The sequence below is a fragment of the Chachezhania sediminis genome (assembly GCF_009765275.1).
GTDB classification, from domain to species: domain Bacteria; phylum Pseudomonadota; class Alphaproteobacteria; order Rhodobacterales; family Rhodobacteraceae; genus Chachezhania; species Chachezhania sediminis.
Window position 1 is genome coordinate 742,097 of record NZ_VOPH01000001.1, and the last position, 225,939, is coordinate 968,035.

General features: G+C 65.3%; 217 protein-coding genes, 4 tRNA genes, 1 other RNA gene, 2 pseudogenes and 1 riboswitch (1 of these 225 running past the window's edge). Of the genes and pseudogenes, 98 read left to right on the forward strand and 126 right to left on the reverse strand.

Translation table 11 applies throughout. From position 1 onward, the window contains the following. Nucleotides 1-195: 195 nt before the first annotated feature. The gene (locus FQK05_RS03460; protein WP_158964465.1) at nt 196-1,206 is read right to left on the reverse strand and encodes an LLM class flavin-dependent oxidoreductase; all 1,011 of its coding nucleotides are present in this window, start codon (nt 1,204-1,206) and stop codon (nt 196-198) included. Between the two features lie 188 nt (nt 1,207-1,394). Here FQK05_RS03460 and FQK05_RS03465 point away from each other — a divergent pair, with 188 nt between their 5' ends. Further along, nucleotides 1,395-2,891: a phosphomannomutase/phosphoglucomutase gene (locus tag FQK05_RS03465; RefSeq protein WP_158964801.1), complete on the forward strand. Its 1,497-nt coding sequence runs from the start codon at nt 1,395-1,397 to the stop codon at nt 2,889-2,891. A 127-nt stretch (nt 2,892-3,018) separates the two neighbouring features. After that, nucleotides 3,019-3,486: a hypothetical protein gene (locus FQK05_RS03470; protein WP_158964466.1), complete on the forward strand. Its 468-nt coding sequence runs from the start codon at nt 3,019-3,021 to the stop codon at nt 3,484-3,486. Between the two features lie 37 nt (nt 3,487-3,523). On the opposite strand, the gene rnd is transcribed toward FQK05_RS03470, so the two are convergent. The 3 genes from rnd to purM all read right to left on the reverse strand — a co-directional run bounded on the left by rnd (nt 3,524) and on the right by purM (nt 6,550). Then, the gene (gene rnd / locus FQK05_RS03475; protein WP_158964467.1) at nt 3,524-4,681 is read right to left on the reverse strand and encodes a ribonuclease D; all 1,158 of its coding nucleotides are present in this window, start codon (nt 4,679-4,681) and stop codon (nt 3,524-3,526) included. Between the two features lie 205 nt (nt 4,682-4,886). After that, complete coding sequence (gene purN / locus FQK05_RS03480; protein ID WP_158964468.1) at nt 4,887-5,507, reverse strand: phosphoribosylglycinamide formyltransferase; 621 nt, start codon at nt 5,505-5,507, stop codon at nt 4,887-4,889. Continuing rightward, the gene (purM, locus tag FQK05_RS03485; protein ID WP_158964469.1) at nt 5,504-6,550 is read right to left on the reverse strand and encodes a phosphoribosylformylglycinamidine cyclo-ligase; all 1,047 of its coding nucleotides are present in this window, start codon (nt 6,548-6,550) and stop codon (nt 5,504-5,506) included. Before purM ends, purN begins: the two co-directional genes overlap by 4 nt. A 118-nt stretch (nt 6,551-6,668) precedes the next feature. Here purM and FQK05_RS03490 point away from each other — a divergent pair. Then, nucleotides 6,669-6,745: transfer RNA gene (locus FQK05_RS03490), tRNA-Ile, on the forward strand. 544 nt (nt 6,746-7,289) lie between these two features. Here FQK05_RS03490 and FQK05_RS03495 read toward each other — a convergent pair. The 3 genes from FQK05_RS03495 to FQK05_RS03505 form a co-directional block, all read right to left on the reverse strand. Beyond that, nucleotides 7,290-7,925, reverse strand: coding sequence for a TetR/AcrR family transcriptional regulator (locus FQK05_RS03495; RefSeq protein WP_158964470.1), 636 nt, complete (start codon nt 7,923-7,925; stop codon nt 7,290-7,292). Between the two features lie 78 nt (nt 7,926-8,003). Beyond that, nucleotides 8,004-9,629, reverse strand: a complete 1,626-nt coding sequence (locus tag FQK05_RS03500) for a long-chain fatty acid--CoA ligase (protein ID WP_158964471.1) — start codon at nt 9,627-9,629, stop codon at nt 8,004-8,006. A gap of 22 nt (nt 9,630-9,651) precedes the next feature. Then, a complete protein-coding gene (locus tag FQK05_RS03505; RefSeq protein WP_158964472.1) occupies nt 9,652-11,286 on the reverse strand; it encodes a GMC family oxidoreductase in 1,635 nt (544 codons plus the stop codon). A gap of 293 nt (nt 11,287-11,579) precedes the next feature. Here FQK05_RS03505 and FQK05_RS03510 point away from each other — a divergent pair, with 293 nt between their 5' ends. Continuing rightward, nucleotides 11,580-12,503: a ketopantoate reductase family protein gene (locus tag FQK05_RS03510; RefSeq protein ID WP_158964473.1), complete on the forward strand. Its 924-nt coding sequence runs from the start codon at nt 11,580-11,582 to the stop codon at nt 12,501-12,503. A gap of 131 nt (nt 12,504-12,634) precedes the next feature. Here FQK05_RS03510 and FQK05_RS03515 read toward each other — a convergent pair whose 3' ends face one another. From FQK05_RS03515 to FQK05_RS03550, 8 genes are all read right to left on the reverse strand, one after another. After that, complete coding sequence (locus tag FQK05_RS03515; protein ID WP_158964474.1) at nt 12,635-14,137, reverse strand: tripartite tricarboxylate transporter permease; 1,503 nt, start codon at nt 14,135-14,137, stop codon at nt 12,635-12,637. Nucleotides 14,138-14,147: 10 nt separating this feature from the next. After that, nucleotides 14,148-14,612, reverse strand: a complete 465-nt coding sequence (locus FQK05_RS03520; protein ID WP_158964475.1) for a tripartite tricarboxylate transporter TctB family protein — start codon at nt 14,610-14,612, stop codon at nt 14,148-14,150. A 91-nt stretch (nt 14,613-14,703) separates the two neighbouring features. Next, nucleotides 14,704-15,693, reverse strand: a complete 990-nt coding sequence (locus tag FQK05_RS03525) for a Bug family tripartite tricarboxylate transporter substrate binding protein (RefSeq protein WP_158964476.1) — start codon at nt 15,691-15,693, stop codon at nt 14,704-14,706. A 147-nt stretch (nt 15,694-15,840) separates the two neighbouring features. Beyond that, the gene (locus FQK05_RS03530) at nt 15,841-16,590 is read right to left on the reverse strand and encodes an enoyl-CoA hydratase/isomerase family protein (protein WP_158964477.1); all 750 of its coding nucleotides are present in this window, start codon (nt 16,588-16,590) and stop codon (nt 15,841-15,843) included. 1 nt (nt 16,591) lies between these two features. Next, a complete protein-coding gene (locus FQK05_RS03535) occupies nt 16,592-18,718 on the reverse strand; it encodes an acetate--CoA ligase family protein (protein ID WP_158964478.1) in 2,127 nt (708 codons plus the stop codon). A 55-nt stretch (nt 18,719-18,773) separates the two neighbouring features. Then, nucleotides 18,774-19,517, reverse strand: coding sequence for an enoyl-CoA hydratase/isomerase family protein (locus tag FQK05_RS03540; RefSeq protein ID WP_199252584.1), 744 nt, complete (start codon nt 19,515-19,517; stop codon nt 18,774-18,776). A gap of 280 nt (nt 19,518-19,797) precedes the next feature. Continuing rightward, on the reverse strand, nt 19,798-20,364 hold the full coding sequence (locus FQK05_RS03545; RefSeq protein ID WP_158964480.1) for a cysteine dioxygenase family protein: 567 nt from the start codon (nt 20,362-20,364) through the stop codon (nt 19,798-19,800). 1 nt (nt 20,365) lies between these two features. Then, nucleotides 20,366-21,553 carry a CaiB/BaiF CoA transferase family protein gene (locus tag FQK05_RS03550; protein ID WP_158964481.1) on the reverse strand — a complete coding sequence of 396 codons (1,188 nt, stop codon included), beginning with the start codon at nt 21,551-21,553 and terminating at the stop codon, nt 20,366-20,368. Between the two features lie 257 nt (nt 21,554-21,810). Here FQK05_RS03550 and FQK05_RS03555 point away from each other — a divergent pair, with 257 nt between their 5' ends. The 4 genes from FQK05_RS03555 (at nt 21,811) to FQK05_RS03570 (ending at nt 28,103) form a co-directional block, all read left to right on the forward strand. After that, a complete protein-coding gene (locus tag FQK05_RS03555; protein WP_158964482.1) occupies nt 21,811-24,105 on the forward strand; it encodes a molybdopterin-dependent oxidoreductase in 2,295 nt (764 codons plus the stop codon). A gap of 91 nt (nt 24,106-24,196) precedes the next feature. Next, nucleotides 24,197-24,949, forward strand: coding sequence for an IclR family transcriptional regulator (locus FQK05_RS03560; protein ID WP_158964483.1), 753 nt, complete (start codon nt 24,197-24,199; stop codon nt 24,947-24,949). A gap of 463 nt (nt 24,950-25,412) precedes the next feature. Beyond that, nucleotides 25,413-26,657 carry an MFS transporter gene (locus FQK05_RS03565; protein ID WP_158964484.1) on the forward strand — a complete coding sequence of 415 codons (1,245 nt, stop codon included), beginning with the start codon at nt 25,413-25,415 and terminating at the stop codon, nt 26,655-26,657. A gap of 354 nt (nt 26,658-27,011) precedes the next feature. Beyond that, nucleotides 27,012-28,103: a Hint domain-containing protein gene (locus FQK05_RS03570; RefSeq protein WP_158964485.1), complete on the forward strand. Its 1,092-nt coding sequence runs from the start codon at nt 27,012-27,014 to the stop codon at nt 28,101-28,103. A 664-nt stretch (nt 28,104-28,767) separates the two neighbouring features. On the opposite strand, the gene FQK05_RS03580 is transcribed toward FQK05_RS03570, so the two are convergent. The 5 genes from FQK05_RS03580 to FQK05_RS03600 all read right to left on the reverse strand — a co-directional run bounded on the left by FQK05_RS03580 (nt 28,768) and on the right by FQK05_RS03600 (nt 33,430). Continuing rightward, a complete protein-coding gene (locus FQK05_RS03580; protein WP_158964487.1) occupies nt 28,768-29,466 on the reverse strand; it encodes a dimethylsulfonioproprionate lyase family protein in 699 nt (232 codons plus the stop codon). Nucleotides 29,467-29,483: 17 nt separating this feature from the next. Further along, nucleotides 29,484-30,464, reverse strand: a complete 981-nt coding sequence (acuI, locus tag FQK05_RS03585) for an acrylyl-CoA reductase (NADPH) (protein WP_158964488.1) — start codon at nt 30,462-30,464, stop codon at nt 29,484-29,486. Between the two features lie 33 nt (nt 30,465-30,497). Next, the gene (gene acuR / locus FQK05_RS03590) at nt 30,498-31,139 is read right to left on the reverse strand and encodes an acrylate utilization transcriptional regulator AcuR (RefSeq protein ID WP_158964489.1); all 642 of its coding nucleotides are present in this window, start codon (nt 31,137-31,139) and stop codon (nt 30,498-30,500) included. 397 nt (nt 31,140-31,536) lie between these two features. Then, nucleotides 31,537-32,427 (reverse strand): cation diffusion facilitator family transporter, encoded by an 891-nt coding sequence (locus FQK05_RS03595; protein WP_158964490.1) that lies wholly within the window; start codon nt 32,425-32,427, stop codon nt 31,537-31,539. A 355-nt stretch (nt 32,428-32,782) separates the two neighbouring features. Next, nucleotides 32,783-33,430, reverse strand: coding sequence for a TetR/AcrR family transcriptional regulator (locus FQK05_RS03600; protein ID WP_199252585.1), 648 nt, complete (start codon nt 33,428-33,430; stop codon nt 32,783-32,785). A gap of 61 nt (nt 33,431-33,491) precedes the next feature. On the opposite strand from FQK05_RS03600, the gene FQK05_RS03605 reads away from it, so the two are divergent. Genes FQK05_RS03605 through FQK05_RS03620 form a run of 4 tightly spaced genes read left to right on the forward strand, consistent with a single transcriptional unit; the run spans nt 33,492 to nt 37,394 of the window. Beyond that, nucleotides 33,492-34,808 (forward strand): flavin-containing monooxygenase, encoded by a 1,317-nt coding sequence (locus FQK05_RS03605; protein WP_158964491.1) that lies wholly within the window; start codon nt 33,492-33,494, stop codon nt 34,806-34,808. Continuing rightward, complete coding sequence (locus tag FQK05_RS03610; protein ID WP_158964492.1) at nt 34,805-35,701, forward strand: bile acid:sodium symporter family protein; 897 nt, start codon at nt 34,805-34,807, stop codon at nt 35,699-35,701. The genes FQK05_RS03605 and FQK05_RS03610 overlap by 4 nt, the downstream gene beginning before the upstream one ends. Next, a complete protein-coding gene (locus tag FQK05_RS03615; protein WP_158964493.1) occupies nt 35,698-36,627 on the forward strand; it encodes an SDR family oxidoreductase in 930 nt (309 codons plus the stop codon). Before FQK05_RS03610 ends, FQK05_RS03615 begins: the two co-directional genes overlap by 4 nt. Next, nucleotides 36,624-37,394: an SDR family NAD(P)-dependent oxidoreductase gene (locus FQK05_RS03620; protein ID WP_158964494.1), complete on the forward strand. Its 771-nt coding sequence runs from the start codon at nt 36,624-36,626 to the stop codon at nt 37,392-37,394. Before FQK05_RS03615 ends, FQK05_RS03620 begins: the two co-directional genes overlap by 4 nt. Nucleotides 37,395-37,551: 157 nt before the next feature. On the opposite strand, the gene FQK05_RS03625 is transcribed toward FQK05_RS03620, so the two are convergent. Beyond that, a complete protein-coding gene (locus tag FQK05_RS03625; protein ID WP_158964495.1) occupies nt 37,552-38,874 on the reverse strand; it encodes an ATP-binding protein in 1,323 nt (440 codons plus the stop codon). Nucleotides 38,875-38,924: 50 nt separating this feature from the next. Between FQK05_RS03625 and FQK05_RS03630 the strand changes: the two genes are divergently transcribed. From FQK05_RS03630 to FQK05_RS03640, 3 genes are all read left to right on the forward strand, one after another. Then, nucleotides 38,925-39,851 (forward strand): MBL fold metallo-hydrolase, encoded by a 927-nt coding sequence (locus FQK05_RS03630; RefSeq protein ID WP_158964496.1) that lies wholly within the window; start codon nt 38,925-38,927, stop codon nt 39,849-39,851. Nucleotides 39,852-39,944: 93 nt separating this feature from the next. Continuing rightward, nucleotides 39,945-40,019 (forward strand) — tRNA-Asn (locus FQK05_RS03635). A gap of 115 nt (nt 40,020-40,134) precedes the next feature. Further along, on the forward strand, nt 40,135-40,611 hold the full coding sequence (locus FQK05_RS03640) for a hypothetical protein (RefSeq protein ID WP_158964497.1): 477 nt from the start codon (nt 40,135-40,137) through the stop codon (nt 40,609-40,611). Nucleotides 40,612-40,693: 82 nt separating this feature from the next. Here FQK05_RS03640 and FQK05_RS25820 read toward each other — a convergent pair whose 3' ends face one another. Genes FQK05_RS25820 through FQK05_RS03650 form a run of 3 tightly spaced genes read right to left on the reverse strand, consistent with a single transcriptional unit; the run spans nt 40,694 to nt 41,461 of the window. Beyond that, nucleotides 40,694-40,900 carry a hypothetical protein gene (locus tag FQK05_RS25820; protein WP_199252586.1) on the reverse strand — a complete coding sequence of 69 codons (207 nt, stop codon included), beginning with the start codon at nt 40,898-40,900 and terminating at the stop codon, nt 40,694-40,696. Further along, on the reverse strand, nt 40,897-41,154 hold the full coding sequence (locus FQK05_RS25825; RefSeq protein ID WP_199252587.1) for a hypothetical protein: 258 nt from the start codon (nt 41,152-41,154) through the stop codon (nt 40,897-40,899). The genes FQK05_RS25820 and FQK05_RS25825 overlap by 4 nt, the downstream gene beginning before the upstream one ends. After that, nucleotides 41,141-41,461 (reverse strand): hypothetical protein, encoded by a 321-nt coding sequence (locus FQK05_RS03650; protein WP_158964499.1) that lies wholly within the window; start codon nt 41,459-41,461, stop codon nt 41,141-41,143. The genes FQK05_RS25825 and FQK05_RS03650 overlap by 14 nt, the downstream gene beginning before the upstream one ends. 373 nt (nt 41,462-41,834) lie before the next feature. On the opposite strand from FQK05_RS03650, the gene FQK05_RS03655 reads away from it, so the two are divergent. The 6 genes from FQK05_RS03655 to FQK05_RS03680 all read left to right on the forward strand — a co-directional run bounded on the left by FQK05_RS03655 (nt 41,835) and on the right by FQK05_RS03680 (nt 45,127). Then, nucleotides 41,835-42,116, forward strand: coding sequence for an HNH endonuclease signature motif containing protein (locus FQK05_RS03655; protein WP_158964803.1), 282 nt, complete (start codon nt 41,835-41,837; stop codon nt 42,114-42,116). Between the two features lie 101 nt (nt 42,117-42,217). Next, a complete protein-coding gene (locus tag FQK05_RS26480; protein ID WP_407644483.1) occupies nt 42,218-43,174 on the forward strand; it encodes a hypothetical protein in 957 nt (318 codons plus the stop codon). 225 nt (nt 43,175-43,399) lie between these two features. Then, on the forward strand, nt 43,400-43,786 hold the full coding sequence (locus FQK05_RS03665; protein ID WP_158964500.1) for a hypothetical protein: 387 nt from the start codon (nt 43,400-43,402) through the stop codon (nt 43,784-43,786). 102 nt (nt 43,787-43,888) lie between these two features. After that, the gene (locus FQK05_RS03670; RefSeq protein WP_158964501.1) at nt 43,889-44,314 is read left to right on the forward strand and encodes a hypothetical protein; all 426 of its coding nucleotides are present in this window, start codon (nt 43,889-43,891) and stop codon (nt 44,312-44,314) included. Further along, nucleotides 44,311-44,724, forward strand: coding sequence for a hypothetical protein (locus FQK05_RS03675; protein WP_233270344.1), 414 nt, complete (start codon nt 44,311-44,313; stop codon nt 44,722-44,724). Before FQK05_RS03670 ends, FQK05_RS03675 begins: the two co-directional genes overlap by 4 nt. A 214-nt stretch (nt 44,725-44,938) precedes the next feature. Continuing rightward, nucleotides 44,939-45,127, forward strand: a complete 189-nt coding sequence (locus tag FQK05_RS03680; protein ID WP_158964502.1) for a hypothetical protein — start codon at nt 44,939-44,941, stop codon at nt 45,125-45,127. Nucleotides 45,128-45,184: 57 nt separating this feature from the next. On the opposite strand, the gene FQK05_RS03685 is transcribed toward FQK05_RS03680, so the two are convergent. Beyond that, entirely contained in the window at nt 45,185-45,919 is a 735-nt protein-coding gene (locus tag FQK05_RS03685) for a Crp/Fnr family transcriptional regulator (RefSeq protein ID WP_158964503.1), read from the reverse strand. Between the two features lie 149 nt (nt 45,920-46,068). Here FQK05_RS03685 and FQK05_RS03690 point away from each other — a divergent pair, with 149 nt between their 5' ends. The 4 genes from FQK05_RS03690 (at nt 46,069) to FQK05_RS26345 (ending at nt 48,702) form a co-directional block, all read left to right on the forward strand. Further along, nucleotides 46,069-46,305 carry a hypothetical protein gene (locus tag FQK05_RS03690; protein WP_158964504.1) on the forward strand — a complete coding sequence of 79 codons (237 nt, stop codon included), beginning with the start codon at nt 46,069-46,071 and terminating at the stop codon, nt 46,303-46,305. A gap of 185 nt (nt 46,306-46,490) precedes the next feature. Next, nucleotides 46,491-46,778, forward strand: coding sequence for a co-chaperone GroES (locus FQK05_RS03695; RefSeq protein WP_102869337.1), 288 nt, complete (start codon nt 46,491-46,493; stop codon nt 46,776-46,778). Between the two features lie 44 nt (nt 46,779-46,822). Further along, nucleotides 46,823-48,460 carry a chaperonin GroEL gene (groL, locus tag FQK05_RS03700; protein ID WP_158964805.1) on the forward strand — a complete coding sequence of 546 codons (1,638 nt, stop codon included), beginning with the start codon at nt 46,823-46,825 and terminating at the stop codon, nt 48,458-48,460. A 107-nt stretch (nt 48,461-48,567) separates the two neighbouring features. Then, the gene (locus FQK05_RS26345) at nt 48,568-48,702 is read left to right on the forward strand and encodes a hypothetical protein (protein ID WP_267902347.1); all 135 of its coding nucleotides are present in this window, start codon (nt 48,568-48,570) and stop codon (nt 48,700-48,702) included. 253 nt (nt 48,703-48,955) lie between these two features. On the opposite strand, the gene FQK05_RS03705 is transcribed toward FQK05_RS26345, so the two are convergent. Further along, entirely contained in the window at nt 48,956-49,588 is a 633-nt protein-coding gene (locus FQK05_RS03705; RefSeq protein WP_158964806.1) for an ATP-grasp domain-containing protein, read from the reverse strand. A 243-nt stretch (nt 49,589-49,831) separates the two neighbouring features. Then, nucleotides 49,832-50,017 (reverse strand): ribbon-helix-helix domain-containing protein, encoded by a 186-nt coding sequence (locus FQK05_RS03710; RefSeq protein ID WP_158964506.1) that lies wholly within the window; start codon nt 50,015-50,017, stop codon nt 49,832-49,834. A gap of 122 nt (nt 50,018-50,139) precedes the next feature. Here FQK05_RS03710 and FQK05_RS03715 point away from each other — a divergent pair, with 122 nt between their 5' ends. The 3 genes from FQK05_RS03715 (at nt 50,140) to FQK05_RS03725 (ending at nt 54,170) form a co-directional block, all read left to right on the forward strand. Beyond that, nucleotides 50,140-50,430 carry a hypothetical protein gene (locus tag FQK05_RS03715; protein WP_158964507.1) on the forward strand — a complete coding sequence of 97 codons (291 nt, stop codon included), beginning with the start codon at nt 50,140-50,142 and terminating at the stop codon, nt 50,428-50,430. A gap of 335 nt (nt 50,431-50,765) precedes the next feature. Next, nucleotides 50,766-51,767 (forward strand): GIY-YIG nuclease family protein, encoded by a 1,002-nt coding sequence (locus FQK05_RS03720; protein WP_158964508.1) that lies wholly within the window; start codon nt 50,766-50,768, stop codon nt 51,765-51,767. A gap of 198 nt (nt 51,768-51,965) precedes the next feature. Next, on the forward strand, nt 51,966-54,170 hold the full coding sequence (locus FQK05_RS03725; protein WP_158964509.1) for an AAA family ATPase: 2,205 nt from the start codon (nt 51,966-51,968) through the stop codon (nt 54,168-54,170). A gap of 455 nt (nt 54,171-54,625) precedes the next feature. Here FQK05_RS03725 and FQK05_RS03730 read toward each other — a convergent pair. The 7 genes and pseudogenes from FQK05_RS03730 to FQK05_RS03760 form a co-directional block, all read right to left on the reverse strand. Next, nucleotides 54,626-55,164, reverse strand: a pseudogene (locus FQK05_RS03730) (transposase); the annotation flags it as partial. A 63-nt stretch (nt 55,165-55,227) separates the two neighbouring features. Continuing rightward, entirely contained in the window at nt 55,228-56,508 is a 1,281-nt protein-coding gene (locus tag FQK05_RS03735; RefSeq protein WP_158964510.1) for a TRAP transporter large permease, read from the reverse strand. Beyond that, nucleotides 56,508-57,050 carry a TRAP transporter small permease gene (locus tag FQK05_RS03740; protein ID WP_158964511.1) on the reverse strand — a complete coding sequence of 181 codons (543 nt, stop codon included), beginning with the start codon at nt 57,048-57,050 and terminating at the stop codon, nt 56,508-56,510. Before FQK05_RS03740 ends, FQK05_RS03735 begins: the two co-directional genes overlap by 1 nt. 13 nt (nt 57,051-57,063) lie before the next feature. Next, nucleotides 57,064-58,173, reverse strand: coding sequence for a C4-dicarboxylate TRAP transporter substrate-binding protein (locus FQK05_RS03745; RefSeq protein WP_158964512.1), 1,110 nt, complete (start codon nt 58,171-58,173; stop codon nt 57,064-57,066). A gap of 86 nt (nt 58,174-58,259) precedes the next feature. Beyond that, nucleotides 58,260-59,084, reverse strand: a complete 825-nt coding sequence (locus FQK05_RS03750) for an HpcH/HpaI aldolase family protein (protein WP_158964513.1) — start codon at nt 59,082-59,084, stop codon at nt 58,260-58,262. After that, the gene (locus FQK05_RS03755) at nt 59,081-59,554 is read right to left on the reverse strand and encodes a YybH family protein (protein ID WP_233270345.1); all 474 of its coding nucleotides are present in this window, start codon (nt 59,552-59,554) and stop codon (nt 59,081-59,083) included. The genes FQK05_RS03750 and FQK05_RS03755 overlap by 4 nt, the downstream gene beginning before the upstream one ends. After that, the gene (locus FQK05_RS03760; protein WP_158964515.1) at nt 59,554-60,462 is read right to left on the reverse strand and encodes a cupin domain-containing protein; all 909 of its coding nucleotides are present in this window, start codon (nt 60,460-60,462) and stop codon (nt 59,554-59,556) included. The genes FQK05_RS03755 and FQK05_RS03760 overlap by 1 nt, the downstream gene beginning before the upstream one ends. Before the next feature lie 194 nt (nt 60,463-60,656). Here FQK05_RS03760 and FQK05_RS03765 point away from each other — a divergent pair, with 194 nt between their 5' ends. Further along, the gene (locus tag FQK05_RS03765; RefSeq protein WP_158964516.1) at nt 60,657-61,268 is read left to right on the forward strand and encodes an NAD(P)H-dependent oxidoreductase; all 612 of its coding nucleotides are present in this window, start codon (nt 60,657-60,659) and stop codon (nt 61,266-61,268) included. A 10-nt stretch (nt 61,269-61,278) separates the two neighbouring features. Here FQK05_RS03765 and FQK05_RS03770 read toward each other — a convergent pair whose 3' ends face one another. From FQK05_RS03770 to FQK05_RS03825, 12 genes are all read right to left on the reverse strand, one after another. After that, nucleotides 61,279-62,025, reverse strand: coding sequence for a DNA-binding transcriptional regulator (locus FQK05_RS03770; protein ID WP_158964517.1), 747 nt, complete (start codon nt 62,023-62,025; stop codon nt 61,279-61,281). 262 nt (nt 62,026-62,287) lie between these two features. Beyond that, nucleotides 62,288-62,629 carry a zinc ribbon domain-containing protein YjdM gene (locus FQK05_RS03775; protein ID WP_158964518.1) on the reverse strand — a complete coding sequence of 114 codons (342 nt, stop codon included), beginning with the start codon at nt 62,627-62,629 and terminating at the stop codon, nt 62,288-62,290. 495 nt (nt 62,630-63,124) lie between these two features. After that, nucleotides 63,125-64,207, reverse strand: a complete 1,083-nt coding sequence (locus FQK05_RS03780) for a sensor histidine kinase (RefSeq protein WP_158964519.1) — start codon at nt 64,205-64,207, stop codon at nt 63,125-63,127. Next, complete coding sequence (locus FQK05_RS03785; RefSeq protein ID WP_233270346.1) at nt 64,204-64,689, reverse strand: response regulator; 486 nt, start codon at nt 64,687-64,689, stop codon at nt 64,204-64,206. Before FQK05_RS03785 ends, FQK05_RS03780 begins: the two co-directional genes overlap by 4 nt. Next, nucleotides 64,686-66,968 carry a sensor histidine kinase gene (locus FQK05_RS03790; RefSeq protein ID WP_158964520.1) on the reverse strand — a complete coding sequence of 761 codons (2,283 nt, stop codon included), beginning with the start codon at nt 66,966-66,968 and terminating at the stop codon, nt 64,686-64,688. The genes FQK05_RS03785 and FQK05_RS03790 overlap by 4 nt, the downstream gene beginning before the upstream one ends. A 39-nt stretch (nt 66,969-67,007) precedes the next feature. Beyond that, nucleotides 67,008-67,721 carry a response regulator gene (locus FQK05_RS03795; protein ID WP_158964521.1) on the reverse strand — a complete coding sequence of 238 codons (714 nt, stop codon included), beginning with the start codon at nt 67,719-67,721 and terminating at the stop codon, nt 67,008-67,010. A gap of 206 nt (nt 67,722-67,927) precedes the next feature. Then, nucleotides 67,928-68,155 carry a hypothetical protein gene (locus FQK05_RS03800; RefSeq protein ID WP_158964522.1) on the reverse strand — a complete coding sequence of 76 codons (228 nt, stop codon included), beginning with the start codon at nt 68,153-68,155 and terminating at the stop codon, nt 67,928-67,930. After that, nucleotides 68,116-68,961, reverse strand: a complete 846-nt coding sequence (locus FQK05_RS03805; RefSeq protein WP_158964523.1) for a hypothetical protein — start codon at nt 68,959-68,961, stop codon at nt 68,116-68,118. The genes FQK05_RS03800 and FQK05_RS03805 overlap by 40 nt, the downstream gene beginning before the upstream one ends. A 385-nt stretch (nt 68,962-69,346) precedes the next feature. Next, nucleotides 69,347-70,552 carry a peptidoglycan-binding domain-containing protein gene (locus tag FQK05_RS03810; protein ID WP_158964524.1) on the reverse strand — a complete coding sequence of 402 codons (1,206 nt, stop codon included), beginning with the start codon at nt 70,550-70,552 and terminating at the stop codon, nt 69,347-69,349. A 195-nt stretch (nt 70,553-70,747) separates the two neighbouring features. Next, on the reverse strand, nt 70,748-71,956 hold the full coding sequence (locus FQK05_RS03815) for a diguanylate cyclase domain-containing protein (protein ID WP_325063850.1): 1,209 nt from the start codon (nt 71,954-71,956) through the stop codon (nt 70,748-70,750). Next, nucleotides 71,953-72,540, reverse strand: a complete 588-nt coding sequence (locus tag FQK05_RS03820; protein ID WP_158964525.1) for a heme NO-binding domain-containing protein — start codon at nt 72,538-72,540, stop codon at nt 71,953-71,955. Before FQK05_RS03820 ends, FQK05_RS03815 begins: the two co-directional genes overlap by 4 nt. Before the next feature lie 126 nt (nt 72,541-72,666). Then, a complete protein-coding gene (locus tag FQK05_RS03825) occupies nt 72,667-74,469 on the reverse strand; it encodes an amidohydrolase (protein ID WP_158964526.1) in 1,803 nt (600 codons plus the stop codon). Between the two features lie 361 nt (nt 74,470-74,830). Between FQK05_RS03825 and FQK05_RS03830 the strand changes: the two genes are divergently transcribed. After that, nucleotides 74,831-75,526 (forward strand): DJ-1/PfpI family protein, encoded by a 696-nt coding sequence (locus tag FQK05_RS03830; protein ID WP_158964527.1) that lies wholly within the window; start codon nt 74,831-74,833, stop codon nt 75,524-75,526. 131 nt (nt 75,527-75,657) lie between these two features. Here FQK05_RS03830 and FQK05_RS03835 read toward each other — a convergent pair whose 3' ends face one another. Then, nucleotides 75,658-76,770 (reverse strand): zinc-binding dehydrogenase, encoded by a 1,113-nt coding sequence (locus FQK05_RS03835; RefSeq protein ID WP_158964528.1) that lies wholly within the window; start codon nt 76,768-76,770, stop codon nt 75,658-75,660. Between the two features lie 519 nt (nt 76,771-77,289). On the opposite strand from FQK05_RS03835, the gene FQK05_RS03840 reads away from it, so the two are divergent. After that, entirely contained in the window at nt 77,290-78,705 is a 1,416-nt protein-coding gene (locus FQK05_RS03840; RefSeq protein ID WP_158964529.1) for a carotenoid oxygenase family protein, read from the forward strand. A 219-nt stretch (nt 78,706-78,924) separates the two neighbouring features. On the opposite strand, the gene FQK05_RS03845 is transcribed toward FQK05_RS03840, so the two are convergent. From FQK05_RS03845 to FQK05_RS03855, 3 genes are all read right to left on the reverse strand, one after another. Beyond that, nucleotides 78,925-80,493, reverse strand: coding sequence for a trimethylamine methyltransferase family protein (locus FQK05_RS03845; RefSeq protein WP_158964530.1), 1,569 nt, complete (start codon nt 80,491-80,493; stop codon nt 78,925-78,927). 115 nt (nt 80,494-80,608) lie between these two features. Next, entirely contained in the window at nt 80,609-81,298 is a 690-nt protein-coding gene (locus tag FQK05_RS03850; RefSeq protein WP_158964531.1) for an HAD family hydrolase, read from the reverse strand. A 12-nt stretch (nt 81,299-81,310) separates the two neighbouring features. Next, nucleotides 81,311-81,589 carry a DUF3572 domain-containing protein gene (locus tag FQK05_RS03855; RefSeq protein WP_158964532.1) on the reverse strand — a complete coding sequence of 93 codons (279 nt, stop codon included), beginning with the start codon at nt 81,587-81,589 and terminating at the stop codon, nt 81,311-81,313. Nucleotides 81,590-81,695: 106 nt separating this feature from the next. Here FQK05_RS03855 and FQK05_RS03860 point away from each other — a divergent pair, with 106 nt between their 5' ends. Further along, complete coding sequence (locus FQK05_RS03860; RefSeq protein ID WP_158964533.1) at nt 81,696-83,072, forward strand: diguanylate cyclase domain-containing protein; 1,377 nt, start codon at nt 81,696-81,698, stop codon at nt 83,070-83,072. Nucleotides 83,073-83,322: 250 nt separating this feature from the next. Here FQK05_RS03860 and FQK05_RS03865 read toward each other — a convergent pair whose 3' ends face one another. Continuing rightward, entirely contained in the window at nt 83,323-83,922 is a 600-nt protein-coding gene (locus FQK05_RS03865; RefSeq protein ID WP_158964534.1) for a superoxide dismutase, read from the reverse strand. 109 nt (nt 83,923-84,031) lie between these two features. Between FQK05_RS03865 and FQK05_RS03870 the strand changes: the two genes are divergently transcribed. Further along, nucleotides 84,032-84,796, forward strand: a complete 765-nt coding sequence (locus FQK05_RS03870; RefSeq protein WP_158964535.1) for an FkbM family methyltransferase — start codon at nt 84,032-84,034, stop codon at nt 84,794-84,796. Between the two features lie 15 nt (nt 84,797-84,811). Here the strand turns inward: FQK05_RS03870 and FQK05_RS03875 are convergent, their stop codons facing one another. From FQK05_RS03875 to FQK05_RS03910, 8 genes are all read right to left on the reverse strand, one after another. After that, nucleotides 84,812-85,228 carry a hypothetical protein gene (locus FQK05_RS03875; RefSeq protein ID WP_158964536.1) on the reverse strand — a complete coding sequence of 139 codons (417 nt, stop codon included), beginning with the start codon at nt 85,226-85,228 and terminating at the stop codon, nt 84,812-84,814. A 173-nt stretch (nt 85,229-85,401) separates the two neighbouring features. Continuing rightward, the gene (locus FQK05_RS03880) at nt 85,402-85,815 is read right to left on the reverse strand and encodes a hypothetical protein (RefSeq protein ID WP_158964537.1); all 414 of its coding nucleotides are present in this window, start codon (nt 85,813-85,815) and stop codon (nt 85,402-85,404) included. 386 nt (nt 85,816-86,201) lie between these two features. Further along, the gene (locus FQK05_RS03885; protein ID WP_158964538.1) at nt 86,202-86,774 is read right to left on the reverse strand and encodes a sarcosine oxidase subunit gamma; all 573 of its coding nucleotides are present in this window, start codon (nt 86,772-86,774) and stop codon (nt 86,202-86,204) included. Continuing rightward, nucleotides 86,767-89,778 carry a sarcosine oxidase subunit alpha family protein gene (locus tag FQK05_RS03890; protein WP_158964539.1) on the reverse strand — a complete coding sequence of 1,004 codons (3,012 nt, stop codon included), beginning with the start codon at nt 89,776-89,778 and terminating at the stop codon, nt 86,767-86,769. Before FQK05_RS03890 ends, FQK05_RS03885 begins: the two co-directional genes overlap by 8 nt. A 64-nt stretch (nt 89,779-89,842) precedes the next feature. Further along, on the reverse strand, nt 89,843-90,172 hold the full coding sequence (locus FQK05_RS03895; protein WP_158964540.1) for a sarcosine oxidase subunit delta: 330 nt from the start codon (nt 90,170-90,172) through the stop codon (nt 89,843-89,845). A gap of 3 nt (nt 90,173-90,175) precedes the next feature. Then, entirely contained in the window at nt 90,176-90,523 is a 348-nt protein-coding gene (locus FQK05_RS03900) for a TfoX/Sxy family protein (protein WP_158964541.1), read from the reverse strand. An 87-nt stretch (nt 90,524-90,610) separates the two neighbouring features. Then, nucleotides 90,611-90,811 (reverse strand): hypothetical protein, encoded by a 201-nt coding sequence (locus FQK05_RS03905; protein ID WP_158964542.1) that lies wholly within the window; start codon nt 90,809-90,811, stop codon nt 90,611-90,613. A 172-nt stretch (nt 90,812-90,983) separates the two neighbouring features. Continuing rightward, entirely contained in the window at nt 90,984-92,228 is a 1,245-nt protein-coding gene (locus FQK05_RS03910) for a sarcosine oxidase subunit beta family protein (RefSeq protein WP_158964543.1), read from the reverse strand. 253 nt (nt 92,229-92,481) lie between these two features. Here FQK05_RS03910 and ccmI point away from each other — a divergent pair, with 253 nt between their 5' ends. Genes ccmI through FQK05_RS03925 form a run of 3 tightly spaced genes read left to right on the forward strand, consistent with a single transcriptional unit; the run spans nt 92,482 to nt 94,459 of the window. Beyond that, entirely contained in the window at nt 92,482-93,717 is a 1,236-nt protein-coding gene (gene ccmI / locus FQK05_RS03915; RefSeq protein ID WP_158964544.1) for a c-type cytochrome biogenesis protein CcmI, read from the forward strand. Next, nucleotides 93,714-94,184 carry a Holliday junction resolvase RuvX gene (ruvX, locus tag FQK05_RS03920; protein WP_158964545.1) on the forward strand — a complete coding sequence of 157 codons (471 nt, stop codon included), beginning with the start codon at nt 93,714-93,716 and terminating at the stop codon, nt 94,182-94,184. Before ccmI ends, ruvX begins: the two co-directional genes overlap by 4 nt. Next, the gene (locus FQK05_RS03925) at nt 94,181-94,459 is read left to right on the forward strand and encodes a DUF1289 domain-containing protein (RefSeq protein WP_158964546.1); all 279 of its coding nucleotides are present in this window, start codon (nt 94,181-94,183) and stop codon (nt 94,457-94,459) included. Before ruvX ends, FQK05_RS03925 begins: the two co-directional genes overlap by 4 nt. On the opposite strand, the gene FQK05_RS03930 is transcribed toward FQK05_RS03925, so the two are convergent. After that, nucleotides 94,421-95,173, reverse strand: coding sequence for a cytochrome c biogenesis CcdA family protein (locus FQK05_RS03930; RefSeq protein WP_158964547.1), 753 nt, complete (start codon nt 95,171-95,173; stop codon nt 94,421-94,423). The two genes, FQK05_RS03925 and FQK05_RS03930, sit on opposite strands and share 39 nt — an antisense overlap. A gap of 138 nt (nt 95,174-95,311) precedes the next feature. On the opposite strand from FQK05_RS03930, the gene FQK05_RS03935 reads away from it, so the two are divergent. Next, the gene (locus FQK05_RS03935; RefSeq protein ID WP_158964548.1) at nt 95,312-95,545 is read left to right on the forward strand and encodes a sulfurtransferase TusA family protein; all 234 of its coding nucleotides are present in this window, start codon (nt 95,312-95,314) and stop codon (nt 95,543-95,545) included. A 99-nt stretch (nt 95,546-95,644) separates the two neighbouring features. Here the strand turns inward: FQK05_RS03935 and FQK05_RS03940 are convergent, their stop codons facing one another. The 6 genes from FQK05_RS03940 to purC form a co-directional block, all read right to left on the reverse strand. Beyond that, nucleotides 95,645-98,836 (reverse strand): Rne/Rng family ribonuclease, encoded by a 3,192-nt coding sequence (locus FQK05_RS03940; protein ID WP_158964549.1) that lies wholly within the window; start codon nt 98,834-98,836, stop codon nt 95,645-95,647. A 691-nt stretch (nt 98,837-99,527) separates the two neighbouring features. Beyond that, entirely contained in the window at nt 99,528-100,862 is a 1,335-nt protein-coding gene (locus FQK05_RS03945) for a sigma-54-dependent transcriptional regulator (protein WP_158964550.1), read from the reverse strand. A gap of 185 nt (nt 100,863-101,047) precedes the next feature. Then, a complete protein-coding gene (locus tag FQK05_RS03950; RefSeq protein ID WP_158964551.1) occupies nt 101,048-102,871 on the reverse strand; it encodes a sensor histidine kinase in 1,824 nt (607 codons plus the stop codon). A gap of 37 nt (nt 102,872-102,908) precedes the next feature. Further along, nucleotides 102,909-103,577, reverse strand: coding sequence for a phosphoribosylformylglycinamidine synthase subunit PurQ (gene purQ / locus FQK05_RS03955; RefSeq protein ID WP_158964552.1), 669 nt, complete (start codon nt 103,575-103,577; stop codon nt 102,909-102,911). After that, nucleotides 103,577-103,807, reverse strand: coding sequence for a phosphoribosylformylglycinamidine synthase subunit PurS (gene purS / locus FQK05_RS03960; protein ID WP_158964553.1), 231 nt, complete (start codon nt 103,805-103,807; stop codon nt 103,577-103,579). Before purS ends, purQ begins: the two co-directional genes overlap by 1 nt. 71 nt (nt 103,808-103,878) lie before the next feature. Then, entirely contained in the window at nt 103,879-104,640 is a 762-nt protein-coding gene (gene purC, locus FQK05_RS03965) for a phosphoribosylaminoimidazolesuccinocarboxamide synthase (RefSeq protein ID WP_158964554.1), read from the reverse strand. Nucleotides 104,641-104,798: 158 nt separating this feature from the next. On the opposite strand from purC, the gene FQK05_RS03970 reads away from it, so the two are divergent. The 3 genes from FQK05_RS03970 (at nt 104,799) to FQK05_RS03980 (ending at nt 106,874) form a co-directional block, all read left to right on the forward strand. Then, on the forward strand, nt 104,799-105,116 hold the full coding sequence (locus tag FQK05_RS03970) for a DUF1476 domain-containing protein (protein WP_158964555.1): 318 nt from the start codon (nt 104,799-104,801) through the stop codon (nt 105,114-105,116). 153 nt (nt 105,117-105,269) lie between these two features. Next, nucleotides 105,270-106,313, forward strand: a complete 1,044-nt coding sequence (gene bmt, locus FQK05_RS03975; RefSeq protein ID WP_158964556.1) for a betaine--homocysteine S-methyltransferase — start codon at nt 105,270-105,272, stop codon at nt 106,311-106,313. Nucleotides 106,314-106,436: 123 nt separating this feature from the next. Next, on the forward strand, nt 106,437-106,874 hold the full coding sequence (locus tag FQK05_RS03980; protein WP_158964557.1) for a hypothetical protein: 438 nt from the start codon (nt 106,437-106,439) through the stop codon (nt 106,872-106,874). A gap of 185 nt (nt 106,875-107,059) precedes the next feature. Here the strand turns inward: FQK05_RS03980 and FQK05_RS03985 are convergent, their stop codons facing one another. Continuing rightward, nucleotides 107,060-107,719 carry a DUF1638 domain-containing protein gene (locus FQK05_RS03985; protein WP_158964558.1) on the reverse strand — a complete coding sequence of 220 codons (660 nt, stop codon included), beginning with the start codon at nt 107,717-107,719 and terminating at the stop codon, nt 107,060-107,062. Between the two features lie 300 nt (nt 107,720-108,019). Beyond that, nucleotides 108,020-108,724, reverse strand: coding sequence for a corrinoid protein (locus tag FQK05_RS03990; protein WP_158964559.1), 705 nt, complete (start codon nt 108,722-108,724; stop codon nt 108,020-108,022). A 224-nt stretch (nt 108,725-108,948) separates the two neighbouring features. On the opposite strand from FQK05_RS03990, the gene FQK05_RS03995 reads away from it, so the two are divergent. Then, nucleotides 108,949-110,028: a PA0069 family radical SAM protein gene (locus tag FQK05_RS03995; protein ID WP_158964560.1), complete on the forward strand. Its 1,080-nt coding sequence runs from the start codon at nt 108,949-108,951 to the stop codon at nt 110,026-110,028. A gap of 156 nt (nt 110,029-110,184) precedes the next feature. Beyond that, nucleotides 110,185-110,781 (forward strand): SAM-dependent methyltransferase, encoded by a 597-nt coding sequence (locus FQK05_RS04000; protein WP_158964561.1) that lies wholly within the window; start codon nt 110,185-110,187, stop codon nt 110,779-110,781. A gap of 4 nt (nt 110,782-110,785) precedes the next feature. Here FQK05_RS04000 and FQK05_RS04005 read toward each other — a convergent pair whose 3' ends face one another. Further along, complete coding sequence (locus FQK05_RS04005; RefSeq protein WP_233270347.1) at nt 110,786-111,199, reverse strand: hypothetical protein; 414 nt, start codon at nt 111,197-111,199, stop codon at nt 110,786-110,788. A 29-nt stretch (nt 111,200-111,228) separates the two neighbouring features. Further along, a complete protein-coding gene (locus tag FQK05_RS04010) occupies nt 111,229-112,308 on the reverse strand; it encodes an isopenicillin N synthase family dioxygenase (protein ID WP_158964563.1) in 1,080 nt (359 codons plus the stop codon). Between the two features lie 324 nt (nt 112,309-112,632). Between FQK05_RS04010 and FQK05_RS04015 the strand changes: the two genes are divergently transcribed. Genes FQK05_RS04015 through FQK05_RS04040 form a run of 6 tightly spaced genes read left to right on the forward strand, consistent with a single transcriptional unit; the run spans nt 112,633 to nt 117,934 of the window. Next, on the forward strand, nt 112,633-113,721 hold the full coding sequence (locus FQK05_RS04015; RefSeq protein WP_158964564.1) for an extracellular solute-binding protein: 1,089 nt from the start codon (nt 112,633-112,635) through the stop codon (nt 113,719-113,721). A gap of 4 nt (nt 113,722-113,725) precedes the next feature. Beyond that, entirely contained in the window at nt 113,726-114,787 is a 1,062-nt protein-coding gene (locus tag FQK05_RS04020) for an ABC transporter ATP-binding protein (protein ID WP_233270348.1), read from the forward strand. 23 nt (nt 114,788-114,810) lie between these two features. Continuing rightward, nucleotides 114,811-115,764, forward strand: coding sequence for an ABC transporter permease (locus FQK05_RS04025; protein WP_233270349.1), 954 nt, complete (start codon nt 114,811-114,813; stop codon nt 115,762-115,764). Then, a complete protein-coding gene (locus FQK05_RS04030; protein WP_158964567.1) occupies nt 115,761-116,567 on the forward strand; it encodes an ABC transporter permease in 807 nt (268 codons plus the stop codon). Before FQK05_RS04025 ends, FQK05_RS04030 begins: the two co-directional genes overlap by 4 nt. A gap of 13 nt (nt 116,568-116,580) precedes the next feature. After that, on the forward strand, nt 116,581-117,195 hold the full coding sequence (locus FQK05_RS04035; protein ID WP_158964568.1) for a cysteine hydrolase family protein: 615 nt from the start codon (nt 116,581-116,583) through the stop codon (nt 117,193-117,195). Nucleotide 117,196: 1 nt separating this feature from the next. Then, nucleotides 117,197-117,934 carry a hypothetical protein gene (locus tag FQK05_RS04040; RefSeq protein ID WP_158964569.1) on the forward strand — a complete coding sequence of 246 codons (738 nt, stop codon included), beginning with the start codon at nt 117,197-117,199 and terminating at the stop codon, nt 117,932-117,934. Nucleotides 117,935-118,036: 102 nt separating this feature from the next. Here the strand turns inward: FQK05_RS04040 and FQK05_RS04045 are convergent, their stop codons facing one another. From FQK05_RS04045 to FQK05_RS04070, 6 genes are all read right to left on the reverse strand, one after another. Then, nucleotides 118,037-118,828, reverse strand: coding sequence for an MBL fold metallo-hydrolase (locus FQK05_RS04045; RefSeq protein WP_158964570.1), 792 nt, complete (start codon nt 118,826-118,828; stop codon nt 118,037-118,039). Next, the gene (locus FQK05_RS04050; RefSeq protein WP_158964571.1) at nt 118,821-119,264 is read right to left on the reverse strand and encodes a hypothetical protein; all 444 of its coding nucleotides are present in this window, start codon (nt 119,262-119,264) and stop codon (nt 118,821-118,823) included. Before FQK05_RS04050 ends, FQK05_RS04045 begins: the two co-directional genes overlap by 8 nt. A gap of 184 nt (nt 119,265-119,448) precedes the next feature. Continuing rightward, nucleotides 119,449-120,666 (reverse strand): agmatinase family protein, encoded by a 1,218-nt coding sequence (locus tag FQK05_RS04055; RefSeq protein ID WP_233270376.1) that lies wholly within the window; start codon nt 120,664-120,666, stop codon nt 119,449-119,451. Between the two features lie 28 nt (nt 120,667-120,694). Continuing rightward, nucleotides 120,695-121,465, reverse strand: coding sequence for an ATP-binding cassette domain-containing protein (locus tag FQK05_RS04060; RefSeq protein ID WP_158964573.1), 771 nt, complete (start codon nt 121,463-121,465; stop codon nt 120,695-120,697). Beyond that, nucleotides 121,462-122,226 (reverse strand): ABC transporter permease, encoded by a 765-nt coding sequence (locus FQK05_RS04065; protein ID WP_267902350.1) that lies wholly within the window; start codon nt 122,224-122,226, stop codon nt 121,462-121,464. The genes FQK05_RS04060 and FQK05_RS04065 overlap by 4 nt, the downstream gene beginning before the upstream one ends. Before the next feature lie 116 nt (nt 122,227-122,342). Next, complete coding sequence (locus tag FQK05_RS04070) at nt 122,343-123,401, reverse strand: putative urea ABC transporter substrate-binding protein (protein WP_233270350.1); 1,059 nt, start codon at nt 123,399-123,401, stop codon at nt 122,343-122,345. Nucleotides 123,402-123,483: 82 nt separating this feature from the next. Then, a riboswitch (guanidine-I (ykkC/yxkD leader) is annotated at nt 123,484-123,594 on the reverse strand. Nucleotides 123,595-123,994: 400 nt separating this feature from the next. On the opposite strand from FQK05_RS04070, the gene FQK05_RS04075 reads away from it, so the two are divergent. Then, nucleotides 123,995-124,981 carry an NAD(P)H-dependent flavin oxidoreductase gene (locus FQK05_RS04075; RefSeq protein WP_158964575.1) on the forward strand — a complete coding sequence of 329 codons (987 nt, stop codon included), beginning with the start codon at nt 123,995-123,997 and terminating at the stop codon, nt 124,979-124,981. A 43-nt stretch (nt 124,982-125,024) separates the two neighbouring features. On the opposite strand, the gene FQK05_RS04080 is transcribed toward FQK05_RS04075, so the two are convergent. From FQK05_RS04080 to FQK05_RS04090, 3 genes are all read right to left on the reverse strand, one after another. Further along, complete coding sequence (locus tag FQK05_RS04080) at nt 125,025-125,999, reverse strand: quinone oxidoreductase family protein (protein ID WP_158964576.1); 975 nt, start codon at nt 125,997-125,999, stop codon at nt 125,025-125,027. 4 nt (nt 126,000-126,003) lie between these two features. Further along, nucleotides 126,004-126,993, reverse strand: coding sequence for an NAD(P)H-quinone oxidoreductase (locus FQK05_RS04085; RefSeq protein WP_158964577.1), 990 nt, complete (start codon nt 126,991-126,993; stop codon nt 126,004-126,006). Nucleotides 126,994-127,159: 166 nt separating this feature from the next. Continuing rightward, nucleotides 127,160-127,888: a COQ9 family protein gene (locus FQK05_RS04090; protein WP_199252588.1), complete on the reverse strand. Its 729-nt coding sequence runs from the start codon at nt 127,886-127,888 to the stop codon at nt 127,160-127,162. A 123-nt stretch (nt 127,889-128,011) separates the two neighbouring features. Between FQK05_RS04090 and rpsU the strand changes: the two genes are divergently transcribed. Beyond that, nucleotides 128,012-128,218 (forward strand): 30S ribosomal protein S21, encoded by a 207-nt coding sequence (rpsU, locus tag FQK05_RS04095; RefSeq protein ID WP_005614280.1) that lies wholly within the window; start codon nt 128,012-128,014, stop codon nt 128,216-128,218. Between the two features lie 202 nt (nt 128,219-128,420). On the opposite strand, the gene FQK05_RS04100 is transcribed toward rpsU, so the two are convergent. Continuing rightward, nucleotides 128,421-129,467, reverse strand: coding sequence for an adenylate/guanylate cyclase domain-containing protein (locus FQK05_RS04100; protein ID WP_158964578.1), 1,047 nt, complete (start codon nt 129,465-129,467; stop codon nt 128,421-128,423). Between the two features lie 184 nt (nt 129,468-129,651). Here FQK05_RS04100 and FQK05_RS04105 point away from each other — a divergent pair, with 184 nt between their 5' ends. Then, nucleotides 129,652-130,944, forward strand: a complete 1,293-nt coding sequence (locus FQK05_RS04105; protein ID WP_158964579.1) for a PAS domain-containing protein — start codon at nt 129,652-129,654, stop codon at nt 130,942-130,944. A gap of 32 nt (nt 130,945-130,976) precedes the next feature. Here FQK05_RS04105 and ppk2 read toward each other — a convergent pair whose 3' ends face one another. The 3 genes from ppk2 to FQK05_RS04120 all read right to left on the reverse strand — a co-directional run bounded on the left by ppk2 (nt 130,977) and on the right by FQK05_RS04120 (nt 134,038). Then, a complete protein-coding gene (gene ppk2, locus FQK05_RS04110) occupies nt 130,977-131,894 on the reverse strand; it encodes a polyphosphate kinase 2 (protein WP_158964580.1) in 918 nt (305 codons plus the stop codon). Nucleotides 131,895-131,973: 79 nt separating this feature from the next. Then, nucleotides 131,974-133,572: a GMC family oxidoreductase gene (locus tag FQK05_RS04115; protein ID WP_158964581.1), complete on the reverse strand. Its 1,599-nt coding sequence runs from the start codon at nt 133,570-133,572 to the stop codon at nt 131,974-131,976. 7 nt (nt 133,573-133,579) lie between these two features. Beyond that, entirely contained in the window at nt 133,580-134,038 is a 459-nt protein-coding gene (locus tag FQK05_RS04120; protein WP_158964582.1) for an Lrp/AsnC family transcriptional regulator, read from the reverse strand. Nucleotides 134,039-134,177: 139 nt separating this feature from the next. On the opposite strand from FQK05_RS04120, the gene ald reads away from it, so the two are divergent. Both ald and FQK05_RS04130 read left to right on the forward strand, forming a co-directional pair. After that, the gene (gene ald, locus FQK05_RS04125; RefSeq protein WP_158964583.1) at nt 134,178-135,296 is read left to right on the forward strand and encodes an alanine dehydrogenase; all 1,119 of its coding nucleotides are present in this window, start codon (nt 134,178-134,180) and stop codon (nt 135,294-135,296) included. Nucleotides 135,297-135,408: 112 nt separating this feature from the next. Next, nucleotides 135,409-135,834 (forward strand): GFA family protein, encoded by a 426-nt coding sequence (locus FQK05_RS04130; RefSeq protein ID WP_199252589.1) that lies wholly within the window; start codon nt 135,409-135,411, stop codon nt 135,832-135,834. A 104-nt stretch (nt 135,835-135,938) separates the two neighbouring features. Here FQK05_RS04130 and FQK05_RS04135 read toward each other — a convergent pair whose 3' ends face one another. Further along, entirely contained in the window at nt 135,939-136,940 is a 1,002-nt protein-coding gene (locus FQK05_RS04135) for an AraC family transcriptional regulator (protein ID WP_158964584.1), read from the reverse strand. 344 nt (nt 136,941-137,284) lie between these two features. On the opposite strand from FQK05_RS04135, the gene FQK05_RS04140 reads away from it, so the two are divergent. The 3 genes from FQK05_RS04140 (at nt 137,285) to FQK05_RS04150 (ending at nt 141,035) form a co-directional block, all read left to right on the forward strand. Further along, entirely contained in the window at nt 137,285-138,820 is a 1,536-nt protein-coding gene (locus tag FQK05_RS04140; protein WP_158964585.1) for an AMP-binding protein, read from the forward strand. Nucleotides 138,821-138,842: 22 nt separating this feature from the next. Beyond that, complete coding sequence (locus FQK05_RS04145) at nt 138,843-140,018, forward strand: serine hydrolase domain-containing protein (protein WP_158964586.1); 1,176 nt, start codon at nt 138,843-138,845, stop codon at nt 140,016-140,018. A gap of 309 nt (nt 140,019-140,327) precedes the next feature. Continuing rightward, on the forward strand, nt 140,328-141,035 hold the full coding sequence (locus FQK05_RS04150) for a 2-phosphosulfolactate phosphatase (protein WP_158964587.1): 708 nt from the start codon (nt 140,328-140,330) through the stop codon (nt 141,033-141,035). 490 nt (nt 141,036-141,525) lie between these two features. On the opposite strand, the gene aroQ is transcribed toward FQK05_RS04150, so the two are convergent. The 3 genes from aroQ to pheS form a co-directional block, all read right to left on the reverse strand. Beyond that, nucleotides 141,526-141,966, reverse strand: coding sequence for a type II 3-dehydroquinate dehydratase (gene aroQ, locus FQK05_RS04155; RefSeq protein ID WP_158964588.1), 441 nt, complete (start codon nt 141,964-141,966; stop codon nt 141,526-141,528). A gap of 4 nt (nt 141,967-141,970) precedes the next feature. Beyond that, the gene (gene pheT, locus FQK05_RS04160; RefSeq protein ID WP_158964589.1) at nt 141,971-144,364 is read right to left on the reverse strand and encodes a phenylalanine--tRNA ligase subunit beta; all 2,394 of its coding nucleotides are present in this window, start codon (nt 144,362-144,364) and stop codon (nt 141,971-141,973) included. 1,021 nt (nt 144,365-145,385) lie between these two features. Next, a complete protein-coding gene (gene pheS / locus FQK05_RS04165; protein WP_158964590.1) occupies nt 145,386-146,459 on the reverse strand; it encodes a phenylalanine--tRNA ligase subunit alpha in 1,074 nt (357 codons plus the stop codon). A 208-nt stretch (nt 146,460-146,667) separates the two neighbouring features. Here pheS and FQK05_RS04170 point away from each other — a divergent pair, with 208 nt between their 5' ends. From FQK05_RS04170 to FQK05_RS04245, 16 genes are all read left to right on the forward strand, one after another. Then, entirely contained in the window at nt 146,668-147,903 is a 1,236-nt protein-coding gene (locus tag FQK05_RS04170; protein ID WP_158964591.1) for a YbfB/YjiJ family MFS transporter, read from the forward strand. A gap of 290 nt (nt 147,904-148,193) precedes the next feature. Beyond that, entirely contained in the window at nt 148,194-148,652 is a 459-nt protein-coding gene (locus FQK05_RS04175; protein ID WP_158964592.1) for an STAS domain-containing protein, read from the forward strand. A 20-nt stretch (nt 148,653-148,672) separates the two neighbouring features. After that, entirely contained in the window at nt 148,673-149,038 is a 366-nt protein-coding gene (locus FQK05_RS04180; protein WP_158964593.1) for a response regulator, read from the forward strand. Between the two features lie 34 nt (nt 149,039-149,072). After that, nucleotides 149,073-151,289: a chemotaxis protein CheA gene (locus tag FQK05_RS04185; RefSeq protein ID WP_158964594.1), complete on the forward strand. Its 2,217-nt coding sequence runs from the start codon at nt 149,073-149,075 to the stop codon at nt 151,287-151,289. 3 nt (nt 151,290-151,292) lie between these two features. After that, entirely contained in the window at nt 151,293-151,757 is a 465-nt protein-coding gene (locus tag FQK05_RS04190) for a chemotaxis protein CheW (protein WP_158964595.1), read from the forward strand. 2 nt (nt 151,758-151,759) lie between these two features. Then, nucleotides 151,760-152,677 (forward strand): CheR family methyltransferase, encoded by a 918-nt coding sequence (locus FQK05_RS04195; RefSeq protein WP_233270377.1) that lies wholly within the window; start codon nt 151,760-151,762, stop codon nt 152,675-152,677. Continuing rightward, a complete protein-coding gene (locus FQK05_RS04200) occupies nt 152,674-153,060 on the forward strand; it encodes a response regulator (protein ID WP_158964597.1) in 387 nt (128 codons plus the stop codon). Before FQK05_RS04195 ends, FQK05_RS04200 begins: the two co-directional genes overlap by 4 nt. Before the next feature lie 131 nt (nt 153,061-153,191). After that, nucleotides 153,192-153,557, forward strand: a complete 366-nt coding sequence (locus FQK05_RS04205; RefSeq protein ID WP_158964598.1) for a hypothetical protein — start codon at nt 153,192-153,194, stop codon at nt 153,555-153,557. 402 nt (nt 153,558-153,959) lie between these two features. Beyond that, nucleotides 153,960-154,415 (forward strand): tellurite resistance TerB family protein, encoded by a 456-nt coding sequence (locus FQK05_RS04210; RefSeq protein ID WP_158964599.1) that lies wholly within the window; start codon nt 153,960-153,962, stop codon nt 154,413-154,415. A 63-nt stretch (nt 154,416-154,478) separates the two neighbouring features. Beyond that, nucleotides 154,479-154,919, forward strand: coding sequence for a tellurite resistance TerB family protein (locus FQK05_RS04215; RefSeq protein WP_158964600.1), 441 nt, complete (start codon nt 154,479-154,481; stop codon nt 154,917-154,919). 5 nt (nt 154,920-154,924) lie between these two features. After that, nucleotides 154,925-155,671: a phosphate/phosphite/phosphonate ABC transporter substrate-binding protein gene (locus tag FQK05_RS04220; RefSeq protein WP_158964601.1), complete on the forward strand. Its 747-nt coding sequence runs from the start codon at nt 154,925-154,927 to the stop codon at nt 155,669-155,671. Nucleotides 155,672-155,731: 60 nt separating this feature from the next. Further along, nucleotides 155,732-157,060 carry a glutamine synthetase family protein gene (locus FQK05_RS04225; RefSeq protein WP_158964602.1) on the forward strand — a complete coding sequence of 443 codons (1,329 nt, stop codon included), beginning with the start codon at nt 155,732-155,734 and terminating at the stop codon, nt 157,058-157,060. 59 nt (nt 157,061-157,119) lie between these two features. Further along, nucleotides 157,120-157,800, forward strand: coding sequence for a type 1 glutamine amidotransferase (locus FQK05_RS04230; RefSeq protein ID WP_158964603.1), 681 nt, complete (start codon nt 157,120-157,122; stop codon nt 157,798-157,800). Continuing rightward, the gene (locus FQK05_RS04235) at nt 157,797-159,170 is read left to right on the forward strand and encodes a glutamine synthetase family protein (RefSeq protein WP_158964604.1); all 1,374 of its coding nucleotides are present in this window, start codon (nt 157,797-157,799) and stop codon (nt 159,168-159,170) included. The genes FQK05_RS04230 and FQK05_RS04235 overlap by 4 nt, the downstream gene beginning before the upstream one ends. Before the next feature lie 77 nt (nt 159,171-159,247). Beyond that, a complete protein-coding gene (locus FQK05_RS04240) occupies nt 159,248-160,552 on the forward strand; it encodes an NAD(P)/FAD-dependent oxidoreductase (RefSeq protein WP_158964605.1) in 1,305 nt (434 codons plus the stop codon). Nucleotides 160,553-160,675: 123 nt separating this feature from the next. After that, nucleotides 160,676-161,905 carry a DegT/DnrJ/EryC1/StrS family aminotransferase gene (locus FQK05_RS04245; RefSeq protein WP_158964606.1) on the forward strand — a complete coding sequence of 410 codons (1,230 nt, stop codon included), beginning with the start codon at nt 160,676-160,678 and terminating at the stop codon, nt 161,903-161,905. A 195-nt stretch (nt 161,906-162,100) separates the two neighbouring features. Here the strand turns inward: FQK05_RS04245 and phaR are convergent, their stop codons facing one another. The 3 genes from phaR to FQK05_RS04260 form a co-directional block, all read right to left on the reverse strand. After that, on the reverse strand, nt 162,101-162,673 hold the full coding sequence (gene phaR / locus FQK05_RS04250; protein ID WP_158964607.1) for a polyhydroxyalkanoate synthesis repressor PhaR: 573 nt from the start codon (nt 162,671-162,673) through the stop codon (nt 162,101-162,103). A gap of 238 nt (nt 162,674-162,911) precedes the next feature. Beyond that, nucleotides 162,912-163,355: a phasin family protein gene (locus FQK05_RS04255; RefSeq protein ID WP_158964608.1), complete on the reverse strand. Its 444-nt coding sequence runs from the start codon at nt 163,353-163,355 to the stop codon at nt 162,912-162,914. Nucleotides 163,356-163,508: 153 nt separating this feature from the next. Continuing rightward, a complete protein-coding gene (locus tag FQK05_RS04260; RefSeq protein ID WP_158964609.1) occupies nt 163,509-165,326 on the reverse strand; it encodes a PHA/PHB synthase family protein in 1,818 nt (605 codons plus the stop codon). Between the two features lie 132 nt (nt 165,327-165,458). Here FQK05_RS04260 and phaZ point away from each other — a divergent pair, with 132 nt between their 5' ends. Both phaZ and FQK05_RS04270 read left to right on the forward strand, forming a co-directional pair. Beyond that, complete coding sequence (gene phaZ, locus FQK05_RS04265; RefSeq protein ID WP_158964610.1) at nt 165,459-166,739, forward strand: polyhydroxyalkanoate depolymerase; 1,281 nt, start codon at nt 165,459-165,461, stop codon at nt 166,737-166,739. A 4-nt stretch (nt 166,740-166,743) separates the two neighbouring features. Continuing rightward, the gene (locus FQK05_RS04270; RefSeq protein ID WP_158964611.1) at nt 166,744-167,331 is read left to right on the forward strand and encodes a DUF6151 family protein; all 588 of its coding nucleotides are present in this window, start codon (nt 166,744-166,746) and stop codon (nt 167,329-167,331) included. A gap of 147 nt (nt 167,332-167,478) precedes the next feature. On the opposite strand, the gene FQK05_RS04275 is transcribed toward FQK05_RS04270, so the two are convergent. The 4 genes from FQK05_RS04275 to FQK05_RS04290 form a co-directional block, all read right to left on the reverse strand. Next, nucleotides 167,479-168,186, reverse strand: coding sequence for an alpha/beta fold hydrolase (locus FQK05_RS04275; protein ID WP_158964612.1), 708 nt, complete (start codon nt 168,184-168,186; stop codon nt 167,479-167,481). Nucleotides 168,187-168,274: 88 nt separating this feature from the next. Then, on the reverse strand, nt 168,275-168,889 hold the full coding sequence (locus FQK05_RS04280; RefSeq protein WP_158964613.1) for a hypothetical protein: 615 nt from the start codon (nt 168,887-168,889) through the stop codon (nt 168,275-168,277). Nucleotides 168,890-168,911: 22 nt separating this feature from the next. Then, entirely contained in the window at nt 168,912-169,886 is a 975-nt protein-coding gene (locus FQK05_RS04285; protein WP_233270352.1) for an alpha/beta hydrolase, read from the reverse strand. Between the two features lie 14 nt (nt 169,887-169,900). Beyond that, the gene (locus FQK05_RS04290; RefSeq protein WP_158964615.1) at nt 169,901-170,650 is read right to left on the reverse strand and encodes an alpha/beta fold hydrolase; all 750 of its coding nucleotides are present in this window, start codon (nt 170,648-170,650) and stop codon (nt 169,901-169,903) included. Between the two features lie 209 nt (nt 170,651-170,859). Between FQK05_RS04290 and thrS the strand changes: the two genes are divergently transcribed. The 5 genes from thrS to FQK05_RS04315 all read left to right on the forward strand — a co-directional run bounded on the left by thrS (nt 170,860) and on the right by FQK05_RS04315 (nt 175,663). Then, nucleotides 170,860-172,839: a threonine--tRNA ligase gene (gene thrS / locus FQK05_RS04295; protein WP_158964616.1), complete on the forward strand. Its 1,980-nt coding sequence runs from the start codon at nt 170,860-170,862 to the stop codon at nt 172,837-172,839. A gap of 205 nt (nt 172,840-173,044) precedes the next feature. After that, nucleotides 173,045-173,353, forward strand: a complete 309-nt coding sequence (locus FQK05_RS04300; protein ID WP_158964617.1) for a BufA1 family periplasmic bufferin-type metallophore — start codon at nt 173,045-173,047, stop codon at nt 173,351-173,353. A gap of 147 nt (nt 173,354-173,500) precedes the next feature. Continuing rightward, nucleotides 173,501-174,370, forward strand: a complete 870-nt coding sequence (gene bufB, locus FQK05_RS04305; protein ID WP_158964618.1) for an MNIO family bufferin maturase — start codon at nt 173,501-173,503, stop codon at nt 174,368-174,370. Beyond that, on the forward strand, nt 174,361-175,116 hold the full coding sequence (locus FQK05_RS04310) for an HvfC/BufC N-terminal domain-containing protein (RefSeq protein WP_233270353.1): 756 nt from the start codon (nt 174,361-174,363) through the stop codon (nt 175,114-175,116). The genes bufB and FQK05_RS04310 overlap by 10 nt, the downstream gene beginning before the upstream one ends. A gap of 4 nt (nt 175,117-175,120) precedes the next feature. Continuing rightward, on the forward strand, nt 175,121-175,663 hold the full coding sequence (locus FQK05_RS04315; RefSeq protein WP_158964620.1) for a DoxX family protein: 543 nt from the start codon (nt 175,121-175,123) through the stop codon (nt 175,661-175,663). 107 nt (nt 175,664-175,770) lie between these two features. On the opposite strand, the gene FQK05_RS04320 is transcribed toward FQK05_RS04315, so the two are convergent. Both FQK05_RS04320 and FQK05_RS04325 read right to left on the reverse strand, forming a co-directional pair. Next, nucleotides 175,771-176,139, reverse strand: a complete 369-nt coding sequence (locus FQK05_RS04320; protein ID WP_158964621.1) for a hypothetical protein — start codon at nt 176,137-176,139, stop codon at nt 175,771-175,773. Between the two features lie 43 nt (nt 176,140-176,182). Continuing rightward, nucleotides 176,183-176,500: an ArsC/Spx/MgsR family protein gene (locus tag FQK05_RS04325; RefSeq protein ID WP_158964622.1), complete on the reverse strand. Its 318-nt coding sequence runs from the start codon at nt 176,498-176,500 to the stop codon at nt 176,183-176,185. A 210-nt stretch (nt 176,501-176,710) separates the two neighbouring features. Here FQK05_RS04325 and FQK05_RS04330 point away from each other — a divergent pair, with 210 nt between their 5' ends. After that, on the forward strand, nt 176,711-176,917 hold the full coding sequence (locus tag FQK05_RS04330; protein ID WP_158964623.1) for a cold-shock protein: 207 nt from the start codon (nt 176,711-176,713) through the stop codon (nt 176,915-176,917). A gap of 604 nt (nt 176,918-177,521) precedes the next feature. Here FQK05_RS04330 and thyX read toward each other — a convergent pair. Next, a complete protein-coding gene (gene thyX / locus FQK05_RS04335) occupies nt 177,522-178,439 on the reverse strand; it encodes an FAD-dependent thymidylate synthase (RefSeq protein ID WP_158964624.1) in 918 nt (305 codons plus the stop codon). Nucleotides 178,440-178,770: 331 nt separating this feature from the next. Here thyX and FQK05_RS04340 point away from each other — a divergent pair, with 331 nt between their 5' ends. Beyond that, nucleotides 178,771-179,199 carry a VOC family protein gene (locus tag FQK05_RS04340; protein ID WP_158964625.1) on the forward strand — a complete coding sequence of 143 codons (429 nt, stop codon included), beginning with the start codon at nt 178,771-178,773 and terminating at the stop codon, nt 179,197-179,199. Between the two features lie 85 nt (nt 179,200-179,284). On the opposite strand, the gene FQK05_RS04345 is transcribed toward FQK05_RS04340, so the two are convergent. Then, nucleotides 179,285-179,473, reverse strand: a complete 189-nt coding sequence (locus tag FQK05_RS04345) for a DUF6324 family protein (protein ID WP_158964626.1) — start codon at nt 179,471-179,473, stop codon at nt 179,285-179,287. A gap of 94 nt (nt 179,474-179,567) precedes the next feature. On the opposite strand from FQK05_RS04345, the gene FQK05_RS04350 reads away from it, so the two are divergent. Both FQK05_RS04350 and FQK05_RS04355 read left to right on the forward strand, forming a co-directional pair. Continuing rightward, entirely contained in the window at nt 179,568-180,053 is a 486-nt protein-coding gene (locus tag FQK05_RS04350; protein ID WP_158964627.1) for a GNAT family N-acetyltransferase, read from the forward strand. 55 nt (nt 180,054-180,108) lie between these two features. Next, nucleotides 180,109-180,185, forward strand: a tRNA-His gene (locus tag FQK05_RS04355). Between the two features lie 115 nt (nt 180,186-180,300). On the opposite strand, the gene FQK05_RS25830 is transcribed toward FQK05_RS04355, so the two are convergent. From FQK05_RS25830 to katG, 3 genes are all read right to left on the reverse strand, one after another. Beyond that, nucleotides 180,301-180,918, reverse strand: coding sequence for a hypothetical protein (locus FQK05_RS25830; RefSeq protein WP_199252590.1), 618 nt, complete (start codon nt 180,916-180,918; stop codon nt 180,301-180,303). Continuing rightward, a complete protein-coding gene (locus FQK05_RS04365) occupies nt 180,915-181,697 on the reverse strand; it encodes a DUF2092 domain-containing protein (RefSeq protein WP_158964628.1) in 783 nt (260 codons plus the stop codon). Before FQK05_RS04365 ends, FQK05_RS25830 begins: the two co-directional genes overlap by 4 nt. Before the next feature lie 193 nt (nt 181,698-181,890). Continuing rightward, nucleotides 181,891-184,062 (reverse strand): catalase/peroxidase HPI, encoded by a 2,172-nt coding sequence (gene katG / locus FQK05_RS04370; RefSeq protein WP_158964629.1) that lies wholly within the window; start codon nt 184,060-184,062, stop codon nt 181,891-181,893. 189 nt (nt 184,063-184,251) lie between these two features. Between katG and FQK05_RS04375 the strand changes: the two genes are divergently transcribed. Next, a complete protein-coding gene (locus tag FQK05_RS04375; RefSeq protein ID WP_158964630.1) occupies nt 184,252-185,154 on the forward strand; it encodes a hydrogen peroxide-inducible genes activator in 903 nt (300 codons plus the stop codon). A gap of 167 nt (nt 185,155-185,321) precedes the next feature. Here the strand turns inward: FQK05_RS04375 and FQK05_RS04380 are convergent, their stop codons facing one another. After that, on the reverse strand, nt 185,322-185,771 hold the full coding sequence (locus tag FQK05_RS04380) for an MmcB family DNA repair protein (RefSeq protein WP_158964631.1): 450 nt from the start codon (nt 185,769-185,771) through the stop codon (nt 185,322-185,324). A 125-nt stretch (nt 185,772-185,896) separates the two neighbouring features. Between FQK05_RS04380 and ssrS the strand changes: the two genes are divergently transcribed. Continuing rightward, a non-coding RNA gene (gene ssrS, locus FQK05_RS04385) (6S RNA) lies at nt 185,897-186,051 on the forward strand. A gap of 78 nt (nt 186,052-186,129) precedes the next feature. On the opposite strand, the gene FQK05_RS04390 is transcribed toward ssrS, so the two are convergent. The 6 genes from FQK05_RS04390 to FQK05_RS04415 form a co-directional block, all read right to left on the reverse strand. Then, entirely contained in the window at nt 186,130-186,462 is a 333-nt protein-coding gene (locus FQK05_RS04390; RefSeq protein WP_158964813.1) for a hypothetical protein, read from the reverse strand. Nucleotides 186,463-186,582: 120 nt separating this feature from the next. Then, on the reverse strand, nt 186,583-187,074 hold the full coding sequence (nusB, locus tag FQK05_RS04395; RefSeq protein ID WP_158964632.1) for a transcription antitermination factor NusB: 492 nt from the start codon (nt 187,072-187,074) through the stop codon (nt 186,583-186,585). Beyond that, nucleotides 187,071-187,595, reverse strand: a complete 525-nt coding sequence (locus FQK05_RS04400; protein WP_158964633.1) for a 6,7-dimethyl-8-ribityllumazine synthase — start codon at nt 187,593-187,595, stop codon at nt 187,071-187,073. The genes nusB and FQK05_RS04400 overlap by 4 nt, the downstream gene beginning before the upstream one ends. A 3-nt stretch (nt 187,596-187,598) precedes the next feature. Beyond that, nucleotides 187,599-188,732 carry a 3,4-dihydroxy-2-butanone-4-phosphate synthase gene (gene ribB, locus FQK05_RS04405; RefSeq protein ID WP_158964634.1) on the reverse strand — a complete coding sequence of 378 codons (1,134 nt, stop codon included), beginning with the start codon at nt 188,730-188,732 and terminating at the stop codon, nt 187,599-187,601. Nucleotides 188,733-188,839: 107 nt separating this feature from the next. After that, nucleotides 188,840-189,448 (reverse strand): hypothetical protein, encoded by a 609-nt coding sequence (locus tag FQK05_RS04410; protein WP_158964635.1) that lies wholly within the window; start codon nt 189,446-189,448, stop codon nt 188,840-188,842. Continuing rightward, nucleotides 189,448-190,044 (reverse strand): riboflavin synthase, encoded by a 597-nt coding sequence (locus FQK05_RS04415; protein WP_158964636.1) that lies wholly within the window; start codon nt 190,042-190,044, stop codon nt 189,448-189,450. Before FQK05_RS04415 ends, FQK05_RS04410 begins: the two co-directional genes overlap by 1 nt. A gap of 244 nt (nt 190,045-190,288) precedes the next feature. Here FQK05_RS04415 and FQK05_RS04420 point away from each other — a divergent pair, with 244 nt between their 5' ends. The 3 genes from FQK05_RS04420 (at nt 190,289) to FQK05_RS04430 (ending at nt 194,839) form a co-directional block, all read left to right on the forward strand. Then, nucleotides 190,289-191,581, forward strand: a complete 1,293-nt coding sequence (locus FQK05_RS04420) for a capsule biosynthesis protein (protein ID WP_158964637.1) — start codon at nt 190,289-190,291, stop codon at nt 191,579-191,581. 89 nt (nt 191,582-191,670) lie between these two features. After that, the gene (locus FQK05_RS04425) at nt 191,671-192,810 is read left to right on the forward strand and encodes a polysaccharide biosynthesis/export family protein (protein ID WP_158964638.1); all 1,140 of its coding nucleotides are present in this window, start codon (nt 191,671-191,673) and stop codon (nt 192,808-192,810) included. Between the two features lie 4 nt (nt 192,811-192,814). After that, nucleotides 192,815-194,839: a capsular polysaccharide biosynthesis protein gene (locus FQK05_RS04430; RefSeq protein ID WP_158964639.1), complete on the forward strand. Its 2,025-nt coding sequence runs from the start codon at nt 192,815-192,817 to the stop codon at nt 194,837-194,839. Nucleotides 194,840-194,977: 138 nt separating this feature from the next. Here the strand turns inward: FQK05_RS04430 and ribD are convergent, their stop codons facing one another. Together ribD and nrdR are read right to left on the reverse strand one after the other, a co-directional pair. Beyond that, nucleotides 194,978-196,084, reverse strand: a complete 1,107-nt coding sequence (gene ribD, locus FQK05_RS04435) for a bifunctional diaminohydroxyphosphoribosylaminopyrimidine deaminase/5-amino-6-(5-phosphoribosylamino)uracil reductase RibD (protein WP_158964640.1) — start codon at nt 196,082-196,084, stop codon at nt 194,978-194,980. Next, nucleotides 196,081-196,551, reverse strand: coding sequence for a transcriptional regulator NrdR (gene nrdR / locus FQK05_RS04440; RefSeq protein WP_158964641.1), 471 nt, complete (start codon nt 196,549-196,551; stop codon nt 196,081-196,083). Before nrdR ends, ribD begins: the two co-directional genes overlap by 4 nt. A 211-nt stretch (nt 196,552-196,762) precedes the next feature. Here nrdR and FQK05_RS04445 point away from each other — a divergent pair, with 211 nt between their 5' ends. Beyond that, the gene (locus FQK05_RS04445; protein WP_158964642.1) at nt 196,763-196,969 is read left to right on the forward strand and encodes a hypothetical protein; all 207 of its coding nucleotides are present in this window, start codon (nt 196,763-196,765) and stop codon (nt 196,967-196,969) included. Between the two features lie 10 nt (nt 196,970-196,979). After that, nucleotides 196,980-197,981, forward strand: a complete 1,002-nt coding sequence (locus FQK05_RS04450) for a DUF6976 family protein (RefSeq protein ID WP_158964643.1) — start codon at nt 196,980-196,982, stop codon at nt 197,979-197,981. A gap of 20 nt (nt 197,982-198,001) precedes the next feature. Here the strand turns inward: FQK05_RS04450 and FQK05_RS04455 are convergent, their stop codons facing one another. The 12 genes from FQK05_RS04455 to FQK05_RS04510 form a co-directional block, all read right to left on the reverse strand. Beyond that, complete coding sequence (locus FQK05_RS04455) at nt 198,002-198,430, reverse strand: secondary thiamine-phosphate synthase enzyme YjbQ (RefSeq protein ID WP_233270354.1); 429 nt, start codon at nt 198,428-198,430, stop codon at nt 198,002-198,004. Nucleotides 198,431-198,434: 4 nt separating this feature from the next. Then, nucleotides 198,435-198,881 (reverse strand): hypothetical protein, encoded by a 447-nt coding sequence (locus FQK05_RS04460; RefSeq protein WP_158964645.1) that lies wholly within the window; start codon nt 198,879-198,881, stop codon nt 198,435-198,437. A 173-nt stretch (nt 198,882-199,054) separates the two neighbouring features. After that, entirely contained in the window at nt 199,055-199,456 is a 402-nt protein-coding gene (locus FQK05_RS04465; protein WP_158964646.1) for a hypothetical protein, read from the reverse strand. 192 nt (nt 199,457-199,648) lie between these two features. Then, a complete protein-coding gene (gene rpoD, locus FQK05_RS04470) occupies nt 199,649-201,634 on the reverse strand; it encodes an RNA polymerase sigma factor RpoD (RefSeq protein WP_158964647.1) in 1,986 nt (661 codons plus the stop codon). Between the two features lie 441 nt (nt 201,635-202,075). Further along, nucleotides 202,076-204,046 carry a DNA primase gene (gene dnaG, locus FQK05_RS04475; RefSeq protein ID WP_158964648.1) on the reverse strand — a complete coding sequence of 657 codons (1,971 nt, stop codon included), beginning with the start codon at nt 204,044-204,046 and terminating at the stop codon, nt 202,076-202,078. 40 nt (nt 204,047-204,086) lie between these two features. Next, nucleotides 204,087-204,395 carry a hypothetical protein gene (locus FQK05_RS04480; RefSeq protein ID WP_158964649.1) on the reverse strand — a complete coding sequence of 103 codons (309 nt, stop codon included), beginning with the start codon at nt 204,393-204,395 and terminating at the stop codon, nt 204,087-204,089. 45 nt (nt 204,396-204,440) lie between these two features. Continuing rightward, entirely contained in the window at nt 204,441-204,995 is a 555-nt protein-coding gene (locus tag FQK05_RS04485; protein ID WP_158964650.1) for a sarcosine oxidase subunit gamma, read from the reverse strand. Beyond that, on the reverse strand, nt 204,988-207,912 hold the full coding sequence (locus FQK05_RS04490) for a sarcosine oxidase subunit alpha family protein (RefSeq protein WP_158964651.1): 2,925 nt from the start codon (nt 207,910-207,912) through the stop codon (nt 204,988-204,990). The genes FQK05_RS04485 and FQK05_RS04490 overlap by 8 nt, the downstream gene beginning before the upstream one ends. Beyond that, nucleotides 207,909-208,169: a sarcosine oxidase subunit delta gene (locus FQK05_RS04495; RefSeq protein WP_158964652.1), complete on the reverse strand. Its 261-nt coding sequence runs from the start codon at nt 208,167-208,169 to the stop codon at nt 207,909-207,911. Before FQK05_RS04495 ends, FQK05_RS04490 begins: the two co-directional genes overlap by 4 nt. A 36-nt stretch (nt 208,170-208,205) precedes the next feature. Next, nucleotides 208,206-209,459, reverse strand: a complete 1,254-nt coding sequence (locus FQK05_RS04500) for a sarcosine oxidase subunit beta family protein (RefSeq protein ID WP_158964653.1) — start codon at nt 209,457-209,459, stop codon at nt 208,206-208,208. Nucleotides 209,460-209,762: 303 nt separating this feature from the next. Then, the gene (locus FQK05_RS04505) at nt 209,763-211,193 is read right to left on the reverse strand and encodes a Glu/Leu/Phe/Val family dehydrogenase (RefSeq protein ID WP_158964654.1); all 1,431 of its coding nucleotides are present in this window, start codon (nt 211,191-211,193) and stop codon (nt 209,763-209,765) included. A gap of 263 nt (nt 211,194-211,456) precedes the next feature. Then, a complete protein-coding gene (locus FQK05_RS04510) occupies nt 211,457-211,939 on the reverse strand; it encodes a hypothetical protein (protein ID WP_233270355.1) in 483 nt (160 codons plus the stop codon). A gap of 247 nt (nt 211,940-212,186) precedes the next feature. On the opposite strand from FQK05_RS04510, the gene FQK05_RS04515 reads away from it, so the two are divergent. From FQK05_RS04515 to FQK05_RS04525, 3 genes and pseudogenes are all read left to right on the forward strand, one after another. Further along, entirely contained in the window at nt 212,187-213,098 is a 912-nt protein-coding gene (locus tag FQK05_RS04515; protein ID WP_158964655.1) for a pirin family protein, read from the forward strand. A gap of 169 nt (nt 213,099-213,267) precedes the next feature. After that, a pseudogene (locus tag FQK05_RS04520) lies at nt 213,268-213,657 on the forward strand (transposase); the annotation flags it as partial. 306 nt (nt 213,658-213,963) lie between these two features. Next, nucleotides 213,964-215,133, forward strand: a complete 1,170-nt coding sequence (locus tag FQK05_RS04525; protein ID WP_158964815.1) for a TIGR03862 family flavoprotein — start codon at nt 213,964-213,966, stop codon at nt 215,131-215,133. 636 nt (nt 215,134-215,769) lie between these two features. On the opposite strand, the gene FQK05_RS04530 is transcribed toward FQK05_RS04525, so the two are convergent. After that, nucleotides 215,770-215,853: transfer RNA gene (locus tag FQK05_RS04530), tRNA-Leu, on the reverse strand. Between the two features lie 79 nt (nt 215,854-215,932). Beyond that, nucleotides 215,933-217,618, reverse strand: a complete 1,686-nt coding sequence (locus FQK05_RS04535) for an NAD(P)H-hydrate dehydratase (protein ID WP_158964657.1) — start codon at nt 217,616-217,618, stop codon at nt 215,933-215,935. A 174-nt stretch (nt 217,619-217,792) separates the two neighbouring features. Between FQK05_RS04535 and FQK05_RS04540 the strand changes: the two genes are divergently transcribed. The 5 genes from FQK05_RS04540 (at nt 217,793) to FQK05_RS04560 (ending at nt 223,749) form a co-directional block, all read left to right on the forward strand. Continuing rightward, nucleotides 217,793-218,131 (forward strand): P-II family nitrogen regulator, encoded by a 339-nt coding sequence (locus FQK05_RS04540; RefSeq protein WP_158964658.1) that lies wholly within the window; start codon nt 217,793-217,795, stop codon nt 218,129-218,131. Nucleotides 218,132-218,173: 42 nt separating this feature from the next. Continuing rightward, entirely contained in the window at nt 218,174-219,580 is a 1,407-nt protein-coding gene (gene glnA, locus FQK05_RS04545) for a type I glutamate--ammonia ligase (RefSeq protein WP_158964659.1), read from the forward strand. A gap of 587 nt (nt 219,581-220,167) precedes the next feature. Further along, on the forward strand, nt 220,168-220,923 hold the full coding sequence (locus FQK05_RS04550; RefSeq protein WP_233270356.1) for a lytic murein transglycosylase: 756 nt from the start codon (nt 220,168-220,170) through the stop codon (nt 220,921-220,923). A 266-nt stretch (nt 220,924-221,189) separates the two neighbouring features. Next, a complete protein-coding gene (locus FQK05_RS04555) occupies nt 221,190-222,740 on the forward strand; it encodes a di-heme oxidoreductase family protein (protein WP_158964661.1) in 1,551 nt (516 codons plus the stop codon). A 43-nt stretch (nt 222,741-222,783) separates the two neighbouring features. Beyond that, nucleotides 222,784-223,749, forward strand: a complete 966-nt coding sequence (locus FQK05_RS04560; protein WP_158964662.1) for a glucokinase — start codon at nt 222,784-222,786, stop codon at nt 223,747-223,749. 3 nt (nt 223,750-223,752) lie between these two features. Here FQK05_RS04560 and FQK05_RS04565 read toward each other — a convergent pair whose 3' ends face one another. Together FQK05_RS04565 and FQK05_RS04570 are read right to left on the reverse strand one after the other, a co-directional pair. Continuing rightward, the gene (locus FQK05_RS04565; RefSeq protein WP_158964663.1) at nt 223,753-224,940 is read right to left on the reverse strand and encodes a THUMP domain-containing class I SAM-dependent RNA methyltransferase; all 1,188 of its coding nucleotides are present in this window, start codon (nt 224,938-224,940) and stop codon (nt 223,753-223,755) included. A 43-nt stretch (nt 224,941-224,983) separates the two neighbouring features. Then, nucleotides 224,984-225,939 carry the 3' portion of an amidase family protein gene (locus FQK05_RS04570; RefSeq protein WP_158964664.1) on the reverse strand. Its footprint extends 433 nt past the window's final position, so only the last 956 of its 1,389 coding nucleotides appear in the window; its start codon lies beyond the right edge, outside the window; it ends in the stop codon at nt 224,984-224,986.

A 225,939-nucleotide genomic window follows, 5' to 3' on the forward strand; every position in this document is an offset into this window, starting at 1 on the left:
GCTCTTTCACATTGACCGATTGGCAATGCCTGAAAGGCTTCGTTGAATTCCATCGGCCGAGGATGACGACCAAGCGATCAGCTCCGGGCCCCTGCGTCGAAGGCGACGCTCTAATTGGCTAGCGCCCCCGGCCGGAAAGGGCCCGCCAGGCTGACGCGAAGGTCAGCCCGATGAGCGACGCGTTACTTCGAAACGTTACTGGGCCGCTTCGCTGCGCGTCACCAGGGACGACAGCACCTCTGCGGCGATCGTGGTCGACCGAAGCCGGGCCACGGGGTCATGCATCGGTGAGGTGATCATCAACTCGTCCGGGGCATAGCGTTTCACCAGGTCGGACAATTGTTGCTCCACCTCGTCCGGCGAGCCGCATGCGGAACAGGACAGGGCCGCTTCGGCCTGCGCCAGGATGGGACGCGGCACGTAGTCTTCCAGATCCTCGACCGGCGCGGGCAGACGGCCGGGCTGACCGCTTCGCAGCCGCGCGAAGGACAGAAGCTGCGAGCTGCGCAGGAACCGCGCCTCCTCGGCTGTTTCGGCCGCAAAAACGCCGGCCGCCATCATCGCGTAGGGCCGTGCCAGCCAGACAGAGGGACGGAAGTCCGCCCGGTAGACGCGCAGCGCCTCTTCCAGCATCTGCGGCGCGAAATGCGAGGCAAAGGCATAGGGCAGGCCCATATGGGCCGCGAACTGTGCGCCGAACAGGCTCGACCCCAGGATCCATACGGGCACATGGCTGCCCTCGCCCGGGACGGCGCGCACCCGCGCGTCGGGCCGGGGATCGCCGAGATAGCCCAAAAGCTCCGCGACATCGTCCGGGAACCGGTCCGCGCTTTGGAAATAGCGACGCAGCGCCTGGGCGGTCGCCTGGTCGGTCCCGGGCGCACGCCCCAGACCCAGATCGATCCGGCCCGGGAACATCGCTTCAAGCGTGCCGAATTGTTCGGCGATCACCAGCGGCGGGTGGTTCGGCAGCATGATCCCGCCTGCCCCGACCCGGATGCGCGAGGTTTCAGCGGCGACGCGCCCGATCACGATCGAGGTGGCCGCGCTGGCGATGCCCGGCATGTTGTGGTGTTCCGCCAGCCAGAACCGGTGATAGCCCAGCCGGTCGGCATGTTTGGCCAGTTCGACCGTATTGGACAGCGCGTCGGACACGGTGGCGCCTTCCGGCACCGGTGACAGATCGAGAAGCGAAAAATGATGCATGGGGCCTCCGTTCTCCTTCTACCTAGTATCGTCTCCGACAGGAGCCAAGGCCCCCCAGGACGCCGCGAAAAACGGCCGATGCCGATGGAAATCCCCCTGTGACCATACGCTCGGGCCCGGTTTCTTGCGATGTGAGCTTGCCCTTGTTAAGCCTTCTGTAACGTCCATTTCACATCGAGACCTTGATGATGACCGCACCCCTGTCCCAGGTCACTCCCAATACGTGGGAATTCCTTTCGACACCGATGATCAAACCGACCGGGTTTCGTGAATACGACGCCCGCTGGCGTTTCCCGGAAGAAATCAACCTGCCTGGCATGACGGCCCTGGGCCTTGGCCTGGGCACCCAGATGCACAAGCGCGGGATCGAGCCGCGGATCGTGGTCGGCAACGATTACCGCGACTATTCGCTGGCGGTGAAGAACGCGCTGATCATCGGCCTGATGCAGGCCGGGATCGAGGTCACCGATATCGGCCCTGCCCTGTCGCCGATGGCCTACTTCTCGCAATTCTACCTGGACAGCCCGGCGGTCGCGATGGTCACTGCCTCGCATAACCCGAATGGCTGGACCGGCGTGAAGATGGGCTTTGAACGCCCGCTGACCCATGGCCCGGACGAGATGGCCGAACTGCGCGACATCGTGCTGGGCGGCAAGGGCGAGGCCCGCCCCGGCGGCGCCTACAAGATCGACCATTCGGTGAAGGAAGCCTATCTTCAGGACCTGGTCGGCGACTTCAAGATGAGCCGCCCGCTGAAAGTCGTCTGCGCCACCGGCAACGGCACCGCCGGTGCCATCGCGCCGGAACTGTTCGAACGCATGGGCGTGGAAGTCGTCAACAGCCATAACGAGCTGGACTATACCTTCCCGCACTACAACCCGAACCCCGAAGCCATGGAAATGCTTCACGACATGGCCGACAGCGTGAAGGCATCGGGCGCCGACCTGGCCCTGGGCTTCGACGGCGATGGCGACCGCTGCGGCGTGGTCGACGACGAGGGCGAGGAGATCTTTGCCGACAAGGTCGGCGTGATCCTGGCCCGCGGCTTTGCCCCCGATCATGAAGGCGCGACCTTTGTCGCGGACGTGAAGTCGACCGGCCTTTTCGCTTCGGATCCCGAACTGAAGAAGTACGGGATCAAGGCCGATTACTGGAAAACCGGTCACAGCCACATGAAGCGCCGGGTCAAGGAACTGGGCGCGCTGGCGGGCTTTGAAAAATCTGGCCACTACTTCCTGGCCGAACCCATCGGCCGCGGCTACGACTGCGGCATGCGTGTCGCGGTCGAGATCTGCAAGCTGATGGACCGCAACCCGGGCAAGTCGATGTCGGACCTCCGCAAGGAACTGCCGACGACCTATTCGACGCCCACAATGTCGCCCTTCGCTGCCGATACCGAGAAATACGACATCCTGGACCGGATCGTTGCCAAGCTGGTCGCCTGGCACGAAGAGGGCAAACCCTTCGCCGGCCGCAAGATCGCCGAAGTGGTGACCGTGAACGGCGCCCGGGTGATCCTGGACAATGGCGGCTGGGCTCTGGTGCGGGCTTCTTCCAACACGCCGAACCTGGTGGTGGTCTGCGAAAGCGCGGAGAGCGAGGCCGAGATGCGCGCGCTCTTCGCCGAAATCGACGGCGTGATCCGGACCGAACCGGCGGTCGGCGAATACGACCAGAAGATCTGACGTTTCACGTTCGACCAGGGGACGGGCCGATAGCGGCCCTTCCCCGACCGACCGGCTTGCATTGGCTCGCCCCGGATGTCAGTGAAGTGATTGTGACACGAACCGATTGCCCAAGGCAGAAGCCCCCATGTCCCGACTGCTGATCCTTGTCACCATCCTTGCGGTGGGACTGACCGCATGCGGTCGCCGCGAACGCAATCCCGCGGCCGACACGAACACGCTGATCCCGCCCAAGCAGGCCGGCAGCAGCTTTAAGGAATCGCGCGAGGACGCGCATGTCCTGATCGCCCAGATCACCGATCTGAAGGTGGAACAGACGCTCAGCGGCGCCATCGTCTATGCCGAAGGCCAGGCCTCGCGCCTTGGCGCCTACGGCGCGGAACTGCGCGCCCGGAACGTCAAAGTCGAACCGGATGCGGATGGCGTGCTGACGCTGGATTTCGTGGTCGTCTATCCGAAGAATGCGACCGGCACCGGCACGACAGCACAGCGCAAGGTCATGGCCGCACGGTCGATCAGCGCCCAGACGCTGGAACGGACCAAGCTGATCAAGGTCGTGGCCGGCACCAATACGCGGGAAACCCGCAAGCGCTGATCCCCAGGAACTGTCGGGCGCCACAGGGCGCCCGCGATCACAGGTCGACCAGCGTAACCGTCTGCCCCTTGACCGCCAGCGCCACACGGCCATCGCAAAGACGCAGCGCATCGTTGCCGAAGACCTCGCGCCGCCAGCCGCTCAGGGCGGGCAGATCCCGCATGCCCGACGCGATATCGTCCAGATCCGAGGCCGAGGCGATCAGCTTGGCCGCGACGCCGGAATTGTCCGACTTGGCTTTCAGAAGGACCCGCAGCAGGTCGGCCAGCGCAGGGTTCACCTGCGGCCGCTGGCGCGACTTGTCCTCTCGGGGAAGCTGGTCGGACGGCAGTTCCATCCCCCGCTTCACCGCCGCCATGATGCCGTCGGCAATGGCGCCGCGCCGGGCCTCGCGCTGCAACAGGCGCGACGCGGAAAGATCCGCATGCGTCACCGGCTTGGTCGACGCAATTTCCACCAATGCGTCATCCTTGAAGACCCGGTTGCGGGGGACGTTGTTGTCCTGCGCATAGGATTCGCGGAAGGCGGCCAGTTCCCGGACGATGCCCAGGAACCGCGGGCTTTGGCTGCGGGTCTTGATCCGGTGCCAGGCCTCTTCCGGCCGCGTATCATAGGTGGCAGGATCGGTCAGGACCTGCAGTTCTTCCGCCACCCAATGGGCGCGGCCCGAACGGTCCAGTTCCGCCGCCAGGTATTCGTAGATCTGCCGAAGATGCGTTACGTCAGCCAGGGCATAGCGTTTCTGCGCATCGGTCAGCGGACGGCGCGACCAGTCGGTGAAACGGGAACTCTTGTCCAGCGGCTGGCGGGCAATCTTGCGGACCAGCGTTTCATAGCCGACCTGTTCGCCGAAGCCGCAGACCATGGCCGCGACCTGCGTGTCGAACAACGGCTTTGGGAACAGCCCCGCATCGACCCAGAAGATTTCCAGATCCTGCCGCGCCGCGTGAAACACCTTGACCACGTCGGTATTGCGAAACAGCTCGTACAGCGGTTCCAGCGACAGGCCATCCGCCAGCGGATCGACCAACACGGCATTGCTGTCATCGGTCCCGGGCATGGCCAGCTGAAGCATGCACAGTTTCGAAAAATAGGTCCGTTCGCGCAGGAACTCTGTATCGACGGTCACAAAGGGGTGGTTTGCGGCTTCCGAACAGAATTCGGCCAGCGCATCTGTCGTGGTGATCGTGATCATGAACCGGCACTGTCCTGTTGCTGGGGGCCGTGCGCATGTCGCCGCGCCCTTTGTTTCCCCCGTGGGTCATGCTGATACGCGAAATCGACAGCCCTTGCAAAGCCCCCGGCCCGTACGCCCCACAAGCTTTGCCCACTTTCTGCCATCGGCCGGCGTCAGGGCGTCGAAAACGGGGGGCCTGCGGTCGGCGAGTTGCTGAAAACCGTCAGTCCTGGGACAGAAAAACGGGTTCGCGATCACCGGCGGCGAAACGCCGCAGTACCGCCGGGTACAGGCGGTGTTCCTGTACCAGCACCCGCGCGGCCAGGCTTTCCGGCGTGTCGCCCGCCAGGATCGGAAGCCGCGCCTGACCCAGGATCGGGCCTTCGTCCAGCTCCGGCGTCACCTCGTGCACGGTACAGCCGTGTTCGGCCTCGCCCGCCTCCAGCGCGCGGGCATGGGTGTGAAGCCCGCGGTACTTCGGCAAAAGCGAGGGGTGGATGTTCAGCATCTTCCCCTGCCATTCCGACACGAAATGCGTCGTCAGGATCCGCATGAAACCCGCAAGACAGACGATCTCTGCCCCTTCGAAATGAAGCCGGGCCGACAGCGCGTCCTCGAACGCGACACGGTCGCCCTTGAAGGGCCGGTGATCGACCACGGCCGTAGGCACGCCCATCTCTTTCGCCCGCTCCAGCCCCCCTGCCCCCGGCTGGTTCGACAGGACAAGGCAGGGCATGCCCGCATGGGCCTCGCCGCCAGGGCCCGGCTCCTGCATGCTGCGCACCAGCGACACCATGTTGGACCCGCCGCCTGAAATCAGGATCGCAACGCGCTTGGGGCTCATTCGGCCGCGCCGGTATAGGTGACGCCTTCGCCGGCAACGGTGCGGCCCAGAACATATACCGTCTCGCCCGCGTCCTTCAGCAGGTCGGCAATGGCCTCGGCCCGGTCGGCCGCCACGACGACGACCATGCCGATGCCGCAGTTGAAGGTCTTCAGCATTTCGGACTGCACGATCCCGCCTTCTTCGGCCATCCAGGCAAAGACCGGCGGCAGGGTCCACGACGTCAGGTCGATTTCCGCGCCCACGCCTTCGGGAAGGACCCGCGGCAGGTTCTCCGTCAGGCCGCCGCCGGTGATATGGGCCAGCGCACGAACGCCGCCCGCCCGGACCGCCTCCAGCACCGGCTTCACATAAAGCCGGGTCGGCGTCAGCAGCGCAGCCCCCAGCGGGCCGTCGGCAAAGGGCGCGGCTGCATCCCAGCCCAGCCCGGTCTGTTCGACGATCCGGCGGACCAGCGAATAACCGTTGGAATGGATCCCGTCAGACGCCAGCCCCAGCAGCACGTCACCCGCCGCCACGTCCGCCGGCAGCGCCGCGCCGCGTTCCATCGCGCCGACGGCAAAACCCGCCAGATCGAAATCGCCTTTGGCATACATGCCCGGCATTTCGGCGGTTTCGCCCCCGATCAGGGCACAGCCCGACCGCACGCAGCCCTCGGCGATGCCTTCGACCACCTTCGCCGCGACACCCGTCTCCAGCTTGCCGGTGGCGAAGTAGTCCAGGAAGAACAGCGGCTCCGCCCCCTGGCAGACCAGGTCGTTCACGCACATGGCCACCAGATCGATGCCCACGCCCGCAACCTCGCCCGTGTCGATGGCAATCTTCAGCTTGGTGCCGACACCGTCGGTCGCGGCGACCAGGATCGGATCGGTGTACCCTGCGGCCTTCAGATCGAAGAGCGCGCCGAACCCGCCCAGCCCGCTCATCACGCCGGGGCGGTCGGTTCGTTTCGCGGCGGGCTTGATCGCCTCGACCAGCGCGTTTCCTGCGTCGATGTCGACGCCTGCCTCGGCATAGGTCAGGCCGTTCTTGCGGTCGGTCATTCCAGCAATCCCCGGTTAATCTCTGGCGCGGGTTAGTCGATCCGGCGCGTCCTTGCAACGCCCGGACTTGACGCGGATGACCACCATGTTACGCGTTACATCTGTAAAGACCACGGGCGGGCCTGTAGCTCAATTGGTTAGAGCAGAGCGCTCATAACGCTTTGGTTGCGGGTTCAAGTCCTGCCGGGCCTACCAAATCACCGATTTCATACAATAGAATCAATGGCGGTGCGGATCACCGATCCCCGCCATGTAGCCCAAGTTTTTTCAATGACTTACATGCGGTTTGGACCGAAGATCCCTACGCCGTCCAAGCTGAGGGGGCACCGCCTCACCGACGGACCAATTTGGGCAACTGTCTCGACTTCCCGACGCTTGGCCCTGCTCCGGGTGACTCGCCACAGGGTCTCTGAAGGACGTTGCGCCTGGATGTGGGAGACGGTCGGGGCAGCCCCGTCGCCTGTCCGACAGTGATGTTGGCGAACGCGATCCGGTCATCGTTCAGGAACAGGCATGGGGCCGTCCCGGTAATTTGCGGTGCAAGTCGGCACTTTGCCGAAGCGCCAGCTCCGCGCAGCACGGGCGCGATGCCGTTCAAGCCCCACGCACAGCCGTCGAGGGCTGGGCCTGGGCGGCGGGCCGGGCGGGGCCCGAGCGATGCTCTTGGGTCGACAGGGCATCTGGCCATGCGACACGGCCGGGTCTGGCACCGGGATCATGCGCGTCCGGTCACGGTGCGTCAGCCCGGCAGGGGCTCCATCGCGCCCTGGGGCTGAAGTTGCGCCAGAACGTGGGCGCAGAACTGCGCCACCGCCTGCCCGTCACCGGCAAGACAGCGTTGCAGGTAATAGCGGAAGGCAGAATCCAGCAGAAGGTAGGTCGCCAGCCCTTCATCAGCCGGTCGGCCCAGACGCGTGACCAGCCGTTCGGTGACGGCGATCAAGGCCGCCTCGATTTCCGCCACGGCCTCGGCGAAGGCGGGATCGAACATCGACTGGGTGCGGATGTCGTACCACAGGCGGTGCGCCTCGGCCTCGCGCTGGATGGCCAGACCAAGCCGTTTGGACAACTGCTCCGCCAGCACCTGGGGCGTCTCGTCCCGGCGAAGGATCGCATCCAGATCCTCGACAAAGCCGGTCTTGTAGCGGCGGACGCAGAAGGCGATCAGGTCTGCCTTGTCCTCGAAATAGTAATGCAGCGTCCCGACCGAGACATCGGACTGCTCTGCGATGTCGCGCAGGCTGGTCCGGGCGTAACCCAGCTGTCGAAGCGTCACCAGCGCGGCATCGGCCAGTTCCTCCTTGCGGCGGGACCGTTTGGCGGACTTGGCCTTAGCCTGGCGCGAGAGCCGGTCGATTTTCGCGGGTCGTGTCACATCACCTTCCGGTCGCGGCGCGGGGACAGGGGACCCGGGCGACAGATGCCGCCCGGGAAGATATTGGAAAACAGACGCTTACGCGTTTTCCATCAGGACGTCGCCATAGGTCTCGCGCAGCTTGGCCTTCATCACCTTGCCGGTGGCCCCCAGCGGCAGGTCCTTGACGAAGATCACGCGATCCGGAACCTGCCAGCTTGCCACCTTGCCGGTGTACGAGGCCAGGATCTCTTCCTCGGTCGGTTCCGTTCCCGGCACCGCCACGGCCAGCACGACCGGGCGTTCGTCCCATTTCGGATGCCGCGCGGCGATGGCAGCGGCATTGGCGATCTTGGGATGGGCGATGGCGATGTTTTCCAGTTCCACCGTCGAAATCCACTCGCCGCCGGACTTGATGATGTCCTTCGACCGGTCGCGGATGATCATGTAGCCGTTGGCGTCCAGCGTCGCCACGTCGCCAGTGTCGAACCAGCCGTCCACGGTCAGGGCCGACTTGTCCTGGCCGTAATAGCTTTCGACGATCCAGTGACCGCGGATCTGCAGTTCACCTTGCGTGACACCGTCCCGCGCCAGCACGTGGCCGGCTTCGTCCACGATCCGCAGTTCGACACCATAGGGCGGCCGGCCCTGGCCTTCGCGCAGCTTCGCCTGTTCGTCGGTCGACAGGTCGCGGTGCTGTTGCAGCAGCTGGTTCAGCGTGCCCAGGGGCGAGGTTTCGGTCATCCCCCAAGCGTGGATCAGATCCACCCCGTACTTGTCGCGGAATTCCGGGATCATCGACGGCGGCAGGGCCGAGCCGCCGACCACGGTGCGCGTCATCGATTCGGCCTTCAGGCCAGTCTTTTCCAGCCCCGCCAGCAGCCCCATCCAGATCGTCGGCACGCCAAGGGCGATGGTCACCTGCGCGGTGTCGATCAGGCGCGCCAGGCTTTCGCCGTCCAGGTTCGGCCCCGGCAGCACCAGCTTGCAGCCCACGGAGGCGGCGATATAGGGCACGCCCCAGGCATTGACGTGGAACATCGGCACGACCGGCATCACCGTGTCGCGCGCTGCCAGCGCCAGACCGTCGGGCTGGTTGCCGCCCAGCGAATGCAGCACGATCGACCGGTGCGTGTACTGGACACCCTTCGGATTGCCCGTAGTACCCGAGGTATAGCACAGCGACGACGGCGTGTTCTCGTCCAGGTCCGGCCAGTCATAGGCAGGATCGGCGGTTTCCAGAAGCTCGTCATAAAAGACCAGCCCGTCCAGCATGGCGGCCGCTTCCTCGTCCCGGGGTCCCATCAGCACGATGAACTTCACGGTCTTCAGCATCGGCTTCAGCTTGGCCGCGGCCGGCAGGAAGGTGCGGTCGATGAACAGGATCTCGTCCGCGGCATGGCCGATGATGTAGACCAGCTGTTCCGGCGTCAGACGCGGGTTGATCGTGTGGGTCACCCGGCCGCTGCCTGCGACGCCGTAATAGATTTCCAGGTGCCGCCGGTTGTTCCAGGCGATGGTGCCGCAGCGCGCACCGGGCGAAATCCCCAGCTGCCCCAGGGCCGAGGCGAGCTTGCGGGCATTGGACCCGACTTCGGCCCAGGTCGAATGCTGCACAGACCCGTCCGTCTCGACCGAAACCACCTCGGTACTTCCGTGGTAGTTCTCGGCATGGACGATCAGGGACGAGATCGTCAGCGGCTGGGTCATCATCGTTCCGAACATGAATGTCTCCTTCGTTCTTCAGTCAGCGAAGCGGAGCGTTGCCGCGGATCAGATCCGCCGCGCGTTCCGCGATCATGATGGTGGGGGCATTGGTGTTGCCGCCGATCAGTGTCGGCATGACCGACGCATCGACGACTCTCAAGCCCTCGATCCCGTGGACCCGCAGTTGGGGGTCGACGACGGCCATGTCGTCCACGCCCATCTTGCAGGTGCCCACGGGGTGATAGATCGTGTCGGCCCGGTCGCGGATATGGCTTTCCCACTCTGCGTCGGTCATCCCGTCGGCAATCCCGAACAGCTCCTTGTCGCGATATTTCGCCATGGCAGGCGCCATCAGGATCTCGCGCGTCATCTTCGCGCCCCTGATCGTCGTCTGAAGGTCCCGCGGGTCCGACAGGAATTTCGGATCGATCCCCGGATCGGCCAGGGGATCGGCGCTTTGCAGGAAGACCTCTCCCCGGCTGTGGGGGCGCAGGGCGCAGACATGGCAGCTGAACCCGTAGCCCAGGTGCAGCTTGCGCGCGTGATCGTCGACGATGGAAATCACGAAATGCAGCTGGATATCGGGCCGCGACAACGACGGATCGGTCTTAAGGAACCCCGCGCCTTCGGCAAAGGGCGTGGCCAGCATGCCGGTGCCGTCCTTGCGCCATTTGAACAGCTCGCCGGTAAGGTGCATCCCGCCCGACAGGCCGATGCCGAAATTGTCGGTGTCCTTCGAAGTGAAGGCCTGGATGAAATCCAGATGGTCCTGCAGGTTCTTGCCCACGCCCGGCAGGTCGTGGACCACGTCGATCCCGTGCCGGCGGATCTCGTCCCCAGGGCCGATGCCCGACAACAGCATCAGTTGCGGCGTGTTGAAGGCGCCCCCCGACAGGATGACCTCCCGCCTTGCGTGAACGGCCTTTTCGACCCGGCCCGCGCGATAGCGGACGCCGGTCGCGCGCTTGCCGTCCATAACAATCTTCGTGGCGTGCGCACCGGTGACGATGGTCAGATTCTTGCGGGCGTCCCGCACCGGGCGCAGGTATCCTGCCGCGGCCGAGCAGCGTTCGCCGTTATGCTCGCCGCCGTGGAACTGGGTGACCTGGTAAAGGCCCACGCCCTCGTTATCGCCGGTGTTGAAATCGGCGACTTCGCGGTGCTGGCATTCGGTCGCTGCCTCGACGAAGGCCCGCGTGATCGGGCGGGGCGATTTCTGGTTCGACACCTGCAGCGGCCCGCCGTCGCCGTGGACGTCGTCGGCGCCGTTCTCGTTGTTCTCGGCCCGGCGGAAATAGGGCAGGCATTCGTCCCAGGACCAGCCGTCGCAGCCCAGGTCGGCCCAGCCGTCATAGTCGGATCTGTGGCCCCGGACATAAAGCATGGCGTTGATCGCGCTGGACCCGCCCAGGGCCTTGCCCCGCGGCTGATAGCCGATGCGCCCGTTCAGCCCGTCCTGCGGCACCGTGTTGAAGGCCCAGTTCGAAATCTTGCCATAGCCCGGCATCATCGCGACCACGCCTGCCGGGCAGCGGATCAGGATATGCTCGCCATTGCCCCCCGCCTCCAGCAGGCAGACCGAGACTGCGGGATCCTCGCTCAGCCGTGACGCCAAAGTTGCACCGCCGGATCCACCGCCGACGATGACATAATCGAATGTCGTTTGATTGTTCATGGAAAGGCCCCTCCCAGACCCGGTGAACGAAGCCTCCCCGCCCCGCGAAAGGGACTGAACGGATTTTCTGGACACTTGTCCAGATTTTCCGACCCAAGTCGCCCGGTGCCATCGCGTCAAACGGGAAATGCGCCGGCCGGACCCGGGGGCCCAGAGGTCCCGGAAACGCGCCGGCGGCCCGGATCCCGGCGCTGGTCGCCGCGAACCTTCTGGCCCCGCGGCGCCCGGCATTCCCTTGCCGCGGCGCTTCTGGTCTAGTGCGCCGCGACACATTCGGGACAAGGAAGCGGTTGATGAAGATTGCCACGATGGCCACCGGCGGGATCGGTGGATACCTAGCGGTGAAGCTGACCCAGGCGGGGCACCAGGTGGCGACCATCGCCCGCGGCGCCCACCTGGACGCGATCCGCGACAGGGGCCTGACGCTGGAGACGGCCGACGGGTCGGAAACCGTCACCCCGTGGATCGCGACCGATGATCCGGGCCAGGTCGGCCCGGTCGACGCGATCATCTTCGGCGTGAAGGGCGACGGGCTGGAGGCCGCGGCAAAGGCCTGCCTGCCGATGATCGGCCCAGACACGATCGTCCTGCCCTTCCTGAACGGGGTCGAGGCGTCCGACCGCCTGATCGCGATCCTGCCCCAGGCCAATGTCGGCAACGGCGTGGCGCAGGTCTCGACCACCATTGCCGGGCCGGGCCTGATCCGGCAGACCGGCGGATCGGGCCAGTTTCTCTTTGCGGAACGCGACAGCCGGCCCTCTGCCCGGGTTGATGCGCTGCGTGCCGCGATCAACGAAAGCGGCGCGGCGGCCCCCGTGACGACGGATATCGTCAGGGACCTGTGGCTGAAATTCATCATGTTCTCGGCCTTTTCCGGCGTCACCGCGGCCGCGCGCTGCACGGCGGCCGACATCCGCACGTACCCGCCGCTGGGCCAACTGTTCCGCGACGTGATGGCGGAAACTGCCGCCATCGGCCGGGCCCGCGCTGTGGACCTGCCCAACGACATCGTCGACAAGATCTGGGAACGGGTGAAGAAGTTCCCCGATTCCATGCGCGCCTCGACCGCCCTCGACCTGGAAAAGGGCCTGCCGCTGGAAATCGAATGGGTCTCGGGCGCTGCCGTTCGGCTGGCACGGGAAAGCGGGCTACCCGCCCCGTGCAACGCCGCGATCTACGCCCTGCTGCAGCCCCACCGCAACGGCCGTCCCGCCTGACACGAAACGGCCGGGCACAGGCCCGGCCACATCCACAGGGCGCGTGGGGTCCGGGGTTCCCACGCGCCGTTCCCGGTCACGGACCGCGCGCACCCCGTACGGTGCGTGGCCCCCACGCACCGCCACGCCGGTCAGCCGGCCTGCCGCTTCAGCTTGTGCTCCTGCAACGCCGGCAGGATGATCCGCCCGACCACCGCGGCCACCGTCGCGGCATAAAGCACAAGCGCGATCCAGCTGTCGAAGAAGGCGCTCATCTCGCCCTTGCCGATGATCAGCACCCGTTGCAGATTGTTCTCCAACAGCGGCGACAGGACAAAGCCGATCAGGAACGCGGCTTCGGGGATTCTCAGCGCCCGGAACCCGATCCCCACCATCCCGGCGACCAGCATCACCCAGACATCGAACAGCGAGTTCGAGATGGCGAAGGCCCCCACCACCGTCAGCACCAGCACGATCGGGAACAGCACGTCGCGCGGCACCTCGACGATGCGCTTGATGTATTGCGTGCCGTAGCGCCCAACGATCAGCACGATGGCGGACGAGATCAACAGCGTGATGTACAGCGCGTGGATGAAGTCCAGATTGTTCTGGAACAGCAGGGGCCCCGGCGCCAGCCCGTGGAAATAGAAGGCGCCCAGCAGCATCGCGCCCACGATGTCGCCCGGAATGCCCAGCGCCAGCAGCGGGATCAGCGTCGACGCGCCCGTGCCGCTGTTGGCGCTTTCGGCCGCCGCCACACCCGACAGGGCGCCCTTGCCGAATTCCTCGCGGTCGGGGGCGGACCTGCGCGCCTCGGCATAGCTGACAAAGGTGGATGCCGTGGCGCCGATCCCCGGGATCGCGCCCAGGATCACGCCGATGAAGCCGCCCTTCAGGATCGTGGGCAGGATCATGCGGAAATTCGCCATCGACAGCCGCCCGCTGGCCCCACCTGCCGTCCTGCCCACGCCCTTGCGCGCCTGCCGCGGCCCGAAATAGTAAAGCAGGATGTCCGGCAGCGCGAAAAGCCCCACCAGAAGCGGCATGAACGCGATGCCGTCGTAGAGGTTCGCCGACCCGAAGGTGAACCGTTCCGACCCATAGACCAGATCCAGCCCCACGGTGCCCGCGATCAGGCCCAGCAGCCCGCCCACGATCCCCCGCAGAAGGCCTGAGGTAGAAATCGCCGCGATCACGGTCAGCGAGAAGACGATCAGCGCAAAGAGTTCGACCGGCCCGAACTTCAGCCCCAGTTGCGCCAGCGCACCGGCCAGCAGGATCAGCGCCAGGACCGAGATCAGGTCGCCCAGGAACGACGCCCAAAGCGCCGTGTCCAGCGCCTCGCCCGCGCGGCCCTTCCGCGACAGGGGATAGCCGTCCAGCATCGTGCATGCGGCGGCGGGCGTGCCAGGCACGTTCAGCAGGATGGCAGAGATCGAGCCCCCGAACAGCCCGCCCTTCGAGATGCCGAAGATCAGCACCAGCCCCGGCAGCGGGTCCAGGAAGAGGGTGAATGGCAGAAGGACCGAAATCGACATGGTGATCGTCAGCCCCGGGATCGCCCCGATGATCGCGCCCACGATCACGCCGATGGGCAGGAAGACCAGGACCTTCCAGTCAAGGATCATGGCGAAGACGCTGGACCAGTATTCCATTGCGAAACCCTCAGGAAATCAGGCGGACGATGCTGGGGATCGGCACGCCGGCAAGTCGGATGAACAGCAGGTGGATCACCAGCGCGAAGACACCGGCCACGATCAGCGCCCGGCCCCAGCCGATGTCGGAGGCGAACAGGAACAGGCCCATGATGAAGCAGAAGGCCGACAGCTCGATCCCGATAACCGGGATCAGCAGCACGAAGGCGGCAAAGCCGGCAGCAAAGGGAATGGCGCGCCGGAGACGGATCGGACCGGGGGAGACGGCCTCCGTCCCCGGCTGCATCCAGCCCACCAGCAAAAGAAGGATACCGCAGAACACCACCAGCCAGGACAGCCGGTCCGGAAAGTCGTGCGGGGCCAGCGTATGGGGCTGCGAGAACCCCGGATCGTCGACGCCCAGGGGCACGACCAACAGGGCCAGAACCAGTCCGACAAGAAGCGTGACCGCTCCCGGCAACAGGCGCAACAGCATGGAAACCTCCTTCGCGGGGGGATGACGGGATGCGTGCCCGTGCGGCCGGCCGGTCCGACCGCGGCGCACGCACCCCGTGCCGGGCCGGATATCAGTGGGTCAGGCCCAGCGGTTCCAGGATGGTCTTGTACTGGTCATAGTTCGACCGGATCAGTTCGGCGAACTGGTCGGACGGAAGGTATTTCGGGATCACGCCCAGTTCCTTCAGGTGGCGCTTGACCTCCGGATCCTCCAGCGCCTGCCGGGTGGCGTCGCTGAAGGCCTGCACGGCCTCGTCCGGCGTACCTTCGGGGGCGATGAAGCCGAACCAGCTCGACACGTTTTCGAAGCCCTTGAAGTCCAGGTCGTTCAGCGTCGGAACGTCAGGCAGGCCCTCCCACCGTTCGTCGTTCAGGATGGCGATGGGCTTGACCGCCCCGGCCTGCGCCTGGCGCAGCACGACGGCATCGAACTGCCCGTCGACATGGCCGCCCAGGACGTTGTTCATCGCCTCGCTGGAGCCCTTGAAGGGCACGTGGTTCACCTCGATCCCCGCAGCATTGGCAAAGATCTCGACATAGAGATGCGTGATCGAACCGATCCCGGCGGACCCGAACGTGATGTCGCCCGGATGTTCCTTCGCATAGGCGATCAGTTCCGACAGGTTGTCGGCCGGAAAGTCCTTGCGCATCGCCAGCGCGCCATAGCTTTCGGCGATCTTGGCCACCGGCTGGATGTCGGTCAGCGGATCATAGTTCAGCTTGCGCATCTGTGGCGCGATCACCAGCGTCGCGGTCGGGACCATGGCAAAGGTCAGCCCGTCCGGCTTCGACTTGGCCAGTTGCGTAACGCCGATCACGCCACCGCCGCCGCCGATGTTCTCGATCGTGATGTTCCGGCCCAGGATTTCCTCGATCTTGGGCGTCACCGCGCGGGTGATGTTGTCGGACGTGCCGCCCGGGCCATAGGGAACAATCACCCGCAATCCGCCCGCGGGCCATTCGGCCCGCGCCGTATCGGGCAGGCCCAGGGTCAAGGCCAGCGTTGCGGCGGCGGCCAGCAGACCCCGGCGGGTCCAGTTCTTCGTGAAGACGTGTGTCATGGGTCTCTCCTCCCAGTCGGATCCAGTCAGTCGTCGGTTCTTCTTGTGCCGCGGATCTCCTCCGTCTTCGGCGATGGCCCCGCGGGCAGCCCATCGCCTGTTGCGCTGCGGGCGCCGTACCGGGCGCCCGTACCCGTCACTTGCCCGTCACTTGCCGGTAAAGACCGGCGCCCGTTTTTCGCGATAGGCGGCCAGGCCTTCCTGCAGGTCCGCGCTGTCGCGGATGCGGCTCACGGTCATCTGCGCCAGCGCCATCTGTTCCGACGGGCAACGCACCATCATGTGGTCGTTCACCGTGGTCTTCAGCGCCTCCAGCACCAGGGGCGCCATGGCGGCCATTTCCTGCGCCATGCCCATTGCCACCTCCAGATGCTTGCCGTCTTCTGCCACCTCGTTGACCAGCCCCATTTCATAGGCGCGACGGCCCGACACCGGGCGGCCCAGCAACATGATCTCCATCGCCAGCTTGTGGGGGATGCGCGCGGCCAGTGCCGCGATGATGCCGCCGGTCAGGCCCAGCTTCGCCTCGGGGTACGAAAACTTCGCCCGCTCGGTCGCGACGCACAGGTCGGCGGTCGCCGCCATCACAACGCCGCCGCCCACGCACCAGCCGTCCACGGCACAGATCACCGGCTTCGACGTATCGATCCCCAGCGTCGGCACACAGCGCCAGAGTTCGGGCATGTCGACCACGTCGGCCCCCGAGGTGAAGGCCTTTTCCCCCGCGCCGGTGATGATCGCCACCCGCTGATCCGAGGCGTCGAATGCGGCGAAGCCTGCCTGCAGGTCCTTGGCCACACCGCTGCTGATCGCGTTCAGCTTTTCGGGGCGGTTGATGGTGAAGACCGTGACCCGGCCCTCTTCGGTGATCAGCAGATCGCTTGTTGCGTCCGGCATGTCAGTGCTCCTCCTCCAGCAGCAGTCGCGCGTCGACGCCGGTGACCCCCTGCCCCGCCTTGCGGACCAGCACCGGGTTGACGTCCAGTTCGGCAAAATCGGCACCCAGGTCGCAGGCCAGCCAGCCGATCCGCGCGACCGCATCGGCCAGCGCGTCCACGTCCAGCGGCGCGCTGCCGCGGAAGCCGGTCAGCAGCGGCGCGACCTTCAGGCCAAGGATCATCTCCTTCGCCTCGGCCACGCTGACCGGGGCCAGCCGGACAGAGACGTCCTGCATCAACTCGACCAGCACGCCCCCGGCGCCGACCATGACGACGGGCCCGAAGATCGGATCGCGGCGGGCGCCGACGAACATCTCCAGCTCGCCCCTGACCATCTCCTGCACCAGGAAGCCTTCGATCCGCGCCTTGGGGTGTCTCGCCGCCAGCCTGTCCGTCATTTCGGCCACGGCATCGCCCACGGCCCCGCCGTCGGGCAGGTTCAGCACCACGCCCCCGGCATCCGACTTGTGCACGATATCGGGCGAGACGACCTTGACCACGAATGGCCCGGCGAGCCCCTGCGCTGCCTCTTCGGCCTCCACGGCATCGGCCACGACGACGCCCGCGTTCACCGGCACGCCATATTCGGCCAGCAAGGCCTTGGCCGTGGCCTCATCCAGCGCGCCGGACAGGCCGGCCGGCACCGTGCCGGGCGATGAGCCCTTGTCCGGGGTGGGCGGGGTCCGTTCCGTCAGCGTGCGATAGCCGTCGATGACCCGCAGCGCCTCGTCGATGGAATCGAAGTAGAAAAGGCCGTTCTTCAGCAGTTCCGCCCGGGCCTTGTCGCCGGCGCGTCCGGGCTGGACCACGACAAGGAAGGGCTTGCGGTGCCCCGCCTCTTCGGCGCCGCGCATCCCGCTGGCCAGGCATTCGCACAAAAGACGCATGTCGGGCGCCGTGGTGATCGGGGCCAGCACGATCCCGGTTTCCGGATCGCTCAGCAGCGCCTGCGCGGATCCTTCGCCCACCAGCATCGATCCGCCCTTGATCGCGGCCCCCATGTCGATCGGGTTGGCGCAGGCATTGGCGGGGAAATAATACTCCTCCAGCGCCTTGACGGTTTCCGGTGCATAGGTGGTCAGCGGCAAGTCGAAATCCGACAGCCGGTCCGCCGTGATCGCGCCGCCCCCACCCGAGGTCGTCAGGATGGACGTGGCGGCCTTCGACGGCGTCTCGAACTTCGTCAGGGCCGCCGCCAGCATGATCATCGCGTCGGGGTCGTCCATGACCACCACGCCGGTCTCGGCACAGGCGGCAGCGAAGGCCTCATAGCCGCCGGCCAGGCTGGCCGTATGAGAGAACGCGGCCGCTGCTCCGTCGGCCGTGCGGCCAGCCTTGACCGCAAGGATCGGCTTGCCCGCCGCCCGGGCGCGGGTCGCGACGTCAAGGAACCGCGGGCCGTCGGTCACGCCTTCGATATAGGTGCAGATCACGTCGGTCGCCCGATCTTCGACCAGGAAATCCAGAAAGTCGCACAGGTTCAGATCGGCCTGGTTGCCGATGGAAAAACAGTGCGAAAAGCCCACGCCCCGGGTCTGCGCCCGGTCGAAGATCGTGGCCATCAGCGCCCCCGACTGGCTGACCATGCCGATGCGGCCGACCAGCAGCTGGTCGACAAAAAGCGCGGGCGAGGCGCAGAGAACCAGCCTGTTGGCCGGGCTGATGATCCCCAGGCAGTTCGGCCCGATCAGGCGCATGCCGTGCTTGCGGGCCTCTTCGACGATCTCGGCCTCAAGTGCGGCCCCTTCGGACCCCGCGTCCGAGAACTTTGCCGTGATGATGATCGCGGCCTTGGTCCCGGCCTCGGCGCATTCCCTGACGGCCGCCTTCACGTGGTCGCGGGGCACCGCCATCACCGCCATGTCGGGCGGCACGGGCGTGTCGCCGATCGAGGCGTGGCATTTCAGGCCCAGAATGGAATCCTGCTTGCGGTTGATCGGGAAGATCTGCCCGCCATAGCCATGCTGGACCAGCAGCTTAAACAGCCGGCCGCCGAACTTGGTCAGGTCCTCGGACGCGCCGATGACAGCGACAGAGCGCGGCTCCAGCATCTCGGCGATCCGCGCCGGCCGGGTCATGTGGTTCATGTCTTCTCCCCCCTTTGACGTCCTTCGTCCCTCTGACGTCTCTTTCTTGTCCCTCTTATGTCTTCCGTGCCGCGGCCAGCGTGGCGCGATAGGCCAGGATCCTGTCCTTCAGCCCCGGTGCGACCGCCGACCGGACCAGCCGGGCCAGGTCGCCATCGCTGTCCGCGGGATCCGCCAGCGCCTCCTCCAGCGCATGGGCGGTGGCGCGGGGCAGCCTTGTTTCCCGGGCCAGAATGCCGGCCACGGCTGCGTCTTCGGTCCCCGCCTCGATCGTCTGACCGGCCAGCCCCAGAGCCTGCGCTCCGGCCGCGTCGACGGTGCGACCGGACAGCAGGATATCGCGCGCGGCATCCGCGCCGATCCGGCGGGCCAGGCGGCGCGTACCCAGCACCAGCCCGAAATTCACGCCGGGAAAGCTGATCTTCGCGTCCACCAGAAGAAGGCGATAGCGGCAGGCCGCGAACAGGTCCGCCCCGGCCCCCATGGTCCGCCCCTGCGCCAGCACCAGCGTCGGCACGGACAGGCGGGCGACCCGGTCCAGCAGCATCTCGATCCGGACGAAGCGGGCCAGCAGGTCGCCGTCCGACAGGTCTTCCAGGTCCGACAGGTCGAAACCGGTGCAGAAGTGCCGCCCTTCGCCCCGCAGGACCAGAAGCGGCACATCGTCCGCTACGGCCGCGTCCAGCGCCTGGGCAAGCGCCCCGACCAGCGGCTCGGACAGCGCATTGCCCCGGTCGGGACGCGCCAGCCGCAGTTCGCGCCAGCCCGCATGGTCAAGGATGCCCAGATCCCCCGTCACGCGTTTGTCCCTCCTGCCGCCGGCAGGCCCTTCAGGCTTGTCACTTGATCCTCCAGACGGCCGGTTCGACCCATCCGTTCCATATGTTGGAACCATGTTCTTTTATTTAGAATATGCAGCCCGAAAGCTCGTTAGGTCAAGTCTTTTGGATGATATTTTTGATACGGCGTTCCATAATATGGGACGACGTGCAAAAACCGGCCCCCGGGCCCAGCCCGGAGGCGCGCAAGGCACCGTGTTTTGCGGAAAAGACGGGACCGGCGCAGTACGCGCGCCGGCATTACCAGAGGTTGGGAACCGTATCGGCGGTGTAGCCGCTGATGAAGGTCTTGGCGCTGCCGTCTTCCTTGAAGGTATGGCGCGAGACGGCGCCGATATTCGCACCGTAGACATGGATCGACACGGACGGCCGGTGCAGCAGGCCGTTCTTCACCTCGTGGATATCCCCCACGGTCGGCGACACGGCATCGATGGCGCCGGTCTCCAGGATCTCCATCTCGCCCGTCTTGTGCATCTCGCCCTCGGCCTGCACGTAGCGCTGCGCCCTTTCCGACCCGCGCAGCACGCCGATCAGGCCCCAGACGGTGTGATCGTGGATCGGCGTCGCCTGCCCCGGGCCCCAGACGAAGCTGACGATGGAAAAGCGCTGCTTCACGTCGCAATGCAGCAGGTACTGCTGATAGCGTTCGGGCGAAGGTTCGGCATAGGCGTCCGGCAGCCATTCATCGTTGGTCAGAAGCTGCGCCAGCAGCGGCTGGGCCTGTGCCAGCAGTTCGGGTTCGCCCAGGTTCCTGTCGGCCAGGTCGGTCATGTCGCAGACGAAATCGCGAAACGGTCTGATGCTCATCTTACCCGGCCTCCCGTGCCGTGGAATGCTGGCCCAGTTCCGACAGGATCTCGGCCGTGTGTTCGCCCAAATCGGGCGGCGCGCGCCGGATCGGCGGCGTGACGCCCCCCAGCCCGACCGGCGACCCGAAGGTCCGCGTCCGGACGCCCGAGGGCAATGTCATTTCGCTGACCCAGCCCATCTGTTCCACCTGCGGATCGGTCAGCGCCTGCGCATAGGTGTTGATCGGCCCGCAGGGCACGCCCAGCGCCTGGAACCGGTCGACCCAATGGGCCGCGGTTTCACGGCCAAAGGCCACCTCCAGAACGGCGCGCAGTTCCTTCTGATTGCGGGCGCGGTCGCTGTTGGTCAGGAATCGGGGGTCCTGGACCAGCTCCGGCATTTCCACCGTATCGCAGACCGTCTGCCACAGCTTGTTGTTGCCCGCAGCCAGTACGAAGTAGTCGTCCCTGGCCCGGAACGCCTCGTAAGGTGCATTCCGCGGATGAGCCGCCCCCATCTTCACAGGCACCCGTCCGGTCCCGAAGAACTCGGACGTCTGCAAGGCCGCGATGGCCAGGGTGGACCCGAAAAGCGAAACATCGATGAATTCGCCCCTGCCCGTCTCGGCCACCTTGCGCAGCGCGGCAGAGACAGAGAAGGCGCCGTAAAGCCCGGTGGAAAAGTCGCTGACCGGCACGCCGCATTTGACCGGGCCGCCGTCGGGTTCGCCCGTCACGCTCATCACGCCGGCCATGGCCTGGATCGTGACGTCGAAACCGCCCTGGTTCGACCGCGGGCCGGTCTGGCCAAAGCCCGACATGGCGCAATAGACCAGCCGCGGATTGTCGTCCTTCAGCGCATCGTATCCCAGCCCCAGCCGGGTCATCGCCCCGGGGCGGTTGTTTTCGATCACCACGTCGGCGGACAGGCACAGCTGCCGCGCGACCGCCAGGTCGGCCGGGTCCTTCAGGTCCAGCGCCACAGACCGCTTGTTGCGGTTGAGCGAGGCAAAGTTTTCCGAAAACCCTTCCGACAGCGGCGGCCAGCTGCGCAGCCCGTCGCCCCCCCTGGGGTTTTCCACCTTGATTACGTCGGCCCCGAAATCCGCCAGTAGCATGCCGCAGAACGGACCGGCGGCAATCTGGCAAAACTCGATCACGCGGATACCGGCCAGCGGCAGATCGGGGGAAGCGATGTCGGTCGTCATGTCGGGCTGGGCTTTCCTGTCAGGTCCGGAAGGGGCAAGCGTTCCAATATTTGGATCACTGTTTCAAATAATGCCAAGGTGGCGGCAACCCGTCAAGCCCGGGCGGCGTCCTTGACAGCGCGCGGGCGGCCCCTACAAAATCGCGGAACGGCGTTCTTGAATCCGGAACGATCGACGTCCGCGCCCGGCCTGCCGGGCCCGGGGCCATCGCTGCCGCTTTGCCCCCTGCCCAGGCCGCCCCCCGAAGGAGTCCCGCCATGACCAGATATACCGCATCCCACTGGGGCCTCTACGAGGTGGAACAGGACAAGGACGGGCCGCGGCTGGCGCCCTTTCGCGACGATCCCGACCCGTCGCCCATCGGCCTGCACCAGCTGGACCCGTCGCTGGACCGGTCCCGGGTCGCGCGGCCCGCGGTGCGCAGGAGCTTCCTGGAAGGCGGGCCCGGCACACGCACCGACCTCCGCGGCTCGGAAGACTTCGTCGAGGTCGACTGGGACACCGCGCTGGACCTTGCCGCATCGGCCATCCGCGGGGTGAAGGACAAGCACGGCAATGCCTCGATCTTCGCCGGTTCCTACGGCTGGTCCAGCGCCGGGCGCTTCCACCATGCGCAAAGCCAGATCCACCGCTTCTACAACAGCATCGGCGGATACGTCCGGCACATGGATTCCTACTCTCTGGGCGCGGGCCGGGTGCTGCTGCCCCATATCGTCGGCACGATGGACTTCGTTCAGGCCAATCACACCAGCTGGGACGTGCTGGAGGAACATTGCGAACTGTTCATCGCCTTCGGCGGCGTGCCGGCCAAGAACGCGCAGGTGAATTCGGGCATGGCGGCCCGGCACCTTGTCCCCGGCGGTCTGCGTCGGATGGCCGAGGCCGGGACACGCTTCGTCAACGTGGGTCCCGTGTCGGACAATCTGGACACCGGACACGCTGTCGACTGGATCCCGATCCGGCCCAATACCGACACCGCGATGATGCTGGCCATGGCCTGGGTGCTGGAAACCGAGGGCCTGACCGACCCGGCCTTCCTCGACAGCCATTGCACCGGCTATCCGACCTTCCGGCGCTATCTGCTGGGCGAGGCCGACGGCCAGCCGAAAACGCCCGACTGGGCGGAACCGATCACCGGCGTGCCGGCGGACCGGATCGCCGCGCTGGCGCGCGAGGCGGCCGCAAAGCGGACCATGATCAACGGGTCCTGGTCGCTGCAGCGCGCAACGCACGGGGAACAGCCGTTCTGGATGGTGATCACGCTGGCGGCGATGCTGGGTCAGATCGGCACGCCCGGCGGCGGGTTCGGCCTGGGCTATGGTCCGGCGAACCTGATGGGCAGCAACAATCCGCGCCTGCCGGGGCCGACCCTGTCGCAGGGGCAAAACGCGGTGCCGGACTTCATCCCCGTGGCACGGATCGCCGACATGCTGCTGAACCCAGGTGCGGCCTTTACCTATAACGGCATGACCCGCGCCTATCCGGACATCAGGCTGGTCCACTGGGCGGGCGGCAATCCCTATCACCACCACCAGGACCTGAACCGCCTGCGCGAGGCGTGGCAGAAACCCGAGACGATCATCGTCAACGAACAGTTCTGGACCGCCACGGCAAAGCACGCCGACATCGTCTTTCCCGCCACCACGACGATGGAGCGCGAAGACATCGGCTATGCCGCGCGCGAGGCCAACATGGTGGCGATGGACCGGATCCGTGATCCCTTTGCCGAGGCGCGGGACGACTACGACATCTTCACCGCCCTGGCGCAGCGGCTGGGGGCGGAAGAGACCTATACGGAAGGCCTGACCGCCCGCGGCTGGCTGGAGCGGATGTACGAGGAATTCCGCGCCAAGGTCGCGATGCAGGACATCGACGTGCCGTCCTTTGCCGATTTCTGGGACCAGGGGCTGATCGACTTCACCCCGCTGGCCCGGCCCGTGATCATGATGGAGGATTTCGTCCGCGACCCCGCCGCCCATCCCCTGACCACGCCGTCCGGCCGGATCGAGATCACCTCGGCCGCCATCGCCGGCTTTGCGTTGGCGGATTGCCCTGGCCACCCGACCTGGATGGAGCCCAGGGAATGGCTGGGCCAGACCGCGCGGGAAAGCGGGACCATGCACCTGATTTCGGATCAGCCGATGCGGCGGCTTCACAGCCAGCTGGACCCCAGCCCGTGGAGCCGGGACGGCAAGGTCAATGGGCGCGAGCCGGTAGTGATGAACCCCGCCGACGCCGCCGCGCGCGGCATTGCCGATGGCGATATCGTGGAAGTGTGGAACGGCCGCGGGCGTTGCCTGGCCGGTGCGGTCCTGTCCGACGCGGTGATGGAAGGCGTCGTGCGCCTGTCGACCGGGGCCTGGTACGATCCCGACCCGGAAACCGGCCGCGACCGGCACGGCAATCCCAACACGCTGACGCTGGACCTGCCGGCCTCGGGCCTGTCGCAGGGCTGTGCCGCCCAGACCTGCCTGGTCCACCTGTCGGGCCCGGTGAACGACGCGCCCGCGATCCGGGCCTTCGACCCGCCGGCCTTCTTCGCGGCGGAATGATCGCCCACAGGTTGTATTTCGCAGGTTGACCGGCCTTCCAGCGTCATGATATCTGGAACGACTATCCAGATATCAGGACGCGCGAGGGGCCATGGACAAGACGCTGATCAAGGGCCTGACCCTTCTGGAGGCCCTGGCCAACAGCGAGGAGTCGCGCGGCGTCTCCAGCCTGGCCCGCGAACTGGACCTGTCCAAAAGCAACGTTCACCGGATCCTGCTGACGCTGCAGTCCAAGGACTATGTCCGCCGGGTCGACATCAACAGCACCTATGAACTGACGCCGAAGATCTGGGAGCTGGGTGCCAAGGTGCGCGGGCGGCTCAGCCTGACGCGAGTCTCGGCACGACACCTGACGGCGCTGAGCGGAACGACCGGGGAATCCGTTCACCTGTCGATCCTGGACGGAGGCGACGTCGTCTATATCGACAAGATCGAGGGCACCCACCCCATCGCCGCCTATACCCGCGTCGGCGGCCGCGCGCCGGCCTATTGCGTGGCCACCGGCAAGGCAATGCTGGCCCATGTCCCGGACGAGATGCTGGAATCCACGGTGCCGCAACTGGCGATCTTTTCCCGCACGACGCTGTCGAGCTATCCGGCGCTGCGCAAGGAACTGGCCCAGATCCGCGCGCAAGGCTATGCCATCAACCGGGGCGAATGGCGCGAGGACGTCTTTGGCATCGCCGCCCCGGTGATGGACGTGCGGGGCAAGGTGATCGGCGCGGTGGGCATTTCCGGCCCTGCAACCCGCTACAAGCCCAAGCAGATCAGAACCTATACCGAGGAGGTCGTGACCACGGCCCGCGCAATCTCTCGCGAGCTGGGGCATAACTTCTCGGACTGACGCCCCCTCGCGGGCCGAAGCATCCTCACGGGCGAAAATCCGACCATTTAACGTGGTAATCTTTACAAGCCCCGTGCCCGCATGGCACATGCCACCCACGACCACCGGATCGGACCAGAGCCGATCGGGACACGTGGCCGCCCTGGCACTGGACCTTCTCGCACCCTGCAAGCAGACCCATTTGCCGGCATCCCGCCCGGGCATATCCCGGCGGATGCCAATCCGGACCCCGGCATCCGCGCGGACGCCGTCCCGGACGGCGGACATGGCCCTGCATCGGACCGGGCTCTCCGGAAGACGGAGCTGATCGTCGACCCATGACCAGACCTGACGCGCGAGGCACCGCAAGGCTCCCCGCGACCCAAGACCGGACCCGTGCGGACCGGACCCGCCCTTCCCCGACAGCGGACGCCCCGACGGACGATCCCCTGGCCCGGCCTGCCCGCGGAAAGAACCAGCCCCGATGACGATGAGCGCGCGCATGGTCTTCCGATCGTTCAAGGGCTTCAACTATCGGGTCTGGGCCGGCGGGGCCTTCATTTCCAATATCGGCACATGGGTGCAGCGGACCGGGCAGGACTGGCTGGTGCTGACGCAGCTGACCCAGCACGACGCGCGGATGGTGGGCATCGTCATGGCCCTGCAATTCGCGCCGCAGCTTCTGCTGCTGCCCTGGACCGGCTTTGCCGCCGACCACTTCAACCAGCGCAAGATGCTGATGGTCACGCAGGGGCTGATGGGGATCCTGGCGCTGGGCCTGGGCGCGCTGACGGTGCTGGGCCATGTCACGCTGTGGCAGGTCTGCATCTTCGCTTTCCTCTTCGGCTGCGTCGCGGCCTTCGACGCGCCCGTGCGCCAGACCTTCGTGACCGAACTGGTGGGCGACGACGATCTGCAGAACGCGGTGGCGCTGAATTCGACCTCCTTCAACGCGGGCCGGATGATCGGACCGGCAGTGGCGGGGATCGTCATCGCATCTGTCGGCACCGGCTGGGCCTTCCTGATCAACGGCTTTTCCTTCGTGACGGTCCTGATCTCGCTGGCGTTCCTGCGGGTGCGGGAGCTGCGCCCCAATGCCCGCGCCGCCCGCGCACGGGGCAGTTTCGTCGAAGGCTTCCGCTATGTCTGGAACCGGCCCGACCTGCGAACGATCATGTTGATGCTGCTGCTGATCGGGACCTTCGGCCTGAACTTCCCGATTTTCATCTCGACCATGGCGGTCAGCGTCTTCCATGTCGATGCGCAAGGCTATGGCCTGTTGTCGTCGGCCCTGGCGCTGGGAACGGTGTCCGGCGCGCTGCTGGCCGCCAGCCGGGACACGCCGCGGATGGACCTGCTGATCTGGGGGGCGGCCCTGTTCGGAATCGGCTGCCTGCTGGCGGCACTGGCACCGACCTACTGGCTGTTCGCCGCGACGCTTGTGATGACCGGCGGCGCAGTCCTGACCTTCATCAGCACGGCCAATGCGCTGATCCAGCTGACCACCACCCCTGCGATGCGCGGCCGGGTGATGGCCCTGCGGATGAGCGTGACCATGGGCAGCACGCCCATCGGTGCCCCGATCATAGGTCTGGTGGCCACTCACATGGGTCCCCGCTGGGCGCTGGTCTTCGGCGCGCTGTCGGGCGTGGCCGCGGCGACGGTCGCCCTTCTGGCCATGTTGCGCACCCGCAAAGAGCGCGCGTCCGAAAGCCCGCCGCCGACCTGACGCCCTGCCCCATTCCGCCCCGCCCGTCCTGCGCCGTCCTGCATCACCCGCGGAGCGGACGCACGGGCGGGCGCACCGTGGTTCGGTCCGGTCCCCGGCAGCCACCCGGACGGCGCCTGCAGGGACGTTCCAAATTGATTGTCGCAGATCGCATCATGTGCTTAAACACATGCCTACTGGTGTTCTTTTACGAACCGGCAGGTTTTGCCGCCCAGGTTTATTTCAATCGTTGCTTGACCAACGCGCACGGTTTGCCCGCGTCCAACCGGACAAAGCCGCAAGGCATTTCAAAAAACCGATTTTCAGATTTTCCCCTGCCCAGGGGCAAGATCACTTCTCCGGAGGGAGAACTCCGTGGTCCAGATTGTCGCCTTCAACCCGTCTCTCAGCATCGTCTGGCTGGCCGCAGCCCCGGACGAGGATCTGACAGGCTACTCGATCCTGACCTACAGCCATTCCGGCAATCACAGCTCCTACGACGCCAGCTTTCCGATCAACACGTCGAACCCGTTTTACGATCCGGACAACCTGTCCATCGTCTATTACGACCTGGATCAGAGCATGTCTCTCGATCACATCCGGACGGCAATGGCGATCTCCGACCAGAACGGGAATGTCGTCGACTATGTCGGCTGGGGCAACGACAGCAACTTCAACCTTGTCGGCGGCGATGCCGGGGGCGAGACGGTCAGCACCAGCAACGGCACCTTTGCCGGCGACAACGATGAAAACTGGTACAACCGGGCGCCCGGGTCCAGTTGGGACGGCAACAACGGATCGACCGACAACGGCCTGCCGCCGGACTTGACGCCGGGCTTCCCGCCCTGTTTCACGCGGGGCACCTTCATCCGCACGCCCGGCGGCGAAAGGCGTGTCGAAACGTTGTGTGTGGGCGACACGGTCCTGACCGCCGGCGGCGCGGAACGGCAGATCATCTGGATCGGCAGCCGCCGTGTCCGCCTGACCCCGGGCGCGCGAAGCGCCCGCTTGCGCCCCGTCGCGATCGAGGCCGGCGCCTTCGGCCCCGGCCGCCCCTATGCACGGCTGCGCGTCTCGCCCCAGCACCGGATCGCGCTGGAAAGCCGGATGACCGATCTGCTGTTCGGCGAGCCCAGCGCCCTGGTCGCGGCAAAGCATCTGGTGAACGGCGGGGATGTCGCCTGCGACACGGCCTGCGACGAGGTGGAATACTTCCACTTCCTACTCACCTCTCACGACATCGTCCTGTCCAACGGCCTGGCCACGGAAAGCTATTTCCCCGGCCCTGCCATGAACGTGACCCTGGGGTCCGCCCAGCGTGCCGAGCTTTTCGAGCTGTTTCCGGAACTGGAACACGACCCCACCGCATATGGCGAAACCTGCCTGCCGGTTCTTAAAGCCTGGGAAGCGGCGCTGCTGCGTGGCGCGGCAGAGCGTGGGGAACAACCTGTCCCGCATGATGCCTGATCGCACCGGATCTGACGTGCGGGCCATCGGGTCGGAAACCACGCGAAACGACCGAACGGGATGGCGCACCTGACGGGATCCGAACCCGCAACCTGCCCCTTAAAAGGACAGGACCCACCGCAGAATAAAGCATTCTCAGTGGAAAAGCGCTTCCTTGAACACGAATATTCTACGTTTTTGCAGGGAAATCAGTTCTGCGCAGGTTCAATGAACTCAAGAGCATGCCCCAAATCGCATCCGGCGGCGGCGTCCGCCTTCGATACGCGCCCGCAGTTCGTCAGCAACGGCGACTGACCTGCTCCCCAAACCGACGGACCGGGACCGGGACGTTTCCGCGAGGTGGACGTAAAGGCGAAGCTGGCAGGAGCGGACGCCGGCAGGACCTCGACCAATGGCCGTACGGTCTGGGACCGGGCCGTGACAAGTGCCCCCCTGCTCCCGGACGCTTGCAACGCCGGACCGGGAGCAACTCTTGCGTGCGGGCGAACGGCTCGGCCCGGCGCATGGTCGGTCGACGCGTGTCCAGCCGCCCCGACCGCGGCGGGCGTTCCGCAGCGCCCGAGACGACCCGGTCACGTGCGGCGCAGGTCCGCACTGCCATCGAAGGCGCTTTCGCCACAGCCCCGCCCGGCCAACGGATGAGGCATCGCAGGGAAGTCCGGATTCAGATCCCCTGCTCCATTCGTACCTTTCGGGTCGAGCTGAATTTCATGCCCGGCTGGGTCAGCTTTTCTTCGGAACCGGTCCAGGCATAGGCCAGCAGACAGGGGGTAAGCTCGCCGGTCGTGATCCTGTGCTCCATGCCTGGGCGGTTCAAGATCAGGGAACCGGGCGCATGGACCGCTGCGTCGTTTTCGGACCAGTCCCCGGCGACCGAGATATAGCTTTCCTCGATCTCCTTGTGACTGTGCTGCGGATAGGTGGTGCTGGGCGCAAAAAGCACGAAACCAAGCACCAGCTTTTCTGCACGGACGGGACCACGCGGGCCAAGGATCTCGCAATAGGCGTATTTGCGGGCAAGCGCCTTGGGCACTTTCGCATAGCCGTATTCCCAGGTGAGCTTGTCGATGACACGAGTCAAGGCCCGGGACATCCCATGCACAGCGCCGCGCTCCCCGAGATCCAACGCCCGGCCCAGGTGGGCCGTGACCGGCTTTTTCTCCGGGGCGCGGTCGTTGATCTCGGGGTTGGCGTCAATGATCGACGCAAGCGAATCCCGCACCCGCTTGCGGTGCGATCTGATCAGACGGCTGCCCCCTGCCGAGCCGTAGCGGTAAAGCGCATCATATTCGCGAAGAAGGTAAAGCCAGTCGGGGCAGTCGCGCAGGCGAACCTGTTCAGCGCACTCGGAGAGGGTGTCCATTCCAAAAACTCGGCAGATCAGGGGTTGACTGGAACGACGATTCGTCCGCGGACCGTACCGTCGATGAATTTGGATGCGGTTTCGATGACCTCGGCAAAGGGCAACTCGGTCGTCAACTCCTCGAGCTTTCCGAGGTCGAGATCGCTGGCCAGCCGCGCCCATGCTTCCAGCCGGTCGGATTTGGGGCACATGACGCTGTCGACCCCGGCCAGGGTCACGCCGCGCAGGATGAACGGCGCCACCGAGGACGGAAGTTCCATGCCGGCGGCCAGACCGCAGGCCGCAACGACGCCCCTGTACTTCATCATCGACAACATGTTGGCGAGCACCGTGCTGCCAGCGACATCGATGCCCCCGGACCAACGTTCCTGGCCCAGCGGCCGGACCTTGCCGGTAAGTTCGCTCCGGTCGATCACCGAAGCCGCGCCCAGTCCACGAAGATAGTCTGCCTCGGCGGCGCGACCCGTGACCGCCGCAACCTCATAGCCCTTCGCGGCGAGAAGCGCGATGGCAACGCTGCCGACACCTCCGGCCGCGCCGCTCACGACGATCTCGCCGTCGCCGGGCATGACACCCTGCCGCTCCAGCGCCAGGACACACAGCATGGCCGTGTAGCCGGCAGTGCCGATGGCAGCGGCTTGCCGCAAGTCGATGGGGGCCGGCAACGGAACCAGCCAATCACCGCTGACCCGCGCACGTTCGGCCAGGCCGCCCCAATGCTTCTCGCCGACGCCCCAGCCGTTCAGAATAACCCGGTCGCCGGGCTTGAAATCTGCATGGCTGCTCTCTGCGACCGTGCCCGTGAAATCGATGCCCGGCACCATGGGAAAACGCCGCACGACCGGCGCCTTGCCGGTGATGGCCAGCGCGTCCTTGTAGTTCAGCGTCGAATAGGCAACGTCGACCAGTACGTCGCCATCGGGCAACTGGTCTTCGGAGACATCCTTCACCGAAACGGACTGAGTGTCTTCGGCTTTCTCGATCAGCACGGCCTTCATGGTCTTATCCTTCAGTTGTCTTGGTGTCTGGTTCTAGAAGAGGCGAATAAACGCCTTCGTGAAACTGTGCAGGGGGTCGGGGCGCAACTCCAGCTTGGCGCGCAAAATCGCGCCTTCCCATCCGATCCAGAAAGCCTCGGCCAGAGCGTCGGGGTCGTGATCGGCGGAAAGCTCTCCGCATGCCTGCGCGTCGCGAAAAAGCTGCGCCGTGCGCCGCTGCCATCGTTCAAGGACCCCAATGAGCGCATCACGGAAATCGTCTGGCAGCGCCCCCATTTCCTGGCCCAGATTTCCGACGAGGCATCCGCGACGAAATCCGTGGCGTGCCATGCCGTCCTCGGCCATCCCGGTGAAGAGGCGCAGGCGATTCAGCGGCGTGCGGTCCTTGTCAAGGAACGCCTTGTCCAGAAGCGCCGCGAAATACGTGTCGTAAGCGTCGATGAGCGCCAGGCCGAAATCGGCCTTGTTTCGAAAGTGGTGGTAGAAGCTTCCCTTCGGAACTTTCGCGGCTTTCAGGATCTCGTCGACGCCGACCGACGAATACCCTTTCTCGGTCAGGTGTTCGAGCCCGGCACGGATGAGGCGCCGGCGCGCCTGCGAAGCGTCCGGCGCCACCGGCGGACGGCCGCGGCGGGGCTTCTGGGCAGGCTGGGAAGACGCATCTTTCTGGAACATGTAATTTTAATAGACGATTTGGTCTATTAAATCAACGGCAATCTTGAAGCATCCCGCGCAAGGACTTGAAGACGCCGGCACTGGCGAGGCCGGCCATCCCCCTGCAACGATCGCGCTTCGGATCTCCGTCCGGGTTCGATTTCAGATGAAACGTAGACAGGTGGCAGCGCCGTTCTGTTGCGGCGCCATGCTCAAGGCGATTTCTTGAGCCTTATCCAGACCTTTCCCGAAGCTTCGGAACCCGGCCGAACGAACCCAGGTGCGGCACGTCGATCCCCGGCCCCAAAGCAGGACCCCACGCATATAGCTCGGCTTGGGCCCGCACCATTGGGATGCTCCCGGCCCCTGCCCGGCCCCGGCATGAAGGCGCGCCGCGCCGCGTCTTGCGGGTGGCACCTCAGGACAGGACGAGTATGCCTGAGTGCTTTTTCTTGTGTTCGGGCTCGATGTGAATCGTGATCTTGGCGCCCTCGATCTCGTCGCGCAGGGCGTCTTCCACCCGGTCGCAGATCTCGTGCGCGTCGTACACGGTGATCTCGCCCGGAACGACAAGGTGAAACTCGATGAAGATCACCGGGCCGGCATGCCGGGTGCGCAGATCGTGGGCCTCGACGGCGCCGCCGGCCTCTGCCGAGATGATCTCCCGGACCTTGTCGAGCATCTCTTGCGATACGGCTTCGTCCATCAGGCCGCTCAGGGACTCCCGGACAACCTTGAAGCCTGACCAGAGGATGTTGAGCGCCACCAGCCCCGCCATGAGCGGGTCCAGAACCCACCATTGCGTCAGGATGGCCAGCAGCACGCCGATAGCCACGCCGGCCGAGGTGATCACGTCGGTGAAAAGGTGCTTGCCGTCGGCAACCAGTGCCGCGGACTGGGCGCTGCGGCCCCGGGTGATCAGGACCCACGCCCACACGGCGTTGATGACGGTCGCCGCACCGTTGATCAGCAGACCTTCGATAGGAAGCTCCAGCGTCCGGGGGGCAAGCAGTCCCCGGTAGGCTTCGTTCAGGATCAGCAGGGCCGCGACGATGATCATCACGCCTTCCAGCACGGCGCTGAAGAACTCTGCCTTGTGGTGTCCGTATGGGTGCGTGTCGTCCGCAGGACGCGCCGCGACGCGAATGGCGATCAGGGCGGCGATCGCGGTCGCGACATTGACGGTGCTTTCCAGCGCATCCGAATAGAAGGCAACCGAACCCGTAACCCACCAGGCCAGAGCCTTGATGCCAAGGACGAGGACGCCAATGAAAATGCTGGCAACGGCGAGCCGGACGGTCGTGGACAATACAGCCTCCCTTACTTTCGGGCAGGCCTGGCTGGGAACCCCTGCACTTCGGCCACTTTACCGCCCCTATCTCTATCGGCGAACCCGTTCTTGCAAGGGTCCGGCGTGGAGCCTTTTGGCGCAGGCGGTGCGGTCTGCCCCAACGTCTGGCTGGTCCTGCCTTGCGCGCCGCAGGCGGCCCCTGCGCCCGGCGATTTCCCGGAGCTTGCAGGCGTCCGGGCAACGCGTCACCTGAAACTGTTCCGGGTCGGCATACATGCGTTGTCTGGACGAATGCCCCAGGTGGCGCCCAGCCTCTGAACCACGGACAGCTTGCGTGACGGCGCCCGGATCCGGACCGTTCCCGCCCCCGAGGTCAGTGCGCCAGGCCCGCGGCACAGTAGCGGACCAGGCGGTCGATCTGGTCGGCCTCTATCGCCTCTCCTCCACCCAGGTCGCCGATCCGGTCGCGTGTCGTCAGCAAGGCCAGCATGGCCGAGACCGAATAGACGAAACCTTCCACCACCTGCTGACGCGACACCCCCGGCAACAGCCCCAGGATTTCCCCCATGAAAACCGCCGCCGTCGGGTCGAAGTGCCGGGCCGAGATCCCCCGCCACCGTGCATCTACCGAAACGAAGGCCACCAACCGCGCATAGTTGCGCCAGCGCGGCTCGATGGCCGACAGGGCGAACAGGGGTCGCATGAAGGCGTCCATAACCGCCTCCAGCGTCAGCTCTCCCGACGCCCGGGCGCGCTCCAGTGCCTTCAGCCGCTCCTGCGCCAGAAGGTCGGCGCGACGGGCGACAGTCTGCTGGAACAGTGCCTCTTTCCCGCCGCCGTGATGGTGGATCGTGCCCACCGGCTCTCCGGCCTCGGACGCGATATCGCGAATCGTGGATCCATCAAATCCGCGCAGGGCAAAGACCGCTTCCGCAGCGTCAAGAACGCGCTCCCGCGTGGCCAGCGCCCGCTTTGAAGGCGCCCTTTTCCGTTTCGTGTCAGTGCTTTGTTGTGCCGTCATGGAAGAACCTTGCCTTATTTTGAACATTTGTTCAATGTTAAATGCAGCAAGGGAGGATTGCATGGAAAGTGCGCAAAAGCGGCTGGCCCTGATCGGGGCCGGGCCGATGGGGCTGGCGGCGGCCAAGCTGCTGGCTGAACACGGGCTCGCGTTCCAGGGGTTCGAACTGAACAGCGGCGTGGGCGGGCTGTGGGACATCGATGCCCCGCGGTCGACCATGTACGACACCGCCCACCTGATCTCGTCCAAGACGATGACCGAATTCACCGACTTCCCGATGCGGGCAGAGGTCGCCGAATACCCCTCGCACCGCGAGATGAAGCGGTACTTCCGGGACTTTGCCGCGCATTACGACCTGGAGCGGCACTATCATTTCGGGGCCGAGGTCCTGTCCTGCGTGCCGCTGGGCGGGCCCGGCGATGGCTGGCGCGTCACCTGGCGCGATGCCCAGGGCGAACATGCCGAGGATTTCGCGGGCCTGCTGATCGCGAACGGCACGCTGAGCACGCCGAACATGCCCGACTTCAAGGGCAGCTTCAGTGGCGAGCTGATCCATTCGTCCCAGTACAAGCACGCGGGGCAGTTCGATGGAAAGCGGGTGCTGGTGGTCGGGGCGGGGAATTCCGGCTGCGACATCGCGGTGGATGCCATCCACCACGGCGTGTCCTGCGACCTGTCGATGCGGCGGGGCTACTATTTCGTGCCGAAATACGTCTTCGGCAAACCCGCCGACACGCTGGGAGGCGCGGTGAAACTGCCGATGGGGCTGAAGCGGATCGTCGACGGGATGATCCTGAAATGGTTCGTGGGCGACCCCCAGAAATACGGGTTCCCCAAGCCCGACTACAAGCTGTACGAAAGCCACCCGGTCGTGAATTCGCTGGTCCTGCACCATGCCGGGCACGGCGATCTGAAGGTGCGCGCGGATATCGACCACCTCGACGGGCAGACCGTGCATTTCAAGGACGGGACCAGCGCGGACTATGACCTGATCCTGGCCGCGACGGGCTACAAGCTGGATTATCCCTTCATCGACGCCGCGTTGCTGAACTGGCAGGGCGACGCACCGCATCTTTACCTCAACTGCATGCACCCCACCCGCGACGACCTGTTCGTGCTGGGCATGGTCGAGGCGTCGGGCCTGGGCTGGCAGGGCCGCCACGAACAGGCCGAAATGGTCGTGCGCTATATCGAGGGCCTGAAGACCGGTGCGCCTGCCGCGCTGGAACTGCAGAAGACCAAGGCCGAAAGCTTTGACCGGGCGACCGGCGGAATGAACTATATCAAGCTGCCGCGCATGGCCTACTATGTGGACAAGACGACCTATCGGAAGGCCGTGACCGGCTGGATCGGCCGGCTGGCCGGGGGGAAGTCATGATCGACGAGGCGATTGTCGATTTCTCCTCCAGCTCGCTGATGGCCTTGAACGCGATCCTGGCGGTGGTGATGTTTTCCATCGCCATCGACCTGAAACCGTCGGATTTCCGCGCACTGGTCCGGGCGCCCAAGCCGCTGATCGTGGGGCTGGTGTCGCAGTTCCTGCTGCTGCCGGCGCTGACCTTCGTACTGGTGATCCTGGCGCGGCCGCAGGCCTCGGTCGCGCTGGGGCTGATCCTTGTGGCGGCCTGTCCGGGGGGCAACATCTCGAACTTCATCACGCATCGGGCCGGGGGCAATGCGGCGCTGTCGGTGTCCATGACGGCCTTTGCCACCGTGGGGGCGATCGGGCTCACGCCCCTGAACATCGCATTCTGGGGCAGCATGTACGCGCCCTCGGCCCAGATTCTGAAGGCCACCCATGTCGATCCGGTCAGCATCGCGATCACGGTGGGGCTGATGCTGGTGCTGCCGCTGGTGCTGGGCGTCACGCTGAACGCCCGCCGCCCTGCCCTGACGGCGCTGCTGCGCGGGCCGCTGCAATGGGTTTCCATGGGGATCTTCGTGGCCTTCATCCTTCTGGCGCTGGCCGCGAACTGGGACCTGTTCCTGGCCTTTGCCGGCGGTATCGCGGGGCTGGTGATCGTCCACAACGCGCTGGGGTTCGGCGGCGGCTTCGCTCTGGCGACCCTGGCGGGGCTGTCGCCCTTTGACCGCCGCGCCATCACGATAGAGACGGGGATCCAGAATTCCGGCCTGGGCCTTGTCCTAATCTTCGGCTTCTTCGGGGGGCTGGGCGGCATGGCCATCGTCGCGGCCTTCTGGGGGATCTGGCATGCCATCGCCGGGCTGACCCTGGCCAGCATCATGGGCCGGACGGAGGCACGACAATGACCCGTATCCTGATCACCGGCGGCGCGGGCATGGTGGGCCGTGCACTGGCCCGCGCCCTGCCGTCCGAAGACGTGACCGTCACCGACCTGGCCCAGACCGGCCTGCCCGGGGATCTGCCCTTTCGCCGCATGGACGTGACCGGCGGCGATCCGGACCGGGTCATCGGCGAGCTGCGTCCGCATGTCGTCGTCCACCTTGCCTCCATCGTCACGCCGCCGCCGGGCATGACGCGCGAACAGGCCTTTGCCGTCGATGTGACCGGCACGCGGAACGTGCTGGCGGCCTGCCTTAAGCATGGGGTGAAACGGCTGGTGGTAACCAGTTCGGGGGCCGCCTACGGCTATCACCCCGACAACCCGGTGCCCCTGACCGAGGATGCACCCTGCCGCGGCAATCCGGAATTCGCTTATGCCGACCACAAGCGGCAGGTCGAAGAGATGCTGGCCCAGGCGCGCCGGGATCACCCGGAACTGGAACAGGTCGTCCTGCGGGTCGGCACCGTGCTGGGCGCCGGGACCGACAACCAGATCACCGCCCTTTTCCGCCGTCCGAAACTGCTGGCGATCCGGGACAGCGACAGCCCCTTCGTCTTCATCTGGACCGAGGATCTGGCCCGCATCCTGCAGCGCGCGGCCACCACGGGCCCGGCCGGCATCTTCAATGTGGCCGGTGACGGCTGGCTGTCGGTCACCGAACTGGCCGCCATGTTGGGCAAGCCCGTCCTGCACCTGCCCGCCTTCGCCCTGAAGGCCGCGCTGGCGGTGGCGCATCCGCTGGGCCTGTCGCAGTACGGGCCCGAACAGGTGCGGTTCCTGCAATATCGCCCCGTCCTGTCCAATGACCGGTTGAAATCGGTCTTCGGCTACGTCCCCGAAAAGACATCCGCGCAGGTCTTCGATCTCTGGCGGCGGGAGGCAGGGCTATGAAGACAGCTGTCATCTCTGGCGGGAACGGGGGTCTGGGACGCGCATTGGCCGCACGGCTGGAGGCCGCGGGCTGGCATTGCGTTCTGATGGATATCGACGTTTCGGGGCTGGACGCCACGCCCAGCCGGACGCCGGTGACCGTCGACCTGACCGACGGCTCAGCTCTGGCACAGGCGGCCGCGGCGATCATCGCGGCACGGCCGTCGATCGATCTGGTGATCTACAACGCAGGTGTGTCCCAGATCGGCCCCTTCTCGGATGCCGACCTGAACAGCCATCGCCGCGTGTTCGAGATCAACTATTTCGCCGCCGTCGCCATGGCGCAGGCCTTCCTTCGGCCTGTCAGGGACAGCCGGGGAACACATCTGGCCATCTCTTCCGTCGCCGGGTTCGCACCGCTCTACCACCGCACTGCCTATGCCGGCTCGAAACACGCACTGCAGGGGTTCTTTGCCTCGCTCCGGTCAGAGGAAGCGGCCCAAGGCGTCCGCTGCCTGATCGCCGCGCCCAGCTTCGTGGCCACCAATATCGGCCATGCGAACCGGTCCGCCGACGGGATTCAGCGCCCGGGGTCCGCCACCGACGGGATCGACTACATGACGCCCGAAGACGCGGCCGAGACCATCCTGAAGGGGGTGGAGAAAGGCCGCGATTTCATCCCGGTGGGGCGCGTCGCACGGCTCGCCTCGCTGATCATGCGCGCCTCTCCCGCGCTTTACCAGCGGATGATGCAGCGACGGATCCGGAACGACCGACCGGATGCCTGACCGCTGCGGCGGCGGGCCTGCAGGATTTCAACCCCGGCCCGACCTTTCCCTTCGCCGAAGACCGCGGCCCCGGCTTCTCCCGGGCCACCTCGACCAGGAAAAAAGGCGGGTCTCGCCCCTGCCCCGTGGTCCTGTCCCTGCCCGGTCCCGGAAAGGCCTAACGCGGGATCACCACCTCGGCCCGCAGGCCGCCCAACCGTTCGCTGTCGCCCAGTTGCAGGCGTCCGCCATGGACGCGCGCGATATCGGCCGCGATGGCCAGGCCCAGCCCCACGCCACTGCCCTTGTTCTGGTTCCGCGCGGGATCCAGCCGGGCAAAGGGGCGCATCGCCTCGGCCCTGCGATCCGCGGGAATCCCCGGCCCGTCATCGGCGACCCGAAAGGCGATGGACCGGTCCGACAGCACCACCGAAAGCTCGGCCTTCGTGCCGTACCGGACGGCATTGTTGAGCAGGTTGTCGATGGACCGGCGGATCGCCACCGGCCGGATCATCGCCATCACCTCGTCATCGCCGGTCGGCACAAGCGTCACCGGCAGGCCCGAACGCCGCGCGTCTTCGACGATCCGTGCGACAAAGGCCCGGACGTCAACCTCTTCCGGCGCGCTTTCCGCGGTCCCGCGCGAGAATTCCAGGAATTCGTCGATCAGACGCTCCATCTCCTCGACATCAGCGCGCAGCGGGGCCGCGTCTTCCTCGTCCAGCAGCGCCAGACCCAGTTTCAGCCGCGTCAGCGGCGTGCGCAGGTCGTGGCTGACCCCCGACAGGATCAGGGTGCGCTGTTCGATATGCCGTTCGATCCGCGCCCGCATGGCCAGGAAGGCACCGCCCGCCGCCCGCACCTCGGTCGCACCCGACGGGCTGTAGGGCACCGACTGGCCGCGCCCGAACGCCTCGGCCGCCTCGGCCATGCGCTTGATCGGCCGCATCTGGTTGCGCAGGTAGATATAACCGATCGCCGCCACGATCAGGCCAAAGAACAGCGTTGTCACGATCAGCTGGTGCGGCGCCACCACCGCCACCAGCCGGCGCGAGAATTCGATCTGCAATGGCCCGTGCCGCGTGCTCAGCACCGCCACCACCGCTTTCGGACGGGTGAAATCCAGCGAGATCAGGCCCGGCACGTCCCGCTGCAGCGCCTCCCGCACGATATGGGCGGAAAAGTCCCACCAGCTCAGCAGGTCCTCGGCCTGCACCTCGCTGTCGTCCAGAAACGACGGTTCCATCCCCAGCGCCCCGGAAATCGGCGCCAGCGCCTTCACGGCAGAAATCCGGTCCGGCGCCCGGCCCGCCACGAATTCCACCTCGCGCAGTGCACGCCCGGTATTGTCGCTCATCTGCCGGGTCACATCTTCCAGGTTGTTCTGGATAAAGTGGATCGACACGATCAATTGCAGCGCCACGATCGGCACGAACAGGATCAGCGCCGCCCGCCCCAGCAGGCTGCGCGGCAGATATTGTTTGAGCCGTTTCCGCCACATGCGCTAAGCCTGCCCCGTTACATATGTTTGCGTCCCCATGGAGACCAGAAATGAGCCAGCCGCCCGACGACTTCAACCCTGTCCCCGGCGAGGCCGAGGTTCTGGAACAGGGGATCCGCCGGATCCTGGCGCCTAATCCGTCCGCCTTCACCTATCGCGGGACCAATACCTACCTGGTGGGCCGCTATTCTGTCGCCGTGATCGATCCGGGCCCCGCCAGCGACGCACATCTGGACGCTATCCTGTCCGCCATCGGCCCCGGCGCCCGGATCACCCACATCATCGTGACCCACGCGCACCTGGACCATTCCCCCCTGGCAGGCCCCCTGTCGCGGCACACCGGCGCCCCGATCCTTGCCTTCGGCGGCGCCCATGCCGGCCGGTCCGCAGTGATGGAGCATCTGGCCCGTTCCGGCCTTGCCGGCGGCGGCGAAGGCGTGGACGAGGCGTTCAGGCCAGACCGTGTCGTCGCGGACGGAGACGTGATCGGCAGCAGCGAATGGCAGATGGAGGTGATCCACACACCCGGCCATCTTGGAAACCACATCGCCCTGGCCCTGGGCGACGCCTGTTTCACCGCCGACCACGTGATGGGGTGGTCGACCTCGATCGTGTCACCCCCGGAGGGCGACCTGACCGCCTTCATGGCTTCCTGTGCGACGCTGCGCGCCCGCGACTGGCGCGTTTTCTACCCCGGCCACGGCGCCCCGGTGGACGACCCGGCCGGCAGGCTTGACTGGCTGGTCCGGCACCGCCTGTCCCGCGAGGCCGCCATCCGCGACGCCCTGTCTGCCGGCCCCGCCACCCCGGCCGAACTGACCCTCCGTGTCTATACCGACGTGGCCCCCGCCCTGCTACCCGCAGCGGAACGCAATGTATTCGCCCATCTTATTGATCTGACAGAAAGAAAACTGGCCCACTGCCGCGGCCCCTTGTCCGCACAGGCCCATTTCGAGGCCGTGCCCCAGGTCGCCTGACCGGCTTTCCCAAGGCCGCGGCAAGAACTTTGAACTTTTTTGCCCGAACCCTCTGGACGCTGGAAAACACCGGGGTTATAGCACGCGCCATGTTCCGGCGTAGCTCAGCGGTAGAGCAGTTGACTGTTAATCAATTGGTCGTAGGTTCGATCCCTACCGCCGGAGCCAAAAATCTCTGAAATATCAGAGGTTTAATGGCGATCACTTCTGAACTCCTTAGTGCTCACATCTCAGGGGTAACATTTGGGGTAACGGATTGGCCCCGAGCGGAGGTTTACCGCCGATGTCCTATGTTGAGATGGTGCGCAATGTGCTGCCGCTCCTGCTTGGCACAATCGGCACTGTCCTTTCGATCTACAACTTTGTGGATGCGCGAAGGAAAACCGCACGAAATCTGCAGCTTTCGATCAACACCGCTTTGCCCACCTATCATGATGGGCACATAGGCGAGCCACTTTTCCAAGTTACCGCTACGAACACGGGCCATCGGAACGTTACGGTGACAAACCTCGGTCTAGAGCTACCAGGCAACCGGGTCTTGGCACTCATGCAGCCGTATCCCGGCTTCGTAGACACCGCCACGCCGACCACCCTGTCGGATGGCGAGATTGCCACTCGGCATTTTGGCTATCGTGATTTGGCGAAGGCTATCCGCACAAGCGACCTTCCCAGCAAGGTCAAGATCAAGCCGTTTGCCGTCGATTCTGCCGGAAAGAGACACTACGGTGATGCGCTTGAGTTCGACGCAGGAGAATGGTGAAAGCCCGCCGCGTGGAGACTTCGCGACGGGCGCTCTGGCGCGCTTGGTGCTTGAGCTCGGCCCGCGCGCCGGGGCGATCCGGTCAGTCGTTGCCGCTGGCGAAGACGAAGCAGCCATGGCACAGTATCAGCCGGCGTGTCGTCGGCTGGAACATCCGCCCGCACCGGGCGCACGGGCGCTCCGGGCGGTTCAAAGGCTGATCGAGCTTGCGCGCCAGCGGCGCTTCAGCGACAGGCACTTCCGCCGGATGCCCATTCGCGAACGGCACCTTCTTGCGGACGTAGGTCATGGTCGTGGCCTCAGAGCCTCGAACGCAGCGGCGGCGGCATTCTTCACGTCGCTGGCGAGCGAACCCTGAAAAGCGATATTCTTACTTGGGCCAAACACGGTGAAGCCCTTGCCTTCGCGGCTAGCTAGGAAGCAGTTTCGCAATCGCAGGCCCTCAATTTCCAGATCGAACGCAGCCTGCAAGAGCGCCTGGCCTTGCTGCGTCGGCGGATTGCGCGGGGCAATCCGGGTGATGCGGAAATCAGGCGGCGCCATCGTCCGCTCCCCAATTCACGAGGCTGAGCGCGGCGTTGACCTGTGCCGGGTCCAGTCCTGCCGCCTTGGCCTCGGCAAGCGCGCCGATAATCGCCGCGGCGGAACGCGCCCGCAGGCCCGAATCGAACGCCTGCAAGGGGCGCAGGCAATCGACTGAAACCATGCCGCCCAGCTTCTCGCCCGCCTCCTGTGCGATCTGGACGGCCACGGGTTGCAAGGTCCAAGTTGCAAGCGTCCGTTGTCCCTCGCGCACGAGCTGGCCGGTTGTCGTTGGTGCCAGCATGGCCGGGAGAATGCCGAACGCCATCGCCACCGCCTCACGCGCGGCGGCAAGGCTTTCTCCTTGGTCATTGCCCGGCTGAGGTCTGGCGACAGGTCGGACGGGCGCCAATCGGCTTGTGGCGCAGGCCCGCCCGCCGCGGTGACGTTCACGCTTTCCCTGAGCAGCACGCGGCCCCGCTTGCCCCGGAACGAGCGGCTGAGGTTTTCGTTGGCCACGTCCGGTGATTCCGGCATGGGCACAATCTGTGAGCCAAGGGGCGCCTCGGCATAGACCTCGGCCAATGCCGCCTCGATCGCGTGAAGCAGAGACGCGGTGAGCGGCGCCCGTCGCAAAGGCGCGGTGCCAAAATAGGGCTGGGTCACGTCCGCGCCGATGCGAAAATGCAGAGGTCGATCATATCGAGCCGGTCAGAGACCGCCCCGACCTCGCCTATGCGCTGTCCAATCTCCAATGCCTCTGCGGGCGCTGTCATGCCCGCAAGACCCGGATCGAGGTGGGACATAAGCCGCTTCCACCCGAACGCGCCCGGTGGCGCGACCTCCTGCGCCAGATGGCGCGCAACCCTGTCGAGCATGAAAGGAAATCCTTGATGAACGGGCCGCGTGGGAACGCGAGAAAGGCGACAACCTCGAAAATGCCATTCTCTCGGGGCTGGGGAAGCGGGACGGCAAGGCGCTGATCATCTCGACTTCGGCACCGGACGACGCCAACACCTTCTCTCGCTGGCTCGATGAACCACCGCCCGGCACCTATGTGCAGGAGCATCGCCCGGAATTCGGGTTGCCGGCCGATGATCTGGATTCGCTGCTCATTGCCAATCCGGGCGCAAGCGAGGGCATCGGCGCTTCGCCGGAATGGCTCGTGTCTCAGGCGCGGCGCGCGATTGCGCGGGGCGGCTCGGCCCTGTCCAGCTTCCGCAACCTCAACCGCAACGAACGTGTTTCGACCGAGGATCGTTCGGTTGTCGTGACGGTGGACGAATGGCTTTCGGCTGAGGTCGCGCCCGAAGACCTGCCCGAACGGGAGTTTGTGCAAGGCCGCAGCGGCAAGAGTATGTTCCTTCTGGTGGTAGTCGCAGCGGAACTTGCCATCGACCTGCACCTCCCAGATGCCGTTTCTTTCGCGCACCTGAACCCCATCTCGCCGCGTTGGCCTGTTCATGGAAGACTCCTGTGCTCCTTTGCTTCTCGGCGGCTCGGGCTGCTTATCGGACACGTCCTGCTCCTTCGCGTTGGGCGCGCGCGCTTCTCCGATGAGCATCACGGCGCGAATGAATTCTTCCGCGTAGTCGACGGTTTCGCGGTGGTCATGTTCGTACCGGGCCATACTCATCGGCTCGACGAACCGTGCTCTCAAATGATCGATGAACCGCGGCTCCGTGCGGGCCATGTAGGCGATCAGAGCTTGCAGGATTCGTTCGTGGGCCAGCACACGCCGTTCGAGGTCGGTCGTCTCGGGGGAAGCTATCGGCGTGCCGGCGACGCTCCCAGAGAGATCGCAACCGGTTCGGCACCCGGGGCTAACATGTGTCAGCGCCAGCCGAATGATCCCGAGGTACAAGAAGAGAAATCGTTCGACTGGTCAGGCCTGAACTCCAAGGGGCCGTCGACAGTCATGAGCGACGGATCTGCCAACATCGCGGAGACCAGAGATGACCATGCGGTCGACCAGATCGACGGTGACGTTTTCCAACCCGTTCACCTTGCCGGAATACGCAGGCGATTTGCCCGCGGTTGACTACGAAGTTCTCGTCGAGGAGGAGCTTCTCCAAGGGCTGAGCTTTGAGGCTTACCGACGGACGGCGACCTACCTGACAGTGCGCGGCGGGGGCCGTCATGCGGGACGCTCCGAGTTACGCGCAATTTCCGACAGTGATCTGAAAGAGGCGCTGAGTCGGGATGCCGCCCTGAGCCAGACCAACAATCACAGCGAAGCGGCGCTTTCCCCGCAGGAGGATAGAACATGAACACTCCAGAATGGCTCAAGCCCGGCATCTACGGCGCCGTAGTTGGTGCGGTTTTCGTCGGCGTGGTCGGCTTCACCTGGGGCGGCTGGGTGACGGGCGGCACCTCGAACGACAGGGCAATGGCGATGTCTCGCGACAACGTTGTCGCGTCAATGGTGCCGGTCTGCCTCGACATGGCGCGCTCGGACCCGTCCCGGGCCGACAAGATGGAGACGATCCGGGCCGCCTCGACCTACCAGAGGCGCGATGCCCTGATGGAGGCAGGCTGGGCGACGGTTCCTGGAACCGATGCCCCGAACCGGGATATCGCGCAAGCTTGCCTAGCAGCCCTCGATGTCGATGGGTCGCCGGACCCTGCGGAAAGCGCGGTCGATGAAGGATGAACCGCGCCACCGACCTGTGTAAGGGCGCCAGGATCGACCTGCGCGTATCCTTCGGGGAAACAGGGATGATTTGCGTTCCTACAACCAAGGAATGGAACGACGATGGCGGCACCCAATGTCCTCAACCCGCACCCGCCCGAGTTCGAGCGATTTCTCTATGCCTCGGTCGGCGAGGACCGGAACGGGTATGTCGTGACGGTCCTCTCCACGCTCGCGCGCCTCGGCCTCGATCCATGGAAGGAAGCCGCTGAACTGGTCGCGCTGGGGCGTGACGCGGCGCAAGCGCGGTTAGGAACGCGGCTTGCTCGATTTCGGGATGTCCCCGCGCTCGCAAGCGATCACGGCAGGGTCGCACGAGACCTGAGCCAGCTGCTCCCCGAAGGCCCGATTTCAGGCAACCTGAAGCGGTCTGCCGCGACGGTTGCGGGAGGCCGCCCCGGCACAAGCGGAGCGATTTGGGCGGTGCTCGCAATCATCTTTTTGCTGTTTCAGATGTTTATGGTTGGCGGATCGGGGTCAGGCGAATGACCGTTTCAATAGAGACCGCGAAGAGACCGGCCCATGCGGCACACAAGTCCGGCACGCTATCGCCGCGCGAACAGGGCGTTCTCTGGGACATGGAGGAACACTTCTGGACCAGTGGTGCCGACAACGCGCGGGCGACGACAGCGACCAACGCCATCATGATCTTCCCTTATCCGCCCGGTATCCTCCAGGGCGACCAGATCTGGACCCATCTAAAGCAGAGCACCGGCTGGCGCTCCGTCGTCATGGCCGAACGTCGCGTCACGCGGTGTCAAGACATCGCCATTCTCACCTACCGTGTCTCGGCGGAGAAACCCGATGTGCCGATCTACAAGGCGCTCTGCGCCTCAACGTATCTCAACGATGACGACACCTGGCTGAGGATCTCTCACCAGCAAACTATGGTGGCCTGAGTGCCGCGGTGTCATTCGACCTGCCGCACGCGCCGGGACTAACCTGCGTCAGTGCGGCGGGGCGCCGACATTGGTTACGTGTGATGTGCCCGCCGAATATTTGGTAAGGCATTTTTTCCGAGTACCCGAGAAGCATTCGGGCGTGTCAGACCTCAAAAGGTCAGCATGTCGGCGTGCTTCTTATTTCTCGGAACGTCCAGAAAGGACAATCCCAATGACTCCCGAACAAACAAAAACCGCCGACAAGATGAAATCCGTCAAGGCCACATGGGATAAGGCGCCTTCCGGCCCGAAGAAGGATGCGGCCCTGAAACACTATCAGGCAGCAGAAAAGGCACATACGGCGAAGAACGATGCCGAGACCAACAAGGAACTCGACGCGGCGACCCACGCCCTCGCATGACCTTCAGCGTCTGACGTGATCACCGGGGCCGCCTGCCAAACAAGGGAGGGCGGCCTCTCACTTCAGAAGCGGTCCGATCTGATCCAGATAGGCGGGATCGAACTCGGCAAGGTCCACCAGCCCGCCATAGTCGTGAAACGTCACATGACCGTCCCGAAAGGTCACCAGTCCACTCTCGCGAAGCTGCCGCAGGACGCGGTTCACATGGACTGCGCTCAACCCCAGCGTATCGGCGAGGTGATACTGCGTCACCGGGCAGTCGTAGCCTTCCTTGCTGCCCATCCCCACCAACGCCAGCCTCGATCCCAGCTCCAGCAGGAAATGCGCCATGCGCGCGTCCGCATCGCGTCGACCGATCCCGACGAGATGCTCCACGACCATCGCCTCGTCCCTTGACGCCGCCCAGAGGATGGCGGTCGCCAAGCGAGGGGTCTGCGCGAACGCATCAAGAAGGTCGCTCGTCAGCACCTCGGCAGCCTCGATGTCGACGATAGGTTCGAAGCTGTGGTCCGACGTGCGCAACAAAACGCTCCGCAATCCCAGAAAGTCCCCGGGCACTTGGAAATCCACGATCTGCCGGGTCCCGTCGGCCTGCAGCTTGTAGGAACAAACCCAACCCGCCGACAGAATGTAAGCCGCCTGGGCCGACTGGCCCTGATGCACCATATCGCGCCCCGCCACGAAGGACCGGCGACGCTGGTGCAGTCGTTCAAGCACGGCCAGTTCGACCTCCGACAGGGCGACGAAGGCCGAGAGCTTCCGGGTCAGGGGGCTGAGTTCTACTGATTTCATGGGGCCTCCGGGCGTGTCGTGACCCAAGAGCGGAAATCGGCCGGGACACTGCTCTGGATCAGTCCAGCATAAGGCACTTCCTGCGAAAAGTACGGATGCATCTGAGCCTCGCCTTCCACCGGTTCACGATGCCAAGGAAGGAAACCCCGATGTCGACCGCAAGCGAACATGCAGGCCAGGCTGCCCTTTCGATCTGTGAGGCGCTGCTGCTTGCCATGAACGATCGCGGAGTGCTGCCGGAGCACGAGATCGTGGGGGTTCTTCGCGACGCCGCAGCGACCCATGAGAACGCGGTCGGCACCGACCATGAGACGGAAAACCACCGAGCTGTCGCGGACCTGATCAACGCGATCATCTCCGGCGGTAATTCAGTTCGACACTTGTGAAGTCGAGCTGCGGGAGCAGTTATGGATATCAATTGATTGGAAGCCAAAAGATATTCTTTGAGACGCTATTGCAGAACCCCTGCTGAGCCATCATTTCAATGGCATTGGCACTCCGGTATGGCGAGTGCCAATGCACATCCGAACATCGCCATGCTCCCTTGGACATCCGAAGAAGGAGCACTTACGTGTCGTTCACTCCACTCCACGACCGGGTTCTCGTCCGCCGCATCGAAGGTGACGCGAAGACCTCAGGTGGGCTCATCATCCCTGACACCGCAAAAGAGAAGCCGCAGGAGGGTGAGATCGTCGCGGTCGGCGCTGGCGCCAAGGACGAGGATGGCGAGCGCATCGCCATGGACGTCAAGGCTGGCGACCGGATCCTGTTCGGGAAATGGTCGGGCACCGAAATCAAGCTCGACGGCGAAGATCTCATGATCATGAAGGAGAGCGACATTCTCGGCGTCATGGCCTGACCCCGACAGCGACGCCGAAATTTCACTCTCAGGAGCACCCAATCATGTCCGCCAAAGACGTCAGATTCAGTACCGATGCCCGCGACCGCATGCTGAAAGGCATCAACACGCTGGCCAACGCCGTGAAGATCACCCTTGGTCCCAAGGGTCGAAACGTCATCATTGACCAATCCTGGGGGGCGCCGCGCATCACCAAGGACGGCGTGACCGTCGCCAAGGAAATCGAGCTTTCGGACCATTTCGAGAACATGGGCGCGCAGATGGTCAAGGAAGTCGCGCAGCGCACCAATGACGAGGCGGGCGACGGCACAACCACCGCCACCGTGCTCGCCCATGCGATTGTCCGGGAGGGCATGAAGTCGGTCGCCGCCGGCATGAACCCGATGGACCTCAAGCGCGGGATCGACAGGGCCGTCGCCGCGGTCGTGGCCGAGATCAAGACCATGTCCCGACCGGTCGGCGACAGCGACGAGATCGCGAAGGTCGGCGCTATTTCGGCGAACGGAGAAGTCGTGATCGGCCGTCAGATCGCCGATGCGATGGCCAAGGTCGGCAATGAAGGCGTGATCACCGTCGAGGAAAACAAGGGACTGGAGACCGAGACAGAAGTGGTTGAGGGCATGCAGTTCGACCGCGGCTATCTGAGCCCCTACTTCATCACGAACGCTCAGAAGATGGTCGTGCAGCTGGATGACTGCGTCATCCTGCTGCACGAGAAGAAACTGACCTCGTTGGCATCCATGATACCGCTGCTGGAGGCTGTGATTCAGGCCGACAAGCAACTGCTGATCGTGGCCGAGGATATCGAGGGCGAGGCGCTGGCGACACTGGTCGTCAACAAACTCCGCGGCGGGCTGAAGGTCGCGGCCGTCAAGGCTCCCGGCTTCGGAGACCGCCGCAAGGCGATGATGGAAGACATTGCCGTGCTCACGGGTGGTCAGGTGGTTTCCGCAGAAATGGGCACCAAGCTGGAGAATGTCACCATGGACATGCTCGGGTCCGCCAAGAAGGTCGCGATCACCAAGGATGACACGACGATCATCGACGGTGCCGGCGATAAGGACGCCATCGCGGCGCGCGTCACCCAGATACGGGCGCAGATCGAGGACACCACCTCGGACTACGACAAGGAGAAGCTGCAGGAACGGCTGGCCAAGCTTGCCGGCGGCATTGCCGTGATCCGGGTCGGCGGGGCAACGGAGATCGAGGTGAAGGAGCGCAAGGACCGCGTGGACGATGCGCTGAATGCTACCCGCGCTGCGGTTCAGGAAGGTGTCGTGCCCGGTGGCGGCGTGGCACTGGTTCACGCTGGCAGGGTGCTGGCGATGCTGAAGGGTGAGAACAACGATCAGGATGCCGGCATCAAGATCGTCCGCCGCGCGATCCAGGCGCCGCTGCGCCAGATCGCCGAAAATGCCGGGGTCGACGGATCGGTTGTCGTCGGAAAGGTCATCGAGAACGACAGCCCAAGCTTCGGTTTCGACGCGCAGGCCGAGGAATACGGCGACATGCTGAAGGCCGGTGTCATTGATCCGACGAAGGTCGTCCGCATTGCGCTCGAAAATGCCGCGTCCATTGCCGGGCTCTTGATCACAACGGAGGCTATGGTCGCGCAGAAGCCTGGGAAGGCCGGTGCAGGCGCCGAAATGTCCGACATGGGTGGAATGGCCGGAATGATGTGACCGGGGGCGTCCCGTGGGCAGGAGCAAAGGGACACCAATCCACAGCGTTGATGGAAACAAAACCGATCACTGCTTCAGAAATGAACTCAGGACCAGGAGGAATCGAAATGTCCAAGGGTGACAAAAAACGTGGCAACCGGGAAGTGAAGAAGCCGAAGAAAGTGAAGGAAAAGGTCGTTGCGACAGCCGACTTCACGAAGGGTAAAGCCCTGACCAATCTGGGTGAGCACAAGAAGAAATAGGCGGTAGTGGATTCCTATTCTGTCAACGGAATAGACATGACGCAGAGTCGCCCTTGGTCACCTTTTCTTCACCGCAGCTGCTATCCCATCTCGGGCCGAGCGAGGTAGAATGTCGCCCGGCAGCTCCGGGCCGTCTTCACGGACGGGGATGACGGCCCGGAGCTGCCGTTGGCCAGGATCATCTTCGCCGCAGAGGGCCTTACCCAACCAGACGCTCATGGCAGCGCGCAGGAGCCCGCGATCATTGTTGCTGTCACGCCATTTCGTCCATGGTCGCCGCCAGTTTCTGAAGGTCAGCCGCATAGAAACCGGCGGCATTGATGCAGTTCGTCTCCAACAGCCGCAAACCCTCTTCGGTACGGCAGATGTCCATCACATAGGCAGGTGAGTAACCTTCGTTCAGGCGTGCCAGGGTCTGGGCAAACTCAAATGCGTCCGCGTCGATCTCATGGCGGTAGGTCACCTGCCTGCCGTCCTTGTAGAGCGAATAGGTGACGACATTGCCGTTCACGATCCAGATACGCCACTCCTTCAAGATCCGGGCGGGTTGTGTGAGCATCATCATCGTGTCCGGACGCAACGAACCATTCGGTATGTCGTCCGGATCCAGGGACATGACCTTGCGTGCCGACTCGCGGATCTCTGCTGCAGTCCTGACGTTCCCGGCCAGTTCCTTGCTGTCGGACACCGGGCGGATGAACCAGCAACGATCGTCATCCGGCAATCGTGCCTCGATCTCGCCGACGGGGAGAAATGTCGCGTCCGGTCCGTTGAGCATGAAGGTTTGCCAGGGCTTCTCATGAACGAAGGGCGCAATCCGGAAGACGCCGGGATGCAGCCCCTTGGCCTCGGCATACCGCCAGAGAGTGTAGGAACCGAACATCATCACGGACTGCGGGTCGCGCACTTCCGGCTCGGGAACAAGTTCGCCGATGAACGGTACAACCTTGTGCCACGGCCCTGAAATTCCTGGGAGCCATGCCCGCAACCTGCACGCTTCGGCGGCCCGGGACAGCGGACGGACCGTAAGCTCCCCTACGCATAGTTGCCCTGCACAGCCCCAGAGCGACCGCCCCGTATCTGCGTAGCCCTGTCATCATGGCCGCGCCTCTGGACCGGTAAGTGAGCGTTACCCTTCCGCCTTGGCCCTGCCCTGCGCCGCCATCCATTCCTCCATGACGCGCCTGACAACCTCGGGTCGGGAGGGAAGATCGGCCTGCTCCCGGCGATAGTCGTCGATCGCTTTCAGCATGTCCTGGTCCATGCGGATCGTGACAGGGGCCGTGTTCCGCGTCGGACGTCCCATCTTAGCCATATAGAATCTCCTTCAAGAAACTACTTGACTAAATGACGTCATAATACTAAATTGTCAAGTGCGATGGGGACTCTGACCTCCCCATCACACTCTAACCACAACCGATCGGTAGGAGATCGTTCATGGCTGACACCCGCCGTACCACGCGCTTGGGCGCTGATGAACCCTTGTACTTCCGCCACTCCCCCGCCTCTGGCCACTTCTCGCACCTGATCGCGGCGCTCTCCGCCGCGATCGAAAGCGAACGCGACATCGAAGAGAGCCTCTGGTCCGATCCCGCGTTCGACAAGTGGCTCTCGGAAGCGGAATTCGCCTGGGAGAGCGCGACTGAGCTTTGTCGCGCCGTCTTCGACGCGCCGGCCACCCGCCTGAGCGATGTGCCGTTGCAGCGTTTTGCGCGCCACCTGCACTAGACGCTCGGCTGCGAGACCGCCGCGGAACTGAAGACCGCACGCCAGATCCTGGCAGGACATCCGGACCTCTTTTCCTGGGCGGGGCAGAGCCCCGAGGCGCGGCGGATCTCCCAGATGCTCGCGCGGGCACGTCAGCAGTTCGAAGAAGTCTGCGCGCTCGACATGCTGAACTCGGCCGACGCCGTGACCTCCCCGGACAGTTTCTCCGAGGCCGAGCGGTTCGCCGCCTGACAACAGACATCTTCCAGGCACCACGACGCCCTGCCCCGGAAATGGGTCAGGGCGCGAACAGCTGTGCCCGCGTTCCAAGCCGACATATTCCCGGAGGTCCAGCCATGGCCCACCCCGTACACACTTCGCTCCAACCCGTTCCGGTTCGTCCACATGTCCGCATCGGCCCGTCCCGGACCAAGCTCTACCTGCCGCGTAGTTCCCGGAACCGCGACCCTCACGATTGGTCTCGCGACTATCCCGGCCTGGTCAAAGAGGAATGGAAAGCCAAGGCCCAGGAGAAGGGCTTCGACCTGGTGCGCCGGATCCGCGACAAGACCCATGTCGCTCTGCGGTGCCACTGCTGCGGTGCCCTGACAGCGCAGAAGCTTTTCACGCTGCGCACCGCCCAACCTGCTTGCGCAGCCTGTCGGCACAAGGCCGTCACGGCGATGGCCCACAAGGCTGGACTGACGTTCCAGGGCTACGACCCCGACAACCACAAGCTTGGGTTCTACCGCGCGCAATGCGGTCACACCGTGCGCCGCCAGTTCGGGCAGATCGAGCGCATTGCAAACGGGCGGTGCAACCTGAGGTGCGAGACTTGTCATTCCGGGAAAGAAGCTGAAGAAGCGGTTGACCGTGGGTGGCGGCGGCTGGGAAGCGATCCTCAGGGCAACCCAAACTACCGGATCTATCAGCACGGCTGCGGGCACCGGCAACGGGTTGCGCGGACGAACATGCAGAGCGGCCGCTTTCAATGCAGCTGCTGCGGCGAAGGCTGGGCCTCGGCTGCAAGTAACATCTACGCGATCCGCCTGGAGCTTCCGACCGGGCTGAGGGCCGTGAAGCTCGGCTTCTCGCGCGACCCGGAGTCACGACTGCCGTACCAACTCATGCTCCAACCCGGAATCCAGGCAGAGCTTCTGCGGACCGTCCCGCAATTGACCGGCCACACCGCACTTTGCCGTGAGAAGGCGCTGCACCGCACGCTGATGAAGTCTCATCCTGACGCGATCATTCCCCATGCGCATTTCCAGGACTGGATCTCGGTCAAGACCGAAATCTACGGGATCGAGATCGAGCCCGTAATCCTGAAATTCCTGGACGACATCCGGGAAGAATAGCGGCGCCGGCGCAATCAGTTTCCGGGGAAGCGCAGACTGTACCCGGAAGGTTCCCGGCAGTTCTGCCCATTTTCCCTGAAGCGGAACCCACGCGCCACAGCGCGTGGGCAGAACCGGCGTGCCCCCGCACGCCGGCATCCCGGACAGTTCCAACTTTCTTCCCGGACATTTCCCCAAGTCCCTTCCCGGAGCCCCCCCATGACCGAAACTTCCCCCCAATTGCCCCTTCCCAGGAATAATGGCGCGAAGCGCCCTCTGTGGTGGGCCTTCGCCCAGGACTGCCTCGCGCGCTTGCACGCAAGCGAAACCGACATCGTCGATCTTGAGCGACGCGCCACGGCTGGCGACACCGCCGCTGTCGACACTCTGATGGAGTATGAAGGCGGCGACAGGCCGAAGCCGCCTTCGCGCCGCGCGGCCTCCGGGATGCAGTCCGCCGCCGTGGCCGTGGGCCGCGTCAGCAGTGCGCCCCATCTGCCACCAGAGGAGTGGGACGCGATCGCGGCAGACGGCGGCGATCCCTTCGCCACCGCCAAGGACGGCAGGACCCGTCCCGCAACCCCGCTTCCCCTCAGCGACGTGATCCTGCTGGCGCGGCTCGCCGCAACCTTCCGGACTGTGGATCGCTGGGAGGCGAGCCTCCAACCCGGAGCGTTGACGGTCGTGATCGGCCTCGAACCCACCCTCTCCCTCGGCAAGTTGCTGACTGCCGCAATGCTGCCGGAGGGATGGTCGAACCAAAGCCGGGCGCCGCGGTCTGCACCGCACCCGGTGCTCCAGCTGCCTGACCGGCCAGTTCTGGAAAAGGAACTGGAGCGCCTGCTTCACCATCCGGCGCCAATCCTGCTGCCGGTCGCGAGGCAGGAGCACCTGCCAGCTCTCGTCGGCAGCGGCGAAACTGGCGCTCGTGTTCTGGTCCTGGAGAAGGTGAATGCCGATATCCTGCTCTTCGCCTTGAGCGTCAGCCACAGCGCGACCGGACGTATCGATGAGGAAAGCGTGCGGTCAACGTTGCCCGACGACGAGAGCCTGGCCAGTCTGGAGGCGGGACATCTGGCTATGGCGTGCCGCGCGCCGACAGCCCGAGAAGTGGCGGAAAGGATTTCATTGATGACCAGGACGGCGCCCGTCGGCGAGGTCGCGCGACAGGGCCCCGGTCCTGTCATCATCGATGGCACAATGCCCGCTCACCAGACTGCCCGGAACATCGTGGAGGATCTCGCAGCCTGGCAGGCCGGCGACCTGGACTGGAGCGAGATGTCACGCTCGCTCTTGATCCATGGCGCTCCGGGTACGGGCAAGACCTACCTCGCACGGCAGATCGCCGAGGCGGCTGGTGTTGGCTTGGTCGAGGGTAGCTTCGCCGACTGGCAAGCTGCCGGACATCTCGGACATATGCTTGCAGCTATGGCCAAATGTTTCGACGAGGCCGCTGTGAAAGCGCCCTGCGTCCTGTTTGTTGATGAAATCGACGCGGCCGGATCGCGCTTTGACGGCGATCAGAATGGGATGAACTACAGAGTTCAAGTTGTGAACGGATTTCTTCAGCAAATCGACCGACTGACGCGCACGCAGGGCGTGATCCTGATCGGGGCCTGCAACCAGATCAGCAGGCTGGACCCTGCGATCACGCGCCCCGGCCGGTTTGACCAAATCGAGCGGATGCCACTTCCGTCGCTCTCGGATATCAGGCGGATCTTGGGAAAGGTGCTGACATCTACGCTGCCCGAAAGCGAGATCTACACCTTTGCCCGCGCCGCCGTCGGCAAGACCCCCGCCGACCTTGATGCCGCAGTGCGCGCCGCCAGGGCCGACGCGCGCAGGAGACGGGCGCCTATGTCGCCGGGCCTGCTGCGCAAGCATCTTGGGATCGATCAGCCCAACCCGGAATTGCTTCGCCGTATCGCCGTCCACGAGGCGGGCCACGCCATTGCTGCAGAACTGCTCGCCCCGGGCAGCGTCGTGAAGCTCAGCCTTTCCGACCGCGGCGGCCTTACGGAGCGCCACTCGAAGCTCTCCCAGCTGACGACTGAGGAGATTGAGGTGGAGTTGCTGATCCTAATGAGCGGTCGCGCATCCGAGAGGCTGGTGCTTGCCTCCATCTCCGGCGGGGCCGGAGGCGATGCCGACAGCGATATCGCCCTGGCAACCAGCCTGGTCCTGCAGATGGACCGGGAGTTCGGCCTCGGACTCAATGGCGATGGCTGGCTGGGGCCAGCCGACATGCATAGACTGACTGGTGACGAAAAGCAGAGGGTGCGAGCAAAGCTGGGAGAGGCCATGACCCGCGCGGAGAACCTGTTGGAGCCACACCTCGAGCAACTTGGCAAGGTGGCAACCATGCTCATCAACGTTCGTGAACTGCAGGGCCATGAACTCATGGCGTCTATTCATCGACTGTGATGGCGAAACCCAATTCGCTCCCAGTTGACACATTGGAACCGCTTGTCCGACCAACAAAACTCGATACCCTGGATCTGTGCTACAACTGTAGCACACCCTTGTAACACAGACAGCGTCCCGCACAGCACGTACCGCAATATTATCAAAGACTTAAAAGTATGGCGAATTTTGCTCCGCACCCTACCGCCGGAGCCATAGAATAGACAAAGCCCGATGCCTTCAGCATCGGGTTTTTTAGCTTTTATATCAATAAGTTGGACGCCCCCTATCCTTCGCGCGCTCGGTCGGTCGCGAACCCGCTCCGCAACAAATCCCGCAACATTTGCTTGTCAGCTTTCTGTGTGGCCCAGGGGCAAAAGTGATCACGGGTTAGTCTTGCCATCCCCTTTAGGTCGGCATCGAAGGTTAACGGACCGTTAACCAGTTTCCTGCGCTTTGCGTTGGCATCGTCAGGGCATGCGCTTCATCAGGGTGGCGACGTGCAGGCGTCCCACGACGACCCCCTCCTGGACCAGCAGTCCCTTCAGCATCCGGCTCCCCGCGAAGGGGAACTCCATGTGCTGCTGATCGATCCGGTGCATGAGTTTCAGATCGGCGTCCGCGACGGGCTGCGGCTTGTAATAGATACTGCTGCGGCTGATCCCGAGAACCTCGGCCTTGCGTGACAGGCTCAGCTTCGCATTTCGATCGATCATCTTTTTGCGCTCGGCAGCAGACCCGCCTTGCCGAGCGCGCCGAACAAAAAAATCATTCTCCGGCGTCAGCTCTCCGATCTTCGCATGCAGGGTCTTTACGTCGAGCTTCGGGGCGGGATCACCCTTCGGTGTCTCCCGAATACGCCGGTCGCCCCCTCCGGAAGCTGGTCCCTCCATTGCTTGATCTGGTTCGGGTGCAGGTCGAAATCCTGCGCCAGCTCGACCAGGGTTTTCCCGCCCTTGATTGCAGCCACCGCCACTTTCGCCCTGAACGCCGGACTGTGATTTCGGCGCAGCAGCGTGCCGCTGTTGCGCCGAAAATCCACTTATCCCAGCTGTTCAGTTCTCCCCGGCCAACTCACTCAGACCAGTTGCTGATAGGCGATCAGCCCCACGACAAGCAGCGCGTCCATAGCCAGGAACGGAACCACACCGCGAAACACCTGTTCGAGCGAGATGCGATCCTTTGCGACCGAATGGATGACAAAGACATTCAGCCCTACGGGCGGGGTAATCATCCCCATTTCCAGCAGTTTCGCGAGCAGAAGACCGAACCAGATCTTGTCGATCCCGTGGCTCTCGATCAGGGGCAGGAACAGCGGCAGCGTAAGAAGCATCGCGCCGACCGGGTCAAGGAACATGCCCAGCAGCAGGTAGACCGCGCACATGATCACCAAGAGCCCGAAAACCCCGATCCCGAGCGCGCCGATCATGTCACCCGTTGCGTTCGACAACCCGCTTAGCGCCAGAAGCCGGGTGAACATGTTCGCCCCGACCGCGATTGCGAACAGCGACCCGCAGGCCAGCAGCGTATCTGAACAGCTCTCCAGAAAATGCGCCCGCGTCATCTTTCCGCGCACCACACCGATCAGGAAGGTCAGGAAAACGCCCACCGCGCCGGCCTCTGTCGCCGTGAACACACCCGAGAACAACCCGCCGAATACGATCCCGATAAGCAGGATCAACGGCCAGTTCTGAAGCAGAACGTCACGTCTTCGGCCAACCGCAACCGCCCGCCCGCGCGGGAGATCCTCCGGCCTACGCCAGGCGATGATCTGCACCGCCAGCACATAGAGAAGTACCGTAATAGAGCCGACGACCAATCCGCCCAGGAACAGCGCGTTGATGGAGACCTCGGCCTGAACGCCGTAGATGATCAGCACGATACTGGGCGGGATCAATGCGCCCACCGTTCCCCCCGCGGCCACGGCTCCGGCTGCGGTTCGGACGTTGTAGCCTTCGCGCAGCATTTCGGGGATCGCGATCCGCCCGACAGAGGCCGCACAGGCCACGGATGACCCTGTCACCGCGGCGAACCCGCCCGACCCGACAAGGGAGGCCACGGCCAGACCGCCCGGCATCCGCCCCAGCGCCACCCGGGCCGCGTCGAAAAGACCGCGGGTCATGCCCGAATGAAAGGCCAGATATCCCATCATCAGGAACATCGGCACGGAACTGAGTGTCCAGCTTGCCGCAAAGGAATACGGCACCGAAGAAATCATGCTCATCGCCGGACGCCATCCGATGATCAGGTAGATCCCGGCAAAGGACACCAGCGTCAGGCATACGGCAATCGGTATCCGGGCTGCGATCATCACCAGCACGATCACCAGTGCCGCAACGCCGACAAGAAGTGGTGTCATCAGGAAACTCCTCCCCCATCCTGGAGATCTTCCAGTGTCTTCGTGTCCCTGTCCGTATCCACCAGCGTGCCGCGCAGCGCCGCCCCCAGATGGACGCAGAGCGCAAGCGCCATCACCGCATAGGAAACCGGCAGGATCCAAAGGCTGGGCCAGGTAATCAGCGGCAACTCTCCGGCATAGACGAAGGAACCGCTTTCAGTGTTGCGGATCGCTTCGATACCGTTGCCGTAGGCAAGAAGAAGATAGGCCGGTATCGAAATGGCGATGCCGGCCACGAACAGGACGTGTTGCATCCGGCGCGGCAGATAGCCGGTGACGGCTGTAACCTCGATATGGCGGCGCTGAAGCTCGGCATAGGCGATGGGCATGAATGTCACGAGCACCATCGCATAGCGCGATACCAGCTCGGCCGTTGCCGGGAACCCGACGCCAAGAAGGTTCCTCATGGCGACATCGACAACGATGAGCAGGACCATAGAGACCAGGAAAAAAGCGCCTATGGCCAGTGAAAGCGTCGAGATGAAAGCACTGAACTGCTTCACATCAAGCTCCTTCTCAGTTTCCGTAATTGGCCAGGTCGATATCGCTCCACAGCTCACGCATCCGAAGATCGGTCAGCTCTTCGACGGTATCGACATCCGCAACCAGCTCTTCCCACTTTTCGAGCAGGGAAAGGTAGCGATCGATCTTGGCCGGGGCGTCCTCGATACCGCGTGCGGTCAGGTCAACGGCCAGGGTCTCAAGATGCTCCTCGTTGAATTTCCGCGACGCTGCCTTGATGGTCTCGTCCGGCTCGACGAAAACGGTCCCCTGCTCCATTGCCATCTGCTTGACCTCGGCATCGCCTTCGACCCATGCTTCCAGGTCCGTAGCAATGCCGAATTGCAGCGCCTCAAGGAACGCGGCCCGATCCTCGGGCGTCATGCGGCCCCACAGCATCTTGCTGGGCGTGGCGACGGTATAGGCCGACAAGACCCCCTGCCGCACTTCGACGACATATTTGATCGTATCGAAAAGGCCGCCGCTGCGAATGTTCGAGATCGAGCTGAACGCCGCGTTGATGATGCCCTGGCTCAGGGCTTCGAACATTTCGCTCGACGGCATCTGCACGGGTTCGGCGCCCAGCGATGCGATGTATTTCGAGAAGGTCGGCGTCACCGTGCGAATGCGCAGGCCCTTGAAGTCGTCGAGGTTCTCGATCGGCGTCGTCGACAGGACGGCACTGATGTTCGTGGCCGTCGTTCCGACAAAGACCTGCCCGAACTTGTCGAACTCGGCCAGGCATTCGGGGCAGGTCAGGATGTATTCCGACACTGCGCCGGAAATCGCCCGGCTGTCCGAGCCGAAGGTGCTCAGTTCGCCGACCATCGTGCTTTCGGGATAGTCCGCCGAGAAATAGGTCAGAACGTTCGGGGCAAGCTCGGTAATACCGTCGCGCAGACCGGTGTTCATCTCGTTGGGCTTCAGAAGGCCGGACGAGGTGTCACGGACGTCCCACCGTCCGTCTGTCAGTTCCGACAGCTTGGTCGAGATCGCCGGGTAGACGGTCTTCGCGATGTGGTGAGACGGGCCGTAGCCGGATGTGGCACGGATCGTTTCGGACTGAGCGGCGCCTGCGCCAATAGTCGTAACCGCCAGGGCCGCTAAAATCGAATATTTTACCATGGTATCCTCCCAGTTGGATCTTGCTGCATTGCGCCCGTCCTCCGGGACGCGGTTGGTTTCGGGCGTCCAGCAGGACGCGACGACATTCAGTGTCTCTCGGGCTCCGGCTCCGGAGGCCTTCGTCTGGCCGTCCCGGGCGACACGGTCGGCTGGCCCGCCGCGAACGCATGCCGCGCCTCTGACGCACCGTTCTTCAGAAATCCCTGATCGGACCCGATGACGAAGGCGCTTGCGCCCCGGGCTGCAAACGCGTCGGCCATGGCGGGCGTTTCCGCCATCATGCAGACGGGCTTGCCGGCGGCTTGTGCCGCGGCCAGAATCCGGTTCACGGCGTCCTCGACCTGCGGATCGTTCATCGTTTCGGCCCCCATCGCCGCCGCCAGGTCACCCCGCCCGATGAAGATCCCTTCCACGCCTTCGGTCCGAAGGATATCGTCGATTGCGACCACCGCTTCCGGGTCTTCTATCATGGCGACAAGGGCAATCTTCTCGTCCTGCGATGCGATGTGCCCCTTCAGCGTCGTGTTGCCATAACCTCCGGCACGCCCCGACGGTGAAAATCCGCGCCGGCCGATGCCATAGAAGGCCGCCGTCACCATCCGTTCCGCCGCCCCGGTCGAGCGGACATGAGGCACCAGAACGCCATCCGCGCCGCAATCCAGCGCCGACAGGATATCCGGCGCGGCGTTGTCGCGGACCCGAACAAGGGCCGGTATCCCGTGGGCCCGCGCCGCCAGAAGAAGAACATCGGTGCTTTCCCGCCCGATCGGTGCGTGCTCCTCGTCGATGATCACGAAATCGAACCCCGCCAGGGCCAGGATTTCGATGGACGAGACCGACGCGGACTTGACGAAACTGCCCAGCAGCCGCTCGCCTGCGGCAAACCGGTTCCGGAAGCTCGGCCGGGTCATTGCTGCGCTCCCGCTGTGCCGTCCGGCATGGTCGTGATCGGAATGCCATCCTTGAACATTGTGTCGAACCGGCGGCGCGCGCAGAGCCATCCGCCATCGGGCTGTTGCCTGTGCAGGTCGGTCATCCGTGCAACCATGATCGGTTGCGTGCCGCTGTGCGGCGGGTGGCCGTCAGCGGCAAAAAGCTGAAGATACCAGGTCGCCGCCGCCTCGCCCGGCGCGGTTTCGCCAAGCCGGAAATTGTTGATCACGTGAAGCGCCGTGCGCGGGCCCCGCGCAACGCGATAACGATAGAAGGCGGCAATCCCCTCACGCCCGGAATAGACGGTATCGGGCGGCACCTCGAACAGGGCGTCGTCGGTGTAGAACAGATGCGCCGCCCGGCCCTGATTGGAATCCACCTCGTGCCAATAGTCGCGCAGCTGGAGTTCGAGAAGGCGAACAAGGTGCATGTGATCGGCAGCGGTCATCATTCGATCTCGGTCCGCGCGACGGGATAATCGTCGTGGTTCAGGACCCATCCCTCGCGGCAAGAGAAATCCATCCGCGGAGGCGAGAAGATGTCGACGATCTGGTTGCTGCCCGCCCCGGTCCAGAGCGTCGTGTGAATCGACGGCGGCGGGATCACCAGCACCGAAGGACTGCCGCAGCGCACCACCTGATCCTCGATCCAGTGCGCCTTGTCCGATGTTCTGGGCCAGCGCAGGTGATGCTCGAACTCGCCATCCAGCGTCAGCGAGATCTGCTCGAAACTGTTGTGGAAATGTGGCGATACACGGCTGGTGTCGCGCGGCCCGATCTGCGGGTAAAGCACATTCACCATCATTGTGGTGCAGCGAAACAGCCGCCCGAAACGTCCCTCCTCCATCGGCACGTCGAGCGCATAGTGGCGCAAGACAAAACCGGCGGGCGGATCGGGCCACGGCTGAAATGGCGGCAACAGCGACGGCGTATCGTCATAGGCTTCGGCATTCGGGCATTTCGCGACCAGTTCTTCGGCACGGGTCGTGAACAGGAAGGTCACGCTGCCCGTTCCGGTGATCTCCACCTGGCTTTGTCCGGGCGGAACGACGAACAGATGCGCGCCAGTCTGGGTCGCGCTTTCTCCGGCCTCGGTCGAGACCGAGAGACCGACCGCCTCGTCGAGCGAGAAAACCATGTATTCGTCGATCTGGCCGTCGCGCGAGAACCGCGCGGTCCCATCGACCTCGACATACCTGAGGACCAGGTTTCCCGACCGGATGTACCAGGCCTTCCACTCATCTCCCTGCTCGACGGCCGGCTGACCGTCGAACTCGGCGAACTGCGGCAACGCGAACGGGCCAGTCGGCGCTTCGTATGCATCAAGGGATTTTCTGGGGTCGCTTTTGTCGAACATGATCTGTGCCAGCCGGATTCTGAACTCGGGTCTGTCACGGTGATTTCATGCTTTCCCCAAGCGGGCAGCAGAAACTTCATTCAATTTCACATCGTGAAATTCAGGCGCGTGCCGCTTGAGCGCCGAAGCACCTGCAAGCTACCGTCCGGCCCATCTTGCCTCGCCCGGCAGACCAGGCTCAAAAGGTTGAAATAATGGGAAAATCTCTTGTCATCATCGCGCATCCCGCGCTCTCGAAAAGCCGGATAAACGCCGCTTGGGCAGACAGCCTGCGCAACGAACCCCGGGTCACCCTGCACGACATCCATGCCTGCGCCCGCGATGGCAGCTTCGACATTGCTGCCGAACAAAAGCTGGTCGAGGCGCATGACAGGATCGTCTTTCAGTTTCCCCTGTACTGGTATTCCTGCCCGCCCTTGCTTTCGACCTGGCTGATGGAGGTCTGGCAGCGGGGCTGGGCGTATGGTCCGGGAGGCCGCGCGCTCAGGCTCAAGACATTCGGCATCGCCATTTCCACCGGATCGAACGGGGATGATTATCGGCCGGACGGGCGTTACCACCACAACCTAGAAGAGATCACGACACCGTTCGAGCTGCTGGCACGTCACACCGGCATGCACTACCTGCCGCTCTTCTCGCTGACCGGCGTGCGCGAAGTGACGGACGCGGCGCTCGCACGTTCGGCAGCCGCATATCGCGCCCATGTCCTGTCCGCTGACCCCGCGATCATCGCATCGGGCGCGGATGACAATCGCGCGCGCACCGTCTATCCCGGGGACCCGGGCGCCCATATCGCGTCCGGCTGATCCCGAACGCTCAGCTACAGGCCTGGATCGCCTCGCGCAGGCCGTCCTTCAGCGCCGCGACATCCACCCTCGCTTTGGCGAAATACGTCACGCCGAACGTGCCGATGATCTTCGCTCCCATGTGAATCGGCAAAGCGATGGAGTGTGTTTCCGGCATGACGTTTCCGGTCCGCTCTCCGAAGCCGCTGGCACGCGTGTAAGACACGACCGAGGCGGCCCTGCGCTCGATCTCGGCCGCCTCTTCCCGCGTTTCGACCGATTGCTTGAGCAGACCGATAAGCTGCCGCCGCTCGGCTTGGGGACAGTACGAAAGATAGGCCCTGCCATGGGCGTATTCCAACAGGGTCATCCGCTGATTGATCGTCGAATGGTAATGCGAAAGCGGACTGATCGGGATGGTGCTGAACCGGATCACCGGCGCATCGACATCAAGGGTTGCAATCGCGGTCGGCCACAGATGTTTTTTTGTATAGTTCTCGGCGGCAGCTTTTGCCTTCTCGAAGATCATCGGCAAACCGTGATGCCCGGCCCCGAGGGTGACAATCTTCTCGGTCACGCAATACCCGGCCTGCCGGTCGATCTTTCGCACATATCCCGAGGCGACAAGCGTCTCGAGCAACCGAACGACGGTCGGCGCCGGGATTTGCGTTTCCTCGGAAAGCGACCGAACCTTGACCACGGCACGCCGGTTCAGCGCTTCAAGGATCCGAAGCGCCTTTTCGACCGAGCGCACCGGCTGGAAAGACTCTTTCGCCATTTCAGTCCCTTTTCGCGCACCTCACCATGCGGCCCCGGCGCCGCGCCCGTTTCGCCGGGCGCATCGACGCTTCGTCTCGACGTGTGCCGTTGGCCTGTTCATTGGCCCTGCCCCCCCGCGTCACGAATGGAGCCATGGTCTTTGGGGCGCCGCAGGCCTGTGCAGAAACGCATATATGCGCGCCGGCCCATGTCAACGGCCGCGCTTGGGTGCGCGCCGCCTTAGAGACCCTGTCCGTCAGGATGACAGGCCGAAGGCGTGGTCAGTCCGCGACTTTCTTCACGAACTGGGATTTCAGGCTCATCTGTCCGATGCCCGGCACCTTGCAGTCGATGTCGTGATCGCCGTCGACAAGCCGGATGCCGCGCACCTTGGTTCCGACCTTGATGACAGAGGACGATCCCTTGACCTTGAGATCCTTGATCACCGTCACCGTATCGCCGTCCTTCAGGACGTTGCCAACGCTGTCGCGGACCACGGCGCCGTCGTCGTCCGCGGGCGCCGCTTGCCATTCGTGGCCGCACTCGGGGCAGACCAACAGGGCGTCAAGCTCGTAGGTAAAGGTCGAACCGCATTCGGGGCACGGAGGCAGGGCTGTCGTCATGGTCGTTCCTTCCGGTACCCGCAGGCAATTGTCATGGTATTGCGTTGCCCTCCTACCCTTCGGCGCGCGCGGCGCCAAGTCCCGAGAAGGCCGCAGACCATGGATGCGCCCCCAGGCCACGGCACGAGGCGACCGCATGCCACGAGCACGCATGGCAGGTTCGTCCCTGGACAGCGGGCTTTCGGCCCTCCGCCTTCCAGTGCGACGACGGCCGTTCCGTCGTGCGGCCGTCGATCAACGACTAGTTAACGCTCGCACCCCGCGCTTCGCGGCGGCGCTCCCTTCTGGAACATGTTTGCAGGGGTCGCGATTGCCCTGAACCAGGGCCCAAGCAGTCCAGTCGCTTCGTTTGGCCCAAGCAGGACAGAAGAAGACACGAGGTCGGCCAGCTTTCCGACGGAAAGACCGGCCGGTCTTGGGTCGCGCACCGAAATCCTGACGGCCCGGGATGGCAGCCGCGGAAGAGGCCCCCGGACGCCGTCCGCCAGGGCCGGTTCAGGCCGTCCGTTTCAGCGCCTTCAGTCCGTCCGGAAGGGTCACATGGATGCGGCTGCCGTCCTGGAAATCCGGGTCGCACCAGATCTGGCCGGAATGGCGTTTCACGATCTTCGCACAGGTCGCCAGGCCAAGCCCCGTCCCCGGGACCGAGGCCGAAACCGGCAGGCGCTTGAACGGTTCGAATATGGTCTCGCGATAGCGCGGCGGGATGCCGATGCCGTTGTCCGTCACCCGGAAATGGATGTCCTGCCCTTCCTTTTCCCAGTCTAGCCTGATCCGGGGCGCCTTGTTGCCGGCATATTTGATCGAATTTCCGAAAAGGTTCTGGAACAACTGGATGACCTGCGGCACGTTGCACAGAAGCTGGAGCGTGGCGCCCGCCAGCACGATTTCGGCACCAGTCGCCTCGATCTCGCTCAGCAGGGCCATTTCCGCGCTCTTGGCGACATAATCCGTGGTCGTCACGTCCGGGACCGCGTCGCGGTCCAGCCGGACATGGCTGGCCAGGCTGTCCACAAGATCGCGCATCCGCCGGTTGGAACTGTGCAGCAGAGCCAGGTCTTCCCGCACATCCTCGGTTGGGGGGGGGCCCAGGTCCTCTTCCAGTTTGTCCAGCAGGAAGCCGATCGACCGGATCGGGGCCTTCAGGTCGTGCACCAGCACCTCCGAGAACACGGACAGTTCCGCGCGCTGATCTTCCAGCTTAGAGCGCAGTTGAGCCATCTTGAGGCCGTTGGCGATCACGCGCTGCAGCAAAGGACCGTCCAGCGCAGCCTTGCCGATATAGTCCACTGCCCCGCGCTGGATCGACAGCTTGGCCAGTTCCTCGCTTCCCTGACCGGTCAGAAGGCATACCGCCGTATGGGGCCAGCGACAGGCCAGTTCCTCGATCAACTCGATCCCGGCCTCGCCCGGAAGGCAATTGTCCAGGAAGATGAAGTCGAAGGCTTCCTCCGCGCAGGCCAGGGCCTCGCGGCCGCTCTTGGCCTCGGTCGGGGCGACCGTCCAGGGCAGCGCGGTCAACAGGCGGCGCAAGGTCTTTCTGTCGCCGACATCGTCGTCGATGATCAAGATCTTCATCCTGTGCGCACCCCGTTCGGTGCCACCGCCTGCACGGCAGGAATGACCACCACCTTCCAGAACTGGTTCAGCGTGCCGACCAGTTCCAGGAAATCGAAGCCCGCATTCCGTTTCAGGATGTACCCCGCCACATTGGCGTCATAGGCCGCAATGATGTCGCGTTCGTCGTCGGATGTGGTCAGGACGACGACCAGCGCGCGCCGCAGCTGAGGATCGGCACGCAGTTCGGTCAGGAGCTCGATCCCGTTCATTCGGGGCATGTTGACGTCCAGCAGGATCACGAAGTGCTCGGGCGGCGGGATGTCCAGTTCGCCGCGCAGGAAAGCCAGCCCCTCGACCCCGTCGCGCATGCGATGGATCGGATTTGCGATCCCCGACTTCCCGAAGGCGCGCCGGATGGCCTTGGCATCGCCGTCGTCGTCTTCGATCAGGATGATGTTCAGCGGGCCATTCATCAACGATATCTCTTCCGCGAGAGTCATGCAGCGTCTCTCCGTTGGGGTGCGCATTTGGGCCATGACAATCGGAATGCCGTGCCGCGCCTGCCGTCCGATGACAGCGAAATGGAGCCGCCTGAAACCTTCACCTGCTTCTGCACGATGGCGAGCCCCATGCCCGAGGTGTCGACCTCGTCCCGGGGGCGCAGGGTCTGGAAGATCTGGAAGACCTTGTCGTGGTAGCGGGGATCGATGCCGGGGCCGTTGTCCTCGACCGTGAAACGCCAGTTCGTGCCTGCGTCCTCAAGCAATAGGCGGACATGGCCGTCTGGCAGGTCGTGATGCTTGAAGCCGTTGCTGACCAGGTTAAGCAGAACGGTCAGCAATGGCATCCGCTGGAATTCGGCCCGATCGAACGGGCCCGCGGTTTCGAAGGACATGCCTTCGGGGACCCGCAGCAGTTCGGTCAGTTCCTCGACGAATGCGGTGCCGCCGATCAGGTTGGTCGCGTGCTCCGTCCGGCCGATCCGCGAATGTTCCAGCAGCGCATCCAGCAGCTTTTCCATCCGCGCCGACCGCGACTTCAGCAGATCCAGGCTTTCACGCGTGTCCTCCGTCAGGTGCTGCTCAAGATCCTCCTCCAGCCAGCGCGAGGCATTGTTGATCACCCGCAGCGGCGCCTTCAGATCGTGTGCCGCAACATAGGCGAACTGGTCCAGTTCGGCATTCGACCTCTCCAGCGCCTCGACCAGGGCCGCACGCTCGTCCTCGCGTATCTTGCGCTGTGTGATGTCGTTGACGATGCCGATCAGAATGGTTTCGCCATCGAATTCCGCCCGGCTGACCGAGACATCCAGGGGCACGGTCGAACCGTCCTTGCGCAGGCCGAAGATTTCCCGCCGGTCCGCCATGCGCCGGCCTTCTATGCCCAGCGCGGCGGTGGTCACATGCCGCTGGTGGATCCGGGCCTTGGCGGGATCCATCAGCAACGTCACCGGCCTGTTCAGCAATTCTTCCTTCGTGTAGCCGAAGATCCGGGCTGTTGCCCGGTTGACCGACCGGATCGTGCCGCCCGGATCGATGGTCAGGACCCCCTGCCCCGCATAGTCGATGATCCGGTCATAGCGGGCGGCCTGGCGGACCAGTTCCTGGCCCAGCGCAGCGAAACCGATGGCCAGTTGCCCGACCTCGTCCGTGCGGCCCCCGTCGACCTTGTATCTGCGCAAGGCATCGGGTCCTTCACCGACCGCCTGGCCCAGGAGGCGCAAGGGCGCCGTCACCTTGTCGCAGATTAGCGTCGTCGCGATCAGCGCCAGCAGCGACAACAGGACCGAGACAGCCAGCCCGATTCCCAGCATCCGGTTGACCGGTGCGATGATCGCCTCGCGGGACTCAAGCGGGATCACGACCATCCCCAGATCAAGGCTGCCCGTCAGGTCGGTCACGGGCTTCGGATAGGCCAGGTCGCCCCCCTGCCGGATCGGCCGGCCGAAATTGGACGGATCCGCGGCGATCCCTGCCAGACGATTGGGACGCCAGCCTTCATCCTTGAAGAACTTGAACCCGGTCTGCCCGCCCGCCCCCATGAACTCGAAGAAATTGCCGAAACGGTCGATGATCACGGTTTGCCGGGTCTCAAGGTTCAGCGCGCTGGAGATGAAGCTTTCGTAGGGGGCGTTCAGGATGATTGCACCGAACAAGGTGCCGCTCCCGTCGCGGACCGGGTGGACCATCCGGATCGTCGGGGGTCCGTCGCGCCGGCCATGTTCGCGGTTGTAGGTGATGCTGGAAAAATAGCTGTCGGACGCGCTTTCGATACCGGCAAGATAGGCTTCGCCCCCTTTTTGCTGCAGCTCCGCCTGCGGGATCTTGAAAATTCCGTCGTCGCGGCGGTCGACGCGCACCAGTTCTCGCCAGTTGTCGGCCTTTCCGATGAAGCGGGCCTGGCTGTACTCCGGGTTCACCAGCAGCATGTTCAGAAAGACCTCGGCCAGGAGGTCTTCCCATGCTTCAAGGTCGGTGCCGTCCACCGGATCGCGCCGGTCGGGCGCGGACGCGGCACGCATGATGCCCTGCACCGGCGAGAACTGCGCCAGCTCTGCCGCTTCGTTCCGCATGCCCAGCAGCGCATCCGACAGCTGGTCCGCCGTCAGCGCCGCCCGCAGTTCAAGCTGCGCAGCCGCCGCCTGCAGCGCATCGCGGCGCACCTCGATCGCGAACAGAGCGGTGAAGGTCAGCGATACCACGAAGACGACGCCCAGGGCCACCAGGCCCAGCCGATGCGACAGGCTTCCCCAGCCAAGGGCGCCGGCGGGTTCGGTCATGCCCCGCAGTTGCGAAAAGGGACTGCCAGCCACCATCGATCAGTGAACGCCGTTGACCAGTTTCACGGTCCCGGTTTCGGCTTTCCGGCTTTCCTCGACCACGGCGGTCAGGCTGTCCATCAGCGTGACGATGTCCTTACAGCCCTGTTCCAGAAGGATCGCATGTTCGCCCAGCCGGTTCCCGTCGTCGCCCATGCGGTGGAATTCGTTCAGGCGGACCAGGGTCGCAGAGATTATTTCCCGCATTTCCGGCCCGCAGGAGCGATTGAAGAGGTTGATCGCCCGCTGCATTTTCCGCCGGAAGTCGCGGGCATCGGCCATGGCGGTATAGAACATGCGCCGTTCGAACGAGGTGATGATGGACTTGCGCAGGCTGTCGATCGACAGCTCTTCCTTCACCAGGTAGTCGGCGCAGCCCCGGCGCATCGCCTCGACCGCAACGGAATGGTCGGTGACGCTGGTCAGCATGATCGGGACGACGTCGATCTGTTCCTTCTGCGACAGCACCACCTTCAGCGCGTCCAGCCCGGTTTCCATACCCAGGTGATAATCGAGGAAGGCAAAGTCGTAAGGCTCTTCCAGCAGGTCCCGCATTTCGTCAATGGTGCTGGCTTCGCTGATTTCCAGGCTGAAGCCGGTCTGGCTGCAGATCTTCTTCAACCGCATCCGGTCGACCGGGTCATCGTCCAGGATCAGGGCCTTGAGCAGAACGGGATTGATCGCAAAGGCCGTGGAGGCAGGCGTGCTTGTCATCGTTTCGGTCCAGTTTCAGCGCTTGGCCCGGGGCATTCCCCGGACAGGATTGGGGAAACCTTGGCGAAACGGGCTGAACGTGGCGTTAAGACGGAGGGCAGAAATGCGTCAATTCGAAGGCATCGGCGGCCCGCATCAACCGGTAACCGAAAAGGCGCACCCGGCCTCTCCGGCCTGATGCGCCAAGGCAGGCCAGGAAACGCCGCTTACAGCCACATGTTGGCGGCGCTGAAGGGCGCCACGAAAGGCAAAGACCCGGCCTTCACCAGGTCGGCCCAGCGCGCCGATTCCATCGCATCCCAGACGGCAAAGGCCTGGGTGACCGTGTTGCAGGCCAGCCTGCGCCCCATGCGCAGCGGCACCAGAACGGTATAGCGCGACGGCTTGATCGCGGTCAGGGCCGTTTCGGCATGGGGGAAGGCGCCATCAGGCATGGGCCACCCTTCGCTTCGGCGCATGGGCCTGCGCGACCCGCCGCACGGTCCGAAGGCGCAGATACTCCGCCCGCGGCGCCCCCATCACCCGCCACAGCACCGCCGACAGGATCACCGTGCCAGAAAAACAAAGACCGGCCAGGGGCCAGGAAAGACTGGCCGTCCACCCCGGCAGCCCGGCAAGAAGACCCAAAGTGGTCCCCTGCACGATCACCGTCGCAAAAAAGGTGCACGCCGGAGAGGCGCAGGGTCATCAGCCACAGGCCCAGCCCCGCCGCCATCAGCGCAGCCGGGCCACCCGCCGGAAGAGAAAAGGCAAAGACCGACAGCGTTGACAACAGCAGCGCCGGTCCGCCCCGCCCCTCGCAGGCCTTGAGTGCCGCCTCGCGGAAAAAGAGACCCAGAACCAGGGCCTGGGCGAAGAAGGAAAGATAGAGCGGACCCGCCATCGGAACCGGAATTGGCAACGAGATGTCCTTGGCAGAGGAGCCAGAAAAGCCAACTATGTCGGAATTCCCGATGAAGTTAAGAACGCCGACCGCCATGATCGGAACCAACCAGATCGCGGGGCCCAGAACCAGACCAAGCGCCGAGCGTTTTGCAGTCCAGCCGCAATCCATCCGGGAATAATGCCCAGCGCGCGGGTGGCGAAACAGGGACACGACGTCGCCGCGCAGAATAACCAATGATCCCAGAAGGGTGGCGCCATGGACAACGAAAGCTTCATCGGACCCAGGACCGAAAACGGCATGGCGGAGCGTTTCTCCGACACAGAGTATAACTGCCACAATTGCAGCATACACCAAGTGCATTTCGCTTGCACCCAACTTGGGTGCGCGGCGTTCAGGACCCAAATGCCCTGTGCGTGGCGCAGGTGAAAGCTGGGCCGGAAACTGGCCATCTATTCATGAATCGTAGACGCCCTTATTTTTTCGCGCTACACGAATCAAGCCCGATCAACCTGTCAAGTGCGGCATCCCCAGTTCCGAATTGTCCTTGCCGATATTGGCCCGGAACGGTTTTTGACCCCGCTTCAAGCCGTTGCGCCAAGAAATCCCGCAATGATTGCAAAAACTCCCAGAAGTTCGCGCCAGTATTTTCTCGGGCCAAACCGGGGCGCATTGCAGCCATCACATGCAAAACGGACCGATCACTGACCGGTCCGTTGTGCCTTCACGACTGACTGAGGCGTCAGTTGTAGCGTGCCACATCGCTGGCCAGCGCGGCCATCCGGTCCCGTGTCTGGCCCAGCACCGGCGCGCCTTCGGCGGTCACGGCATTGGCAACGGCCTCGTTCAGCCAGGCCTCGGCCGCCTTCGGATCTGCGCGGTCCACACCTTTGCCGTCCCGCAGCAGATGGCCGATGACCTCGGAATAGCCTGTGGCTCCGGCACCGACCAGCATCAGGGCAGATCCCATGGCCACCGACGGCATGTCCTCGCGATAGCCGACGCCCAGGCAAACCTGGCCGGTATCGACGGCCTGTTCCGCCGGCAGACCCGACCGGGCCAGGAAGTCCGACACCTGGGTGATCACGGCACTGGGCCGTTCGTCATGCAGGCCGTTCGAATAGGGCGCCATCGCCTGGGCCAGACCTTCGCAATGCGCCTTGATCTGGTCGGGGGTCATGTTGGTGACCCCGGCTTCCAGCGACGAGCCATCGGCAACGGCATGGGCCCGGGCGACACAGGCCTGCCAGTCCAGGCCGCCGCTGGCGGGGTTACCGCACGAGTCGGTCCGCACCACCGGCAACGGCGCCAGGGTGACGGCGTCCGCTACGGCCACGGCGGTCCGGTCGGGCACCGGCGGCGGCGTCACGCTGGTCGCCGGCGCAAGCGAGGCGGTACCCTCGGCCTCAGCCTTGAACAGACGCAGAAGGCCGGCGGGACCCTGTTGCGCCATCACGTTGTCATAGCGGGGCACGCCCGCACTTGCCCGGGCGCGCTGATAGCCCGACAGCAGGAACTGCGTCTCCTCCTTCGACAGGGTGCCGTCGGCTGCATCACCCATGTCGGCCTGATAGCGCGACGCGGCCGATCGGCTTTGCGCCCCCATCACGCCATCGACGCTGCCGGCGTCATAGCCGAAGAAGTTCAGCGCCGTCTGGACCTGCCGGTTCTGTTCCCGCTGTGCGGAAGAGATGGCGGGTGCCGACCGGCGCGGTGCGGGGCTGGTGGTGCGGGCCTGTTGCTGGGCGGCGGCGACGCCGGTCTGGTAGGCTGCGTTTTCCTGCTGGATCCGCTTGGCGCGGTTCTGCTTCACCACTTCATTGATCAGCAGGCCGCCGACCACCAGGCCACCGACAACGGCTGCGGTATTGTCTGCACGGGCCCGGGGTGCCGGGGCCGTCAGGGCGATTGCGGCCGCAGCCGCAATGACAAAGGAACTTGCGCGCATGGCTTCGACGCTCCCGTTCAGTTGGGTTCCCAGACCGCCGGGCTGGCGGCCGGTCTGACAGGAATAACGCCCCCGGCCGGCAATTGTTCATCCGAAGGTTCCCGCCGACAGGGGTCACCGGCGGAAAGACGCGCGCCTAACGGGGGCGAATGCGCGGAAAGACGCCCGAACCGTTGACGGACCCTGCACGGGGCATCAGGCCTTCAGCGACCGGCCCAATGGCGCCACGGTGCTGGCCAGGGCCACCGGGCTGCCGCGCGCCTGACGGGGGTCGCCCGGGACCAACAGGTCCGGGCTGTCAAAAGGCCCCATCCCCCCGGGCACCACGAAATCCTCGGTGAAGAAGCGGTGGCAGGCCCGGCCGCTGCGCTTGGCCTTGTAGAGCGCGAGATCGGCCAGGTGCAGCATGCACGAACCGGCCTCGCCGTCGGTGCACGGCCGCGCCCCGTGATCCCCGTCCCTGTCGGCACGGCCGGCCCCCGCCATCCGTCCGACGCGTCGCTGTCGCAACCCGTCGTCAATCAGGCCCCGGACCTCGGACGAAATCGCTATGCCGATACTCGCCGAAACCCGGCACGCGTGCCCTTCGAACGGGATGGGTTGTTCCAGCCGGGCGATAAGCCGGCGGGCAATCGCCTCCAACCGGGCGCGGTCGGACAGGTTGTCGAAGACCACGACGAATTCGTCGCCACCGATCCGGGCCACGGTATCGCCCTGGCGCGTTTCCTCGACCATGATGCGGGCGGCCTGTTGCAGGACATGATCGCCCGCGGCATGGCCCAGCGAGTCGTTCACCGCCTTGAAGTAGTCCAGATCCAGATGCATCAGCGAGAACGCGGCGCCCGCTTCCTCGAGCCGGGTCAGGACGTGGTTCATAGCCCGGCGGTTCTTCAACCCGGTCAGCGTGTCGGTGAAGGCCTGTTCCTCGGCCGCGATCTTGGCCCCCTGCAGCCGCAGGTTCAGCTTGCGCGACGCTTCCATCGCAGCGGATTTCGCCTCCACCAGGTACAGCAGTTCGATGGCCAGGTCGGTCGGCGCGAAATCGGTACTGGTCAGCGAAAAGTCCCGCACCGCGTCCAGGACCGAGATCCCGAAGGACAGGTTGATCACGGCGCCGCCGTCCGGCAATGGCACCAGCACGCCTTTCAGTGTCGTGGCCGGCGGCATCCGCAATTGCAGGCGCAACTGGGCGGCGGGAAAGGCCATCAGGTCGTCCATAGACACGGCCGACCGGGGGCGCAGCACGCAAAACAGGTCCAGCATACGCTGGCCTGCCAGCGGACTTTCGGGGCACAGTTTCTGCAGGGTCGGCCCTGCATCCAAGATGTGCCCGCTGTCGTCCACGATCAGCGACATGGGGCAGAGCCGTGTCAGGATCCGTGCCAGGTCCGTCGGTTCGGTCATGCGGTGCGCGCCCCCAGGTCGAAACTGCGCCCTGCGGCAAAGGCGCTGTTCACCAGGGTGATCGCGATCTGTTCCTGCCGGCCGTTGCTGCCGACATATTGCAGCGTGACCAGCGCGCCGTAATCGTCGGCCATCGCCCGCAGCACCCCGATCAGGACACGGCCGAAACCGGGAAGGCCCACGCCACAGCTCAGGCAATAGCAGCCGGCCGCGAATTCCCGCAGGTCCAGCGGCGGGATCTTCAGATCGGAAATCGCCAGGCGCGCGCGGTCCGGCAAATCGTCCAGCGAATGGAGGAAATCGACATAGGTTTCCCCGCTGAAGCGCAAGAGCCGGCGCAGACGCTGCATTTCCGGATGGGAGACGAGGAAGGTCCCGATATCTTCCAGGATATCGTCCAGCGGGCGGTCGAGTTCCTGTCGCAGCACCTCCAGCACCTGCCCAAGGATCGCGTCGTCATAGGTCAGCATGCCCTCGAACTCGACGAAGTCGAGGCCGGTCGCGCGCATCACCCTTTGCCAGCGGTCACGCCCGTAGGTCAGGCAGACGAAGGACTGGACCGCCCTGTTGATCAGCCCGTGCACGCAGGTTCTCCCGTTTCCGGCCGAAGTCTCGATACCCTCGTGCCCATGTGGGGCATGGCGGGTTAAGAAACGGCCAACAGATAAAATTGGCCGTGCTTTCGGGGCCGGAAACGAGTTCTGCCGCGGTCAGTGGTCGTTATGATCGCCTTCCATCATGTGAAGGATCTTCTCCCCCATCTCCGGCGACAGACGCTGGAAGGGCAGGCCCGGATCTGTCGTGTCGGTGGGATCGGCCATGAAGACGATCTCGTTCCCCTTGATCGTGGCCAGGACGTCGACATCGGCCAGCGTCTCGGGATCGATGGCGGTCGGATCATCCGAAAGGACCACGAAATCGGCCACCTTGCCGGGCTCGATGGACCCCTTTCTGTCTTCCTCGTGGTGCTGCCAGGCCGGCCAAATCGTCATCGCCTTCAGCGCGGTCGGCACGTCGACCCGCTGATCCGGGCCCAGGATGTCGCCAGACCGCGACCGGCGGGTGACCGTGGCGGACAGAACCCGCATGCTGTCCGGGAAAGCCACCGGCGCATCGTGGTGGGTGCCGAAGATCATGTCGCGTTCCCGCACCCAGCCGGTGGGCGAGATATTGTCGGCATTGACCGGCCCGACCGTGTGATCGCGGTGCCAGTCGCCCCAGTAGAAGGTGTGCATCGGAAACAGCGACGGGAACACGCCCAGCGCCTTCATCGTGTCGACCTGGTCTTCGCGCAGGAACTGGCCGTGGATCAGCACGGGGCGCGTGTCGGCCGCGGTGCCGAACTTCGTCTCGGCCTCGGCGATGGCGCCCAGGAACATGTCGGATGCCCCTTCGCCATTGGAGTGGGTCAGGATCTGGATTCCGTTCTCGAACGCCCAGGACACCGCATCGCGCACCTGGTCCATGTCGGCCGCGGCATAGCCCTTGTAGGCCGGCGGATAATCCCCGACCGGATCGTAATAGGGCCGGTCGCGCAACGCGGTGAAGCCCTGGGGCGATCCGTCGATGGTCAGCTTCGCGCCCCCCACCCGGAAACGGCCGACATAGTCGGGCGACACCTCGTCCAGGATCTGCTGACGGTCGACGAGCACGTCCGGATAGGCCACGACGTCGACGGGCAGCCCGCCTTCGGCGGCGACCTGTTTCAGGATGTTGACCACGCCGGGCGTCGCCCGACCTTCCTGGGCGGTGGTATAGCCAAACCGCGCCCAAAGCTGCGACCCGGCGCTGACGAAGGTCTTGTAGGCCTCGGGGTTCAGACCGCCCAGCAGCTTGCCCAGGGACAGGAAGAAGGCGTTTTCCTCCAGCACGCCATTGGGTTCGCCATCCTCGCCCTTGACGATGACACCGCCCGCGGGCGCCTCGGTTTCGGCGGTGATGCCCACCACCTTCAGCGCCGCAGAGTTCAGGACGCCGAAATGGCCCGACTGGTGGACGATGACGATCGGCACTTCGGTCGAAACCGCATCCAGGTCGGCCCGGGTCGGCACCCGACCTTCTTCCAGCTGCGACTGGTCATAGCCGAAGCCCACGGCCAGGTTGACGGCCTTCACCGTCGCGGCATTGGCCGCCATCCAGTCGCGGAGCGTGTCCTGCAATGCGGGGATCGAGTGGACGGTGCCGTCGGGCGGTGCCAGCAGGTTGGCCGACAGCGCCTGCAGGCCGCCCATGACGACGTGGCCATGGCTGTCGACAAAGCCCGGGATCATGGTGCGTCCATTCAGGTCGAAGACGACGGTCCCCTGCCCCTTCAGCGCCTCCATTTCCTCCAGCGTGCCGACGGCCAGGATCAGACCGTCCTTGACGGCCACGGCCTCGGCCCGGGGCTGGGCATCGTTGACGGTCAGGATCGGGCCGCCGGAATAGATCGTGTCGGCCATCTCCTGCGCATGGGCGGGAAGGACGGCGGCAGCGCCCAGAAGCACGGCTATTGATCCGATCAGTCGTTGCATGGCGGGACTCCCTGTAGTGTTTCTTCCGTCGAGCATAGCAGCGACCGGGCACCGGCACATGATCATCTGCACCTCTTCCTGCAGGTGTTGCCAGGGGCCTGACCCCGACCCGCCCGACAGGCGGGCATCCGGTCGGCGTCCGGCCCCGGATGACGGGTGAAGGAACGGCGGGGCCGGCCGCCAGCCATGGGCACAGGCACGAGCACGAGCTCAGGCACAGGCACGGGCATCCGCCGGGACAGGTCGTGCGGGGCAGTGGACACGCGGGCCGGCCCGCTTTCCCGGCGCAAGGCCTGACCGCGCCCATTGCGGGCGGTCTGCACATCGCTAGAGTGCGGGCAACCAACCAGGGGGCTCATCGATGAAATTCGGTCTGTTGCTGTTTCCGAACCTCACGCAGCTTGATCTGACGGGCCCGCTCGAGGTGTTCAGCCGGATGAACGGCGTCGAAACCGCGCTGATCTGGAAGACACTGGATCCCGTTTCGTCGGACCGCGGGATGCGCATCCTTCCTACCCACACGTTCGAGGAAGCCGGCAAGCTGGATCTCGTCTGCGTACCGGGCGGGCCTGGCCAGATCGAGTTGATGTCGGATCAGGAAACGCTGGACTACCTGCGCGGCGTGGCCCGGGACTGCAAATGGGTCACCTCCGTCTGCACGGGATCGCTGGTCCTTGGCGCGGCGGGGCTTCTGGACGGCTACCGGGCGACGTCGCACTGGTCTTCCATCGACCAGCTTGCCCTGTTCGGGGCCGATCCCGTTTTCGAACGCGTGGTCCGGGACCGGAACCGGATCACCGGTGCCGGCGTCACGTCAGGTATCGACTTCGCGCTGAACATTGCCGCCGACCTCTTTGGCGATGACGCCGCCCGGGCGATCCAGCTGCAGATCGAATACGACCCCAAGCCGCCGTTCAAGGACGGCTCGCCCCGCAGCGCGGATCCCGGGCTGGTGGCCGAGATTCGTGGGGACATCGCCCCATTCATCGACAGGCGGCGGCGGGCCTCGGAAGCGGCGGCAAAAGTCTTACGGTCACGGGACACCCCCGCGTCCTGACGCACAGGCAAAAGGAAAAGGCCGGCCCGAAGGAACAGATCCGTCACGGGCCGAACCGATGGCGCAGGGTCAGCGAAACGATGGTTCAGGACCTTGCATCGGCCCCGAACCACCGCGTCCGCCACGCAGGATCACGACCAGGGCGTGACCAGGTATTTCTCGCCCGTCCGCATCGCGCGATAGTCGGCCACAGCGTCCTTGGTCAGCATCTCGTCCAGGTTGACGCGCGTCTTGTAGTGGCTGGCGAAGGTGGTCGTCAGGCTGTCCAGCACGCGCTTGCGCATCCGGCCGACGGTTTCGGCCCCGGCCGCCTGCAGGAACGGGAACAGCAGCCAGCCCGACAGGGTCCAGCCAAAGCCATAGCTGGGCGATAGCGTCGTCAGGCCGGTGTCGAGGCGGCCATAGATGAACATCCGCTTGGGCTGGGTCGAGCCATAGCGCGAATATTCGGTCATCCGGCCGACCGCGACCTGTTCCATCGCCTTGAAGGCCGTGTCGACCGACTTGCCGCCGCCGATCGGGTCGAAGCCGTAGAAGGCGCCGGTGTCGTCGATGGCGGCCGTCAGTTGCGCCATGAAGTCGTCGGCGGACGAATTGACGACATGGGTCGAGCCGATGCCCTTCAGCAGGTCGGCCTGGGCGTCCTTGCGGACGATGTTGACCAGGCCCAGCCCGTCCTCGTTGCAGATCCGGGTCAGCATCTGGCCCAGGTTCGATGCGCCCACCGTGTGCAGGATCGCGCCCTGCCCGTCCATCTTGGCATTCTCGGCAAAGCCCAGCGCGGTCATCGGGTTGACGAAGCCGCTGGCGCCATCCTCGGCCGTGTGATCGCCCAGGGGCAGACACATGGAGGCATCGGCAATACAGTACTGGCTGTAGGCATTGCCCGGCACACAGGATACGCGCTGGCCCATCAGGGCCTTGGCCTTGTCGCTGTCGCCGACGGCAACGACGGTGCCCGCGCCTTCGTTCCCCGCCGGCAGCTTCAGCCCGTGACGCGCTTTCGAACCGGTATTGAACGGCTCGGGCACCTTGGCCACGAACTTGCCGGGCGAATACTCGGCATTGTCGATATCGGCCGCGCCGACCAGAATGGCCAGGTCCGACGGATTGATGGGCGCCGCTTCCATCTTCACCAGGACCTGATTGCCGGTCGGATCGGGAAAGGTCACATCCTCGATCGCGACGGTCAGCGTGCCGTCCGCATCCAGTGTCGTGAACAATTGCTTGCCGGTGGTGGCCATGATGGGATCTCCAAGTTTGCGTTTCGCGATGCAGGGTACCGTCGGGCCACCGGGTCGACCCCGGGCACCCCTTGGCCAAATCACTGTCGCGCCGACGTTAGCGCTGACGGTGCCTGGGGCGCAGGGATAGCGCCGTCCGTTCGACTTGCAAAGGCTGCCCTGTCGTGACGTTCCGGCCAGACCGAATTTTCCGGGACAGCCCGACAGCCGGGGCAAGACCGCGATCTGGCCGCAAGCGGCCCGAAGACCGCCCTCTGCTGCATCCGCTGCCCGACGTCCGATGGCCCCCGCCGCCATGACATGCGGATCCGGATCCGCCCCTGCGGCCGCCGACAACGAATGTCCTGGTCGCAGGCCGGGGCCGCAGCCGGAAACGCAATCAGGTGGTCTGCCCCAGACAGGACGTTGACCCACGCCAGTTTTCCCGCAATCCTTGCCCAAAGTTTGTTCATCGCAGCGTTCCCCCCTTCCGGCGATGGCCGTCGGGCCGGTCGGAACCGAGATTAGGGAATTTTGCAGATGACCCGGACCCGCATTACGGAAACCATCGCCTGGCAGTCGGACAACCCGCACCTGACGGGGAACTTTGCCCCCATCGGGTCCGAGATCGACGCCGGCCCCCTTCAGGTAATCGAGGGTCGCGTCCCCGAGGACCTGGCCGGCGCCTATGTCCGTAACGGCCCCAATCCGCGGTACGAGCCCGCATCGTACAATTACCCGCTGGAAGGGGACGGCATGCTGCATGCGCTCCGCTTCGAGGGCGGCAAGGCCTTTTACAGCAACCGCTATGTCCGCACCAGCGGGTTCGAGGTCGAGAACCGTGCCGGGCGCCGGGTCTATGGCGGGGTGATGGCGCCGCAGCCGGTCGATCCGGCGCTGCTGGGTCCGCACGACGATCCGGAAAACCCGTTCAAGATGTCGGCCTTCATCGGCGTGCAGCACCATGGCGGCCACCTCCTGGCGACGGGCGAAGGCGAACCGGCATGGGACATCGGACCAGACCTGGAAACGCGGGGCCCCTGGACTGCGGGAACCGATACGCCGCTGATCATGGGGGCCCACAACCGGGTCCACCCGGTGACTGGCGATCTGTTCGCGCTGACCTATGACCTGGAATCCCCCACCGTGACGATGCACCATGTCGGACGCGACGGGCAGCTGCGGCGCAGTTTCGACATCGGCCTGGCCGCACCCAGCATGATCCACGATTTCGTGCTGACCGAACGCTACCTCGTCCTGCTGATCGGACCGGTCGTGTTCGATATGGAGTCGATGATGTCCGGCGGATCCTTCATCCAGTGGCGGCCCGAGATCGGCACCCGCATCGCCGTGATGCCGTTGGACGGCGGCGACGTCCGCTGGTTCGAGGCCGAGCCCTTCTTCGTCTTCCACTTCGCAAACGGTTTCGAACGCGGGGAAGAGATCGTGGTCGACTATGTCCGGCACCAGAAGCTGTATGTCGGCTATGGCGAACGCAACACCGAACCGCCGACACCGCGGCGGCTGGTACTGGACCTTGGCACGGGCCGCGTCACCCAGCAGACTTGGTTCGACCGAGTGGCCGAATTCCCGCGGATCGACGACCGTCGCAATGCGCTGCCGACCCGCTATGTCTACGCGCCGACGCTGACGCCTGCGCTTACCGGCGGCAACGGCGCCTCGGGCACGTTCAACTGCCTGCTGCGGATCGACACCGAAACCGGCGACATCCTGCCCCACGATTTCGGCAACCACATCGCAGGCGAGGCCGTCTTCATTCCCCGCGGAGAGGGTGAGACGGAAGGCTGGCTTGCCACCTATCTCTACGATCCGGAAACAGAGACGAGCGATTTCGTCCTGCTGGACGCCGACGGTTTCGGAAGCGATCCGGTCGTCCGTCTGCGCCTGCCCCAGCGCGTGCCCCAGGGCCTGCACGGCACCTGGGTCCCCGCCTAGGGCCCGGGTCCGCGTCAGAACGAGTGCCGACGGCAGCAGGCCTTGAGTATCGGCCATCCCGGGCCCGGTGCGGACCCCGATGACGGACGCGCGGACCGCGCCAGCCTTGCCCGGAGCTACCGCCCCATTTGCCGGACCCGGCCGGATGGCCCGCGACACAAGAACCCCCACCAGCCATGCCGGGCCGGCGGGGCAAGTCTTGCGGCACGTACCCCAGGATCAGAAGTCGGTCGGAGCGCCGCCTTCGGCCTTGCGACGGGCGACGAAGTCCTGCAGCTCGTCCCGGATCGCGATGTCCAGTTCCGGCGCCTCGAACCCGTCGACAATGGCGCGGAACAGGTGGTAGGCGCGCTCCGCCGTCCACACTCCCCCGGCCGCCTGCCAGCCTTCGAAGTTCTTCCAGTCGCTGAGGAAAGGCTGGTAGAACGCCGTCGTATAGCGGTCCTGGGTGTGCTGCGTGCCGAAGAAGTGGCCGTTCTGGCCCACTTCGGCGATGGTCGACAGCGCCAGTTCGTCCGTGCCCGTGGCAAAGACCTCGGGCTCCATGTAGCGCTGGATCTGCTGCAGGATCTCGCAGTCCATGATGAACTTCTCGGGGCTGGCGATCAGCCCACCTTCCAGCCAGCCGGCGGCGTGGTAGACCATGTTGGTCCCCGACTGGACGGCCGACCACAACGAATTCGACGTCTCCCACATTGCCTGACCGTCCGGCACGTTGGCGGCACAGGCCCCCGAGGCGCGCAGCGGCAGCTTGTAGAAGCGCGCCATCTGACCGGTCATCTGGGTCGCGCGCATGTATTCGGGCGTGCCGAAGGCCGGGGCGCCGGTCTTCATGTCGACATTCGACGTGAATGTGCCGAAGACGCAGGGCGTGCCCGGGCGCACGTACTGGAACAGCGCGATGGCCGACAGGCCTTCCGCCAGCGACTGCGCCACGGCGCCCGCCATGGTCACCGGCGCCATGGCACCGGCCAGCGTGAAGGGGCTGACCACCACGGCCTGCCCGCGCCGCGCCAGACGCAGGCAGCCGTCGATCATCGGCTGGTCGTGTTTCAGGGGCGAGGTCGAATTGATGTTGGTGTACATCCGGGGCGTGGCCTCGAACTCTTCCTCCGTCCAGCCGCCCGAGATGCGCACCATCTCCATCACGTCCTCGACCCGTTCCTTGCCCAGCGAATAGGCATGCAGGACCTTGTCGCCGATAGTGACCTTGTCGAAGAGCACGTCCAGGTGCCGGACCGAAGGGTGGATGTCGACCGGTTCGACCGGATAGCCCCCCGCAAAGTGGATGCAGTTGAAGAACTGCGTCAGCTTCAGCAGGTCCTGACAGTGCTGCCGCGTGCCCGGCACCTTGCGGTTCAGCGACATGTCCCAGTAGTTCGGGGGCGAGGAGACGTTGCCGAACAGCATCGTCCTGCCGCCGATGGTCAGCTTGTGATCGGGATTGCGCGGGGTGATCGTGAAGGTTTCCGGCGCGTGGGCCAGCATCTCCATCACCCATTCGCGGCCCATGCGGACCACTTCGCCCTCGACGCTGCACCCGGCCTCGCGGAACAGCTGCAGCGCCTCCTCGTTCAGGAAGGCCACGCCGATTTCTTCCAGGATCCGCATCGCGGCGTCGTGTATGGCCAGCACGCCCTCTTCGGGCATCGGCTCGATCGGGCGGTCGATGTTCTCGATCAGGCGCCAGGGCATCTGTTCGATGATCTCGGTCCCGCGCCGTGCCCGGCGCCCCGCACGACCGCCGCCGCGTCCCTTCCGAAGAACCGGATCTGCACCGTCTGCCATGCTGGCCTCCTTTGTCTGACCTGATCGACAAGGCCAGAGAGCGGGCCGGCAATCCGCCCCGATAGCGACAGTCCCTGTCGTATTTCAGCGCGGAGACCTGGGAAATTTCCGGGTGTCAGGCGTCCAGCCAGGCCGGAAGGTGACCGATGTCGGGCAGGACGGCATCCGCGAAGGGGGCCAGTTCCTCGGTCGGGGCCATGCCGGTCAGGACGCCCAGGACTCCCATGCCGGCCGCCCGGCCGGCGATCAGGTCATGGGTACTGTCGCCCACCATGACGGCCCGTTCCGGAGCGACGCCCACGGCCCGGCAGAAGGCCAGCAATGGGTCCGGTGCGGGCTTGGCACCGTGACCGCTGTCGGCGCCCGCAACGAAATGGAACCGGTCCAGCACGCCCGCTGCCTGCAGCTGGGAAAGGGCCGAAAGTTCGGCGTCGTTGGTCATGACGCCCAGTTTCAGGCCTCGCGCCGCCAGCAGGTCCAGGAATTCGGCCAGGGGGACAGCGGGGGCCAGCGGCGCCTCGGCCGCGCGCTCAGCCAGGTAGAGGTCTACCTCGTCCAGGGTCATGTGCGGCAGTCCCGCCTGCAGCAGGGCCGCCACCTCGCGGTTGGTACCGGCGATGACCGGGCTGTCCGCGGTGAAGGCCGCCGTCGCCAGGTCGAAGCGTACACGCGCAGCCAGGTCGCGTTTCAGCGCGATGTCGCCCTGCGACAGGTCCTGAAGCACGCGCGCGGCCCAGGCATTCCAGGTCGCCCCGAAATCAAACAGCGTCCCGTCCTTGTCGAAGAGAATCGCCTCGACCGTCATGGCCTGCCCCTTTCACGTCCAGTTGATCTGTGCCCCGCCCGGCAACGCCGCGCGCGCCTGCATCGGCCGTTCCGGCGGTATGCCCCTGGCCGAGGCATAGCCCAGCACCCAGGCATCGTCGAGCATCAGGAAATCCAGCACCGCGCCCAGGAATTCCGGATCCCCCGCCCGTTCCCGCAGATCGTCGACCGACGTCCCCGTAGAACCAAGGAAGGTCGGCAAAAGATCGTCCTCGGCCGCCAGCCAGGCCAGGACGTCGATGGCAAGGGTTTCGGCCGCGTCAGGCGTCATGTCGTGCTCCGGTCCAGGGTCGGGGGTGGGCGGTTTGAAAGGGTTTCTTAACCACAATCATGAAGACTGAGCCACACCATCAACGCAAGTCTCGAAAGGTCGTCACGTGCAGGGCACCATTCTGATCCTCGACGGCGTAGCCACCAACCGCATCATGCTGAAAGTCCAGTTGTCGGCGGCCTATTACCGGATCGTGCAGGGCGTCGATCTGGCCAGCCTGCCCGACCTTCTGAATCGGGCGCGGCCCGACCTGATCCTGACCGCGATGAAACTGCCGGACGGCACGGCCGCGGGCGTCAAGGCGATGGTGTCCACCAATCCTGCCCTGGCGGGCATCCCGGTCCTGGCCATCGCCGATCAGCCCGATCGCCAGGCGATGCTGAACGCCTTGGCCGCGGGAATCGACGACGTTCTGGTCCAGCCCCTGAACGACCTGGTCTTTCAGGCCCGCATCCGCAGCCTGATGCGCCTGCGCGACGGGTCCGAAGACCTGCCGCTGGACACCGGCCGGATGCTGGGCTTCGCGGAAGCGGCACCGCCGTTCACCGGACCGTCGCGCGTGGCGCTTGTCACCGCACGGCCCGAAACCGGCCTGGTGTGGCGCAGCCATCTGGAACGCGCCACCCGGCATGGCGTGCGCAATTACCGGATGACCGATGTCCACGCACTGATGCAGGACCCGGTCCCGGATGCCATCGTGGTCGAGGTGCCGCGCACCAATCCGGGCCCCGCGCTGGCGCTGCTGTCGGACCTTTGCGCCCGGTCCGCCACGGAGAACTGCGTCGTGATCGCCCTGGCCGACGGGGCCTCGCCGCAATGCGTGGCCGATGCGCTGGACCGCGGGGCGCAGAACGTCATGACCACGGGCTTCGACGCCGAGGAACTGGCGCTGCGGCTGGACCGGGATCTGGCCCGCAAGGCGCGCCGCGACCGGTTCCGCCTGACCGTCCGCGACGGGCTGCGGGCGGCAGTGCTGGATCCGATGACCGGGCTCTACAATCGCCGGTATGCCCTGCCCTACCTGACGTCGATCCTCCACGAGGCGGCCGAGAACGGCAGCGGGCTGGCGCTGATGATGGCGGACCTCGACCATTTCAAGCGGATCAACGACCGCCACGGTCATGCCGCCGGCGACGCCGTGCTGGTCGAAACCTCGCAGCGTCTGCGCCAGCTGGTCCGCCCCGCGGACATGGTCGCCCGCGTCGGCGGAGAGGAGTTCCTGATCGTGGCCCGGTCCGGCTCTCCCGAACAGGCCACGCGCCTTGCCCACCGCATCTGTGCCGAGATCAATGCCCGCCCCTTCCAGCTGCCCGGCGCGCCAGAACCGGTCCGAGTGACGATCAGCATCGGCGTCGTCGCCATCGGCCCCTTCAGCCCGAACCGTCCCGACGTGATGGACCTGATGAACCAGGCCGACCGCGCGCTCTACGAGTCCAAGGCCGCAGGGCGGAACCGCTTCAAGATGATCGAAGCCGCGGCGTGACGCGGCAGGGCCCGGCCGGGCACCGGTCTTCCCGGCGCCGGAACGCCCCGGCTTTGGCCCGATACCGTGAAAGAAAGCCCGATGGGAGCCCAGGGAGCCGGCCAGAATGCGTGCGTCCCGGAATGCCACGCAGGACGCTCCCCCCCGTCCGCCACGTGCCGGACGACCGGCGTCGTGCTTGAAGCCCCCGGAAATGCAAAACGCCCCACCGATCGGTGGGGCGTTTCATTCTTAGCCTAAAGGCCCGGGATCACATGCGCGAAGCGACGTTTTCCCAGTTGACCAGGTTGTCCAGGAAGTTGGACAGGTAGGCCGGGCGCTTGTTACGGAAGTCGATGTAGTAGGAATGCTCCCATACGTCGCAGCCCAGAAGCGCAGTCTGGCCGAAGCAGAGCGGGTTGACGCCGTTTTCGGTCTTGGTGACCTTAAGCGACCCGTCGCTGTCCTTGACCAGCCAGGCCCAGCCCGAACCGAACTGACCGGCACCGGCAGCCGAGAATGCCGACTTGAACTCGTCGACCGAACCGAAGGATTCAACCAGAGCCTTTTCCAGCTCGCCCGGCATCGCCGAGGTGCCCGGGCCCATCATTTCCCAGAACTGGTTGTGGTTCCAGAGCTGCGAAATGTTGTTGAAGATACCGTTCTGGGCCACGGCCGACTTGTCATAGGTGCCGACGATGATCTCTTCCAGCGACTTGGACGCCCACTCGGTGCCTTCGATCAGCTTGTTGCCGTTGTCGACATAGGCCTTGTGGTGCAGGTCGTGGTGATACTCCAGGGTTTCTTTCGACATGCCCTTGGATGCCAGGGCATCATGTGCATAAGGAAGATCCGGAAGTTCAAAAGCCATGTTGGGGCCCCCTGATAATGAAAGTTCGTTGTGTGTTACATGCGTCCCGGGCCTGCACAGGTCAAGTCCCGACAGCGGATCGGATGGCGCGGCCGCGTGGTCGACGGGCATGCTGACAGCGCTTAGAAAGACCTTCTGGCGGGCACAGGGCCATTATGCCGGCACCCTGGGCGGGCAGCCTTTCCTGCTTGATCCGCAGCATACCTCGTTCTGGCGCAAGTGCACCGCCGGCATGTGGGAGCCGGAGACCTTCGCCGTGCTGGACGACCAGTTGGACGGGACCCGCGACTATATCGACATCGGCGCCTGGATCGGGCCCACGGTGCTTTATGCCGCACGCCGCGCGCGCCATGTCTGGGCGTTCGAGCCGGACCGCGAGGCCTATCGTGCGCTCGCCTGGAACCTGGCGCTGAACGAGATCGAAAATGTCAGCCCCTTTTCCGTCGCCATTTCTGGCGAGACGGGGATTGCCCGCATGGCCAGCTTCCGGGGAGAACCCGGCGACAGCATGACCAGCCTGCTGAACCCCGGCGGCACGGGCGCCATGGACGTGCTGACGCTGGACTGGTCGGTCTTCGAAGGCGCGGCCGACCTGTCGAATGTGGGCTTGGTCAAAATGGACATCGAAGGCGCCGAATTCGGCGTCCTGCCCCGGCTGGTGCCCTGGCTTCAGGCGGCGAAACCGTCGCTGTACCTGTCGACCCACGCCCCCTACCTGCCAGAGGCAGAGCGTCAGGCGGCGCTGGAGCAGCTGGCCGACATGCTGGCCTTCTATCCGAATATCCGCGACGTGAAGACCGGCACCACCGGGCGCCCTGCCCTGACCGGCCCGCGTGCGCTGGAGAAGTTCCCGTCGTTCCTGCTTACAACCTGAACCGGCCTGAGCGGGTCATTCACTTCTTTTTTTGGGCGCGCAGGTCCCGGTGCCACGGTTCTGATTGTCAAAGCCCTTGACGTAGCTTGTCAGGGACAGCTTGCCGGTGCCGGGCCAGAACAGCGCCGTGTAGTCCGCCTTGGCCTTGGCGCCGTTTTTCATCGCCAGGCCCGGAACGGTCCACTTCATCTGCACCGAATTGGCGTCCCTTTTCGTGACGGCCGCGGTGATCGGCTTGTCCTGGACCGAGTGGACATACCTATCCATGACCCAGCCCCTTGACCTGGCCGCGTCATAGGAAATCCACATCTTGGCCGGAATCCAACCCCAACGGGTCTGAGCTTTCAGATTGCATTCATACAGCACGCTTGCAGCATGTACGGGCGTTGCCGCCATCCAGAGGCCGGCGAGCAAGGCAGCAGGCAGTTTCATGGGCAAGACCCTCGCGACTGACAAACTCAGACCGGCACATACCGCACGTCTTGCTCCCGGCCTGCGCTACTGGATATCCGATCGGGACGGTCGTCAACGGTGTCGTGCGCCCGCACGGCCTGCGTCTGCCTCCGCAACGCGGAAGACAGCAGCATTTCCGGCGAATAGGTCCGCTACTTCTCCTTGTACGGCGCACAGATCCCGTGGCCATTGTTCTGCATGTCGTAGCCCCGGACGATGCTCTGGACCAGGATCTTGCCTGTGCCGGGCCAGAACACCAGGAAGAAGTCCACCCTCAGATCCGTTTTGCTGCTGTTCGGGACGTTATCGACAGACCAGTCCAGCTTGATGGACTTCGCGTCCCTTTCCCGAAGCTTGGCCTCCATCGGCTTGCCGATGTCATTCTTGACATAAGCGTCATAGACCCAGGCCCAGTTCTGGGTTCGATTGAAGGACAGGAATAGAGTTTCCGGGATCCAGCCGTATTGCGTCCCGGGCTTGATTTCACACTTGTAAACAATGTCCTCGGCAACTGCGGTCGAGGCCATGACCATCAGGCCGGCGGCCAAAAGCATCCTGATCTTCATCTTGTCTCTCTCCCTCCCGGTAGGGGCACCGGATCCTGCTTGGGGCTATCACGTCATGTCGGGCGACTTTGGCGCACCTGTGCCGGGCGGCCGCCCGGCACAGCCCGGCGACACGATCCACATCACAACCAGCACGCGATCCTATTTCCAGATTTCCGAAATCAGATGTGCTGACCGGCGCAGCCAAAGGTCTAGTCCCTTCGCCGCACGATCGCCTTGCAACTGCAACTCGACCTCGCCTTTCCTCAGGAAAAAACCAGATCGAACCACAAAACGATTTGAACCCACCCCCGACACGATAACGGGAACAGGTTGCAACCCTATGGAGATTTTAACAAGGCGAAATGAACGCGGTCGCCGCAAGGGAAAGCGGCGCCCGCAGGTCTTCAGTAATATCCGACGTCGGATCCCGGCTGGGCGGCCGTGGACAGAAGCCCGAAGACATAGGGCGCGACAGACCGGAAGCAGACGATATGGGCCGTCGTCTCGCCCGTCAGCCAGATGGCGGCGGCCACCTGCGCCAGCCGGGTGCGGCGCATCCGGCCCGGGGGGCAGCCCTGAACCGACATGTCGGCCGGGGTCAGCTTGGCCAGCACGTCGCGCACAGCGGCGCCTTCCAGCCGGAACATCGCGCGGGCGTCCGACACGTCGACCGCCATGGCAAAGCTGCCGTCCAGCGTCCTTTCCATCGCGGTCAGGGCGACGCCCACCTCGTCATAGGCACAGAAGATCAGAAGTTCGTCCGGGGACATCCAGGCGATGGCCCGGTCCCCCTGGACCGAGATCATGCCGTCGTCGGGCATGTCGACGCCGCCGATGCCGATGGCCGCGTTCTTGACCGGCGCAGCACCCAGTTTGCCGCGCAGCGTGATCATGCCCTGCAGCGGCATCTCGGCCACTTCGACGATGCCGTCGTAGCGGGCGCCGTTCAGCGCGGTGACGGAAGCGATCTCAGACATTCTGCTTTGCCCCTTCGGGATCGAAGAAGACCGGATTCACGATCTTCGCGCGATAGACCTTGTCGTCGGTGCCGGGGAATTCCAGCACCTCGCCCATGCGATCGGGCCCGTGCAGGACCAGCCCCATGGCGATGCCCCGCCCCAGTGTCGGCGAGTGATAGCTGGACGTCACGCGGCCCTGCGTCACCAGCTGACCGTTGGCGTTCTTGCCCCGCCCCACGGCATAAGCGCCGTCCGGCAAGACGGATCCGTCCTCGGTCTCCAGCCCCACCAGCTTCCAGCGGGTCGGGTCGGTCATGTGGCTGCGTTCCTGCGCGCGCTTGCCCAGGTAGTCGGTCTTCTTCTTGGAAATCGCCCAGTCCAGCCCCAGATCCTGCGGAATCACGGTGCCGTCGGTTTCATCCCCGATCATGATAAAGCCCTTTTCGGCCCGCATGATGTGCAGCGCCTCGGTGCCATAGGGCATCACTCCGAAGGCCTTGCCAGCCTCGACCAGCTTTTCCCACAGCGCCAGGCCCTGCCCCGCGCGCACCGCGATTTCGAAACTGAGCTCGCCCGAGAACGAGATCCGGTAGACCCGCACACCGATCCCGCCCAGTTCGCCATCGGCCCAGGCCATGAAGGGCAGCGTTTCCGCCGACAGATCCATGCCCCCCAGGCTTTCCAACAGCTGTCGGGCCTTGGGGCCGACGACCGCGATCTGGGCATATTGTTCCGTCAGGTTGGCGACGTGGACTTTCCAGTCCCACCATTCCGTCTGAAGCCATTCCTCCATATGGGCATGGATCCGGTCGGCCCCGCCGGTGGTCGTGTGGCACAGCCAGGCGTCCTCGCCCACACGTGCCACGACACCGTCATCGATCAGAAAGCCGTTTTCCGAACACATCAGGCCATAGCGGCAGCGGCCGACCTTCAGCGTGCTCATCATGTTGGTATAGAGCATGTCGAGGAAGCGACCCGCGTCCGGCCCCCTGACCAGGATCTTGCCCAGCGTCGACGCGTCCAGCAGGCCCACGTTGTCACGGGTATTCGTGACCTCGCGCTGGACGGCCTCTTCGACCTTCTCGCCCTGCTGCGGATAGGCATAGGGCCGCCGCCACTGGCCGACCGGTTCCCAGTCGGCGCCGTGAACGTCGTGCCAGGCGTGCATCGGTGTCATGCGGACCGGCTGAAAGATGTCGCCGCGTGCCGAACCGCCGATGGCGCCGATGGAAATCGGCGTATAGGGCGGACGGAACGTCGTGGTGCCGACCTGCGGGATGGGCTTCTGCAGCGCCCCGGCCAGAACCGCCAGACCGTTGATGTTCGACAGCTTGCCCTGGTCGGTCGCCATGCCCAGCGTGGTGTAACGCTTGGTATGTTCGACGCTTTCGAACCCTTCGCGGGCGGCCAGCTCGACGTCGGAGACCTTGACGTCGTTCTGGAAATCCAGCCAGCTTTTCGACTTCAGCCGGTATTCCGCCCTGGCCGGCATCTGCCAGACCGGCAGCATCGCGGCCTCTTCGACGTCTTCGGCAACCGGCACTTTGGGCGCGCGGCCCTTGCCGCCGGCGGCCTTGGCAGCGCGGGTGCCGGCCGCGGCCCCGTCCTGCAGGACCGATCCCAGCGCCATCGGCCCGCTGGCACTGCCCGCGGTGGTGACGAAGGGCAGACCGTCGGCGCCGGTGGGCGCCTTTGCGGGATCGGGGCGAAAATGGGCCTGGGCGTCGTCCCACACGAGCTTGCCGCCGCAATGGGACCACAGGTGCACGACCGGGGACCAGCCGCCCGCCATGGCCACGGCGTCGCAGTCCAGCGCCTCCATCGCGCCGCCGGTGCCGGTGGTCACACAGATCTGGACCTTCTTCACCCGTTTGCCGCCGGACACCTTGCCGATGCCGCGCCCGCAGTCGATGCGCAGGCCCAGATCGCGGGCTTCCTGCATCAGGGCGCCGCCCCCGGCCTCGCGCGCGTCGAGGATGCGCAGGACGTCGAGGCCCGCCTTCTTCAGCACGATCGCGGTGCGATAGCCGTCGTCGTTGTTGGTGGCGACGACGATCCGCTGGCCGGGGACCACGCCCCAGTTGACCAGATAGTCGCGCATGGCCGAGGCGAGCATGACGCCCGGCACGTCGTTGCCGGCAAAAGCCAGCGGCCGTTCGATGGCGCCGGTCGCGGTCACGATCTGTCTGGCGCGGATCCGCCACAGGCGGTGGCGCGGGCCTTCTGCATCGGGCGCATGGTCGGTCAGGCGTTCGTAGCCCAGGGCATAGCCGTGGTCGTAGACGCCCGCGCCCATGGTGCGGGTCCGCAGGGTGACGTTCCGCATCGCCTCCAGTTCGGCGACCGTGGCATCGATCCACTCCTGCGCGGGCATCCCGTCGATCTTGCCCCCGTCGACCGGGGTGCGGCCGCCCCAGTAATGGGTCTGTTCCAGCACCAGCACCTTCAGCCCCGTCGCGGCGGCGGCCTTCGCGGCCGCCAGGCCCGCGACACCGCCGCCCACGACCAGGACGTCGGTGTGGACATGGAAATGTTCATAGGAGTCCGGATCGGCCTCGGTCGGTGCGCGGCCCAGGCCCGCGGACTGGCGGATGAAGGGTTCGTAGACGTTCTTCCAGAAGGCGCGCGGCCACAGGAAGGTCTTGTAGTAGAAACCCGCCGGCAGGAACCGCGCGATGGCCGCGTTCATGGCACCGATGTCGCTGTCCAGCGTCGGCCAGCGGTTCTGCGACACGGCGGTAAGCCCGTCGAAAAGCTCGGTCGTGGTGGCGCGCTGGTTCGGCTCCATCCGGTTGCCATGGCCCATGTTCACCAGCGCGTTCGGTTCTTCCACGCCCGAGGCCACGATGCCCCGCGGCCGGTGGTACTTGAAGGACCGGCCGACCAGCATCCGGTCCCCGGCCAGAAGGGCCGAGGCCAGCGTGTCGCCCGGGTGACCGGTGAAGGTCTTGCCGTCGAAGGTGAAGGTCAGCGTCTGGCTGCGGTCGATCAGACGGCCGCTGTCGTTGTGGCGGTAACTCATGTCGTGCGGTCCCGGCCGTGGCGGTGAAGGGGAGTATTTGGAAAGAGAAGAAGCGGGAGGCGCATCATCCGAAGAGCCTCCACGACCAGCCGGGGCGCGCGCCGCTGATCTTGTCGCAGATGGCCTGAGGCGGCGCCGAGGTCTGGGCGGGATAGGTGCCGTAGACCTGCAGGGTCTGGGTGCAGCGGGCGGCGTGGAACCACTTGCCACAGCCATAACTGTGCCGCCAGCGTTCGAAATGGACGCCCTTGGGGTTTTCCCGCTGGAACAGGTAGGCCTCGAAGGCGGCATCGTCGCTGCCCGGCGCTTCGCGGGTCAGGTGCGCCTCGCCACCCGGGGTCAGTTCCGTTTCGTCGGCCGCGACGCCGCAATAGGGACAGGTGAGGATCAGCATGTCTTACGTCTCCTTCGGCGGCAGGCCGGCCGCATTGGCCAGCGCCATTCGGGTCAATGTCAGGCGGGTGGGTTTATCGGCAAAGCCGTCGGCGGACAGACGGACGAAGCCAGTCATGGTGCGGGCGCCCATCTGCGCCGGGCGGGTTCCGACCAGCGCCAGCGCCTGCGCTTCGGCCGTCTTGCCGGGGCGGTAGATCGCGCCGTCCTTAATCATCCCGCCCAGCATGTTGCCGCGCAGCAGGAAGCAGAGGCCGCCAAACATCTTCCGTTCGGACAATCCGGCCCCGGCGGCGGGCTGCGCCGCGAAATCGGCGCGCATCGTGTCTGCGTGTTGCTGGGAATAGGCCATCACAGGGCCCCCATACGTGCCAAAGGGGACGGGCACACGCAGTGCCAGCCCCCTTCGGTTCCGATCCGGGGTCGTGAAGTCAGCGGATCAGTTGTCGCCGGACGTGTCGACTTCGCCGGTGATGGCATTGCCACCCGGCAGCTCGATCCGGATATCCGGCCGGTCGTCGGACGGCATATCGCCGGTGAAGACGAGATAGCCCAGGGCCAGGACGGCAACGACGACCCCGCCCAGGACGAAGGCCATGAACGAGGGGCCGCGAGCACTGTGCTGTGTCTGGTCTGACATGCGCTTCTCCTACAACTGCTGATGGTTGCAGAGTGAACGCGGTATGCAGGCAGAGTGTTCCCGTTCGCATGCGAGCAATTGGCCGCAACAAGGGCGCGAAGGCTGTCCTGCCCTTCCGTTTCCGGCAGGGGAACGGGGCCCGAAGGGGATGGAAACGCGCCGAAACGGTTCATCAGTGCGCCACCCCCGCGGCGACGCTTTCGTCGATGAAACGGCCCGCGCGGAAACGGTCGAGCGAGAAGGCCTCGCACAGCGCGCTTTCGCCCGTGGCCATCAGTTCGGCAAAGCCCCAGCCCGAGCCCGGGATCGCCTTGAAGCCGCCGGTGCCCCAGCCGCAGTTGATGAAGATGTTGTCCACCGGCGTCTTCGACAGGATGGGAGAGCGGTCGCCGGTCATGTCGACGATCCCGCCCCACTGGCGCAGCATCTTCAGGCGCGACACCATGGGGAAGGTTTCGATCAGGGACCGAACGGTTTCCTCGATATGGTGGAACGACCCGCGCTGGGTGTAATTGTTGAAACCGTCGGCACCGCCACCAATCACCATTTCGCCCTTGTCGGATTGCGACATGTAGCCGTGGACGGTGTTGGCCATGACGACCACGTCCATACAGGGCTTGATCGGTTCGGACACCAGCGCCTGAAGCGCCACGCTTTCGATGGGCAGGCGAAAGCCTGCCATCTGCGCCAGCACGCCGGAATGACCGGCGACCACGATGCCCAGTTTCTGGCAGTCGATCTCGCCCTTTGTGGTCGACACGCCGCGGACGCGGCCAGCCTCGGTGCGAATGCCGGTCACTTCGCAGTTCTGGATGATGTCCATGCCCATGGCCGAGCACGCCCGGGCATAGCCCCAGGCCACCGCGTCATGGCGCGCCGTGCCGCCGCGTTCCTGATACAGGCCGCCCAGAACCGGATAGCGCGGGCCCTTCAGTTCGATGATCGGGCACAGCTCCTTGACCCGGGTCGGGCTGATCCATTCGGTGTCGACGCCCTGAAGCTTGTTGGCGTGGGCCGTGCGCTGATAGCCGCGGACTTCGTGATGGGTCTGGGCCAGCATGATCAGCCCGCGGGGCGAGAACATGACGTTGTAGTTCAGGTCCTGGCTCAGCGTCTCGTAAAGGCTGCGCGCCTTTTCATAGATCGCGGCCGACGGATCCTGCAGATAGTTCGACCGGATGATGGTCGTGTTCCGGCCGGTATTGCCGCCGCCCAGCCAGCCCTTTTCCAGGATGGCGACATTGGTGATGCCGAAATTGCGTCCCAGGTAATAGGCCGTGGCCAGCCCGTGACCGCCGGCGCCGACGATGATCACGTCATAGTTCTTGCGGGGTTCAGGCGCGGTCCACGCGCGGTCCCAGCCCTTGTGGGCTCGGAAACCCTCGCGCGCGATGGCAAAGGCGGAATAGCGTTTCATTCGGGCGGGCTCCAGCACACGGACAGGTCGGGCGAAAGGCAGGGCGCTGCCCCCGACCCAGTCGGGTTCTAGCGCCGTCCCGAGATTGACCGATGAAGAAGGACGCCACAATATCGACCGCTTGCGACATCCTGCGCCTTCGTCATTTGCCCTTTCGTCCCCAAGTCGCCATCTGTAGACGATTGGCACCCGTGTCGGCCCCGTTCCGGCCCCGGTCTGGCGGCGTGCAGAAGGCGAAGTGGACGGAGAGGCAATGACATTCTGGATCGTATGCATCGGCCTGGCCCTGGTATCGGCCGCACTTCTTGCATTGGCGGTTTTGCGCCCACGCCGGACCGAAGGCCCTGCCGCCGCCTATGATCTGGAAGTCTATCGCGCCCAGCTGAAAGAGGTGGATCGCGACCTGGCCCGCGGCATTATCGCCGAGGGCCAGGCGAACCGGGTCCGGACCGAAATCTCGCGCCGGATCCTGGCCGCCGACACCGCGGCACAATCGGAAAGCGACGCATCGCGCGGCCCGGTCTGGGCCACCCGGGCCGGCATTGCCGCCGTGGTCGTGGCAGTCGTGGGCGGCAGCCTCTGGCTTTACGAGGATCTGGGCGCGCCGGGTTACGGCGACCTGTCGCTGAAACACCGGATCGCGATGGCCGAGATTGCCCGCCGGTCCCGTCCGAACCAGGCGGCGGCCGAGGAAGCGACCCCGCCCTCGCCCCCCATGGTCGAGGTGACGGGCGATTATCGCGACCTGATCGAACGCCTGCGCGCGACCACCGCCGAACGGCCCGACGACCCGGAAGGCCAGGCCCTTCTGGCCCGGCACGAGGCCAATCTGGGCAATTTCGTCGCCGCCCATCAGGCGCAGGCACGGCTGATCGCGCTGAAAGGGGCCGAGGCCACGGCGGCCGATCATGCGACCCAGGCCGGTCTGCTGATCCGGGCCGCCGGCGGCTATGTCTCGCCCGAGGCCGAGGCCGAGCTGCGCCGCACCCTGGCCGCCGATCCGCAGAACGGGGCCGCGCGATACTACTGGGGCCTGATGCAGCTTCAGACCGGCCGGCCCGACCTGGCCTTCCGCCTGTGGGAGCAGCTTCTGGAAGACAGCACCCCCGACGCCCCCTGGACCCCGCCGATCCGCGCCCAGATCGAAGAGGTCGCGATGCGCGCCGGCGTCGATTACAGCCTGCCGCCGCTGGGCGATGCCGTCACCCGCGGGCCGACCGCCGCCGACGTCGAAGCCACGGCCGGCATGTCGGACGAAGACCGCGGCGCGATGATCGAGGGCATGGTCAACAACCTGTCGGAACGGCTGGCGACCGAAGGCGGGCCGCCCGAACAATGGGCGCAGCTGATCCGCGCCCTGGGCGTTCTGGGAGATACCCAACGCGCCATCGCCATCCGGGACGAGGCAATGGGCGTCTTTGCCGGCGATCCGGCCGCCCTTGGCCTGATCGGCGATGCCAGCGCGGGCCTGCCGGAGGGTGCAGAGTGATCTTCGACCCGTTTGAAACCCTTGCCGAAAACATCCCCACCGGCCGCGCGCTGATGGGGCTGGATCTGGGCGACAAGACGATCGGCGTGGCGGTGTCGGACCTATTCCATTCCGTGGCCTCGCCGCTGGAAACGGTGCGGCGGAAGAAGTTCACGCTGGATGCCGAGGCACTGCTGAAGATCATTGCCAACCGCCAGATCGGCGGCGTCGTCCTGGGCCTGCCACGGAACATGGACGGGTCCGAAGGGCCCCGCTGCCAGTCGACGCGCGCCTTCGCCCTGAACCTGTCGCGCAAGACCGACATTCCCATCGGCTTCTGGGACGAACGCCTGTCCACCGTCGCTGCCGAACGCGCTCTGCTGGAGGCCGACACCTCGCGCCGTCGCCGGGCCGAGGTGATCGACCATGTCGCCGCCGGCTACATCCTGCAGGGCGCGCTGGATCGTCTGCGGGTTCTGCGGTCATGACCCGACGCGGACGAAGCGCGAAGGAGGAGGTCTGGTCCCGGAAGGAAATCGCCTCTCCTTGCGTGCGAGTCTGCGTCCTGCACCCCGAAGAAAAGATCTGCATCGGCTGCTATCGCACGGGCGAGGAAATCGGCCGGTGGTCGCTTCTGACCGACGAAGAACGCGCAGGCCTGATGAAAGAACTGCCGACCCGCGCCGCCAGCCTGACCCGGCGCCGCGGCGGCCGGGCGCGCCGGTCAGCCGAGCGTCGCCAGGCCCGGGAAGGTTTCGAGTAGCCAGAAGCTGAACCGGGTGAAGACGCCCGTCACCAGCGCCACGCCCACCAAGAGCAGAAGCCCCCCCATGATCCGTTCGATCAGCTTCATGTGGCGCTTCATGCGATTCATCAGCTCCATCGAGCGGCCGATGAACATTGCCGCCAGCAGGAATGGCAGGCCCAGCCCCGCGGCATAGACCGCCAGCAGCACCGTGCCCCGCGCGACGGAAGATTCCGAGGCGGCCAGCGACAGGATCGCGCCCAGCTGCGGGCCGATGCAGGGCGTCCAGCCAAAGGCGAAGGCCAGACCCAGCACATAGGCGCCAAGGGCCGATCCGCCGCTTTCACCCGCATCCAGCCGCGCCTCGCGGTCCAGGATCGGGATCCGAAAGACGCCCAGGAAATGCAGGCCGAAGATGATGACCACCCCACCCGATATCTTGGCGAACAGTTCCTGATTCTTCAGGAAGAAGTGTCCAAGGGCGGATGCGGTGAAACCCAGGAACAGGAACACCGTCGACAGGCCCAGCACGAAGCACAGGGCCGTCCAGGTGGCGCGCCTGCGGGCCGCCGCCTCGGTCGTCATGTCGTTCAGGCTGACGCCGCTCATGTAGGCCAGGTAAGGCGGCACGATGGGCAAGACGCAGGGGCTGAGGAAGCTGATGACCCCAGCCACCAGCGCCACCAGCATCGCCGGCAGAAGGGCCGCGTCGAAGATGTCGATTCCGAACATGGATAAAGCCTTAGGCCAAAGCCCGGGCGCCGTCACGCGGCTGCCGGTCACAAGGCCGTGGACAGGGCGAAACATCGCAGCCCATGCCGACCGCGAAACCCGCTTCACGGACGCGGGGAAAGGATCTATGCCGAGCCCATGACCGAGATTGCCGATCACCTGGATGCCACTGGCCTTCTGTGCCCCCTGCCCGTCCTGAAGGCCCGCAAGCGGCTTCAGGCCCTGCCCTACGGCGCCGTGCTGAGGATGGAGGCGGACGATCCCGCCGCCATCATCGATGTCCCGCATTTCTGCGCCGAGGCCGGCCATGCCCTTCTGTCACAGGACGAGGACGGCGGGCGTCAGGTCTACCTGATCCGCAAGGGCGGCTAGCCCTCCTTCCAGTCCTCTGCAGCCCTGCCCAAGAAAGCAGACTGGCCGGCCACCTCCCGGTGCCGGCCAGCCGCAATTTTCGTCCTCAAGGCGTCAGGCTCAGCCCAGCGACCACCAGCCCCGCCGCTTGGGCTTGGCCGGTTCGTCATTCGCAGGCTCCGCCGCCACCGTTTCGGGCTCGGCCGTTTCCGCTTCGGCCGTTTCGGTTTCGGCCGTTTCGGTTTCTTCGGTCTCGGCTTCGGTCGTCTCTGCCTCGGCTGCCGGCTGCACTTCGGCGACCGGTTCCTCGGCGGCGTCCGTTGCAGGTTCCTCTGCGACCGGTGCTTCGGCGACAGCCTCTTCCACGACAGCCTCTACCGCGACGGTCTCCTCGGCAGCGGAAGCGTCCTCCGCCTTTACGGCCTCGGCAGCAACCACGACCGGTGCCGCTTCGGCGATAGCCGGAGCCGCTTCGGCTTCTGCCACTCCTGCAGCCGGAGTATCGGCGGCCTCTGCCTCGACCGGTGCCGGCTCGGCTTCCGCCTCGGCATCCTTCTTCTTCCGGGACGAGCTGCGCGAAGCGCGGCGACGCGGCTTGGGCTTCGGTTCTTCCTCGGCGGCCTCTGCCTCGGCTTGAGCCGGTGCCGCTTCTGCCGGTGCGGCTTCCGAATCAGCGCTATCGGCTGCGGTCGTTTCCACCACCGCTTCCTTTGCCGCAATTTCCTCGGCCGCCGTTTCCTCTACCGCAGTCTGGGCGGCTTCGGCGGGGGCGTCATCGTCATCCGACCCATCGGAATCGTTGTCGTTGCCGTCGTCGTCCCCGTTCTCGTCGTTCTGACGGTCGCCGTTCTTGTTCGACCGGCCACGCCGACGCCGACGCCGCTTCTTCTTCTTCGGCTGATCGTCGGACCCGTTGTCGACATCGTTGTCGGTGTCGGTATCGGTGTCGGTATCGGTTTCCTGCGTCTCGGCCACGTCCTGTTCTTCCTCGATCTCCTCGATCTCGGGTTCTTCAGGGTCGAACTGGGCCGTGTTCACCGACACTACCGGCGCCGAGGGCACCGGAACCGAACGGGTCGCCTGCTTGAACTTCTCCATCTCGAAATCCGGGCTGACCAGGTGCGGATCGCCTTCCACGCGGACCGCCATGCCGTACCGCATCTCGATATGCTCGATATGCTCGCGCTTGGCGTTCATCAGGAAGTTGGAAATGCCCACCGGGCAGCGCACGAGAACCTCGCGCGAGCGGCCGCGGACGCCCTCTTCCTCGATCTGGCGCAGAATAGACAGCGCCATGTTGTCGTCCGACCGGATCAGGCCCGTGCCGTGGCAATGCGAACAGGGCTGGGTCGTGGCTTCCAGCATGCCCGGACGCAGACGCTGGCGCGACATCTCCATCAGGCCGAAGCCGGAAATGCGGCCGACCTGGATCCGCGCGCGGTCCGACTTCAGCCTGTCCTTCATCCGCTTCTCGACGGCGGCGTTGTTCTTGCGCTCGTCCATGTCGATGAAGTCGATGACGATCAGGCCGGCAAGGTCGCGCAGGCGCAGCTGGCGGGCCACCTCGTCGGCGGCCTCCAGGTTGGTCTTCAGCGCTGTTTCCTCGATAGAGGCTTCCTTGGTCGCCTTGCCCGAGTTCACGTCGATGGCGACCAGCGCCTCGGTCACGCCGATGACGATATAGCCACCGGATTTCAGCTGAACCGTCGGGTTGAACATCGCCGCCAGGTAGCTTTCGACCTGGTAACGCGCGAACAGCGGCAGCGGATCGGTGTACTGCTTCACATTCTTCGCGTGGGACGGCATGATCATCTTCATGAAGTCCTTGGCGTTGCGGTAGCCCCGCTCGCCTTCCACGAAGACCTCGTCGATCTCGCGATTGTAAAGGTCGCGGATCGAACGCTTGATCAGGTCGCCCTCTTCATAGATCTTGGCCGGCGCGATGGATTTCAGCGTCAACTCGCGGATCTGTTCCCACAGCCGCTGCAGGTATTCGTAGTCGCGCTTGATCTCGGCCTTGGTGCGCTTGGCGCCCGCGGTCCGCACGATCAGGCCCGCGCCCTTCGGCACGTCGATCTCGGCCGCGATTTCCTTCAGCTTCTTGCGGTCGACGGCATTGGTGATCTTGCGGCTGATGCCACCGCCACGGGCGGTGTTGGGCATCAGGACGCAATAGCGGCCGGCCAGCGACAGGTAGGTGGTCAGCGCGGCACCCTTGTTGCCCCGCTCTTCCTTGACGACCTGCACCAGCAGGATCTGGCGGACCTTGATGACTTCCTGGATCTTGTAGCGGCGCGGACGCGGCTTGCGGGTCGGGCGGATGTCTTCCTGGTCGTCGTCGTCGGAGACGGCCTCGATGGTGTCGTCCTTGGACGCGGCGTCGTTGCGGCGCTTGCGCGAACGGCTGACCGACCGGCGGCCGTTGCCGTCGTCTTCCTCGGCCTCGTCCGGCGAATCGGCGGAAGCATCCGAAGCGTCCCCATTCACGGCTTCCGCGGCCGGGGCTTCTTCGGCGCTTTCTGAAGACGCGTCCTCCGATACTTCCGCCGGAGCGTCCTCTTCCACGGCCACTTCCGCCAGGGTCTCCTCAGTCTCGGCAGCAGCCTCGACCGGGGCCTCCCCTGCCGGAACTTCTTCTGCCGGGACTTCGGCCGCAACCGTCGCATCGGGCGCCGTTTCCGCGGCCACCGTCTCCGATTCGGCCGCGGGCATCTCTTCCGGGGCAGCCTCGAGGGTCGCTTCCGGCGTCACTTCGGCCGGCGTATCGCTGACCAGCTCTGCCGCGTCTCCGTCCTCGGCGCCCAGGTCGATGGTCTCCATCCCGCTGATCTCGCGGGATTCGCCCTCGTCCTTCGATCCGGGTTCCTTCGACTGGGTCGGATCGTCCGACGTGACCTTGGCAGCCTGCGTCTTGGACGAAGAGGACCGCGAACGCGAGCGCGAACGCGATTTCTTCGGCGCGGGCTCTGCCTCGCCGTCGTCCTCGACCTCGTCGTCTTCATCGCGCGAACGCTGCGCCTCGGCGTAGGCGCGCTCTTCCTCCATCAGCGCCTCGCGGTCGGCGACGGGGATCTGGTAGTAGTCGGGATGGATCTCCGAGAACGCCAGGAAGCCGTGACGGTTTCCGCCGTAGTCCACGAAGGCCGCCTGCAGCGACGGCTCCACGCGCGTCACCTTGGCGAGGTAGATGTTGCCAGCTAGCTGGCGCTTGCTTTCGGATTCAAAATCGAACTCCTCGACCTTGTTTCCGTCCACCACCACGACGCGGGTTTCTTCCGCGTGGGTGGCGTCGATGAGCATTTTCTTAGCCATTGATCCTTGATGCACAAGCGCAGACACGCGCCGGGCCCGGGGGGCCTGACGCGTGTGCGAATGTGTCTTGTCCGGGCGATGTCAGACGCGGCGCGGCAGGCCTGGGGCTGTGCCCTGCCTGTCCTGATCTCGATCACTTGCGCGCGCGTCATCGCGGTTCTTCTCCGACAGACGCTGGCGCTTGCGACGCCCGGCCTGCCCATTTCATACCTCGACCCGTCCGGAATGCGGCACCGGGTCTTGGCGCTCGGGCGACCCTTTTGGGGTCTATCACACCTGCCCCGGCAAGGCGGACCGACATGGCCGCCCTTTGGGCCGACCGAGTCCCGCATGGGGGCGTTCCGGACCGGCCTTAGCCTGAGACAGTGAATCTCTCGTTTACGTAACCGCGTCTGCACAGCACGCGATGCGGTTCGTCCGAACAGCATAAGACCACCCGGTCGGGAAATACAATGGTCAAGATGCATGTGGGTCTGAATACAGGACCGTGGCGTCGATGCCCCAGCCCCGGCGCCGCCGGCGGAAATCTCTGTTCCGCAAGGCAGCCGATGCCCGGTCACGCCATCCCGGAAAAATCCCGAGGCGGCCCGGAAATCCGGCCGTCAACGTCGGAGCCGGCCCCGCAGTGTGCGTGGTTCACCACGCACACTGCGGATGCCGCGAAGGGCGAGGTTTCATCCCGCCGCCGACATCAAAGGTAATCGGCCCGCTGAAGGCCGTACTTCGTCATCTTCTCGTTCAGCGTCCGGCGCGGCAGGCACAGTTCTTCCATCACCGCCGCGATGGACCCACGGTGGCGCCGCATCGTGTTGTCGATCAGCATCCGCTCGAACGCCTCGACATATTCCTTCAGGGGCTTGCCTTCGGTCGTCATCACCGGCTGCATCTCCTCGTGATCGGAAATCAGCAGCGATGCGATCGTGCCCGACCCACGCCGGGCCTGCAGCACCGCACGTTCGGCCGTGTTGATCAGCTGGCGCACGTTGCCGGGCCAGGGCGCACGCAGGATCTGCGCCGCCGACTGGGCGGAAATCTGCGGCGGTTCGCAGCCGTATTCCTCGGCGAACTGTTCGCTCAGGTGCGTGAACAGCGTCAGGATATCCTCGCCCCGCATCCTGAGCGCCGGGACCGTGATCCGAAGCGCCGCCAAACGGTAGAAGAGGTCCGGGCGAAGGGCGTCCTCGCAGGTGCGGCCCGCCTCCTGCATGTTCGAAATCGCGACGATCCGGGTCTCGCCAGGGGTGCCCTGTTCGTTGATGGCGCTCAAGAGCTTGGCCTGAAGGCTCTCGCTCAGCGTCTCGATATCTTCCAGGACCAGCGTGCCGCCGCGGGCCTCTTCCATGGCGGGCAGGCGTTCGTCATCGGGCTGCATCGGGCCGAAAAGGCGCCGCGCCAGTGCCTCCTCCTCGTAAGCCGCACAGCTGACCAGCACGAATTTCTTGCCGGCGCGGCCGCCCACGGCGTGAAGCGCATGGGCCACCAGCGTCTTGCCCGTCCCCGTCTCGCCGTCGATCAGAACGTGGCCGTCTGCCTGGCCCAGGTCCAGAATATCCTCGCGCAGGCGTTCCATAACCGGGCTGTTGCCAACCAGCTTCTTCATGATCAGCGTGCCGTCCGACAGCTCTCGCCGCAACTGGCGGTTGTCCAGCGTCAGGCGGCGGGCATTGGCCGCCTTGCGCGCCAGGTCCGACATCCGGTTCGGATCGAAGGGCTTTTCCAGGAAATCATAGGCACCGACGCGCATCGCCTCGACCGCCATGGGGACATCGCCGTGACCGGTGATCATGATCACAGGCAGCGCGCTGTCGGACCCCATCAGCTTCTTCAGGAACTGCATCCCGTCCATGCCCGGCATCTTGATGTCGGATATCACGATCCCGGGATATTCCGGCCCCAGCACCTTCAGCGCATCTTCGGCCGAAGCAAAGGTTTCGGTATCGTACCCCGACAGCGCCAGCCACTGGCTGATCGACTGCCGCATGTCCTGCTCGTCATCCACGATCGCGATCTTCATGGACTGCGCCATTCCGCGGTCTCCTTACGTTGTTGCGGCGCGCGTGGCGCCGTCCGTCGGCCCTGTCATAGGGCCCTGTCACCGGTCCCCTTGTCGTCCCTGTTCCGACTGCCGAAGGGCCCGGATCTGCGCCCGGGTCGGTCTTCGGCATAAGCAATACGCCCCGCGGGACCCAAAAGTTCCACGCAGGGCGCGCATTATTCCGCGGCTTCGCTGCGGCGCCGAAGGATCGGCAGCCGCATTTCGAACACGGCCCCGCCGGCCTCGCCGTTCCGGGCGGTCAGCCGGCCACCCAGGTCGTTCACGATCCCGGAAGAGATCGCGAGCCCCAGCCCCACACCGTCACCCGGCTGCTTGGTGGTGTAGAATGGCTCGAAAAGCTTGTCGAAATCCTCAACGCCATAGCCATTGTCCCGGACCGTCAGGCTGGCGGTCTCGCCCGCGGCCAGGATCACGTCCAGTTCCGGGTTCGCCACAGATTTCGTGGCGTCGATCGCATTTCGCAAGAGGTTGATGATCACCTGTTCGATCTGGATCTGGTCCCCCATGACGAAGACCGGCTCGGTCGGCAGGATCTGGGTAAGGCGGACATGGCGGGTACGCAGCTGCGGTTCCATCATCGACAGGGACGAAGACAGCGCATCGCCCAGGTTCACCGGCATCAGCGTACTGCCGCCCTTCCTGGCATAGGTCTTCAGCTGCCGGGTAATGGCCCCCATCCTTTCGATCAGCCCGTCGATCCGCCCGAACGAGGCCAGCGCCTCCTCGTGGCGGTTGCGGCGGATCAGCAGGCGCGCACCGGCCAGATAGGTCTTCATCGCCGCCAGCGGCTGGTTCAGTTCGTGGCTGACCGCCGCCGCCATCTCGCCCAGGGCCGCCAGCTTCGAACTTTGCGCCAGCGACTGTTCCGTCACGGCCAGGGTTTCCTGAACCCGCATGCGTTCGGCGATCTCGCGCTGAAGGCGGGCGTTCAGTTCCCGCAGTTCCGCAGATTCGCGCTGGAACAGGGCCATCCGCAGCGCAGTCTTGCGGTTGGTGAAGTAGAAGACCAGCGCCAGCAGGATGGCGAAGCCCATGATCTCCAGCGCCAGGACGCCGTTCACCTTCTCGCGCACCGATGCGTAGCTGGTGAAGGACGTCATCCGCCAGCCCTGGAACGGGATCCGGGTCTGAAGCCGCATCACCGCCTCGCCGAACAGGTACGCATCGGGCGGCAGCGCGCCCCAGTCGGCCGTAGCCCGGATCGCGCGTTCGATGGCGTTGATCGGCGCCTCGCGGGCGATCGCCTCCTGTTCCGACAGGCCCAGCCAGCGCGGTTCCGTCGCCAGGATGATGGCCCCCGTGCTGTCGGTGACCAGCACCGCGTCCGAAATCCCGGCCCAGGCGCGGGCGAACTTCTGCAGGTCGACCTCGACCACCAGGACGCCCAGCAGTTCGGTCCCGTTCTCGATCCGGCGGGAATAGGCAAAGCCGTAGGCGCCGCTGTCCCGCCGGGTGACGGAAAAGACGGTGGTATTGGACCGCGTCGCATCGACGAAGAACGGATCCAGACGGTGGATCGACCCCAGCCGGTTGCGGTCGGTCGCGGCCACCGTGCGGCCGTCCCGGTCCAAGAGCATCAGCGAGGCGGCGCCGATTTCCTCGTCGAAGGAAATCAGGCGCTGGGTCGACTGGCTGAAATCGCCGGAGTTCAGGGCGCCGATCAGGGTCGGGTCGCGGGCCAGAAGCTGGGGCACGATGGCGTTCCGCCGCAGTTCCGAAAGAAGGTTCCCGGAATAAAGCGCAAGGCGCAATTCGGCCCGGTTGCGGGTCGTTTCCGTGAAACGGTCGGTCAGCAGCTGATTGGTGGTCCAGACGGTGACCGCGGCCACCAGAAGCAGGATCCCCACCCCGATCCGCGTGCGCCGACGGCGCCGGTCGGCACTGCTTCGCCTGCGGCGCGGGCGCGGCGCGTCCACAAGCGCCTCCGCCGGATCGGCGGAAGGCGCTGCGCGGTCGTCAGAAGGGCGGTTTTCGTCCATGCAGGCAAGGCTACGCTTGCGGCGTAGCCTTCACAAGTCAGGCGGTTGCCAGCATCTCGGCCAACACGCGGAACATTGCCGCCCCGTCGGTGCCGCCATGGGCGGATTCCGACGCGCGTTCCGGATGGGGCATCAGGCCCAGCACCCGGCGGTTTTCCGACAGGATGCCGGCGATGTCGTTCATCGACCCGTTCGGATTCGCCGTATAGGTGAAGGCGATCCGATCCTCGTCCTGAAGCCGCTTCAGCGTCGCCTCGTCGGCGAAATAGTTGCCGTCGTGATGCGCGATCGGGATCATGATCTCGTCCCCCGCATTGTAGCCCTGGGTAAAGACCGAGCTCGACGTGGCGACCTTGAGGCCCACCGTGCGGCAGACGAAGTGCAGCCCGGCATTGCGCAGAAGCGCCCCCGGCAGCAGGCCGGTTTCCGTCAGCACCTGAAAGCCATTGCAGACGCCCAGCACGTGGCCGCCCTTGTCGGCAAAATCCTTGACCGCGCGGATGATCGGCGACTGCGCGGCGATGGCACCGCAGCGCAGGTAGTCGCCGAAGGAAAACCCGCCGGGCACGCCGACGATGTCCAGGCCCGCCGGCAGTTCGGTGTCCTTGTGCCACACCATGGTCACGTCGGCCCCCGCCTTGCGGAAGCTTTCGGCCAGGTCCCGGTCCGCATTCGACCCCGGGAAGGTCACGACGCCGGCACGCATCAGGCCATCTCGATCGTGTAGGATTCGATCACCGTGTTCGCGAGAAGCTTCTCGCACATCTCGGCCACCTGCTCCTTCGTGGTCCCGTCCGCCAGGTCAAGATCAAGAACCTTGCCCTGACGCACGCCCTGGACCCCGTCGAAGCCCATCGTCCCCAGCGCGTGGCGCACCGCCTCGCCCTGCGGATCCAGAACCCCGGTCTTCAGATGCACCGTCACCCGTGCCTTCATCCCATGCACTCCTGAAAATGGCGCGAAAAGGCGCTGGCAAGCGCCCTGCCATGCCGGCCCGAAGGCCCCGATTAGTTGATCAGCGTCGGCTTCGACATGGGCGACGCGTTCTTGGGCAGCACACCCAGGCGCCGCGCCACTTCCGAATAGGCATCCGTCAGGTTGCCCAGGTCGCGCCGGAAGACGTCCTTGTCCAGCTTCTGGCCGGTCTCGATGTCCCACAGCCGGCAGCTGTCGGGGCTGATCTCGTCCGCCACCACAAGACGCTGGAAGTCGCCTTCGTAGACGCGGCCGATCTCGATCTTGAAGTCGACCAGGCGGATACCGACCGCCAGCATCACGCCGGACAGGAAGTCGTTGACCCGCAGCGCCAGGCTTAGGATGTCGTCCATGTCCTGCTGGCTGGCCCAGCCGAAGGCCGCGATATGTTCCTCGGTGACCAGCGGGTCGCCCAGGGCGTCGTCCTTGAAGCAGTATTCGACGATCGGCCGGGGCAGCTGCGTGCCCTCTTCCAGGCCCAGCCGCTTGGACAGCGAACCGGCCGCGTAGTTCCGCACGATCACTTCCAGCGGGATGATCTCGCACGAACGGACAAGCTGTTCGCGCATGTTCAGCCGGCGGATGAAGTGCGTGGGCACGCCCACCGCGTTCAGACCGTTCATGAAGAACTCGCTCAACCGGTTGTTGAGCACGCCCTTGCCTTCGATCACGTCGCGCTTTTCGGCGTTGAACGCAGTGGCGTCGTCCTTGAAATACTGCACGATGGTTCCGGGCTCGGGACCCTCGTAGAGGATCTTGGCCTTCCCTTCGTAGATTTTCTTGCGCCGCGCCATCGGGGTGCCTTTCGGATGTGGACCGGATGCAGTCCGGCCGCTGTGGCCCTCATAATCCAAGGTCCGCAGTGTCGCAAGCAGACGCCAGCCCCTTGCACGAAAGGTGGCATATCGGCATATCTGCCGCGATCACGTCTGCTGCACAAGGGTACTGGCCGATGAGCACCTTCGACAATCGCGAACAGGCCTTCGAGGCAAAATACGCCCACGACGAGGAAATGCAATTCCGCGCCGTCGCACGGCGGAACAAGATGCTGGGCCTCTGGGCGGCCGGGCTGATGGGCAAGACCCCTGAAGAAGCCGCTACTTACGCCATGACCGTCGTGTCCGCCGACTTCGAGGAAGCGGGTCACGAGGATGTCGTGCGCAAGGTCAAGGCAGACCTGGGCGACAAGGCAACCGAAGACGAAATCCGGGTCAAGATGGTCGAGCTTCTGCCGGTCGCCAAGGCCGAGATCATGACCGAACAGAACTGAATACCCCTTCGGTTGAGTGTGCCCGGCAGCGCGACGGCTTGTCCGTTCGCGCTGCTTTTCATGTTCTTCATGAATTATTCGACCTTGCTCCGTCCTCACGCCCGTGACACCGAAGCGTGACCGAAGCTCGATTCTCCGAACCCGGAAGGTACCATGACAACCGCTGCTGTCCCCGAGAACGCCCTGTCCAAAGCCCTTGCCGCAAAGGAGGTGCTGCTGGCCGATGGCGCCACCGGCACGACGCTGTTCAACATGGGCCTGCAAGCGGGCGACGCGCCGGAGCTTTGGAACGTCGATGAACCCAAGAAGATCCTGGCACTGTACCAGGGCCCGGTCGACGCGGGCAGCGACCTGTTCCTGACCAACACCTTCGGCGGCACCGCGGCCCGGCTGAAGCTGCACGGCGCCCAGAAGCGCGTGCGCGAACTGAACCGCGTCGGCGCCGAACTGGGCCGCGAGGTGGCCGACAAGGCCGAACGCAAGGTCATCGTCGCCGGATCCGTCGGCCCCACGGGCGAGATCATGGAGCCGGTGGGCGCGTTGTCCCATTCCCTTGCGGTCGAGATGTTCCACGAACAGGCCGAGGGCCTGAAGGAAGGCGGCGTCGACATCGCGTGGCTGGAAACGATTTCCGCCCCGGAGGAATACCGTGCAGCGGCCGAGGCCTTTGCCCTGGCTGGCCTGCCCTGGTGCGGCACGATGAGCTTCGACACCGCCGGCCGGACCATGATGGGCCTGACTTCGGCCGGCCTGTCCAATCTGGTCGAGGAACTGCCGAATCCCCCCATCGCCTATGGCGCGAACTGCGGAGTCGGCGCGTCGGACCTGATGCGTACCGTGCTGGGCTTTGCCGCCCAGCATCACGACCGCCCCTTCATCGCCAAGGGCAATGCCGGGATCCCGAAATATGTCGAAGGCCACATCCACTATGACGGCACGCCGGACCTGATGGCGGCCTATGCCTGCATGGCCCGCGATGCAGGCGCCCGGATCGTCGGCGGCTGCTGTGGCACCACGCCGGACCACCTGCGCGCCATGCGCGAAGCGCTGGACAGCCGCCCCCGGGACGAGGCGCCGACGCTGGAGAAGATCGTCGAGGTCCTGGGCCCCTTCAGCTCTGCCTTCGACGGCACGGAAGCGCCGAACGAAGACGATGATTCGCCCAAGCGCGCCCGCCGCGGCCGCCGGCGCGGCTGAGCCGCCAAGTGTCCGGATATCGCCCCGTCGATTCGACGGATGGCGATATCCGCAGATCCGGGTTCACGGTCCTGTCCCGGTCATGGTAGCAATCTGCGTACCATTTGATATCAGGGGCATTTCATGACGATTACCCTGGATGAAGTTCTGGCCCTGGGCGAAGCCTGGTGCGACACGCTGCGCCATGGCGGCACCATCGCGGAACGCGAGACCTTCTTCCTGCACCACCCCGCCCGGATCTATGTCCAGGAAAGCGGCGTGACGATGACGCTGGACGAACACCACGCCTATCATCAGCAATTCGCGTCCCAACATCTGGTCCTGGGCGATTTCGTCCTGGCGCAGCTGTCGGACGACCCCGACCGCGTCCGCGCCATCGGATCCTTCTACTGGGAGGCGCATTTCCCCGAAGAGGACGGCCGCCCCCCGCTCCGCTGCATCGTGGGCGAGGACTGGATCATCGAACGGGTTGCAGACGGATCGCTGAAATTCGTTCTGTGGATGAACACGCTGCACCACTTCCTGCCCGACAGCGCGGTAAACCGGCTGAAGCTGGGCTGACGGCCGCCCGCCGGGAAGGTCTGTTCGACAACGAAATCACCGGCGGCCGCGCACCAGTCGGCCGTCTCCGATTTCGTACCAGAGGCCGGTCGCCCGGCCATCCGGGCTTTCCTGACCCAGCAAGGACCGCCGGTCCGCGCCCGGCATCGCCAAATGGCACATCCGTTCGACAGAGTGGACGCCCGTCAGCGATCCCGCCCGGCCCAGACCTCAAGCGACCGCGCCAGGTCTCCATAGCCGGTAAACCGCCGTTCGAACGCCAGCCCAAGCCGCGCCGCATGGCCCCGGGCAAGCTCTGTCAACGTCGGGTCCTCTGTCTGGGCCTGATAGACCAGCTTCTCGTAATGGCTGAAATAGGTATCCCGAAGGTCCGGATGCCGGTCCAGCCCCAGCGGCCGCCAGACGAAGGCATCGAATTGCCGGACCAGGAAATCGGTCAGGTAGAAGGCGGTGAATTCCTCCTCTGCCTTTTCGGCAAAGGCCGCGTTGCCTTCGAAGAAGGAATAGCAATGCGGGCCTGCCACCATCTCCACGCCCATCTCGGCACAGGCGCGTTCCAGCAGGCCGCCGGTGCCGCAATCGGCATAGACGACATAGACCGCGGCATAGCTGTCGCGATGCTTGTCGACAGCCGCCTGGACCGCCCCCGTGATGCGATCCGGATGGTTGTGCAGGATCGCGGGCAGGCAGGTGACCGACACATGGTCCCAAGCATTGACAGCAACAAGGTCGAGGATTTCGCGCGCCAGCGCCCCGCAGGCAATCAACAGGATCCGGTCCGGAGCCGCTTCCCCGGTCAGGGCCAAACCCGACTCTGTCAGGGACGTATCGGTCGGAATGGGCATGGATCCTCCTGCCGTGTTCCGGGCGCACGTGGCGGCGAAATCAACAAAGCCACCGGAGCCAGTGACGAAAGAGGCTCTGGCTCACCACGAAGATGGGCCCCCATCGTCACGGATCCACCGTCGCTTCTGCTGCCTGAGCCTGCCCGCCGCCCCGTCAAGGGCAAGCCGCACGTGCCGCGCGGGGCTCCCGTCCCCTTGACGGGGGGCAGCGGCCACGCTCGAACCGGCAGCGCGACGGCGGCTCCGCGAAGATGACTTTGGAGGGGACCATTCGACCGGGTCGAAGGGTCCCCAGATTCGTCAGCCGGCGGCCATCTGGTTGTGCTTGCGGGCCATGAAGTCCTTGGCGGTTTCCACCGCAACGGCCGCATCGCGGCAATAGGCGTCGGCGCCGATGGCCTTGCCGAATTCCTCGTTCAGGGGCGCGCCGCCGACCAGGATGATATAGTCGTCGCGGATCCCCTGCTCCTTCATCGCGTCGATCACCACCTTCATGTAGGGCATCGTCGTCGTCAGCAGCGCGGACATGCCCAGGATGTCGGCATCGAAGTCCTTCACGGCCTCGACATAGTTTTCGACCGGGTTGTTGATCCCGATGTTCATCACCTCGAAGCCCGCGCCTTCCATCATCATCGTCACCAGGTTCTGGCCGATGTCGTGGATGTCGCCCTTGACCGTGCCGATCACCATGCGCCCGATGGTCGGCGCACCGGTTTCCGCCAGAAGCGGCTTCAGGATCGCCATCCCACCCTTCATCGCGTTCGCCGCCAGCAGCACTTCGGGCACGAACAGGATTCCGTCGCGGAAGTCCTGGCCCACGATGGTCATGCCCCCGACCAGCGCATTGGTCAGGACTTTGTAGGGCTCCCATCCGCGGTCCAGCAGGATATGAACGCCCTCCTCGATCTCGTCCTTCAGGCCATCGTAGAGATCGTCGAACATCTGCTGGACGAGTTCCTCGTCATCCAGTTCCGACAGGATGATCTCTTCTTCTTCATCAGCCATGGCGCGACTCCTCGGGGTCAGGGCGATTTTGCCTACCTAATGCCAATAGGTGTCTTGAACACTGGTAAATTTCCGACCTGCATTCAACCGGGACCGACCTTTCGCGACATGGCGCCCCTAACCCTGCCGTACAGGCGGTTTTCTCGGCGGCACCCGAAGCGGGCACAAGGGTATTCTTGCGGCGCATCTTGCGAATGTTCCCATTATGTTCCAGACTTGGATGCATGGAACATGTCCCGGGAATCGATGCGAAGCGGCGGAAGGCACGCGGTGCGGTCAGCAACGCGCCCGGGCGGTTCGATCCGCGGCGTGAGGAAATCTGGGACGGCTGGGAGATCGTCGAGGACCGGCCGGCCTTCCGGACCACCATATCCGAGGAGCAGCCGAAGAGCTTCGTGAACTATGTCGCCTCGCCCGATCTGCCCTTCGACCGGTCGATCAATCCCTATCGCGGGTGCGAACACGGCTGCATCTACTGTTTCGCACGACCGACCCATGCCTATCTGGGCCTGTCGGCGGGGCTGGATTTCGAAACCCGGCTGATCGCGCGGCCGACGGCGCCCGAGGTCTTGCGGAAGGAACTGTCGGCCCCGCGCTACAAGGTGGCGCCTATGGCCATAGGCACCAATACCGACCCCTACCAGCCGGTGGAGCGGGACCGCGGCATCACCCGCGCCTGCCTTGAGGTACTGCGCGACTTCAACCATCCGCTGGCTATCGTGACCAAGGGCGCACTGGTGGAACGCGATATCGACATTCTGGCGCCCATGGCCACGGCCGGCCTGGCGCGGGTGGGCATTTCGGTGACCACGCTGGACCCGGACCTGGCGCGGCGGATGGAACCGCGCGCGCCCTCGCCCGCGCGGCGGCTGGCCGCGATCCGGCGGCTGTCGGATGCGGGGATATCCGTGCGCATCATGACATCGCCCGTCGTGCCGGGGCTGACGGATCACGAGCTGGAGGCGATCCTGGCCGCGGGCCGGGAGGCGGGGGCGACATCGGCCAGCTGGATCATGCTGCGCCTGCCGCGGGAGGTGTCGGAACTGTGGCAGGAATGGCTGGAGGAACATGCGCCGGGACGCGCAGGCAAGGTGATGGCGCGGGTGCGTGAAATGCATGGCGGGCGGAATTACGATCCGCGTTGGGGACACCGGATGCGCGGCGAAGGACGCTATGCGGAGATGATCGCGCAGCGGTTCAGCGCGGCGGTCAAGCGGCTGGGGCTGGAGGAGGCGGCCCCGCCCTTGCGCACGGATCTTTTCGCCGTGCCGCCCCAGGTTGGCGATCAGCTGTCCCTGTTCTGAAGCATGCCCGGGGGGGCTCTGCCCCCCGCCCGCGCCAAGGCGCGGACTCCCCCCGAGGTATTTGAAGACCAAAGAAGCGAAGGGGCGTGCTTGGACTGCGGTCCGGAATCGGCCTAGATTGCGCCAGGACGACACGTGGAGAAGCGGATGGCAGGCATGAACTGGAACGATCGTTACGCGACCGAGGGGTTCCTGTTTGGGACCGAGCCTGCGGATTTCGTGAAGCGGGAGGCGGGGCGTCTGGAGCCGGGGTCGCGGGTCCTGTGTGTGGCCGATGGCGAAGGGCGGAATTCGGTCCATCTGGCAGGGCTGGGGCATGCGGTGACGGCCTTCGATGCCTCGACCGTGGGTGTGGAAAAGGCGCGTGCGCTGGCCGAGTTCCGGAAGGTGGCGGTCGACTTCAACATCTCTGGCATCGAAGCGTGGGACTGGTCGCGGGAATATGACGCCGTCGTGGGGATCTTCATCCAGTTCGCGCCGCCGGATCTGCGGGCACAGCTGTTCGGCTGGATGAAACAGGCGGTGGCACCGGGTGGGCTGTTGCTGCTGCACGGCTATGCGCCGCGACAGGTGAGCTACAAGACCGGCGGGCCGCCACAGGCCGAAAACATGTACACGGTGGACCTTCTGACAGAGGCCTTCGGCGACATGGAGATCCTGCGGATCGACGATTACGACCACGAGGTCGACGAAGGCCCGGGCCATTCCGGCCTGTCGGCGCTGGTCGATCTGGTTGCGCGCAAGTCCGGCTGAGGGATCAGAGCAGGTTCTGGGGAAAGCGGACCTGGACCGGGGCCGTCTTCCGCAGCCAGGCCTGGACGGCGAGGATCGCGACCGTCTCGCCCGCGTCCGAGAGCGCGCCGGCGCGGAACCAGACCCAGCCTTCGGCGGTGCCCCTGCCCCCCTGTTCGGGGACAAGATAGGCACAGCCCAGGTAGTAGTGCCGCCGGTCGCGGATCGCCCAGGCGAAGGAGCGCGACAGGTCGAATTCCTTAAGGTGCCAGGCGAGATCCAGCGCGTCGTCCCGAAGCGTCAGGCCGCGGGGCCAGTCGTCGCCGAAGAGACCGTGCAGCTTGCCACAGCTTTCGGTGACCGCAGCGAAATCTTCCTCCAGGTCGTCCGGGCCCAGGGGCGCCAGGCGCATATTGGCGACCTCTGCCTCGCGCGGCATTGGCGTATCCGCGAAATCGGGATGCGGCCTCATTCGGCGACGGGGTCCCGCGCCTCTCGCATGAAGGGGTTTTCCTCGGGGATCTCGTAGTCGGGGACAAAATCGCCGGTGCGGACGGCGTCGGCGATGTAGCGGAAACCGTTGGTCGTCATCCGCATCAGGTGATCCCCGGCCTTTATCGGCGGGTATTTCGCCGCGACCTCGGGCGTGCGGAACTTCTCCAGCGGTTCGATGGCCGTGTGGTAGTCGAGCCCGAAGAACAACGGGAAGGAATAGCGTTCGCGCCCGGTGTTCACGACCCGGTGCTGGGTCGACTTGAACTGGCCGCCGGACCACGTCTCGAAGATGTCGCCGATGTTCACGATAAAGGTGCCCGGCACGGGTGGCGCCTCTATCCAGATGTCCTCGGCATTCATGACCTGAAGACCGGGGCCACCCTGCAGCAGGATCGTGAAGCACTCGAAGTCGGAATGGGCCGAAATGCCCATCGACTCCTTCGTGGCCGGGTGGTCGTTTTCGATATAGCGCAGCATGCGCAGCTGCGAGGTGGGGCACGTGATGTGCTGGCGCAGCTCGGCCGGGTCGACGCCCAGTTCCGTCGCAAGCGCGTCCAGCATCCTGAGGCCCAGCGCGAAGATCGTATCGTAATAGGTCGAAACGGTGGTCCGCCAGCCGGGGATGTCGGGCCAGACGTTCGGGCCTGTCATCCGCCATTTCGCGATGTAGTCCGGGTGGTCCGCCGGCGCCTCGAACGACATGTCCCAGGCTTCGTTGAAGTTGATCGTTTTGGGGAAGTTCGACCCATTCTCCTCGAACGGGACATAGCCGCGATGGTTCGTGGTGAAGCCGCACCAGTACTTCATCTTGTAGGACCGCGACTTTTCGTGGAACGCCTTCGACGCGGCGAACAGGTCGTCGATCAGGGCCTGCGGCACACCGTGCCCGGTGATGTAGAAGAAGCCCGATGTCCGCGCGGCACGGCCCAGTTCGGCCCCGACGCGGGCGGCATCTTCGGCCACCCCGGACAGAAGACCGGACACGTCGATGACCGGCAGGGCCGCATCCTCGATGGTCACCGCGGTCTGGTCCTTTGCGACAACCTTGTTCATCAGGCCTCTCCGTTCCATGAATGCCCCGTGATCGGTCCAGACTGGCGCCCAGTCCGGGCGACTCACAAGCGGTTCGTTCGCGGACAGGGCAGATTTGCGAAACCAGTCCATTCCATGGGCAAACAGGCCCGAAAATGCACCGAATGCGATCAAATCCGGGCCGGCACGGGCGGCTGGATGGTCCGTGAATGGACAGGTCGCTGGGGCCATTTCCAGACTTTGACCAAGGGGCGCCGACGGGGACGCCCCGGGTAGTCTGAACCGTCCGCTTGTTCCCAAAAAATGGCCCGACAAACGATGGCCAGCACCAAAAGGATCCATCACATGGCTATGAAGTCCACCCTCAGCCGGCGCACCCTGCTGAAAAGCGGTGCCGGCGCCGCGACCCTTGCCGCGGCCGGCAGCCTTGGCGCGCCGCTGATCGCGCAGGAACGGTCGCTGAAGATCGGTTCCTACGGCGGGTATTTCGAAAACAGCCTGAAGGAACATGTCTATCCGAAATTCACCGAGGCCACCGGCATCGCCGTCGAAAGCGTGACGCAGCCGAATTCGTCCGACTGGCTGGTGACGATGCAACAGGCGGCCAATGCGGGCAACGTACCGGCGGACCTGTCGCTTTATTCTCGCGACACGATGATAAAGGCCAGCCGGATCGGCGACATCCTGAAGCCGATGGACGCCGCCGCAATCCCGAACCTGAAGTATTTCGACGATTACTATGCGTTCGAGGACAAGGCCGGCACCATCGGCGTGGGTGCGATGGCGTGGTTTTCGGCCATGGTGATCAATCCGGACGAAGTGAAGACCCCAGAAAGCTGGGCCGAGTTCTGGGACACCAGCCGGTTCGAGGCGTCGCTGGGCATTTCTAAGCTTTTCAACTCACACTTCCTGGACGTGATCGCCGCGACCTTCTTCGAAGGTCAGGAGACCTTCAAGACCAAGGACGGGATCATGGCGCTGATCGAAAAGGCCGCCGAGATCAAGCCGAACGTCGCCCTTTGGTGGTCGGCGGAAAGCCAGATGGAACAGGGGATGAAGAACCTCGATATCGTGGGGGGCATGTACTACCTCGACGTGGCGGGGCTGATGGCGGCCGACGGGTTTCCGATCAAGCCCCTGTTCCCCAAGGAAGGCAACCCGGGCGATTACGGGTCCTGGTGTCTGGCGGGCCTGTCGACCAAGGGCGGCGAGGCGGCCGAATTCGTCAATTTCTCGTGCGATCCGACGACCCAGAAGCTGATGAGCCTGATGATCGGCACCGCCCCCCTGGTCAGCCAGGAAGCGGCCGGGCTGACGGATGCGGAATTCGCCGCCGTTTCTGGCACACCGGTCATCCATCCCGCCTACGAGGCCTATCTGGACATGGAAACCTTCATCCAGGAAAGCTGGGACAAGATGCTCGCCGGGGCGTAGGGCCGTGCCGGATCTTGTCCTCAGCGATATCCGCAAGGACTTCGGCGCGTTCCGTGCCGTGGACCGGGTCGACCTGACCTTCGCCCATGGCGAACTGACGGCCCTTCTGGGGCCGTCGGGATGCGGCAAGACCACGCTTCTGCGGATGATCGCGGGACTGGAGGAGCCATCGGGCGGCACGATCCGCCTGGGCGAGACCGACCTGACCGGCACCCCGCCCCATGCACGCAAGTTCGGGATGGTGTTCCAGAACTTCGCCCTGTTCCCGCATCTGAACGTGGCCGACAATGTCTGTTACGCCCTGACCATCGCCGGCACGCCCACGGCCCGCGCCCGCGCGCGGGCCGGCGAGTTGCTGGACCTGGTGCAGCTGGCAGATTTCGGCCAGCGCCGGATCGGAGAGCTGTCGGGCGGCCAGCGCCAGCGGGTCGCCATCGCTCGGGCGCTGGCGCAAGAGCCCGAGGTCTTCCTGCTGGACGAACCCATGTCCGCGCTGGATGCCAAGCTCCGCGAGGAGATGCAGGTCGAACTGCGCCTGCTCCAACAGCGGCTGAAGATCACCACCATCGTCGTCACCCACGACCAGCGCGAGGCGATGACCATGGCCGACCGCATCGTGGTGATGAGCCAGGGCCGCTGCGAACAGGTGGGATCACCGCAGGAAATCTATCACAGGCCCGCCAACGGTTTTGTCGCGTCGTTCATCGGGCGGGCGAACTTTATGTCCGGCCGTGTGCGGAACGGCGCCGTGCAAGTCGCCGGCTGGACCCTGCAGGCGGTCCCTGCCCCGGCCTTCATCGACGGATCCCAGGTCACGCTGGCCCTGCGGCCCGAAAAGGCGCGGCTGGGCGCCGACCTGCCCGTAGGCAACCGCCTGCCCGCCACCGTCACCTTCCTGCGCGACGTGGGCGCCACCCGCGACATCCACCTGGACACGCCCGCAGGCCCCATGGTGGTCGAGGAAGTCACCGACCGCGGCACCGGCCTGCATGTCGGCGCGCAGACGCAGGTCTATCTGCCGCCCGACGCGCTGCACCTTTTCCCGGCCGAACCGGTCGCGGCATGAGCGTCGAGACTGCAGATCCCCCGATGGCACCCCCGGACGTTGACCGGGGCCCGGGGCTTTCGGGCTATTTCATGGTGCGGATCGCATTCTGCGTGGCCGTGGCCGCGCTGTGCCTGCTGCCCTTCCTGATGGTGATCGCGATTTCTTTCGGCGAAAAGGTCGAAGGCGCGGGCTGGCATTTTGCCTTCGACCTGACCAATTACCGCCGCTTCTTCGTCGGCGCCGACTGGCCCAATTCAACCTCGACCCTCTACCTGCAGAAGCTGGGCTGGTCGATCTACTATGCCGTCATCGCCTCGGTCATCGCCGTCGTCTCGGCCTTTCCGTTCACCTACTTCCTGACCCGCCTGACCCGGAAGGCGCAGACGCTGTGGCTGGTCTTCCTGCTGTCGTCCCTGTCCCTGTCCGAGGTCTTCATCGTCATGGGCTGGGACATTCTGCTGTCGGCCCGGTCCGGCCTGCCGATGGTGTTCCAGGAAACGGGCCTGACTCAGTGGCTGAAGGACATGGGCTGGTTCGACACCCTGCGGGACTGGGGCCTGGCCTCACCCCGGAACGTGAAATTCAAGACATCCGTTTTCGCCACCGTCCTGACGATGAGCTATCTGGTCTGGCCCTATGCGGTGATCCTGCTCTATCCCGCCCTGTCGCGTCTGGACCCTTCGCTGATCGAGGCCGCGCGGACCATGGGCGCCAGGCCCTGGACCGTGATCAGGACGGTCGTCATCCCCTCGGTCAAGCTGGCGCTGATCGGGACTGTGCTGCTTCTGTTCGTCTTCCTGCTGGGGACCTACGTCGCGGTCACCGTCTTTGCCGCGCCCGCGCAGCAGACGCTGGCCGTGTCGATCTATGAAGCCGTGCGCGGCGCCACGCTCAACGCGCCGTTCGGGTCGGCTCAGGCAGTGGTGCTTCTGGTCACGGCGGTGATCCTGCTGGTGATCGGGCAAAAGCTGTCGACCGCGGGGGGCAAGGGATGAGACGCCTGCACTGGGCCGCATCGCTCTTTATGGGACTGGCCGCCGTCGTCGTCCTGATGCCCATCGTCGTCGTGTCCGCCGCGGCGCTGAACGGCGGCCGGTCGATGGCCTTTCCGCCGGAAAACCCGACCTTCGACCGTTTCGTGGAATTCTTCGTGTCGGAACCTGTGTGGACGACGGCGCTCTGGAACTCCATCGTCATTTCCGTGTCCGCGGCCGCCCTGTCGGTCCTGATCGCCTGGCCCGTCGCCTATTGGCTGTGGCGGGCAAATGACGGGCTGTCGAAGGTGCTGGCGGGGCTTGCCGCCATGCCCTTTGCCCTGCCGCCCATCGTCTTCGGTGTCGGGCTTGGCTTCCTGTGGTCCTTCACCGGCGCGCTGGGGCAGATGTGGGCCGGGGTGCTCAGCCTTGCGGCGCTCTTTGCAGCGCTCCCCCTGGTCACGATATCCATCGGGCTCCAGTCCATCGACAAGGCCCTGCTGGAGGCCGCGGCCACCATGGGCGCGACCGAAGGCGTCAGTTTCCGGACCATCGTTCTGCCGCAGACGATCCCCTACACCATGTCGGGTTTCTTCTTCGCGCTGGTCCTGTCCTTCAACGAATTCATCGTGATGTTCTTCGTTTCCTCCTCCTCTTACGCCACCGTGACTCTGCAGATCTTCAATTCCCTCCGGAACGGATTCACGCCCACCATGGCCGTTGCAGCGATCACCTTCATCACCGTCTCTGTCGTCGCATTTTCGCTGGTCGCCCGCTTCGGCGACCTGCCGCGGCTGATGGGGGCGGACACAACCCGCCGCTAAGGATCCTAACGCCATGCCGCGCCAACCCACCATCGTCGGAAACCCCGTGCTTCTGGTCATCGACATCCAGTCTTCGGCCTTCATGGACGTGAAGGCCGGAATCCCGGTCATGCCAGGTTATCGCGAACGAATGGAACAGGCCCTGACCCTGATCCGCGCCGCCCGCGAACTGGACGTCCCCACGGTCTATATCCAGGAAATCCACCGTCGCGACATGGTCGACTATGGCCGCGAACTGGACGGCTCCGAAGGCATTCACTGCATGGACGGCGAACCCGGCACGCCCCTCCCGGCCGAGATCACAGGACAAAGGCCCGAGGATTACTTCGTGCCGAAGCGCCGCTATTCCGCCTTCTTTGGGACCGAACTGGAAATCCTGCTGAAGGGCCTGAAGGCGCAGACCCTGATCCTGATCGGCGGCATGACCGACGTCTGCGTGCACTACACCTTCGTCGACGGGCACCAGCACGACTATTACTGCCGTGTGGCCGGGGACTGTGTCGGCGGAACGTCCGTGGCCGCGCACGACGCCTCGCTGAACGCGATGGAATACCTCCAGGAAGGGGCCGTACTTCCCTGCGACGACATCCTGGCGGCACTGCGCCGCCACATGGCCAAGGCAGCCTGACATGATCGCCGCCGGGGATCTGACGGGTCACTGGATCCGCGACTGGATCCGCGCACCGGGGCTGGACGATGCCGAAACCCGGGTCCACTGGCTGCAGGCCCGCGACGGCTATTGCGATCTGAGGGTACCGCGGGTGCGGCCGGACCTTTCGAGCCTGTCCTGCCTGGCCGAGGCCGAAACCCCGGTGCTGCTGGCGCTTCTCCAGGCCGAAGGCTTTGCCGGCACGATAGAGGTTTTGGACGAGGTCTGCACCTGGGACCGCGCGATCAACTGGCACGGCGCGCCCGACGGCGTGGATGCCGGCCGCCTGCACTGGACCAACGATGGCCGGCTGATCGAGGACGGGACCGCAGCCGACTACCGCGAACTCTGGCACCGCGAGATCGCGGGTGCCCTCAACCGCAAGGTCTTTGCCGGTGCCGACGGCAAGGCGCTGCACGTGATCTGGTCGGAACGGTTGTTCCTTTACGGGATCGGCACGCCCGGGGCCGCCGGTTCGGCACCCCTGCGCCAGGCCCTGAACCTCGGCCAGCGCCCCGCGGCGGCCTTGCTGGCCCAGTTCGATGCCGAATACGGGCTTGGTCGCTGGCGTGGCGAAGACGGGGTGATCGCGCTTTGCACCAACCCGCTCCGCGAAGGGCAAAGCGCGTTCGAACGCACAGACCTGCACGCAATGACGTTCACGACCACGCGGACGGACTTTCTGGGCCGCCCCTCCCGCGATACCTGGCAGGCCTGATCCATCGCTGTGGCATAGCCGCCCCGACGCCACAGGGGAATGCGATTTGCATCGCATTCCGAAGGCCCTGTCAAAGGGCCTTCGCTGCCCCGGCGTCCAAGCTCAGAGATCCGCCCAGATGGCCAGATAGTGCTCGCACATCTCGACCAGCCGCGCCTTCCCGAACGGGTCGTCGTGGCCGCCCAGCACGACCTCGACCGGCAGCGCCATCAGCCGCTTCAGCGTCGCGGCATAATCGGCCGCGCTCATCCCCGGTGCCTGCCAGATCAGGGGCCCGTCATAAACCGCATCCGCCCCGAAGAGCGTCCCGCTTTCGGCATGCCACAGCCCGATCTGCCCGGCATCGTGGCCCGGGACGAACAGCACCTCGGCCGCCCAGCCACCCAGGTCGACGATGTCGCCATCCTCGACCAGCCGCGTCTGAGGCGCCCCCTTCAAGGTCCAGGCCCGCAGATCATAGCCCTGGTATGGCACCGCATCGATCATCCACGGCGTATCGATGCGACCGTACCCGCACTCGATCAGAATCTGCTGGAAGCTCTCGGGAATGTCCTTCGGGTCCAGCGTGTACTCCGACGGCGCCTCCAGGTCCGGCGCGTCGATCGGATGGGCGATCCGTGTGTCGAACTCGTGCATCGCTCCGAAATGATCGGCATGGGCATGGGTGGTGAAGCACCAGATCGGCTTTGCCGCATCCGTCCGGATCCCGTCCAGGAATGGCTTCAGGGGCACGATCCCCATCCCGCTGTCGACGATCATGTCCACCGCGTCGCCCTCGACCAGGTACATGTTCGCCGAGTAGACGGGATGCACATGCGGCTCGGTGATGCGGGTGATCCGGGGCAGGATCTTCTCGGCCCCATACCAGCCGTGCGCGACGGGAAGCTCAGCCATCGAGGCTCTCCGCCAGGAAGTCCCGCAGATCGACCACCCGCTTTTCCTTCATCGAAACATAGACGAAGCCCATGTTCGTTCGCTCGGTGATCATTTCGCCCGGAAAGGGCAGATAGGACAACTCGCGCGAGCCGAAGGACGGCGAGGCGGTCCCCACCTGCCATTCTGTCGTCAAATTCACGTCCACCAGCTTCAGCGACGGGCTATCGCCTTCGCCGATCTCCAGCGGCACACCTGCCAGCTTCAGATAGGCCTGCTTGTCCCTGGCCTGCTGGAACCCGTCGATGAACTGGCTCGCCAGAACCTGCAGATCCGCCGCCCGGTCCGCCGGCTCCATGTGCGAATGCAGGTGATCCGGCCCGTGATCGTGGTTGTGATCGTGCGGGTGATGATGGTGATGGTGGCCGATATGGCCGTTCACGATATCATGGGGCATCTTCCGCCTCCCTGTTTCTGTCGGCCCGGCTGTCCGGCCCCGTCCCCGGCGCCGCCCGCGACATGGAGTATTTTTGAAGAGAAGAAACCCGGGTCGCGTGCTTCTTCTCTTTCCAAATACTCCATGTCGCGGCCAGCTCCAAAGGGCGCGTCCGGCCAATCCGGGCGCCGTGTTCCGGTCTGCATCACTTCCGCTTCGCCGGCGTGCTCCAGCGGCGGCCATGGGTCGCCTCGGAATAGTCGCCCATGGGCAGCGACACGGGCTTGTCGATGTGCTGCCTGTGGGCGCCCATCTTGCCGTTGGCGACGAGCGAGCCCAGAACGTCGACGATCACCCGCGTGCCCATCAGGGCTGTGATGTCCGATGTATCATAGGGCGGCGAAACCTCGACCAGTTCCATGGCACAGATGCCCTCGGCCGCGACCTTGGAGGCCAGCGCCAGCGCCTCGCGCGGGAGGAACCCCCCCGGTTCCGGCCAGCCCGTGCCGGGCACGAAGCCGCAGTCGATGCTATCGATGTCGAAGGACATGTAGACCATGTCGACCCCGTCCCAGGCCATCTCCAGCGCCATTTCGGCGGTCTTGTCGACACCCATCTTCTCCATGTCGGACATGGTGATGATGTTGGTCTCGCGCTCGCGGGCGACCTTCACCGCCTCGCGCGGGACCTGCCAGCCGCCGATGCCGACCTGGACCAGATTCTTGGCCGGCACGTTGGGCAGGTTCGTGGAATGGAACCAGGGCGTCGTGTGCATTCGTTCGTCCAGGTCCTTTTCCTGGATGTCGGCATGGCGGTCGAAATGGACGATGCCGATCTTCTTGGATGTGCACTCGGCCACACCCCGCACGCAGGGAAAGCCGATGGAATGGTCGCCGCCCAGGATGATCGGCATGGAGCCCGACGAGAACACGTGCGCCACCGCCCGGCTGATCTGGTCGAAGGTCTTTTCGATATTCGCGGGGATGGTGAAGATGTCGCCGGCATCGCAGAGCGACATCTGTTCGCGCAGGTCGATCCCGGCCTCGTAGTTGTAGGGCGTGTAGAGGGCCGAGATCTTGCGGATCCCCTGCGGACCGAAGCGGGTGCCCGGGCGATAGGTCGTGCCGCCGTCGAATGGCGCGCCCAGGATGGTGGCATCGTACATGCCCACCTCGGTCACGTCTTCCGCATAGGGCGCCTTCAGGAAGGTGTTGATGCCGGCATAATGGGGCAGTTCGCCCCGGGCAAAGGTGGGGATCGACCGGTCCTCGATCGAATCCGCTGCCGTCAGGCCCATGCGGAGCGCCCAGGCCTTTTCCTTTTCCCATTCATCGCCCGGAATGTCGGCCTCGGCCTGCATCGCCTTCCAGCCGCCCAGCTTGGTAAGATCGGGATGATGCGCGCGCCGGTCGGGCAAATGCACGTCCCGGGGGTGATGGGAACGTGTTCCTCTAGAGTTCGATGGGAACATGGGTCGTCTCCTGCAGTCGCTGAAAGGGGATGCCGCCGTCGCGGGCATCGAAATCGTAGGTGATGGTGGCGCCGACCGCGTTCGGGTCGGCCGGGTCCCAGCGCGGCTTGTCGAAGACAAGCACACGGTCGCCCAGCTTGAAGCCTTCGGCAAGGTCGTGGGTCACCATGAAGACGGTCATGCCGGTTTCGGCCCGCAGCTCCATCAGGAAGGCGTGCATGGTGATCCGCGTGCCGGGATCCAGCGCGCCGAAGGGTTCGTCCAGCAGCAGGATCTTGGGCCGCGCCATCAAGGCCTGCGCGATGGCCAGGCGTTGCTGCATGCCCCCCGACAGGGCCGACGGGTAGGCATGGGCGACATGGGCCAGACCGATCCGGTCCAGCGCGTCGTCGGCGACCTTCTGTGCGGCCTTGCATTTCGCTCCGAAGAGGCCGCCCCAGAAATTCGCGCCCAGCGCCGACGCCGCGACAAGGTTCTGGCGCACCGACATGTGCGGGAAGACCGAATAGCGCTGGAAGACCACGCCCCGGTCGGGGCCCGGTTCGCGGGCGGGCGGCGCACCGGCGATGGAGATGCGGCCGCGGGTCGGCAGTTCCTGCGCCAGAAGCAGCCGAAGGAACGTCGACTTGCCGCAGCCCGAGGCGCCGACGATGGACACGAACTCCCCCTCTTCGGCCGAAGTCGAGACCCGGTCGAGGATCGGTCTGCCGCCGTAACTCTGCGAGATCCGTTCGACTTCGACGAAGCTCACAATCCCTCCTCCGCCCAGGGGAAGGCAAAGCGGGAAACCAGCCGCAGGGCGAGATCCAGCAGGAAGGCCAGCAGGGTGATCCAGATGACGTAGGTCAGGATCACGTCCATCGCCAGGTAACGGCGGACCAGGAAGATGCGATAGCCAAGGCCGGCATCGGCCGCCACGGCCTCGGCCGCGATAAGGAACAGCCAGGCGGGACCGAGCGACAGGCGCAGGCTGCCCAAAAGCCGCGGCAGCGCCTGCGGCAGGGCCACGCGCAGGCCGATGGCAAGGCTGGTCGCGCCCAGGGTCTGGGCCTTCACGATCTGTTCGGGGGGCAGTTCGGCGACCCGTTGGGCCAGGTCGCGGATCAGGAACGGCGTGATGCCGATGGCGATCAGGGCGACCTTCGACACCTCGCCCAGCCCCAGCATGATGAAGAGGATCGGCAGGATCGCCAGCGGCGGGATCATCGACAGCACGTTGACGAAGGGCGACAGCATCGTGCGCGCGATGGGCAGGATGCCGATCACCAGCCCGAAGACCAGTGCGATGCCGGCGGCAATGGCCACGCCGTAACCCAGCCGTTCCAGGCTGGCGGCCGTGTCGGTCCAGAACAGTATGTCCCCCGAGCGTTTATCGGGCTGGGTGATCAGCCGCTGTGCCGTTTCCACGATCTGGGCCGGCGCCGGCAGGACCTTGTCGGCCGGGTTCACGGCGCGGCGCGCCTCGGACCCGATGCCGTAGGCCAGCAGCACCAGCACGAAGGGGATCGCCACCAGCAGCAGCGTCAGCGCCTTGTCTGGCCGGCGGTTGATCCAGCGCAGCCGCGGGCGGCGGGTCTGCCCCGCCCCCGTGGCCCCGGGTTCCGGCCGGGCAGAGGCGACGGCAGGTCTCAGAGTTCGCCTCCGGCAGCCATCTTCATGTAGCTGTCGTCAAAGCGGAACTTCACGTTGGCGCTGTCCCCGGTAATGGACCCGTCCGGGTATGCGACCCCCACGAAATCGGCCGACGGCGCGCCCTCGCCCAGGATGCCCTTGTCGAACAGGAATTCGGCGACCGCGACCATGGTCCTGGGCAGCTCTGGGCTTTCGGTGAAGGCCACGGCGTCGGCAGGGGTAAAGAACATCTCGGTCGAGGCCAGCTGCGCGTCATAGCCCGCAAGGTCCGTGCCGGAGGCCGCAGCCATCCATTCACGGGCCGCCTTCCCTTCGTCACTGTCCGACGCCATCAGACCCATGACCTCGTACCAGGCGCCGACCAGCGCCTTGCCGAAGGCCGGGTTGTCGGCCAGCGTCTCGGTGTTCACGACCATCAGGTCGATGATCTCGCCGGGGATATCGGAACTGTCAAAGAGCATGTTCGCCCCCGGTTCCTCCATGATGGTGGACACCAGCGGGTTCCAGGTGACAACCGCCTCGACATCCGGCGTGGCATAGGCCGCGATCATGTCCGCGTCAGAGGTGTTGATGACGCCCGACAGGTCCTTTTCCGCCAAGCCCACGCTGTCCAGCGCCCGCGCCAGCAGGTAGTGCGAGACCGACAGTTCCACCAGGTTCACCGGCTTGCCCGCCAGATCGGTCAGCGTGCCCTCGCCCTTTAGGATCACCGCGTCGTTTCCGTTGGAATAGTCGCCCACGATCAGCGCCGTGGTGTCGACCCCGCCGCCGGCCGGGATCGACAACGTGTCCATGTTGGTGGCCGACACGCCGTCGAAGGCGCCGGCCGTGTACTGGTTGATCGATTCGACATAGTCGTTGATCTGCACGATCTCGACATCGATGCCGTATTTTTCGGCCCACTTGTCCATGATGCCGGATTCTTCCAGATAGCCCCACGGCATCCAGCCCACATAGATCGACCAGGCGACCTTGAAGCTGTCCTTCTCCTCGGCCATCACGGGCGAACCCAGCATCGCCACGGTCGCAAGCGCAGTCAGTGCAAGTCTCTTCATCATATGGTCCCTGTTGTTCGTGTCTTTTGGACGGACTCCGAACATCGGGAAGGAGACCGCCTTTCGGCATTGAACAGCGCTGGTCTCCCGGGTTTTTCCCCCGCCGTGTACCGGAACGCGGGTGACGTCCCGGTGGCATCTCTCGGACCTGCCCTTCCCTTCTCGGGAAGGCGGAACCCTAGATGCCGCGCTGATCCCAGCCTAGGAAATGGGCGCGCGCCGTGCAGGCAGAGTCTGTCGGGCGGACGCGCCGCGAGAGCAGGCTTCCAGCAATTGGGCGCCCGGGTCCGTCATTTGCCCGTTTTCACGGCGGATCACGAACTTTTCCCCTGCAGCGCGACTTGGGCTTCTCCGGCCTGGGTCTGGCGACGGGGCGCGATCCTGCGTCGCTTCAATTGACGTAGGGTATCACCGGAACGCCAGATGAAAACGCAAGCGAGGTACGAAAAGGCAAGCTAGTATCGTCCCGGACTGATCGGTCGGACAGTGCCGGCAGGCCTGCTGATACTGGCGGGTAACCCGGCTACGGCCCGGTCGAACCGGCGACGGATATGTCCGTCCCGGCAGAGAGAGAGTGAGAAGAGGAGACTGCCTTGTCCGTACCCGAAGCCCTGAGCCATCTGCGCCTGCCGCTGATCGGATCGCCGCTGTTCATCGTTTCCAACCCGGATCTGGTCATCGCCCAGTGCAAGGCCGGCATTGTGGGGTCCTTCCCCGCCCTGAACGCCCGCGAGGCCGAGGGCGAGCCGATCGAGCTGGAACGCTGGCTGATCCGCATCAACGAGGAACTGGACAAGTACAACCAGGCCAACCCTGACACGCCCGCCGCGCCCTATGCCGTGAACCAGATCGTCCACCGCTCGAACGGCCGGCTGGAACGCGATGTCGAGATCTGCGTGAAGCACAAGGTCCCGGGCTGGATCACCTCGCTGGGCGCGCAGGAATGGGTGAACGAGGCCGCGCACAGTGTCGGCGGCATCTCGATGCATGACGTGATCAACAACAGGTTCGCCCACAAGGCCATCGAAAAGGGCGCCGACGGCCTGATCGCGGTGGCGGCCGGTGCGGGCGGCCATGCCGGCGCCCTGTCGCCCTTCGCCCTGATCCAGGAGATCCGCGAATGGTTCGACGGCCCGCTGGCCCTGTCGGGCTCCATCGCAACCGGCGACGCGATTCTGGCGGCGCAGGCCATGGGTGCGGACTTTGCCTATTCCGGGTCCGCCTTCATCGCCACGAAAGAGGCGAACGCGGTCGAAAGCTACAAGTCGATGATTGTCGACAGCGGTGCCAACGACATCGTCTATTCGAACCTCTTCACCGGTGTCTGGGGTAACTATCTGAAACCGTCCATCGCGGCGGCGGGCATGGACCCGGACAACCTCGAAACCTCGGACCCGTCGACCATGGACTTCAGCAGCGGCCGGACCAAGCCGAAAAGCTGGAAGGAAATCTGGGGCGCCGGTCAGGGCATCGGTGCGGTAAAGTCGGTGCTTCCGGCGGCCGATCTGGTCGCACGCCTGTCCGCGGAATACGAGGCCGCGAAGAAGCGGCTGGCGGCCGCGACCGGCATGACCGCCTGAAACGGGCTCCCCTGCGCCGGTCCGCCCGGCGCAGGGGATCGCATCACAGTTCCAGCACCGTGGAACCGGTGGTCTTGCGCGCTTCCAGCGTGCGGTGCGCCCCGGCCACGTCGTCCAGCGGGAAGCGCTGATCGATCCGGATCTCGACATCGCCCGCCAGCACCTTGTCGAACAGGCGCCGCGCCATGGCCTGACAGCGGTCATGGTCGGCCACATGGTTGAAGACCGACGGCCGGGTGATCTTCAGCGATCCGCCCTGCGCCAGCCGGTTCAGGTCGAAGGGCGGCACCGGGCCGGACGCGGCCCCGAACAGTATCATCATCCCGAAAGGCGCAAGACAGGACAGCGAGCCGTCGAAGGTATCCTTGCCCACCGAATCCATCACCGCGGGCACGCCCTTGCCATCGGTCAGCTCCTTCACGCGGGCGACGAAATCCCCGGTGCGGTAGTTGATGCATTCCGCGGCGCCGTGGTCCAGCGCCAGCTGGCACTTCTCGTCCGATCCTGCGGTGCCGATCAGCCGGATCCCTTCGGATCGAGCCCACTGGCAGGCGATCAGGCCGACGCCGCCCGCGGCCGCGTGGAACAGCACCGTGTCGCCCCTGGCGATGGGGGTGGTCCGTTCCAGCAGATATTCGACCGTCAGCCCCTTCAGCATCATCGCCGCGGCGGTGTCGTATCCGATGCCGTCGGGCAGCGGACAGACCTGCGCCGCGGGCATCACCCGCGCCTCGGTATAGGCCCCCGGCGGGGCCGAGGCATAGGCGGCTCTGTCGCCCGGTTTCAGGTGGGTGACACCTTCGCCCACCGCCTCGATGTCGCCGGCCGCTTCCATGCCCAGCGCCGCCGGCAGCGGCATCGGATAGATCCCGGTGCGCTGGTAGACGTCGATGAAATTCAGCCCCACGGCGCGGTGGCGGATGCGCACCTCGCCCGGGCCGGGTTCACCCACCTCGCGGTCGACGATCTTCAGCGCCTCCGGCCCACCATGGGCCTCGATGATGACGGTACGTGCCATGCTCCTACCCCCCGATCTTCAGAACGATCTTGCCGATATGGGCCGAACTTTCCATGCGGGCATGGGCGCTTGCCGCATCTTCCAGCGCGAATTCCTGGTCCATCACCGGTTTCACCTTGCCGGCCTCCAGCAGGGGCCAGACACGCGTCTTCAGCGATAGGGCGATATTGGCCTTGGCCAGGTCGCTTTGCGGGCGCAGGGTCGATCCGGTCACCGTCAGCCGGCGGGTCATCACCTGGACGAAGTTGAAGTCGGCCTTGGATCCTTGCAGGAAGGCGATGATCACCAGCCGCCCATCATCCGCCAGCGCGTTGATATCGCGCTGCAGGTAGGGTCCGCTGACCATTTCCAGGATCAGGTTCGCGCCGCCTTCGGCCTTCATCACCTCGACGAAATCCTCCTCGCGGTAGTTGATCGCACGTTCCGCGCCCAGGTCCAGGCAGGCCTGGCATTTGTCGGCCGATCCGGCGGTGGCAAAGACCCGCGCGCCAAAGGCATTGGCAAGCTGGATCGCCGTGGTGCCGATGCCGCTGGACCCGCCATGGACCAAAAAGCGTTCGCCGGCCTTCAGGCCGCCGCGGTCGAAGACATTGGTCCAGACGGTAAAGAACGTCTCCGGCAGGCAGGCCGCTTCCTTCATCGACAGGCCGTCCGGAACCGGCAGGCAATGCGCCGCCGCCGTCACCACATATTCGGCATAACCGCCGCCCGGCAGCAGCGCGCAGACCTTGTCGCCGACCCTGGGCGATGTCACGCCCGCGCCGACCGCCACCACCTCGCCCGAGGCTTCCAGCCCCGGCAGGTCGCTGGCGCCCTTGGGCACCGGGTAATTGCCTGCGCGCTGGATCGCGTCGGGCCGGTTCACGCCGGCATAGGCCACCTTGATCAGGACCTGCCCGTGCCCCGGTTCCGGAATTGCGCGTGTGGCCGGTTTCAGGACCTCCGGTCCACCGAATTCCGAGATTTCCACCACCCGCATCGTGTCGCCGCTCATCGTGTCGCTCCTCGTCAGACCGAATTTGCCCGGACCTTAATCCGAACGTTCACCGGATGGCGAGTGCCCATGACGCGGGTGCAGGAGGCGCAGCTTCCTGCGCGGGGGGGGTGCGGGGGGCAGCCCCCTCACCCTCCTCTGGCGACGCGCCACGCGCGGCGCAAATTCAGTGTCGTCCGGACACCCGCCCCGGAAACAGGCTGCCGCCCCCGGCCGAGGGCGCGCGGACCTGGCCCAGGATCCGGTTCGGCAGCGCCAGGAAGGGCTTCAGCAGCGGGTTGCCGTTCACCTTGGCCTTCACCGTCTCGAACTGCATCACGTTCTCGATTCGCCGGTCCAGAAAGGCCCAGGTCGCCTCGGATCCATCGCTGTCGTCGCCCAGCCAGAACAGCAGCGTCGACGAATAGACCGCCGACAGCGTCGCCCGCTTGGTGTACCAGTTCACGTCCTCGGACGTGTCGCCCAGGGCCGACCAGATCCGGTCGCAGGTCTGCCAGACCGCCTTGGCCCCGTCGCCCGCATAAAGCGGCAGTGCGAAAAGGGTCATGCCCCGGCGCACAAGGTCGCGGTCCTCGACCGCTTCCAGACGGAAGCGGACCGCCGCCGCGATCCTTTCCCGGAACTTCAGGTCCGACAGGTCGGTTTCCGCCAGTCGTTCCAGCATCTTGCCGTCGCCCCGGTCGTGATAGGCCAGGGCCAGGTCCACCCCGCCCCGTGGAAAGATCGCCCGGGCCAGCGCCGGTTCGACGCCCGCATCGGCGATCGCCGCCTTCAGCGTGGCCTCGGACCAGCCGTCGAAGACGACATGCAGAAGGGCCGCGTCCAGCACCTTGTCCCGGACCGAATCGAAGCCCGTTCCGATCTCCGCATTGCCTGCGGTTTGCTCGTCTATCATGGCACGCGCTCCTGTCTGGTCCAAACTGGCCTGTCCTGCTGGACAACTTAGGGTGACCCTGCTAAAAGGCCAACTCCTGCAAATTCCCTTGCAACTCTATTCTAGAAAGGTGGTGACAACCACATGCAGGTCAGTGTTCGCGACAACAATGTCGACCAGGCGCTCCGTGCTCTGAAGAAGAAACTTCAGCGCGAAGGCGTGTTCCGCGAAATGAAGCTCAAGCAACATTTCGAGAAGCCGTCCGAGAAAAAAGCGCGCGAGAAAGCCGAAGCGATCCGCCGTGCGCGCAAGCTCGCGCGCAAGAAGGCGCAGCGCGAAGGTCTGCTCTGATCCGACGCTGGTCGTGGCCCGGGATGCAAGTCTCAGGCAGGCACCGGTCATAATCCGGTACCGACAGCCCGATCCAGACGATCCGATCCGTCGACAGTTGAACGACGATATCTGAAAGACGAGGAAACTCCCGCGGCCCCGCCCGGGAGTTTTCGATTTTCGGGGGGCCGGCCCTCTTCCGTCCGGTCCTCCGCGCCGCCGCTCAGTCCCGGGGCGACAGGTCGCCCCCACGCCCGCCCGACTTGCGGCCGAAGGTGGCAAAGCCTTCCGACACGGCCAGGCCGATCAGCGGAAAGACCGCCCAGAAGCTGCCGGACCAGCTCAACAGGTTAATCGCCGACACCCCCAATCCGATGACAACAAAGCGCAAGCGGCGGGCCTGGATCGGATCCACAGTCAGGACGTTTGCCCCCATCATCCCCAGGCCAAGAAACGCGGCAACGATCACCCATTGGATGAAGAACGACCCGCCAGTGAAAAGGTCGATCAGGAACAGGCCGGCCAGGCCAATCCCGGTCATGCGGACCTTGCGGAAGAACTGATCCCGTGGGGTCAGGCCGCCCGGATCCCGAACGTCATGGTCATGGTCATGGTCGTGCCCGTGGCGCATCGTGTGGCTGTGCATGTCGGCCACGCCCAGCGGCGGCGTGCGGTCCGCATCCCCGCCTTGCGCGACCGGGGCCACCTTGGGTGCAACGGACGCCGGGCCGGAGGAGACGCGGAAGACCTCCACATCCTCGACGAAATTCTTGGGCCGCCGGTCACCCATGGCCTCGAACCCGACGCTCAGCTTCGACCGGACCTGGTCGTAGACTTGGCGCGAGATCAGGATGCCGCCCGGTTCGGCCATTTCCTGCAGGCGGGCGGCCAGGTTCACGCCTTCGCCCAGCAGGTCGTCGCCATCCACGATCACATCGCCCAAGTGAATGCCGATGCGGAAATCCAGCCGCTTGTCGTCCTGCCCCGCCAGGTCTGCCAGTTCGCGCTGCACCTCGACCGCGCAGTTCACCGCCTCGACCACCGACGGAAAGTCCGCGATCAGCCCGTCGCCCGCCGTGTTGGCGATACGACCGTCATGGCGCTGGATCAGCCGGTCAAATACATCCCGCGCGGCATGCAGCGCCGCATAGGTCCCCACCTCGTCCCGGCCCATGTGCTCGCTGAAGCGGGCGGCATCGGCCGCCAGGATCGTGGTCAGCTTGCGGCGCAGGCGGGCCCCTTCTTCGGGTTGGGTTTCGGGGGCGGTCATGGTCTTGTCCTTTCCGGAAGGTGACGCCGATCTAGGGCACCCGCGCCCGGATGTCAGCATCCGCGGCCACTTTGCCACGGGTTCCCGGCAATCTGCAGGCGAAAAATACGCCGGCCAGCACCGTCTTTCCGGGTTCTTAAACGATCCATGCGAACTTTCCCGCCGTCGAAGCCATGGAGGCGGCATGAGTCAGAAACCGCAAGCGTCAGCCGGCGAACGGGCGGAATCTCCCTTCCGGATCGAGGAACTGTTCTTTTCGCGCACCGATGACCGCGGGGTGATCCGGTCAGGCAATTCGGTCTTCCAGCGGGTCGCACACTATGACTGGAACGAACTGATCGGCGCGCCCCACAAGCTGATCCGCCATAACGACATGCCCAAGGCGGTGTTCCACATGTTGTGGGACACGATCAAGGCCGGCAAGCCAATCGGCGCCTATGTGAAGAACCGTGCCAAGACCGGGCAGTACTACTGGGTCTTCGCCTTCGTCACCCCGATCAAGGACGGATATCTCTCCGTCCGGCTGAAACCCTCCTCAGCGCTGTTCGGGGCGGTGGCCGGCGAATACAAGACCCTGCGCGCCTTGGAACTGGCCGACAGCCTGCCGGCCGCCGCCAGCGCCGAAATGCTGCTGACCCGGCTGGGGGACCTTGGCTGGCGCAACTATGCAGCCTTCATGGTCGACGCCGCCATGCAAGAGGTCTGCGCCCGCGACAAGGCCCTGAACGGAAAACCGGGAGAGGCCGGCGCCGCCATGGGCCGCATCCTGGAACTGGCGGCCCAGAACCAGAAGGATGCCGAACAGGTCCTTCGCCTGTGCGAAACGCTGAAATACACCGCCATCAACCTGTCGATTCATTCGTCGAAGAACGCGGCCCACCGGCAGCTGTTCAACGTGATCTCGTCAAATTTCGCCCGGGTCTGCGACCTGTTGAAGGGCCAGGTGCGCGCCTTCATCGCCAGCGCACAGGACGTGTCGGACCGGATCAACGAGGGGCTGTTCCTGCTGCTGACCGCACGGATGCAGTCAGAAATCGCCCACATGTTCCGCGACGAACATGCCGAGGACGGCACGGAACTGGACCAGGCCCGCGAGGCCGACCTGCTGTTCGAACAAAGCAACCACTACACCGACCGCGCGCGGGCCAGCCTGCAGGACATGCTGACCGATGTCCGCGCCTTCCAGTGGCGCTGCGACGAGATGATGGAACATGTCGGCGCGCTTGGGGTCACGGGCGATGTCGGCCTGATCGAAACCGCGCGGCTGGACCGCAGCGGGTCTGTCACCTTTCAGCTGCTGGCAGAAACCGCGCGCGTGCAGGAAGCCATGGAAACCGCGCTGAAGGGGATCATCCAGCGCAATGCCGACCTGGAACGCACGATCGAACTGGCCAGCGCCTATGGCCGGCCGCGCAGCCCCCATGTGCCGCGCCCCAACACGGTGTCATCGCCGAAACGGATGGCGCGGACCGGCTAGGGTCAGGACCCCAGGCCCTTGCGGACCGGGGATCAGTAGATCTTGGGCACGTAAAGTTCGTCCGGCAGCACCTGCCGTTCGTAATTGGGGGAAAATTCGCGTTCCGGCAGCACCACCTTCTGATGCGGCACATCTTCATAGGGGATCTTGGTCAGAAGGTGTTCGATGCAGTTCAGACGCTCGCGCTTCTTGTCGTTACCTTCGACGATGAACCACGGCGCTTCGGGGATGTTCGTGCGTTCGAACATCGCTTCCTTGGCCTTGGTGTATTGCTCCCACCGGATCCGGCTTTGCAGGTCCATCGGCGACAGCTTCCACTGCTTCATCGGGTCGTGAATGCGCATCAGGAACCGCAATTGCTGTTCCTCGTCCGTGATCGAGAACCAGTATTTCAGAAGGATGATCCCCGACCGGACCAGCATCCTTTCGAATTCCGGAACGTCCTGCATGAACTGTTCCACCTGGTCGGGCGTGGCAAAGCCCATCACCCGTTCGACCCCGGCGCGGTTGTACCAGGACCGGTCGAACAGCACGATCTCGCCCCCGGCGGGCAGATGCGGGACATAGCGCTGGAAATACCACTGGCTTTGTTCCCGCGGCGTCGGCGCCGGCAGCGCCACCACACGGGCGACCCGCGGGTTCAGACGCTGGGTGATCCGCTTGATCACGCCGCCCTTGCCGGCGGAATCCCGGCCTTCGAACAGGATGCAGACCTTGGCCCCGGTGTGCTGGACCCAGTCCTGCACTTTGATCAGCTCCGCCTGCAGACGCAGAAGGTTGCGGAAATACACCTGCCGGTCCAGCTGGTTCGGATGCTGCTCGTTATAGATCTTACGGATCTCCTGGCTCAGCATCGGCTCCGCGAACTCGATCTCGAAATCCTCGTCCAGAACGTCCTGCAGCTCTGCCTCGAGCCAGTCCATGGGCAAGTTCCCGTCTGCGTCCGACATCGTCACGTCCTTTCGAAAACAACTGGGGCTGCGGTACCGGGAAGGTGTAACAGATTGGTGTCAAACGTCTTATAGTCGGTCATCGTGCCGCTGCCAGTATCATCCCTGCCGCCTTCTCGGCCATCATAATGGTGGGCGAATTGGTGTTGCCGCTGGTGATCCGCGGCATCGCGCTGGCGTCGACGACCCGCAGCCCGGACAGCCCCTTCAGCCGCATCTCCGCGTCCAGCGGCGCGCCTTCGCCCCCCATCGCCACGGTGGACACGGGATGGAAGATGGTGGTCCCGACGTCGCCCGCCGCACGGGCCAGGTCGTCGGGATCGTCGCTGTCGACGCCCGGCTTCATCTCGACCGGGTTGTAACGCTGCATCGGGGACTGGGACATGATCGCCCGCGCCTGCCGGATCGCGGCCACCGCCACCTGCCGGTCGCCTTCGGTCGACAGGTAGTTCGGCGCGATCACCGGCGCCTGATAGGGGTCGGCCGATGCGATCTGCACCGTGCCCCGGCTTTCGGGGCGCAGGTTGCAGACGCTGGCGGTGATCGCCGGGAAATCGTGCAAGGGCTGGCCGAAGGCCTCCAGCGACAGGGGCTGGACGTGATATTCAAGGTCCGGCGTCGCCAGATCGGGCCGCGAGCGCGAGAAGGCCCCCAGCTGGCTGGGCGCCATCGACATCGGCCCCGACCGGAACAGCGTGTATTCAAGCCCGATCTTCGCCTTGCCGATCAGGGAATTGGCCAGGGTGTTCAGCGTCTTGGCGCCTTCCAGCCGCCAGGCACAGCGCAATTGCAGGTGGTCCTGCAGGTTGCCCCCTACGCCCGGTACCTCGTGCACCACGTCGATTCCGTTCCGCGCCAGAAGGTCCCCCGGCCCGATCCCCGACAATTGCAGGATCTGGGGCGAGCCGATGGCCCCGGCCGACAGGATGACCTCGGCCCGGGCTTTGGCCACCCGCGCCTCTCCGCCACGGCCGCCCTTGTCATAGCGGACACCGGTGACGCGCCCATCCTCGATCACAAGGCCGGTAGTGTGGGCTTCGGTTTCGACCTTCAGGGTCTGCGACTTGGTCGTCCGAAGGAAGGCCTTGGCGGTGTTCATCCGCCAGCCAGACCGCTGGTTCACGCGGAAATAGCCCACGCCCTCGTTATTGCCGCGGTTGAAATCCTCGACCATGGGCAGGCCCCAGGCCTGTGCCGCCTCGGCCCAGCTGTCCAGCACGTCCCAGTGCAGGCGCTGCTTTTCCACCCGCCATTCGCCACCGGTGGCGTGCAGGTCGGATGCGCCTTCGCCGTAATCCTCGGACTTCAGGAAGAAGGGCAGGACATCGTCCCAGCCCCAGCCGGGCAGCCCCATCTGCCGCCAGCCGTCGTAATCCGCCGCCTGCCCCCTGAGGTAAAGCATGCCGTTGATCGACGAACAGCCACCCAGCCCCCTGCCCCGCGGATAGATCAGCGACCGTCCGTTCAGGCCCGGCTCTTCGGCAGTGCGGAACATCCAGTCGGTCCGCGGATTGCCGATGCAGTACAAATATCCCATCGGGATATGCACCCAATGGTAGTTGTCACGCCCGCCCGCTTCCAGAAGCAGCACGGATCGGCCGGCCTCGGCCAGCCGCTTGGCCAGCACGCAACCGGCACTGCCGGCCCCGACGATGATGTAGTCCCATGTCTCAGTCATGGGCGGATCATAGCGGCAGCGCGGTGGTTTTGAAGACCGTTCGCAACACCAGCGAACTTTGCATCTGGGCGACCCCGGGCAGCCGCGCCAGATGCTCGCGGTGGATGCGGGCAAAGTCGTCGGTGTCTTCCGCCACGACCTTCAGGATGTAGTCCGCCGTACCCGCCATCAGGTGGCATTCCAGAACGTCCGGGATCCGCTGGACGGCCCTTTCGAAGGCAGTCATCACAGCCTCGGCCTGGGCCTGCAGCTTGATTTCGACGTGAACCATGGTCGCCAGTCCCAGCTTGCGCGCATCCAGCAGCGCCACCAGGTCACGGATGATCCCCGCCTCCTCCAGCCGCTGCACCCGCCGGTGGCAGGCCGAGGCTGAAAGGTGCACCGCCTCGGCAAGGTGGGCGTTCGAAATGCGCGCGTCGCGCTGAAGCAGATCCAGAATATGCCGATCCGTCGTGTCCAGTTCCATTTACGCAAGATTATCCGGTCAATGGGGCATCCAACGCCAGACTATTCGATCACCGAGGGGCATGGCGAGGCCCGATCGTCGGGAAATTGCATGGAAGAGGCCTTAGATTGGGACTCACCCAGCAGAGGAGGACAAGAAGATGAAGATCGGTTGCCCCAAGGAAATCAAGCCGCAGGAATTCCGTGTCGGCCTGACACCGAACGCCGCGCACGAAGCCATCGCCCACGGGCACCAGGTGCTGGTCGAAACCGGCGCCGGCACCGGCTCGGGCTTCGACGATGCGGATTATGTCACTGCCGGTGCGCAGATCATCGCCACGGCCGAGGAGATCTTTGCGACCGCCGACATGATCGTGAAGGTCAAGGAACCGCAGGCGGGCGAACGCAAGATGCTGCGCGAAGGCCAGCTGCTCTTCACCTATCTGCACCTGGCGCCAGATCCGGACCAGACGGCCGATCTTCTGGCGTCGGGCTGCACCGCGATTGCCTATGAAACCGTGACCGATGCGGCCGGGGGCCTGCCGCTGCTGGCGCCCATGTCCGAGGTCGCGGGCCGACTGGCCCCGCAGGTCGGCGCATGGACGCTGCAGAAGGCCAATGGCGGCCGCGGCGTGCTGATGGGAGGCGTGCCGGGCGTGGGCCCAGCAAAGGTCGTCGTCATAGGCGGCGGTGTGGTCGGCACCCATGCGGCCCGGATCGCGTCCGGAATGGGCGCTGACGTGACTGTGCTCGACCGGTCCCTGACGCGGCTCAAATACCTCGACGATGTCTTCGGTGGCACCTTCAAGAACCAGTTTTCCACCCCCGGTTCGACGGCCGAACTGGTGTCGCAGGCCGACATGGTGATCGGCGCGGTCCTGATCCCCGGCGCCGCTGCGCCGAAACTGGTCTCGCGCGAGATGCTGAAGACCATGAAGCCCGGCGCGGCGCTGGTCGACGTGGCCATCGACCAGGGCGGCTGTTTCGAGACGTCGCATGCCACCACCCACGCCGATCCGATCTACGAGGTCGACGGTATCATGCATTACTGCGTGGCGAACATGCCGGGCGCCGTTGCCCGCACCTCGACCATCGCGCTGACCAATGCCACCCTGCCCTTCCTGCTGGCGCTGGCCGACAAGGGCTGGCGGCAGGCCTGCGCCGACGATGCGCACCTGCTGAACGGCCTGAACGTCCATGCCGGCCGGCTGACCAACTATGCCGTCGGCAAGGCGCTGGGGATCAACGTCCTGTCGCCCGCGCTGGCGCTGAAGTCCTGATCCGGTCCCCGGCGGGGGCATGCCCCGCCGGACACCGCCACGGCAGAAAACTCGACGCAAAGCCGGTCGCACGTGCTAGCCTTTCCCCTGACCACGTTGGGGGGAAGGCCAGATGAGCCAGACGACGAACATGACGGGCGGCTGCTATTGCGGCGCGCTTCGCTACGCGGTGACCCAGCCGCCTGTGACGGGCGGGCAGTGTCATTGCCGGGCGTGCCAGTATTTCTCGGGCGGCAACGTGAATTTCTACATGCTGATCCCGTCGGACAGCTTCGCCTACACGGCCGGAACGCCCGCCAGCTACACCCGACCCGACAAGGAGAATGCAGTCACCCGGGACTTCTGCGCGACCTGCGGCACCCATGTCACGACCCGCAGGCCGGGACTGAAGCAACTGGTCCTGAAGATCGGCACGCTGGACGATCCGGCGCTCTTTCCGGGCCCGCAAATGGCGATCTTCACCGAAGAAGGTCAGCCCTTCCATATCATCCCCGACGGCGTGCCTGCCTTCGAAACGCTGCCGCCCATGCGCCGCTAAAGGCCACGAACGCCGCGCGTGGCGGGTGCAAAGTGCCAGGCAAGACCGACCTTTGCGTCGGATGATTGGCGCTGACCCCGCGAAGGAGAAGGCGCCCGGCTCCGTCAGGATTGCGCACCGCGCGGGCTTCGGCCTGTCCAGACCTTGTGCGCGCGCGAAAACGCGCTGGCTTCGCTGTAGCCCAGATGCGAGGCGATGTCGGCGATGCTCATCGTCCCTTCGTCCAGCAGCGCCTGCGCGCGGGCCAGGCGCAGTTCGTCCTTGATCGCCATATAGGTCTGGCCGTCGGCCCGTAGCAGCCGTCGCAGGGTCGTTTCCGAATGCCCGAAAAGATCCGCCAGCCTGGCGAAATCGGGCCAGTCGGACGGCGGCAGGCGCCGGAGATGGGACCGGACCTGTCCTGCAACGCCCAGATCCGTGCGGAACCGGCCAAGGATGTTGCCGGGCGCCTTGCGAAGGAAGGGTTTCACTGCCGCCTCGTCCCGGATCACCGGCAGCCGCAGATATGTCGCTGCGAAGGACATCCGGTTCCGGGTCCCGCAGAACTGCACCGGCGCGCCGAAGAACTGCAGATAGGTCTTGCGGTCCTCCGGTGCCGGGCATGTGAATTCGACATGGTGCAGGGGGATCCGCCGGCCGATCAGCCAGCAGGACACCCCCATCAGGATCAGCCAGTAGGTGCGGTAGGCGAAGGCGCTGCGATTGCGTGTATCGTCGAGAAGGATCTGGGCCTCGTCCCCGTTGCAGACCAGATGACCGCGCGGGGCATCGATGACGGCGTTCATGAAGGCAAGCGAGCGCTTGATCGCGTGTTCGAGGTTCCGGGTTCCGATCACCGCATAACACATCAGGGCATAGCTTCCCGGCCGCATGGCCCGGTCGCCGTGACCGATGAACTCATCCTCCATCGCACGGGCCACCAGATACCACATATGACCGAACAGTTCAGTCGTGAGCGGCCGGGTCACAGGAGCCTTCAGGCCCAGTTCGCGCAGGATTTTTTCCGAATCCTGCCCGGTTTCTTCAAGTTTTCCCAGAAGGTCGGCAATGAAGCCCGGATGAATCGGAGTAGAGACCATGCCGCACAGGATGACATAATCGGTCAATAATCAAGAACGCTCCCGCCATTGCCCGAACCCCGGTTTCCCTATCAGTTACCGGAAAAACCGCGTGCCGAGGCAGGGAGGACTTCATGCAATTCAAAACCGCACAGCGCGCCGCCTCGGTCCGGGGCCCGTCCGCAGCAACGGCCGCTGTTTCGCGATGACCCGCAGCATCGCCAGCGCCCGGCCCCCGGCACGGGCGGCCCGGCGTCCCGCCTGGCGTCTTTCCGGAACGTCGTGCGGGATGCCCCGCCCCCGGAGTGCCGATCCGGAAATGGTGCCGGCCGCGGGCATGGCGCCGTACCTGCCATGGCATGGTTTTGAACGGTAGAATTGGAGGAACACTCATGTCCACGACCGACGCGCTCCTGACCGAATGGCTGGACCTCTACGGAGGCCCCGAAGCAAGCGCCGTCGCACTTCTGTGCGACGATCACCCGGCAGATCGCGAAGCCTTCACCTTTGTCGAGCCCGACGGATCGAGCCGCTCCATGACCTTCGGCGAGCTGGCCGAGCGTTCCCGCAAGCTGGCCACAGTACTGGCCGACAAGGGCATCCGCGCCGGCGACCGCGTACCCGTCCTGATGGGCAAGCGCGAGGAACTGCCGGTGACGCTGCTGGCGCTCTGGCGGCTCGGTGCCGTCTTCGTGCCGCTCTTTACCGCCTTCGCCACAGGGGCGATCCAGCTTCGGGTCGAAGGGGCCGGGGCAACGCTGCTGATCACGGAGGCCACCCAGCGCCAGAAGGCCGACCCGATCCCGGGTATCGAGGTCTTCGACATCGACGACCTGACACGGCAGGCCGCCGATGCGGCACCCCGGGACGGCTGCGCACTTTCCGGCGGCGACGTGCCGATCATCCAGATCTACACCAGCGGCACCACCGGCAAGCCCAAGGGCGTTGCCGTGCCGACGCGGGCGCTGGCCTCGTTCCGGACCTATCTGCACTTCTCGATGGATATCCAGCCTGACGATGTCTACTGGAACGCCGCCGACCCCGGCTGGGCCTACGGGCTGTATTTCGCGCTGCTGGGACCGCTTATCCTTGGCCAGCGCGGCATCCTGGTGAATGCAGGCTTCACCCCGCAGGGCACGATCGACGTGCTGCGGGGCCAGGGCGTCACCAATCTGGCCGGGGCGCCGACGATGTTTAGGGCGCTTCGGGTCCACGGGGGACTCGACGGGCTGTCGCTGCGCCGCGTGTCCTCGGCCGGAGAACCGCTGACGCCCGACCTGATCGAGTTCGGGCGCCAGGCGTTCAGCTGCGAGATCCGCGACCACTATGGCCAGACAGAACTGGGCATGGTCCTGTGCAACCACTGGAACGACGCGGTGGCCCTGCCCCTGCGGCCCGGGTCGATGGGCCAACCGCTGCCGGGCTTCGCCATGGGTGTGCAGAACGGCCAGATCGCGGTCGACACGCACAACAGCCCGCTCTTCTGGTTTCAGGGCTACCACGAGGCGCCGGACAAGACGGCCGAGCGTTATTCCGAAGACGGTCGCTGGTGCCTGACCGGCGATACCGGCCGGGTCGACGAGGACGGGTACTATTTCTTCACGGCGCGCGATGACGACGTCATCCTGGCATCGGGCTACCGGATCGGTCCGTTCGACGTCGAAAGCGTCCTGATCACGCATCCCGTGGTGTCCGAGGTCGCCGTGGTCGGCCGGCCGGATCCGGAGGGTCTGCGGGGCGAGATCGTCGTGGCCGTCATCGTTGCCATCGAAGGGGCCGAAACCGGCGAAGAGCTGGCCGAGGAGCTGAAGGCGCTTGTCCGCGATACCTACTCCAAGCACGCCTATCCGCGGCATGTCGAGTTCACCGATGCGCTGCCCAAGACCCCAAGCGGCAAGGTGCAGCGGTTCATTCTTCGTAACCAGTGACCATTCAGAGGGAGGAAGTCACATGATCTCAGTCGACCCGAAGGAGGCCGGTTTCGATCCGGCCCGCCTTGCCGCGGTAAAGGCGATGATGGAGTCCGATGTCGAAAGCGGCCAGTATGACGGTATCGGCCTTGCCGTGGGCCGGTCCGGCGGGCTCGTCTCGATGGAAGCCGCGGGCTTCGCCGACCGGGCCGAGGGCCTGCCGATGACGACCGGGCAGCGGGTGCTGCCGTTCTCGATCTCGAAACAGTTCATCAACGTCCTGATCCTGAACTTCGTCGAACGGGGGCTTTTGAGCCTGGGTCAGCCGGTGGCCGAAATCCTTCCGGCGTTCGGTGCCCGCGGCAAGGGGCGGATCCAGCTCTGGCACCTGCTCAGCCATACGTCGGGCTGTTTCTCGGGCCTGCCGCCCCTAGGGCCGGAAGACCTGATCCAGTACCAGAAATGGACCGAATTCGTCTGCCAGGCCCTGCCCGAGGCCGAACCGGGCACTCAGGTGATCTATTCGCTGCTGGGGGCGCATGCGGTCCTGTCCTCGTTGCTGGTCGCCGTCGATCCGAAGCGGCGTCCGCTGGCACAGATCCTGCAAGAGGATCTCTTCGATCCGGTCGGCATGGACAGCACCACCATCGGCCCGCCCAGGAACGGTGAACATGTGGCGCCGGTGAAATGCCGCTATCGCGACGACGTGCCGTCGGGCCTGTTCCATGGCGCCGAGGTCGAGGCGATTGCCGGGCTCGTGCTCTTTGAAGGGTCCGAAATCCCGGGCGGGGGCTTCGTGACCACCGTCGAAGACGCCTGGCGCTTCGCCGACATGCTGCGGGCGGGCGGCATCACGCAGTCCGGCGTGCGGATCCTGTCGCCCGCAACGCTGGAACTGGCCGCGAGAAACTGGACCGGCGACAGCCCGAATTCTATCTTCAACTATGCCGTCACCCAGCGGAACTGGCTTCCCTGGCCCGGGTCGGTCGGCCTTGGCTTCTTCGTGCGCGACAGGGCGATCACGCCGGGCCCGCTGCCCAATCTCGGCAGTGCGTCGACCTATGGCGGCTGGGGATCGGGCAGCAGCCTGTTCTGGATCGATCCCGTCCGGGACGTGTCCTTCGCAATGGTGACGACGGGCGTTCTGGAAGACACCGATCACGTACAGCGATCGCAGAAACTGTCCGACATGGTGCTTGCGGCCCTTGTCGACTGACATCAGGCGCGCCCGGCGGCAATCCGTCTGTCGGGCGCCCTTAAGTTCCGGACATGTGCAGCCCCGCGGCACGGCCTTCGACGGCCGTGCCATTGCGACAGAGTGCATGAAGGGCCGCATTGGCAAAGCTGAACCGCAGCGATCATCCCAGACGTGGCAGACCGCAAAGCGGCCCAACGCAATGGGCGCGCCTTCCAAACCCGCTCCGATTGCCGCACTGCCACAGGAGGACCCTGGTCATCTTGGCCTACCGCTTTGACAGCGACATGCGTTTCGTCAAGAAGTCGCAAAGCTGAGGGGCCAGGACAAATGCATGTGATTTCCGAATGGGGCCTGTCCGGCCTCAAGGCACTGTTCGACCGTGCAGATGCTTTTGTCGTCGTGGACGTTCTGTCCTTTTCGACCTGCGTCGATGTCGCCTGCTCCAACGGGGCGCAGGTGTTCCCATTTCCGATAGATGATCGCGAAGCCGCCCGGGCGGAGGCCGTTCGAAGGAATGCGGAACTTGCGGGAAAACGCTCTGACAAGACGGCGCGGTTCAGCCTGTCCGCGCCAACGCTCCAGGGTATTCCCGACGGAACCCGCCTGGTGCTGCCGTCGCCGAACGGATCACGTATCTCGTTCGCTGCGAAGGAAAAAACCATTCTTGCCGGTTGTCTGCGCAACGCGTCTGCCGTCGCGGATCTGGCCATGAAGACTGTCGGTGACGGTACGCTTGCGGTCATCCCTGCCGGTGAACGCTGGAAAGATGGAAGCCTGAGACCAGCCATAGAAGACCTGATCGGCGCCGGCGCGATCATCTCCGGGCTTGCGGGTTCGCTCTCGCCGGAGGCGGCTGTTGCGCGGGATGTCTTCCGGTCCGCACGGCCGGACTTGGCAGACCGGCTCAGCCATTCCGTATCGGGTGTCGAGCTACGGGAGCGCGGGTTTCCGCAGGACGTCGAAATTGCCGCCGCTTTGAACGTATCGTCGTGCGCTCCGATACTGCAGGGCGGCGCATATGTCGCCGCGGCTTGAGATACGTTGAAGGACCTCTCGGTCCGCCTGACCACCCTTGGCCGCTCCTGAACGGACATTCCGGTCTTTGGGAAACTCTTGGCAGGGCGACATTGCCTGACGCGGTCCGCACCGGGCAATCAGCATCTCCGGCACGTCGCATCGAAATGAAAGGGCCGTCGACAGCTACTCTGCCGGGGCGTCCCTACCGGATCGCGCCCGATGGGAGCGCAAGCCAAAGGCTTTCGTCGGGGGCCGAACGGGTCCGCGCCAAACGCTCAATTGCGCGGCCCCCGATCAAACCCGCGACAACGAAGCAAATGTCCTTCGTGAGAAATGTGATGAAAAACAGGCTGTTCCGAAGTTGTGCCGGACCACGCGTGACCCCTACGCGGATCCGGCACACCTTCGGAGAGCCGATCCAGAGACGGAGCTCTCCCCAAGTCTGGACACCCTCACCTTGAAAGGAAAGCGTTACCATTCAGTTAACGCCAGAGGGTTTAACGGGAAATCAAGTCCCGCTGACAAGCTGGCACATGTGCCGGACGGCAGCCGCATATCCTTGCGTGCCGAAACCCATAACCACGCCATCGGCCCGGTGAGAGACATAGGAATGATGGCGGAACGGTTCGCGCTTGTGGACCTGGCTGATATGGACTTCCAGAACCGGACCGTCGAAGGCCATCAGCGCATCCAGGATCGCGACCGAGGTATGGGAATAGGCCGCGGGATTGATCACGATCCCACAGGCCTCTTGCCGGGCGCGGTGGATCAGGTCCACCAGATCGCCCTCATGGTTCGACTGGACAAAGCGGATCTCGAACCCGGGCAGGCAGGCGTCCTCGCACAGGACCTTCACGTCCTCCAGCGTCTCGGCCCCGTAGATATGGGGCTGGCGCTTGCCCAGCAGGTTCAGGTTCGGTCCGTTCAGGACAAAGATCGTCTCGGCCACGGCCCTACCCTCTCAGCGTTCCGCCAGAGGCCTTGGTGACCTTCTCGACGATCTTCTTCGATACCGCCTCGATCTCGGCCTCGGTCAGCGTGGCATCGGTGGGCTGCAACCGCACCGACAGCGCCAGCGACTTGCGGCCATCGCCCAGGGATCCACCGACGAATTCGTCGAAGACCCGCACCGTCTCGATCAGTGCCTTGTCTGCGCCCTGGGCGGCATTGACCAGAACCTGAGCCTCGACGCCTGCATCGACCACGAAAGCAAAGTCGCGTTCGACCGCCTGCAGGTCATGCAGACCCAGCGCGGACCGGGTCGCGCCCGACTTCCGCGGCATCGGCACCTCGTCGGGCCAGATGGTGAAGGCCATCGCCGGCCCCTTGATGTCCATCGCATCCAGCACCTTGGGGTGCAGTTCGCCGAAGATACCCAGCACCTTCTTGGGGCCCAGGCAGATCTTCCCGTGCCGCCCCGGGTGCCACCAATCCTGCGCGCCGCGCAGGATCTGCACCCGTTCCGGCGCGCCCAGCGCGGCCAGCACCGCCTCGGCATCGGCCTTCACGTCGAAGACATCGACGGGGCGCGACGCGCCATGCACGTCCTTGGGACCCGTCCGCCCAACCAGCAGGCCGCTGATCAGAATGTGTTCCTCGCCCGGCTCGCCGCCATGGAATGCCGGCCCGATCTCGAACAGGGCCAAGTCCATGAAACCGCGCGCCTGGTTCCTCGCCGCCGCCTGCAGCAGCCCCGGCAGCAATGCCGGCCGCATATGCGACATCTCCGAGGAAATCGGGTTCTCCAGCATCGTCGCATCGTCGCCCCCGCCAAACAGCGCGGCCGAAGCCTTGTCGATGAAAGAGTACGAGACGCATTCGTTATATCCCCGCGCCGCTGCCGCCCGCCGCGCCGCGCCATGGCGCTTCTGCTCCGGGGTCAGAACGGGGTCCGGCACGCCAGGCAACCGCGGCAGGGGCTTGCCTTCCAGCTTGGTCAGCGACGCCATCCGCGCCACTTCCTCGACAAGGTCGGCCTCTCCCATCACGTCTGGGCGCCAGCTGGGCACATGGGCCATGTTGCCGTCCAGCACAAAGCCCAGCTTTTCCAGCGTCGTGCGCTGCTGGTCTTCCGGGATCTCCATGCCCACCAGGCTCTGCACCCGGGCCGGGTCCAGCCTGTAGGCGCGGGAATGGTCCGGCACGGCGCCGGCCACCACGATCTCGGACGCCTCGCCGCCGCAGAGGTCCAGGATCATCCGTGTCGCCGCTTCCAGCCCCGGCACGCAGGAGGCCGGATCGACCCCGCGTTCGAAGCGATAGCGTGCGTCCGAGTTGATCTTCAGCGCGCGGCCCGTCATCGCGATCTGCACCGGATCCCACCAGGCGCTTTCCAGGAAGACGGTCGTCGTCTCCTCGCTGCAGCCCGACGGCTCGCCGCCCATGACGCCGCCGATGCTTTCGACCGCGTTGGCGTCCGAGATGATCATCATGCCGGGCTGGAAGGTATAGGTGCGCTCGTCCAGCGCCTCCAGCGTTTCGCCGCCCTTCGACCGGTGGACCCGCAGGTCGCCCGACATCTTGTCGACGTCGAAGACGTGCAGCGGCCGGTTCCGGTCATAAGTGAAGAAGTTGGTGATATCGACCAAGGTCGAGATCGGCCTGAGCCCGATCGCCTTAAGACGTGCCTGCAACCAGGCCGGGCTGGGCCCGTTCTTCACGCCGCGGATCACGCGGCCCGCGAAGATCGGGCAGCCGTCGGCGGTATCCCGGTCGATGGTCACCTTCACCGGCGAGGGGAAGCTGCCCGGCACCGCCTCGGCCTTCACCGGCTTCAGCGTGCCCAGCCCCCGCGCCGCCAGATCGCGCGCGATGCCTTCCACACCCAGCGCATCGGGCCGGTTCGGCGTGATCGCGATCTCGATCATCGGATCGACTTTCGCGGGATCGTTCTGGGCCAGCCAGTCGGTGAAGCGCTGCCCCACGGTGCCGCTGGCCAACTCGATGATGCCGTCATGTTCTTCCGACAGCTCCATCTCGCGTTCGGAACACATCATCCCGAAGCTCTCGATCCCCCGGATCTTGCCTACAGCGATGGTGGTGTCGAGACCGGGGATATAGGTCCCGGGCTTGGCCACCACGACGGTGATGCCTTCGCGCGCATTCGGCGCACCGCAGATGATCTGAAGGGTGCCTTCGTCCGTCTCCACCTGGCAGACACGCAGGCGGTCGGCATCGGGATGCGGTTCGGCCTTGGCGACATGGCCGATGGTAAAGGCGGCAAGACGGTCGGCCGGATTGACGACCTCTTCGACTTCAAGACCCAGATCGGTCAGCGTTTCGGCAATCTCGTCCACCGATGCGTCGGTCTCGAGATGGTCCTTCAGCCAGGACAGGGTGAATTTCATCGCGTCTCGCCCCCTTGCGCGGCGCCCGGAACGGGCGCGGGTTCGAGGGAGCCAATGGCAAAGAACGCAGGCCGATGCAAGCCAAGCCCGTCTGTCGGACGGCTGTCGCCGCCCACGGGCCGGGAAAACGCCGCGGCCGCCGGACAAGGTGGGGGCTCTGCCCCCGCCCGGCCCTGCGGCCCGCGCTCCCCCGGAGGTATTTGAGAAGAGAAGAAGTCCGCAGCGTGCGGTACTCGGAAGGGAGCCGCGCCAAACGGGTGTCCCGCATCTTCTTCTCTTCCGAAATACTCCCGCCGGAGGCGGCCCGACGGGGCAGCTTTTCCGGCGCCAGGCTGCTTCCCGACCACCCTGCCGGGCAGAGCGCCCGCGCCGGCAACGACGAGCAGGACCCGGACAAGGACATCACCCTTACGGGCACCGTTCTGCCAAGTCCCGAAGGCCTCGATCCGCGTGTCGGCCTGCGCGCATGTCGGCCTGCCGCCCGGGCTCCGGCCCACCGCGATCTCGTCCGGCAGGAAGCGTATAGGAAGGAACGCGTCATGAATGTGTTGCCCCGCGCAGGCGCCCCGGCCTGCGGCGCCACGACGGCGGCGGCGGCAATCTGCGGATTGTCCCGGTGGTTTTCGAACAGCAGCCCAACGGCGCGGATTTCCGTCTGCAGCACCGTTTCCAGCGGCGAAGAGCCGTCGGCCGCGGACGCTGAACGACCGACATGGAGAGCCCGGCCGAGACGCCCGGGGGCGCCCGGCCAGATACTCATGTCCTGTCTCTCGCCCCGGCGCCATGTCGGGCGGAACCTTGGGTCGGGCCCGTTCGAGCCTGTCAGGATTCACAAGATCCGCGGTCCGGACAGCCGCACGCAACGGCCGAACCGGGTGGGCGCCGGCCGCATCAGGAACCCGGCCGGCGCAGACGTCTTCACCGCCCCGCGTCTTCGTCCGTCAAATATGCCGGATGGGGAAGACGGCAACAGGCTGGCCGGGGCGCAAAGCCCCGTTCACCACGGACGCGACCGAAAAGCTCAGCGGGAGAGACCGCCCCGCAGCGTCGGCACGTCAAGCGACGCAAAGCCGTAATGGCGCAGCCAGCGCAGATCGCTGTCAAAGAAGGCCCGCAGGTCGGGTATGCCGTATTTCAGCATCGCGATCCGGTCGATCCCCATGCCGAAGGCAAAGCCCTGCCACTGGTCGGGATCGATCCCGCCGGCCTGAAGCACCTTCGGGTGGACCATGCCCGACCCAAGCACTTCCAGCCAGCCGTCGCCTTCGCCCACCTTCAGCTGCCCGTCGACCCAGGAACACTGAATGTCGACCTCGGCCGAGGGTTCGGTGAACGGGAAGTGCGAGGCGCGGAAGCGGGTCTTGACCCCTTCGACTTCGAAGAAGGCCGCGAAGAATTCCTCCAGCACCCACTTCAGGTTCGCCATCGATATGTCGCGATCCACTGCAAGGCCTTCGACCTGGTGGAACATCGGCGTATGGGTCTGGTCATAGTCCGCGCGGTAGACGCCGCCCGGGCAGATGATGCGCAGGGGCGCGCCCAACTTCTCCATCGAGCGGATCTGGACCGGCGAGGTATGGGTGCGCAGCACGTGGGGCGGGCGATTGTCGCCTTCCGCCCGGCGCATGTAGAACGTGTCCATCTCGGCCCGCGCGGGATGGTGGCCGGGAATGTTCAGCGCGTCGAAATTGTACCAGTCGGTGTCGATCCGCGGGCCTTCCGCCACGGAAAAGCCCATCTCGGCAAAGATCGCGGTAACCTCTTCGGTGACCTGGCTTACCGGATGCAGCGTGCCCTGCCGCACCGGCCGTGTCGGCAGCGACACGTCCAGCCATTCGGTCCTCAGCCGCTCTTCCAGCGCCGCATCGGCCAGCGAGGCCTTGCGGGCGGCCAGCGCGCTGTTGATCTCGTCCTTCAGCGCGTTCAGCCGGGGACCCGCGACCTGGCGTTCCTCGGGGGACATCTTCCCCAGTTCCCGCATCTTCAGCGAGATCTCGCCCTTCTTGCCCACCGCGGTCAAGCGGATCGATTCCAGTGCAGCCTCGTCGGCGGCGCCGGCGATCTCGGCCAGGTACTTGCTCTTCAGATCGTCCATCGCCCGTCGTCCATCATTGGTCCAGGGCGGCAGTGGCCCGCCCGCGGCCCCGGTTAGCCGCCCGGACCCGCGAATGCAAGCCGCCCGGGACGTTGCGATGCGGTGGACAGACGGCCGCCCGCGCCTCTAGTCTCCGCCCGGGAGGACACGCAATGATTGACCGACAGCCACGCATCCGGGGGCCGCAACCCGGCCGGGGACACGCCGCATGAGCGCCAGCGCGGACAGCCCGCATGCCGCGGTCGAACCCGTCGGCCCTAGCATCGCGCGTCAGTGGCTGCTGCTGGCGGGTCTGACCTTCGGACTGTGCATCACCAACGGCTTTGCGCGGTTTGCCTACGGGCTGCTGCTGCCCGCGATGAAGGTTGAATTCGGCTGGACCTACGCCCAGGCCGGCTGGCTGAACACGGCCAACGCGCTGGGCTACGTCGTGGGGGCCATCGCGTCCTTCGTGCTGATCCGGCGGTTCAGCCCGGCGCTGCTGTTCAACATCGGCGTGGTCACCACGATGATCACGCTGATGGCCACGGGCTTCGGCGAATCGCTGACGGGACAGACCGTGTGGCGATTCCTGACCGGCGCCTTCGGGGCCTTGTCCTTTTCCACCGGGGGCGCGTTGGCTGCCGCGCTCTTCCCCGGCGATGTTCGACGAAACGCGCTGTCGATCGCGATCTATTTCGGTGTCGGCGGCGGGCTGGGTATCCTGCTGGCGGGCGTCACCCTGCCCTGGGTTCTGGACCATTACGGCACGGCCGGCTGGCCCTATGGCTGGGTCGCCATCGGGATCATGAGCATTCTCTTGACGCCCCTCAGCCTCTGGGCCGGGACCGTCCTGCGCCCGCCCGCCAATGCCCAGCGCCCCTCGGCTGCCCGCCTGCCCGCGCGGGCCATGCTGGGCACGATCTGCGGCTATGGCGGTTTCGGCATGGGCTATATCGTGTACCTGACGTTCATCGCCGCTTGGATGACCGAACGGAATGCCGGCGCGATGGAGGTGTCGCTGGCCTGGGTCGTCATGGGGACGGGCATCGTGGTGTCGCCTTTCGTCTGGCGCGGGATCCTGGCGCGATCCGATTCCGGACTGCCGCTGGCCCTGGTCCTGGTGTCGCTGGCCGCAGGAACCGTGATGCCCATCCTGATACCCGGCATGGTCGGCCTGTTCCTGTCGGCCGGCGTGGTCGGGCTGGCCGTTTTCATGTCGCCCGGCGCCGTCACCAACTTTGCCCGCAAGAACCTGCCCCAGCCGGTCTGGGGTCAGGCCATCAGCCTATATACCCTGGTCTTCGCCGTCACCCAGACCGTGGGCCCGATCGGCGCCGGGATCGTCGGCGATCTGACCCATGACATCGGCAATGCACTGCTGGCCGCCGCAGGCATCCTGATGACCGGCGCGCTCTGCGCGATCCTGCAGCGCCCGCTGCAGCCCGGCGCGGCCGGGCCGTGATCCCCCGATCTTCGGCGGCGGTCGCAATGGCTGGCCGGTCCGTTCGCCCCGCGCGCTGCCGGGTCTGGCCCGGCGCTTGCCAGACCTGACCGGGCGGCCGTTCGACTCGCGGCGGTCCGAATCCAACGCCGTGACCGCTCGCAAAGGTGCGGCCGGCAGACGGAAATCGCGAACCGGCGGTGCTTTTATAGAATTGCATCTGCCTCGTGAGGACACGCGGAACGGTCTATTAAGTTTTTGCGCATAACGTCTCCCGGACATCGCGACATCTGGGCAGACGGGCGCAAGACATGACGAAAAAAACGCCACCGACGACGGCAGCGGACGAATCAGAACATGAACCGTCGGTCGCGTCGGCCGAAGGCGTGAGCGACGAAGCCGCTGGGGATCAGACCGGTTCCGACATCGACACCGGGTCAGAATCCGACAACGATTCCGGGGCGGATATCGAAACGGACATCGGCTCGTTTGACTCGGGCGATGACGACGGTCGCCTGACCCTGCCCGAAACGATGGATTTCATCGCATGCGAAGACCTCGCCGCGCGCATCGGCGCGGCGCGTCACACTGAGCTGGAAGTCGATGCCGGTCAGGTCGGCTTTCTGGGTACGCTGTGCCTGCAGGTGCTTCTGGCAGCCCACGCGCAGTGGAAGCGCGACGATGCTGTCTTCAGCCTGACCAACCCATCCACGGCATTCCGTGACGGACTGCGGGAACTTGGCATTCCCGAAACCGTGTTCGACAGCTGACCCACGAGGATTGACTGACAATGGCTAAGAGAATTCTGGCGGTCGACGATTCCCGCACCATGCGTGCAATGCTGTCCCAGGCCCTGGTCGAAGCCGGCTATGAAGTCGATCTGGCCGAAGACGGGGCACAGGGACTGGAACGGATCGCCGAACAGGTCCCGAACCTGCTGATCACCGACATCAACATGCCAAAGCTCGACGGTTTCGGCCTGATCGAGGCCGTGCGCGGCCAAAAGAACCTGCGCGCCCTGCCGATCCTGGTGCTGACGACCGAAAGCGCGGGCGAGCTGAAGGCCCGCGCCCGCAAGGCCGGCGCGTCCGGCTGGATCGTCAAGCCCTTCGAGGAAGAGAAGCTGCTGAACGCCATCCGCATGGTTGTCGCATGACCCGGCCGGATCGCATCGGACAGGAGGATCGGTCATGACGGATCTACGCACGGCCTTCTTCGAGGAATGCGAAGAACTGCTGGAATCGCTGGCCGACGGGCTCAGCCGTCTGGAAGACGGTGCCGACGACAGCGAAACGGTGAACTCCATCTTCCGGGCGGTCCATTCGATCAAGGGCAGTGCGGGGGCCTTCGGCCTGGATGCGCTGGCCGAATTCTCGCACATCTTCGAAAACGTGCTGGACAAGCTGCGCGAAGGCGAACTGACCGCCGACGCCGACCTGATGCCGCTGCTCTACCAGGGCGGCGATCACCTGAGCTACCTTGTCGAAGCTGCCAATGGCGGGGTGGAAGTCGAACCGGATCGCGCCGCGGCTCTGATCGCCGACCTGCGCCGGACCGCCCAGGGCGACGGCTTCGACGAGGACGAGGACGCATCGGATCTGTCTGCCGTCGACGTCGCAGCGGTCGACTCTTTCCAGCCGATCATCCTGGATTTCGGGCTGCCGGACCTGGGCAGCGTGACGACACAGGCCGCACAGGCCGGGCCGTCCAGGTTCGAAATCCGTTTCGCCCCGAAGGAAGAACTGTTCGAAACCGGGCACGACCCGATCCTGCTCTTCCGCGCGCTGGGGGCCCTCGGCCCTGTCGAGGCTGAGGCCGACCTCTCCAACCTGCCAGAGTTCACCGAACTGGACTGGGACCGCCCCTACCTGTCCTGGACGCTCATGCTGGAAACCGAAGCCTCCCGCGACGCGGTCGAAGGGGTCTTCGAATTCGTGGCGGATCTCTGCGAACTCGAAATCACAGCCGTGGCGCGTGAAGGCACGGGCGACGATCCCCTGCCCCCGTCCGATGACGGAACACCCCCGCCTGACGAAGACGATGGCAGCGACGAACCGGGCGGCAGTGATCCCGAGGACGACGACTCGACCGCGGCGGCCGTGGAGCCGGCCGTCCGTTCTGAACCCGAAGCGGCAAAGCCGCAGAAAAAGGCCGAGGCCGGAACCGTGCAGAAAGCGAACCGCGACACGATCCGTGTCGAACTGGAAAGGGTAGACCGGCTGGTCAACATCGTGGGCGAGCTTGTGATCAGCGAGGCCATGCTGCGCCAAGCCATGGCAGACAGTTCCATGTCCGCACACGGGCCCGCTGCCAATGCAATGGGCCAACTGCGGCAACTGTCGGGCGAGCTTCAGGAAAGCGTCATGGCGATCCGCGCCCAGCCTGTACGAGGACTCTTCCAACGGATGTCGCGGATCGTGCGCGAAACCCTGCGCGAAACCAAGAAGAACGCGCGACTGGTCTCCGAAGGCGAGGCAACAGAGGTAGACAAGACCGTCATCGAACGCCTGGTCGATCCGCTGACCCACATGATCCGCAATGCCATCGACCACGGCCTGGAATCGCCGGAAAAGCGCGAAGCGGCCGGCAAGCCGGCCGTCGGCACGGTTACGCTGTCTGCGGCGCACCGTTCTGGGCGTGTCATCATCGAACTGCGTGACGACGGCGCCGGGATCAACCGCCCCAAGGTGCGCGAGGTCGCCATCAGCAAGGGCCTGATCACAGCAGCCGACGACCTGAGCGACGCCGAGATCGACAATCTTCTTTTCGCGCCGGGCTTCTCGACCAGCGAAAAGGTGTCGAACCTGTCCGGGCGCGGCGTCGGAATGGATGTGGTCCGCAGCGAGATCCAGGCCCTTGGCGGGCGGGTCTCGATCTCATCGGAATGGGGCAAGGGCACCGTCTTCTCGATCAGCCTGCCGCTGACCCTGGCGGTCTTGGAGGGCATGATCGTCGAGGTGGCGGGCGAGAAGATCGTCGTGCCCACGACCACCTTGCGCGAAACGGTCCGTGCCAGCGAAGCCGCCATGCACATGCTGGGCAACTCCGAACGCGTCCTGTCGATGCGGGACGGCCTGGTGCCGATCGTCGATCTGGGCGAATCCCTGGGCTTCCGCGGGCGGGTCAGCGACTTCTCGGACCAGTCCCTGCTTCTGATCGAAACGGACACCGGCCAGCGCACGGCCCTCGCAGTCGACAAGGTCTATGATCAGCGCGAGGTCGTCATCAAGGGCTTGGAACAGAACTACCGCCAGGTTCCGGGGATCGCCGCCGCGACAATCCTGGGCGACGGGCGCATCGCGCTGATCGCCGACACCGACCAATTCACCTCGACCGGCCCCGGGACCGCTGTGGCGGCCAGCATGGGAACGGATCTTTTCGACGACTTCTCGGATTTCGGAGTGTAAGTCATGTCTGACGTGCTGGAAAAAACATCCTCCGACCTGCGCGAGATCGTGTCGTTCACGATCAATGGTCAGGGCTTTTGCATCGACATCGGCCACGTGCTGGAAATACGCGGCTGGACACCGACGACCCGCCTGCCCCATGCGCCGGAGTTCGTGACCGGGCTGATGAACCTGCGCGGCACCGTGCTGCCGGTGATCGACCTGTCGATGCGCCTGGGCCTGGGTCGGGCGGAACCGAACCCGCGCCATGTCATCATCATCGTCAAGCTGCGGGACAGCACTGTCGGCTTCCTGGTCGAGGCGGTGTCGGACATCCTGACTGTACGGCCGGAAGAAATGAAGCCGACGCCGGACGTGGCCTCCAGCCTGACGAAGGACTTCATCGAAGGCGTCTTTGCACGAGACGACCAGTTGCTGCGCGCCTTGGACCTGAAGAGCATCATGCCTGCGGATCAGGGGGCCCTTTGACCGTGGCGCCGATGCGGACACCGGCCACGGATCCGGATCTGCATCTGTCGGATGCGGATTTCGCCGCGATTGCCAATCTTCTCTATTTCGAGACGGGGATCTACCTGCCGGACTTCAAGCGGGCGATGGTTGTGTCGCGCCTGTCGAAGCGCCTGCGCGAATTGCGCCTGCCGGACATGTCGTCCTATCGCCGCCTGGTCGAAGACACGCGAAGCCACGATGAACGGGCGCGCATGATCTCTCTGCTGACAACGAATGTGACCCACTTCTTCCGGGAGGTGCAGCACTTCGACGATCTGCGGGCATCGGTCCTTCCAGGCCTGATCGCGGCGGCACGGCGCGGCCAAAGAGTGCGAATCTGGTCGGCGGGTTGCTCCACCGGAGAGGAGGCCTACAGCCTGGCGTTCACCGTGCTCGACATGTGCCCGGAAGCGGCCACGCTGGATCTGCGAATCCTGGCAACCGACATCGACCCCGAGGTTATCGCCACCGCGCAGCAGGGGATCTATCTGGCGAAGCGCCTGAAGACGGTGCCGGAGAAATTCCTGGAAACGGGGTTTTTACCCGCCCCCGCGACGGCCGAAAAGCGCGAGATCGCAGATCCGCCACGCAAGATCACGGCTTTCAAGCTTTTGAACCTGCTGCAGGCCTGGCCCTTCAGCGGCTTCTTCGACGTGATCATGTGCCGAAACGTCACCATCTATTTCGAAAAGGAAACCCAGGATTTCCTGCGCCTGCGATTCGCCGAGCGTCTGAAGCCCGGCGGCCGGCTTTACGTCGGCCATTCCGAACACAGGCTCGGCACCGAAAGTGCCTTTTTCCGGCCGCTGAGCTCGGGGGTCTTTCTGCGCACGGAAGCGCATATCGACCCCTCCATGATCCCGAGTTCCGCGCCCTACAGCCCCGAGGTTATCCGATGAGCATCAAAGAGAGTCTGCGTATCCTGGTCGTCGACGACATGGCGATCAGCCGAAGCCTGATCACCCAGGCCCTGGACGAGATCGGCATCCGCCACTACCGGACCGAAAATGACGGTGCCCGGGCCTTCCAGTCACTGGCGACACAGCCGGTACACCTGGTCATTTCGGACCTGAACATGCCGGGCATGGACGGGCTTCAGCTGCTGGAGGCGATCCGCACCCACAAGGAAACGGCCCGCACCGGGTTCATCTTGGTGACCGGCAGGGCGGACGCCAAGACGCTGGGCCGCGGCCAGCGCCTGGCGATGAACAATTATCTGCAGAAACCGTTCGACACACCCAAGATGAAGAAGTGTATCGAGACCGTCGTCGGCCGCCTGTGACGAAGCATATCCCGGACGTGGCGGATCCCCCCGGGGCCGCCCGCCCGGACCCGGATCCGGAACATGGCCGGCAGAGACGGCCAGACCTGCCCGTATCGGCAGAAAAGCTGCCCGAGCGAGGAACCGAACGAATGTCTGCACCACCGGTGGACCCACATCAGCCGCTGACCCACGTCCTGGAGCGTCTGGCCGAGGAAATGCTGGGATCGGTGCGCCATCTGGAGGCGATCGAACACGGCCTGGAAATGGTCCTGTCGTCGGGCACGGCGCGCGCGCCGCTGGGACATGTCCAGAACATCGACCTGGTGTGCCAGACGCTGGAAGACCTAGCCCGGCTGCTTCGGCACATCTCGGACGTGGCGCCGGCCGGGGCGCAGCTGTCGACCGAGGATATCGGCGCCCATATCAAGCTGGCCAATGTCCGGACACGGCTGCTGGGCATGTCGGTCGCCCCGCATGCGCCCGAACATGCCAGCGGATACGTGGACCTGTTCTGACAGCGGCGGCGGCGATCAATCGTTGAAGACCGCCGTCGGCGCTTCCTGTAGCCGGGACCTGGGGTCACCCGGCGAAGGAAGACAGGGCCGTAATGAAGACTGGCCGAAATGATGAAGACTGGCCTTAATGAAGACTGGCCATAATGAAGACAAGGGCGTGAACCAGCTCTCCATACCGCGCGACAGCCGCCCACCGGAAGGTGCAGCCCCCCCACAGGACCTTCCCGCCTTGCCGCGTAGGCCAGACATGTGATCCGAACTGACCCGAGGATCGGCTATGCCGGCCCCTGACCGCGACAGGGCGTCACGGGCGCTGCGGCACGGCAGGCACATCGGCAATGAATGTCCGGGCAGCGTTCTTCTTCGCTTGCCGACGAAACGCTTCGGTATAGTGTGCGGTCCATGCTGTCACGTTTCTTCCAGGCGCTGCGACCGGCGCAAACCACCCAGCTTCCGGACCCCGATGCCGAACTGGCCCTGGGGGCCCTTCTGGTGCGCGTGGCCAAGGCCGACCGGGAGTATCAGCTGGAAGAAATCCGCCTGATCGACCGGATCCTGGCGCGGCTTTACGCGCACAATGCCGTCGAGGCCGCGAAGATCCGCGCCACCTGCGAAAAGCTGCATGCCGCAGCCCCCGAAACCGACACCTTCGCCAAGCTGATCCGCGAGACCACGGGAATCGACCAGCGTCTCGCCGCGCTCGACGCCCTGTGGGAAGTGGTGCTGGCCGACGGCGTCGAACAGCCGGGCGAGATGAAGATTGTGGAAGAGGCGCGAATCGCCATGGGCCTGTCCTTGGCCGATAGCGGCGCCGCCCGGGCACGGGCCGAAGAAAAGTACGGCACCCCAAGCGCCTGACGCGACGCGCGAACCGCGCAAGCGGGCTTGGCCGCAGGCCGGGGCGCGCCTATTGTATCCGTCATGCTTGACGCTTTGCTTCGCCGGCTGGTCCGGCCCGACCCTGAACCCCTGACCGAAAGCGACGCCCGCCTGGCGCTGGCTGCGCTTCTGGTCCGGATCGCCCGGTCCGACAACGACTATGCCGTCGCCGAAATGGCCCGCATCGACCGTGTCCTGGCCACCCGCTATGGCCTGTCGGCCTTCGAGGCCACGGCGCTACGTGCCCGGGCCGAAGACCTGGAGGCCCAGGCCCCCGACACCGTCCGCTTTACCCGTGCCATCAAGGAAACCGTGCCTTACGACCACCGCCACAGCGTGGTCGAGGCGGCGTGGTCCGTGGTGCTGGCCGACGGCGCACGTTCGGGCGAGGAAGACGCGTTGATGCGGCTGATCGCCAGCCTTCTGGGCGTCAGCGATGTGGACAGTGCGCGCGCCCGGCAGGACGCGCAGAAATCGGGGTAACCTTAATGATCGCCATGCTTGGGATGTACGACCATCCCGCCATCCAGGCCGCGAATGACCGCTACTGGACCGCCATCCGTGACCACCTGGGGTATGGCCCCGCCACCCTGACCCGGGACATGGATTTCTTCGACATGTGGTTGTCCCCGGACCTGCTGCTGGGCCAGACCTGCGGACTGCCCTATCGCGCGCGCCTGTACGACAAGGTGCAGAAGATCGGCACGCCGAACTATGGCATCGAAGGCGCGCCCGACGGCCATTACCGGTCCTGTTTCGTGGTCCGCCGCGATCATGGCGACGTCACGCTGGCCGATTTCGACGGCAAGCACCTGGCCTTCAACGAATCCGTGTCCCAGTCCGGTTGGGCCGGTCCCCTGACGCACATGAAGCGGAACGGCGTGACGCCGGGCAAGATGACCGAAACTGGCGCGCACCTTCATTCCGTGCAGGCCGTCGCCGCGGGCGCGGCCGACATTGCCGGGATCGATGCGATCACCTGGAACATCCTGCTGGAACACGAACCGGTGACCGAAAAGCTTCAGGTCATCGACATGACGCCGCCCACCCCAGGCCACGCCTACATCACCGCCCCCGGCAACGATGTCGAAGCGCTCGAGGCCGCGATCCGCGCCGCGATCGATCAGCTGTCGGCCGCGGATCGTGCCGCGCTGCAGCTGAAAGGCATGGTCCAGATCCCTGTCGAAACCTACCTGGACGTCGAAACCCCGCCGCCCCCCGCGGCCGCAGCCTGAGCGTGCAGGCCAAGGGCCTGCCGGCAACGGCCGCCCGAGGCACGCAAGACGGAGCATGACATGAACCTTGACGATCTGGGCGCCTTCGCGACCCTGCGGGTGGCGGCGGCCGATCTGAACGGGCAGATGCGCGGCAAGCGCGTGCCCGGATCCTTTGGAACGAAACTGGACCGCGGCGCGGTCCGCATGCCGTTTTCGGCGCTGAACGTCGACCTCTGGGGCGCCGACATCCACGACAGCCCGCTGGTCTTCGACGCGGGCGATGCCGATGGCGTCCTGCGCCCCACCGCCCGCGGTCCCGTGCCGATGCCCTGGATCGCCGCCCCCACGGCGCTGGTGCCGATGAGCATGTATCACGATTCGGGCCGGCCCTTTTCGGGCGATCCGCGCCATGCGCTGAAAGCCATCCTGGAACGCTTTGCCGACCGCGGCTGGCAGGTCATGGCCGCGACCGAGATGGAGTTCACCCTGCTGGACGACACCGGCCAGTCCCCCCTGCCGCCCCGGAACCCGATGACGGGCCGCGCCCTTGCGGGCGAGGCGATCCTGTCGCTGGCGGAAATGGATGCCTTCGACAGCTTCTTCACCGCACTCTACGACGGTTGCCGGGCGATGGGGATCCCGGCACAGTCGGCCATTTCCGAAAGCGGGGTCGGCCAGTTCGAAGTGGCGCTGGAACACCAGCCCGCCCTGCGCGCGGCCGACGATGCCTGGCTGTTCAAGGCGCTGGTCCGCGGACTGGCCCGCGCACATGGCTTTTCGGCGACCTTCATGGCCAAACCCTATGCTGACGATGCCGGGAACGGGATGCATGTCCATTTTTCGGTCCTGGACGAAAACGGCGACAACATCTTCAACGATGGCGGGCCACGGGGCACCGACACGCTGCGCCATGCCGTAGCGGGCTGCCTGAAGGCCATGCCCGACAGCACGGTGATCTTTGCCCCCCATGCCAATTCCTACAATCGCTATGTCGACGGCGCCCATGCGCCGACCACGGCTGTCTGGGCCTATGACAACCGCACCGTGGCCTTGCGCATCCCGGGCGGTCAGCCGGTGGCACGGCGGATCGAACACCGCGTGGCAGGGGGCGACATGAACCCCTATCTGGGCCTCGCCGCCATCCTGGGCGCCGCACTGACCGGCATCGAGGACGGGGACGAGCCTTCTGCACCCGTCACCGGCAACGCCTATGAACTGGACGGGTTGCCGACGCTGGAACACACGATGGGGGCCGCAATCGACCGCTTTGCCGCCAGCGAACGGATGGCGCGGATCTTCCCGAAGCTGCTGATCGACAATCTTGTGCTGACAAAACGGCAGGAGATGACCCGTTTTGCAGCCCTGCCCCCCGAACAACACTGGTTGGCCTATCTGGAAACCGTGTGACCCTTGCCTGCCCCCCCGGGGCTCGGCTATTCAGGATTTGATCAAAACTCAGGTGCATCATGAAAATCGGTATCCTCCAAACCGGCCATGCGCCCGATCAGATCGTGGCGGGGCACGGCGACTATGACGCCATGTTCCAGCGCTTCCTGGCCGGCAACGGGTTCGAGTTCGACACCTTCAACGTCGTAGACGGGCAGTTCCCCGACGGCCCCACCGCAGCCGACGGCTGGATCGTCACCGGCTCGCGCCACGGCGCCTATGAAGACCACGACTGGATCCCGCCGCTGGAGGCGCTGATCCGCGATATCGTCGCGGCGGACCGGCCGTTGGTGGGCATCTGCTTCGGCCACCAGATCATCGCCCAGGCCCTGGGCGGCAAGGTCGTGAAGTTCCCGGGCGGCTGGTCCGTGGGCCGGACCGAATACAAGGTCGGTGACAAGACCCTGGCGCTGAACGCCTGGCATCAGGACCAGGTGGTCGAATTGCCCGAAGGGGCGCAGGTTCTGGGTTCGAACGACTTCTGCGCGAACGCGGTTCTGGCCTATGGTCCGAATGTCTGGACGATTCAACCTCACCCTGAATTCTCGAACTCGGTGATCGACGGGCTGATCCGCTTTCGCGGCAAGGGCGTGGTGCCCGATGCGCTGCTTAAGAACGCAGAGACCGGCCTGGACCGCCCGAACGACAATGCCGCAATCGCACAGACGGTCGCGGCCGTATTGAAAGGAAACCGGTCATGAAGACCGAAGGCTCTGACGACTGGCTGGAAACCCTGCCCGAAGCCGCCCGCGAATACCTTGAAGGCCGGCGGCTGGACGAAGTGGAATGCATCATTTCCGATCTGCCGGGCATCGCGCGCGGCAAGGCGGTCCCGGCACAGAAATTCCGGCGCCAGTCGATGTTCCACCTGCCCGACAGCATCTTCTACCAGACCATCACCGGCGACTGGAGCGATGCGGCCGGCAAGGAAGGGTTCATCGAGCGGGACATGATCCTGCGCCCCGACTATGCCACTGCCACCGCCGCGCCCTGGACCGCCGACTGGACGCTGCAGGTGATCCACGACGCCTATGACCGCGAAGGCAACGCGATCCCGTTCAGCCCGCGCAACGTGCTGAAACGGGTCGTGAAGCTCTACGAGGATCAGGGCTGGCAACCGGTCGTCGCGCCCGAGATGGAATTCTATCTTGTCGCGCGAAACACCGACCCGGGCCGCCAGATCGAACCGATGATCGGCCGGTCAGGCCGCCCCGCCGCCGCACGGCAGGCCTATTCGATGACTGCGGTCGACGAATTCGGACCCGTGATCGACAGTATCTACGATTTCGCCGAAGCGCAGGGATTCGAAATCGACGGCATCACCCAGGAAGGCGGCGCCGGCCAGCTGGAAATCAACCTGCGCCATGGCGACCCCGTGCTGCTGGCGGACGAGGTGTTCTACTTCAAGCGCCTGATCCGCGAGGCGGCGCTGAAACAGGGCTGTTTCGCGACCTTCATGGCGAAACCGATCATGGAAGAGCCCGGCAGCGCCATGCACGTCCACCATTCGGTCGTGGATGCGAAGACCGGCGACAACATCTTCTCGAACGCCGACGGGTCCGAGACCGAGGCGTTCTACCATTTCATTGCCGGGATCCAGAACCACATGCCGTCCGCGCTGGCGATGATGGCGCCCTATGTGAACTCCTACCGCCGTTACGTCCCGGACAACGCTGCGCCGATCAACCTGCAATGGGGCTACGACAACCGGACGACCGGCATTCGCGTCCCCCTGTCCGATCCGGCCGCGCGGCGGATCGAAAACCGGATCGCCGGCATGGACTGCAACCCCTATCTGGGGATCGCGGCATCGCTGGCCTGCGGTTACCTGGGCATGATGGAAAAGAAGATGCCGGCGGCGGCCTTCGAAGGCGATGCCTATGAAGGCGAAGGCGACTTCCCCCGGATCCTGGGCGGTGCGCTCGACCTCTTTGACGAGGCGACGGTGCTGCACGACATCATCCACCCCGACTTCGCCCGCGTCTACGGCATCGTAAAACGGATGGAATACGAGGAGTTCCTTCAGGTGATCTCTCCCTGGGAACGCGAACACCTGTTGCTGAACGTCTGAAGACCGGGCCCTTCGGAGCCCGTGTGCCGTAACGAAGAAAGGGGGCGGTCCGCACCAGGCGGGCGGCCTGCGTGATCATGAACCTGCTCGACATCAATGACCGGCCCGGCACCCATCCGGACAGCTGGTACGCCGCCACCGCCAACGACGACAAAAGCTACCCGCCACTGGACGGCGACATCACCGCCGATGTCTGCATCGTCGGCGGCGGCTTCACGGGTCTGTCCGCGGCGTTGCACCTGGCCGAAGCCGGCCGACGCGTGGTGCTGGTGGAAGCGCAACGCGTGGGCTTCGGCGCGTCGGGCCGGAATGGCGGCCAGGTCGGCACCGGACACAACCGCGATCCGCTGAAACTGGAAAAGATGGTCGGGGCCGGGAACGCGGCAAAGCTCTGGGACCTGGCCGAGGCGTCGAAGGATCTGGTGAAATCGCTGGTCGCGACGCACCGGATCGACTGCGATCTGGCGTTGGGGCTTCTGCACGCCGCACGCAGCCGGTCCAGCCTGGCCGAGGAGCATGCCCACGCCGACCAGCTGGTCGACCGCTGCGGCTATGAACAGATCCGCAAGCTGGACGCGGACGAATTCCGTGCGATCTGCCCGTCGGACTATTATGTGGGCGGCACCTATGACAGCGGCGCGGGCCACATCCATCCGCTGAACTTCGCCCTGGGCCTGGCTCGCGCGGCGGCGGCGGCCGGCGCCACGATCTGCGAAGGCACGCGGGTTTCGGAAATCCGAAAGGGAAGCCCCGCGAAGGTGGTCACCGACCGCGGCACTGTCACGGCGGAACATGTGATCCTGGCCTGCAATGGCTATCTTGGCGGGCTGGAACCCAGGGTCGCGGCCCGGGTGATGCCCATCAACAACTTCATCGTCGCGACCGAACCGCTGGGCGACGACGTTTCCCGTGTGCTGACACAGAACGTCGCCGTGGCCGACGACAAGTTCGTCGTCAGCTATTTTCGCCTGTCGCCCGACGGGCGGCTGATATTCGGCGGTGGGGAAAGCTATGGCTATCGCTTCCCCAGCGATATCGAGGCGAAGGTCCGCCCGAACATGGAAAAGGTCTATCCGCACCTTCGGGACGTGCGCGTGACCCATGCCTGGGGCGGGACGCTGGCCATCACCGTGCAGCGGATGCCCTATTTCGCAAGGCTGGCGCCCACGATCCTGACCGCGTCCGGCTATTCCGGCCATGGCGTTGCGCTGGCGACACTGGCCGGCAAGCTGATGGCGCAGGCGGTGGAAGGGCACGCCGACGGCTTCGACACCATGGCCGCCATCCCCAGCCCGGCCTTCCCTGGGGGCAGCGCGCTCCGCTCGCCCATCCTGGTGCTGGCGATGACTTGGTTCTCTATGCGCGACCGGCTGGGCATCTAGGCCACGGTTTTCCGCCAAATTACGACAGCACCGTGAAAATTCGGCCCTGCGACCGGATTGCGCTTGGACTTGGCCCTTGTTCATATTAAGATAGTTCGAAGTACAGTTTAAGGAAAACCGAATATGCAGACCCAGTCGCAGCCGGTCGTAGCACCTGACGTTCACCAGGCCGAACCGATTCCCGACGCCGCGCGCGAGGCGATCGATGCGCTGATGCAGTCGGCCGACCTCTTCCGCTACAATTCCGAGGACGCGCCGGTCTCGCTTCTGGAAGGCGAATTCGCCGAGATGATGGGGACCCGTTATGCACTGGCGGTGTCCTCCTGTTCGGCGGCGCTGTTCCTGTCGCTGAAGGCGCTGGACCTGCCCCGGGACGCGAAGGTTCTTCTGCCGGGCTTCACCTTTGCCGCCGTGCCGTCGTCTGTGATCCACGCCGACTGCCTGCCGGTCCTGTGCGAGGTGGGCGAAAACCTCCGCATCAACCTGGCGGATTTCGAGGCGAAGCTGGATCAGGACATCGCGGCTGTCATCATCAGCCACATGCGCGGCCATACCTCGGACATGGACGCCATCATGGCGCTGTGCGATGCCCGCGACATCCCGGTGATCGAGGATGCGGCCCATTCGCTGGGCACGACCTGGGGCGGGCGCAAGATCGGCACCATCGGCAAGATCGGCTGTTTTTCCTTCCAGTCCTACAAGATGATCAATGCCGGCGAAGGTGGCGTGCTGGTCAGCGACGACCCCGAACTGGTCGCGCGCGCCGTGATCATGTCGGGCGCCTATGAGCATAACTGGAAGAAGCACAAGCGCCGGGGCGAAAACTCGTCAGAGCTGGAAGAGGCCTTCGGCCGCTGGCAGAACAAGCTGCCGCTTTACAATCTGCGCATGAACAACCTGTCGGCCGCGGTGATCCGTCCCCAGATCCCGGAACTGGAGCGTAGGGTGATCGACGGGCTGAAGAACCACGACTATGTCGCGGACCGGCTGAACGGATCCCCCTGGTTCGAGGTGCCGCCCTGCCTGGCGCCGGAAGTCCGCGCACCGGATTCGATCCAGTTCAACCTTGTCGGCCTGACTGACAACCAGGTGAAGGCCTTCGCCGCGCTTTCCGCCGACCGTGGGGTGAAGGTCCAGGTCTTCGGGATGAGCACGGACAACGCCCGCGCGTTCTGGAACTGGCAGTTCATCAAGGACCTGCCGGAACTGCCGCAGACCCGTGCCATGCTGATGCGCGCCTGCGACGTGCGTCTGCCGGTGCGCCTGACCAGGGCGGAACTCGACATCATCGCCGACATCCTGCTGGGCGCGATGGACGAGGTCATGCCGGAGCCCCTTGCCTACGGCACCTGATCGCCGGCAAACCTGCGGACAAAAGAAAAGCGGCGCCGGGTGCGCCGCTTTTTCGTTCGAACAAACACCCCGAAGCCCAGGAACCGCGGCGCACAAGCGCCGCATCGCGCCCGAGACGGTTCGGCGAATGCGGACCGCATTCGCCGAGGGCGGGCGGGTGGGCCGTCGAAGGGCGCGATCCCGCCGCGCGCGAAATCAGCTCAGCTTGGACAATTTCGACTGCAGGTCGGCCAGCTGCTTCTTGATCGCATCCAGCTCGTCACCGTCACCCGATTTCTTGGCCGCAGGCTTGGCCGTGCCGTCATCGTGGCCCGGCCCGGACATGCCCGACGGGAAACCGCCGGTCATCGCCTTCAGCCAGGCTTCCTGCTGGGCCTTCATCGCCTCGAAGCCCGGAAAGGTGGTGATCGGGTTCATCGCCTGCATGTTTTCCATCATCTTCGACTGGCTGTCGCGCAGCATCTCGAAGGAGCTGGTCAGGAAATGGGGCATCATGCCCCCGCCCGGCACCATGTAGCTGCGGACCAGGTCCATCAGCACGTTCACCGGCAGGACGTTCTCGCCCCGGCTTTCATGTTCGGCAATGATCTGCAGGAGGTACTGGCGGGTCAGGTCGTCGCCCGACTTCAGATCGACGATCTGCACCTCTCGGCCCGCCCGGATGAACCCGGCGATATCCTCGAGCGTCACGTAATCGCTCGTCTCCGTGTTATAGAGACGTCGGCTAGCGTATCTCTTGATCAGAAGTGGCTTGTCGCCATCCGCCATTTCGGTCCCTCCCGAGCCCTGCACCCGTTAAACGTAATCGCTGCAAAGCAGAATGCAAAGGGAAACGGTCACTGAACGTCGCGCAATCCGAAAAGAACTGCGCCCTGTTCGGGGCCTTCCCCTGCCCTGAAACGGGAAGGGCAGGCCCGAAGGCCTGCCCTGTCCGAGATTGCACCGGATGGGAGGAGAGGAGGTGCAGATCTTCGAACCCCGAAGATCCCTTGCGGGATCCCATCGTTTACTGAGCGGTCGCCTTCTTGGCCGCTTCGGTCATGTCGGCGGTTGCCTTCTTCATGGCCGAGGTGGCTTCCTCAGCGACGTCCTTGCCGGCCGACATCATCAGCTCGACGGTGTCCATCTGGACCTTCTTCGCGATCTCGGCGAAGGCGGCCATGTTCTCGGCGGCCACTTCGGCGGTTGCCGATGCAAAGTCGGTCACGGCCTTGGCATAGTCCGCCGGCTCGTCCTTGGCTTTCGCCATCTCGGTCAGCTTGGTGATGGTGTCTTTTGCCCACTTCGACGTCAGGTCGGCCGATTTCTCGGCGGCGTCCAGCGCGATGACCGACAGCTTTTCGTTCAGGTCGGCGGTGGTCTTGAACGCTTCTTCCATCGACGAGGTGTCGACCGGGAATGCGCCCATCATGTCTTTCATCATAGCGGTGAAATCTTGCGTGCTTGCCATTGTCTCAAATCCTTTTGCCTAACGGGCCCGCCCCGTTTCTTAGCTGAGCGGAATATGCATGCTGCAGCGCAGCATTTCAAGGAAAAAATGCTGCGCTGCAGAACAATCGTTGTTTTCAAAGGATATTTTAGACGGCGCACAAGGGCTGCACCGTCAGGCTTTCACCGCAACATAGGTCCCGGGCGCCGGCACAAGCACCGGGTGAGTCGAATCCCCCGGTTCCCGCGCTGGGACGTCACCGCCCGACCGGGGCCGAAGCCATGCCTCCCAGGTCGGCCACCAGGACCCTTCATGATAGGTGCCGGTGTCCTTCCAGGTCTCGTAGTCCAGCGTCATGTCCGGGTTCAGGTAATGTCCGTACTTCTTCTTGGACGGCGGGTTCACGATGCCTGCGATATGGCCGGATTCCGTCATGATGAAGGTCCGTTCCGGCGACCCCATCTGCTGGACTCCCCGATAGCTGTCCTTCCACGGCGCGATGTGATCCGTCTCGCAGGCGATAGCGCACAGCGGCACGTTCACATCCTGAATCTTCAGCGTGTGGCCAAGAAGCTCCAGACCGCCGGCAGCGAACTGGTTCTGCTGGCACAGCTTGCGCAGGTACTGCTTGCCCATCCTGGCCGGCAGGTTGGTCCCGTCCCCGTTCCAGTAAAGCAGATCGAAGGCCGGCGGCGCCTCGCCCAGCATGTAGTTCCGGATCGCCGGCTGGTAGACCAGATCGTTCGACCGCAGGAACGAGAAGGTGCGCGCCATCAGGTAGGACGCCAGGATCCCGTCCTTGTCCATCTCCTCCTCCAGCGCGTCGACGAAATCGTCCTGCAGGAAAGGCGTGAAATCCCCCTGATCCGAGAAATCGGTCAGCGCGGTAAAGAAGGTGGCCGAGTTGACCGAGGTATCGCCCCGCGCCTTCATCAGCGCCAGCGTCAGCGCAAGCGTGGTGCCCGCGATGCAATAACCGATGACGTTCAGCTTCTCCGTCCCGCAGATCTCCCGCACCGTGGACATCGCGGTCAGGAAGCCCTCCTCGACATATTCCTCCATGCCGACCTCGGCATAGCTGGCGTCGGGGTTCACCCACGAGACGACGAAGACGGTATAGCCCTGGTCGGTGATCCAGCGGATCAGGCTGTTCTGGGCCTTCAGGTCCAGGATGTAGAACTTGTTGATCCAGGGCGGCACGATCAGTAGCGGGATTTCCTTCACCGTTTCCGTCGTGGGCGAATACTGCACCAGTTCCAGCATCCGGTTGCGGAAGACGACGGCGCCCGGCGCTGTGGCGATGTTGCCGCCCATCTGGAAGGCCGTATCGTCCGACAGGCGCACGATCAGTTCGCCATCGTGGGCTTCAAGGTCGTGGATCAGATTTTCCAGCCCCTGCACAAGCGACTGGCCTTCGGTCTTCAGCGCCTTTTCCAGCGCATCCGGGTTGGTGGCCAGGAAGTTGGTCGGCGACATCAGTTCCACGATCTGCTTGGCGAAATAGCCCAGCCGCTTCTTTTCCACCGGATTCAGGTCGTCGACATCCTCGACCGCCTGGCGGATGGCGTCGGCGTTGATCAGGTACTGCTGCTTCAGGAAATTGAAATAGGGATGCGAATCCCACAGGGGATTCTTGAATCGCGGGTCCTTCGGCCCCGGGTCGTCAGGCGCCTGCAGCTTGCCCTTGGCCAACGCCTGCTGCGCTTCCAGGAAATGCCGGACGGAGTTGCCCCAATAGGACAATTGGTGTTCGAAGATCTTGGCCGGATTGTTCACCGCTTCGGCCCAATAAGCCGTAGCCGCGCGCTGAAACAATTGCTGGCTTGGCCCGTCCAGGGACGGGCTACGCATCTTGCGGCGGGACAAAGCCTCGACCAGGCGCTTGGTCAGCACCTCGACCTTGTCCAGATTCTCTGTCAGCTTCTCGAGGTTCTCCCCCGAAAGCGGCATCGTGCCATCCGTCCGTCCCTCGGAGTCGTCGCCCGTTGTCATTTTAACCTTTCCCCCTTAACCTTCCTCCTACAGACCACACTACCGTCGTATGGTCGGGAGGCAAAGCGACGATTGGTCCATGCAGGCCGCCAGCGTATCCGCGTCGGCGGCCGGTTCGACTGGAGACCCGACATGCGATACATGACGACCTACGACTTGATGGAGTCGGCGCGGAACACCAACCAGTGGATGGGGGCGACCGCGCAAGCCATTGCCGGATATCCGCTTTTCGCGGCGATGCCCAATCCTGCCCTGACGCTGATGGGCGCCTGGGGCGAAGTGGCGGAGCGCACCTTCTCGCGCATGGTGGTGAAGCCCGACTGGGGAATCGATTCGATTACCGGCGAGGACGGCCGCGATCACGTGGTCGAACTCGAAACGGTGGTCGAAAAACCCTTCGGCAACCTGATCCACTTCAAGATCAACGGCCGCGAACCGTCCAAGCGGCGCGTGCTGCTGGTGGCGCCGATGTCCGGCCACTATGCCACACTGCTGCGCTCGACCGTGAAATCGCTTCTGGGCGATTGCGAGGTCTATATTACCGACTGGCACAATGCCCGCGATATCCCGGTGTCGATGGGCAAGTTCGACATCGAGGATTACACCCTCTACCTCGTCGATTTCATGCGTGCGCTCGGGTCCGACATCCACGTGATCGCGGTCTGCCAGCCGGCGCCGCTGACGCTGGCCGCGACTGCCTACCTGGCCGAGGAAGACCCGGCCGCCCAACCCGCCACGCTGACGCTGATCGGCGGCCCGGTCGACCCAGAGGCGACCCCGACCGAGGTGACCGATTTCGGCCGCCGCGTGACCATGGGCCAGTTGGAAGAGGCCGCGATCCAGCGCGTGGGTTTCAAATACAAGGGCGTGGGCCGCATGGTCTATCCGGGCCTCCTGCAGCTGACCTCTTTCATGTCGATGAATGCCGACCGGCACAGCCAGGCCTTTTCCGACCAGATCCAGCGGGTGGCGCGCGGCGAAGCCTCGGACCACGATGCCCACAACAAGTTCTACGACGAATACCTGGCCGTGATGGACATGACGGCCGAGTTCTACCTGTCCACGGTCGAGCGGATCTTCAAGAAATGCCAGATCGCGAAGAACGACTTCGTGGTCGCCGGCAAGAAGGTGGACATCGGCAAGATCACCGATGTCGCGGTCAAGACGGTCGAAGGTGCCAATGACGACATTTCCGCCCCCGGTCAGTGCATCGCGGCGCTGGCCCTGTGCACCGGTCTGTCGGAGGAAAAGAAGTACAGCCACCTGGAACCGGGCGCGGGCCATTACGGCATCTTTGCCGGTCGGTCCTGGCGGGACAATATCCGCCCGCTGGTGCTGAACTTCATCGACGACAACAGCCGGCCGCCGGCCAGCGGGGCCACGACTGCCGCCGGCGACATGGCGGCAGAGTGACCTGATGCCCACCACAGAGCCGATCCGCTTTGCCTGCGCCTGCGGGTCGGTCCGGGGCGAGGTTTCCCGCACCTCCTCCCCTGGCGGAACGCACATCATCTGCCATTGTAAATACTGCCGCGCCGGAGAACTTTGGTGCGGACAACCCGACCCGGATCCGGAAGGCGTGGCCATCTTCCAGACCACGGCGGACCGGGTACGTTTCACCGAGGGTCAGGACCATGTCGGCGCCTTCCGCCTGACGAAACAGGGTCCATACCGCTGGTACGCAACCTGCTGCAAGGCACCGCTTTTCAACACCACGTCCAGCCCGGGCGTGCCCTTCGCCGGCATGATCGCGGCCCGGGCCGCGGATCCGTCAGATCTGGGCCCGGTGAAGATGCACGTCTTCCGCACGCAGCCCGACGGCACGTCCAAGGCCGGACTTGGGATCGGAGCAGTGGCCAAGCTGATGACCGGGCTTGCCGCCGCACGGCTGTCGGGGCGCTGGAAGAATACCCCCTTCTTCGATGCCGCGACCCGCAAGCCCCTGGCCACGCCCGCGATGGTGGGCCCGGACGACAGCGACGGGCTTTATCCCCCGCGCCGCTGACGTTCGGAAGCGTATCCAATCAACCGTTCCGCCCGGCTCCGGGCCGGACAGCGCCGGCCCGCACCCACCGAATGAACAGGGGGGCGTCTCCCTTCTTGACGCAACGCCATCCCGGCAAGGGGCCTTGCACCAATGTCCAGGGCAGCCTCAGGCCATAGCCGGGATGGACAGCCAGGCGCCCAGCGCTTCCAGCGTGGCCTTCGGCGCCTCCAGCGACGGCAGGTGACCGGCGGTCTCGATTTCGACGAACCGCGCGCCGGGGATCAGTTCGGCCATGAAGCTTTGCCGCTTGGCCGGCACCAGCGTGTCGTGACGCCCGCACAGGACCATGGCCGGCACACGGATCTTGCGCAGCGTCGGCTGCTGGTCCCGGCGGCGCTGCAGCGCGCGGGACTGGCGGACGAAGACCTCCGGCCCCAGGTCGCGGGCCATCGCCCCGACGAAGTTCATCAGGTCCAGCCGCCGCGGCCCGGGGGCCAGTGCCCCGGACGGCAGGACCTTGCGCATCACCTCGTCCAGCTTGCCGGTGCGGGCGCCGATGATCAGCGGCTCGCGTTCTGCCGCGTCCTGCGGGCTTTCCGCCAGGGGATGGGCGCTCATCAGGCACAGGCGGGCAATCCGATCCGGCGCGCGGCGGGTGATCTCCATCGCAACGATGGCGCCCAGCCCGTGACCGACCACGGCAGACCGATGTGGCAACTGGTCCAGCAGGGCCGATGCGATCTCCTCGACCCGTTCGCCCCCGGTGACCGGCCCGATCATGGTGGCCCGACGGGCAGACAGGACCTGCACCTGAGGCGCGAACAGGCGCGCGTCACACATCATGCCCGGCAGGAAGACAACCGGTTCCGTCATGACCAAGATTTTCCCATCCGCCTCGTTCCCCTGTCACTCTGCAAAAACTCTCTCAGCCTACAAGAGAAGCCCTGCCCCGACCATGCCGCTAGGGGTAAGAAATGCCGCGGTATTCCGGGAAATCCGCATAGCGCCGCTGACGGTCGGTCAAGGTTTCGGCAGGGTCTTCACCGGCGGCCAGCAACTTGCCCCTTGGTTCGATGTAACTGGAAATCGTGGACAAGGCATGGGGTCGCCAGTCGATGTTGAAGGCGCAGAGCTTCGGAAAGAACCAGAGCCCAGAATAAGGCAGATGATCGTGGATCCACCAGGCCAGATCGCGCCAGTCGCGCCCCCGGTCGTATTGGTCCGCGAACCACGGGATCATGATCGACGCACCGGCGATCCGCGCGTCGCCCCTGCCCCGGTCCCAGATATGGCATTCGATGGGATTGTCGTTCCGGGCGCAGTTCAGCGCGTTCTGGTTCCCGAAACGGTTCAGCGACGGAGACCTGTAACCCGACCGGACCGCGATCCGGCCAAAGGTTTCCTGAAGCGGGTCCAGCAGTTCGGTGCACAGCATCCGCCCCGTCTCGATGGCCAGGTCCGGGTTGTCGGGAATGTTCTGGAGCCTATGGAAATTCCCGATCTCGGAATAGAGAAAGTCGCGCATGTAGAAATGTCTCGACAGGCGCACCCGGCCCAGCGTTTCCAGGCTCCACATGCTGGCGGGCCTGCGCATCGGGTTACAGACCCAGCACCTGGCGCAGCCAGCCCGTGATCTCGGCCACGGCCGGGGCGTTCTGGTTCGGACTGGCAAGGTCGCCGGCGATGACATGGTTCCACGGATCGTCGATCCGGTCGCCCGGGACAGCCTGCAGCGTCACCGGCCCGCCCCATCGGTCGACAAAGGCGCGGGTATCTGCGGCCACCACGACCTGATCGTCGTCGGAAAAGCGCACCAGCAGCGGCGCCGTCCCCTGCCCTGCGTCCAGCGCGTTCACCGCCTTGACCAGCGCCGCCATCACCGTGACGGCAGAGATCGGGTAATCGTTGGTCCAATAGTCTTCCTGCGCCGATGTCCGGCCTTCGACATGGCGGATCCGGCCCGAGGTCAGCGCCATCAAATGCCGCGCAAAGGGCCAGGTCATGAACCGTGCCACCGGGGAATTCACCCCGAGGTTGGGAGAGACCAACACGACGGCCGCCACATCCTTGGACAGGTCCGGATCCAGCGCCGCGGCCAGCGCCAGCGTGCCCCCGGTCGAGGTGCCGATGACCACGACCCGGTCGCCCACCGCGCGGGCGGCCGCGATGCCTTCGGCCATGTCCTGCATCCAGGCCCTGGCCGTCGCCTCGGCCATTGCGGCGCCGGTCCGTCCGTGGCCAGTCAGACGCGTATAGACAAGGTTCGCGCCCAGCGCGGTCGCGATCTGGTCCGGGACCGGGCGGATCTCTTCCGAACTGGCGGAAAAGCCGTGGACATAGAGGATCGACACCGGCGTCCGCGTTTCCCGCGGGCCCGCCCAGACCACGCGTTTTTCCACGCCGGGCCAGATGTCGGGAAAGGCGGATTCGACGCTTTCGAAATAGACGCCCACGCCTTCGCCGAACTTTCGCGGCTCGAACGACGCATTCAGGTCGACCTCTTCATAGGGCCCGAACCGGAACAGGGCCCATACGGCCACGACCAGCGCGACAAGGATCGTCAGCACGGCCATGGCCCGCCTCCGCATCAGCCCTCGCCCATGACGTCGAGGATCGCCCTTTCGATCATGACAAGGTTTTCCGGTTCCGAGAACCGGTGATCTGCGTCCTTGACCAGCGTCAGCCGCATGTCGGGGCAATCGGCATGGTCCAGCAGGCGCAGCGCGGTTTCCGTGCTGACGGCACTGTCGGCGGTGCCTTGCAGGCAGCGAACCGGGAACGGCAGATGCAGGGGCGACCGCAGGACAAGGTGCTGGCGGCCATTTTCGATCATGCGCCTGGTGACGATATAGGGCTCCATGTAATCTGACGGCATGGCGACCTGCCCGTCCCGTTCCAGCACCATTTTCTGTTCTTCGGTGAAGCTGGCCCAGTATCCGTCTTCGGTGAAATCCGGCGCCGCGGCGATAGTGACAAGCCCGGCGATCCGTTCGGGCATCGCACGGCACAGAAGCAGCGACTGCCAGCCGCCCATGGACGATCCCACGACCACCAGCGGCCCGTCGGTCAGCGCCTCGACCGCGGCCAGCGTGTCTTCGTGCCAGTCGCCGATGGCGCCGTCTTCGAACGTGCCCGAACTTTGCCCGTGGCCCGAATAGTCGAAGCGCAGGAAGGCCTGCCCGCGCGCCCGGGCCCAGTCTTCCAGGTGGACGACCTTGGTGCCTTCCATGTCGGATTTCAGCCCGATCAGGAAGACGATGGTCGGCCCCGCCCCTTCGGTCTTGCGATAGGCCAGCCTGCGGCCCTGGGTGGTGTCCAGATAGTCGATGCCCGCCATGGAACCCTCTCCTTTTCCACCGGATCTAGCAGGCGAAGACCACCCGGGGCAATCGCCCTGCCCACGAATGGCGGGGGCGCGACAGATCCGGCCTTTGCCGTCTTTCGTTCGCTTCGCTGTTGACAGTGCCCGGTCATGGGGCCACATCGGCACCGCACATAACCCGCAACCGGGCGTTCCGTGGGCGCCAAACTGACGAGGAGGCCGATATGGCACAGATCTCTCTCTCATTCCCCGATGGCAATGCACGTTCCTATGACGCCGGGATCACCCCGGCCGAGGTGGCTGCCGATATTTCCAAATCCCTGTCCAAGAAGGCGATCAGCGCCACCGTGGACGGCAAGCACTGGGATCTGGCCTGGCCCATCGCCCAGGACGCCACCCTTGCCATCAATACCCTGGCCGACGAGGCCCCTGCGAACGAGCTGATCCGCCACGATCTGGCGCATATCATGGCCCGCGCGGTCCAGGAGATCTGGCCCGACACGAAGGTCACCATCGGCCCCGTGATTGAAAACGGCTGGTATTACGACTTCGACCGGGCCGAGCCCTTCACGCCCGAGGATCTGGGCCTGATCGAGAAGAAGATGAAGGACATCATCAATCTTCGCGATCCGGTGCGGACGGAAGTCTGGGACCGCCAGCGCGCCATCGACCACTACAAGGCCCAGAACGAGCCCTACAAGGTGGAACTGATCGACGCCATTCCGGGCGACGAGCCGGTACGGATGTACTGGCACGGCGACTGGCAGGACCTGTGCCGCGGGCCGCACCTGCAGCACACGGGCCAGGTTCCGGCCGACGCGTTCAAGCTGATGTCGATTGCGGGCGCCTACTGGCGCGGCGACTCGAAGCGGCCGATGCTGCAGCGGATCTATGGCGTGGCCTTCTCGAACCGCGAGAAGCTGAAGGCCCACCTGACCATGCTGGAGGAGGCCGCCAAGCGCGACCACCGCAAGCTGGGCCGCGAGATGGACCTGTTCCACATGCAGGAAGAAGCCCCGGGGCAGGTCTTCTGGCATCCGAACGGCTGGACGATCTACACGACGCTGCAGGACTACATGCGCCGCAAGCAGCGCGCGGGCGGCTACAAGGAAGTGAACACGCCGCAGGTGGTCGACCGCAAGCTCTGGGAGGCCTCCGGCCACTGGCAGAACTACCAGCACCACATGTTCATCGTGGAAGTCGACGAAGGCCGCGACGGCGAGAACGACGATGCCTCTGCGAAGAACAAGGATCAGACGCGCATCAACGCGCTGAAGCCGATGAACTGTCCGTGCCACGTGCAGGTGTTCAACCAGGGCCTGAAGTCCTACCGCGACCTGCCGCTGCGCATGGCCGAATTCGGATCCTGCAACCGCTACGAACCGTCGGGCGCGCTGCATGGCATCATGCGGGTGCGGGGCTTTACCCAGGACGACGCGCATATCTTCTGCACCGAAGACCAGATCCAGGAGGAATGCGCGCGCTTCATCGACTTCCTGGCGGATGTCTATGAGGAGCTGGGCTTCGATACGTTCGAGATCCGCTTTGCCACGCGCCCCGACAAGCGTGTCGGCACCGAGGAAAGCTGGGACTATGTCGAGGCCGCGCTGGAGAATGCGATCAAGGCCGTGGGGCGTGAATATACGCTGGAGCCGGGCGATGGCGCCTTCTACGGGCCGAAGCTCGACTTCTACCTGACCGACGCGATCGGCCGTGTCTGGCAGTGCGGCACGTTCCAGGTCGACCCGAACCTGCCGGAGCGGCTGGGGGCCAGCTATATCTCGCCCGAAGGCGACAAGACGCGGCCCTACATGCTGCACCGTGCCTGCCTGGGTTCGTTCGAACGGTTCATCGGCATCCTGATCGAGAACTGGGAAGGCAAGCTGCCTTTCTGGCTGGCGCCCCGGCAAGTCGTCGTCGCCTCGATCACGTCCGAGGCGGACGATTACGTAGCCGAAGTGGTGGCCCAGCTGACGGCAGCCGGTGTCCGGGCCGAGGCCGATACGCGGAACGAGAAGATCAACTACAAGGTCCGCGAACATTCGGTCGGCAAGGTTCCGGTGATCCTGGCCGTCGGCCACCGCGAGGTCGAGGAGCGCACCGTGTCCGTCCGTCGCCTGGGCGAGAAGCAGACCAGGGTCGAAACGTTACAGGCGATCACGGAAAGCCTGTCGCGTGAGGCCAAGGCCCCCGACCAGTTGTAACAATCGAAGCGGGCCGCGCCGGGATTTCCCCCGGCGCGGCCTTTTTCTTGCGGGATCCGGACTGATTTTTCGGGTTTCCGGCCTTGGGGCCGTAACGTGGCATGACGGCCACGTTATCTACGTCGATGTGAATTCTTCTTCGCCGGGGCGGTAACTACCTTCATGATGTGAAGCCAGACATCGACAACCACCGGAGGACCTACCCATGTCGACCACCGTGAAATCCCTGACCATTGCCGCCTCGGTCGCGGCCGCACTTGGCGCCGTGGGCGTGACCACGGCCGAAGCTCAGGCCAAGGAAAAGTGCTTTGGCGTGTCCCTGGCCGGCAAGAACGACTGTGCCGCGGGCCCGGGCACGACCTGTGCCGGCACCTCGACCGTGGACTATCAGGGCAATGCCTGGACGCTGGTCGCCAAGGGCACCTGCACCGATATCAAGCTGCCCCCCGAAGCCGACGGCACCGCACGCCACGGCTCGCTGGAAGCGTTGACCCGCGACCTGCCCAAGGCCTGAGGACACCCCGTCCGGTTGGTTAATCCGGCATCGGGTGCGCGCCTTGCCGGCCCGACCACAGGCAGGGCGGGGTTCACCTAGCCCCCGCCACGAAATCCGGACGTCCCTGCCAGGCCGGGACGCCCTTCCCTATCCCGGAGGACGCGCATGCCCAGCCTGACCTGCTTGCCCCCCGCCCCCGGCATCGGCTTCAAGCCCCAGCATTTCGCCGACCTGACTGCGGGCCCCGGCCCAGTGGCCTGGGTGGAAATCCATGCCGAAAACTACATGGGCGATGGCGGCCGCCCGCTGGCACAACTGGCCCATCTGGCGGGTGCCATGCCCGTATCGGTCCACGGTGTGGGCCTGTCCATCGGCGGTGAAGGCCCGCTAGACCGGGATCATCTGGACCGGCTGGCCCGCGTCGTGGACCGCTCCGGCGCGTCGGCCGTGTCGGAACATCTGGCGTGGTCCAGCCATGGCGGCGCCTATTACAACGACCTGCTGCCCCTGCCCTATACGGATTCAACGCTTGAACGTGTCGCGGGCCATGTGGCGCGGGTGCAGGACCGCCTGGCCCGGCCGATCCTTCTGGAAAACCCGTCCAGCTATCTTTCCTTCGCCGAAAGCACCTGGGACGAACCCGCCTTCCTGGCCGAAGTCGCCCGCCGCACCGGATGCGGCCTGCTGCTGGATTTGAACAACGTCTTCGTCTCGGCCACCAATCTGGGCTTCGCACCGCAGGCCTATGTCGGGGCGCTGCCCCTCGACCGCGTGGGCGAAATCCACCTGGGCGGCCATGCGGCAGAAACGGACGAAACCGGCGCGCCGCTTCTGATCGACGACCACGGGTCCCCCGTGGCCGATCCGGTCTGGTCGCTGCTCGATTTCACTTTGGCCCGCTCGGGGCCTCTGCCCGTGCTGATCGAATGGGACAACGACGTCCCCGACTGGCCCATCCTGCGGGCCGAGGCCGCGCGCGCCGGCGATGCCCTGACGGCTGCCCGGCAAGGGGCGGAGATGCCGCTGTGGGCGTGACCGAAGCCGCCTTCGCGGCCGCGCTCCTGCGTCCGCAGGACGCTGCACCGTCCGGTCTTCGAAACCCCGAAGACGCTCCGGCCGGCCGCCGGTTCGACGTCTACCGTAACAACGTCGTGGCCGGGCTGTCCGATGCGCTGTCCAGCGGCTTTCCGACAGTCGCCAGCCTGCTGGGACCTGAAGCGATGACCGGCCTGTCCCGCCTCTACCTTCAGGACCATCTGCCGGTCAGTCCGATCATGGCACGGTTCGGCACCGACTTCCCCGATTTCCTGGGTGCCGTCGAACAGCTTCGGTCCCTGGCCTACCTGCCGGACATTGCCCGCCTGGACCTGGCCCGGCGCCAGTCCTATCACGCCGCCGATGCCGATCACGTCACGCCCGAAGTCTTTGCCGCGGTCCCCGGAGACCGTCTGGCGCGGGTGACCCTGGCCTTCGCGCCCGCAGTGCGGCTTCTGCGATCCCCCTGGCCGATCCATGCGATCTGGCTCTTCAATACCGAAGACGATGCCCCCGCCCCGCAGGCCGGGGCGCAGGACGTCCTGATCTCCCGCCCCGACTTCGATCCCGTGGTCGACCTGCTGCCGCCAGGTGGGGCTGCGTGGATTGCCGCGCTGGCCGCGGGCACCGCCCTGGGCCCCGCGCTGGACAACGTGCAGGCTCAGGTCCCCGCTTTCGATTTCGCGCCCATACTGGCCCTGCTCCTGCAACGCCGCGCCATTTCCATCCTGACCATTACGGAGTGATCCGATGCAAACCCTTGTCACCCTGCACAACCGGATCTTCTTGGTCCTTGGCCGTGCCGACGACTGGATCGTCCCAACGCTGGCCCGCTTCACCTTTGCCGCGGTGCTGTCAGTCTATTTCTGGTCCTCGGCCATGACGAAGCTGGGACCCGGCCTCTTCGGCTGGCTGAACCCGTCTTCCGGCGCCTTCGCCCAGATGTTCCCCAAGGCGATGGAGGCCGTCTCCTACGACCAGTCGCAGCTGGGGATCGGCTATCACCTCTTCGCGCTGGTCGGGACCTGGGCGGAATTCATCCTGCCGGCGCTTTTGATCCTGGGCCTTTTCACCCGGATCGGTGCCATCGGCATGATCGTCTTCATCCTGGTACAAAGCTATGTCGACGTCACCGGCCACAAAGCCGCCGCCGCCACCATCGGCGCCTGGTTCGACCGCGACTCCGGCAGCATGATCATGGACCAGCGCCTGCTTTGGGTGACGATCCTTCTGGTTCTGGTGATCAAGGGCGCAGGCCCGATCTCGGCGGACCGCGCGCTCAGGATCGCCTGACCGCCACCGCCCAGGCTGCGGCGCATCCGAGCGGTTGTGTGTATGCCCCACGCATTCCCCGCCACGGCGTGTGGGTGGGCCGCCCGGGGGGGGCGGTCCCCCGCCCGTCAGAAATGTGCCCTGGGTTCGTCCGGTCTGCCTGCCGCCAGCGCCAGAACGGCGGCCGTGGCGGCAAAGACGATGGGGAACATCGTGAAGACGTTGAACCCCAGCCCCAGATACATCCCAAGGGCAGAACCGCCCATAAGGATGCCCCCCAGCAATGCCTGGGACCGCGCCATGGCGCCGCCGGCAATCGCCAGCACCGGGGCCACGATCGCGACGAGCCTCAGCGTGTGGACGTCCTGCACCTGTGTCAGCACGCCGTCCACCTCGCCCCATTGCTCGACCACCGCGGTGTAGCCATAGGCGAAGAAGCCCACCAGCATTCCCACGATGCCCGCGATCACGCCAAGGGTCAGGGCCGCATTCCGCATCGCTTGTCTCTCCGGTTGTTGTCCGGACCAGATAGGGGTGCTGTCAGTCCACGCCAAGGGCCGCGCGCGTGTCTGGGCCCCAGCCCAGGTACAACTCGTCGCCCGCCTCGATCAGCGGCCGCTTCATCAGTGTGGGATGCGCCGCCATCAGATCCTGAACCGAAGCTTCGCGTTCCGCGGCATCCAGCCCCCGCCACGTGGCAGAGCTCTTGTTGACCATCTTCGGCCCGAATGCGGCGATGGCCCGGGCCATCAGATCCGCCGGAACGCCCTCTTTCCGGACATCGACATATTCAACTTCCGGCAAGGCTTTCAGCGCCTTGCGACAACTGTCGCACGTTTTCAGACCATAAAGTCGCATTCCTGCACTCCGTTGCGTCACTCAACTGACCATGCGGGACCTTCTGCCCGTTTTTCTTTCATTTTTCCACGGTCCATGCCAACCTCAGATACGGAACATCCGCCATCAGCCTTCCGCCTTCCATGGTCCAAGCCGGTCGACTGATCGGCCGATGTGCCAGCAACACCCCGGTCGCCCGGGGCGACTTAAAGGTAGAAGGAGACACGGGACATGCCGACAGGCACCGTGAAATGGTTCAACACCACCAAAGGCTACGGGTTTATTGCCCCTGACGAAGGCGGCAAGGACGTATTTGTTCATATTTCTGCCGTCGAGAGATCCGGTCTGACCGGCCTCGCCGACAACCAGAAAGTTTCCTACGAATTGCGCGACGGACGGGACGGCCGCGTCATGGCGACCGATCTGAAAACGCTCTGATCGTTCTGGCCCCGGCGATTCGGGGCCTGCACTCGGGGCGTTCCGGCCGGGCAACCGTCCGGTGCGCGCCACTTTCCCTGCAGCCGTCGCTGCATCCTGACCTGCCGTTCCAGCGGACAGGGTAAGTCGTTTTTTCTCTTTCTGCCTGCAGGACCCGGGGACGCCGAAAGGGCGTCCCGGTCTTCACTTCCACTGCACGGCCATCGCTTCAGGCCCGATCGCTCCCCACACATACGTGGCCAACCGCGACAGCGCAGAAAGTGTCGCAAGCCGGCGTCAGGATCCGGATCCCGCCGCCCCTTGGATCACCGATCCAAAACTCCGTCCACTCGCCATCACGCCATAATCCGCTCGCACCACCCCGCGCGACCAAGCTCCGCTGCGGGCCTTGCATCGGCGCGCGGCTCGCGCCATCGGTCAGGGTTTCGACCAGCACCCGCCGGCTGGGTCAACCGGCACAGCAAGCCGCACCAAACATCGGATCCAGCGCGCCTTCCCCGCCCGATCTCCTGGAAGGGTATCACCCCAGATCCGGTTCGTATATAGGCACGCTATACATGCGCCGGGCAATGCCGGCCACCCGCCAGGTTTCCGTGGCCTGCCCCTAGGCTTCGGGCGTTTTCAGCAGCGCCTCGAATTCCCGCCATTCCCTGGCCGACATGCCCGAGGTCTCCTGCGTGACGGCCTCGCCGCCCAGCATGCGGCGGATGCACTCCAGCCCGCTCTGGCTCAGTTGCGCACCGCCCAGGCGATAGTCTTCGAAGGCCTTCCAGGCAAAGGGTACCCAGTCCGCGGTCAGGCGGCAGATCTCGTCGGCATAGACCCGGATCTCGTACTGGGCATGGGAATCGGCCCTGAGCCGCAGGAAGTGGAACAAGTTGTGCAGGTCCACCTTCCAGTACCACTGGGTGTAGATATTTGCCGGCAGGTTCATCCGCGCCAGTTCCCGCGCCAGCCCCTGCTGACCGTCCTGGCTGATCATCTCTTCATAGTGGTCATAGGCGCGCATGGCGTCGGCCTTCAGCACCTCCAGCACCCGCGCGGCCTCGTCCCCTTCCAGGACATTGCCCCGGCCCTGGTTGTTCTGCACCGATTGCGCCGCCACATGTTCCGGCGCGGGAATATAGAATTCGCGGTCCAAGATCGAATAGCGGGCCGAATACTCGTTGACGTTGGCGGTCCGGTGCCGGATCCATTGCCGCGCCACGAACACCGGAAGCTTCACATGCAGCTTCACTTCGCACATCTCGAAAGGTGTCGAATGCCAGTGCCGCATCAGGTACCGGATCAGCCCTTCGTCGTTCTGCACAGACTTGGTCCCGCGCCCGTAACTGACCCGCGCCGCCTGGCAGATCGCGGCATCGTCGCCCATGTAGTCGATCACCCGGACAAATCCGTGGTCCAGCACCGGGTAGGCCGTGTAAAGATGCTGCTCCATCCCCGGCGCCACCGCACGCAGCGTCTGTTTCGGTTCGGCCCGCTGGGCGTGGATTTCGGCAAGCTGCTCGGGCGATACCGGCATGATCCGTCCTTTCCGGTGAAGACTCAGGTCGACACCATATGTGGTTCTCAAGCGAAACAGAACCCCTATATCCGGCACATGCCAAGCGTATCGGTCCGTCCGCCTCCGGCTGGAGTATTTGGAAAGAGAAGAAGGAACAAGCCGCGCCCGAAGCCGGAGCGGGTGGGCAAAATGGCGCGCGCCCTTCCCCTTCTCCTTTTTCCAAATACCTCCAGGGGTGTGGGGACAGCGTCCCCACGACACCCCACGACAAGGGGCCCCGCCGGGCGCGGACGCTCGACAATCATGCCCGACCGGCTATGGTCGGCCCGAAATGAAAACGGAGACTGTCATGCCCACCAAGTACCTGCACACCATGGTCCGGGTGAAGGATCTCGATGCGTCGATGGCCTTCTACGAACTGCTCGGCCTGAAAGAGGTTCGCCGGATCACCAGCGAACAGGGCCGCTTCACCCTGGTCTACATGGCCAGCGAAGGGGACGAGGACTGCCCGGTCGAACTGACCTGGAACTGGGACGGCGACGACGGCCTGCCCAGCGACAGCCGGCATTTCGGCCACCTCGCCTATGCGGTCGACGACATCTATGCGATGTGCCAGCACCTTCAGGACAACGGCATCGTCATCAACCGCCCGCCGCGCGACGGGCGCATGGCCTTTGTCCGCTCGCCCGACAATATCTCGATCGAGCTGCTGCAGGCCGGCGATGCCCTGCTCCCGGCCGAACCCTGGGCCAGCATGGAAAGCACCGGGCACTGGTAGGACCGGCCCGTCTTAAGAAATGACCGATGCACCGGTGCTGTCATGGCGCCGGTGTCTTGCTGTCGGAGAATCGTGGCGGGTACGCCTAGCGCTTGATGGCGCGGGCGGCGCGAACGGCGACGAGGATCTCTTCCGCGATCTCCTCGGCCTCTTCCGGTTCGAAATCCATCGGGATCTCGGCGCTTCCCGCTTCGACGAACAAGCGCACCATGCCCTGGTCGGTCGGCCCGATCTGCAGGTTCGCTTCGATATCGCGTTCGGTGTTGATGCCCATGTGCAGCCGCCCTTCCCGTTCTGACGGTACGTCCAGTGCCCTGCGCTAGCCCGCCGGAGCTTGAAAAGCAAGCCGGTGGCGTGAAGATGGCAGCATGACAGTGCTTCGCCCCTTCACCGCAGCCGACAAGGACTGGCTGGTCGAGCGTCACCAGACGCTCTACCGCGAGGCCGAGGGATTCGACGATACTTTCGGCCCGTTGGTGGCCGAGATCCTGACCGCCTTCCTGGCCGATCACGACCCCGCCCGGGAACGGGGCTGGATCGCGGCCGAAGGCGACACAAGGCTGGGGTCGATCTTCTGTGTCGCGGCCGGACCCGACCGGCCTTCCACCGCCAAGCTGCGCCTGTTCCTGCTGGAGCCCGCCAGCCGCGGCAAGGGGCTGGGCAAGCGGCTGCTGGGCACCTGCATGGAATTCGCCCGGAGCTCCGGCTATGCCGACATGGTCCTGTGGACCCATGAAAGCCACCGGGCGGCCTGCGCGCTTTATGCCGGGGCCGGGTGGGAACTGGTCGACAGCAAGCCCGTCCGCTCCTTCGGGGTCGACATGGTAGAGCAAAGCTGGCGGATCGACCTCTGATCGTTCCATTGCCCCTTGCATCCGCCGTCCGGCTTGGCTAAATCGCCCCCCACGTGCCGCCTTAGCTCAGTTGGTTAGAGCGCTGGATTGTGGATCCAGAGGTCCCCTGTTCAAGCCAGGGAGGCGGTACCACTTCCCCCCGATCCGTTTCGATTGCTGAATCGCTGTACCGGTTCGCGTTCCGGCACGAAAAACCGGGGCTGTTGCCATCCCCGGTTACCGTACTTCCCCGACAACTTGACGCCACTCAGGGCACGGCGACGATCTGGTAGGTCACCTTGTGCCCGTTCATCACGGCGCGCAGCCAGGTGTTGCCGCATTGCAGGTAGTCGACGCCATTGATGGTGCGGTCCACGCAATCCGGGGGCGGCGCGTCCACAATGCTGCCGATGGCCATCGCAGCCAGCGCGCCTGCCGCAGCCCCCATCCAGAAGTCGCTGTTGGCACGATCGTAGCCATGCCAGTACGGACCCGGCGGCGGACCATAGGGGTAACGCGGGTGCGGATAATGGGGCGGGAACGGATAGTAGGGTGGCGGGCCGTAGTGACCCGGACCGGGACCGTAGGGCGGATGCGGCCGGTGCCACGGGTGGTCCGGCGATGGCGGATTGTGGTGGGCCGGATGATGCCCCGGTCTGTCATGGGGCGGTCGCACCGGGCCCGGACCATAGGGGATGTGCCCATGCCACCGCACGTTCCACCCGCTGCTGGAACTTTCCGAGTGACCGTGGAAGCTGCCGCTGCTCATGTTCATGCGGCCGCCATGGCCGCCGGCCTGCGCAACGCCAGGCAGAACCTGGGTCGAGACAAGCAGGCCAAAGGCAAGGCTGTGCATCAGCGATGCGCGGGTCGTCTTCGCGCTCATTGCCGGGCCTCCTTGTCCGCGTCTTCATAGGTGATCAGCGGCACGGCCGACATGCCTTCGGCCGGAGAATAGGTGAAGACCTCTGGTCCGGGCACCGATTCCACGTCCCATTTCAGCCGCGCGGTGAAGCGCGGACGGGCCAGCACATCCTTGTCCACGACCGAGACCTGAAGCGGCACCGGATTCCCGTCGGCCTGGATCCAGACCTCCCAGTCCTGGTCGGCCGAGCGGAAGGCCCAGTGATCCGTGGCGACCCCGTCGATATTGGCGAACCCCACGAAGAACCCTTCGCGGATCACGTCCAGGGGCGTGTCATTCGTGCCCCATGCAAAGATGTCGGCCAGGGGAAAGGCCAGCGCATGGGCGCCGGCCAGGGTCTTCAGCATCGTGGCGATGTCGCCCGTTTCCTCGACCGTGGCATAGTATCCGTCATCCGGCGCGACATAGGTGACGGTCGCCCCGTCGTAGTAAAGCTCCCGGCGAACCACGTCGGTCATCAGTTCGATGGCGACATGCCCGGGCCGCGTGGCCTGGTAATAGACCTGCCCGGACATCAGCAGCTTCTGATCGTTGTCCAAAACGATTTCAGCCTCGGTGTCGGCGCTGAAGGTCAGGCTGCGCAGACCGGCGATATAGTCGCCCATGGTCTTCAGCGCGGCCGCGGCCTCTTCATCGACGGGCGCGGCCTGGGCCAGGCCAAGCTGCGGGGCAGACAGGGCCGCCAACAAGACGATCCGGGCCATGACCGGCACGCTGTGGTTCCGGAAATCGAATTTCATACAATTAAGACTTTCGACATCTTCAAGGATCCCCATCTGATCGCTTGCCGATCTTTCCGTCAATCGCTTTCGGAACCGTTAAAAGGGGCGTCCCGCATCCCCCCTTCCAGGGCCAGGGGCCCGAAAAAGAAGATGCGCGCGGCAGCGGGCCGCGCGCATGGGTATTCGTCGGCTGCCCCCGAAGGGGCGCAGATCAGGCGATGTCGAACCGGTCGGCGTTCATCACCTTGGTCCAGGCGGCAACGAAATCCTTCACGAACTTCGCGGCATTGTCGTCCTGGGCATAGACCTCGGCATAGGCGCGCAGGATCGCGTTCGAGCCGAACACCAGATCGACGCGGGTTGCGGTGAACTTCACGTCGCCGGACTTGCGGTCCCGGATTTCATAGGTGCCGCCGTCGACCGGTACCCACTTGTAGGCCATGTCGGTGAGGTTCACGAAGAAATCCGTCGTCAGCGCGCCGACACGGTCGGTAAAGACACCGTGGGCCGAGCCCCCGTGGTTCGTCCCCATCGCCCGCATGCCGCCGATGAGGCAGGTCATTTCCGGCCCTGTCAAACCCATGAGCTGTGCACGGTCGAGAAGCATCTCTTCCGGCGTCACGACATAGTCCTTCTTCAGCCAGTTGCGGAACCCGTCGGCCAGCGGTTCAAGCACATCGAAGCTGTCGGCATCCGTCTGCTCGTCCGTCGCGTCGCCGCGGCCGGGGGCAAAGGGCACCTCGATGTCGAAACCTGCCGCCTTGGCCGCCTGTTCCACGCCCACGTTGCCGGCCAGGACGATCACATCCGCGATGCTGGCGCCGGTTTCCGCGGCGATGGGTTCAAGCACCGACAGGACCTTGGCCAGGCGGGCCGGTTCGTTGCCTTCCCAGTCCTTCTGCGGCGCCAGACGGATCCGCGCACCATTGGCGCCGCCCCGCATGTCGGACCCGCGATAGGTCCGGGCGCTGTCCCACGCGGTCGAGACCATCTCGGCCAGGCCGAGGCCCGAGGCCGCGATCTTCGCCTTCACCGCCGCCACGTCATAGCCGGTCGGGCCCGCCGGAATCGGATCCTGCCAGACCAGGTCTTCCGCCGGCACGTCGGGGCCGACATAGCGGGCCTTCGGCCCCATGTCGCGGTGGGTCAGCTTGAACCAGGCGCGGGCGAAGACCTCGTCGAAATACGCCGGATCGGCCATGAACTTCTGGCAGATCGCGTTGTAGATCGGGTCGACCTTCATCGCCATGTCGGCGTCCGTCATCATCGGCATCACGCGGGTGGTCATATCGGTCGGGTCGACCGGCATGTCCTCTTCCCTGATCGAGACGGGCTTCCACTGGTTGGCGCCGGCAGGCGACTTCGTCAGTTCCCATTCGTGCCCGAACAGCATCTCGAAATAGCCCATGTCCCAGGTGGTGGGCCGGGTCGTCCAGGCGCCTTCGATGCCAGAGGTGACGGCATTGGTGGCCGCGCCCTTCAGGTTGGGGTTCACCCAGCCAAAGCCCTGATCCTCGATCCCTGCAGCTTCGGGCTCGGCCCCTAGGGTGGCTGCATCGCCGTTGCCATGGGCCTTGCCGACCGTGTGGCCACCGGCGGCAAGCGCCGCGGTTTCCTCATCGTTCATGGCCATCCGGGCAAAGGTCTCGCGCACCTGCAGGGCGGTCTTTGCCGGATCCGGCTGGCCGTTCACCCCTTCCGGGTTCACGTAGATGAGGCCCATCTGCACGGCTGCAAGCGGGTTTTCCATCGTGTCGGGCTTGGACACGTCGTCATAGCGATTGTCCGACGGTGCCAGCCATTCGCGTTCCGCGCCCCAGTAGGTGTCGATTTCCGGGTGCCAGATGTCCGACCGGCCGAAGGAGAAACCAAAGGTCTTCAGACCCATCGATTCATAGGCCATCGTGCCGGCCAGGATGATCAGGTCGGCCCAGCTGACCTTGTTGCCGTATTTCTTCTTCAGCGGCCAAAGCAGACGCCGCGCCTTGTCGAGGTTGCCGTTGTCGGGCCACGAGTTCAGGGGCGCAAAGCGGATGTTCCCCGCCCCGCCACCGCCACGGCCGTCTGCCAGGCGATAGGAACCGGCCGAATGCCAGGCCAGCCGGATCATCAGGCCGCCGTAATGGCCCCAGTCGGCCGGCCACCAGTCCTGACTTTCGGTCATAAGCGCCTTCATGTCGGCCTTCAGCGCTTCGAAGTCGAGCTTCTTGACCTCTTCGGCATAGTCGAAGTCCGCGCCCATCGGGTTCGTCTTCGTGTCATGCTGATGCAGGATGTCCAGGTTCAGGGCACTGGGCCACCAGTCCATAACGGTGGTCCCTGTCTCGGTCATGCCGCCATGCATCACCGGGCACTTGCCTGCGGGGATATCGTTTCCGTCCATTTCGTCCTCCGAAAGAGCTGCGTGTTTGCGTAGCCTGGGAAAGCACGCCGACTGTAAATCCGCTGTGTGAAGGTCTCACCGCGGCCCGTCCGGCCGGCGTCGCTCCGTCTCCTCCCATGAACCTAGAGATAGCCGGTCAAAGCGATAATGCAAAATTGCATTTTCCGAATTCTGTGATAACTCAGGATTATGAGCAGACTGTCGATGAAGCATCTCCGCTATTTCGAGGCGCTGGCGCAGCGGCAGCATTTCGGCCGCGCGGCCGAAGATTGCGCAATCTCACAACCGGCAATGTCGGTGCAGATCAAGGAATTGGAAGAACTGATCGGCGCGCCGCTGGTCGAACGCAGCGCCCGCAAGGTGCACCTGACCGGGTTGGGAGAGCTGTTTGCCGAACGGGCCCGCGCCATCCTTCGGTCGGTGGACGAACTGGAGGATCTGGGCCGGGCCAGCGCGGGACCGCTGGCCGGTCGGCTGCGAATCGGTATCATTCCAACCATTGCGCCCTACCTTCTTCCGGACATCATCAAGGCCCTGGGAACGCATTATCCCGAACTGGACCTTCGCCCGCGCGAGACGGTGACCCAGCGCCTGATCGAGGACCTGTCCGAGGCGCGACTGGACGTGGCCATCGTGGCGCTGCCGATCTCCGAGCCCTTTCTGCGGGAGGTGGCGCTCTTCGACGAGGAATTCATCCTTGTCCGCCCGGCCGAGGACGCGTCGAAGCCGGTGCCCAGTGCCGAGATGCTGAAGACCATGCGCCTGCTGCTGCTGGAGGAAGGCCACTGCTTCCGCGACCAGGCGCTGTCGTTCTGCAACATGGGGCCGTCGGTACAGGGGGAACTGATGGAGGGCAGCTCGCTCTCGACGCTGGTCCAGATGGTCGGCGCGGGTATCGGCGTGACCCTGATCCCGGAAATGGCCGTGCCTGTGGAAACGCGATCCTCTCCCGTCTCCGTGGCCCAGCTGAGCCCTGTGCCGCCGAAACGGACCATCGGCATGGTCTGGCGGCGGACCAATCCCCTGTCGGATCAGCTGACCCGGATCGCCGACATCGTGCGAGAGGTCGGGCTGGCGAAGCAGGCATCCTGACGAACGCCCCTGGTTCAAGCGTCCCGCCCTTCCGCACGCCGGGTAGCGGTCCAGCCTCCCCCGGATCGACCACATGTGCGGCCACTTCGCGACAACTTCGCGGGCCGCCGCTTCCCTTCGGATTTTTCGTCAGATGTTCCGCCTGCCCGGGCCCGGGGCAATGCGCCCTAACCCAGCCCGAAGAACCCCGGATCGCGCAGCGCATGAAGGCGCCTTGCGGCGTGGGTCGCGAACTTGCGGGTCACGACCGTGCGCCGCGCCCCGGCCAGCTTGTGTTCCGGGGCCATGCGGATGATTTCCGCATCATAGGCGTCACCGATCATCAACCCCGTCTCTTCCGGCAGAAGGTCCGTCGGGAAATCCAGGTCGACCGCCCAGAAATACCGGTCGCACCAGTCCAGGTAGCCCTGCCACTTCGCATCCGACATGAAATCGGCCCGCCCGGACTTGCATTCGATCACCCAGATCTCGCCCTTGGGGCCCAGCCCCATCACGTCGACACGAAGCCCGCGGGACGGCACGAACTCTTCGACCGTCGCAAAGCCAAGGCTGGCCAGGTGGCGCGCCACGCCGCGCGCAAGCTTCTGTCCGGGTTGCAGGTCAAGCATCACAGGCATAAATGTGAACAATAGGTGAACAAAAATCAACCGGCAAATCCGGACCCCGGTCCGGCACATCGTTGAAATTCCGGGACGGCGCGGGCTTGATCGGACGGGGGCGCAGGTCTATCTGTTGCCGGTGGCGGTTTCTGCCCCTCTCGTGAAGGGTTTGTATTCCGGTGGCCTTAAGCATTTCCGAGGGAGCTGGCTCTGTTCAGATCCTGGTCTGAGTACCTGGCGCCCACCTGTATATACAGGTCCTCGGGAATCGTAACCCAACGGTCGCGGCGGTTCCGTCACGCCTTAGCACGCACGAAATGAAAAACGCCGGCCCTTCAAGGCCGGCGTTTTCGTCAAATCCGTTGCGATCAGGCGCTCAGCGACGGCGCTGAACGAACCGCTGTGCGTTGTTCTGCTTGCGTGCGGTGGCTTCGACGCGCACCGGCTGCAGGTCCATGATCTTCATGCCGCCGCGCGGGGTATCGTCGCGCTGCGCCATCGACATGATGCGATACGCGAACTGGACGCCTGCGAATACGATGCCGTTCATGAACCACAGCATGAAGACAGCCAGCCAGCCGGCCGAAGACCCGGCGACCAGATCGCCCAAGCCGCCAAGGCCGCTCCACAGCAGGACACCGACGAAAACTGCAGCAATCCCGAAGCCGATCGCGACGCTGCGAATGTAAAGCTTGATAAGTTCCGGCATGATCATCCCTATCATCCCCAGTCACCTTACAAGATGGGCCCGAACAGATAGGAATTCCAGAATTCTTTTGCAAAACTTGCCGCACCGGCGGCGGAATGCCGCGCGGTTACGCAAATTGCCTCAGAAAGCCTCGGGCCGGGCCTCGCGCGCCATGTGGTCCAGCACGGCATTGACGAAGCGGGGCTCCTTCCCTTCCGGGAAAAAGGCGCCGGCAATGTCGACATATTCGGTGATGACCACCCGCGGCGGCGCTTCGCCGTCGATCAGCTCGGCCCCCGCGGCACGGAACAGGCCGCGCAGGGTAGGATCGATCCGCGCGATGGGCCATTTCGCGACCAGCGCCCGGTCGGTCATCTGGTCGATCCGGGCCTGGTGATTCACCGCGTCCTCGACCAGCTTCCGGAACAGCGTGGAATCGCCTTCCTGGAATTCGCCTTCCTCGTCGTAGACGGCGCCAAAGCGATGATCCAGGAATTCCACGATCACCTGGTTGGTGGTCTGGCCGCTGGCTTCCATCTGGAACAGCGCCTGCACGGCGTAAAGCCGCGCGGCCGACCGCATCCGCCGCTTCTGGTTGCCGGACAGGGCAGGCTTCGGTTCCGTGTCGGTCATGCGATCTGCACCGGTTCGCCCGCCGGGCGGAAGCCCATGCAGGACGTGGGCCTGCCCCATTTGCGCGACAGCGCCACCAGATGCAGCGCGGCCGCCGCGGCCCCGCCGCCCTTGTTCTGGTCTGCCGGATCGGCGCGCACGACCGCCTGCTGGCGGTTTTCGACCGTCAGGATGCCGTTGCCGATGCAAAGACCCTGCAGGCCCAGCAGCGTCAGCCCGCGGCTGGAATCGTTACAGACCGTGTCATAATGCGTGGTTTCGCCCCGAATGACGCAGCCCAGGGCCACGTAGCCATCGAAGTTCGATGTGCGCTCGGCGATACCGATGGCCGTCGGCACTTCCAGCGCGCCCGGCACCTCGATCAGGTCCCAGGTGGCACCGCAGGCCTCGATTTCCGCCTTGGCCCCCGCGATCATGTCGTCGGCGATGTCCTTGTAATACGGCGCCACGACGATCAGCACCTTCACGGGCGCATCGAAGGTCGGACGCGGCAGGATGTAATGGGTTTCGTGTCCGGCCATGGCTCAGTCGCTCTCCTTCAGGCTGGCGATACGGCGGGTGCCGACGATGTCGAGCCCGTAGGCTTCAAGGCCCACGACATTGGGCGCGGGCGAATTGGTCAGCAGGACCAGTTTCGACAGGCCCAGCGACGTCAGGATCTGCGCGCCAAGACCGTACTGGCGCAACGTATGGGGCGACACCTCGCCCCCGGTCACCAGCTTCATGTGCAGGTCGCGCAGCAGGACGACGACGCCCCGCCCTTCGGCCGCCACCAGTTCCATCGCGTCCTCGAATTCATGCGCCCTCGCGGCGCCGCCCAGACCGGCAATATCCTGCAGGGGCGACAGCGCGTGCATCCGCACCAGCACCGGTTCGGACCCCGAAATGTCGCCCTTGATCAACGCGATATGTTCGGCGCCCTGCGTCTCGTCCACGAAGATCCGCATTTCCCACTCGCCGCCGAAGGCGGACGCGACGGTGCGCGTTTCCTCGACCTTGACCAGGTTGTCGTGCTTGCGCCGATAGCTGATCAGGTCGGAAATGGTGCCGATCTTCAGCCCGTGCCTCTGCGCGAAGGACACCAGGTCCGGCAGGCGGGCCATGGTCCCGTCCTCGTTCATGATCTCGCAGATCACGCCTGACGGGTTCAGGCCGGCCAGGCGGGAAATGTCGACCGCGGCCTCGGTATGGCCGGCGCGGACCAGCACGCCGCCTTCGCGCGCGCGCAGCGGGAAGACATGGCCCGGCGTGGCGATGTCGGCCGCCCCCTTGGACGCGTCGATGGCCACGGAAATCGTGCGGGCACGGTCATGGGCGGAAATGCCGGTGGTCACGCCTTCCCGCGCCTCGATCGAGGTCGTGAAGGCGGTTTCGTGGCGCGACGAGTTCTGGATCGACATCAGGTTCAGACCCAGCTGGTCCACCCGCTTGCCTTCCATCGACAGGCAGATCAGGCCACGGCCATGGGTGGCCATGAAGTTGATCGCGTCGGGCGTGGCCATCTGCGCGGGAATGACCAGATCGCCTTCGTTCTCGCGGTCCTCGTGGTCGACCAGGATGAACATCCGGCCATTGCGGGCGTCCTCGATGATCTCCTCGACCGAGGAGATGGCATCGCGCCAATCGGATTCAACGGGTCCGGGCTTTTCATAGATCATCGGCTGAGTCCTCGGGTCAGGTTGCGCGCGGAATAGCGGAGTGACGCCGCCTTGACCAGACAGACCTGACGACACGGCAATCCCGGGCGCCGCGATCCGTCGCAGCGTCAGATCGGCGTCGGCGCCGCCCGGTGCGGGAAATAGCGGTCCGCGGACAGATAGCCGGCGGCGCGCAGGGCCGCGGTCCAGTCTTCCTCCAGCGGCGCATCGCCGACGATCACAAGCCGGTTTCCGGATACGCGGTGGGCGCGGGCAAAGTTTTCCAGACGGATACGGGTATCGGACCAGCTCTCGGACAGGCGGGGTGCGGTGCCCGCGGCATCAAGCACCGGGTTCGCGGCCGCGACCTCGCCCGGTTTCAGCGGGGCATGGACCAGCGCCAGCCGGGCGGCGTGCTGCACCGTTTCCAGCACCTGGCGTTCCGGCGCGGGCATGGTCACGCCGCGGCGATAGGGATCCAGGATGCCCAGCGCGTTCGACGAAAACAGCAGGCCCAGGATGTCCTGCCCGGAATACTGCCGGAAGCTGGCATAGGTCTTGTAGTCCATGCCCAGTTCCGCCGCGCGCTTCACCCGCATCCGGACCACCATCAGCGGCACGGCATTGGGCAGCAGCTTCTGCTGTGCCCGGCGCCACATATAGGTTCGGTAGGTATGGCCGCCGTCCAGGGTCGGCCCGCCGTTGTGTCCGATGCCCGCAGCAGTCTTTTCTGTCATCATCCGGCCTCGTTCAGGCGGGCGACATAGCGCGCCAGGGTATCGATCTCGAGATTGATCATCTGGCCCACGGCCACCTCGCCCCAGATCGTCACGTCCTTGGTGTGGGGGATCAGGTTCACGCCGAAACAGTTGCCGTCGACCTCGTTCACCGTCAGCGATGTGCCGTTCAGCGCGACCGATCCCTTGGGTGCTATGAACTTCGCCAGTGCCTCCGGCGCCTCGAAGACGACGCGCGTGCTGTCGCCCTCGTCGGTGACCGAGATAACCTCGGCCGTACCGTCCACATGGCCCGATACGATGTGCCCGCCCAGTTCGTCGCCGACGCGCAGCGGCCGTTCCAGGTTCACGCGTGTGCCTTCGGCCCAGCCGGTGTTGCCGCCGATATTCGTCTTCGACAGGGTTTCGGCGCTGATGTCGACCTCGAACCAGTCGGGGCCAAGGGCCACCACGGTCAGGCAGACGCCGTTGTTGGCGATCGATGCGCCCATGTCGATCCGCGTCGTGTCATAGGCGGTCTTGATCCGCGCCCGCAGGTCGCCGCTTCTGGTCAGCTCCGTGACGGTGCCGACATCGGTGATGATCCCTGTGAACATGGTCTCTCTCTCGCTGGTCCGGAACGAAACCGACATAGCCCCGCCCCGCCCCCCGGGCAAGAGAGCGCCGCGCGCCTGTCGCACAGGGCGCGGCGGCATTTCGACAGGTCTGACCGGTTTCCGGCGACAATTGTCCGCATCGGCAAATGGCCCGTCGCATGGCAAGCTTGCCTTTAGGCGCGAATTGCAGCACCGGTTGTTAACGAGTTAGGAAGACGTTCTTCCGAAAGGTACGGACACACGAATGATCCCGGCGACCCCAGATTCGCGCAGGATCCTGTTCCTGCAGGGACCGCACGGCCCATTCTTTTCGGGTCTGGCGAAGATGCTGCGCGTGGCCGGGGCCCAGGTGTGGCGCGTGGGCTTCAATGCCGGCGATGCAGCCTTCTGGCGTGGCAGCGGCAGCTACATCCCCTATCGCGGCACGGTCGAAGAGTGGCCCCAGGCCATCGACGCCCTTCTGGACAGTCACGGCATTACCGATATCGCACTTTACGGCGACACCCGTCCTGTCCATGCCGCCGCGGTCGCGGCCGCGAAGGCCCGGGACCTGCGCATCCACGTGTTCGAGGAAGGCTATCTGCGCCCCTACTGGGTGACCTATGAACGGGACGGGTCGAACGGCCATTCCCGGCTGATGGACATGGACGTGGCCGAGATGCGCCAGGTGCTGGAACGTTCCGACCCCGAGGCGCCGTTGCCGCCGTCCCACTGGGGGGACATGTCCAGCCACATCTTCTATGGCGCGGCCTACCACTGGTTCGTGATGTTCCTGAACCGCGGCTACCGCAATTTCCGCCCGCATCGGGAACTGTCGGTGGCGCGCGAACTGCGCCTGTACCTGCGCCGCCTGGTCATGCTGCCCTTCCACGTGATCACCTGGCGGATCCAGGCCCGGCGGATCAAGCGGGGCGGTTTCCCCTATCACCTGGCGCTGATGCAGTTGGAACATGACAGCAGCTTCCGGGTCCATTCCCCCTTCTCTTCCATGCAGGACTTCCTGGAAGAGGTAATCGGCGCCTTCGCCGAGGGTGCCCCCCGACACCACCACCTGGTGGTCAAGGCGCATCCGCTGGAAACCGGCCGTGTGCCCCTGCGGCGCGAGGTATTGAAGCTGGCGCGCAACCTGGGCGTGGCCGACCGGGTGCACTATCTGCACGGTGGCAAGCTGGGGCGGCTTCTGGACGATGCACGCTCGGCCGTGACGGTGAATTCGACCGCCGGTCAACAGGTCCTGTGGCGCGGCATCCCGCTAAAGACCTTCGGACGGGCGGTCTATTCCAAGCCGGAATTCGTTTCGGATCAACCCCTTGATCAGTTCTTCGCGGGCGCGACACGCCCCGATGCGCGGGCCTACAAGGACTATCGCCGCTACCTGCTGGAAACCAGCCAGGTGCCCGGCGGATACTATTCGCATTCCGGCCGGCGGCAGCTTCTGCGCCATGTCGTGGACATGATGCTGGCCGATGAAGATCCCTATGACGCGCTGAAATCCGGAACGGCAGCACCACGGCAACACTTGCGTCTGGTGAAGTAGCCGAATCGCGCCGGGACTCTAGATTTTTCTTCCCGATCAAGTTAAAAAAATAAAAAAATAGACCGGTCTCTGGTCAAGGAGTACGAGCAGTGAATCTCCAATATTCCCGGCAGGCGAAATGTGTCCTGCGTCTGGGCGTTGCGACCTTCGCCGCCTGTTTTCTGTCGGCCTGCGGATTGCCCAGTTCCGGCCCCACGAAGGGCCAGATCTATGCCGGTTCGGTCCAGCGTCAGGGCGACGCCTTCGTGATCGAGGTGAACGACCGCGTCACCCGTGCCACCGCCGTGGCCCCGGCGCTGACCTTTTCGCAAAAGTTCACCGGCGCGTCACAGCTGACCTCGGACATCATCCGGCCCGGCGACACGCTGGGCCTGTCGATCTGGGAAAATGTCGACAACCCGCTGATGGGCGACCTGAGCCCGACCCAGCTGAACGAGGTGCAGGTCGACAGTGCCGGCAATGTCTTCGTGCCCTATGCCGGGCGCCTCCATGCCGCCGGCAACACGCCCGAGGCGCTGCGCCTGCTGATCACCCAGCGCCTGGAAGAACAGACCCCCGATCCGCAGGTCGAGGTGCGCCGCCTGGCCGGCGACGGGTCCAGCGTGACGATGGTGGGCGTCGTCGGCGCGCAGGGCGTCTATCCGATCGAACGGTCGACCGGCACCCTGTCGTCGATGCTGGCCAAGGCGGGGGGCGTGTCGGTCAACCCCGAAGTGGCCGAGATCACGGTCTTCCGCGGCAGCCAGAGCGGCAAGGTCTGGCTTCAGGACCTGTTCAACGACCCGGGCCTTGATATCGCGCTGCGCCCCGGCGACCGCGTCCTGGTCGAGGAAGACACCCGCGCCTTCACAGCGATGGGCGCCACCAGCAGCCAGGCCCGCGTGCCCTTCGGGTCCAAGAACCTGTCGGCGCTGGAAGCGCTGGCCCGTGTGGGCGGCCTTGTGCCCGTCTCCTCGGACCCGACCGGCGTCTTCGTCTTCCGCAACGAACCGGCCGAAATCGCGGGCGCCGTGCTGGGCCGGAACGATCTCGTCGGTGCGCAGCGCATGGTCTATGTGCTGAACCTGAAGGAACCCAACGGCGTCTTCCACGCCCGGGACTTCGTGATCCGCGACGGCGACACGCTCTACGTCACCGAAGCGCCGTTCTCGCAATGGACCAAGTCGATCTCGCTGGTGACGGGCTCCCTGACGCCCATCGCGAATGTCGAAACCCTGACCGGCAACTAAGGTCGTGGCACGGGGTGCGCGGACCCCGCCGGAGGGACGTCTTTTCGTCTACAACGGCGGGTTCCTGACCCAGTCCCGCGTCCGTCGGATCCTGTCCCTGGCGGGTTTCGACCTGCGCCTGGGCCTGCCCGGCCCCGGCGACAGCGTTGGCCTTTGGGGGGCCAGCCCCACCGCATGGCGCGGCACCGCCGTGGCGCGCCGGCGCCACGTGCCCCTGGTCCGGGTCGAGGACGCCTTTCTCCGCTCGCTCCTTCCCGGCCGTGCGGGAGAGCCACCCCTGGGCCTGACCGTCGACCGGACCGGCATCCATTTCGACGGCCGCCAGCCTTCGGACCTGGAAACGCTTCTGGCCGCCCATCCGCTGGACGACCCCGCCCTGCTGACCCGCGCACAGGACGGCATCGCACGGATACGCGAAGGCCATCTTGGCAAGTATTCCGCCTTCGATCCCGGCCTGCCCGGCCCCGTACCGGGCTATGTCCTGCTGATCGACCAGACCGCGGGCGATGCCTCGCTCCGGGCCTCCGGGGCAGACCGAACCACGTTCCACCAGATGCTGGCAGCCGCCCGCCGCGATCATCCGGACACACCGATCCTGATCCGGACCCATCCCGAAACCCGCGCCGGGTTCCGGCCCGGCCATTTCGATGATCGGGATCTGCCCGGCGTCACACTGCATACCGCACCGGTCAGCCCGTGGACGCTGATGGAAGGGGCGGTCGACGTCTACACCGTGTCGTCCCAGCTGGGGTTCAAGGCGATCCTCGCCGGGCATCGCCCCCATGTCTGGGGCCGGCCCTTCTATGCCGGCTGGGGCCTGACCCATGACATGCAGCCCCTGCCCCGCCGTGGCCGCGCGCTGAGCCCGGAACAGCTCTTCGCCGCGGCGATGATCCTCTACCCGCTGTGGTACGATGCGTTCCGCGACACCCTCTGCCCGTTCGAAACCGCGCTGGACAATTTCGAGGCCGCGACCCGCGCCTGGCGCGACGACCATTCCGGCTGGATCGCCAGCGGCATGAGGCTGTGGAAACGCCGGCCGCTGAACGCGATGTTCGGAAGCGCCAGGCGCATGATCTTCACCGATGACCCGGCGCGGGCAAAGGCCCTGGCGAACGCCACCGGCCGCCGCCGGATGGTCTGGGCGGGCAAGGCCGGACCGGAACATGACGGCGCCGTGCGGGTCGAGGACGGCTTCCTCCGCTCTCGCGGTCTGGGCGCCGAACTGGTTCCGCCCCTGTCACTGGTGCTGGATCCGGACGGGATCTATTATGACCCTTCAGGCCCCAGCCGCCTTGAAACCCTGATCGCGTCCCGCAGCGTGCTGACGCCCGGTCAGCGCAGCCGGGCCCAGGCGCTGATCGCCCGGCTGACCGATGCCGGGCTCAGCAAGTACAACACTGGATCGCCGCCGCCCGATCTGCCGCGCGGCCACCGGATCCTTGTCCCGGGCCAGGTGGAAGACGACGCATCGATCCTTCGCGGCACCGGCGATATCCGCACCAACCGCGCCCTGCTGGAGGCCGCGCGTGGCGCGCATCCCGGGGCGGTCCTGATCTACAAACCCCATCCGGATGTCGAGGCCGGTCTGCGTGCCGGCAGGATCGACGCGACCGGGTTGGCGGAGGTCACGCTGACCGCCACCGATCCGGCCCGCCTTCTGGACGACATCGACGAGGTCTGGACCATGACGTCGGCCCTGGGGTTCGAGGCGCTTCTGCGCGGCCGCCCCGTGACGACCCTGGGCGCGCCCTTCTATGCCGGCTGGGGCCTGACGACGGACCTGGGCCCGGTGCCGGATCGCAGGCAGGCCGCGCTGAACGGCCGGACGCTGGACCTTGCCGGCCTCGTCCATGCCGCACTGATCGACTATCCCCGCTACCGCGATCCGGTGACGGGCCAGCCCTGCCCGGTCGAGGTCATCGTGGACAGGCTGACCGACGGGACGGTTCCGCTGCCCGGCCCGATGAACCGTACACTGTCAAAGCTGCAAGGTCTTTTCGCCAGCCGCGCCCATCTCTGGCGCTAGACGCCGCACGCCCACCGGAAAGCCGCCGGACCGCGCGAGCTGCCGACGGCGGAACCCGCCAGGGGCCGGCGGCGCTCTGACCGGGGCGGTCGGGCGGGGGCGGCGCGCACCGTCCGGGGTCGGACGCATTCGCGACCTTCAGTGCCCCCGCACCCAGCGGTGCATCAGGTCCGGTCCCACGGCCCGAGTCTCGATCAGGGTAAACCGCGGGGCATCTTCCAACCGGCCCAGCCCCAGCGCCCCGATCGCCGGAAGACCTTCGGCGCCGATGGCGAATCCGGCCGAAAACACGACCAGTTCGTCCACCAGGTCAGCCTCCATCAGAGACGCGGCCAGCGCACCGCCGCCTTCGCAGAAGACCCGCGTGATCCCGCGCCTGCCCATCTGTCCCAGCACGTCGTTCGGGTCCAGCTGCCCGCCCTTCACACCGCAGGGCAGCAATTCCGCGCCCAGCCCCTGCCAGGCCGCGATCCGTTCGGCCGCAGCCCCCGGCCCGTGGCACAGCCAAACAGGGATGTCGCGCGCCGTCCGCGCCAACTGGCTCATCAGCGGCAGGTCCAGGTGGCGGGACACGACGACGCGTACCGGTTGCCGGTCCACGCCCATGTCCCTGACCGTCAGCGACGGATCGTCGGTCCGGGCCGTGCCCGCGCCCACCATCACCGCATCATGCCGGGCGCGCTGGCCATGGACCAGCCGCCGGGCTTCGGGCCCCGTGATCCACTTGCTCTGCCCTGTGGCCGTCGCGATGCGACCGTCCAGAGATCCCGCCAGTTTCAGCGTGACCATCGGCCGCCCCTGCTCGGTCCTCAGGAAAAAGCCCACGTGATCCCGCGCCGCCTCGGCCGCGAGTACGCCCTGCGTGACCTCGATGCCCGCAGCTTCCAGCATGGCGAAACCCTGCCCCGCGACCCGGGGATCGCTGTCATGCAGCGGCGCCACGACGCGCGCGACGCCGGCCGCAATCAGCGCCTCGGCGCAGGGCGGGGTCTGGCCGTGATGGGCGCAAGGTTCCAGCGTGACATAGGCGGTGGCCCCGCGCGCGGCCTCGCCCGCCTGGGCCAGGGCAACAGGTTCGGCATGGGGCCGGCCGCCATCGGCAGTGGTTCCGCGGCCGACGATGCGGCCGTCCTTCACGATCACACAGCCCACGGCCGGGTTGGGCCAGGTCCGGCCCATACCGCGCCGGCCCAGGCCCAGGGCCATCGCCATGAACCTACGGTCGTCCTCGGCGCTGGCCGTCATGTCTCGGACTGGTGGTCGGGCGGCCGCAGCTCTGCGACGAAATCCTCGAAATCCTCGACCGCCTGGAAATTCTTGTAGACGCTGGCAAAGCGCACATAGGCCACGGTGTCGATGCGCGACAGGGCTTCCATCACGATCTCGCCGATCTTCTTCGACGGGATATCCGTGTCGCCCATGCTTTCCAGACGCCGCACGATGCCGGAAATCATCTGGTCGATGCGCTCGGGCTCGATCGGGCGTTTCTGCATGGAAATCCGGATCGACCGTTCCAGCTTGTCACGGTCGAATTCCTCGCGCTTGCCGGATGTCTTGATCACCACCAGATCGCGCAGCTGCACACGCTCGTAAGTGGTAAAGCGGCCGCCGCAGGCAGGGCAGAAACGCCGCCGCCGGATCGCGACGTGATCTTCCGCCGGGCGGGAATCCTTCACCTGAGTGTCGATATTCCCACAGAACGGACAACGCATTCCCAGTCCCCTTTGTCTGCCATTCCCGCCACTTGAGGCTGTCCCCGGTGGTCTTGACGACCACTATAGGGGAACCGCGACAGCTTGGGTAGTGGGCGGTTGCCACAACTACATGCTGCATTCGCATTCCGCCCGGCCCGGATGGAAACCTTTCTTTACACAGTTCCTGCTATCGCTCGGCCCGGAAATCGGAAGGAAAGCGACACAGCCGATGACGACACCTTCGGACGACGTGCTGACGCGCACGATCCTGGGCGACAAGGAACTGAAGGGGGCATCCCTCGCGACGCGCATCCTGGTCACACATCTGCGGCGCGAAGCGTCGGTCGATCCGGCCTGTCTGCAGGACAAGGTGACCGAACTGCGGGCGTTCTTTGCCAAGAACCCCTTTGCCGTCAACGATCTCCGGACACTCTGAGGAGAGGCCGATGAAAAATGCACTGATGAGCGTCCCGGAAGCCGCCGGCCGTATACGCGCCGGTGCCGTGCTGATGATCGCCGGGTCGGAACAGGCGCTGAAGGCGCTGCCGGCCGGGTCGTGGATCGGCGGGACCAGCGTCTATTTCGTGGCCGCGGACGGCGGCCGGATGGACAAGGACAACGTCTTCGTCACCGAACTGGACATGGCCCGGGACAGCCGCTGCCAGTACCTGTCGACCGGCGACCTGCACAACCTGACCAAAGACCGGTTTGACAGCGGGCTGTCCCTGATCATCCTTCCGGGAATGAGCGCCGCCCACCAGGAATTCGCCCTGCACGGCGCCAGCTATCGCGGGCTGTTCGACGCGCCGCTGATGGGCTGGATTTCCGGCGTCCACCTGGACGACCTGGGAACCGGGGTGCCCAAGGTGATCGACGGCGGGACGGGCCGGATGTACGAAGACGGCGCCGTCCTGCTGCATGTCCGCCTGCCAGCGGGCCAGGTGGCCGATCTCGACATCGTCAACCTCTTCGTCCAGGACAGGTCCGCGCCACGGATCACCTTCGCCCAGGACGGCTTTTCCGCGCATCACGCCTTTGTCGACGGGCAGAAGGTCGATTTTGCGGACTGGGTGGCGCGAAATGGGATCGACACCCAACTGCCGCTGGTCGCCGATTATGCCGGGGCGATGATCAACGTCTCGTTCCAGTCCGTCGATGCCGAAAACGGGCGGGTCGATTTCTACGCCCCCGTGATCGCCGGGATGGAATACCGCCAGGCGAAAAGTCCCGGCGCCTATGCCGATGTCTTCGCCGCCAGCGTCACCGGCGACGGCACGGCAGAGATCAGCTGCAACTGCATCCTGAACTACCTCTACGGGAAGCTGGAAGGCCACACCACCGGCAGCTTCACCGGCCCCGCCACCTTTGGCGAGATCGCCTATATCCTGATGAACCAGACCATGGTCCGGTTGAGCGTCCGGGCAGAACAGGCCAGCCAGGTCGCCTGACCGCCAGGGGCGGCGTGGCGTCAGGCCAGGTGCGCCGCGACCGACCGGGTGTGCGGGCGGTTGCGGTGTTCGAAAAGATAGATGCCCTGCCAGGTGCCAAGGACTGGCGCACCCTCGGCCACCGGGATCGACAGGCTGACCGGCAGAAGGGCGGCCTTGATATGGGCCGGCATGTCGTCCGGCCCTTCCAGCACATGGGTCAGATAGGACATCGACGCATCACTGGCCGGCGGCACCAGCCGGCCGAGCCAGTTCAGCAGATCCACCTGCACGTCCGGATCGGCGTTTTCCTGGATCAGCAGCGAACAGGAGGTATGCCGCACGAACAGTGTCAGAAGGCCGCCACGACAGCCCGACTGACGGACCCATTGCCGGACATGGGGCGTGAATTCGTAAAGACCCGGACCATCGGTCCGGATCTCGAATTCGGTCTGGAACGGACCCGCCACGCGCCTAGTTGACCCAGACGCTGCCGTCCCGTTCATCACCGCAATAGCTGCGGGCGAAGGCGATGGTCATGTTGTCCCCCACCCGCTTCATGTCGAGCGTCAGGCCCGGAGACAGCGCCCCGCTGGGCGGCGGCGCGGCCGAGAACTGGGCGGTATTGCTGCGGTTCTCGGTCTCGCCCAGGCCGCGCGCGCGATACAGGTAGATCCGATGGGATGACGGCAGCTTTTCGACCCGCAGCCCATAATCCCCCGCCGCGCACCACAACTGCGCAGGGCTGGACCCGGCATTGCCCACCACCTCCCAGACGCCCTGCTTGACCGGGTTGACCGTCAGCTGGTTGATGGCAATGAAGGCGGCCGCCACTGTGGGAATGGCAACTGTGGCAATGCCGGCTGTCACGGCAGCCAGGCTGCCAAGGGTGCGGCGCGCACGCGAACGACGAACGTCCATGAACTCGGTCTCCGATTATGTGTCCCGCACATTTAGGGTATGTGCACGCATTTGTCCTCCCCTGCCCGCATCGCCGGCAGGGTTGCTACCGTGGCAACCTGCCGATCGTTTGTCCGGTCCACAACTGTTCCGGCACATTTGGGCCCGACCTGCGCCGTTTGGATCAGCCCCGATCAGATCCCGCCGGTAATGCCCTGGTTGCAGAACTTGCGGGCCATCTGGATCGTCTGGCTGTCGCCCACCACAAAGGAATTCAGGCTGGGGCTGCTTGTGATCGGGGTGATGCCCACCGCCGCGGGATCCAGCGTGAACTGTACAGCGCCCTTGCGTCCGGTCACCTGGCTGGTGCCCATCGTTCGTGCCACATAGATCCGCGCCTGCCAGCTCGCCTTCAGCGTGTCGCGGGCATAGCGCGAGGCGCCGCACCAGATCCCGGCGGTGTCGCCGCTGTTGCGTGCCGTGATCTCGAACACGTTCGGATTGATCTGGTTGGCGGTATAGTTGCTTGCGGCCATCGCCGCCCCGGCAGAGGCCGCGATGATCGCGGCGGCCAGGCTGTATCGAAAAGTCTTCATTGCAATGATCCACGCTTCAGGGAAACTCCATCGCCCGCTTCAACTATAGCGATGGCATGTCCGCCCGGCCACGCAGGTCTATCCCCGGTCACGTCCACGTGAAATCCAGTCAGAAGGTCAGCGTAAGCCAGGATCGATGGGGGCGGCAACGAAAAGGGGGCCGAAGGCCCCCTGATCCTGCCCGCCCGGGCCTTACTGGTCCAGGAAGCTGCGCAGCTTGCGCGACCGGCTGGGATGCTTCAGCTTGCGCAGGGCCTTCGCCTCGATCTGGCGGATCCGTTCACGGGTCACGCTGAACTGCTGGCCGACCTCTTCAAGGGTGTGGTCCGTGTTCATGCCGATCCCGAAGCGCATGCGCAGCACGCGTTCTTCGCGCGGCGTCAGCGACGACAGCACGCGGGTCGTGGTTTCCTTCAGGTTTTCCTGGATCGCGGAGTCCAGCGGCAGAACGGCGTTCTTGTCCTCGATGAAATCGCCCAGCTGGCTGTCTTCCTCGTCGCCGATGGGCGTTTCGAGGCTGATCGGTTCCTTGGCGATCTTCATCACCTTGCGGACCTTTTCCAGCGGCATCTGCAACTTTTCGGCCAGTTCTTCCGGGGTCGGTTCGCGGCCGATCTCGTGCAGCATCTGGCGGCCGGTGCGAACCAGCTTGTTGATCGTCTCGATCATGTGGACCGGAATACGGATCGTTCGCGCCTGGTCCGCGATGGACCGGGTGATCGCCTGACGGATCCACCAGGTCGCATAGGTCGAGAACTTGTAGCCGCGGCGGTATTCGAACTTGTCGACGGCCTTCATCAGGCCGATGTTGCCTTCCTGGATCAGGTCCAGGAACTGCAGGCCGCGGTTCGTGTACTTCTTCGCAATCGAGATCACGAGGCGAAGGTTGGCTTCCACCATTTCCTTCTTGGCCTGACGCGCCTCTTTCTCGCCCTTCTGGACCTGCTGGACGATGCGACGGAATTCGCTGATGTCCAGGCCCACATACTGGCCGACCTGAGCCATGTCGGCGCGCAGCGCCTCGACGTCGGTCGAGGACCGCTCGATGAAAGTCTGCCAGCCACGGCCCGGCTTTTCGGCCATTTCCGCCAGCCAGTTCGGATCCAGTTCGCGGCCGCGATAGGCATCGATGAACTCGCGCCGGTTGATGCGGGCCTGGTCGGCCAGCTTCACCATGGAGCTATCCAGCGCCATCATGCGGCGGTTGATGCCGTAAAGCTGGTCGATCAGCGCCTCGATCCGGTTGTTGTGCAGGTGCAGGCCGTTGACCAGATGCACGATTTCAGACCGCAGCTTCTGATAGGTCGCCTCGTCCTTGGCCGAAAATGACCCGTCCTCGTTCAGCGTGGCCGAAATCCGGCTGTCCTGCATGTCGGACAGCATCTCGTAATCGCCGGCGATCCGTTCCAGCGTCGCCAGGACCTGGTCCTTCAGGGCCGCTTCCATCGCGGCCAGCGACATGTTGGTCTGATCGTCTTCCTCGTCATCGTCTTCCTTGATGATCGGGTTGCCGTCAGCGTCCAGTTCCGGGCCGTTGTCGTTGGCGGGCTTGCGCGCTTCGACCTTGGAACTGTCGACGATGGGCGCATCGGGGCCCACATCTTCGTCCAGCTGGTTGCCGAAGGTGGTTTCCAGGTCGATCACGTCGCGCAGAAGGATGTCTTCGCTCAGAAGTTCGTCGCGCCAGATGGTGATGGCCTGGAAGGTCAGCGGGCTTTCGCAAAGCCCCGCGATCATCGTGTTCCGGCCCGCCTCGATCCGCTTGGCGATGGCGATCTCGCCCTCGCGGGACAGCAGTTCCACCGACCCCATCTCGCGCAGGTACATGCGCACCGGGTCATCGGTACGGTCCAGCTTTTCGGTCTGGGTGTTCGCCAGCGTGACTTCGCGCGCCGTATCGGTCGTGACGACTTCGGTCGAGGCCTTGTTTTCCTCTTCCTCGGCTTCCTCGTCCTCGATGATGTTGATGCCCATTTCGGACAGCATCGACATCACGTCCTCGATCTGTTCGGAACTGACCTGATCCGGCGGCAGCACCTGATTGAGCTGGTCGTAGGTGATGTATCCCTTCTCGCGCGCCTCGCCGATCATCTTCTTGACGGCGGCCTGGCTCATGTCGAGCGAGATTTCCTGTTCCTGCTCTTCAGGTTTGCTGTCGTCGGTATCTTTGGGGGCCATACGGTGCTCCTGCATACGGGTCGGGCGGCGGTGGGCAGAGGATTTGGACATTTAATGTGCCAAGATGGGGCGGACGGTCAAAGCATGCAACACGATCGTCGCTTGCGACCGGTCCGGATCAGGGACGGACTGTGTGTCGGTCTCTTCGTCATGTGGACTTTCTTGCGGCGGATCATCGTTCCATCGGACCTGAAGACCGGTCAGCCGGGATCGGGAACAGGGTGGGCCAAAGCGGCATCTCCGAGGTCAGGACACTAAGCATCACAACAGCTGTTACAACGGACAAAGTCCGCCCGGCATGCGGCGCGGACCTTAAGGATTGCCGCCGGGACTGACGTCCCCGGAAGCGAATCACCCTTCTCGATCCGAATCATGTAGGGCGCCGAACCGATTCGAACACCCTTTAGCGGGACTTTTATTCGGAATCTCTACCAAAGTCGTTCATTTGCCCCTCTTTTCCGGGTCAAGCTGGGACAGAAGCGCCTCGAATCGCTCCTTTTCGGACCGGTCGATCAGGACCCCGTTGGGCGCAACGTCGAAATCGACCGAACCCGCTTCGCGCGGGGTGGCGGCCTTGTGCAGCGCCTGGTTCGCCAGGCTCAGCCGTTGGGTCAGCACCTCGTTCTCTGCTGCGCCGATATCGTGTTCCGCCTCTTCCAGTTCAAGACGGTGACCGCGATCGGCCTCCAGCGTGGCCAGAAGCTCGGCGACGGTCATCTTGGCAACTTCGATATCCTGGCCCGGGCGCAGCGCGGGCAGGATCTTGACCGTCGGATCGTCCAGGATCCGGCCCACCGTCTCACCACAGCCGGCACGGTCCAGATCCGCTTCCAGCTGCGCCGCGTGATCGCTGCACGAGGCCAGCGTCAGCGCCACGTCGTGGTGGCCGGGTTCGCAGAACGAGAAATCCTCGATCCCGTCGGCGAAGACGGACACCAGGTCCGGCCGCCGGATCAGGATGGCCAGGACAGACCGTTCCTTCAGCACTTCGATGTCCCGCTTGCCCACATTGCCGGCCAGAAGGCTGGCCCGCAGGGTCGCCGTGGGGACGGCCGCGGTCTGGGCGCCTCTCTTCTGCCCCCCCCTGCCCGGGACGCCCTGTGGCATCGGCGCTCGGCGGGTCCGGGCGCGGAAGGTCTGCCAGGTCAGGTCCTTCAGCGCCTGGGTATAGTGGAACTGAACTTCCTTCGACTGGATCTTGGCCACCGCGTCCCTCAGGCGGCGGTCGAAATCGGCGCGCGCCTCGGGCGTGTCTACCGGCCCGTGCGCGATTTCCCGGTCGAACAGCATCCTGACCAGGGGAATGGTCTTCTCCAGCACCGCCTGCACGCCCTTGGGGCCCTTGGCCCGGATCAGGTCGTCGGGATCCTGCCCTTCCGGCATCAGCGCAAAGCGCAAGGACTGCCCCGGCTGGATCAGCGGCAGCGCCAGATCCACGACCCGCCGCGCAGCGCGCAGGCCCGCCGTGTCGCCGTCCAGCGCCACCACCGGTTCCGGTGCCATGCGCCACAGAAGCTGCAACTGGGTTTCGGTCACGGCCGTCCCCAGCGGAGCCACCACCGCCTCGAACCCGGCTTCGGACAGGGCGATCACGTCCATGTAGCCTTCGGCCACGATCAGGGGCTGCCCCTTGCCCGAGGCCGCCCGCGCGCGGGAATGGTTGAACAGCGTCCGGCCCTTGTCGAACAACGCGGTTTCAGGCGAGTTCAGGTATTTCGCGTTGTCGTTCGGATCCATCGCCCGCCCGCCAAAGGCGATAGCGCGGCCGCGGACGTCGCGGATGGGAAAGATGATACGGTTGCGGAAGGTGTCATAGGGCTTACCGCCCCGGTTCGACGGCCGCGAAAGCCCGGCGTCGAGGATCTTCTGTTCCTCCACACCCTTGCCCCGCAGGTGGTCCCAAAGCGCCTGCCAGGCATCGGGGGCAAAGCCGATTTCCCAGCGATCCAGCACATCCGCGCTCAGCCCGCGCTTTTCGGACAGGTAGCGGCGCGCCTCGGCCGCGGCCCCCGTGCGCAGTTGCAGGCGGAAGAACTTCACCGCCTCTTCCATCACGTCGACCAGCTGGCTGGACCGGTCCGCCTTGGCCTGCGCCACCGGGTCCGGGGCGGGCATGGTCATCCCGGCTTCGCGGGCCAGAATCTCCACGGCTTCCATGAAGTTCACGTTCTCGGTCTCGCGCACGAAATTCAGCGCGTCGCCCTTCGCGTGGCAGCCGAAGCAGTAGTAATAGCCCTTCTTGTCGTCGACGTGGAAGCTGGCCGACTTTTCCTGGTGGAACGGGCACGGCGCCCACATGTCGCCGCGGCCCTGGTTGGACTTGCGGTTGTCCCACATGACCTTTCGGCCCACCACCTGTGCCAGGCTGGTGCGCGCTCTCAGTTCATCCAGGAAACCGGGGGGTAGCGACATGCTTCAGAATGCGCCCATCGGGGCACCCATGTCGAGTGCGTTACTGTTCGAGGCACAGCTCCAGCCACGCGTCCGCCAGGCTTTCGCGGCGGATCGTGCGCATCTTCTGTTCGTAGACCCAGGGGGTGACCAGCGGAATGGCGTTGTTGTACTGCTCGGGCCAGGTCGGGTTGGTCGCGGCGATCGCGGCCGGCACGTCCTGCTCCTTCACGCGGTTCTTCCGCGCCTCCTGGATCGCGGCCACGACCTGGGACTGGTAGGTGCAGCTTTCCTTCTTTGCGGCGGCCTCCTCGGCCACGGCAGGGACAGCCAGCAGGCTGGCGAGAACAATGGCGGCGGGTCGGAACATGTCTTGGTCTCCGGTCGTCGGGAATCGCTTGGCTCGGACCGGACCTTACAGGCGCGCTGCCACCGCTGCCATGGCCGTCTCGATTTCGTGCACAAGTGTGCCGGCCATCGACCGGAAGGCCATGATGCGATAGCCGGGTCCCTTCGCGTCGTCGTCCCGCGCGATGGAAACCGTCATATGCCCCAGATATGTGCGGATCGCCGCTCCTTCGCCAAAGACGGCGGGGCGCATGTCGACCGGCACCAGCCGGGCCAGAACCTCGTCCGCGCCCTCGCCCGACAGGCGCACCACGGCCCAGGCATCCGACTGGTCGGTCACCGCGGCCACGTTCGCCAGGTCCGCCACCGGGGCCGGGCCGATCAGCAGGTACTGGCCACGGCCGAACCAGATGACCCTGGCGCTGCCGCCGGCCGTGGCCGCGCCCACATCCGGCAGGGACAGGCCGAAGGCTGCGTCCAGCGCCCTGGACAGCGCCGCGTCCTGCCCCGAGAACGGAGCCAGCGCGGTCAGGCTGCCCGGGGTCAGTTCCGTCAGCGTGAAAGGCCCGTGTTCCAAGGGCAAAAGGCCCTGGCACGGGGTCGATGCAACCAGTTCAATCACGGGCGCGCGCTCCTTCCGGGTCGAAGAACACCGGGTTCACCACTTCGCAAAGAGTTTCCAGACCCTTGGTGCGGTCGATCATGCGGATCTTTTCGCCATAGCGGCGCGGTCCGCGCTCCAGAAAGGCCAGCCCGATGGAATGACCCAGCGTCGGCGAATAGCAGACCGAGGTGACATAGCCCTGGTCGTTTTCCGGCTCGATCTTCGCGCCTTCGCGGAAAAGGTGCGCGCCCGAGACCAGTTGCTGCACCTCGCCCACGGGCTTCAGGCCCACCAGTTGCGCCCGTCCTGGGTCCACCAGCCCCTCGCGGGCCGCCATCACCTTGCCGATACAGTCCTTCTTGGCGGAAATCATCCGCCCCATGCCCAGGTCGAAAGCCGTGGTCCGGCCATGGAGTTCCGCGTGGGTCAGAAAGCCCTTTTCGATCCGAAGGACGTTCAGTGCCTCCATCCCATAAAGGCCGCCCCCCATTGCTTCGGCCCTGGCCACCAGCGCATCGAACAGGCTGGCGCCATAACGCGCAGGGACCGCGATTTCCCAGCCTTGCTCGCCCGAGAACGAGATGCGGAAAAGCCGCCCCGTGACCCCGCCGACCGTGACCGGCCCACAGGACATGAAGGGCCAGTCCTCGGCCGTCAGGGTCGTTTCCAGCAGGTCTTCCAGCAGCGGGCGCGATTTCGGGCCGGCAACAGCGAACTGCGCCCATTGTTCGGTGACCGAGATGACCGAGACGTCCAGATCCGGCCGCAGCACCTGCGTGACGAAATCCAGATGTGCCATCACCTGCCCCGCCGCGGCGGTGGTCGTGGTCATGACATAGTGGTTTTCGCCCAGTCGCGCGGTGGTGCCGTCGTCCATGACGAAGCCGTCTTCGCGCAGCATCAGGCCATAGCGGACCTTGCCGACCTTCAGCGTGCTGAAGAGGCCGGTATAGACGATGTCCAGCAGTTCGGCCGCGTCCGGTCCCTGGATGTCGATCTTGCCCAGCGTGGTCACGTCCGAAATGCCCACGGCATTGCGGACATATCCGACCTCGCGGTCGCAGGACTGGCGCCATGTGGTTTCACCAGCCTGCGGGAAATAGGACGGGCGATACCACAGCCCGGCCTCGATCATCGGCGCATTGCGGGCGACAGTGGCAGCGTGGGACGTGGTATAGCGCTGGGGCGCAAAGCCCGAGCCCTTGGATCCCGCCCCCAGCGCCCCGATGGAAATGGGCGAAAACGGCGGGCGGAAGGTGGTTGTGCCGGTTTCGGGAATGCCCCGCCCGGTGGCGTCGGCCAGGATCGCCAGCGCGGCGACGCTGGACATCTTGCCCTGGTCGGTGGCCATGCCTTGCGTCGTGTAGCGCTTCATGTGTTCGACCGACTGATAATTCTCGGTCGCGGCCTGCTTCACGTCCTTGACGGTCACATCGTTCTGGAAGTCCAGCCAGGCACGGCCCTTGCCGGGCACGGCCCACAGGGGGAAGATCCCCCCGGCCTCGGTCCCCGCCTCGGGCAATGTCACATCGGGCGCGGTAAGGCCCAGATCCTCCACCGCCTGTTTCGCGGCCGCGACACCTTCCGCCAGGCAGGCGGCGGTCGAAAAGGCACCGTTGCAGGCGCCGGCGGTGACCATGCCGGGGATGGCGCCCGGCTTCGGCACGAAGGCCAGGATGTCGTCGCGCCAGACCGGGCGGCCGCCCATGTGGCAGGTCAGGTGCACGGTCGGGTTCCAGCCGCCGGACACCGCCAGGCAGTCGGTCATGATCGTGGTCTCGCCCGACGCTGTCCGGTACGTGATCCCGTCCAGCCCCTTGCGCCCGTGGCTGCCGCAGACCTGTGCGCCCCGGATCACGGCGAAATCGTCGGATTTCGGGGCATCGTGGCGCGCGTCAAGAACGGCGTTCACCTTCACGCCCGCCATCACAAGGTCCCGCGCGGTGCGGTGGGCGTCGTCGTTGTTGGCAAAGACGGTGACGTTCCGCCCCGGACTGACGCCCCAGCGGTTCAGATAGGCGCGCACGGCGCCCGCGGTCATGATGCCGGGGCGGTCGTTGTCGCGGAAGGCCACCGGGCGTTCCAGCGACCCGGCCGCCAGCACGGCACGCTTGGCCGCGATCCGCCAGAAACATTCGCGGGGGCCATGGCCCGTCGCGTGGCCCCTCAGACGCTCCAGCGCGCCATAGGTGCCCTGGTCATAGGCGCCGGTGACGGTCGTACGCAGCATCAGGCGGACATTGGGCATGGCACCCAGTTCGGCCCAGAGCTTCGCGGCCCATTCATGGGCCGCCATGCCGTCGATCTCCTCGACTTCCGCCGTCAGCTGGCCACCCGGTTCGGTCCCCTCGTCCGCCAGGATCACGTCGGCGCCGGCCTCGGCCGCCAGTTTCGCGGCCATCAGGCCCGCGGGCCCCGCGCCGATCACCAGCACGTCGCAGAAGCGGAAGCCCTTTTCGCACTCCTCCGGGTCGGTCACGCCTGACAGCGCGCCCAGACCCGCGGCCCGGCGGATCGCCGGTTCATAGACCTTTTCCCAGAAGGCCTTGGGCCACATGAAGGTCTTGTAGTAAAAGCCCGCCCCGAAGAAGGGCGCGGCCAGGTCGTTCACCGAGAGCACGTCGAACCCCAGCGAAGGCCAGCGGTTCTGGCTGGTGACCTGCAAACCCGGGGTCAATTCGACCATCGTCGCCCGTTCGTTGGGCGAGGCATGGGCGCCACTGCCCACCGTGACCAGAGCGTTCGGTTCGGCGCTGCCGGCGGTCAGGATACCGCGCGGGCGGTGGTATTTGAAGGATCGGCCCACCATGCGGACGTCGTGCGCCAGAAGGGCCGAGGCGACGGTATCGCCGGGGTGGCCTTCGTAATGCACGCCGTCGAAGGTAAAGCCGTACCAGGTCGACCGGTCGATGCGGCCCTTGCCCTCGATCCTCATGCCTTGTCCTCCGCGCCGGCCAGGACGGCACCGGTGATCTCGTGCGTGACGGTGTTGCGGCTGACCTTCAACCACGAGGCACAGCCGGCGTGGTGATACCACAGGTCGAGCGTGGGCCCCGCCGGGTTGTCGCGCAGGTGGACATAGTCTTCCCAGGCGTCGGCGCCGGCATCGGGGGCCGGACGGTCAAGGGCTGCACCACGGTAGGTGAATTCGCGGCTGTCGCGCGGTCCGCAGATCGGACAGGGGATCCTCATGGCTGCTCGCTTCGCATGCTGGTCATGTCATTTCGGTCAGTGCAGGTTGTGCTGCGACCCGGTGCCCTCTTCGTCCATCAGCCCGTGGCCGGTGGCGAAACGGTCCAGCCGCAGGCGTGCGGCGGCCGGGTGGGGCGTATCGGTCGCGATAAGGTGGGCGAAGGTGTGGCCCGATCCGGGCGTTGCCTTGAAGCCGCCGTAGCACCAGCCGCAATTCAGGTAGAGCCCGCCGACGGGGCTGAAGTCTATGATGGGCGATCCGTCGGGGGTCATGTCCATGATCCCGCCCCAGCTGCGCAGAAGCTTGGCCTTGCCGATCATGGGCATCAGGGCCATCCCCGCCTCCATCACGTGTTCCATCATCGGCAGGTTGCCGCGGGCAGCGTAGGAGGCATAGAAATCCAGGTCGCCCCCGAAGACGAGCCCGCCCTTGTCGGACTGGCTGATGTAGAAGTGGCCCATGCCGAAGGTCACGACATTGTCGATCACGGGCTTCAGCCCTTCGGTGACGAAAGCCTGCAGGATGCTGGATTCGATCGGCAGGCGCAGCCCCGCCATGGCCGCGGTCTGTCCGGACCGGCCGGCAGTGGCCAGGCCTATCTTCTTGGCCCTGATCGGACCGCGGGTGGTCTGCACCCCGGTCACGCGGCCATGTTCGATGTCGATGCCGGTGACTTCGCAGTTCTGGATCAGGTCGACGCCGCGCATGTCGGCGCCCCGGGCAAAACCCCAGGCCACCGCGTCATGCCGGGCCGTACCGCCGCGCGGGTGATAAAGGCCGCCATAGATCGGGAAGCGCGCATTGTCGTGGTCCAGGTAGGGCAGCATCTTCCGGACGCCGGCCTTGTCCAGCACGATGGCATCGTCGCCCTGGATGATCATGGAATTCGCCCGCCGCACGGCATAGTCGCGCTGCCCGTCGGAATGGAACAGGTTTATGACGCCCCGCTGCGAATGCATGACGTTGTAGTTCAGGTCCTCGGAAAGGCCTTCCCACAGTTTCAGCGCATGGGAGTAGAATTCCGAGTTGCCGGGCAGGTTGTAGTTCGCGCGCACGATGGTGGTGTTGCGCCCCACATTGCCGCCGCCGATATAGCCCTTTTCCAGCACGGCTATATTCGTCAAGCCATGGGTCCGGGCCAGGTAATAGGCCGTCGCCAGACCGTGTCCGCCGCCACCGACGATGATGATGTCGTATTCTGATTTCGGCTCGGGCGACCGCCAGTGCGGGGTCCAGCCCCTGTTGCCGGTCAGTCCTTCCTTCAGGATCCGCAGGGCGGAAAAGCGCATATCGGTCTCCGGAGATTGCGGACGGATGGTTGCCCGCAATACCGGTAGTAGCAAGAGCGGTCAGGTGCCGCAGTCGATTTCCGCCAGAAAATGGTCGGCCCGCGACCTTCCGCCAATCCATCGCAGGACGGGACCGGACGTCTACGCCGCGCAAGGCGTTTCAAAACACCTTCCCGCCGCCGGCCATGCGCCAGCGGTGCCCCGGTCGCCCGTCCGTCACGCGATTTTTGGCACCCTCCGGGCGCGGAACGCCCGGGGAAGTCACCTTGAAGCGGCTTGGGTCAGGCCAGGCCGGGACCGCGGTCAGAGCCCCTTGGCGCGATAGCTCGCCGCCACGCGGTCGATGGCCACCAGATAGGCCGCCGTGCGCAGGTCGGGGACATCGTCGCGGCTTAGCCAGACCTCGCGCATGGCCTGGTAGGCAATGCGCATCGTGTCATCGAGGCCGGAGCGGACCAGCTGCAGTTCCCCTGCCCCGCGCAGGTACTTTTCCTTGAACTTGGGCGTCAGCGACCAGGCGCCGCCCAGGGTCTCGTCCAGCCGCTCCAGTTCCTCGACCAGCAGGCGGTGGCGCGATTCCTCGTCCCGCCGCTGCATCCGGCCAAAGCGGATATGGCTAAGGTTCTTGACCCATTCGAAATAGGACACCGTCACGCCCCCGGCATTGGCGTACATGTCGGGGATGATCACCACGCCCTTGTCGCGCAGGATCTCGTCAGCGCCGGCCGTGATCGGGCCATTCGCCGCCTCGACGATCAGCGGCGCCTGGATCCGGTGCGCGTTTTCGAGAGAGATCACGCCCTCCATCGCGGCCGGAATCAGGATATCGCACTCCTCTTCCAGCACCGCCGCGCCTTCGGCCGCATGGACCGCATCGGGGAAACCCGCGACGCCGCCATGGCGCACGATCCACTGGCGCACCGCCTCGACATCCAGACCCGCCGGGTTGAACAGGGCCCCGTCGCGTTCGATGATGCCGGTGATGACGGCGCCGTCTTCCTCCGACAGGAACTTGGCCGCGTGATAGCCCACGTTGCCCAGGCCCTGCACGATGATGCGCTTGCCGTCCAGCGTGCCGGACAGGCCCGCCTTCGACTTGTCCTCGTCATGGCGGAAGAACTCTTGCAGCGCGTATTGCACGCCGCGGCCCGTTGCCTCGACCCGGCCGGCGATGCCGCCGGCATTCAGCGGCTTGCCCGTCACGCAGGCCCGCGCGTTGATATCAGTGGTGTGCATCCGCGCGTACTGGTCGGCGATCCAGGCCATCTCGCGCTCTCCGGTTCCCATGTCGGGGGCCGGCACGTTCTGGGACGGGTTGATCAGGTCGCGCTTGATCAGTTCGTAAGCGAAACGGCGGGTGATCCGTTCCAGTTCGTGTTCGTCGTACTGGCGCGGGTCGATGCAAAGCCCACCCTTCGATCCGCCGAACGGCGCCTCGACCAGGGCGCACTTGTAGGTCATCAGCGCCGCCAGCGCCTCGACCTCGTCCTGGTGGACGCCCAGCGCATAGCGGATGCCGCCCTTCACCGGCTCCATGTGTTCGGAATGGACCGCACGATAGCCGGTGAAGGTGTGGATCTGCCCCCGCAGCCGCACGCCGAAGCGCACGGTATAGGTGGCGTTGCAGACCCGGATCTTTTCCTCCAGCCCCGGCGGCAGGTCCATCAGGGCCGCGGCCCGGTTGAACATCAGGTCCACGCTTTCGCGGAAGCTGGGCTCGGGTCTGGGGGGCATGATCAATCCTCCTCCTCGGGGCGATGCGGTGCAGTCATGACAGCACGAAATGACAACCAGGTTAACGGCGCCCGCCCCGGACAGACACGCCAGAAGGCCTCCCTCCGCCTGGCGTCACAGGGGCGGACGCGCCCGTCCCTGCAGGACGTTTGCCGGGGAAACGGGCAACCGCTTGATGCAAACTTAACCCGGTGGCGCGACATGTCCACCCGGACCCGATGGACCCGCGGCAAGGTGGAGGTCCCGGAGGTCGGGAAGAGCGCTCAGCCCTTGCGTTCGACCAGCATCGCCGCCAGCATATCGGCCATGGCCTTGGACTGGCCCGCGGGCAGCACACCGCCGACGCCGACACGCCGGCCCATCCGCCACCAGAGACCCGGCTTCCACACCCGGCCCACCGGTTCCGAAAGCGTGATGACAAATCCGTTCGACGGCTTGAAGGCCAGAAGCCCGCGTTCCACCCGGACGATATCCGCGACCCGGGCCAGCACGGCACCGCTGCTGTCGCGCAATTCGGTTTCGGTCAGCACCAGGACAAGGCCGGTCGCACGCTGCATGGCGACGGCGAACCACAGGATCACGGCCGCGCCGATCAGCATAGCGGCCTGCCGCGGCAGGTGCCAGGGCATCTCGATCGCCAGGTAGGCCACCAGCGCCGCCAGCGTCGCCACGATGCCGACGCCCATCCAGCGTCGAAACGGCGCTGCCTCGATCCGCGCGATCACGCCCTCGTCGGCCATGTCCATCCCGTTCTCCCGTGCGGTGTCCTGTTCTTCCCTAAGGTGCCGGGGGTGTGGGGGCAATGCCCCCGCGGAAGGCGGGGGTGCGGGGACGGTAGCCCGCGCCTCGATCGGATCGCGCGGCGATCCGAAATCCCACTGTTCACAGGTGCACAGCACCCCGCCGCCGATGCCCACTATGGAAAACGCCCCGTGTCCCCTACCTTCCGTCCCAACAAGGGCCCAATCCGGGCCGACCGATACGGAGGCACCCATGTCCCTCAGACCGACACTTGAAACCCGCAAGGCCGTTCCCACGATGGAAGGCGCCGGCGTCCGGCTGCACCGGGCCTTCGGTTTCCAGGACCCGTCCGAACTGGACCCGTTCCTGCTTTTCGACGATTTCCGCAACGAACGCCCCGAGGACTTCATCCGGGGTTTCCCCTGGCACCCGCACCGCGGGATCGAGACCATCACCTATGTCCTGTCCGGCTCGGTCGAACATTCCGACAGTCTCGGCAACAGCGGCCGCCTGGGCGCGGGCGACGTGCAGTGGATGACCGCCGGGTCGGGCATCCTTCATCAGGAGATGCCCGAGGGCAACGCCAAGGGTCAGATGCACGGCTTCCAGCTGTGGGGCAACCTGCCCTCCAGCCAGAAGATGACCGCGCCGCGCTATCAGGACGTGACATCGGCCGACATCCCGGAAGTGATCGACGATGACGGCACCCGGGTGAAGATCGTCGTGGGCACCTTCTGGGGCAAGACAGGCCCGGTCGACGGTATCGCCGCCGATCCGCAGTACTTGGACATCTTCGTCCCCGCCGGCGTGAAGAAGACCTTTCCGGTCGACACCTACCGCCGGGCCTTCGCCTATGTCTTCGAGGGTGCGGCAGCCTTCGCCGATGCCTCCGCCCCCCAGGGTGTGCTGCTGGAGAAGGAAGTGGCGGGACAGGAGGTCAACATCCGCGACTTGTCGGGCGACCGGACCCTGGTCCGCTTCGGCACGGGCGACGAGGTCACAGTCCAGGCCGGCCCCGAAGGCGTGCGGTTCCTGCTGGTCTCGGGCGCGCCCATTGACGAGCCGGTGGCCTGGCACGGGCCCATCGTGATGAACACGCAGGCCGAGCTTCAGCAGGCCTTCAAGGAACTGCGGAGCGGCACATTCATCCGGCCGGCGCACTAGGGGTCGGATCGCCCTGCGATCCGACCGAAGCGGGGGCTGCCGCCCCCGCACCCCCGCTTTCGTCGGGGCTTTTGCCCCCACTCCCCCTGCATCGGGTGGTCTGCATGGCTATCTTGCATCAATCCGGTGAGGGACTCGTCTCGTGAAGCCGGCGAGGTCGCTGGATGGCATGAGCAGACCGATAGCCACGATCTGCAAGACTGCGGACTGGCCAACCCGTAACGAAGCACTCAGGCGCCGTGGCGGGCTGGCGATCCGGTTCAAGCGCGAGATGAACTGGGATGCAGTGCCGAACGGCAACCGCAACCGACAGCAGACCCAAAGCGACGCCACCATCCAAGCCTGCCTGTCGATGACGATGCTTTTCGGCATGGCGCTCAGACAAACAGCCGGTTTCGTCGAGAGGCCGTTGCCCCATGCCGGCATGGACTGCACTGTGCCAGACTTCAGCACGCTATCCCTGCGTCGGAAGACCTTGACGGTGAACATCCCGGACCACGGTTGCAAGGTCCCGCTCCACTTGTTGATCGACGGTACGGGGATAAGGGCAGAGCGCGAATGAAAACCTGACCCGCACGGGGTGTCTGGCACCTTGCCGACAGGTCGAAGAACCCTGCCAGCCGCGTTCGGCCCGCATGGCCCCCCGGCGTGGCATAACCGCAGGCCGGTTCCACCTCTGTCAAAATGGCGTGGACTTCCTTATGGCAGAACTGGTGCACCGGCGCCGTCGGTCCGCCCTTGCCGCCCCACAGCCCGGGACCCCTTGTGCTGAAGGCTCTGCGGTATGTCCGGCAGGATCGGGCCCGGGCAGAGCGGGCAGACGGGATCCTCTTGCATGAGACGACGACAGGACGGCGAGACGGCAATGGCGACGGCATTGGTCATAGGAGGCGGCCCGGCGGGGCTGATGGCGGCAGAGGTGCTTTGCGAGGCGGGGATTTCGGTCACCGTGGCCGAACAGATGCCGACCATGGGGCGCAAACTGCTGATGGCCGGGAAATCCGGGCTGAATCTGACGAAGGCAGAGGCTTTCGAAACCTTCCTGCTGGCCTATGAGGACGCAGCCCCAGCGCTGCGCCCCGCGCTTGAGGCCTTTGGGCCGGAGGCGGTGCAGGACTGGGCGCGCGGGCTGGGCGAGACGCTCTTCACCGGCTCCACGGGCCGGGTCTTTCCGGTGGGGATGAAGGCCTCTCCGCTGCTGCGCGCCTGGCTGGGCCGGCTCTCCGGGCAGGGTGTCGTGCTGCGGACCCGCTGGCGATGGGAGGCGTTCACCAGCGCGGGATCCCGCTTTGCCACGCCGGACGGCCCGCGGGAGATCACGCCGGATGTCACCGTGCTGGCCCTGGGCGGCGCCAGCTGGCCTCGCCTGGGCTCCGACGGAGCCTGGGCCGGGGCGCTTGCCCCTTTAACGCCTTTCGCGCCCGCCAACTGCGGCTTCCGGCACACCTGGTCCGCCCACATGGAACCGCATTTCGGCGCACCGGTGAAGGCCGTGGCCCTGCGCACAGGCCACCGCGAAACCCGCGGCGAATTCGTCCTGACCCGAGACGGGATCGAGGGCGGTGCGGTCTACACCCTTTCCCGTGTCCTGCGCGGGGGCGCGGCGCTGAGTCTGGACCTGGCGCCCGACCTGCAGGTGTCGGACATCGCCGCCCGGCTGGCCGCCGTGCGCAGGGGCGAAAGCCTGTCCAACCGGCTGCGCAAGGCACTGAAGCTGGACCCGGTCAAGCGCGCGTTGCTGAACGAACTGGGCCGCCCCCTGCCCGCGGACCCCGAAGGCCTGGCCGCCCGGGTCAAGGCCCTTTCGCTGCCCCTGACGGGACCTATGGACATGGCCCGGGCGATCTCCACCGCCGGGGGAGTGCCCTTCGACCGCTTGACGCCGGACCTCATGCTGCGCGACCGCCCCGGCACCTTCCTGGCCGGAGAGATGATCGACTGGGAGGCCCCCACGGGCGGCTACCTGCTGACCGCCTGCCTGGCGACGGGCCGCTGCGCGGGGCGGGCCGCGGCCACCTGGATTCAGCCGGGCTGAGGAGGCAACAGGGCAGCCGTCCCGGCCGCAGGTGGGCCACCACAGGCCGCTGGTCGGCTTCTCGTCAGCGGCGTGCAGGCTTATGCGGAGCGCATTGCCAATGGCGCGTTCGAACAGACGGCGGATCAGGTGCTCGGTCGTTTCGTCGCCGGGCTGCAGCGAGGCCCCTTGGGTTTCGGTCGGGATCATCCCATCGAAGACCATCCGGGCAAGTGCCACAATCATCCTGTCCGCAATCTCGTTCCTGCCTATCTGGTCGGTCGCCAGCTCGGCGCGAGAGGGCCTGTGCGCCGAGACGCCCGCGCGCGCGAAATCCGCCGCGAGGCTGCGACAGCGATGTACGGTCTGATGAGAAGTGAGCCGAGGGTCATACGGCCGTTGCTGCAAGACCCTCGGCAATCGCGCTGCTGTAACTTTCCGTGTCGCGCTACAGCCGTCACAGTTAGTTGGAACAAAATTTCCGTCCAGAAAAGCCTGCACCGTTGTCCAAAAGCCAGCGCGCCGTCACAAGAAGGGCTCAGACAACCCGGGAACAGAGCGAAATCAAATCGGGAAAGTGCTAACAAAGTGCCAAACTCAACCGACGCAACAAGCGCAAATGCTGCCGTCGCAGGAATTTTCACATTGAAAGCAATATGGTGCGGGTGAAGGGACTCGAACCCCCACGCCAAAGGCGCCAGAACCTAAATCTGGTGCGTCTACCAATTCCGCCACACCCGCACGACCGCCTCGACCTTGGTCGCCTCGGTGCCGGACCAGATAGCAAAGCGCGCGCGGGTATGCGAGAGGAAAAGCCGCGTCACGCCCCCAACTGACGCAACACCTGCGGCAGCATTTCCGGCAGATCCTCGGCGATCAGTCCCGGTCCGAAGGCCCGCGCGCATTCGACATGCAGCCAGGCCCCGGCCTCGGCCGCCTCCATCGGCGCCAGCCCCCGGGCCATCAGCCCCGCGATCAGGCCCGCCAGCACGTCGCCCGCACCCGCCGTCGCGAGCCACGGCGCCGCGCGGTCATGGACCGCCGCATGGACCGCGACCTGCCCGTCCGGCGCGGCGATCACGGTATCGGGGCCCTTGAACAGCACCACGCACCCGGCCCGCGCCGCCGCGTCGCGCGTGGCATCGACCTTGGGATAGGCCGGCCCGCGCTCCGCGGGTGCCACAAACTTCGCATGGATCTCCGGAAACAGGCGGGCGAACTCCCCGCCATGAGGCGTCAGCACGCATCGCGGATGCAGTGCCCCGAACAGCTCCCGATCCCCCGCAACCAGCGTCAACGCATCTGCATCCAGCACCACACCGTAGGGTGCGTGGTCCCCACGCACCGCCGTGTCCACCAGATCCGCCTCGCGCGATCCCGTCCCCAGACCAGGCCCCAGGCACAGCGCCGTGATCCGCCGGTCGCCCAGAACATCGGCCAGAGCCGCCGCATCGCGGACCGGCTTCTGCATGATGGCCGTAACCTGTGCCGCCACCTCCTGCATCGCCGCGGGCGGCACGCCCAGCGTCACCAACCCCGCACCGACGCGAAGCGCCGCCCGCGCCGCCAGCCGCGCGGCCCCGGTGCGCCCCGGCCCGCCCGACAGGACCAGCGCATGGCCATGGGAAAACTTGTGCGATGCTGCCGTCTTGTCCAACTGCGCCTTGCGTGGCGCGCCGACCAGCCGGCAAACGCCAGAACCGTTCGGGTTTCGAACCTCGGCAGGCAGCCTGGCCAGTGCTTCGTCCAATCCGATGTCCGCAACAACAACGTCCCCGCACCCAGCCGCGCCACCATAAGGCAAGCATTCGTCTGCCATGTAGTGACCGATCTTGGCACGGTGGAACGTCACTGTCAGATGTGCGGGAAATCCTCCAAAATTTCTGCCGCTGTCGCTGTCCATTCCGCTCGGGACATCGATGGCCACGAATTTGTCACTCCGCCGATGCGGGTTGTTGCCCCGGATCGCATCCGGCATGAAGGTATGAAACAGCGTCTCGAAATCGTCGCCAGACAGCGGCCGCGTCAGCCCGGTTCCGAACAAGGCGTCGACGATCACGAACTGATCCGCCTCGTTGCCGCAATAGAACGCGCGGATGTCACCGACATCCCAGGTTCTCACCTCTCCCATCGCCAACCATCGCTGGCAGTTCGCCTGCGCATCCGGCGGCAGCTTTTCCGGATCCCCCAGCAGGAACACGTCGACCCGCCAGCCCCGCTCCCGCAGCAGTCGCGCCACGACGAACCCGTCGCCGCCGTTGTTCCCGGGCCCGCACAGCACAAGCGCCCGCCTCCCCCCTTCTTCTCTTTCCAAATACTCCGGGGAGCGCGAGGGGCCGGCCCCTCGCTCCGACTTCGCCCCGTCCAGTTCCGGCCAGGTCTCGAAGATCGCCGCCACGACGCCCTGCCCGGCCCGCTCCATCAGCTCCAGCCCGGTCACCGCGCCGCTCTCGATGGCGGCCCGTTCCAGCGCCCGCATCTCCGACGCTTTCAGCAGTTCAGTCATTTCTTGCCCATTTCCATGCGGATTCATTTCTGATTAAACTTTGCACATCATGCCCAAGTTCTGACCGCGTTCCGAAAATCACGTCTTGCGGGCCCCCCGGCGCCCCCATCTGCGATTGTGGCCCCTTCGGAGACATGGTCTCACCCGTCGAAAGCCCGGTTCAAGGAGCGTCAGATGAAGAAGATCGAAGCCATCATCAAGCCGTTCAAGCTGGATGAAGTAAAGGAGGCCCTGCAGGAGGTCGGAGTGCAGGGGCTCAGTGTTCTGGAAGTGAAGGGCTTCGGTCGTCAGAAGGGTCATACCGAACTCTATCGCGGCGCCGAATATGTGGTCGACTTCCTGCCCAAGGTGAAGATCGAGGTGGTTCTCGACGACGACATGGTCGATGCGGCCATTGAAGCCATTGTCGAAGCCGCCAAGACCGACAAGATCGGTGACGGCAAGATCTTCGTCACGTCCGTCGAACAGGCCATCCGCATCCGGACCGGGGAATCCGGCTCGGACGCGCTCTGAAACACCGTGAATGCCCACAACTAATCGAGAGGACCTGGGTTTATGAGCATCAAAGACGTTGTCGACCTGATCAGGGACGAAGAGGTCGAATATGTCGATCTGCGCTTCACCGATCCGCGCGGCAAGCTGCAGCACGTCACCCTCATGTCGCACATGGTGGACGAGGACTTCCTGGAAGAAGGCTTCATGTTCGACGGCTCCTCGATCGCCGGCTGGAAGTCGATCGAAGCATCCGACATGAAACTGATGATGGATCTCGAAAGCGGCTACATCGATCCGTTCTATGCCGAAAAGACGCTCTGCCTGCACTGCTCGGTCGTGGAACCGGACACCGGCGAAGCCTACGAACGTGACCCGCGCTCGATCGCGGCCAAGGCCGAGGCCTATCTCGTGTCCTCGGGCATCGGCGACAGCGCCTTCTTCGGCCCCGAAGCCGAATTCTTCATCTTCGACGACGTCCGCTTCCAGGTCTCGATCAACAAGGTGTCCTACGAAGTCGATGCCATCGACGCCTCGTGGAACTCGGGCACCGAGTACGAGATGGGCAACATGGGCCATCGTCCGGGCGTCAAGGGCGGCTATTTCCCGGTCAACCCGACCGACTCGGCGCAGGACATGCGTTCGGAAATGCTGTCGACCATGAAGAAGATCGGCATGAAGGTCGACAAGCACCACCACGAGGTGGCGTCGTGCCAGCACGAGCTGGGTCTGATCTTCGGCACGCTGACCAAGCAGGCCGACGAGATCCAGAAGTACAAGTACATCATCCAGAACGTGGCCCATTCCTACGGCAAGACGGCGACCTTCATGCCGAAGCCGATCGCGGGCGACAACGGCACCGGCATGCACTGCAACATGTCGATCTGGAAGGACGGCAAGCCGCTCTTCGCAGGCGACAAGTATGCCGATCTGTCGGACGAGGCGCTGTGGTTCATCGGCGGCATCCTGAAGCATGCCAAGACCCTGAACGCCTTCACCAACCCGGGCACCAACTCGTACAAGCGCCTGATCCCGGGCTTCGAAGCCCCCGTGCTGCGCGCCTATTCGGCACGCAACCGTTCGGGCTGCATCCGGATCCCGTGGACCGAAAGCCCGAAAGCCAAGCGCGTCGAAGCCCGCTTCCCCGATCCGTCGGCGAACCCGTACCTGTGCTTTGCAGCCCTGCTGATGGCCGGTCTGGACGGGATCACCAACAAGATCGATCCGGGCGAAGCCATGGACAAGAACCTCTACGACCTGCCCGCGGAAGAGCTGGCCGGCATCCCGACCGTCTGCGGCTCGCTGCGTGAAGCGATCGAATGCCTGGAAGCCGATCACGAGTTCCTGCTGCAGGGCGACGTGTTCACCAAGGACCAGATCGCCGGCTACATCGAGCTGAAGATGGAAGAGATCGAGGCTTACGAGCACACGCCGCACCCGGTAGAATACCAGATGTACTACAGCTGCTGATCGGTCTTCCGATCCGACGGTATCAGGGGCGCCCTTCGGGGCGCCCCTTTGCGTTGGGGACCGGCCCTTCGCCCACACTTGCACCCGCTGCGCCGGGGGTCCGCCTTCAAGGTGGTCACGGTCTCTGGCACGGAACGCCGAGGGGGGCCGCGCGCGCGACCCGTCTCTGCCCCCTCACCGCCTCTCACCGCCTCCCGACGTGATCCTGCGCGTGCCCCGGCAAGGCCATCGCGTGTGCGTCCCGCACCCGCATCGCGCCCGAAGGCGATCGGCCGATCCTGAAAGGATCCGCCGGGGCGGGCGGGCCGCCGACGGGCGGGGTCCCGGCACCGGCCACAAGAGCGACACCGGCCGGTTCAAGGCCCGCCACGGGTGTTTCACCCCGGGGTCTGGAAACCCGCCTTGGCGCAAAACGGGTTTCGACTGTACGCTGTCCCTGCCCCTTTCCCATGCAAAGGCCCACGGACATGCTGCACAGCCCCTTGCCTGCCCCGTCTTGCCGCTCGGCTTCTTCCCGAACGGCTTCGCCCCTGTCCCGCTGGCGAAAGGGCCTGGGCTCTGCACTCCTCGCCCTCGGTCTCTCGGCGTTGGCCCTGCCCGCCCTGGCGGCCACCTGCGGCAATACCGGGGCCGGGTTCGACGCCTGGAAACAGCAGTTCGCGCAGGAAGCGAAACAAGCCGGTATCGGCCCCCGCGGATTGCAGGCCCTGGCCGGGACCTCCTATTCGTCGTCGACCATCGCGGCCGACCGCGGGCAGAAAAGCTTCAAGTACAGTCTCGACAAGTTCATGCAGGTCCGCGGCGCCGACGTGATCGCGGCGCAGGGCAAGAAACGCAAGGCCCAGGCCCAAGCCTTTTACGACAGCCTGGAACGCGTCTATGGCGTGCCGGCGGGCGTCCTGATCTCGATCCACGGAATGGAAACCGGCTTCGGCCGCTTTACCGGCGACACGCCCGTCGTGTCGGCCATCGTGACGCTGACCTACGATTGCCGCCGGTCCGATTTCTTCCGACCGCATGCGCTGGCCGCGCTGAAGATGGTCGACCTGGGCATGATCACCACCGGCACGCTGGGCGCGAAACATGGCGAACTGGGTCAGACCCAATTCCTGCCCGGCAACGCGCTGACCTACGGGGTCGATGCCAATGGCGACGGCAAGATCGACTTCTACGACATCTCGGACGCGCTGGCCTCGACCGCCAACTACCTGCGCCAGAAGGGCTGGAAGCCCGGCCAGGGTTATCAGCCCGGACAGCCGAACTTTGCCGTGATCGCCACCTGGAATGCTGCCACCGTCTATCAGCAGGCCATCGCCATCATCGCCGCCCGGATCGACGGTTAGGGTCAGGATCCATTGATCCTGCACCGCCGGGCGGGCCCACCAGCGCCATCCACCTGCCGTGCCGTGCAGTGCCGCGGGCTCCCGGGCTGCTATCCCTTATGGAAAGCTCCTGCCCCCGCGCTGGATCCTGCGCTGGCGGGCCGGGTGCGGTGCGGCAAAGCCGACCAAAACCGTCGGAATGCCTCGACTCTCCCCGCCCGATCTTGCGATAGATACCGGGCCCGGCCCTCCCGCGCAGTGTTCCCTTGCCGACACGGACGCCTGTCATGTCTTCTTTCCGCTCCCGCCTTCTGATTTCCACCCTTCTGCTGGGCTCTGCCACGGCGCTGGCAGCGCAAGAGCTGGGTGACCCCCACCTGACCGTCGTCCCCCGGACCGGGGCCGAGGCGCAGCGGATCGCAAAGGTGATCGCCCCCACCCAGGACTTCTCGAAGCCCGAGACGTTCGAACAGAACCCTGCCGGCGCCGCCTCTGTCGAGGTGCGCGCCACGCGCGATGCGTTCTCGCAGCCCTCCGCCAACATGGATTTCGAGCGGGAACTGGACTTCAAGGTCGGCAACGGCCTCTTCAAGAAACTCTGGGTCTCTGCGCCCTCCTCCACCCGGGCGTCGGACGGTCTGGGTCCGCTCTACAACGCGCGGGCCTGCCAGCGTTGCCACCTGAAGGACGGCCGCGGCCATCCGCCCGAAGGCCCCGACGACAACGCCGTGTCTATGTTCCTGCGGATCTCGGTCCCCGGCGGGCCCGAGGACGGCGTCGCCGAAATCGAAGACTGGATCGCCACCGCGCCCGATCCGCACTATGGCAGCCAGCTTCAGGACTTCTCGCTTCCCGGGATCCCGGCCGAATACCGGCTGGACATCACCTATGAAGAGGTCGAGGTGCCGCTGTCCGACGGCGAAACCGCGACGCTGCTGAAGCCCACCTATGCCGCCGCCGATCTGGGCTATGGCCCCTTGGGCGACGGTGCGATGCTCAGCCCCCGGATCGCCCCGCAGATGATCGGCCTGGGCCTGGTCGAGGCAATCCCGGCCGCCGACATCCTGGCCAATGCCGATCCGGACGATGCGAATGGCGACGGCATTTCCGGCCGGCCCAACATCGTGATCTCGCGAGAGTTCGAACAGCCGATGCTGGGCCGCTTCGGCCTGAAGGCCGGGGCGCCGACGATCAAGGAACAGTCGGCCGCGGCCTTTTCCGGCGATATCGGCATTTCCAACGTGCTGTTCCCCGACCCGTGGGGCGAATGCTCCGATGGCGAAGTCGCCTGCCGCCAGGCGCCGCACGGTCAGGGCACCGGCGCAACCGACGCGTCCGAAATCGACGAAGCGCTGGAAATCGACGTGCCCGGGCTGGACCTCGTCACCTTCTACAGCCGGAACCTGGGCGTGCCGCAGCGGACCGGCATCGACGACGCCGAGGTCTTGCGCGGAAAGAAGATGTTCTATTCCGTCGGGTGCATCGCGTGCCACACGCCGAAATTCGTGACCGCCCGGCTAGAGGACCAGCCGGAACAAAGCTTCCAGCTGATCTGGCCCTATTCCGACTTCCTGCTGCACGACATGGGTGCAGGACTGGCCGACAATCGGCCCGAAGGCCGCGCGACGGGCACGGAATGGCGGACCGCGCCGCTGTGGGGCATCGGCATGACAGAAGCCGTCAGCGGCCACACAAGGTTCCTGCACGACGGACGCGCCCGGAACCTGCTGGAGGCGATCCTGTGGCATGGAGGCGAAGCGGAACCGGCCCGGAATGCGGTCGTGGCCATGCCGAAAGAAGACCGCGACGCCTTGCTGGCCTTCCTGAACAACCTGTAAGCCGGTATCAGGCGCGCAAGAACCGCCCGGATCGGAGACAGGCATGACCACGACGACAGATCCCTTTCTTCTGTGCGACATGGGCGGCACCAATTGCCGACTGGCGCTGTCGGTCGGGGGCGGTGCGCCGCAGGGGATACGGTCCTTTCGGAACGACGATTTCGACAGCGGCTATGCCGTGATCGACGCCTATCTGGACGGGATCGGCCGACCGGCACTTGGCGGCGTGACGTTGGCCATGGCCGGCCCCGTGATCGCCGACGGGATCCGCCTGACCAACCGCGACTGGAAGATCACCCATTCCGGCATGGCCAAGGTCCTGTCCGCGGACTTTGACGGCCCCGTCGTCTTCATCAACGACCTGATGGCGCTTGGCTATGCCACCTGCGCCGTGACCGAGGCCCAGTGCCGCCCGCTGCATCCCGGATCCGGCATCGCGTCCAACGGGCAAAGCTTCGTCCTGGCCTGCGGCACCGGCATCAACGGCAGCATGGCCGTCCGTCTGGGCCCCCACATCACCGCCGCCGAATGCGACCTGGGCCATATAACCGTCCCCGGCCCAATGCTGGCAAAGCTGGCAGTGGAAACGCAGGGCCGGTTCGATCCGGCATCCTGTATCGAGGAAGTGCTGTCGGGCCGCGGCGTGGCCCAGCTCTGCTCCCTGATTGCAGGGGAACAGACCGCCCTGACACCGCCCCAGATCGTGGCCCGCGCCGTGGCTCCGGGCACCGAAACCGACGATCCCGCCGCGCGCACCGTGGCGCTGCAGGCGGAACTGGCAGCGTGGTTCATCCACAGCCTGACCTTCGCCTATCGCCCGGCGGACGGGTTCTACCTTGGCGGTTCGGTCTTTCGGGCGCTGCTCGACTCGGCCGCGGGGCCCGGGCTGATCGCAACCTACGACGCCCTGTCGTCGCGGCCCTTCACAGATCATCCGGCCCTGCACCTGATCACCGACGATCTGGCGCCGCTGTCTGGCCTGTCGCTGCTGTCGACGCAGGTCCGCTAGGCGTCAGCGCAGCGGGTCCGTCCGGTAAAGCTTCACCTTCAGCCCGCCATGGGGCACCGGCGGGCCGGGGGGCAGGAACGGCAGGCCCGTGGACTTGGCCAGCCCGCCATCCGACGTCACGATGCCCACGCGCCAGCCCTTGAAGCGGGTCCGCAGCACCTCGCCCAGCGCGCCGTGCAGGCCGAAAAGCAACTTGCGATTGCCGATCCGGGTGCCATAGGGCGGGTTCACCATCACCAGTCCCGGCGGCCCGCCGGGCGCCGCGATATCGCTGAAGGCGGCGTTCCGGAATTCCGTCACCGCATCGACGCCCGCCCTTTCGGCATTGGCGATACTCATCTTCACGGCGCCTGCATCCCGGTCGGAACCATGGAAGCGCAGGCCTTCGGGCAGTGCCCTGGGCCTCACAGCAGCCCTCATCGCGTCCCAGGCGGCGGGATCGAAGCCCGCCAGCCGTTCGAAGGCAAAGCCGCGGCTGCGTCCGGGGGCCAGGCCCAGCGCGATCTCGGCCGCCTCGATCACGAATGTGCCCGACCCGCACATCGGGTCCAGCACCGGTTCCGTCCCGGTGTAGCCGCATTGCGCCAGAAACAGCGCCGCCAACGTTTCCCGCATGGGCGCCTTGCCGACGGCCGGCTTGTGGCCGCGCTTGTGCAGCCCCTCGCCAGAGGCATCGAGGCTGAGCGTGCACAGATCGTCGTCGATCCGCGCCATCACGCGGACGGGCGCAGGACCGGTTGCCAGCGCGGGCGCATCGTCGTCGTCATCGCCGTTCTTGGGACCCTTGGGCTTGGTCTTCGGCCCCTCGATCACCGGGGCGCCCAGCGTTTCCGCGATCGCCCGCGTGATCCGCTGCGCCGCGGCCCCTGCGTGATAGATGCGAGAGGCATGGCAGGTCGCTTCCACTCGCACCGGCACGTCCGCCCGCAGGACCGACGCCCAGTCGACCTTGCGTGCCCGCTTGTCCAGTTGCGCCAGGTGCATCGCCCGGAAACTGGCGAAACGCACCAGCACCCGCGTGGCGCCGCGCAGCATCAGGTTGGCGCGCCAGACCTCGGGCCAGCCCCCGGACGTCACGACGCCCCCCGGCACGACCGCGGGGCCGGCAAAGCCCAGCGCCCGGGCCTCGGCCTGCAGCATGTCTTCCAGCCCGGGGGCCGCGACCAGAAAGATCTCGAATTCCTGTTCCATGATGCCCTCTACCCTGCCTTTGCGGCAGGGGCGAGAGGCTTGGTCAGGGCGTGCAGATGACGGGCACCTCGCCTGCGGCCTCCAGCACAGCGCCGGCCTCCAGCAGGATGTCTTCGCGGAAGCGTTCGGCCAGAAGCTGGACCCCCACCGGCGCGGTGCCGGCAAAACCCGTGGCCACCGTCAGCCCCGGAAAGGCCAGGGCCGGCACGCCGCGCTGGACCAGTTGCGCCTCGTAGACCTGGGCAAAGGTCCCTTCGGACGCCACGTCCAGTTGCTGGGCAAAGGGCAGCATCCCCGACACGGGGCACAGAACCACGGGCCAGGTCTGGAAGAACATCTGCCATTCCCGCATGATCCGCGACCGCGCCTGCATTCCCAGCTGCACCCGGTCCAGGTCGATCGGCCCCAGGCGCTTCATCATCTGGTTCAGGACAAAAAGCGAATCCGCCTCGGCCTCGGCCTCGTACGCCGCCAGGGCGGCCTTGCTGTCGGCCATCCACAAAAGCGCGTCGATCTCGGCCGCCTCGCGCATTGGCGGGGCGTCCACCTCCTCCACCGTCCAGCCGGCATCGCGGAACTTTGCCGCGGCATCGTCCAGCGCGGCCACGACCTCCGGCACAACGGGCATGCCGTCGGGCGCCGGAACCAGCGCCACCCGCTTTTCGAACGCCGGACCGTTCAGCGGCATGGCGACGTGGTGCGGATCGCGCGGATCCGGCGCGGCCATGGCCGCGAAGCTCAGCGCGATGTCGTCCATGGTGCGCGCAATCGGGCCCGAGACGGCCATAAGCTGGGCGCCCATGAACCTGTCCTTGCCGGAAAAGTTGTGCGCCGGAACCCGTCCGATGGACGGGCGCAGCCCGTGCAGGCCGCAGGCATAGGCCGGATAGCGGACCGACCCGGCAATATCCGTGCCATGCCCCACCGCGCATTGCCCCGCGGCGACCGAGGCCGCCGCCCCTCCCGACGAGCCGCCCGGCGTCAGGCTCTTGTCCCGCG

Bases quoted from the DNA above. Each gene is read 5' to 3' on its own strand.
- FQK05_RS04035 (WP_158964568.1), top strand. From the start codon at position 116,581: ATGCCGCGCCAACCCACCATCGTCGGAAACCCCGTGCTTCTGGTCATC.
- FQK05_RS04300 (WP_158964617.1), top strand. From the start codon at position 173,045: ATGTCGACCACCGTGAAATCCCTGACCATTGCCGCCTCGGTCGCGGCC.
- FQK05_RS03530 (WP_158964477.1), bottom strand. From the start codon at position 16,590: ATGCCGGACGCAACAAGCGATCTGCTGATCACCGAAGAGGGCCGGGTC.
- FQK05_RS03720 (WP_158964508.1), top strand. From the start codon at position 50,766: ATGGCCCACCCCGTACACACTTCGCTCCAACCCGTTCCGGTTCGTCCA.
- FQK05_RS03935 (WP_158964548.1), top strand. From the start codon at position 95,312: ATGACCGAGATTGCCGATCACCTGGATGCCACTGGCCTTCTGTGCCCC.
- FQK05_RS04350 (WP_158964627.1), top strand. From the start codon at position 179,568: ATGACAGTGCTTCGCCCCTTCACCGCAGCCGACAAGGACTGGCTGGTC.
- FQK05_RS03770 (WP_158964517.1), bottom strand. From the start codon at position 62,025: ATGGCGAAAGAGTCTTTCCAGCCGGTGCGCTCGGTCGAAAAGGCGCTT.
- FQK05_RS04080 (WP_158964576.1), bottom strand. From the start codon at position 125,999: ATGGCACGTACCGTCATCATCGAGGCCCATGGTGGGCCGGAGGCGCTG.
- FQK05_RS03980 (WP_158964557.1), top strand. From the start codon at position 106,437: ATGACGATTACCCTGGATGAAGTTCTGGCCCTGGGCGAAGCCTGGTGC.
- FQK05_RS03650 (WP_158964499.1), bottom strand. From the start codon at position 41,461: ATGGCGTTCGGCATTCTCCCGGCCATGCTGGCACCAACGACAACCGGC.
- FQK05_RS04510 (WP_233270355.1), bottom strand. From the start codon at position 211,939: ATGGACATGGCCGACGAGGGCGTGATCGCGCGGATCGAGGCAGCGCCG.
- rpoD (WP_158964647.1), bottom strand. From the start codon at position 201,634: ATGGCCCCCAAAGATACCGACGACAGCAAACCTGAAGAGCAGGAACAG.
- FQK05_RS03705 (WP_158964806.1), bottom strand. From the start codon at position 49,588: ATGATGTTCGGTTCCTACACTCTCTGGCGGTATGCCGAGGCCAAGGGG.
- FQK05_RS03610 (WP_158964492.1), top strand. From the start codon at position 34,805: ATGATCGACGAGGCGATTGTCGATTTCTCCTCCAGCTCGCTGATGGCC.
- purS (WP_158964553.1), bottom strand. From the start codon at position 103,807: ATGAAGGCACGGGTGACGGTGCATCTGAAGACCGGGGTTCTGGATCCG.
- FQK05_RS04240 (WP_158964605.1), top strand. From the start codon at position 159,248: ATGAACCTGCTCGACATCAATGACCGGCCCGGCACCCATCCGGACAGC.
- FQK05_RS03685 (WP_158964503.1), bottom strand. From the start codon at position 45,919: ATGAAATCAGTAGAACTCAGCCCCCTGACCCGGAAGCTCTCGGCCTTC.
- FQK05_RS03795 (WP_158964521.1), bottom strand. From the start codon at position 67,721: ATGACAAGCACGCCTGCCTCCACGGCCTTTGCGATCAATCCCGTTCTG.
- FQK05_RS03630 (WP_158964496.1), top strand. From the start codon at position 38,925: ATGAGCCAGCCGCCCGACGACTTCAACCCTGTCCCCGGCGAGGCCGAG.
- FQK05_RS03990 (WP_158964559.1), bottom strand. From the start codon at position 108,724: ATGGCTGATGAAGAAGAAGAGATCATCCTGTCGGAACTGGATGACGAG.
- FQK05_RS04375 (WP_158964630.1), top strand. From the start codon at position 184,252: ATGAGCAGACTGTCGATGAAGCATCTCCGCTATTTCGAGGCGCTGGCG.
- ppk2 (WP_158964580.1), bottom strand. From the start codon at position 131,894: ATGTCGGACGCAGACGGGAACTTGCCCATGGACTGGCTCGAGGCAGAG.
- FQK05_RS03830 (WP_158964527.1), top strand. From the start codon at position 74,831: ATGAAATTCGGTCTGTTGCTGTTTCCGAACCTCACGCAGCTTGATCTG.
- rpsU (WP_005614280.1), top strand. From the start codon at position 128,012: ATGCAGGTCAGTGTTCGCGACAACAATGTCGACCAGGCGCTCCGTGCT.
- FQK05_RS04540 (WP_158964658.1), top strand. From the start codon at position 217,793: ATGAAGAAGATCGAAGCCATCATCAAGCCGTTCAAGCTGGATGAAGTA.
- FQK05_RS04050 (WP_158964571.1), bottom strand. From the start codon at position 119,264: ATGCCCCATGATATCGTGAACGGCCATATCGGCCACCATCACCATCAT.
- FQK05_RS03620 (WP_158964494.1), top strand. From the start codon at position 36,624: ATGAAGACAGCTGTCATCTCTGGCGGGAACGGGGGTCTGGGACGCGCA.
- FQK05_RS03745 (WP_158964512.1), bottom strand. From the start codon at position 58,173: ATGGTAAAATATTCGATTTTAGCGGCCCTGGCGGTTACGACTATTGGC.
- FQK05_RS04380 (WP_158964631.1), bottom strand. From the start codon at position 185,771: ATGCCTGTGATGCTTGACCTGCAACCCGGACAGAAGCTTGCGCGCGGC.
- nusB (WP_158964632.1), bottom strand. From the start codon at position 187,074: ATGACCGACACGGAACCGAAGCCTGCCCTGTCCGGCAACCAGAAGCGG.
- purC (WP_158964554.1), bottom strand. From the start codon at position 104,640: ATGGCGCGGCGCAAGAAAATCTACGAAGGGAAGGCCAAGATCCTCTAC.
- FQK05_RS03910 (WP_158964543.1), bottom strand. From the start codon at position 92,228: ATGAAACGCTATTCCGCCTTTGCCATCGCGCGCGAGGGTTTCCGAGCC.
- FQK05_RS03905 (WP_158964542.1), bottom strand. From the start codon at position 90,811: ATGTCAGACCAGACACAGCACAGTGCTCGCGGCCCCTCGTTCATGGCC.
- FQK05_RS03875 (WP_158964536.1), bottom strand. From the start codon at position 85,228: ATGAAACTGCCTGCTGCCTTGCTCGCCGGCCTCTGGATGGCGGCAACG.
- FQK05_RS04245 (WP_158964606.1), top strand. From the start codon at position 160,676: ATGCAGACCCAGTCGCAGCCGGTCGTAGCACCTGACGTTCACCAGGCC.
- ribD (WP_158964640.1), bottom strand. From the start codon at position 196,084: ATGACGGCCAGCGCCGAGGACGACCGTAGGTTCATGGCGATGGCCCTG.
- purQ (WP_158964552.1), bottom strand. From the start codon at position 103,577: ATGCGTGCCGGCGTCGTGACCTTCCCGGGGTCGAATGCGGACCGGGAC.
- dnaG (WP_158964648.1), bottom strand. From the start codon at position 204,046: ATGTCGCTACCCCCCGGTTTCCTGGATGAACTGAGAGCGCGCACCAGC.
- FQK05_RS03605 (WP_158964491.1), top strand. From the start codon at position 33,492: ATGGAAAGTGCGCAAAAGCGGCTGGCCCTGATCGGGGCCGGGCCGATG.
- FQK05_RS04175 (WP_158964592.1), top strand. From the start codon at position 148,194: ATGACGAAAAAAACGCCACCGACGACGGCAGCGGACGAATCAGAACAT.
- FQK05_RS03985 (WP_158964558.1), bottom strand. From the start codon at position 107,719: ATGCCCATTCCGACCGATACGTCCCTGACAGAGTCGGGTTTGGCCCTG.
- FQK05_RS04190 (WP_158964595.1), top strand. From the start codon at position 151,293: ATGTCTGACGTGCTGGAAAAAACATCCTCCGACCTGCGCGAGATCGTG.
- phaR (WP_158964607.1), bottom strand. From the start codon at position 162,673: ATGGCGGATGGCGACAAGCCACTTCTGATCAAGAGATACGCTAGCCGA.
- FQK05_RS03520 (WP_158964475.1), bottom strand. From the start codon at position 14,612: ATGCTGTTGCGCCTGTTGCCGGGAGCGGTCACGCTTCTTGTCGGACTG.
- FQK05_RS03675 (WP_233270344.1), top strand. From the start codon at position 44,311: ATGACCGTTTCAATAGAGACCGCGAAGAGACCGGCCCATGCGGCACAC.
- FQK05_RS04230 (WP_158964603.1), top strand. From the start codon at position 157,120: ATGAAAATCGGTATCCTCCAAACCGGCCATGCGCCCGATCAGATCGTG.
- FQK05_RS03535 (WP_158964478.1), bottom strand. From the start codon at position 18,718: ATGAACCACATGACCCGGCCGGCGCGGATCGCCGAGATGCTGGAGCCG.
- FQK05_RS03735 (WP_158964510.1), bottom strand. From the start codon at position 56,508: ATGACACCACTTCTTGTCGGCGTTGCGGCACTGGTGATCGTGCTGGTG.
- FQK05_RS03810 (WP_158964524.1), bottom strand. From the start codon at position 70,552: ATGCGCGCAAGTTCCTTTGTCATTGCGGCTGCGGCCGCAATCGCCCTG.
- FQK05_RS03665 (WP_158964500.1), top strand. From the start codon at position 43,400: ATGAACACTCCAGAATGGCTCAAGCCCGGCATCTACGGCGCCGTAGTT.
- acuI (WP_158964488.1), bottom strand. From the start codon at position 30,464: ATGAAGGCCGTGCTGATCGAGAAAGCCGAAGACACTCAGTCCGTTTCG.
- FQK05_RS03600 (WP_199252585.1), bottom strand. From the start codon at position 33,430: ATGACGGCACAACAAAGCACTGACACGAAACGGAAAAGGGCGCCTTCA.
- FQK05_RS04420 (WP_158964637.1), top strand. From the start codon at position 190,289: ATGATCCCGGCGACCCCAGATTCGCGCAGGATCCTGTTCCTGCAGGGA.
- FQK05_RS03785 (WP_233270346.1), bottom strand. From the start codon at position 64,689: ATGACTCTCGCGGAAGAGATATCGTTGATGAATGGCCCGCTGAACATC.
- groL (WP_158964805.1), top strand. From the start codon at position 46,823: ATGTCCGCCAAAGACGTCAGATTCAGTACCGATGCCCGCGACCGCATG.
- FQK05_RS25825 (WP_199252587.1), bottom strand. From the start codon at position 41,154: ATGGCGCCGCCTGATTTCCGCATCACCCGGATTGCCCCGCGCAATCCG.
- FQK05_RS03670 (WP_158964501.1), top strand. From the start codon at position 43,889: ATGGCGGCACCCAATGTCCTCAACCCGCACCCGCCCGAGTTCGAGCGA.
- FQK05_RS03900 (WP_158964541.1), bottom strand. From the start codon at position 90,523: ATGGCCTATTCCCAGCAACACGCAGACACGATGCGCGCCGATTTCGCG.
- FQK05_RS03870 (WP_158964535.1), top strand. From the start codon at position 84,032: ATGCTGACAGCGCTTAGAAAGACCTTCTGGCGGGCACAGGGCCATTAT.
- FQK05_RS03625 (WP_158964495.1), bottom strand. From the start codon at position 38,874: ATGTGGCGGAAACGGCTCAAACAATATCTGCCGCGCAGCCTGCTGGGG.
- pheS (WP_158964590.1), bottom strand. From the start codon at position 146,459: ATGGACGATCTGAAGAGCAAGTACCTGGCCGAGATCGCCGGCGCCGCC.
- FQK05_RS03780 (WP_158964519.1), bottom strand. From the start codon at position 64,207: ATGAAGATCTTGATCATCGACGACGATGTCGGCGACAGAAAGACCTTG.
- FQK05_RS03765 (WP_158964516.1), top strand. From the start codon at position 60,657: ATGGGAAAATCTCTTGTCATCATCGCGCATCCCGCGCTCTCGAAAAGC.
- FQK05_RS04490 (WP_158964651.1), bottom strand. From the start codon at position 207,912: ATGAGGATCGAGGGCAAGGGCCGCATCGACCGGTCGACCTGGTACGGC.
- FQK05_RS03750 (WP_158964513.1), bottom strand. From the start codon at position 59,084: ATGACCCGGCCGAGCTTCCGGAACCGGTTTGCCGCAGGCGAGCGGCTG.
- FQK05_RS03560 (WP_158964483.1), top strand. From the start codon at position 24,197: ATGGACAAGACGCTGATCAAGGGCCTGACCCTTCTGGAGGCCCTGGCC.
- FQK05_RS04280 (WP_158964613.1), bottom strand. From the start codon at position 168,889: ATGTGGAGCCTGGAAACGCTGGGCCGGGTGCGCCTGTCGAGACATTTC.
- thrS (WP_158964616.1), top strand. From the start codon at position 170,860: ATGGCACAGATCTCTCTCTCATTCCCCGATGGCAATGCACGTTCCTAT.
- FQK05_RS04010 (WP_158964563.1), bottom strand. From the start codon at position 112,308: ATGAACAAGGTTGTCGCAAAGGACCAGACCGCGGTGACCATCGAGGAT.
- FQK05_RS04005 (WP_233270347.1), bottom strand. From the start codon at position 111,199: ATGCCGCGCGAGGCAGAGGTCGCCAATATGCGCCTGGCGCCCCTGGGC.
- FQK05_RS04465 (WP_158964646.1), bottom strand. From the start codon at position 199,456: ATGAAGACTTTTCGATACAGCCTGGCCGCCGCGATCATCGCGGCCTCT.
- FQK05_RS03555 (WP_158964482.1), top strand. From the start codon at position 21,811: ATGACCAGATATACCGCATCCCACTGGGGCCTCTACGAGGTGGAACAG.
- FQK05_RS03930 (WP_158964547.1), bottom strand. From the start codon at position 95,173: ATGTTCGGAATCGACATCTTCGACGCGGCCCTTCTGCCGGCGATGCTG.
- FQK05_RS04525 (WP_158964815.1), top strand. From the start codon at position 213,964: ATGGCGACGGCATTGGTCATAGGAGGCGGCCCGGCGGGGCTGATGGCG.
- bmt (WP_158964556.1), top strand. From the start codon at position 105,270: ATGACAACCGCTGCTGTCCCCGAGAACGCCCTGTCCAAAGCCCTTGCC.
- FQK05_RS03845 (WP_158964530.1), bottom strand. From the start codon at position 80,493: ATGGCAGACGGTGCAGATCCGGTTCTTCGGAAGGGACGCGGCGGCGGT.
- FQK05_RS04025 (WP_233270349.1), top strand. From the start codon at position 114,811: ATGGCACCCCCGGACGTTGACCGGGGCCCGGGGCTTTCGGGCTATTTC.
- FQK05_RS04180 (WP_158964593.1), top strand. From the start codon at position 148,673: ATGGCTAAGAGAATTCTGGCGGTCGACGATTCCCGCACCATGCGTGCA.
- FQK05_RS03515 (WP_158964474.1), bottom strand. From the start codon at position 14,137: ATGGAATACTGGTCCAGCGTCTTCGCCATGATCCTTGACTGGAAGGTC.
- FQK05_RS03970 (WP_158964555.1), top strand. From the start codon at position 104,799: ATGAGCACCTTCGACAATCGCGAACAGGCCTTCGAGGCAAAATACGCC.
- FQK05_RS04275 (WP_158964612.1), bottom strand. From the start codon at position 168,186: ATGACGGAACCGGTTGTCTTCCTGCCGGGCATGATGTGTGACGCGCGC.
- FQK05_RS03725 (WP_158964509.1), top strand. From the start codon at position 51,966: ATGACCGAAACTTCCCCCCAATTGCCCCTTCCCAGGAATAATGGCGCG.
- FQK05_RS04070 (WP_233270350.1), bottom strand. From the start codon at position 123,401: ATGAAGAGACTTGCACTGACTGCGCTTGCGACCGTGGCGATGCTGGGT.
- FQK05_RS04000 (WP_158964561.1), top strand. From the start codon at position 110,185: ATGAACTGGAACGATCGTTACGCGACCGAGGGGTTCCTGTTTGGGACC.
- glnA (WP_158964659.1), top strand. From the start codon at position 218,174: ATGAGCATCAAAGACGTTGTCGACCTGATCAGGGACGAAGAGGTCGAA.
- FQK05_RS04285 (WP_233270352.1), bottom strand. From the start codon at position 169,886: ATGGCCGTGCTGACGATCCTTGTCGCGCTGGTCGTGGCCGTATGGGCC.
- ribB (WP_158964634.1), bottom strand. From the start codon at position 188,732: ATGATCTATGAAAAGCCCGGACCCGTTGAATCCGATTGGCGCGATGCC.
- FQK05_RS04365 (WP_158964628.1), bottom strand. From the start codon at position 181,697: ATGAAATTCGATTTCCGGAACCACAGCGTGCCGGTCATGGCCCGGATC.
- FQK05_RS03615 (WP_158964493.1), top strand. From the start codon at position 35,698: ATGACCCGTATCCTGATCACCGGCGGCGCGGGCATGGTGGGCCGTGCA.
- FQK05_RS04410 (WP_158964635.1), bottom strand. From the start codon at position 189,448: ATGACAGAAAAGACTGCTGCGGGCATCGGACACAACGGCGGGCCGACC.
- FQK05_RS04495 (WP_158964652.1), bottom strand. From the start codon at position 208,169: ATGAGGATCCCCTGTCCGATCTGCGGACCGCGCGACAGCCGCGAATTC.
- FQK05_RS04140 (WP_158964585.1), top strand. From the start codon at position 137,285: ATGTCCACGACCGACGCGCTCCTGACCGAATGGCTGGACCTCTACGGA.
- FQK05_RS03850 (WP_158964531.1), bottom strand. From the start codon at position 81,298: ATGACGGTCGAGGCGATTCTCTTCGACAAGGACGGGACGCTGTTTGAT.
- FQK05_RS03890 (WP_158964539.1), bottom strand. From the start codon at position 89,778: ATGAGTTACCGCCACAACGACAGCGGCCGTCTGATCGACCGCAGCCAG.
- FQK05_RS04090 (WP_199252588.1), bottom strand. From the start codon at position 127,888: ATGATAGACGAGCAAACCGCAGGCAATGCGGAGATCGGAACGGGCTTC.
- bufB (WP_158964618.1), top strand. From the start codon at position 173,501: ATGCCCAGCCTGACCTGCTTGCCCCCCGCCCCCGGCATCGGCTTCAAG.
- FQK05_RS03945 (WP_158964550.1), bottom strand. From the start codon at position 100,862: ATGGCGCAGTCCATGAAGATCGCGATCGTGGATGACGAGCAGGACATG.
- rnd (WP_158964467.1), bottom strand. From the start codon at position 4,681: ATGATCACGATCACCACGACAGATGCGCTGGCCGAATTCTGTTCGGAA.
- FQK05_RS04085 (WP_158964577.1), bottom strand. From the start codon at position 126,993: ATGAGCGGCGACACGATGCGGGTGGTGGAAATCTCGGAATTCGGTGGA.
- FQK05_RS03885 (WP_158964538.1), bottom strand. From the start codon at position 86,774: ATGTCTGAGATCGCTTCCGTCACCGCGCTGAACGGCGCCCGCTACGAC.
- FQK05_RS03525 (WP_158964476.1), bottom strand. From the start codon at position 15,693: ATGACACACGTCTTCACGAAGAACTGGACCCGCCGGGGTCTGCTGGCC.
- FQK05_RS03565 (WP_158964484.1), top strand. From the start codon at position 25,413: ATGACGATGAGCGCGCGCATGGTCTTCCGATCGTTCAAGGGCTTCAAC.
- FQK05_RS04515 (WP_158964655.1), top strand. From the start codon at position 212,187: ATGTCCCTCAGACCGACACTTGAAACCCGCAAGGCCGTTCCCACGATG.
- FQK05_RS04150 (WP_158964587.1), top strand. From the start codon at position 140,328: ATGCATGTGATTTCCGAATGGGGCCTGTCCGGCCTCAAGGCACTGTTC.
- phaZ (WP_158964610.1), top strand. From the start codon at position 165,459: ATGCGATACATGACGACCTACGACTTGATGGAGTCGGCGCGGAACACC.
- FQK05_RS04170 (WP_158964591.1), top strand. From the start codon at position 146,668: ATGAGCGCCAGCGCGGACAGCCCGCATGCCGCGGTCGAACCCGTCGGC.
- purM (WP_158964469.1), bottom strand. From the start codon at position 6,550: ATGACCGACCGCAAGAACGGCCTGACCTATGCCGAGGCAGGCGTCGAC.
- FQK05_RS04115 (WP_158964581.1), bottom strand. From the start codon at position 133,572: ATGACTGAGACATGGGACTACATCATCGTCGGGGCCGGCAGTGCCGGT.
- FQK05_RS04535 (WP_158964657.1), bottom strand. From the start codon at position 217,618: ATGACTGAACTGCTGAAAGCGTCGGAGATGCGGGCGCTGGAACGGGCC.
- FQK05_RS04450 (WP_158964643.1), top strand. From the start codon at position 196,980: ATGAAAAATGCACTGATGAGCGTCCCGGAAGCCGCCGGCCGTATACGC.
- FQK05_RS04030 (WP_158964567.1), top strand. From the start codon at position 115,761: ATGAGACGCCTGCACTGGGCCGCATCGCTCTTTATGGGACTGGCCGCC.
- FQK05_RS04145 (WP_158964586.1), top strand. From the start codon at position 138,843: ATGATCTCAGTCGACCCGAAGGAGGCCGGTTTCGATCCGGCCCGCCTT.
- FQK05_RS03470 (WP_158964466.1), top strand. From the start codon at position 3,019: ATGTCCCGACTGCTGATCCTTGTCACCATCCTTGCGGTGGGACTGACC.
- FQK05_RS03505 (WP_158964472.1), bottom strand. From the start codon at position 11,286: ATGAACAATCAAACGACATTCGATTATGTCATCGTCGGCGGTGGATCC.
- FQK05_RS03790 (WP_158964520.1), bottom strand. From the start codon at position 66,968: ATGACCGAACCCGCCGGCGCCCTTGGCTGGGGAAGCCTGTCGCATCGG.
- FQK05_RS03865 (WP_158964534.1), bottom strand. From the start codon at position 83,922: ATGGCTTTTGAACTTCCGGATCTTCCTTATGCACATGATGCCCTGGCA.
- FQK05_RS03825 (WP_158964526.1), bottom strand. From the start codon at position 74,469: ATGCAACGACTGATCGGATCAATAGCCGTGCTTCTGGGCGCTGCCGCC.
- FQK05_RS04100 (WP_158964578.1), bottom strand. From the start codon at position 129,467: ATGACCGCCCCCGAAACCCAACCCGAAGAAGGGGCCCGCCTGCGCCGC.
- FQK05_RS03500 (WP_158964471.1), bottom strand. From the start codon at position 9,629: ATGTTCGGAACGATGATGACCCAGCCGCTGACGATCTCGTCCCTGATC.
- FQK05_RS03460 (WP_158964465.1), bottom strand. From the start codon at position 1,206: ATGCATCATTTTTCGCTTCTCGATCTGTCACCGGTGCCGGAAGGCGCC.
- FQK05_RS03545 (WP_158964480.1), bottom strand. From the start codon at position 20,364: ATGAGCATCAGACCGTTTCGCGATTTCGTCTGCGACATGACCGACCTG.
- FQK05_RS04340 (WP_158964625.1), top strand. From the start codon at position 178,771: ATGCCCACCAAGTACCTGCACACCATGGTCCGGGTGAAGGATCTCGAT.
- FQK05_RS04015 (WP_158964564.1), top strand. From the start codon at position 112,633: ATGGCTATGAAGTCCACCCTCAGCCGGCGCACCCTGCTGAAAAGCGGT.
- FQK05_RS03995 (WP_158964560.1), top strand. From the start codon at position 108,949: ATGGAACATGTCCCGGGAATCGATGCGAAGCGGCGGAAGGCACGCGGT.
- ccmI (WP_158964544.1), top strand. From the start codon at position 92,482: ATGACATTCTGGATCGTATGCATCGGCCTGGCCCTGGTATCGGCCGCA.
- katG (WP_158964629.1), bottom strand. From the start codon at position 184,062: ATGGACGGAAACGATATCCCCGCAGGCAAGTGCCCGGTGATGCATGGC.
- FQK05_RS03710 (WP_158964506.1), bottom strand. From the start codon at position 50,017: ATGGCTAAGATGGGACGTCCGACGCGGAACACGGCCCCTGTCACGATC.
- FQK05_RS04120 (WP_158964582.1), bottom strand. From the start codon at position 134,038: ATGGAACTGGACACGACGGATCGGCATATTCTGGATCTGCTTCAGCGC.
- FQK05_RS04260 (WP_158964609.1), bottom strand. From the start codon at position 165,326: ATGACAACGGGCGACGACTCCGAGGGACGGACGGATGGCACGATGCCG.
- FQK05_RS04235 (WP_158964604.1), top strand. From the start codon at position 157,797: ATGAAGACCGAAGGCTCTGACGACTGGCTGGAAACCCTGCCCGAAGCC.
- thyX (WP_158964624.1), bottom strand. From the start codon at position 178,439: ATGCCGGTATCGCCCGAGCAGCTTGCCGAAATCCACGCCCAGCGGGCC.
- FQK05_RS04205 (WP_158964598.1), top strand. From the start codon at position 153,192: ATGTCTGCACCACCGGTGGACCCACATCAGCCGCTGACCCACGTCCTG.
- FQK05_RS03510 (WP_158964473.1), top strand. From the start codon at position 11,580: ATGAAGATTGCCACGATGGCCACCGGCGGGATCGGTGGATACCTAGCG.
- FQK05_RS04040 (WP_158964569.1), top strand. From the start codon at position 117,197: ATGATCGCCGCCGGGGATCTGACGGGTCACTGGATCCGCGACTGGATC.
- FQK05_RS04330 (WP_158964623.1), top strand. From the start codon at position 176,711: ATGCCGACAGGCACCGTGAAATGGTTCAACACCACCAAAGGCTACGGG.
- FQK05_RS25830 (WP_199252590.1), bottom strand. From the start codon at position 180,918: ATGAGCGCGAAGACGACCCGCGCATCGCTGATGCACAGCCTTGCCTTT.
- FQK05_RS04565 (WP_158964663.1), bottom strand. From the start codon at position 224,940: ATGGAACAGGAATTCGAGATCTTTCTGGTCGCGGCCCCCGGGCTGGAA.
- FQK05_RS04325 (WP_158964622.1), bottom strand. From the start codon at position 176,500: ATGCGACTTTATGGTCTGAAAACGTGCGACAGTTGTCGCAAGGCGCTG.
- acuR (WP_158964489.1), bottom strand. From the start codon at position 31,139: ATGTTCCAGAAAGATGCGTCTTCCCAGCCTGCCCAGAAGCCCCGCCGC.
- FQK05_RS04045 (WP_158964570.1), bottom strand. From the start codon at position 118,828: ATGGCTGAGCTTCCCGTCGCGCACGGCTGGTATGGGGCCGAGAAGATC.
- FQK05_RS04555 (WP_158964661.1), top strand. From the start codon at position 221,190: ATGTCTTCTTTCCGCTCCCGCCTTCTGATTTCCACCCTTCTGCTGGGC.
- FQK05_RS04445 (WP_158964642.1), top strand. From the start codon at position 196,763: ATGACGACACCTTCGGACGACGTGCTGACGCGCACGATCCTGGGCGAC.
- FQK05_RS25820 (WP_199252586.1), bottom strand. From the start codon at position 40,900: ATGACCTACGTCCGCAAGAAGGTGCCGTTCGCGAATGGGCATCCGGCG.
- FQK05_RS04290 (WP_158964615.1), bottom strand. From the start codon at position 170,650: ATGGCGGGCATCGACTATCTGGACACCACCCAGGGCCGCAGGCTGGCC.
- FQK05_RS04255 (WP_158964608.1), bottom strand. From the start codon at position 163,355: ATGGCAAGCACGCAAGATTTCACCGCTATGATGAAAGACATGATGGGC.
- FQK05_RS04185 (WP_158964594.1), top strand. From the start codon at position 149,073: ATGACGGATCTACGCACGGCCTTCTTCGAGGAATGCGAAGAACTGCTG.
- FQK05_RS04130 (WP_199252589.1), top strand. From the start codon at position 135,409: ATGAGCCAGACGACGAACATGACGGGCGGCTGCTATTGCGGCGCGCTT.
- FQK05_RS04320 (WP_158964621.1), bottom strand. From the start codon at position 176,139: ATGCGGAATGCGGCCCTGACCCTTGGCGTGATCGCGGGCATCGTGGGA.
- FQK05_RS04225 (WP_158964602.1), top strand. From the start codon at position 155,732: ATGAACCTTGACGATCTGGGCGCCTTCGCGACCCTGCGGGTGGCGGCG.
- FQK05_RS04460 (WP_158964645.1), bottom strand. From the start codon at position 198,881: ATGGACGTTCGTCGTTCGCGTGCGCGCCGCACCCTTGGCAGCCTGGCT.
- FQK05_RS04560 (WP_158964662.1), top strand. From the start codon at position 222,784: ATGACCACGACGACAGATCCCTTTCTTCTGTGCGACATGGGCGGCACC.
- FQK05_RS04105 (WP_158964579.1), top strand. From the start codon at position 129,652: ATGAGTCAGAAACCGCAAGCGTCAGCCGGCGAACGGGCGGAATCTCCC.
- FQK05_RS03550 (WP_158964481.1), bottom strand. From the start codon at position 21,553: ATGACGACCGACATCGCTTCCCCCGATCTGCCGCTGGCCGGTATCCGC.
- FQK05_RS03940 (WP_158964549.1), bottom strand. From the start codon at position 98,836: ATGGCTAAGAAAATGCTCATCGACGCCACCCACGCGGAAGAAACCCGC.
- purN (WP_158964468.1), bottom strand. From the start codon at position 5,507: ATGAGCCCCAAGCGCGTTGCGATCCTGATTTCAGGCGGCGGGTCCAAC.
- FQK05_RS04270 (WP_158964611.1), top strand. From the start codon at position 166,744: ATGCCCACCACAGAGCCGATCCGCTTTGCCTGCGCCTGCGGGTCGGTC.
- nrdR (WP_158964641.1), bottom strand. From the start codon at position 196,551: ATGCGTTGTCCGTTCTGTGGGAATATCGACACTCAGGTGAAGGATTCC.
- FQK05_RS03925 (WP_158964546.1), top strand. From the start codon at position 94,181: ATGACCCGACGCGGACGAAGCGCGAAGGAGGAGGTCTGGTCCCGGAAG.
- FQK05_RS03840 (WP_158964529.1), top strand. From the start codon at position 77,290: ATGACCCGGACCCGCATTACGGAAACCATCGCCTGGCAGTCGGACAAC.
- FQK05_RS03880 (WP_158964537.1), bottom strand. From the start codon at position 85,815: ATGAAGATCAGGATGCTTTTGGCCGCCGGCCTGATGGTCATGGCCTCG.
- FQK05_RS03855 (WP_158964532.1), bottom strand. From the start codon at position 81,589: ATGACGCCTGACGCGGCCGAAACCCTTGCCATCGACGTCCTGGCCTGG.
- FQK05_RS04215 (WP_158964600.1), top strand. From the start codon at position 154,479: ATGCTTGACGCTTTGCTTCGCCGGCTGGTCCGGCCCGACCCTGAACCC.
- FQK05_RS03690 (WP_158964504.1), top strand. From the start codon at position 46,069: ATGTCGACCGCAAGCGAACATGCAGGCCAGGCTGCCCTTTCGATCTGT.
- FQK05_RS04400 (WP_158964633.1), bottom strand. From the start codon at position 187,595: ATGGCCGGACACGAAACCCATTACATCCTGCCGCGTCCGACCTTCGAT.
- FQK05_RS03760 (WP_158964515.1), bottom strand. From the start codon at position 60,462: ATGTTCGACAAAAGCGACCCCAGAAAATCCCTTGATGCATACGAAGCG.
- FQK05_RS03815 (WP_325063850.1), bottom strand. From the start codon at position 71,956: ATGACCGAACCGACGGACCTGGCACGGATCCTGACACGGCTCTGCCCC.
- FQK05_RS03580 (WP_158964487.1), bottom strand. From the start codon at position 29,466: ATGGACACCCTCTCCGAGTGCGCTGAACAGGTTCGCCTGCGCGACTGC.
- FQK05_RS03950 (WP_158964551.1), bottom strand. From the start codon at position 102,871: ATGGACGAAAACCGCCCTTCTGACGACCGCGCAGCGCCTTCCGCCGAT.
- FQK05_RS03465 (WP_158964801.1), top strand. From the start codon at position 1,395: ATGACCGCACCCCTGTCCCAGGTCACTCCCAATACGTGGGAATTCCTT.
- FQK05_RS04500 (WP_158964653.1), bottom strand. From the start codon at position 209,459: ATGCGCTTTTCCGCCCTGCGGATCCTGAAGGAAGGACTGACCGGCAAC.
- FQK05_RS03835 (WP_158964528.1), bottom strand. From the start codon at position 76,770: ATGGCCACCACCGGCAAGCAATTGTTCACGACACTGGATGCGGACGGC.
- FQK05_RS03775 (WP_158964518.1), bottom strand. From the start codon at position 62,629: ATGACGACAGCCCTGCCTCCGTGCCCCGAATGCGGTTCGACCTTTACC.
- FQK05_RS03715 (WP_158964507.1), top strand. From the start codon at position 50,140: ATGGCTGACACCCGCCGTACCACGCGCTTGGGCGCTGATGAACCCTTG.
- FQK05_RS04480 (WP_158964649.1), bottom strand. From the start codon at position 204,395: ATGTTCCGACCCGCCGCCATTGTTCTCGCCAGCCTGCTGGCTGTCCCT.
- FQK05_RS03680 (WP_158964502.1), top strand. From the start codon at position 44,939: ATGACTCCCGAACAAACAAAAACCGCCGACAAGATGAAATCCGTCAAG.
- FQK05_RS04210 (WP_158964599.1), top strand. From the start codon at position 153,960: ATGCTGTCACGTTTCTTCCAGGCGCTGCGACCGGCGCAAACCACCCAG.
- FQK05_RS04415 (WP_158964636.1), bottom strand. From the start codon at position 190,044: ATGTTCACAGGGATCATCACCGATGTCGGCACCGTCACGGAGCTGACC.
- FQK05_RS04200 (WP_158964597.1), top strand. From the start codon at position 152,674: ATGAGCATCAAAGAGAGTCTGCGTATCCTGGTCGTCGACGACATGGCG.
- FQK05_RS04505 (WP_158964654.1), bottom strand. From the start codon at position 211,193: ATGCCCCCCAGACCCGAGCCCAGCTTCCGCGAAAGCGTGGACCTGATG.
- FQK05_RS04390 (WP_158964813.1), bottom strand. From the start codon at position 186,462: ATGCCGGAACTTATCAAGCTTTACATTCGCAGCGTCGCGATCGGCTTC.
- FQK05_RS03800 (WP_158964522.1), bottom strand. From the start codon at position 68,155: ATGCCTGATGGCGCCTTCCCCCATGCCGAAACGGCCCTGACCGCGATC.
- FQK05_RS03640 (WP_158964497.1), top strand. From the start codon at position 40,135: ATGTCCTATGTTGAGATGGTGCGCAATGTGCTGCCGCTCCTGCTTGGC.
- FQK05_RS03755 (WP_233270345.1), bottom strand. From the start codon at position 59,554: ATGACCGCTGCCGATCACATGCACCTTGTTCGCCTTCTCGAACTCCAG.
- FQK05_RS04315 (WP_158964620.1), top strand. From the start codon at position 175,121: ATGCAAACCCTTGTCACCCTGCACAACCGGATCTTCTTGGTCCTTGGC.
- pheT (WP_158964589.1), bottom strand. From the start codon at position 144,364: ATGAAATTCACCCTGTCCTGGCTGAAGGACCATCTCGAGACCGACGCA.
- ald (WP_158964583.1), top strand. From the start codon at position 134,178: ATGAAGATCGGTTGCCCCAAGGAAATCAAGCCGCAGGAATTCCGTGTC.
- FQK05_RS26345 (WP_267902347.1), top strand. From the start codon at position 48,568: ATGTCCAAGGGTGACAAAAAACGTGGCAACCGGGAAGTGAAGAAGCCG.
- FQK05_RS04220 (WP_158964601.1), top strand. From the start codon at position 154,925: ATGATCGCCATGCTTGGGATGTACGACCATCCCGCCATCCAGGCCGCG.
- FQK05_RS03895 (WP_158964540.1), bottom strand. From the start codon at position 90,172: ATGCTGATCCTCACCTGTCCCTATTGCGGCGTCGCGGCCGACGAAACG.
- FQK05_RS04345 (WP_158964626.1), bottom strand. From the start codon at position 179,473: ATGGGCATCAACACCGAACGCGATATCGAAGCGAACCTGCAGATCGGG.